The sequence below is a fragment of the Bacillus seohaeanensis genome (genome assembly GCF_042684945.1).
GTDB classification, from domain to species: domain Bacteria; phylum Bacillota; class Bacilli; order Bacillales; family Bacillaceae_B; genus Rossellomorea; species Rossellomorea seohaeanensis.
The window spans coordinates 749,406-980,091 of record NZ_JBHUMF010000031.1; the positions used below are offsets into that span (position 1 = coordinate 749,406).

A 230,686-nucleotide genomic window follows, 5' to 3' on the forward strand; every position below is an offset into this window, starting at 1 on the left:
GCTACATATTTTTCCATGCCTACTTCTCCTCCGAAGCAATGAATACTTTCGACCCAACCACTCTCTATCGCTGGAATTAGCGTCGGATGCGGATTTAGTGCCCAATTTTTACAAATCTTTCCCTTTAGTCCTAGTGATTGTGCATATGTTGGTAGCAGTAATTCAATTGCAGCCGTATTATACCCAATTCCATGATTCAACGATTGTACTTGATGCTTCTCATAAATACCTCGAATGACCATCATCGCCTGTAGAATTTGAATATCTGTAATGTGACGAGGATCACGAGTAAATAATGGTTCAAGCTCATACGGTTTGTCGGCAACGACAATATAGTCAACCCATGATCCCGGAATATCTACACGCGGAAGCTCATCCACTATTTCATTCACCTGGACAATAACAATGCCATCCCGAAATGCTGCAGCTTCCACAAGTGTCGGTGTTTCTTCCGTGTTTGGACCTGTATATAAATTTCCATACCTATCTGCTTTATCCGCAGCAACCAATGCGACAGATGGAATCAAGTCAATGAAAAGACGTCCATACAATTCAATGTATGTATGAATTTCTCCCATTTTCAACTGCTTGTCTTCAACCATTTGTGCTATTCTGAGACTCTGTGGACCGGCATAAGCAAAATCCACTTTATTTGCAATCCCTCGCTCGAATAGATCCATATGTTCTGGTCTTGAAATACTAGAAATAATCATATGCAAATCAAACAAGTTATTGGGATTGGTTAGAGCAAGTGCCTCTGATAAAAACGAAGCTTGCTTTTGATTGTTTCCTTCTAGGACAACGCGATCTCCTGGTTGGATTAACTTTTCCATTACTTCCACAATATGCTCGGTCGGGATTACCATCCCGCCCACAATGCCTTTAACACTATCCATCCTCTTCTTTTTCGCATCGAGTCTTGTCGTCCATGACCTTTTTTTTACTCCCTGTTTTATCGCTTCCACCACTCATTCCCCTTTCCTCATTTACTTCGTTCACGTTTTGCAACAAACTGACAATCATCAAATCCATTGTCAGCTACAGAAAAAACTCTCGCTTCTGGAAATGCCCTAGCTGCTAAGCGTGATAGAACTGTTCCAGGAGGCATTTCTATAAATAATCTTGCTCCTTTTTCATATAAAACGGTAGATGCATCATGCCATTGAACGGCAGAAGAAATACTTTCCGCAAGATCCTGTCGAATGTCGACCGGTTCGTACAAAAGACGTGCCTTTCGATTCCCCACATATGGAATAGCAGGTCGTTGAAAAGAAATAGTATGAAGTGCTTCCATTAAAGCATCAGAAACAGATGTCAGAAGCGGACAATGGGACGGCGTGCTGACATTTAGCATTGAGGCACAACGGGCACCATTCTCACGTGCATCATCTAGTACCTTTTGAATTCCAGGAAAAGCACCCGAGAGTGTTAGTTGATCAAGTGCATTTTGATTTGCCATAAACACAGGATATTTTTCATCGAAATGGTTTGCAACTAAGGACTGCAATTTATCGGCGTCCATCCCAAGTACAACACCCATTCCATATCCTTCTGGATAAGCCTGTTCCATTAACTCGCCGCGTAGTTTGACGATGTTCACCGCATCCTCAAATTCAATGGTACCGGCTGCTACCGCGGCGCTAAATGCTCCGACGGAATGACCAGCAACAAAGTCTGGTGTCACTCCCACTTCCTCAAATGCTTTAAAAGTAGCCACCCCCGCAGTCAAAAGAGAAAGCTGCACCGCTTTGGTTGAAGTAAGTGCTTCTTTTGAATGATAATGGAATATGCTCTCATTCAATGTTTCTGTTGCTTTTGCCAACACGTTTTCAACTGCAGTACATGCTGGCAACTCATGTAAAAGTCCTGGTTTCTGAGAACCTTGCCCTGGAAACAGAAAAGCAAGCTTCAAAATATTCACCCCCTAATATTTAATCCACTAGGAACAAAGCATTTTTTGGATGCTTGAGATCACATCTTTATTATGTTTAGTTAAAACTGATGAGAACTCCGTCATGTTTTCTTCTTCCAGTAATTTGATTATCATTTCATGCTCTATAATGGATTTTTTTATGTTCCCTTCATTCGCAAAGGAAACACTTTGAATTCTTAACAATGGCCAGCCAAGGCGGGAGTACATATTTTTAATCGTTTCACTTTTACTCATCTTTATAATGCACATATGAAAAGAGTGATTCAATTGAGTATAAGAATAAACATCTTCAACCTTTTTCATTTGTTCAATAAGTTGCTTCATCTCTTTTAACAAGCTTTGATCTGTGCCGTACTTCTTAATTCGTTCCATCCCCATATTTTCAAGCATATTTCGTATTTCAAGGAGATCGTATATTTCATTTTCGGTATATCTCTTTACAACGGCTCCCTTTCTTGGGATTCTTTCAACTAGTCCTTCAATAGCAAGTAAATAAATCGCTTCACGAACCGGGGCTCTGCTCGTGCCGTACTCTTCTGCATAGATGTGTTCCACTAACTTTTCACCTGGTTTCAGTTCACCAGTAATAATTTGTTCTGTGATATGTTTTGCGATTGAATTAGATAATGCGTTATTTTTAAAGTTTGCCTTCATGTTGTGGCCCCTCCTTAAAATTAAAATAGTCGACTGTCGATTCTTATTATACAAATAAACCTGTAACTATTCAATATTTTTAGAAAATTGTAAATAGTATTTACTTTTTCCGTTTTTGCCTTTATGATAAATTTTAGAATACAGTCGACTGTATATTTTTATTTTTGTAAACGCTTACTAAGAATCTACTTCCTTTTCATCATGACCACACTCTTTATTAATAAAAAAACAGTGAGGTGTAAGAATGGTTATTTTCGGTGTAGCGTTACTAGCAATTTGTATGCTTTGTGGAATTTTCTTAGGTGAAATACTAGGTCTCTCCCTTGATATTGAAGCAAATGTAGGTGGGGTTGGTCTCGCAATGCTAATGCTCGTTTTAATCGTTGATCATCTGAAAAAGCGAGGTAAACTTAGTCAACCTGCCCAGGATGGTCTCGGTTTTTGGGGAGCTATGTACATTCCAATCGTCATTGCGATGTCTGCAAATCAAAATGTTGCTGGTGCACTCGACGGCGGACCGCTTGCAATTGTAGCTGGTATTGCCGCTGTCTCTATTAGTTGGATGATTGTCCCTATTTTAAGCAGAGGTGGACCAAAAACAGTAGATGCTTCAGCAGGGAGTGAAAATACTTCATTGGGAGGAGGGAGTAACAATGCTCGAAACATTAAGTAACGTTTTTACAGATAATCCACTCATTGTCTCCTTCGCAGTCATTGGCATTACGATGTACATTTCCTATGCTATTTCCGCTAAATTAACAAGAGGAAGAATCCATGGATCAGCTATTGCTATTATTCTCGGATTGGTACTGGCATATATAGGTGGTGTATTGACAGGCGGTGAAAAAGGGCTGTCAGACATTAGCATCTTTGCCGGAATTGGTTTAATGGGGGGCGGAATGCTTCGCGATTTTGCGATTATCGCAACCGCGTTTGGTGCCAGCTTCACAGAAATTAAAAAAGCCGGAATTAGTGGCGTTTCCTCTCTGTTCATAGGTGTCATATTATCTTTTATTGTTGGTGTTGCCATTGCACTTGCCTTCGGTTATACAGATGCAGTCAGTCTTACAACGATAGGTGCTGGAACAGCGACTTATATTGTTGGTCCGGTAACTGGTGCTGCGATTGGAGCGAGTTCTGAAGTGATAACAATCAGTATTGCAGCCGGTCTAATAAAATCGATTTTAACCATGGTTGGTACACCGTTTATTGCCAAGTACATTGGTTTAGATAATCCGCGCACAGCAATGGTTTACGGCGGAATGATGGGAACGACAAGTGGTGTTGCTGGTGGGCTTGCTGCAACAGATCCGAAACTAGTGCCTTATGGTGCAGTCACTGCTACATTTTATACAGGCCTCGGCTGCCTAATGGCTCCATCTATACTTTTTTTAATGACAAAAGCTATTTTTGGATAAGGAAGGGGACTGTCCTAGGTCATGATTTACTGACTATGGCACAGTCCTCTCTTATTCTTTATTAATACTTTACCTTTTCACCTACCAACAGAAAAAGTCCTTAAATTAACTTACATATTTTAGGTTGAGTTTTTCAGTGGTCTCGGACAGGTTCCTTGTCCCACTCCAAGCTCACAAATGCTATATGTTTAAGATACCCTCCGTCCAATTACTTTCTAGCGTGAAACATTTCTACGAAACAAGATTTTTGTGGCGGTTCCTGGTACGGAACTACCACTTATACCACCTTTCTCTTATTTATGCCAATCTCGGTCCCTCCACTTTCTATGCTGTAGTGAGCATGCTTTTCTTGGACAAAAAATACTGCGATTCCTCCAATAACAGCAGCCATGGCGATAGCAGTAAAATTCATCTCGGCCGATAAATTCATCGTTAATAAGACTCCAACGAACGTCGGGGCGAAAGTTCCACCAATTCTTCCAAATGCCATTGCTGCTCCGACTCCAGTTGAACGCATAGATGGCGGGTAATATTGAGAGACAAGCGCATTACTAATATTTTGAACACCAACAGATGCAGCACCAATTATTCCGATCAATAAAAATGCTAGTAAACTATTTTTAGTTAGACCAATACAAGATAGCGCGATGGCACCTGAAATATATAATGGAATCATGACTTTTTTAAATCCCCATTTATCCGTTAATCGCCCAAAAACAATCGTTCCAAGGATTGCCCCAACATTCATAATCGCCACAAAGACCAAACTTGAGCCTAGGCTATAGCCAGCCTCAAGCATTAATTTTGGTAGCCATGTATTCAGCGCGTAGATTAAGACAAAGCAACAGAAACAAGATATCCAGAACATAATCGTACTAAGAGAACGTTTCTTTTCAAATAATTTGACTAGAGGAGAACCTTTCTCCTTTACCACATTTCTTTCAAATTTGGTTTTACTATCAAGGTTTAGCTTAGGATCTACTCTATTAAGAGTTTTCCTCAACTCTTCTTCTTTTCCTTTCTCTAAAAGAAAATTTACGGATTCCGGAATGTTTCTCGCTAGAAATGGAATCAATAATAACGGTAAACCGGCAATCCAGAAAATTGGCTTCCACCCCATAACAGGCAAAATAGATTTACTGAGAAGTGCTGCAGCAATGGCACCGATTGAATAACCACAAAAAACGAAGGAAACCATCGCAGCTCTGATTTTTTTTGGAGCATATTCGGTCGATAATGCAATGACATTTGGCATGACTCCGCCAAGTCCTAGTCCTGCAATAACTCGTAATACAGTAAATACTATCGGACCTGTTGCGAATGCAGAAAGAAAGGTGAAAAGACTAAACATCACAATACAAGCTAATATAACTTTTTTCCGACCAATTTTATCTGCCATAAGGCCAAAAATAACAGCACCCAAAGCCGTTCCAGCAGCCGTATAGCTACCTATCGCCCCTACTGTAACAGAAGATATAGCCCATTCATCCATTAAAGAAGGCACAACGGATCCGTAAATGACAACATCATACCCATCCATAAGAATAATAAAGAAACACCAGAAAATGAGTGAAAGATGAAAGAGACGAAACCGACTATTATCAATCGCTTGACCTATATGGAATGTATTCATTTAGACTCCCCCCTTAAAAACATGATACACAAATACTTAAACGCTAAAACGCGTTTAAGCACTAAAGTTTTATAGTAAAAAAATTATTGGATTTCAAAATCAACAATAATGCTATCTTCTAATCCTATTTCCTTCAGAAAATTCACAATTTCTTGGTGTGCAGGATGTGGCCCGTAGTTTTCCAAAGATGTTTGATCCTTAAAGCGGACTGTTAATCCAACCTCATATCCTTGGCTTCTATTTGAAAAATTCATCCCCTGCTGAATATCAAGAATACCTGGAATAATATCCTTTAGTCGCAATGTCCTGCGAATTAATTCTTCCTTCTGTTCATTTGTTGTTTTCGATGAAAATTTAATTAAGACAATATGTTCAACCATAAGTAAACCTCCTACTTACTATTCAATGTTTCACGATCAAAACCGGCAATTTGTTTGTATTTGTTTGCGATATCCTCTAATTCCTGCTGCGTAATAACATCTTCTAAGTTTTCAAAGCCGTTAGGTGCCCGTTCTTCAACGATCTGCATCACGACTTCCGGTCCATTTTTCCGGTTTGTTAAAACGATATTGGCTGTCGCTTCCCGTCTTGCTTGTTCATAAACCTTCAAAGCAAGTTCAGGACTCGGTTGTTCTAAAATTGCTTGACTTAGTGCATCTGCATCGAGGATAGCCTGTGATGCTCCGTTTGATCCAATTGGGTACATTGGGTGTGCAGCATCTCCTAGTAAAGTCACGCGTCCAAACGTCCATTGCGGTAGCGGATCACGGTCAACCATCGGAAACTCATACACAGCATTTGTCTCCTCAATCAACTTTGGCACATTCAGCCAACCAAAATCCCATGCAGCAAATGAAGGTGCAAATTTTTCTTTTTCTATTTGACGGTTCCAATCCGCACGTGAAGGCATTTCATCACCAACAGTAAGCTCCGCAATCCAGTTCACTAAGGACCGTCCGTTTTTTGCTGTTTCAGGACAAACGGGGTACGCAACAAATTTTTGATCCTGGTAGCCAGCCATTATCATTGATTTTCCTGTTAAAAAAGGAGTTGCTTCCGTAATACCCCGCCATAAAATCCGCCCGCTAAACTTCGGAAGGCCTTCGTTTGGATAGTAGTGTTTACGGACAGCAGAATGGATGCCATCAGCTGCGATCATAATATCTGCACGATAAGAACCTAGACGCTCACCCGTTTTTCGATTTTCAAACTGAGCCTCCACCGTGTCACCGAGCATTTGAAATGATTTTAGATGATGACCTACCATCACTGCTTCCTCACCTAATTGTTCCTTAACGGCTTTTAATAGAAGCATTTGCAGACGACCTCGATGGATTGAATATTGTGGCCAACGATACCCGGCATTGATTCCCCTATCCTCCTGCCAAATCTTCTTACCGAATTTATTCACAAAAATAAGTTCTGCAGTAGGTAAGCCTGTTTTTTCAAGCTCTTCTTCCAAACCGAGTTCTGTCAGTACCTTTACAGCATGTGGCAAAAGATTGATTCCAACCCCAAGCGCTTTAATATTTTCTACACTTTCAAAGACTTGCACTGACACGCCAACGCGGTGAAGTTTAAGAGCAGTCACAAGCCCGCCAATTCCTCCACCGACGATCATTGCCGTTTTAATAGTTGACAAAGCAATCCCTCCTTGATGATAAAAGATATAATTATGTATTTTCAAACTATTCAAGCTACTATTAATTATTGCACAAATATAAATTATATCAATATAAAATAATAGATTCTTAGAGAAAAAATTGATGGCATCCTCTTAGAAAACCGAGTGGTAGCGAGTACATGTTTAGTAAATTTTAGTTATAATATAATTTTAAGGAGGAATTTTAATGAATGACTTGGATGTATTATTTCGTAACAGAATCGGTATCTCAGAAAAAGAAACCATTACATTTGAAAAATTGGAGATTGTTCTTGAAAAGACAGCAAAAGAAATCCCATTTGAAAATTTATGTATTCTAGCAAATAAGACAACTGAAATGACAAAAGAAAATTTAATAAATAAAATAATCGTAAAGAATGAAGGTGGACTTTGCTATGACCTAAATTCCATCCTCTATTTATTCTTAGTTGAAAATGGTTTTAATGCAGCCTTAACTCGTGGAGTAATATACAACCATATGGAGCAGCGCTGGAATACGATTGGGAGAACCCATGTCGCTAATCTAATCACCCACAATGGACAATTATATCTAATTGATACCGGCTTTGGAGGAAACTTGCCGTTAAAACCTGTTCCGCTAAATGGAGAGATTGTAACATCTCCTAATGGAGAATTTCGAGTAGAAAAGGTAGCGAGTGAACATGGTGATTATATTTTTTATATGAAATTGAAGCATAAAGATAAAGACTGGAAAATAGGCTATGCTTTTGATTCTGCGAAAGTAATCAAGGATGTATCTGAATTAAATGAGGTACAAAAAATCATACTAGAGCATCCTGAATCTCCTTTTAATAAGAAGCCACTAATCACCCAGCTGACAGATCGAGGCAGCATAACACTAACGGATACTTCGTTTACCGAATGGACTGATGGAAAAATGGAGAAAAAGGAAATGGATAATAAAAAATTCAAAGAAATAGTAAAAGAATATTTTGGAATTCAATCTTATTAAAGAGAGGCTGGGACATAACTAAAGTACTATCCCCTAAAGACGAACAATGTCAGGTTAAATTGTTTAGTAATCACTGTTACACACCGCTGTTGATTTCCGTGTCAAGACTTCGCTTTCCGCGGGCGGTCGGTGAGCCTCCGAGAAAAGCGGAAGCGGCTCGTTTTGCTCGCGAAGAAAATAGGGAAATACCCAAAAGGCGCTTTTTGCCTTTAGGGTATTTCATCTTTTTCATAGCGAGTTAGCCGCTGGAGCTAGACATGCGCTGCGCTCTTGCGGGGTCTCACCTGTTCCGCTTTTCCCGCAGGAGTCTTCGTCTTGCACTCCAATCAACAGCTAGAACAAGTTAAAAAGAACAACAAGTTTTATTCACCTAGAGCACATTTGTCCCAGCCTCTTTTCACTGTTATATAAAGAAACTAGTAACCATTTCTTCTGAGACATCCGATAAGTGTTTGTACATATATCGCGGATTTCTATCTTTATCAATGAGAACGGAACGTACCCCTTCAAAGAAATCCTTATGCTTAAGAAAGTTTTTAGCAAGCGTAAGGTCCGTAGCAAAGCACTCCTTTAATGTTTTTTCTTCTCCTTCAATTAGTTGTTGTAACGTTACTTTTAAGGATGATGGTGACTTGGATAAAAGTGTTTGCTTCGTTTTCATTGCAAAATTACTCTGTTTCTCCTCTAAAGAAGCCAGTATTGCTTCAACAGTTGGAAAGGAGAAATAATGATCAATATCTTCTTGTAAAGAAGCTAGCTGACTCTCGTTTGCTAACTCCTCGGAGTAGTTATTTATTAATTGTTTTATCGTTGAATCCAGTTCTCTGTCATGCCAATGTATTTCTTCAACATCACTAAGAAAGGCATTTAATTTTTCATATGGCATGTAATGATCTGCTCCATTTATATACATGACATCAGCAGCCTCAATAACCGCTCCTGTTAATGCTAAGTAACGTCCTATATATCCTGGAGCCTTATTTAAAAAGTAGGCAGCTCCTACATCTGGGAAAAATCCTATGTTCATTTCTGGCATGGCCCACTTCGTCCGCTCTGTAACAACTTTATAACTAGCTCCGTATGTTAAGCCAACTCCTCCACCCATAACAATCCCATCAAGGCAAGCAATGATTGGTTTTGAAAAGGTATAAATGAACTGGTCCACCTTATATTCCTCTTCAAAAAATTGTTCGGCATTGTGTAATGCAGATTGACTAACACGTGCTTCATACAGCGCTTTAATATCACCACCAGCACAAAAACCTTTTGTACCTGCACCTGTTAAGATAACGAGCAGAACCTGATCATCTTTTTCCCACTCTTTCAGCTTTTGTCCAATCATTGTCACCATTTCATAAGAAAGAGAATTGATGGCTTTCGGGCGATTAAGTGTGATGAACGCTACACCGTTGTTGTTCACAGAAAATAGTACTTCTTTCGTCATACCGATTGCTCCTTTTATAAATCATTGAAATTAGGGGGGCGCTTTTCAATAAATGTTTGAACCCCTTCTTTTGCATCAGATGTTAAAAATAATTCACTAAATCGCTTACGCTCTCTTTTCAAACCATTTTCCATTGTTTCCTTACTTCCTTGTATCACACATTCTATTGCTCGGGTTACACTTGTCATGCTTTTTCCTTCGATAAAAGATTGAGCGTAGTTCATCAATACACTGAGGTGACAAAGTATTGGCTGGGGGATTTCTTATTGTCACTGTAGTAACATAGTCTACTTTGTCTAGCTTCAAAAATTGATGTTCCATCTCATTCCTCCTCAAACAGTTTTATCCTTTAAAATGTCAATCAGTGGAGATTTCCGCTTGTCTCCACTGATTGTTAGTCCTGTTATTATCCGTTAATGCGGGGTAAAGAGCTAAAACCAGCGCTCTGTTACTACTTTTTTCCGCGTATAAAATTGAACGCCATCTTTTCCATTTGTGCCCAGATCCCCATAGAAGGAAGCCTTATTGCCGGCAAAAGAGAAAAATGCCATTGGAGCCGGTACATTTACATTGACGCCAACCATACCAGCATCTATTTTCTCACGGAAAATTTGGGCACTTTTTCCACTAGACGTGTAGATGACTGCCCCATTTGCAAATTTCGAATGATTTGTTAGGTTTATTCCTTCTTCAATGTCCTTTACTCTTACTACACTTAGGACAGGTGCAAATATTTCATCTTGCCATATTTTCATATCTGGTTTTACATGATCAAAGATCGTTGCACCAACATAATATCCATCTTGATCAATTTCAGGGTTTCTTCCATCTATTAATAGTTCAGCACCTTCTGTTATACCACTTGCAATATATTCAAGCACGCGGCTTTTATGGACATCACGAATTAACGGTCCTACAAAGTTATCTTCATTTCGCCCGTCCCCTATTTTTAATTTTCGTGTTTCCGACAAGAGGAGCTCCATAAATTCATCTGCAATATCGTCTACAACAGCTATAACGGAACAAGCCATACAGCGCTCTCCACTACTTCCGAATGCTGCTCCAATAACACCCTGAACCGTTTTTTCAAGATGACAATCAGGCATAACAATGGCATGATTTTTCGCACCGGCAAGCGCCTGAATTCGCTTACCATGAGCAGTACCTGTTTGATAGACATGTTTAGCCACTGGTTCAGAGCCGACAAATGATATGGCTTTTATTTCCGGATGTGTTAATAAGCTATTCACAACATCTCTGCCACCATGTACTAGATTCAAGACTCCTTTTGGAAACCCAGCCTGATAAAAAAGGTCGACAAGTTTTTCTGCTAAGAGAGGTGTTCTCTCTGATACTTTAAGGACAAATGTGTTCCCACAAGCAATAGCAAGAGGAAACATCCAAAGAGGTACCATCATCGGAAAGTTAAATGGTGTAATTCCAGCAACAACTCCAAGAGGATATCGCCAAATAGAGCCATCAATTCCATTTGCAATCTTTGATAATGCCTCTCCCATCATTAAACTTGGTGATGATGTCGCTAACTCCACCACCTCAATTCCTCGTTGAACTTCTCCACGAGCATCCGTTAGAGTTTTACCATTTTCCATTGTAATAATTTCTGCTAAATTTTCTTTTTCCTCCTGTAATAACTGAAGGTATTTATATAAATATCTTGAACGCTGAGGAACAGGTAATTCAGACCATATTGCAAAAGCACGTTCAGCTGATTGTACTGCAAGGTCGACATCTTCTTTTCCTGATAGCGGAACATAAGCAATAGTTTTTCCATTAGCAGGATTCGGTACAGGCTCCGTCAACTCACTAGTAGAGTCAACCCATTTTCCGTCAATATAGTTTTGAACCGTTTTGATATCAGTAATCATACTATCCCTCTCCTTTTTTTCGTATTAAAAGATATAAAATGGGTGTTAAGATAAATAGTATTATTTAGAGTACAGATGGCTTCTGACCACTAACTACTTTGTACAGGACTGCCATATCTTTATTACCAAATCCAGCGTCTACTACTTTTTCATACATTTCTAGTAACATCTTGCTAATGGGTAAATCAAGCTCATTTTGTTCCGCCAAATCGAGTGCAAAACCAAGATCTTTCTTTAATAGCTTTATAGTAAAACCTGGTTCAAAGTTATCATTCGCTATAAAACTCTTATAATTTCGTTCGTAAATTCGACTTTGACCGTAGCTTACATTTAGCATTGAAAATAATGTTTCTAAATCGAGGTCGCTTTTTTTTGCAAGATTAAGTGCTTCACTTACACCTGCTGTATAAAAGCCTATAAGTAAGTTATTAATAAGTTTTGCTGCAGTTCCACTATCGACTTTTTCGCCAACATGAAAAATATTTTCTCCTAACCTATTAAATACAGGCATAGCACGCTCGTAAGCCTCTTTCGGACCACCAACCATAAAGGTCAACGTTCGATTAATGGCACCGACTACTCCTCCACTGACAGGAGCAGCTAAAAAATTAATGCCTTTTTGCTTAGCAACATCTGCTATTTTTTGATTCATTTTTGGTGCTACTGTACTTGTATCAATTAGTAGCGTACCCGAATGACTATTTTCAACGAGCCCTTCTTTTCCTAAATAAACGGACTCAGCCGCCTCTGATGAAGGTAGACTTGTTAAGATAACATCACATAGATTTGGCAAATTTGGGGGAGAAATGCCAATGATTCCTCCCGACTTTTCAAAATCTGATTCCACCTGTTTATTTAAATCGAATCCATATACTTCAAAATCTGAATCAAGTAAATTTTTCGACATCGGAAAACCCATATTCCCTAAACCAATAAATCCTATCCTTTTCATTCGTTTGCCCTCCATTTATTTAGGTATTCTTAGAAAGACTACCGTGAAAACAAGCCTTTATTTCAAATATTGCCGTCGGTTAATAATTATTTGGGCAATTTCTCTCTTCTTCAAAAAGAGATTATGATAAAGCGGTATAGAAAGATGACGAATTTCATCTAACCTCCTCTTTCTTTCACTATCTACGGTTTCAATACTGGAAAAAATCGATACTGTAGCCTCCTCTACTTTTCGATAACCTTCTTCACATAAAACTTCATTCATCAATTGTTTTATCTTTTTTTGTTCTTCACCATGTTTCTCGTTACTGATAAGCTTTTCTGTACGTAACAGCGAAGATTCCATAATATAAACCTCTTTTACTATATTGGCTAATAAGTGTAAGTATTCTTGCTCTTCCGCTATAATAGACTTCATATTTGAAACCGCTTTCAACGATTGCCTCAGCAAATAGTTTGCTAAATAGACAAACTGATGATTTCTTTCTAAATCTACTTCGTTATAAATTTCAGGAGTCCCTAACTTCACTTGAGCATATTTTTTTACCAATTCTTTTGCAATTGTTAAACGATTAATTTCATTCGTTCCTTCAAAAATTCTACTAATTCTGGCATCACGATATAACCGCTCTACTTCATACTCTTGCATATAGCCATACCCACCGTGTATTTGAACTGCTTCATCTACAACTTCTCCGAGTACTTCCGAGCAATTTACTTTATTTATCGCACATTCCATTGCAAAATCAGCTATTTTTGAGATAACTCTATCACTTTCCTCTACAGCATTAATCGTATCATCTAATTCCCCTGTTGTTCGGTAGGCAGCACTTTCTGCACCATAGATGGCAGTCGCCATGTTAGCTAGCTTTTCTTGTATCATCGTAAAATCCACTATTGATCTATCGAATTGTTTGCGTTCCTTTCCATAATCAACAGCTAACTGAAGTGCTTGTTTAGATGTACCAATATTAGAAAAGGCAAGTTTAAGTCGTGCTAGATTAAGAATATTTAAAGCAACCTTATGTCCTTTACCGACAGTGCCAAGAACGTTTTCATTTGGAACAAGTACATCATCTAACACAAGTGTTGCAGTGGAAGAGCCTTTAATCCCCATCTTCTCTTCTTCTGGACCAATTGAAACACCTCCAAAGGACCGTTCTACAATAAAAGCCGTTATCCCTTCGCTTGTGTTTGCAAAGACAACATAGACATCAGCAACCTGTGCATTCGTAATCCATTGCTTCGCTCCATTCAGCAGCCACATTGTTCCTTCCTTATTTAAAACAGCTGTTGTTTTTGGATGAAGGGCATCCGATCCTGCATCGGGTTCTGTAAGAGCATAAGCACCAATCCATTCCCCTGAAGCAAGTTTAGGAAGATACTTTTGTTTTTGGTTTTCACTTCCAAAATACACATACGGCAATGTTCCAACACCTACATGGATATTAAAAGAGACACTAAAAGAACCTCCAAATCCCATCTTCTCTGCTACAAGTCCTGATATTTTTTTATCTAAAGAAAGCCCTCCATAAACATCTGGAACTTCAATTCCAAGTAAGCCTAACTCACCTGCTTTCTGAAATAACTTACGCACCACATTATAATCATGCTGTTCAATGGAAGAAAAATACGGAAGGACATCCTGTTTAATAAACTGCTCCGTCGTTTTGGCGATGAGATCTTCCTCGTCATTGAAATCTTCCGATGTAAAGATAGTGGAAAGCTCTTCACGTCGTGTTGAGTATAGATAATGGGGAAACTCTCTTTCTATTTTTTCCATATAAACCCTCCCGAAGTATTATAGGAAGGAATAGAAAAGAAAAAGGCCAGCATTCATCTCTTCTAATTCCTCCTATTTTGCTAACTATTCTTTCTATCTTCCTCTCTATAGCAAGTAGAGGAAAGAGTTTTCTTTCCTCTACTTGCCTATCATTTCTCTTCTTCCACTAAAAGTGTTTTTGCAATATCACTATCTAAATCCTCAAATTTGTAATAGGAAATTGTCTCATACAATTCCTTTCTCGTTTGCATCGCTGCAAGATCTTCTTTTTGGGTTCCCTGTTCCTTTATAAGCTGAAACACCCTTTCATACGCTTTTGCTGCTACACGTAGGGATGTTACTGGATAGATCACCATTTTGATTCCCATACTCGCAAATTCTTCTGCAGTATAGTAAGGTGTTTTTCCGAATTCTGTCATATTCGCAAGCAAAGGAACCTTTATTTTTTCTGAAAACAGCTGGAACTCTTCCTCTGACTGAAGTGCCTCTGGAAAAATAACATCCGCTCCTGCTTCTACATATGCAGTAGCTCTCTCTATTGCGGAATCTAGTCCTTCAACCGCTCGAGCATCTGTACGAGCCACTACCATTAAGGATGGTGCAACCTCTTTTATGACTTTAATTTTTTGTATCATCTCTTTTGTTGAGACGAGTTGCTTACCATTTAAATGCCCACATTTCTTAGGTAACTGCTGATCTTCGATTTGAACAGCTGCGACTTTTGCTTCCGCCATTTCTCTTGCAGTACGAGCGACATTAAGGACTCCACCAAAGCCGGTATCGATATCTACTAATAATGGTAGATTAGTAGCACGCACAAGGTCTCGCGCACGATCGGCCATTTCAGATGAAGTAACAATTCCTAAGTCAGGCAGTCCTTTGCTTGCTGTATAGGCTGCGCCAGACAAATACAGAGCGGAAAATCCTGCATTCTTTGCAACTAATGCAGCCATTGCATCATGAGCACCTGGAACTTGTAAAATGTCTGAAGTCGAAAGTAACTTGTAAAATTGTTCTGCAAGCTCCTTCTGAGTTAACTCTTTATCTACAATCCAAGCCATATGTTAGACCTCCTATTATAGTAAGAACAATTCTATAAATTGATTTACATGCATATTTTCCAGTTTTTCTTGGTTATAACAAATTTCTTCAATTTGTTTTTGATGCTTGCTAGGATAATGCGTTTTTAAGTTATTTAAAAATTTACTAATAATTTCTGGGATAGCCTCTTCTCTACGGAAACGGTGACCTAGTGGGTATTCACATTCCACTTTTTCAGTAGAAGTTCCATCTTTAAAATGAACTTGAATCGCATTGGCGATTGAGCGCTTGTTCGGGTCTAGGTAATCAAGACTATATTGTTTATTTTCTACAACATCCATTTTGTCTCTTAATTGATCAATTTGCTCATCTGATGCCGTTTCATTTTCATAATGCTCTGCTCTTATATCTCCTTTTAATAGACCAATAGCAGTAATGTACTGTATACAATGATCGCGATCAGCAGGATTGTTCAGCGGGCCTGTCTTATCAATAATTCGAATAGCTGATTCATGAGTAGTAATCGTGATTCGGTCAATTTCGCCCAAATGATCCTTGATTTGCGGGTGAAGCTTAACAGCACATTCTGCAGCAGTTTGAGCATGAAATTCCGCTGGATATGATACTTTGAATAACACATTTTCCATAACATATGAATCAAGATCTCGTCCAAGTTTTAATTCTTTCTGTTTAAATAAAACATCTTGGAAGCCCCAGACTGGTGCGGAAAGAGCCGTAGGGTAGCCCATTTCTCCCTTAAGAGCGGTCATTGCTAAATAGACACCTCTACTTGTTGCATCGCCTGCAGCCCATGACTTGCGTGACCCAGTATTTGGGGCATGTCGATAAGTTCGTAAACTAGAATTATCTATCCATGCATGAGATAAAGCATTAATAATTTCTTCACGCGTTCCCCCTAACATCTTTGTAACAACGGCTGTCGTTGCAACTTTGACAAATAGTACATGATCAAGGCCAACTCGGTTTAAGCTGTTTTCTAATGCCAGCACTCCTTGAATTTCATGTGCTTTAATCATCATTTCGAGAACTTCTCGTACAGTTAGAGGCTTATCCCCTTTGCCAAGACGAACCTGACTTACATAATCAGCGACAGCTAATATACCACCAAGATTATCTGATGGGTGTCCCCATTCTGCAGCAAGCCAAGTATCATTGTAATCGAGCCAACGAATCATACACCCGATGTTAAATGCTCCTCGAACAGGGTCGAGTACAAATGATGTACCTGGAACCCGACTTCCGTTTGGAACGGTTGTCCCCGGCACAATCGGTCCCATCAGCTTTGTGCATTCTGGATAATTTAATGCAAGAATTCCGCAACCTAGTGTATCGAGCAGAACATAACGAGCTGTTTCATAAGCTTCCGTGCTTGTAATATCCTTATGCAGTACATAATCCGCAATTTCTTCTAATAAAGTGTCTACTTTTGTTTGCTCATTCATTTTAATCACAACTATCTTCCCCTTCTATCGATATTCATTTCAAACGTAACCATTAGTTGGTGAGGGTACGGCGTTCTCCTGTATAAAGTACACGTGGTCGGAATAACCGGTTATTTTCATGCTGTTCAATGACATGTGCACAAAGACCGAGCGTTCTTGAACTGAAGAAAATTGGTGTATACAATGGAATAGGAATTCCTAGCATCCAGTAAACAGGTGCTGCATAGTAGTCTAGATTTGGATAAAGCCCTTTCTCTCTTTCCATGATTTTTTCTCCAGCTTCGCACATCTGAAGAAGATTATAGTCACCCTTGACATCAGATAATTGCTTCAATGCCTCTTTCATCATAAGTGCCCTTGGATCCATTTTTTTCATATATACTCGATGGCCAAATCCCATAATTTTTTCCTTGTTATACAGTTTTTTCATTAGCATTTCTTCGAAGTTTGAAACAGTATCAGCCTCATTTAACATGTACATAACTGCTTCATTTGCACCACCATGCAAATTTCCTTTTAATGAAGCAACTGCTCCAGTCAGGGCTCCATATAAATCGGACTGTGTAGACGCGATCACCCTAGCTGTAAATGTCGAGTTAGGTAGCTCGTGCTCACTGTATAAAACAAGAGAAAGATCAAATATCTTTTCTTCGAGTGGAGAAGGCCTTCTCCCTGTAAGCATATAAAAGAAATTAGCACTATAAGATAGATCTTGGAGTGGGTGAATAGGTTCATTTCCATTAATGATTCGATAACTATTTGCTACAATGTTTGGAACTTTCCCTAGCAGATTATAGGCTCGGTCCATATTTGCCTGTAACGAGCGATCATCAATATGCTTATCGTAGCCGGCAAGTGCAGATATTCCTGTACGAAGACCATCCATCGGATGAGTTTGCTTTGACAATAGATTGAATATCGTAAATAACTTTTCTGGAATGTCATATTCCTTCTTTAGCTTTTCTAATACAGATGCTTTTTCAAGTTCATTAGGAAGCGTATCTTCCAGTAAAAGATGAACAATATCTAAGTATTCTTTCGTCTGAGAAAGCTTAATCAAATCATAGCCTTTTATAACAATTTCCCCTTGTACCGTATCAAGAAATGAGATGTTTGTTTTAGAAGCAATCACACCCTCAAGACCTGGAAAATAGTTCACTTCAGTTTCCATCCTTTTCATCCTCCCATCCTAACAGTTCCACTTTCACTTCGAAGTAAGCCCTTTCAAGATTTTGCATATAAATCTCTTTTTCAGGCTGTCCCTCTGTTACTTCTTGTATTTCTGCTTTCAATAGTGTCCATTTTTCATCGATTGAACAAGACTCGTCTAAATTGAAATTGTTCATTATGCATATTTTGAAAGAATTGGTAAAGTAATTCACTGATCCAAACAACGGTGTCCTCCTATAAAGTGAGCGTCTCCTGAATAGTCCAAGAACAATTGTGCAAACGCCTTTATTAGCCCCTCCAAGCAAAAAGCAAAGAAAGAGCACGTTTTCCTTTAGATAATGCGAGCTTAAGTAGGCTGAGTACGGCAGCTAAACGTAAACGGTTCTTGTTTAAAAATTATCTACATACGAATGGTTTACAGTTTTCTAGCCAATAAAAAAACAACTTCCTCATAAGAAGTTGTTAAGGTACGAATGAATATTTAAATAAGCATGTTGATGGCAAAAATGAAAAACACGCTCTACTATCTCGCACTTAACACCTCCTATCCGCGTAGGTATTGATGTTTGCTAAAACAGGCAGGTCTCCTGACTTAAGATCATCGCTTTTCGAACCTTCCCATTTTCGTAATAATGAAAACAGTGGTTTTTTCGAATCGCTCCCAAATACAGTTGCGGGACAGCGTCGGAATCTAACCGAACTTCCCTTTTAAGCAGTTAAAATGAAATTCATTTTGCTGCACCTGTTTCTACAACTATTCAATTTTCTTTTCAAACATATCAAATGTTTAGAAAAATTACAATTATTTTTTATTTTTAGTAAATATTGAAAACACAGAGACGACCCTCTAGCCTCGCTGAACCAAAAGAAGAATCGTCCCTTTGCTTCTTAGTTAGTTCCCATCCAAATCCACTAATAAAGGACATCCGTATGGACCGGGATCCAAAAACTCCACAGTTAGATAACACCAGTTTTTTTGTGTATACCTTCTATATTTTTAAAATATTATTTCACTTTCGTTCAAACTCATGTATACTAATGAATGTAAACTTAATAGCAATAACTAGGGGAGTCCAATAAGTTGGGCTGAGAAAGAAACGCGCTAAAGTTTCTTGACTCTTTGGACCTGATCTGGATCATGCCAGCGTAGGGAAGTTAGAAATTCACAAGTATGTAAAACTACTTCTACATAGTCAAGCTGGGTCCGTTTATTACTAATGGATTCAGCTTTTTTATGTGCTTCATTTGTTTTAAAACTACCTCTGTTATGTTCTAGATCTCGTCTTTTAAAAATTTAAAAGGGAGAGATTTATTTTATGTCAACAACCTCATTAAATGAACAAAACATTTCCATCATGTCCAACTTTTCAGGAAGCAAAAAAGTTTATGTAGAAGGCTCAAGACCCGATATTAAGGTGCCAATGCGTGAAATTGAACTAAGTCCAACAACCGGTACCTTTGGCGAGAGTGAAAACCCACCAGTTCGGATCTATGATACTAGTGGACCTTATACGGATCCTAATTATTCAGTTGATATTACAAAAGGGCTACCTGCTCTTCGAAATACATGGATTCATGAACGCACTGATGTTGAAGAATACGAAGGACGCAAAATTAAGCCTGAAGATAATGGCTATCAAGATGAAAATGACCCACGTGCCAATCATAAGTTGTTCCCTCGTTTAAATCGAAAACCACTGCGTGCTAAGAAAGACTGTATTGTGACACAACTTCATTATGCAAAGAAGAAAATTATCACCCCTGAAATGGAGTTTATAGCTTTAAGAGAAAATATGAAGCCTGAATTTGTACGTGAAGAAGTTGCAAAAGGAAGAGCTATAATCCCATCTAATATTAATCATCCTGAGTCTGAGCCCATGATAATAGGACGTAATTTCCATGTCAAAATTAATGCGAATATTGGAAATTCAGCTGTTTCATCTTCTATTGAAGAAGAAGTTGAAAAAATGACATGGGCGACTCGCTGGGGAGCTGATAATATTATGGATTTATCAACTGGGAAAAATATTCACACGACAAGAGAATGGATTATTCGAAATTCAGCTGTTCCTGTGGGTACTGTTCCTATTTATCAAGCCCTTGAAAAAGTGAAAGGTGTTGCTGAAGACCTTACATGGGAAGTTTATCGTGATACCCTAATAGAACAAGCTGAGCAAGGTGTAGATTACTTCACCATCCATGCTGGCGTTCTTTTACGATATGTCCCTTTAACAGCTCAGCGTTTGACAGGAATTGTATCACGCGGCGGATCTATTATGGCACAATGGTGCCTCTACCATCATAAGGAAAACTTTTTATATACTCATTTTGAAGAAATCTGTGAAATTATGAAAATGTATGATGTTGCATTGTCTCTAGGGGATGGTTTGCGCCCAGGGTCAATCCATGATGCAAATGATGAAGCTCAGTTTGCAGAACTAGAGACCTTGGGGGAATTAACCAAAATAGCCTGGCAGCATGATGTTCAAGTAATGGTTGAAGGACCAGGACACGTTCCAATGCACCTCATTAAAGAAAACATGGATAAACAATTGGAGGTATGTCAAGAAGCTCCATTCTATACACTTGGACCACTTACAACCGATATAGCACCTGGTTACGATCACATTACATCTGCAATCGGAGCTGCAATGATTGGCTGGTATGGAACAGCAATGCTGTGTTATGTAACGCCAAAAGAACATTTAGGTCTACCTAACAAAAATGATGTTCGCGATGGTGTTATCACTTATAAAATTGCTGCTCATGCTGCTGACTTGGCGAAGGGACACCCAGGAGCACAAAAAAGAGATGATGCCTTATCAAAAGCTCGTTTTGAATTTCGTTGGCGGGATCAGTTTAATTTATCGTTAGATCCTGAGCGTGCTTTGGAATATCATGATGAAACATTGCCTGCAGAAGGAGCAAAAACATCTCACTTCTGTTCCATGTGCGGACCAAAGTTTTGTAGCATGAAAATTTCACAAGATATTCGTAATTTTGCAAAGGATAACGAGCTAGATACACAGCAAGCTATTGAAAAAGGATTGAAAGAAAAGGCTGAGGAGTTTAAAAAATCCGGTAGAAATATATATCAATAACCTGCAAGGGAGGTCATAAAATTGGAAATCCGAGAAATTGAAGAGAAAATTTATCAATTGGAGACCGAAATTGCTTTATTGAAAAAGCATGTAAAGGAAACCCAAAGAAAATGTGATCACCATTTTCAAGGGAATCTAAATTATGAAACATGCATAAAGTGTAATAAAGTAAACGTGCTTTATTACTAGCAATGCTCTCGAGCTAGGAAAGGGAGATAGATTGAGACCACTGTCCCCTTCTACTATTTTATCATACGGTATCTAGTATCATCGATTTTATTGCGCGGTATTTACAAATAGAAGAAGGAACCTGACTCCTTTGTCCCTTCCCTGATACGGTCAAAAAAAACAAAACTCTAAAATAATGCTTAGAGTTTTGTTTTTTATTCATTATTTACCTACTACTTGATCCACTACTTTGGTTACATCAGCTCTACTCATTTTTTCTTTTCCTTCTGTTAAAGATTCAAGCGTACCATGAGCGAGGGCTAGCGGAATTTCGCAGAAGTTTAGGATTGTCTTCGTTTTAATATCTTTTACGTAGTCGTCGGCCAATGCTAGGTTACGTCTGGCATAACGAAACATCTGTTCTAATTCCCAGCCATCAGGGAAAAAGCTTACCCCCCTACTCATGTCCTCCGTATGGTTGCGAAGAATATTGACAGACTGCAAACCACGTCCAAACGCTATTGCAAGATTCTTATCTGTTTCGGTATTGTCATACCATTTCCAAATATCCGTTAACATTACTCCTACTAGACCCGCAACGTAGAATGTATAATCATCTAAATCCTCTTCGGTCTTTATCCGCCATTCCTTTGTAGCCCATTCCGCCATTCCTTTTGCCATTATAGATGTCGAATCTAACATCTTCTCTACAATGCTTGGCGGACAAATTTTTATCCAGTCAGCAAGTCTCAAGGTAACCTCAGGTAGAAGAGATTTATATGGATGAAATAACGCCGTTAACTCGTTATCATCAAAAGGTTTTTGTAAGAGTTGACTTATGGAAATTAATAAGTCATTTTTAGATTTTAGTGGGAGCTCGGGATGATCTTCAATCTCGTCAATTGCCCTCATGCATAAGTAAGCAGATGTAACTGCTTCCTTTAGTCCTGGCGATAAAAGACTAATAGGAATAAAGAAAGTCCGACTAGTCTCCTTCAGCATGTCTACCGCATCACTATGTAAATTACTTTTTTCACTCACCCTATAAGCACTCCTTTTTTACATTAACACAATAAATATTGTCTTTAATTTTAAATTATTTTTTTCACCTATAACTAGGATACTGTTAATAAGGAAATACTGCAAAATTTCCGTTCCAGTTTCTAATTATTTAGTACAAAACTCTGTTTATTAGAGAATACTATTTTAGGTACAAATTAATTTTTATTCTACATAAGTTTTCTTAAAGTTTCTTTCACACCTTTTAAGTAGAAGTATATCCATTTTACTTCGGATACTTTGTTCAATTCAAACGTTATGAGTGATTTACGGAAGTCTATTTTTTCTCGAACAAGCGTAAGTTGGGTCAAATGAAATAAACTCAATAATAGCAATATTCTCAATCATTTCTATATTGATAAAATATATTGACTTAGCATTTCACCCATGGTAAATTATTTTTGATATTAAAATCAGTGACGAGAAAGAGTAAGAAAAGAACCCTGTTCTCCAGAGAGTTGGTATTTAGTGGGAGCCGATGGACAGATCTTATCCGAAAATCATCTCCGAGATGCAAAGCTGAAAGTAGTAAGCTTTGACGGATTTCCACCGTTATAATGGAACACGTATGATAGTACGTTGACTGAGAGCCGGATTGTTTCTTTTTAATGAAACTTGCGGAATATGGGTGGTAACGCGAGTATAAACTCGTCCCTATTTAGGGGCGAGTTTTTTCATGCAAAAAATAGAGGAGAGACGAGATATGAGTAAGAAACACCTTACTTAATGGCATGACTGTATATTCAGAATCTTAGGGCTTTTACTAGTTTGCTAGTACAGAGGTTGGGTTTATAAAATCCTCAATCTAGTCTATTTATACTATTACATTGCCGATACAAATAAAAAAGTTGTTCGTAACCATAGTGAAAAAGCCTTCATTACTATATTTGAAACGGTTGAAATTGATGGTGAGTTCACTAAAATTTAGGAGGGTTTTAGGTGAATAAAAAGAATATACTATTTTCAGGATTTATGCTCTTTTCTTTATTTTTTGGTGCGGGAAACTTAATCTTCCCGCCTTATCTTGGGTTAGAATCCGGCAGCTTCTTTGTTGCTGCGATTGCTGGGTTTATTTTGACCGCTATATTTTTACCTTTTTTAGCTATCATTTCTGTCTCTTTATCCAATAATGGACTATTATCTATTGGACAGCGGGTTCATCCTATCTTTGGACTTGCCTTTGCTATCGTTATTTATATGTCCATTGGTGCTTTTTATGGGATTCCCCGTGCCTCGAATGTTGCATATGAATTAGGCTTTATGCAAATATTCAGTATCGAAGGTCGGCTCCCATTACTCTTATTCTCAGTCATTTTCTTCGGCTTGACTTACTTAATTAGTATCAACCCTAAAAAAGTGATCGACCTTGTAGGGCAGCTCCTTACACCTGCATTACTCATTGTGCTAGCAGTATTATTTGTTCAAGCCTTTTTGACATTCAGCTATACTGATGCACCAACAGCTGAAAAATACCAAACGGATCCTTTTCTCAATGGATTTTTAGAAGGGTACTTCACAATGGATGCAGTTGCTGCCCTTGCTTTTGGCATTGTCATTATTAATGGGCTAAAAGATAAAGGGGCAACTAGAAAAAAAGACTTGGTACGTGGAACCGTCAGCGCTGGTCTCATTGCAGCCGTGGGTTTAACCATTGTTTATCTATCACTTGGTTGGATTGGGCGTGTGTTACCACATGACGAACCACTTGAAAACGGGGCTGAAATATTAGTCCTAGCCTCCCAGCAATTATTTGGCTATGGTGGGAATGTGTTATTCGGAACAATCGTTATCCTTGCATGCTTAACCACATGCGTTGGCCTTACCAATGCATGTGCACGTTTTTTCAATGAAACTTTTCCGAAGTTCTCGTATGAAAAATATGTGTTAGTTTTTATTATTATCGGAATGTTTTTTACAAATCTTGGTCTTGATTTGATATTACAAGTGGCAACGCCATTACTTGTCTTCATCTATCCAATTTCGATTGTGCTCGTGATTCTATCATTATTCCAACACTTCTTTGGAGAAAGCAAAAAAATGTATGTTTTCTCCGTTTCGATAGCAACGTTATTTGCCTTTTATGAAGTGTTAATTACTTTTAATATCGGTCTTACTAAACTAAATTCGATTTTAACTTTACTTCCTTTGTATGAAAATGGTTTAGGCTGGACGGTGCCAACACTCTTAGCAGCAGTGATTGGGTATATTTTGGATCGTAAGCGGGGAAAAGTTGTGTATAGGAATAAATTTTAAGATAAAGTAGAAGGAGACGGTTTTCTTGCTTCATCGAAGCGAAAGAACCGTCCCTTAGCTTCATTTAAACATGAACCTGTTCCGTAACAATAAAATCAAGTCCAAACCCAGCGTGCAACCGTTCTGCAGCTATATATACTTCGCTCTTCTCTACGACAGCCGTCACACTTATAGAGGACTCGCCTACTAATTTTACTTTCACCTTGTTCTTTAATAGTACCTTGCACACTTTTTCCTTAATACCCGGATGTGATGTAATGTTCCTTCCAACCACCGAAACCTTGGCTAGACCATTTTCATATTCTAAGTTTCTATACGTTAAATTGTTTTTTTCCTTGTGTAAGATGGATAATACATCTTGAAGATCCTTCTCTTTTATTAATACGGTCAAGACGTTATTAAAATACTGCTTATAGATATCTGCTTGAATGTGACGAGAAGCAAGTTCTAACATAAGTTTTGCTTGTAAAGAGTCTCCATCTTCAAATTCAGAGATTGATATTCTAGCAATGTTCTCTTTAAACGCCACTCCAATGACATAAATTTCACTATGACTCTGCTTCTCCACAGAAACCAGTGTTCCCATACCTTTTTCAAAACTAGACTTTATGAAGAGCTTAATTTGATGTTCTTTTGCATATTTTATCGCTCTCGGATGAAGTACACCTGCTCCCATCGTAGCTAAACTTAGCATGTCTTCATAAGAGAGGGATGCGATTTTCGATGCCTTATGAACAAACCTCGGATCGGAAGTATATACTCCGTTAACATCTGTATAAATATCACATCGATCTGCCTTCAACTTAGCAGCAAGAACAGTCGCAGTCGTATCAGAGCCTCCTCTTCCTAATGTCGAAATGTCTCCATCACTCGTTTCTCCTTGGAATCCAGCTACTACAACGATCCTTCCTTTATCTAATTCGTTCCTAATCCGACTTGTATCAACCGATTGAATCTGGGCATTTCCAAGTATTGAATCCGTCTGAATTCCAGCCTGCCTACCTGTGAAAGAGATGGCTTCTACTCCTTGCTCTTGAAGGGCCATAGTAAGAAGAGAGATGCTCACCTGCTCTCCTGTGGATAAAAGCATATCCATTTCTCTTTTACTCGGATTGGACGATATTTCTCTTGCTAGCTGTACCAGTGTGTCTGTTGTCTTTCCCATTGCGGACACTACGACGACTATATCATGACCTTTCTTTTTTTCTTCCACTATCCTGTTCGCTATTAGCTTCATTCGTTCCGTAGAGCCTACAGAAGTTCCACCGAATTTTTGAACAATTGTACTCAATGATTATCCTTCTTTCTTTTGGAGGATTGATTGGATCAGTTCGAACCAATAGTCATTTTTTTACGAAAAAATGATAAAGCATTTGTCACTTTTCCAAATTCAGATGCATGTGGTCGATCATCGTCATCAGAGTATCCATAGTCCACCATACGATTCCGGTTTAAACACAATTTCGTAAGCTTAGGTTGGAAGAAATCAAATAGCTGATAACGTTCCTTTAAATGTGGGAAACGTTCTTGATAATTTAAAATGGAACTAGCAAGCAACCTCCAGAACGTTTTTTCCGACATCATTTGGTTGTTCACTAATAGGTTACTTAAGTATCGTAAGTGACAAATAAAGAGACCAGTAAAAATAAACTGAGTAAGTCCCTCAGGTGGTTCTGTTCGAAGCACTGCTTTTAATTCACTAGTTACCCCTTTTAATTCTGGAAAATCTTGATCTGTAATATTTACATCATCTACAAAATCTTTAACCGCTAATCGATGAGGTTTCCCATCCTTAAACACGACAATCGTATTTTGTCCATGAGGGGAAAATACCGTTCCGTATTGATAGAGATAATGAAGAAGCGGATCCATTACAACTTTGAAAAACTGTTGCATCCATTCCTCTATTTCAATCCCAGATTTCTCTATTAAGCTGGCAATAAAAGGCTTGTGATGATGATCTTCATATAATAAGGCTGCTAAAGTAATGGCTTGTTCTCCATCTTCGAGATACGTATAAATACTTTCTCTCCAAATTGTCCCGAGCATCTCTAAATATTGATAGGGTGCTTGTTTTAATTTCGTATAGTAGTGATGATTGACATTGATGCTAGCATTTTCACCTGGGAGAATCACTCGACACTCCTCTTTTAAAAATTTGTCCGTCTCCCCTATCCTTTTAATAAATTCTGTTACCCTTGGTGCAATCAACGTTCGTTCTGAAGGCAGCCCTCTATATACAAGTGTGTTTAAGATACTCATAGGAAGCTTTACATGATGTTTGTTCTTCGTTGTTTGATTTACAAATGTTCGAATCGATTGTTGTGGAAGATAACGATCTTCCCCTTCGCCTAAAGGAACAATTTTTCCAGTCGCGACCTCTTCAGGAAAGTTCTGAATCACCATGTTCTTCCATTGCCATTCATGTATGGGTAAGAAATAATAGTGAGACGGATCACTCCCATTTTGTTTTACTTTCTCACTAAAATAGTCTCGTTCTGTTTCACTTAATTCCTTAGAAATTAACTCTTCATAACCTAATCCTTCCACCGATTGAAAAGAAGCAATCTCTTGATGAACAGCTATCCAGGAAAGACGTACTTCCTTCTGCTGCTCGGGTGCAAATGCAAGATAATCATCATAACCAAACCCAATTCTTCCTTTATTGTAGGTAATCCAAGGGTGCCCCGTCATATACCCTTCTAGAAGGGCATAGTCTTCATAAATGAGCTCATCAGATGTTTTCACGTTTTTTTCTAAAAGATGAGCATCTGCAATTAATGTATTATTCATCTCTTTTATTAAATGTCCGGCTGTCTCTGAAGACATCCCGATAGCTTCTTGAAGATCCACCAATAGTTCAATCGCACTATTTGCTTCCTTCCTCTCTCCGTTCTCTACAATGTAGACGGTCGTCCATTTCACATCAAAACTATCAAAGAAACGCTTTTGAGCAATATATTGATAGTGCTTCGAGTCAGAAACTTGTAGTGCGTATTCTATATTCTCTCCCTCTTCTGAGAGAATTTCAGGAGTAATCATGTCTTCATACATATACTCGGATAACATTTTCCCTATCAATCTTTTATTAACTTTCCTCCAACTATCACTTTTAAATACACGCTGAATTTCATTATGGAATAACATTTGATCCCTTCTTTCTTTTTATTATTGGCTATTTTCGTAAGGTTTGTTGTTTTCGGGAATAAACAACGGACCGTTCCTTTCCGCTTCGTTTTCCATGTTGTTAAAAGCAATAATCTTTTAGAAAACAGCCTTATTATTTGGTGTCAATGAGTCTTTCACTTTTTTCCAGAAAGAGAAACTGGTCGAGACGATGTAGATGACGTTTTCGTTCCAAAGGTTTGGAATACATTCCTCGAATGAACGGGATACACTTCCCTTCCTGTAATCGTATTAATGATAATGGCGTTACGGTGTGCCCCAAGTCCCAGATCAGGTGCTCCTACACCATGGGTATGAACCTCTCCATTTTGCACAAAAATTTCATGCTGATCTTCTATATATGTTTCTAATCGATAATCTTCCTTCACTTTGTATCTTCCCTTTTCATCCCAGGCAATCCAGTCTTTCATTTCCGATAGAAACGCAGGAAAAGCTGGTTTGTAACCTGTTCCGAGAATGACAATATCAGCATTGCTCACAAAATATTTTTCCTTAATACGATGATAAGCGAGGAGTTCTAATGAATGTCCTTGTTGTTCAACGTCAACGATTTCCGTCATCGCCTGTAAGGAGATATCAGGCTCCTCACCTCCTACTGATCGTTCATATAAATAGTCATAAATATCGGCTATCGTTTCTGCACTAATTCCCTTATAAAGCAAGTCTTGTTCCTGTAAAAGATGATCCTTTTTTTCCTGAGGTAACTGGTAAAAGAACTCTGTGTAATCAGGGGAAAAATATTCAAGACCTAGCTTTGAATATTCCATCGGGAAAAATCCCCTTGACCGTGTATACCATTGCAAAGAAAATCCATGATTCTTTTGCTCTTTGGCTACATCTAAAAATACTTCCGCTGCACTTTGACCTGAACCAATAACAGCAACAGAATTTGCTTGTTTGCATATTTTTTTATTAGCTAAATAGTCTGCTGTGTGAAATACCGTTTTCCCTAGCTCTTTCTGGAATGGCTTAGGGACGGAAGGAACAGAACCAATTCCGATAACAATATGTTTGGTTAAGAAGAAATCAGTTGATTGTGTGGAGCTGTTCCATACTCTCACTTCATACACATATTCCCCATTTTCCAATGGAAATGGAACGACAGATTGAACATCCATGCCAAACTGACAATGCTCTAACTGTTCACTCACCCATTGGCAATAGTGGTTATATTCTTTTCTTGGTATATGAAATTTTTCTAGAAAATAAAAATGATATAACCGATTATGCTCCTCTAAGTAGCGGAGAAAGCTATAATCGCTTCTCACATCGACCATACTGACAAGGTCAGCAAAAAACGGCACTTGTAAAGTGGTTCCTTCTATCAACATTCCAGGATGCCAATCGAATGTTGACTTCTTTTCAAAAAATAAGGCGTTTACCTCAGGAACAGAATCAAGTAAGGCGGCTAATCCTAAATTAAAGGGACCGATTCCAATACCGATTACGTCATATAGATCATTTGATTTCTTTATGGAATCCAACATTTCCCCACCTCTTTTCATATTCTTTTCTCTCACAAAACATTAGCAGCCCGATTTTATCTGGCAATGTAATAGGTTTAATTGGTTTAAAGCCACATTTCTTAAAAACATGGATCATTTTGTCATTTCGAATATCCGGTTCAGCAATGACTTTGTCTGTCCTCGAGACCTGAAACTGAAATAACATCATTGCTCGTAACATGGGAAGGGAAAACCCTTTCCCCAGATACCCCTTCTCGCCTATTAACAAGTGGACACCTTGATCAAAAGGAGCCGATGAGTAAGTTGTTTCTACGACGTCCCCTTCTACCCAATAAGCTTCCCAGTAGCTTATCATCACGTCCTCAACATACCCTATATACAACGTTTGATGTTCATCTGATAAAGCTTTTTTTAAATGGCTACGAAATTGCTTCAGTGGTACATTTAAATTCCAAAACGGATGAACATGCTCTTGCATCATCCAAGTATGGATAAGCTCCACATCTCGCTCATACTCCACTTCCCGAAAAGCAATTGTTTTCTGGATTTCTTCATCAAATAGTTCAAAATTATAAGACATGATAGATTTCCACCTCTTTTGCAAGGGGGTTGTTCACCATTGTATAAACCGATTGAGCCTCCATTGGTCCAACTAGTTCATCCATATCATAAAAACGAGTCAATAGATTTGCTTTACAAGGAAGTACCGGTTGATATAATAGATTCCTCAGAAGATGGGAATCGTCTCCGAGTTGTTTCTCATGGTACTTTAATCGTTCTTTTACTACAGTCATTAGTCTCTCTTCTTCAATCAAGCCACTTACCCCAAATCCGTTAATCAATCCAAAAAGATGATTAAAGAAGAAATAGTAGCATAAACGCTCTTCTGCCACTTCGTCCGTACAAACCGTATCGCTTTGTTTATTTAAGTCCGGAAGCAGTTTCATCAGTTTTTCTACTTTAGACTCGCTATAATAGTATCCTTGATTATCCCTGTAATAAAAGGTCTCCGGGTAACCGTTTTTTAGTTGAATCACTGAGTTCTGCTGATGAGCTTCAAGGATGATACCATACGTTTGAAGCAACCAAAGTATAGGATCTAACGACAAAGATAAGTATTGGTTAAACCAATCTAGACTTACTTCATCCACTCTACGTTCCTCTCGCTTGGCGATACCTTTAATAATGGAATGGATTCGGTTATTTCCGCCGTAAGCCTGATCCTGACATAATGCTGCAATCAAGCTTGTTTGATTACTATTTTCATAGAATGGATTTTCTCTAATAACCACTTCGAAACCAGACACTTCCTCATTCAACTTCAGGTTCAAGTAGGCTGGATCTTGAATCACCTTAAAGTGCGGGAAGACTTTATCGAGTTCCTTTCCAACCTCAGTTTCTAGTAATCTAGAAACCTCCACACCTCTCGCTAGTTCTTTCTGCTGATTAATACGAAGAGAGTTTGTAATTTTGACAGGAACAGAGAACTTATACATAAATGGAGACTCTTTGCTATATACCGTTCTAAACGACGACGTAGCTGTAAATGATTTCCCAAGAGGACCATGGTATGCTAATTTTCCTTCTACCATTAGGTCTTGAACTTTTGATTTTTCTACTAACGTTTTCACTTGGATAGGATGGACAGGAAATAATATTCGTTCGCCTTCACTTCTTATCTCCTGCAACCAGTGTTGATCAACAGTAGAATCTTGTTTCAATTCTTCAAAAATGATAGAAGCAGCAGACAAGCTTTTACTAGAATCCTCTAAAACCAACGATTTCTCCGCGCTAAAGTAATGAAGCTGAAATTCACCCTTAAGCTCTGGCGAATACAATCGATCTTCTTTATCTGTCAGACCCTGTTTACTCTTCGGAGTAGGGTGAAGCAAATGACCAAATAAAAGGGACTGTTCTGCCTCTATGTAGTCAAACTCTTCATCTGTCAGGGCTTCCTTGTCCTCTACTCTGTTTTCAATATAGTTCTTTATACTTCGGCAGCTTAATATCACTCGTAAAAGAAGCTCCTCTTCCGCTTCTGTAACGTTTTTATCAAGTAAGAACTCTTTTACAATCAGTGAAGTAAGGGTAACGTAATCTATTGGCTTTATCTCTTCCTTGCCCCCGACCCGATAATAAATAGGAAAACCAAATAGATGGCGTTCCGTAAGAGACCAGTAGGTTACGGGTATAATCAATTCAATATGTTGCAATATCAATTTAGAAACGATAACTTTCTCGAATGAACCTGATATAGAAGGATGATCCTCATATTGGGTGCCATCAGTATAGTTACCTGTCTCCCGTAAATAGCAGTTTAGAAAGCTTTGCATCGTTGCATTCTCGGCAATTTCCTTAGGATTCTTCAATGTTTAAACCTCCATTCAGTAATTCATCCCCCATTTTTTCAATATCATGTAGAAGAGAATGAATGTCCTTAGGCTTTGTTCTTGGATTTAAGAGTGTTAATTTTAAAAAGGTCTTACCATTGACGGTTGTTTTTGCGATAACGCCTTTACCTAAATAAAGGAGTTGCTGCTGAATCGTTCTGTTTAACTCATTAACATCAATGCCTTCTATTTTTGGGGGCTGATAGCGAAAAATGACTGTATTGATTTCTGGCCTTGAATTCTGAATTGAAATGTTTTCCAATCCATCTATGTAGCTAGCTGTGTATTGAGCAAGCTTTACTGTATCGTCAATCAATCTTCCAAAAAGGTCGGTTCCAATCGTTTTTAAAGAAAGAAACAATTTCAATGCATCAAACCTTCTTGTCGTTTGAACGGATTTATTGACTAAGTTCAATATGCCTTCCTCATCATCCTCAACGGGATTCAAGTAATCAGCATGATAAGAAATGTAGCGAAAGTGCTTTTGATTCTTCACTAAAAATGCGCCGCAACTGATTGGCTGATAAAATAACTTGTGAAAATCCACAGTAATAGAGTCCGCTTTGTTCAGTCCCTTTAGTTTGTCTAAATGAGAATGACTTAGAATCAGTCCCCCGCCATACGCCGCATCTACATGAACCCAAATCCCATGTTCCTTTGCGACAGAAGTCAATTCCTCCAGCGGATCAATGCTTCCAAAATCAGTAGTACCACATGTTGCTACAAGGGCAAACGGTAATAAGTTTTCTTTCTCTAATTGACCTAATGTTTCTCTCACTTCTCTGACACTCATTCTATGATTCTCGTCCGTCTTCACTGTCACCACAGCTTGCTCTCCTAAACCAAGTTGAGAAGCTGCTTTCTTCACAGTGAAATGAGCTTCTTCTGAACAAATAACTCTTAATCGAGTAAAGTCTTGAGGTAAGCCCTCTTGTTGAATATTTTGATTCCAGTAAGAATGACAGAAGGCATCACGAGCTAGTAGAATTCCCATGTAATTTGATTGCGTCCCACCGCTTGTAAATACTCCACCTGAAGTAGATGGAAAACGTATTTTCTTCGTTAACCATTCCACCATTTCAGTTTCTACATATGTTGCAGCTGTACTCTGATCCCATGAATCCATGGATTGATTTAACGTAGCGATGATCAACTCCGCTACAACACCAGGAAGAAGAGGTGGACAATGTAAGTGAGCCATGCTCTTTTCATGAGAAATATGAAGACTATTTTTCAAAATAGGTGTTTCGATTTCATCTAGAACATCCTCAAAAGTTTGTCCTTCGGATGAAAAAGCCATAATCTGTTTAATCTCCTCTTCAATCCTAGTCGGATTTTTCCCGATAAAAGGCTGCTCCGCACTCGCATATATCTCTTGTAATTTTTTACTAACTTGGCTTACCAGTTGCGTAAAGGCGCCAATTCCTTCCTCACCTTGATGAAGAAAGAAGGAATCATAGTTCGTCGTGCACTTTTCTGCGTTGGGAATGGTTATAGTCATATGTCTTTACCTCTCAACAGAAGCAAGTACTGCTTCTTTAAAAATAGTAACGACCTCATCCACTTGCTCTCTTGTTATGATTAATGGTGGAAGAAAACGAACAACTGCCCCGTGTCTTCCTCCTACCTCAAGCATTAATCCCCGTTTAAAGCACTCACGTTGAATCTGACTAGCTATTTCAGGATTAGCAGGGAGGCTCCCACTAGACGATGAAGATTGAGTTGGGTCCACCATTTCTACTCCAATCATTAATCCCCTTCCCCTTACATCACCAATTTCAGGAACCTCATATTGAAATTGTGTTAATGCTTGAAGGAGTCTATGACCCATTTTCTCTGCATGAGCAACTAAATCGTTTTCCTTAATGAATTTTAGCGTTGCGGTACCTGCTGCCATCGCCATTTGATTTCCTCTGAACGTCCCAATATGGGCACCGGGCTCCCACGAATCTAAGTCTTGATCATAAATCACAACCGATAGAGGGAGACTTCCTCCAATGGCTTTTGAAAGAACCAATACATCCGGCACGATCCCAGCGTGCTCAAAAGAAAATAATTTTCCGGTCCTTCCAATTCCGGTTTGTACCTCATCAATGATTAATGGGATTCCTCGTTCTTGGGTGATTCTCCTCATTTCTTGAATCCACTCAATTGGTGCTGGAATGGCGCCCCCCTCCCCTTGCACCGTTTCAAAAATCATTGCAGCCGGTGGTAAAATCCCACTTTCTGGATCATCAAGTAGGTTTTCAATATATTGACTACTTAGAAGATGACTTTCTTCTCCTCCTTTACCAAATGGGCAACGATAAGTGTAAGGATAAGGCAAGAAATGTGTATCAGGAATTAATCCTTGAACATTCTTTTTAGGGCTTAGGTTCCCACTAATCGACATCGTCGCATGAGTGGCACCGTGATACCCTCCTTGAAAAGTGAGAATACTTTGTCTTCTAGTAGCTGTTTTCACTAATTTCAATGCTGCCTCAATGGCATCTCCGCCAGTAGGACCACAAAATTGTATTTTTGCTTTATCTTGAAAACCTTCCGGCAGGCTAGAAAATAATTCATTTACAAATTCCTCTTTAACTGGTGTCGTTAAATCTAATGTATGTAGGGGGCGTTTATCACGTATAACCTGTTCCATTGCACTAATCACGACAGGATGATTGTGCCCTAACGCTAAAGTCCCTGCACCAGCCAAACAATCTAAATACTTATTACCTTCCATGTCTGTTACATATATTCCCTCCGCTTTCCTTATAGCTAGTGGAATTCTTCTTGGGTACGATCTCGCATTAGACTCCCGTCTCTCTTGTTGATCGAGTAATTCTTTATTCGAATTTATGGTTTGAATGGTCATAAAAAAATCTTCCTTTCCTGTTTGATTGGATTCCGTTTTCATCATCATATTAATTGATAATGATTATCATCGTCAATGGTTATTGATACCCATTCTCAATTAGATATATTACTTACCTGATCATGTAAGTAAAAAGGTTGAGTATATCTAATTCAATGCGAGTCTAGTACGTTTTACAGGAGGCTAGTTATTATTCATGGTTCCTCTCATTTACTTATAGTGATAAAAATTAAGACAATTCTCATAGTTAGAAATAAGGGAATCGCTAGTATTTATGTTGAATAACTTTTAAAGACCTTCATAAAAAAATGTCAGTTTCCCAAGGAAGGAAAGGGACGGTTCTTGTGCTTCTTTAAAGCAAGAGAATGTGCTGCATTGAAGCGCAAGAACCGTCCCATGGCTTTACCCAGGGTTGCTGAAAAGATAAAGCTTTTGAAACCCCTGAAATTTTTTAAGCAATATACAGAAAATAAAGGAAGCTGATAACCTATATATAGTAGGCTGTCAGCTTCCTTCTCTAGTTAAATGAATTTTTTAGTGGCCCCTGCCTCTCCCTTGTTTGTCCCTTGCAAAATTGTGAAACAAGATTATTCGGGTAGTGCCACCCTTTACTAAACCTAATCCTCTGATTTATACCATTTAAAAAGCAAAAAGATCATCAAAGCAAGTGAACCAATCGTCCCGTAGAGCCAAATGGAAAGCATCTCATTAATCCACATAAAAATTCCTCCTCGTATTCTTCCTATTTTGCATTCTTAACAAACTTTTCTTCCTCAACAAAGGTAGAATCTTCATTGCCTTTCGTGAAAATACCCGTAAGAATCATCGCAAGTACACCAATACATACCGCACCAGCCCCTGCTGCCATGGTACTCGTAATCGTGCCACTCCATAAAATGAGAATATAAGAACCAACCCCACATACGAGTGATATTTTTGCCGCAGTACGTGTTGCAAGAGATGGTAAAAAGAGACCAATAAGTAACGGTCCAAGTGTACCGGATGCAACACCTGAAATTCCAATCCAAATGTACATCCCGATTGATGGTGGAGGATTGAGTACTAAAATATAAGCAATTACCCCGACAACTAATACTGTAATTCGACTTAAGCGGAGAGCTGTTTTTTCTGCCTGTTCTTCTGTTGCTTTAATAATACCCTTTGGAACAAGGTACTTTCGATAAACATCGTTCGCAACAAGGGTACTCATGACAACGAAAATGCCGTCTGTTGTACTCATTGCAGCGGCTATAACAACAACACCTAAGAATGCTGCTACAACAGGCGGAAAAGCTTCTAGTACATAGTTTAAAATTGCTTTATCAATTTCATCCACTTGAACTGTTGGAGTAGCTGCAGCATATAAGCCACCAAAAATAACTAAAATAAAACAAACCGATGCTCCTAAGTAAACAAGAATCATTTTACGCATATCTTTAGGATCCTTAAGTGCTAAAACCTTATTAAACAGCTGCGGTTGGGATGAAAATGCAAACTGAATTATAAAAGCACCTAAAATAGCTGGAACTGAATAGAAAACAATGGAAGAAGAATTTGTAATCGACACAAGGGTGTCATCTTTTGCTTTTAACGTGTTTGCAATTGTTGTAAATCCTTCCGTTAATCCGCCTGGAAACATCCAGAAAATTGAAACGAATACGAGTACGCCCATAATTGCCATAAGTACCGCCTGAGCCGCATCCGTATAAATATCTGCAAACGACCCACCTGTATACACATAAGCCACAACAAGAGTAGCAATAAGTGCTAAAGCAAGGCTATAAGGAATATCTAAAAGAGTGTTAAAAATCCATGCTCCTGCTGCAAACTGAGCAGCAATGTAAAAAATGTTAAATAAACAAACAAGCGCTGTCCCGACACGGATAAAATCACTGTTATAACGGTCACCTAACCAGTCGGCAAGCGATAAGGATTTTTGAGAAATGTTTAATTTCCTTGCTCGTTTTGCTACCACTATTAACCCAAGTGGAGAGGCGAAAATAAGTGTTAGGAAAATCCACAAGGAAGAAAATCCCCATTGATATGCCCAACCAGGGTAACCTATAAAAGTTGAAGCACTAAAAAATGTTGCCGCATATGCAAGCCCTAGGATAACAGGGCCTAAAGATGCTCCTGCAATACTAAAATCAGAAACGTTTTTTGTCTTTTTATAACCGAGATAACCAAGAAAACCTGTAATTAGTAAAAGGAGTGCTAAACCAATCCACATATAAAGTTGAACATCAGTCATTTCTTATTCCTCCTTTTTCATCGTAATAGGTCACATCCCGTAAGTAAGGAATAGCTTGGCGTTGTTTGACAACGGTTTCAAAATTAAGGTCAAAAAGAATGATGTCATCCTCTTTTTCTGCTTCCACAAGAACCGTTCCTTTTGGGTCCACAATTCGAGACATACCAGCGAATACCGTTTCATTTTTTTCCATTCCTGAACGATTTGATGCCAAAACATAGCAGCCATTTTCAAGAGCACGAGCACGTGTAGCAAGATCCCATGCATAGCTTCTTGCCTCTCCAAAGGCGGAAGAGTAAATCAAAATGTCTGCCCCATTTGCAGCTAAAAAACGTGCCGGTTCTGGAAACCCTACTTCGTAACAAATCAATAAACCAATCTTTACATCCCCTATATCGATAAGTGTTAACTCATTACCTTTCGTAAAACGATTTTTTTCTGTATCCCATAAATTTTGTTTTCGATAAGACCCAAGAACCCCTTTTGGACCTGTCATCACTGCGGTATCGTATACTAGCCCTCGGGAAATATGTCTTTCTAGGATACACCCAATAAGATAGAGGTCATATTTTTGTGATAATGTTGTCATCCACTCCGTTGTTTCACCTGGAATAGTTTCAGCAAGTGCCGCATCATGTTCTTCTACACGGTATCCTGTGTTAAATAGTTCTGGAAGGACAATCAGTTTTACCCCTTCTCTTGCGGCTCTTTCAATTAAACGTTCTGCCTTTTTTAAGTTTTCTAATTTATTCCCTAACACAGTGTTCATTTGAATACAACTAGCTTTCATTCCCGTCCCCTCCTCTCGATTATTGATGATTCACTAATAGTACTGCAAGAAGTATGCCAAAAGTAACTTCTAGTTATATCAGCGTTCTATAGAAAAGGATATGCATAATTGCATATAGAAAAAGGAGAAAAAAGAAAACCCTCTCTTTATGAAAGGATTCCAAATATGCGTTAGTGCATAGAGTCATGTCCTATTGCATACTGCTGAAGTTTTCGGCTAATTGTAGACTGATTAACGCCAAGTGCTTTTGCCATTTTTGTAGTAGTCCCATAGCGTTTCTTAGTAAGAAGCAAAAGTTCTTTTTCTACAAGCCATTGAGCTTCCTTTAATGGCAAGATATCATTGACTTCAACAAGGTGGGCTATTTCATGTTTTCGTTGAAACTCGGACGGAAGGTCGTAATTTGTAATCTCATCCTGTTCGGAGAGAATAGAAAGACGTTCTATCAGGTTTTGAAGTTCACGGACATTACCAGGAAAGTCATACGAAGAAATCGCCTTCATCGCTTCATTTGAAATTCGTTTGTTTTGCTGGAATTTTTCATTATAAGTGGTAAGAAAATCTAGTGAAAGTGGCAAAATATCCTCTTTTCGTTCACGCAATGGAGGAATATGAATCGGAATAACATGAAGTCGGTAATATAAATCCTGACGAAATTTCCCATTTTCTACATTTTTCACAAGGTTTTGATTCGTTGCCGCAAGAATACGAACATCTACTTTAATAGGAGAGGAACCTCCGAGACGGTGAAACTCTTTTTCCTGAAGAACACGCAAAAGTTTCACCTGTAGATTAACGGGAATTTCTCCAATTTCATCTAAAAAGATTGTTCCTTTGTGAGCAAGTTCAAACATACCTCGTTTTGTTTTATGTAAGGCACCTGTAAAGGATCCTGGTTCATAACCGAAAAGTTCAGATTCTAGTAAACTCTCTGGTAGTGCTCCACAATTCACTTTAATGAATGGCTTCGTTTTTCGTTCACTGTTTTGATGTATATAAGAAGCAATTACTTCTTTCCCAACCCCTGATTCCCCTGTAATTAAAACCGTGGCATTGGTTTTGGAAACTTTTTTTGCTAGCACACACACGTTATCCATGGCTTTGCTATTGTAAATAATGGTAGACTCTTGTTTTTCTTTTTCACGGAGCTCCTCAAGTTCCGTCCGATAGCCTTCCATTAACGATTTAACATTTTGGATTTCTTGTTTTAATTCTGTTTCTTCTGTGATATCACGAGAGGTATTAACTACGCGAAGAATGGATCCATCTTCATCTTTAATAGGTGTTCCAACGACAAGAAGACGTCTTCCTGTTTTAGTGGTTTGAATTGCCTGTACTTTTTCTTTTTTTTCAAGTACCAAACTCACAACGGACGGTGTAAAAAAACCTTTTTGTTCATGTTCAAAAGCCTTTTTTCCAACGAGTTCTTCAGGTTTAACGCCCCACATTTTTTCAGCTGCTGCACTTACACGAAGTGTCGTGCCCTCCCCATCTGCAACATAAATCACGTCAAAACTTGATTCAAATACAGCTTGTAAATCTTGTTCAAAATCACTAGAAACATCTATAAGACCCTGACAATTTCCCTCCTGCCCCATACTATTCACCTCTGATTGAACTTTTTGAATTTATCGATAATTATATCATGGGAAAGAGACAAAGATGTACTTTCCCTTCTTTTTTATCACTTAAAAAAGCTTGTAGCAGAAAGAAAAGGGAATGTTCGAGACCGCTGAAAAAGTAACGCTTTTTTAAAGCACGGAAGATTTTTATCAATAGATAGAGAAAAAGAAACTAAACATCTATATGCGGTGGCTTCTTTTTCTCTATGAATGGACTTTTTCAGTGGCCTCGGACTGTCCTCATGCTTCATTGAAGTAAAAGAACCATCCCTTTGTTTTCCATTATTTAAAAATTACTAGTCTTCCTCCATGTTTCTCCATTATCATTCCTTTTCCTTCTGACATTATATTTCCAAGCCTTATCCTCATCCATCATTTTCTTCGCAGCATAAATAGTCAGAAACTGTATGATAATAATTGGAATTCCCATGAGACCGGAAAGGACTTCCAATGGAGCTAGTCCCCCTATTCTCATTAATAGTAGAGCAATGATTGTTACGACTGCAGCAACAATCATTCTCAAACTTTTAGAAGGCTCCGCTTTACTCATATCTTTTGTGCCCGTATAGGAGGCAATCGTATACGTTGTCGAGTCTAATGTTGTAGTCAAGAAAATAGTTGCTACTATAAGAAAGACTGAGATCGCGATTGCAGAAAGAGGCAGCGAAGCCAAAATTTCGGGTATGACAGCCATAGGATTCTGTTCTTGTACAATATCTAACACAGGAACCTCTCCAGTAAGATACCTATGCACACCAAGACCTCCAAGGATACCTGTTGCAATCCAAGATATAAGCGTTGGAGCCAATAAATAAGTTAATATCATTTCTTTAATAGTTCTACCACGGGATATTTTGGCAGCAAATATACTATGCAGCATTGCCCATGTAGCACAGTAAGCAAACCAAAATACGGTATTGCTTTCCATATACGTGCTTCCTTCCACATCTAAAGAATTCGTATGAAGGGACATATCAATATAATTCGAAAATAGGAAACCGATACTCTCTGTGAAATAATTCAGAATGAATACACCTGGCCCTACTAGCATAATGAATATAGCAAACGCACCGGCAATATACATATTAAGAGTACTCAATTTTTTGATACCTTTTTCTATACCTAAATAGGCACTAACAGAGAATAATATTACCCAGATAATTGTTACAGCCAGCGTTAAACCAAACGTAACTTCCATATCAAATAATTTAGCTAAGTTAAATGTAATAATTGGTGTTCCTAATCCCAATGTTACTGCCGCTCCTGAGAGTATACTAATTAAAAAGATTACATCTAGTACTTTTCCACCTACGCCATTTGTAAATTTATCTCCAAAAATACACCGACACGCTTCGGAGATTCGCATAAATGGTTTCTTTCTAACATGTAAAATGTACCCCATTGCAGGCGCTGCCATTACAAAGATGGCAAATACTTGAAAACTCCATAGAAACATACTGTATGAATTTCCCCACATCAATGCTTCTCTCGTTTGAGCCTCCACGCCATAAGGAGGCTCCAGCGCGACTTTGGTCCATTGAATCATCCCAGTCCGCATAATTGTGGATCCAAGCCCCATCGCAATTAGAATAGAGGCATACTCAAACAAGGTAAACCTTGGTTTTTCCGTTGGATCACCTAAAACGACATTCCCATACTTGGAAAATGAAAAAAATAGACCGGCTGCAACCATTAGAAGTGCATACCATATGTACCCCCATGTAAACATTTCCACAATCCCATCAAAAATGCCGTTCAACAGATTCAGAGATTCATCTTCGTACATCGAAAAAGGAATACTAATAGCGATAATAATAAGTAAAGATGGGACAAAAATTTTATAGTCTATTACTCTTTTTCTGCTCTCTCCTTTACTTTTTTCCTTCATTCAAAAACCTCCAATAACAATTCTTTTCTACTATAGCGGTGGGAACGTAACACCTTATGACAAATATAGATTCTATTATCGTGAAGGAACTAAAAACGTCTTTACTTGTAATCTAGAAAATCCTAAATTAGCGTGTAATAATTATTTCGGTATCTATACATATCCCAACGACTATAGATTTAATAAAAGATATCGCTTTCAAACTAAAAAATAGATTTTTTGGTTCGGATATAGGGTTCTTTTTCTCGTCATGTTAAAGAAATACAACGAGTTAGATGCGTTGGAGAAAAAACAGGGAATTGACCTTCAAATAATGGATAACTATTAATCATAACTGACGCAATCGCTAACTACGCGACGCCCATTACAACGTATGACCATGTACCATTAGAAGAAAATAATCCGAAATGCAGACGGATAAAAACGTGGGCTTACATTTTAAGGAAAGTATGAGCAGTACCCAAAGGAAAAAGCTTGATAAGGAGGCAACCTACTTACCTCACAATGAGGAATCAAGAAAAATAGTAGTGCCAAAGTTTGCTGAATTAAATATAAAGGACACCTAGTTGTAAGTACTTTTCTCATTAGAAAATATAGACGACAGCGAGATCACTACCATTTCTATAGCTTTTATATTTATAGATTAGCCGCATCCTTGTTTCATTTATTTTCTAGAACGTCTTACTACTTCATGCCACGTTTGTTCAGTTGAACCCAAAAGTACATTTAATAGCAATATCTATAACTATTGTAACATAACATTCTGAATATATTAAATTCATAAAAAATGCATTGCAAATATGCTAGAAGGTAACACGATTGAGATATGCAAAAAGATGTTGCTAATGCTGGGAAAACAACCGCCTCTCTTTAGCCACTATACTTTATAAGAAAAATAAATTGACTGGACCCTAGAGCTAGTCATTTTTGTAGGTTATTTTCGTAAAAAAAGGGAGGGTTTTTGCTTCATTGAAGCGAACCATCCCTTTGCTTTCTTCTATTTGAATCAATCTACCTTGCGAAACAAAATTATTTATGTAGTGCTAGGCACGAAATATTTAGTTTCGTTTGCTTTCAATCCAGTGTTGCACTCCATATAATAAATATGCTTTATAATGTATGTACAGAAAAAATTGAAAATGATTTAATCTATGTAAACCTATTATTTTTAGCTTTTTTAAAAAGTCGATGATCGGAAAAGCAAAAAGTCCGTCTACAATAACATTAAGCAACCAAAACTTTTTGAAGTTTCCGTACGAGAATGTAAGTAACCACATGGAAAGAGGCATATATGGACCGATACTAAAAGGAAGCTCATTTGTTAAAAATGATTTTCGCTTGTCATAAAAAATCCACCAGTCACGCTTTTGCCCAATCTTATGATTTATTATCTCGAATACTACAATTACTAGCCCCGCTAGAGAAAAACGTTTTACATTACGCTTACCTAAAAATAACAACGATAACCAAGGAATCAATACAATAACTACATTAAACACCCAGTGCCTTTTGGATATCATGACCAATTTCACCTAACCTTCTTTTTCATCTCCTTTTTAAAGTATCCAAATGTACAATTAGTATTACATTATTTATCTCTGGTATTAGAAAAATGGAGTAAGTAGAAAAAATACATTTCTATTTGTGCAGATGTATAAAATGCGTTCAAATTTCTCTTCTCCTACTTTAAAAATCTTAGCTAACGTTAATTTAACAACATTTGCACAGGTTATAACTTTATAGACCTAAACTATTCCTGTAGAAAAGTTATATCCATGTAAGTATTTTTACAATTTCTTGATTAACAAGAACAAAGGGCGACCACTATACTGTAATCGCCCTAGTCTATAAAATATTATTTTTTATCTACATAACTTTATCTTCTTGCTCAATTTCTTGAATTTCTGCCTTTATGAAGTCCATTAATTCTTTTATTAAAGCTGGTGAGAAATTAAAACGAATGCCAGCTGTTTCATACACTTCTTTTAAGGATTTGGTATTACCGAGAGAAAGAGCTTGTTTATAATTAATCAAGGTTTCCTCACGATTTTCTTTGTATTGCTTATACATTTGTAAAGCACCAAGTTGAGCTATCACATATTCAATGTAATAGAATGGGACTTCAAATATATGAAGAACAAATAACCAATGGGACTTCCTTGCATCTTCATATCCTTCCCAATTAACGACCCCAGCATCAAGTTGTTCACTTATTTCTAAGTATTTATTCATCCGCTCTTCCATCGAATGATCAGGGTTCTCATACAGCCAATGCTGAAATAGATCAATCTTTACCCCTTCTGGAAGGAAAGTAACAATATCTTTTAAAAGCTCTACTTTAGCCCTTTTCAGTTCTTCTTCATCGTGGTAAAAGTGGTGCCAGTGGTTCATCGTTAGCAATTCCATTGTCATACTTGCTAGTTCAGAGGATTCCATTGGTGTTTCTCTATAATAGGAAAGGTCAATCTTGGATTTATAATCATTGTGAATACAATGTCCCATCTCATGGAAGAGGGTTAGCATATCCGAATGTGTATGTGATGCATTCATAAATATGAAAGATAGTTTGGAAACAGGTAATGGCGTACAAAATCCTCCAGGAGATTTATTTCTCCTATTTTTTAAATCAAGCATACCTCTCTCATCCATCTGTTTAATCAACTCTGCAAATCGTGGGTCAAGCTCCCCTAAAACAGTTGATGTTTTCTCTACTAATTCTTCAATGGAGTTAAAAGGTTTCAATGGACGCTTACTCGTTGGGACGGCTTTCGTGTCATAAGGCCGAAGTTCTTCAAGGTTTAATTCCTCTTTCTTCTGTTCTTGTATTTGTTTGACGAGAGGCAGAACATAACTTCTTATGGAATCTGCCAACTGTTTACAATCCTCTGGAGTATAATCAAAACGCTCATACTTTTTGAACATATAATCTCGATAGTTAGGTAGATCGCTATTCTTTGCCTTTTTCACTCTAATGGAAAGTAATTGATTCATAATCTCCTGTAAATCACTCTTCACTTCCAAAATTGAATTAGAAATTAGCGTGAACGCTTTTTTTCTAATCGTTTGATCTGGATCTTCTAAGTAAGGGAAAAGTTGAACAATGGTTACTTCTTCCCTGTCCCATTCCGCGGTCAAATCTCCTGTGATTTCGAAATAGCGAGTCGCCAATTTATCTTCTTCAACTTCTAATACTACATTTGCATCATTGTATAACTCTATTGCATTTTGTTTACTCCGAATAAATCGACCGTATTCCTCCGCATTAAGTTCATACTTCAACGATGAATTTAAGAACTTTTCATCAATTTTAGATTTGAACTTTTTCACAAGTGGTTCAATTTTTTCTTGATCGTATTCATATGTTTGTTTAGCAGTCTCATCATTATTATAGGCTTGAAAATCTATGTAATGCCCCTCCATTGCCTCTTCAATCGCATCGTAAAATTCTGATACATCCTTGAGCCAAGAAATAAGAACCTCCGTGAAAGATAAATCTTTCTGTAATAAGTTTTGAAAATGATTTTCCACTGAACTTATATTTCTAAAATCTAATTTTTCTACATACACCTTTCCCACGATAAAACCTCCTGTTCGTTTACCATTTGCATTTTTCTACAAATCCTATGATACTCTCTATTTGTTAGAAAGTTCTACCTTACGCTTCTTTTTTTCTGAAATATTATAACTTTCTTCAATGAATTCAATACAAAAAGATGCGTCTTTGGGGAGACGCATCCCATTCATGCAAGAGCAATTCTATAAAACTTACGCCCCTAATACTTCTTGTACTTTATTGGTTCAATAGTTTCAAGTTGACCTTTATTAAGGGTTCGTGAATTCCAAATAAAACTTACTAAATACTCTTCATTCACTTCAACTAATTGATATTCATTCATAGAGACTTTAAGCTTTTTATCATCGAATACCAAATAATATTTTCCTTCCTCATATAGTTTCTCTTCTAACTCGAATATTCCCCCAGTATGTACTTCATGAGATTGGTGAGCTGTTATAGATACAATAATAATGATAGAGACAATCACGATTATTGCTTTTACTTTCGAAATAAAATTCCCCTTTTGTCTTCCACCTTTTCGTAAATATTTCATTAAATAGTATAAGTAAATGATAAATACAATTGGAACTATGTACAGAGCTAAAGTAGCAGGAATAAGCAACATTTCATGCAAAGTATAGTTAAAATTTGTAATAGCTTGAATTCTTCCTAGTTGCACGCCTATGAACGCCAAATAAATTAGGCCTAACAACCAATATAATGCCAGCTTTTGAGCATTTAAAATTTTTTTGAGGTCTTTTACCTCGTCATTATTTCGTTTCATTCGTAGAATCCTCTCCCAAAATCTCAACCATTTTTCTTCAACTATTCTGTCTTTAACTTAGGTATAGCCCTTTACAAACTCCATACCGATGTTAACATACATCACCAATTTGGTTTGAGAGTCTTATCCCATTAAACGCTTTCTCTCTTTAAAAAATTGTAATAAAAAGAAGCAACATCAACCAAAATATCACTGATGACAAAGTTGTAAAGGAAGTACTTTATGAAGGTTTTTCTCTTACTGTTACTGGTTTGTTTCTTTTTCTTTCCCTCCATAGGACGTGCTCAAATCGTTCATACAAAAAATATGTATACGTATGAAGCATTAATGGAAGACGTGTCAGAGCTTTCGCAAATGTATCCTGACTTAATTACATACAAATCATTAACAACGACAACTTATGGAAGAAAGGTTTGGGCGATTAAACTGGGACATGGGGAGACATCCATTTTTATAAATGGTGCGCATCATGCTCGTGAGTGGATGACTAGTACTCTTTTAATGAAGATGATTGAAACCTATGCCAAAGCGTATAAAGCAAATCTACCTATTCATAATATCCATCCGAACATACTAGATCATGTATCCGTTTGGTTTGTCCCAATGGTAAATCCGGACGGTGTTACACTGCAGCAATTTGGCCTCGAAGCCTTTCCAAGCTATATCCATCCAAGTCTTATCGAGATGAACGAAGGTTCATTGGACTTTAAAAGGTGGAAAGCAAATGGGAATGGTATTGACCTAAATCGTCAGTACCCCACAAATTGGGAAAATTTAAAAGGAGTAAGTACAAAGCCTAGTTATCAGTTTTATAAAGGGAACTCCCCTCTTCAAGCAGAAGAAGTAAAAGCCCTTGTTGATTTCACTTCTAAACTTAATCCTGAAATCGCTGTTGCTTATCACTCCTCAGGAAATGTGCTATTTTGGGGGTTTCATCAATTTGGATTGACTCATACAATCAATTTTGCAGATGATTACTACAAGATTGCCCAAAAAGTCTCAGACATAACAAACTATAGAATACAAGAACCCGCGTCCCATCAACAAGGCGGTGGCTATACTGATTGGTTCGTTGCTGAATTTGGAAAACCTGGATTTACTGCTGAAATAGGTTCTCTCATTAAAGATAACAATCTTCCTCTCGTTGCCTTCCCTAAAATATGGGAAAGGAATAAAGCGATTGGCTTGTTTCTAGCAACAAAAGCCCTAGAACGGCAAAAAAAAGCAGTGAGTGACGATGATTAGTAGAACTAGAAAATCCATAATTTTGCGTGTAGATTTGTAGCGTATGAAAGAGTGACGGCACAACTGGCAATTTTCCGCTAGTTGTGCCGTTTTTACGTGCAAAACTTTTCATTTTCCGCTATAAGAGCCGCCCATTTAATTCCAATAGGGTACTGTTTTACTGTTTCATGTTCATAGGTGTATGATATCTATAATGTCATTCTAGATTGTTGTATGAAATTGCACACAATCTAGTGGAAGGGGAAGATGGTAGTAATGCAGAAGGAAGAAAACCTTACAACACAGAAACAGACTTTATCAAAAATTTTGGCGCAAACTATTAAAACTGGGATTATTAAATCAAACCTATTTCCGATGTTTGCTGGGTTAACATTGTCGTTATATACTTATCAGATTAGTCTGTTCGAGAAAATACCCGAAATAATATTTGCCTTAATCGGTTCGATTTTCGTAATAGGTGCAGCTGGAGCTTTTAATAACCTTTATGATCGAGATATAGATTCTATTATGGAAAGAACAACAAATAGGCCAACTGTAACAGGAGAAATAAAGCCTAAAACAGTATTATGGCTTGCTATCCTGATGTCTATCTTCGGAATAGCAGCACTTGCACTTACAACTCCTTTAGCCGCATTCCTAGGGTTCTTAGGTTTGTTTTTTTATGTTGTTCCCTATACGATGTGGAGTAAGAGAAGAACCGTTTATAATACAGAGATTGGAAGTATTTCTGGAGCAATGCCTCCTCTCATAGGATGGGCTTCTATGTATCCAGACATAACACATCCTGCTATTCTAGGCCTTTTTATAATTGCAGTTATTTGGCAGATGCCACATTTCTATGCCATAGCTATTCGTAGACACGATGAGTATAAGGCTGCGAAAGTTCCAATGCTTCCAGTAGTCAAAGGTGTTAAAAGAACCTATATACAAACGAATATTTATTTAATTGTTTTAATTGCAACAAGTTTTCTTTTTGTGCCTTTAAGCATCGGTCTTATGTTAGTAGCCCTTCTTTTAAGTATTTTGTGGCTTATCCTAAGTATTTGGGGTTATAGAAAGATGGATTCGGAAAAATGGGCTAAATCAATGTTTGTCTATTCCCTTATTCATATGACTGTCTTATTTTCGACGGTGATTATCTATTCTCTTATGGGCATTTTTTTTCATCTGTAAAGTATCTGAGAGAGGCGTTCATTACCTCAAAGGAACAAATAAATGAAGAAAGACTACGGAAAAAGCTGACAACCTGCTACATACACATGGCAGTCAGCTTCTTTTTCATCTGTATGTTGATAAAAAATCCTCCCTGCTTTCAGTAGCCCAGAACCGCTCCTTTGACTTTTTGTTGTTTCTACTATTTGTATAAGCAGTGCTCCTTAATATAATTATAACAAGCTTCTGGGAGAAGATAACGCGGCTCCCCACCTAATGCAAATTCTTCTCGAATATAAGTAGAACTGATTTCCATTGCAAGACCTTTATCCAGTAGGTGGAATGTACTTCCATCGTCATTATTACGGAGGATAGGTGATCTGCTTATTACTTTTACCATATCAATGCCATCACGAGCCATGACAATGAAGTTATTTTCGCGGATGAGTAAATCCCCATTTCCCCACTTTCCATTACCAATATCCACGAGCAAATCGGCTCCCATAATAAAATAGATATCATCATTTTTATACACCTTTTTAAAGTGTTTCAGCGTTTCATACGTGGTAATTTTCCATGCATCTTGTTTTAGTTCGAAATCATCCGTAATAAATTTTTCATTATCTTTAATTGCTAGTTGAATCATTTTCAATCGATGTTTATCTTCTGTCATCATCTTTTTATCTCTGCGCTTATTTGAACAAGGAAGAAAAATTACTTTATCTAAGTGACAACGATGAGCGACTGTGCTAGCGGTCCATAGATGTACGTTTGTGATTGGGTCAAAAGACGAACCGTATATTCCAATTTTAGCCATTATTCTATCCCCCAGTTTTCATCCAGAAAATCGGTCAATTATCTCTATTTTCTCCTGCAATCATCTCCGCTACATTTTCCTTCACTTCTGCAATTTTCTTCATCTTGTTATCCCAACAAGCTTGACTCAAGTCTACTGGGTATTCTTCAGGCATCGTTGTACGTTTGTATTCATCCCAAAAAACAGCTAAATTTTCCTTAGTGAAACGTCGAATCGCCTGTATCGACGGCGTTTGATAGACAAGTTTCCCACTATCAAAAATGGTATAATGCAGTTCTCGTGCTTCAAAATTTGTTACAAATTTACTTATAAAGGTATATACAGGGTGGAACATTTTAAGTCGTTTCTCGCTCTTTGGGTCTTCCTCTTCAAGCGCAATATAATCCCCTTCCGCTTTGTGGTTGGTTTTATTAATAATTCGATAAACCCTTTTTAAGCCTGGAGTAGACACCTTTTCTGGATTTGCACTTATTTTAATGGTATCTACCATACTTCCAGTTTCATCTTCAATAGAAACAAGTTTATAAACCGCACCTAAAGCTGGTTGGTCATACGCTGTAATGAGCTGTGTTCCAATGCCCCAGCTATCTATTTTTGCTCCTTGTGATTTTAAATTAATAATTGTCTTTTCATCGAGGTCATTGGAAGCAATAATTTTTGTATGGTTAAATCCAGCTTCATCTAGCATTCTTCTTGCTTCTTTCGATAAATAAGCAAGGTCGCCACTATCCAAACGAATACCTTTAAAATCAATATTGTCTCCTTCTTCTTTTGCAACTTTAATAGCATTCGGAACGCCCGATTTCAATGTGTCATAGGTGTCTACGAGGAATACACAATCCTTATGGGTTTTAGCATATGCTTTAAAAGCAGTGTATTCATCACGATAAGCTTGAACCAGTGAGTGTGCGTGTGTTCCTGAGATAGGAATTCCGAACAATTTACCTGCTCTTACATTTGATGTTGCATCGAAACCAGCAATATAGGCAGCCCTTGCTCCCCATACTGCTGCATCCATCTCCTGAGCCCGTCTAGTACCAAATTCCATTGCTACGCCACCGGCGATAACATGTTTAATGCGAGAAGCTTTTGTTGCAATCAATGTTTGATAGTTAACGATATTTAAAATTGGCGTTTCGATTAACTGTGCTTCCATTATTGGAGCTTCAATTCGAAGGATCGGCTCATTCGCAAATACTAACTCTCCCTCCTTCATCGAACGTAAGCTACCAGTGAAGCGAATATCTTTAAGGTAATTTAAGTAATCCTCTTGATATCCTTCTTCTCGTAAATAGTTGATATCACTCTCGCTGAACTTAAAATTCTTTAGGAATTCAATTACCTTTTCTAATCCAGCAAATACGGCATACCCATTTCCAAATGGGAGTTTCCGAAAATACAATTCAAACACTGCTTTACGATGATAAAATCCATTTCTCCAATAGGTTTCCGCCATGTTAATTTGATAAAGATCTGTGTGTAAAGCTAAACTGTCATCACTAAATTTGTTGTTCATTATAAAACCTCCAATTTAATAGATGATGAACGTCAAATAACTTCTGCTCCAATAGAGTCTTGAAAATGTTGTAAGGCCCATTCATGTCCTGTTTGATTAAAACTTGCTACAGCATCTTTATAAACAACCACTTTAAAACCCTTGTTGTAAGCATCTACAGCTGTATGCAGAACACAAATATCTGTACAGACTCCTACAAGGTGCACTTCTGTTATCGCACGTTCCCGTAATTTGATTTCAAGATCTGTTCCAGCAAATGCGGAATACCTTGTTTTATCCATCCAATAGATATTTGGGTTATTTTCATGCATGTTTACTATTCTTTGCAACTCCCCGTACAACTTCCTTCCCTCCGTTCCTTCAATATTATGCGGTGGGAATAATTTAGTCTCTGGATGAAGGCTGTCTCCTTCTTTATGAAGATCAATAGCAAAAACAACATAATTATTGTTTGCCATAAACTCCTTTGTGACTCGAACAATTTCCTTTTCAATTTCCTGACCTGGAGCCCCACAAGTTAACTTACCATCCGTTGCTACAAAATCATTCGTATAATCGATATTAAGTAATGCCTTTTTCATTCATAACTCCTCCTTTTACTTAACTATTAAGTAATTGTTAATTATAAATCGCAAAAAAATTAATATCTCGCTGTATATATTGGTTTTACTACATCCATTTCAATAAATTCATATAATTGGGTAGGCGTTTTAGATGTTCTTTGCGTCTTTTTCCCCTCTACAAGCCTGATGAAGGGAAGTGTTTTTATTTTTCTAGCAAACGCCTGATCACTTGCAATAGCAGCATCACTTGTAACGGTCAAAAGAACAGATTGGAGTTCTGAATACGTGAAATGCTTTGGTAAAAACTTTTTTGCTACAGTTGTTTGAAGTAAATCATTCGTAATCATTTTAATGGCGTCTATTATGATGTCATGGTGATCAAAAGCTAAATTTAATGCGAGGGCCTCTTCTAATGAAAACAACTCTACCTCCACAGCATCATCATTTGCCTTTCTATTTGATAAAGAACGTTCGGGCACTATTGCATAGTGTCCATTGGAGATAATCCATCCTCGTGGATCCCTTCCTGGTTTGTCATACACACCAAAATGTTTAATGTGTATGCCGCTAACACCTGTCTCTTCTTCAAGTTCACGTTTAGCTGCTTCAAGCGCTGTTTCATCGTCTTGAACAAAACCTCCAGGTAAAGCCCACTTACCAGCATCGATATTGACTTTCCCCTCTGCATTTTGCATCGACCGTTTAATGAGCATGAGTTTCAATGTCATATTTGGTGGCTTGTATTCCTTAACCTTTTCCGAAACAATGGTGAAAACAGCAATATCGGAAGTATACCCATCAGGTGTGCGAAACTGGTTTAGATTGTATTGTTTTAATGCTTCATGATTGGACATTGTGTTTTCTCCTTACAATTATTTTTTAATTAACAAAATGTTAATTGTTAATTATATTATACTCCATTAAATGAAAAAATATACAGTACTTTTGACTATTATTGCGCCTATTTTCAGAAGGGACGGTTCTCTTGCTTCATTGAAGCAGAAAAAACATCCCTTTGTTTACATTATTCCTTAACACGACCAACCAATAGTCCATCTCCAATCGGTAACATCATAGATTCTACATTCGGATCACTTGCCATACGCTGATTGAAAGCACGTATGGATTCTGTACGGGAATCAACATGAGAGACGTCGAATACCCGTCCACGTTGTAAAACATTATCTCCAACGATTAATGCACCGGGATTGGCGAGTTGCAATGAATATTCCAAATAGTTCGGGTAGTTTCCCTTGTCCGCATCGATAAAAATAAAATCGAACCTTTTTTGTTCTTTTTTAAGTTGTTCTAAGCTCTTTAATGCTTCTCCGGTATAATAAGTTACCTGATCCCCAAAACCAGCTTTTTCTAAATTTTCATGTGCTAAGTCAGCATATTCTCGCTCTAACTCTAGAGAAGTCAAATGTCCCTCTTTTGGCAAACCTCGAGCAAGACAGATTCCGCTATATCCCCCTAACGCTCCAATTTCGAGTATTTGCTTGGCTCCGGAGGTTTTCACTAATAGGGTGAGAATGTTTCCGATTTCTGGGGAGACCGATATATTTCTCATGCCATTAGCATCAATACTCTCTATAACAGCTTCTAATATTGAATCTTCTTTAACAAACAGGGAATTAATATATTCTTGTAGATTCATAGCTTTTCCTCCTACTGCTAAATTAATTGAAATTTCAAATTAATAATAACACAAAAAAAGCAAAGTGCCGGTTTTCTTGCTTCATAAAAGCAGGAAAACCATCCCCTTTGCCTATTCGTATATGAATAGCCACTGATTATTTCGTTGTCTCACCTTTTACAAACACACTTGCGATCACACCTGCAATCAGTCCCCAGATAGCATTTGTAACAAACACACTAACGAATGCAAACATATTCGTTAACGGGCCTTGTAGTTGCCCGAGTAGGATTGGTGAAAAGATTCCACTGATAATAATGGCTAGTACTGCATAACCAATCCCAACCAACATCAACGTTAACACAGGCTGTGACTCCCGCGCTCTAACTACTGCGATAATCCAAACAAACGATATAATAATCGTTGCACCTATACTCGCAACCGGCTTTCCAATAGCTTCGGAAATACCTAACATACTCATAACTGGTCTTACTAAAGCAAAAACAACTAGGATGATAATTAATTTCCAGTTTAATTTTTTCAAATTTCTTCATCTCCTAAGAAAAATTATTAGTGCCAAAAAGCTTATATCTGTACTATACAGACCATTTCTTATTGGAATCTAAACTAATTCTTAAGCGTTTCTTAAATGAAGAAATAAGTGTACTAATCCTGATTACATCTGTATTGTAAATAGCTTCCAAGTAACTTGTTAGCTTCCAACCAAGGATTCGCTATAGAAGCAGAAATTTTAATAAAGTGAAACTTCAATCAGTGGATTTTACTTCCTCTTAATATGGCATAAAAAGAGGAATCAATGAAACTTCCATTGAGTGTACTATTGCCCGAAGGAAGCTCACTATTTCACCTTTCCTCTTAAAACAAAAAACACCTACCAACGTTAATTTATCAACGTTGGTAAGTGTAAATATATTTTATATCGAATGTAATTTGTTCAGATGATACAGCGGAACATACATAGATTAACCGCCAGATACCTTATTTAAAACCAAGCACTGGGTGTGGCACATAGGCTTCTTCCAACATTGAAATTTCCTTAGGAGTTAACCTAACCTCAAGCGCAGCCACTGCATCTTCCAGATGGGACATTTTAGTCGCTCCAATGATTGGTGCAGTAACTGGTTCCTTTTGCAGCACCCAGGCAAGTGCGATTTGAGCTCGGGAAACACCACGTTTTTCTGCCAATACTGCTACCCTCTCAACCACTACTCGATCTGATTCAGCTGTTGCAGCATAAAGGGATTTTCCGAATTCATCCGTTTCTGAGCGCTCCGTGGTTTCCACCCAGTCACGAGTCAGCCGTCCTCTTGCTAGAGGACTCCAAGGGATAACGCCAATCTTTTCCTCCTTGCAGAGAGGAAGCATCTCACGTTCCTCTTCACGATACAAAAGGTTTAAGTGGTTCTGCATGGATACGAATCGAGTCCAGCCATTTTTGTCAGCAATATGCAATGCTTTAAGAAATTGCCAGGCATACATCGAAGAAGCACCGATGTATCTTGCCTTCCCCGCCTTTACAACATCATGCAAGGCTTCCATCGTCTCTTCAATTGGTGTGTGATTATCCCAACGATGGATTTGATAGAGATCGACATAATCAGTCCCTAGTCGCTTAAGGCTATTATCGATTTCACTCATGATTGCCTTTCGGGAGAGCCCAGCCCCATTAGGACCTTGATGCATACGACCGTGAACCTTTGTCGCAATGGCAATTTCATCCCTTTTTGAATACTCCTTCAACGCCCGTCCGACAATCTCTTCACTTGTCCCATCAGAGTAGACATTAGCGGTATCAAAGAAGTTAATTCCAAGTTCAAGCGCCTTTTTGATCATAGGGCGGCTCTCTTCTTCGTTTAGTACCCAACGGTGACTCCCTCGCTCTGGAACACCAAAGCTCATACAGCCAAGACAAAGGCGAGATACATCCATTCCTGTATTGCCTAGTTTTACATAATCCATTTTCACAAACCTTCTTTCTATCAGACTTTTCTTTTTCCAGTAAATATTAAGCATAAGCTTTATGAATCCTTAGTATCTCGCTCCAGTTTCTCCCCCTCTATCCTGGAGGGCATTCTATTATTTTCTGAATACTATCCGTCATTTATTATTTTTGGAAAATCTGATCAATCACTTGAATTTCTTCAGCTGTTAATTGAATGTCTAAAGTTTTTAAATTATGAAGTACTTGGTCTGCCCGCTTTGCTCCAGGGATGATTACATCGATGGCATCACGTGTTAAATACCAGGCAAGAACGACGTGTGCAACTTCTGCACCTTTTGCGATGGCAATTTTACGAACCTTCTCTATCTTTTCTAAGTTTTGTTGAAAAACTTCTCCGTGAAATTGCGGTCTTTTTCGGTTCTTCTCACTTAGCTCGGAGTTTTCATTATATTTACCTGTTAATAACCCTGAGGCAAGCGGATAGAAAGGAACAAATGAAATATGATGTTCCATTGTATATGGGAACAATTCCTCCTCGGCACCTCTGCTTAATAAGTTATACTCTCCTTGAAAAACATCAACATATCCGTCTTTATTGGCTTCTTTTAACTGCTCAAAAGAGAAGTTAGATACACCGATTGCTCGAATCTTTCCTTCATCCTTTAATTGTTTTAATGCCCCGACCGCTTCATCCTTTGGTGTATCTTCATCAGGAAAATGAATATAAAATAAATCTATGTAATCCGTTTGAAGCCGTTGTAAACTCTCCTCCACTGCTTGCTGTAAAAAAGCCGGTGAATTATCAAGGACAATCTCTTTCCCTACAAATTTATGGGCAGCTTTTGTAGCGATAACAATCTCCGAACGATTACCACTCTCTTTAACTATTTCACCGATTATTTCTTCAGATCGTTTCGGACCGTAAATAAAGGCTGTGTCTAAAAAATTAATTCCATTTTCTAACCCTGACTGAACTAATTCCCTTCCTGCTTCTTCATCAAGGTTGGGAAATAGATTATGACCACCAACAGCATTGGTTCCTAGACCAAGTGGGTTTACATATAGATCTGTTTTTCCAATTCGGGTTTGCTTTGACATTTACCAATCATCTCCTTTTTATATACTAGTTCATCATAACAAAATATAAGCGATAATTGAAAAAAGTAGATACAAAATTCAAAATAGTTCGACCACTATCAATTTCTTACATTACCAAATTCCCGAAATAATTTAGATTTCATCAAAGTAACTATTACTTCAAAATAATGAAGACACCTAATTAAAGGTGTCTGACAGACGCACTTGAATCTTTCCTCCATTAACGATGTTTAATTTCAGGCTGCCGTTTTTCAATAAAGGCACTGATTCCTTCTTTGGCATCTTCTGTATGAAAAACATCCTGAAATAACTGCTCTTCTAGTTTAAGTCCTTCCTCAAAAGATAGTTCTGCTCCTTTATTCACTGCATATTTGATGCGGCTTACTGCTTCAAGGGAACGCTTGGTTAATTTTTGTGCCAAAGCATTTGCAACCTTCATCCCTTCCCCTTTAGAAACTACCTGATTGACGATTCCAAGACGAAGTGCTTCTTCCGCAGAAATCGGATCTCCTGTAAACATCAACTCTTTGGCTTTTGATGGCCCTACAAGCCTTGGCAATCGTTGCGTTCCACCGGCACCGGGTAGTAGTCCAAGCTTCACTTCAGGTAAACCAACTTTCGCATGCTCTTCTGCAATACGAATATCACAGGTTAAGGCTAATTCAAGTCCCCCGCCGAGCGTATAACCATTTAATAACGCTATCGTTGGTTTTGGAATTGTCTCTATAAAACGAAATACTTCATGTACGGAGATATCACCGCCGTTTTCTTCAGCCTTTTCTCTTCCGTCTGGAAATCCCTTAATATCGGCACCTGCCATAAAAGCACGCTCACCAGCCCCAGTTAAAATAATAGAAATCACGGCCTGGTCTTCTTTTAATTGCGTAAAAGTGCTGTATAATTCAGCAGCGACCTGATTGCTTAATACATTCATAGGCGGGTTATTAATGATGACAGTTGCCACACCGTTATGTTTTGTTACAGATATGAGTTCAGCCATATTTTCATCTCCTTTTTTGTTTATTGAAAAGGTTTATACGTAATAGCTCTATGAAGTAAGGTGGTGATTGCTTAGCCATTTACTCCTTTATTTGCTTTCGTACTACAGTTTTTAAGCGTCTTCTGAAACTTTTCTGTATGTTCCCCAAGCCTCGGGGCCTCTGTACGAATTTCACCAGGAGTTTCTGATAATTTGATTGGAATCCCAATCTGTTTCATCGTACCTAACGTTGAATGACTGACAGTCTGGATCATCTCACGTGCAATAACTTGGGGGTTTTCCACCATTTCTTCGAACGTAAGAACTGGGGACACACATGCTTCTGTTTCTGAAAATACTTCTAACCACTCAGACAACGTTTTTTGATAGATAATCGTTTGTATCTCATACTTTAAACGGTGTTGTTCATGCAATGGCGCTTCAAGAAGCGAAATAAAGTCACTCTTACCTATCCCATGACAAAACATTTTCCAAAACTTTGGTTCAAGCGCCCCTACAGAGAGCCAGCGGGCATCCTTTGTTTCATAAACCCCATAGCAGGCCCGACTCCCATCTAGCATTTGCTCACCTCGTTTTGGTGACAGATTTGTAGATAGATAGTTAGGAAGTACTGTTTGCAGCCACGAAATGACCCCATCCATCATCGAAATATCGATAAACTGCCCCTTTCCTGACTTTTCTCTTTCCAATAAAGCCAGTAAAATTCCTACAGCAGCAGGAAGAGCTCCTCCGCCGATATCAGCTATTTGTGTAGCAGGAACAGCCGGTTTTCCATCCTTTTCTCCCATTAGGTTCAGTAAACCGGCATAACTAAGATAATTAATATCATGACCGGGTTCCGTTGCGTATGGACCGGTTTGCCCATAGCCTGTTATTGCACAATAAACGAGGCCCGGATTTATCCTCTTTAATTTCTCGTAATCTATCCCGAGCCTTTTCATGACACCTGGACGAAAGGATTCCACCACTACATCCGCTTTTTCGACCATTCCCAGGAAGTCTATTTTTCCTTTCTGTAATTTCAAGTCTAGGCAAACACTTTTTTTATTTCGATTGAGAGAATGAAAGATTGCACTGTCTTCGTCCACTTTCGGATCATAATGCCTCGCATAGTCACCAATTTTAGGATCTTCCACTTTTACAACCTCTGCCCCAAAGTCTGCTAACAGCATCGTACAGTACGGTCCCGGTAGCAGACGGGTTAGATCAAGAACACGAATGGACTTTAAAGGCAAAATAATCCTCCTTCCCGCTATAAACTCCCACACCATTATTAAATCCGCATGGTCACAAGCAACGTTCAGAATATATGTTCCAAACCGATTAATCCAATCTCTCAATTATTGTTGCATTAGCCATTCCGTGTCCCTCACACATGGTTTGTAGCCCGTACCGTCCTCCAGTTCGTTCCAGCTCAGACATCAATGTTGTCATTAGACGACCACCACTGGCACCAAGCGGATGTCCAAGTGCAATCGCACCACCATTGGGATTTAACTTTTTTGGATCAGCACCGGTTTCCTGTAGCCAAGCAAGTGGTACAGAAGCAAATGCCTCATTAACTTCAAAAATATCAATATCTTCAATGAAGAGACCTGCCTTTTTTAATACTTTTTTCGTAGCAGGAATTGGCCCTGTTAACATTAAGGTCGGGTCAGACCCAACAACAGAACGGGCAATTACACGGAACCTTGGCTTAAGCCCTAGTTCCTCTGCTTTTTCGCGTGACATCAGCAGAAGTGCTACGGCACCGTCACTAATTTGACTGGAATTCCCCGCCGTTATGCTTCCATCTTCCTTAAATGCCGGTTTAAGAGACCCGAGTTTCTCAAGATTCGTATTTTCTCTTGGACCTTCATCATCTCTCACTACTAGTTGCGTTCCATCTGGAAGTGTCACTTCGAGTGGCATAATCTCTCTCTCAAAACGTCCTTCATTCCGGGCAGCAACTGCCTTTACATGACTTTCCAGCGAAAAAGCATCCATTTGTTCACGACTGAATCCCCATTTAGCTGCAATCCGTTCCGCAGATAAACCTTGATTAATGATTTCATATTTAGACGTTAGCGCCTCACTTATTTTAACCCCCTGCATGTTTGACCCCATCGGCACACGTGACATATTTTCAATTCCGCCGGCAACGACAATATCCATATCCCCACTGATAATTGCCTGAGAAGCAAAGTGCACAGCCTGCTGACTCGATCCACACTGGCGATCAATGGTTGTCCCAGGTACCTCTATTGGATAACCCGCAATCAACGCTGCCTGTCTTGCAATATCAAAAGCTTGCTCCCCTACTTGTGACACGCAACCAAATATCACGTCCTCCACCAACTCAGGTGAAATACCTGCTCTTTTAACAACTTCCTCCAATGGCTTTGCTGCCAAATCCTCCGCACGAATTCCACTTAATACCCCGTTGCGTCTCCCAACTGGGGTTCTAACAGCTTCTACTATTACCGCTTCTCGCAAGGCTATCATCCTTTCTATTAATCCATTTACGTTTTAATCTCAACCGATTTACTCTACGTGCTTCACCTCTGTTATTTTAATCCCATGTTCTTCGCAATAATGACTTTCATAATTTCATTGGTACCCGCATAAATCGATGAAACTGCTACATCACGATACCTTCTCGCAATCTCATACTCTTCCATATACCCGTAGCCCCCATGCAGCTGCATACATTCACCAGCTACTTTCTTTGCCAGGTCAGTCGTCCACCATTTCGCCATCGAAACTTCTGTTACCACATCTTTTCCGGAAACATGATCCTCTATCAACCGGTCGACAAACGCCCTGCCAATTTGAAATTCAGTATTCATTTCCGCAAGTTTAAATTGGGTATTTTGAAACTGACTGATACTTCGACCAAATGCTTTTCGTTGTTTTACATATTCAACCGTTAAATCTAACATGATTTCCGTTGCTGCAATACTCTGAATGCCCACCATTAAACGTTCTTGCTGCAGCTTATCCATTAAATAATAAAAGCCTTTCCCCTCTTCCCCTAATAAATTACCAGCAGGGACACGAACATCTTCAAAAATCAGTTCACATGTATCATTTGCATGTTGTCCAACTTTGTCCAGCTTTTTCCCCTTTGTAAACCCTGGTGTATCCGCCTCAACAACAAACAGGCTCACTCCTTTATGCGGCGAATCAGCTTGCGGATTTGTTTTACAAACAACAACAACTAAATCGGCCGTATAACCATTAGTAATAAACGTTTTTTCTCCGTTTATAATGTACTCATCACCATCTTTGATAGCGGTTGTTTTAATGGAAGCCAAATCCGACCCTGCTCCTGGTTCTGTCATGGCGATGGCGGATATCAAATCTCCAGTTATTGCTCCGGGTAACCAGCGTTCCTTCTGTGTCTCTGTGCCAAAGGATTCAATATATGGCATAACAATATCATTATGGAGACCAAATCCAACCATCGCTGTGCCAATCCTTTCAAATTCCTCATTAATTACAACGGAATAACCAAAGTCGGCATTAATAGCCCCGTATTTTTCATCCGCCCATGGACAAAGGAAGCCTTGATCCCCTGCCTTTTTCCAAAAAGATCTCGGGACCTGCTGATCTCTTTCCCATTGTTCAAAATAAGGAACTGCTTCCTTTTCAAGAAACTTTCGCAATGCACGACGGAAAATATTATGCTCTTCCTTTAAAAAAGACCTTTCCATGTAGAATCCCCCTAAATATTGAAATTTTGCCCTTACTTCGGTTGCATTCGGATTGCTCCATCCAATCGAATCGTTTCACCGTTTAACATTGGGTTTTCCATAATGCTCCCAGCTAAAAGTGCGTATTCTTCGGGATAACCTAACCTTGATGGAAACGGTGTCATTTCTCCCAATGCTTTTCGGGCTTTATCCGGAAGAGTCGCAAATAATGGTGTCTCAAATAACCCAGGAGCAATCGTCATCACCCTGATTCCAAGTGAGGAAAGATCCCTTGCAATCGGCAATGTCATACCCGCGATTCCACCTTTTGATGCACTATAGGCAGCCTGTCCAATTTGTCCGTCAAATGCAGCAACAGACGCAGTGTTAATAATGACTCCGCGCTCACCATTCTCATTCGGTTCATTTTCAGCCATTTTTGCAGCAGCAAGACGGATGACATTAAATGTTCCAATTAAATTAACCTGAATGACCTTGGAAAAAGAAGCTAATCCATGCACACCTTTTTTACCAAAAGTCTTTTCCGCAGACCCAATTCCTGCACAGTTGACGAGTACATTTACATTTCCAATCGTTTCAACAGCCTCATCCAACGCGACCTGCACGCTCGATTCGTCGGTAACATCCGTTTTAATAAAGTAGACATCTACCCCGAGTTCCTTTGCGAGATGATGGCCTTTCTCCTCTGCCAGATCCAAAACAATAGCTTTCCCGCCTTCTGAAACAATCTTTCTAACTGTAGCTTCTCCTAGACCTGAAGCCCCACCAGTAACAACAGCTACACTGTTCCCGACTTTCATGTATTCCCCTCCATTATTATTGTATTTCAGTCTTTAATCAGGACACGTTACAAATAACCCGAGATAGACTCCGCCATTTCCGTTTTACCCTTTTCCATCAGCCCAATACCATTCGTGCCACCCAACTGATGACACCTAAAATAATATTTTTGAAAACACGTTTTAATAGAGATAGAGGTTTTTACTTTAATAACCTATGAAAATAGCTTGTACGCTATTCAAACACCCTTAAAAGTTTATTCTTGTTAAGAATTTATATGCATAATAGAGGGATTTTTCCACTTCAAATCAAAGAGATGGTTTTCTTGCATCATTGAAGTGAAAGAACCATCCCTTTGATTTTCTTGCATTGATTTTAAAAACAAAAGGGCTTACTCTCATTTTATTAGGCTCATTTCGTAGAGATGGTTGTTTTTCGGATAAAAGTAATGGAGCGTTGACCGTTTCTTTCCGCTGCAGGCACTAGACTCCTCGGGGAGGAAGTCTAGTGCCTTCCTCTCCAATCGACTCTGCGTTTTCCATACTGTTAAAAGCAACAATCTTTTAGAAGACAGCCTTTTATTAAAAAGAATCAAGAATCGACCGAATACTATGTACCCTTCCAGAAAAGAGGAATAAGTCATTGTAGTTACTTCTAATAAACTCATCTATGATTCCTATTTTTTTGTCTAATTTTTCGATAATATCTACTGTTTGCTTTTCATCCCAACTATACTTATTCAACCGTAACAACTCATCCGCTAAAATTTGAAACCTGAATTCCCCCACAAGGGCATGTAAACGATACAATACATCCTGATTCGGTACAAAATAGGTGTGATGATGATACGTTCTGTTAACCAAATCAATTAAACCTTGTAGACTCTCTGCAAGCAAATTAGCTTTCCTCATATTGGAATTCATTTTGCTTCCCCCTTCTCCCTTTTTCCTATTATGTATAAGTGCCAAGAAGATGTCTCATTCCAAAGTTTTTACGAGGAACTAGTGGAATCTGTGCTCTGCTACTGCTCTACTGCCCCATTTATTTAATCCCTAACAATATCTTCCTTACGCTCGTTTTATAGATATGTTCCCCCTTTTAAACACGTAATTATTATTGGCAATATCCTTTCATCACTGTTCTGTAGGATTTTTCTCTATTGATTTTGTCCCGCTAGATCTTCGGCAACACCTTTATATTTAAGATATAGTTAAAATTTTTCATAAAAAATAAACTCCTAATGCAAATTACTAGCAAAAAAAGTAGTTTAGTACTAAACTAAAAATAGTTTAACATTAAACTATTTTCGAAAAGGATGAGGATTTTGAAAAAACTGCAAGATAAAATCATCATTATTACTGGCGGTGCTGGTGGAATTGGTAGTGGTATCGCTAAAGCAATGGTAAAAGAGGGCGCCATCGTTACGATTGTAGACATCGACGAAAAAACTGGGAAAGAAATGGAGAAAGAACTACAGGCCTTTTCTCCACACTCTATGTTTCTTCAAGCTAATTTAATGGATCGAGAAAACCTTGGGCAAATTATCACAAAAGTGACTGAAAGATACGGCAAACTTGATGTATTAATCAATAATGCACATGCATCGAAACAAGCAACGATTGAAAATACAACACAAGCAGATTTAGATTTATCTTTCGGTACTGGATTTTATCCAACCTTCTATTTAATGAAAGCTGCACTGCCATATTTAAAAATAACAAAAGGGAGCGTCATTAATTTTGCCTCAGGTGCAGGTTTGAATGGTCACGAAACACAAGGTGCATATGCAGCCGCAAAAGAAGCAATTCGCGGGATTTCACGGGTAGCTGCAAATGAATGGGGAAAGTTCGGAATTAATGTAAACCTAATCAGCCCAATCGCTAATTCCCCTGGTGTAGAAGCTTGGGCAAAAGCACAACCGGAGTATTATGAAGCAGTGAAAAGTAAAATTCCAATGGGGCGTTTTGGTGATGTAGAAAAAGATATCGGAAGTGTTGCGGTATTTCTCGCTTCTGAAGATTCACAATACATTACGGGTCAAACACTCATGGTCGATGGCGGCTCTATTATGCTTCACTAATTTTTTTACGAATGGAGAAATCTATGAAGCAAAAAGACATTTTTAAACTTATTCATGCAATTGAGCAAATAAATAATGAAAACATCATCAGGTTCACAAAATCATTTCCCTACCCACTTGGCATCTCACCGATTTTGGTATTAGCAGAATTAAAAACAAAAGGACCTCAAAAACCGGTAGAATTAGCAGGTACTCTTGGCTATACAAAAGGAGCAATGACCAACATTGCGACAAAACTTGTTAGTCTAGGATTAGCAGAAAAATTGGATGATGAATATGACCGTCGCTCAACCTATTTAACTATCACATCTAATGGTAAAAAGGCATTAGCAGAAGCACAGGAAATTGGCAAAGATTTATTTATGCAACATTTTGAAGTCTTAAACGAAGAAGAAATCAATCAATACTTAGCAATTCAAGAAAAACTTGTAAAAGCGATTCAAGATAAAAAAGAATAATGAACAACCTATTTAAATGGAGGAATTTCACATGGGTAGATTAACAGATAAAGTTGCAATTATTACTGGAGGAGCACGCGGAATGGGAGCAACGCACGCACGATTGTTCATCAACGAAGGAGCAAAAGTTATCATTGCTGATATTCTTGAGCAGGAAGGACAAGCTTTAGCAAAAGAACTTGGAGAAAATGCAACATTCTTCAAACTTGACGTAACCAAAGCAACAAATTGGGAAGAAGTTATTTCCGCAACAGAGAAGACTTTTGGACCTGTAAATATATTAGTCAACAATGCTGGTATTACGATGAGTAAATCCATTGAAGAAACATCTGAAGAAGAGTACCGAAGAATCATTGACATCAACCAAGTATCTGTATTCCTTGGTATAAAAGCAGTAATCCCATCTATGAAAAAAGCAAATAGCGGTTCGATTGTTAACATTTCTTCTATTAACGGACTTGTCGGAGGTGCTGTTGGCTATACGGATTCAAAATTTGCGGTAAGAGGACTAACAAAAGCAGCTGCGCTTGGCTTATCTCATTATGGCATTCGTGTCAATTCTGTTCATCCAGGAGTAATCGAAACACCAATGATTAAACAAGAAGATTCAAAAGATGCTATCGAAGAATTTGCTAAGTATATACCAGTAAAAAGAGTTGCGAAACCAGAAGAGGTTTCCAACATGGTGTTATACCTTGCATCAGATGAATCCAGTTACAGCACTGGCTCAGAATTCGTTGTCGATGGAGGAATAACGGCACATTGAACTACCCCCACTTAGCAAGCCTGAAGTGAGGGATTCCTAAGAACTCCATTCTATCGAACAGATATTGATTAGGCGATCCCTGTCGCACCAACAGTTACGAGACGAATAGCTTCGTTTCGGAGATTCAATCCTGCGTTAATATCCCTTTGGTGATGACTTCTACAAGAAGGGCATGTCCACTCACGCAAAGCGAGATTTTTAACGTCTTTATTTTTGTACCCACAACACGAACAGAGCTGACTACTGGCAAAGTTTTTGGCAACGACGACTTTCTTGCCGTACCACTCTGCCTTGTATTCGAGCATCCGTTTGAACTGTGACCAAGCTACTTCACTAATAGCTTTGGAAAGATGGTTATTTTTTAACATGCCACTTACGTACAAATCTTCCAAGCCAATCACGTCGTGGTTTTTGACGAGATTGGTGGAAATTTTGTCTAAGTAATCTTTCCGCGTATTAGTGATAGCTTCATGAATACGAGCGACTTTTTTTCGTTGTTTATCCCAATTTCCCCCACCTGTTTTCCGTCGTGAAAGAATGCGCTGTGCTTTTACTAGTTTTTCTTCTAATATGCGGAACCATTTGGGGTTACGGAATACCCTTCCATCTGAAAGTGTCGCAAAATCCTTTAATCCGAGATCAACACCGACAGCTGTATTTGTCTTGGACCATTCTTCTACCTCGGTTTCCACAAAAATGGATACAAAATATTTCCCGCTAGGGTTTCGCCTAATCGTCGCATTAATAATCCGTCCCGTTATATCACGACTTTTTGCAAAACGAACCTTTCCAAGTTTCGGTAACTGGATGTGCTTATCAAATACAGCGATATTTCCATTCGTTTGTTTTGTCGTGTACGATTGCACTTTATTCTTTTTGCTTTTAAAGCGAGGTGCTTTCGTTTGTTTTTTGTAATAGCGCTGGTAAGAATCGGCTAGGTTTTCAACCGATTTTTGAAGCGAAATACTGTCTACCTCTTTTAGAAAAGGATAATGTTCTTTCAGTTGACGAACTGCCTTTACCGTTTCATATTTATTGAAAAAGGAACCTTTCCATTCGTTGGTTGGGAGTTGTCCCTTTTGCTTCATTTCCTCCACGATGTACCAATAAGCATTCTTCTCTTTCTGTTTACCGTGAAAGAAGTTGTAGACGAATCTCGAACAGCCAATCGTTTTATTGATTAAATCAACTTGCTTTCTATTCGAGAAGATGCGAAACGTAAAGGCTTTTTTGACTTGCATGATTTTCACCTCACCAGAAGGAACGTTTGTTCCCGTTATACCATAGTGAGGAATATTTTGGCTATCGCCAACCGAAATTCATCTCCCCCTTACCGCTGGGATACATCCCATCTCGCGCTTGAAGAGGGAGTCTTCTTTCGGGAAATGATAAAAATAACACCTCTTTTAAAGGGTATCCCCAGTTTATTTTAGCAATAGGACAGAGAGGTATAGGTTGTTCCTTATCCCGGTCCCTTTCTTATCTACGTTTAGATTACTTTAATATGAAACTCCTTCCCCCGCTCAATTATTCCTTTCCCCTCACACCAAATCAAACTTTTTATCACGGGAATCTCTTGTTAAAATATATCTTGCTAGTTAAAAGTTGAAGAAATGGAGTGTACATATTGCTAAAACAATGGTTACGAGATTCCAATTACACAGTTGTATTTACGGGCGCTGGTATGTCTACCGAAAGTGGACTTCCAGATTTTCGCTCCTCTAATGGAGTGTGGAAGAAAAAAGACCCTAGTCGAATTGCAAGCACGGATTCGTTAAATCAAAATGTCCATGAGTTTATTGAATTTTATCGTGAAAGAGTTCTTGGCGTAAAAGAATATTCACCGCATCAGGGCCATTACATTCTTGCAAAATGGGAACACCAAGGAATAATACAGTCAATCATTACGCAAAATGTAGATGGTTTTCATCAACAAGCTGGCTCTCGACAAGTTGCAGAGTTGCACGGAACACTGCAAAAATTGCATTGCCAAACATGTGGCAAGGAGTACAGCAGTGAAGAATACATCAAGCAAGATTATTATTGTGAGTGTGGTGGCGTCTTACGTCCATCAATCGTCTTATTCGGTGAATCACTGCCGGAAGATGCTTTTCAATTTGCTTTTGAAGAATCTCAAAAAGCGAATCTCTTTATTGTCCTTGGCTCCTCTTTAACCGTTTCTCCTGCAAACCAATTTCCGCTTATCGCAAAGGAAATTGGTGCAAAATTGGTGATTGTAAATCAAGACCCAACAGAATTTGACCATTATGCAGACCTTATAATTAGCGACCAGAAGATTGGGAAGGTTTTGAAGGAGATGGATGAGTAAAATAAAGGAACGGTTCTTCATTGAAGTGGAAGAACCGTTCCTTTTCGTCTAAATACTATTTACTTCATTACTCTGGAATATAAGGTAAATCCTTATTTTTAGGAATATTAATAACATGTGTATCTGTATAGGCGAGAAGACCTTCTTTTCCGTATTCACGTCCAATTCCCGATTGTTTCACTCCTCCAAACGGAAAACGTACATCTAGTCCCTGAACAGCCGCAGTGTTAATCATTGTTGTACCGGCTTGGACGTGTTTAGCTACTTCGATAGCATGCTCCTCTTCTCCCCACACGGAGCTAGTAAGTCCGTAAATACTGTCATTAGCCAATTCAATCGCATGCTTATCATCGTCGAAAGGTAAAATTGGTACTGTTGGTCCAAATTGCTCTTCTACTACGATAGGATCATTATAATCAGCGCCTAAAACGACTGTTGGCTGCATGAAATACCCTTCATTAAATAAATCCTCGTCCAGTACTTTACCTAGTTTAACAACTTTAGCTCCCTTACTTTCCGCATCGTTAATTAAACCTTGTACATATTCAGCCTGTTTTTTATTGTTTACAGGTCCAATTGTTACATCTTTATTAAATGGATCCCCCACTCGGATCCACTTGTTTGCTGCTTCAATATATTTCTCAACAAACTGATCATAGATAGCCCGGTCTACATAGATTCTTTTCGCAATCATACATATTTGGCCAGCAGTTAGAAAGTTAGAAATGACAAGGCGACGCATAGCTCTTTCATCATTCACATCAAAACTTTTTAAAATAAGCGCTGCGTCATTTCCTCCTAATTCTAGTGTCATTTTTTTAATTGTATCTGCTGCAGCCTTCATAATATGTTTAGCTGTTTCTGTCCCCCCTGTAAAGGCTATTTTAGCAACCTTCGGATTAGAAGTTAATTCAACACCGACATCACTTTCACCATGGACTAGGTTAAGTACTCCATTAGGGAATTCATCTGCAATTAATTCTACTACCTTACTTACCGCTAAAGGTGCTAACGGACTTGGTTTCAACACCATCGTGTTACCTGCTAATAGTGCAGGAGCAATTTTAATCGTCGAAAGAGATAAAGGATAATTCCATGGTGTGATAGCGGAAACAACCCCAATTCCATCCCTAGCAATAATCGTTTTCCCATTATCATGTTCTTTGATTTCATTACCTAATACTTCTTCGGCATTGTCACAGGCATATTCCATCCACATCAATGATACTCCTATTTCTCCCTCTGAGTCATATAGTGGCTTTCCGTGTTCTTTTGATAGCAACCCAGCTATTTCTGAAGTAGCATCTTTTATTTTTTGAATAGCTCTTCTCATTCGTTTAATTCGTTCCTCTATTGGCGTTTCAGTCCAATTGGGAAAAGCCTCGTGTGCAGCATCAATCGCACGGACTGTCTCCTCACGCGTATTTACTGGTGCGTATCCTACAATTTCACTTGGATGTGTAGGGTTTTCGCGTGGTTCCTGTTTTTCTGAAGGGATTTTTTCCCCATTAATAATGGCATTTATTACAATTTGATCGTTAGGCATAGATAGTCCTCCTTTGATATAGTACGTGAAACTTTAAATACTAACTAAGTATTTACAAAAATACTAAATGAAAAACCTTTTCTTTGTACGTAATGCTTATGTAGCAATAACGATTGACCAAACCCTTTATATCTTTAGTTGCTACAACAACTAAAAGGGTTACTAATATAGTTACAGTAAATTGCTTAAAAAGCAGACTAGTTCTAGTATTCCTTAACTAGATTTATTGCGTTAATCCACTTGAAATATAGAATTTTTTCTTCTATGTTTGAAACTTATTTAGCAGGCGGACCAAACTTTCCGTTATGGAAATCACGGAATGCTTGTCTAATTTCCTCCATTGAATTCATAACAAAAGGACCATATGGAACAATTTCTTCCTTAATCGGTGTACCAGAATAAACAAGTACCCTTGAACGTCTACTATTCGCTTTAATAACAAGCTCACTCATTTTCTCTTCATTTCCACTGTCATGAAAAGTCAATGTACCAACACCATGTTTTTTTAAATGAACACCATTTTCACCAAAATCCATGTCCCCTGATAGTACATAGAAAAATGCATTGTGCGTTTCAGGTAAGCGATGGATGTATGTCGCTCCTTGTGTTAAGTTAATTTCTGATAAAGTAATCGGCACAACAGATTTCATCGGGCCCTCTACGCCAGCGACATGCCCTGAAAATACTTTTACAGATCCTCCATCAACATTTACGACAGGAGCATTCTCGCTATATATATTTTGATAAGTTGTTTCTGTTTGTTTTAAATGCTTCGGTAAATTTAGCCATAGCTGAAGCGTGTGAGCAATATCTTCCTCTACGCCTTCCTCTGCATGTCTAGCAGCCCACCCAGCATTCATATATTGAACATCGCCAGGCTCAAGGATGTCCCTTCCACCAGCGTTATCAATATGTTCTAATCTACCATCCACTACATAAGTAACCGTTTGAAACCCTCGGTGCGGATGATCCGAGAAGGTCCCTCTTTTAAACCAATCTTCCGCCATTAAAATAAACGGATCAAAGTCCTTCCAACGTTCAACCGGAAGCACCCACCCTTTTTGAATAGAAGGAAAGCCCACTTCATCATATTTAACGTACCAATGATCCTTCACGCTTCTTTGTAATAGTCCAGCAGATTTATTTGGATTTTGTGCTGACAATATTATCACTCCTTATAGCTCTTCTCATCTATTTGGGGTATACGTACTGAAACTGCTTTTTCCTACTAACTATTTATACTTTCTTAGTTAACATAACAATTATGCATAAATAGCCAATTCAGATTCAATTTGATTCTTTATTAACGCCAGACATTCTTCAGCTGTTTTAGCAAAAATTCGTTTCCCATTTACAATAGCATATGGTCGTTTCGCACACATTCCACAAAAGGAAAGACAGTCATTCTCTATTACAGCAACCTCTGGAAATTCGGATTCCAATATCCGTTCAATGTTTAGTTCATTAATTAAGCTACCATCACAAATTTCAACGACTACAATCCCCATAACTGCTTTCACCTCCCTTTACCTTTGCAAGTGAACTATAAAAATATTCGCATATGGATAACTCTTTTATAGGAACAGTTTACGTCTAGCACCAGCGTCTTCCGATAAACCCATTCGGGGCGCTTACTCTTTTGCTCTTGATGCTTTACTTGCATGTTTTTTACTTCTTAAAAATACATAGTTGCTATAACAACTATTTGTTTAATTACAACATATGCTTACAGTAAATGCAACTAATTACTCCTCGTTTTTCCTTCAAAAAATCATTTATATATGCATGAAATTTAAAACACCTTTCAGAAATTAAAACTACTTACAGTAAATTCTACAATAATATTTTTCTATTTATTTACTTAGTTATTTATAACCACTACATCAACCACTACGAAAGTCTTATTTTATGAAAAAATGAAAGCCTTAAGAAAATAACGGTTTACCACATGGTATAATATGTAACTGGAATTCAGCCTTATCTTCTAAATACAGGTGCTGCATGAGGAGGTGTGTAGATGAAGAAAGTTTTTAAAATTTTTAGATGGGTCGTTATAGGAATCATTAGTTTATTCGTTCTATTAATTATCATAGGTATTTTTGCCCCTGGTACTATCCAGGTAAAGGGAGAAGATGGTCAAACAGATGATGTATCCCTTGCTACGAGTAGCTACATAACGGATGAGAATTATGAACCAGAAGAGAAAGAGTTGCTAAGCCATACGATTGCTGTTTTCAACCATTTGGATATGCATGAATGGGGAGAAGTAGATAATTTTTTCAGAGAGTACTACGTCCAAGAAACAGAATTAGCGAAAGCTTACGGTGTGTGGGAAACAAACCCTGAAGAAATTGTTTCCATAGATTATGTAGTCGAAAACAAGGAGTTTACCGCTTATCTTGATGAAGAAGAAGTTACACCGATTAGTGTAAATAACGATAATGGGATTGAGTGGGATACCTACCCATATGATGTATGGATTGACTTCTCGTTTGAGCTGACGCGTGAGGTTGAATTAGAAAATGGAAAAACAAAAAAAGACAAATTCGAAGTAATGGGAAACTATCCCCCACTTTGGAATCCGGATAACGATGAAACCCGTTGGTATTTAGGTAGTTTATTGCTTAGATCAGTAGAAACATCGTCTAATTAGGATTACCTCTATGAATATGTCACATAAAAGGAGTGATGAATTTGAAAAGAAAGATGTCCCTTATTGGAGTCATAGGCATTCTGCTCTTCTTGTCTGGATGTTCCTCCGCACTAGATACAGTAGACCAGTTATACCCAATGCACGACCTTGTATATGATGCATCAGGAAACACGTCTACAGTCTTTAGAGCCTATCAATCTTCCATTAAAGAAGCAACGAACGCAATTACAGAAGAAGAGGAACCTATGAAAGTTTCGAATAAAGACAGTCGAACAGTGCTAGTCTACGATAAATACCTTGTCCAAGTCTATCAAGATATTGAAAATCCAGATGATGCATTAGTCGAAGTCTCAGATGAGAAGTTTGTCCGACAAAACTATACCAGCGATTATTTTTCTACCTATAATATAGCCGATGCTGCAGAAGAAGCCTTTGACATGGACTTAGATGACCGTGAAGGTACTGATACCTATTACTCTGGCTATATTGGTAGTAATGGCTACGTAAAAAATACCGGTAGGGTCCCTACGGTTCGGTTTGGTTCAAGTGTAGAAAACAGTGTTCGTAGTGGCGGGCCTGGTGCTGGAAAATAACCTATAAGGAGTGAAAAGGAATGTTTACATTTGAATGGACGGAAATCCTTGATTTATATGAGATGCTAGCTACCTTAGCTTACTGGATTATCATGCTCGTGTTAGCAGGTGTTTGCATGCTTCTTTTTGAATGGATTACCCCGTATAACGATAGAGAAGAACTATTAAAAGGAAATGTTGCAGTCGGCATTCAGTTTGCTGGAAAGCTAATTGGCATTGGCATTATTACGAAGGCATCCATCGCGCATAATGTAAGTATTTGGGGAGCCTCTATTTGGGTTTTTATTGGCTTCTTTTTAATGATTATTAGCTATTTTCTATTTGAACTCATTACGCCATTTAAAGTGGAACAAGAAATTAAGAAAAATAATATCGCCGTTGCTATTGTCGCAGCTTCGTTAAGTATTTTTATTGGATTTGCCGTTGCGGGAAGCATTACATAAAAGCAACAGAAAGGGTTTTAATCAGTGAAAGAACAAAGGTATTTATACATTTCATCCGGCATTGTCTCGGTGTGTGGTATCGTCTATCAAGTGCTTTATGGAGCGGCAGGTAGTTATTTATTCGGAGATAGCGTTCTATTCTATTGTATTACTATTGGACTATTTCTTATGTCAATGGGAATTGGGGCTGCACTAAGCGAACGTATTAAACATTCACTTGTCGCGCGTTTTATTCAAGCGGAACTGCTTATTGCACTAGTTGGCGGATTTTCCATATTTGGTCTTTTCTTTTTCCTGTCTTACTCTGGACCTGAAATAGCACAATTATATTTGTATATAGTCATCGCCATCACAGGTTTCCTAACAGGACTTGAATTACCAATATTAATTCGAAGAGTCGAATCGATTCGTGAAGATATAAGTAAAAGCACCGCACGCGTGTTATTCTTTGATTATGCAGGTAGCTTAATTGGTTCTGTCGGCTTTGCTTTGTTGCTCCGTCCAATGCTTGGCTTAATTAAAACTGCTTTTTTCGTTGCAGCAATCAATGCTCTCGTCGCACTAATTGTCACCTACTTATTTCGAAAAGAAGTGTATAAACCAATTTTCCATAAAGTGATCGGCACTGTCCTTTTGTTTCTATTAACTTTAGGCTTCTTTTATGGTGAAACATATGCTTATTCTTTTGAACAACAGCTTTATGCAGACCCAATTATTTATCACGATGACACGAAATACCAACGAATTATTATGACGAAAGAACCTGGAGATGTACGCTTATACCTTGATGGACAGCTACAATTTTCTGAAAGTGATGAATACCGCTATCATGAATCACTTGTTCATGTCCCAATGTCTCTTGCACCTTATCGTGAGAACGTACTAGTTTTAGGTGGTGGAGATGGACTAGCAGTACGAGAAATTTTAAAATATGATGATACAAAGCATATCACATTAGTCGATCTTGACCCGAAAATGACGCAACTTGCTAACACACACCCGGATTTACTCCGGCTTAATAAAAGTTCTTTGAAAAATGACCAAGTCCACATTATTCACGATGATGCATTTCAATATTTAATGCAGACAGATGAATTATACGATGTTATCATTGTCGATCTTCCTGATCCAAATAATGAAGCATTGAATAAACTTTATACGAAAGAATTTTACTCACTTGTTAGGAATCACCTAACCCCTAGTGGGATGGTTTCCGTCCAATCCACAAGTCCCTTATTTGCAACAAAGGCCTTTTGGACGATTAACCATACTATTGAGGCAACAGGATTACGTACCAAAAGTTATCACCTAGATGTACCAAGCTTTGGTAATTGGGGATTTACCCTAGCATCACGAAACACCATCGATTTATCTAACGCACACGTCCCGGTAAAAACAAAATTTCTAAATGAAGAAATTTTTGAGACCTTGTTCCGATTTGGAGATGATATTGACTCCCATATCGTCGAAAAAGGGGAAGAATTTGAGCTACCGGTGAACCGAATGAATCGTCCAATTTTAGTTCAGCTTTATCAAGATGCTTGGAAGTATTACTGATGGATTTTCCCTACTAGATTGAGCTATTAAAGGAAATACAGAGGTAAAGGGGGTAATCACAACCACTTTACCTCGTTTTACTCAAATAAACTGTCCAATACCACAAATGTGCCCCCTGACCTCCACCCTGTCAAAAAGATATTACAAGTAAATACATTTTAATCGAATTAAATAAGTTGACGCCCATGGGATACAGGAAAAAGGAACGTTCCAAATAAACTTTGCGAAAACAGCCTTAAAGTTAAAACTCCCATATTTTGAGACATATAGCAGTAATAATACCCAACCTGATGTTAGCTAACATCTTCATCAACTTTTATCATTACTATTTTCAAGGAGTCATAGTCAAATTTAGGCTATCAAAAAGAGCCTGACTTAACGCCAAGCTCTGTTTTGAATCTTCCCCTATTTATCCGATTTTTACTGCCTTGTAATTCTTTTCTTCCGCTTCACGTCGTTTTTTCATCATTAGTCTATAAACGAATAGAACGGCAATGACGATGATTCCTGTTGTAATATATAGTTGTTGATAACCAAAGTTCGTAGCAATCAGACCAAGCAAATAGGATCCTGTGGCAACTCCTATATCAAAAAGAGTGAAGAATGTTGCTGTTGCATGGGCACTTCTTCCTCTTCCAGCTGATTGGATTGCCAACGTTTGTAGACATGGGACAAGTGTTCCATATCCTAGACCAATTAGGAGAGCTGATAGAAACAATAGCATCGAAGAATTGGTAATACTTAAAACAAATAGACCCGCTGCAAATAAACCAATTGCTGGGTAGATAACAATATTTGGTCCAACTTTATCAAATAAACGACCGACAAATGGGCGAGAAATAAGCATTGCAGCTGCAAAAATAGCGTAAAAGTAACTTGCTGCTTCCATAAGTCCTAGTGATTTTGCGTAAATAGAGATGAATGATAGAACAGCAGCATAACCAAATGCAATCAAGCTTGCAACTGCTGCAACTGGTAATGCTTTTCTTTCAAATAAGTCGTTTAGCGAAAGCTTTCTTTTTGCTGACTTTTCTACGATAGGATCATGCACTAATGCCGTAAAGACAATCGCACCAACCATGAGAACACTTAATACCCAAAAGAGATTATTAAATGTCGTCACTTGTAACAGCGTTAACCCGATAAATGGCCCGACAACAACCGCTATATTCATAGACATTGCAAAGTATCCCAATCCTTCTCCACGGCGAGAGTCTGGAACTAGGTCTGCTGCAATTGCCCCCGTTGCTGTTGTCGCAATACTAAACCAAATACCATGGAAAAATCGCAATGCGAGTAGTAAGTATAAATGATCAACAATTAAATATAAAAAGGAGCTAGCCATAAAGAGAAGCATACTAATCATTAACATCTTCTTTTTACCGAAGTCCTCTAATAATTTACCTGAAAATGGACGTACAATAATTGCTGATAATAAGAAAATAGTTGCCACTAATCCCGCTTGTGTTTCAGATCCATTCAATTCATCAAGAACATAAATAGGAAGTGTTGTGAGTAACGCATAGAATACTAAAAATAGAAAAAAATTGCTTAGGAATATAATGACAAAACTTTTCGTCCATATATTATTTTTTGTTTGTTCATTCATTAACTTTATCCTCTCTAGGTGATTGAGCGGTGCCGTCAATTTTCTTTAAAAGGCCTACTAATTGTTCCCGCTCTGTTATTGATAGCTCTTGTAGCAATTGCTCTTCAAGTGCTTCGACAGTCTCTTCTATCTTCGGGATTTCCTGTTTTGCTTTCTCTGTTAACACGATGATCTTCTCTCGATGATCCTCTCCTTTTTCACGAAGAACCCATCCGTTCTTTTCAAGCTTTGTAATGGTTCTTGTAACTGTTGGTGCTTCTACATTCAAGTATTTCCAAATATCTGTTTGAGACATTGGTCCAAATTCTTTTATACAAAATAAAATAGACCATTGCGATTGAAAGATCCCATAATCTTGTAACCGTTTATTTATTACTTTTGATAAAAAACGAGTAGACTGATGCAGCTCATGGATAATTACCTTTGCCTTCATATTATCGCATCCTCCATTACTTACCTAGGTAAGTAAAATCAATAAAATCCATTATACTCTGATTTTAGTGTTTGTAAAGAGGAAATTAGTTAACCATTTCGGTACTTCGAGTAGGAACTGTATCTTTCAGACCGTTTCTGGTTTGTCACCTGAACTACTCCCACTTAGCAAGCTTGAAGTGGAGGACTCCTAAGAATTCATTCCCTTCTATCGAACAGATATTAATGATCCCTTTGGTGATGGCTTCCACAGGAAGAGCGTGTCTACTTACGAACGGGTTTTCCAAACCAACAATTACGCCGTGGTTTTTGACACGTTAAAGGGACCCGTCTAATCGTAGCATTGTTAAAGTATATGATATGAAAGTGAATGAACATTCTCGTTCTTCTTTCTATTTATTCTATTAACGCTACTCTATCACTGAAGGAACCAATAGTAGTTTCACAACATAGAATAGGATAGAAAGGAGGAATGCAAATGACTGAATCAAATCTCCCTCAGTTAAGCCCACCTCAGTTTACGTATTTCAATGAGGTAAAACACTCGGTTGGAAATGACCCTTTTGTAACAGTACTAAATATCATTGAACTTCCACACGATGCTGGATATCTAATCCCTGTCCTTGTCCGAAATCAGGAGAAAGCCCAAGCATTAGCTACTATCATGGAAAGTCAAAAGACTTTTGGAAATATAGTCGTTTATGTTGTAGTCATCTATGATGGACAAGTCGTCAACCCATTAACAGATACATTTACACCACAAGAAATGAAAAAATTAGTTGAAACAGCATTAAAAACAAATCGCTATTTTATATTTGCAGCAGTGGAACGTTTTTCACCGGGAACCGAGTCAGTGTATCCAGTATTCTCAAAGAGTATCATTCAATTTTTTAACGATGATCTATCCGACCTCTATAATAACTTTAATGAAGTAGCAGCCTCTGTGTTCAGCGATGTATTGAGAAAGGAAATTAATAGTATTCCTATTAATCCATCAACATTTGATAAAAGCCCTAAATAAAAAATGGACAAACTCTTTTCATAGAAGATAGTATCTTCTATTAACTTGTGTTCAACAAAACACGGCTTAACCAATGATTGATTGGTTAAGCCGTGTTTTATTGAAGTAATTTCAGTTAGAAAATCAATAAAGCCGTTCCGACTGTAATAAATATCCCACCGATAACCGTGTATTTTGTCGCTTTTTCTTTCAAAATAACAAAACCTAGAATCATTGTAATGACAACACTAAATTTATCAATAGGAGCAACAACAGATACTTTCCCAATCGCAATAGCTGCAAAATAACACAACCAAGATAGGCCTGTTGCTACCCCCGACAAAATTAAAAAGAGATAACTTTTAGAAGTAATCCGTTTCATTTCTCGATGTGTTCCTTGAAATAACACGATTGCCCAGGCAAATACTAGCACCACAATTGTTCGTAAAAAAGTAGCAACATTAGAGTCGACACCTTCCATTCCTATCTTCGCTAGAATGGAAGTTAACGCCGCAAATACAGCCCCTAAAATAGCATACACGATATAAAACTGGGAGCCAGTAAATCGTTTTTTTTCTTCATTTTTGCCAATTAAAACAAAAGTACCGAAAGCAATGAGAGCTCCTCCTACTATAATATTCGGAACAGCTTTCTCTCCCAGAATTAGAATAGATAATAGTATTGTTAACACAATGCTAGATTTATCAATGGGTACAACTTTAGACACGTCCCCTACTGCAAGTGCCCGAAAGAAAAACAACCACGACAAACCAGTAGAAATACCTGATAATAAAATAAAAGCCAATGCCTTATTAGGAATCATCGTTATGGCAGGTAGTTGTTTTGTCACAACGACAACAATAAAGGCCATTATTATTACAATGACAGTTCGAATAGCTGTTGCTAAATTAGAATTTACGTTTTCCATCCCAATTTTAACTAAAATATTCGTTAGTGAAGCAAACACCGCTGCTAATAATGCTAAAATTATGCTCATCTTACTACCTTCTTCTCAGTCTAGTGCCTATGTATTTTTACGTGGAATGTAAAGTAAAATAGCATTTGTAAACTCTACCGTTCCCCCACTTCCTATTGCAAAGAGGGAGAAATATTAGCCCGTGAATGTAAACGAAACGAAGAATATTTGTTTCCTTATTTATTCATGCCATTCCCTCTCAAAAAAATCCCCGTAAAACATGGCTACTATTATCCTATCCAATTAAGAGAGATACTTTACCTTTTCTTCGATAGACGTTCTCTCTTTTGATTTATTTATTTATTTCTTCAGAATAACCTACATCAAATACCCCAATATTTTAATTCATCTTGTAGAACATGTTATTTTGAACGTCGATTATAATCCCTCTCAATTCCCTCTTTCCAACCTCGATCAATCTTTTTCCCACTTCGAATGTTCGTAACAGCTTCGCTTACAGCTTCGTAATTTAATTGCGTTCCGATATGGTCGGCATGGTATTCTACTGCGAAATCCTCCTCGATTCCAAACTCTGCAGCAGTGGAGACCGCATCAATATTAGCTCCTAGGAACATGAATTCCCAGCCATATTTATCTTTTTGATGCTCGATCATTTTTTTGATTTTTTCCGTTGTATATTCGCGACTCGCATTTTCCATCCCATCCGTTGTAATAACGAATAGTACCTTTTCTGCACGTTCGTTCTCCGTTGTTTTCCTTTGTACATTAATTATCTTCTGCAAGGTAAAACCAATGGCATCTAATAATGCAGTAGTCCCCCCTACTTCATAATCATTTTCGGTAATAGGAGATATCCCCTTTACATTTATTCGGTCGTGTAATAATTCATAGTTGTGATCGAATAAAACTGTCGTAACAATAGCTTCTCCTTCCGCCTTTTGTTGCTTCTTAAGCATTGCATTGTAACCACCGATGGTATCTGCCTCAAGTCCTGCCATGGAGCCACTTTTATCTAAAATAAAAACTAATTCGGTTACTTTCTCTTTCATCCTAATCATCCCCCGTTTTATTTTTCTAAACTTAGAATAACAAGGACAGGAGAAGAAATGGTCGCTTCCAAAGCGACATTTTAAGCACCGAGTAATGGTTGATCAAAGGCAAATAAGGCTTCATTAATTTCATGAATATCGTAGTTAGCTTGTTTAATAAAGAACTCAATAATAACATCAAATTTACTACTGTGTGACAAGGTATAACCGGCAGTAGTTAGCAACTCCTCCGTTTCTTCTAAATTTAATTTTAAAGCAATAGCAAAGGCAATAGCAGTTTTCTTCGCCGGAGTATAATCGACTCTATTCCGAATCTTTGAGAATAATCGACGGTCAACGTTCGCCCTTTTATACGCCTCTACATCTGTCATTCCTTTTTCATCAATTAAACGTAACAGTTGCACTGAAAAAGGTTCATCTAGTTGCTCCAACAAGTTTACTAAAGAATTATTTTCTTCCTCCATTACATCTTGCTGCATTATTTCGATATCGTGCAACTGCTCCAATACATACCGTTCGTTTCTTCTACTACTAAAAGTGCTTTCTACTTCCTCTACATAATGCTCATCAATATATTGATGGATGGATGTAAATAACTTCTTGCTTAAACCGAAAGATTTCTTGTCAAAAACAACTAAATAAACGAGCATATCATCATGATGAAATAAAAAGGAACTGATGGCAGAAACAGCCAGTTGTAACGCTTCCTCTTTTGGATAACCATATATGCCAGTTGAAATCAACGGAAAAGCGATAGACTTACATTGATAATTCTGTGCTAATTCTAAAGAGTTAGCATAAGAAGCTTTCAACTGAACCGCTTCTTGCTTTGAACCACCTTGCCAAATAGGCCCTGGTGTATGAATGATATGTTTTGCAGCAACCTTAAATCCATCGGTAATAACGGCTTCTCCAACCTTGCACCCACCAATTTTATCGCATGCTTCTTGCAGCTCACTGGCACCTGCCGCACGAAATATAGCACCACATACACCGCCACCCATTTTCAGTTCTGTATTCGCAGCATTCACAATCGCATCTACATTCATCTTCGTAATATCATTGCGAACAATTTCTAGTGGCATACTACCTTCCCCTTTCCCACCAAGTGTCTTCTTTCCTATACTTCCAATCATAGCTAATGAAAGGAATCTTAAAAAGAGGGGAGATTATTTTTTTACTGTTTTCGTAAACATTGTTGCTTTTTTACAGACGATTACTTTTATTGTTCAACAGGTGATTTTAGTCTAATATTCATCTGTTGAAATAATACCTATTTTCAACAGGTGAACACTCGTTTAAACCGTTCGAAAGCAATAGCCATGCTTTCCCTAGTTCTATCGTTTATTGTAATGCCTGTTTCAACGTTTCTAAGTTCTTATTCATAATGCTAAAATAGTCATCACCATTTTTGCTATCTTCTTCCGTTAATACCGACAAGTTGTGCAAGCGTAATGGCTCTGCATTGATTTCTTTACGAATGACTTCTGCAACCTTTGTCGTTACATTTTGTTCAAAAATAACATATTGAATATCATTCGCTTTAGCGACCTCAATAATTTCCAATAATTCTGCTTGGCTAGGTTCGTCTGATGGAGATAAACCAGATACAGCTATCTGCTTCAATCCATAGCTTTCTTCCCAATATCCATATGCAGCATGAGAAACGATAATTTTTGGATCTACCTTATCCCCTATCACTTTATGAAAATCTTCATCTAGTCTTTCTAAGTTCTTTTTTAAATCCACAAAGTTTTCCTCGAACTCTTTTTGGTGTTGAGGCATTAATTCCACAAGTCCATTCTTAATGTTTTTTGCAAGAGTAATAGATTTATACGGATCTAACCAAATATGCGGATCTTTATCACCATGGTGATGCCCTTCTTCATGAACATGCTTCTCTTCTCCATTCCCTGCTTCTTCATGGGCATGTGCCTCTTCTCCATGTCCTACTTCTCCTTCATGGACATGCTGCTCCTCTTCCTCATGCCCTTCTTCTTCGTGAGAATGCCCTTCCCCATGAGAATGGGAGATTGTTTCGATTCCTCTAGTGGCTTCTACTAGTCTAACCTCTTCCTTCTTTATTGCTTCAGCAATTGCATCCGCGTAAGGTTCCATTTCCAGGCCATTGTAAATAAACAGATCTGACTCAGCAATCTCCACCATCTGCTTTGTTGTAGGTTCAAAAGTATGTGCATCGGCACCAAGTGGGATGATGCTCTCTACGTCAATATAATCCCCACCTATTGCACTAGCAAAATATTGTAAAGGATAAAGCGTTGTAAAAACCTTCAGCACTTCCGTATCTTTTGCATCTCCTTCTTTCGTTACTACACTCTTACTACCATTACCCGAAGCACACCCTGAAATCACTGTAGATAACATAAGTAAAAAAATAACAGCCAACCTTCTTGATATCATGTTCTTCTCCCCTTTTCGTTCATTATGTACCGTAGTTATTGCAAGTGAATAAACTGTAATGATTACGATTTAAAACTTGTAAAAAGACTATTTTATTTCTCGATATACGATACATTCTTTTCATCTTGTTCTCGCAGAATTATTTCTTTTATTTTTCGTGGTAAATTAATAGCGACCTTCTGTTTCTATGCAATGCTAGTGTAAATTTTTCCCTCGTTACTGTTTTTTCTAAAATTTTATCCTACAACAAATGCGGGTAGTGAATCATGGAACACTGGTAGTTACAACTTCACCATAAATAATATGTAATTCCCTTGTTTGTCTAGTCTTTGGATTTTGCAATACATTTTGTTCAGCATAGAGCCCTTCTATCAAGTAAACTTAATTTGTTCTCAATGTATCTCCTAGTCAATTGTCTCAGAAAATAAATTTACTTCGGGCGTAGGCCTACCCTAAATCACTATCAACTTCATGTACATGTAAGCCTGTGTCAAAACAGTAATGTAGCCCTTTCCCGGAAAAACTCGATAACGTTACCCCTCCACCAATTAGACACCATTCCTGTGCAGCATTCTCCTCCCCTAATAAATCGTAATTATTACGATTTGAATTGTATTACATTATTCACATGAAAGCAAGCATATATATAAACTATATTCTCTATTAGAAAATAAAGAGTAGATTTTCAAAATCTTTCAAGGCTTACTAGACACACCTTCACTTTAATAGGTGTGTCTCCTCTTTTCCATTTAATTCAAAAGCATCAATAATTATTCCCATTAAATTTACTCACACCTTACGAAACGTACTATTAACAGATAAAATAGTTATAAGTTGCTTATTAAGTTCTGCAATAGATGTCTTGTATCCTTGTCGGTGCCATTCCATTAAAATACCAATAATCGCATTTGCTTGATAGCTAATAAGATAATTTAATTGTATATCTCCCTTTGGCTCTAGGTAGCGTTCATCTACGGATTCCTTCATAATGAAAAGAATAGATTCTAACTCAACCTCCAATCATAACCAAAAGAGGTGTTAAGAAAAATTTCTTGACGCCTTTAAATTATTACTGTTATTCTAAGTCCATTGTTGGCCAGGGATTCTCTTATAGAGATATACTAGTGCACTTTGTTAAAAACAGTTATAGAAGTTTTTATTTTCTGAGCCCAAGCTGTTCAATCTTTAGACACTGGGTTTCATCCCGTAGTTGGAGGTTTTTTGTTGAATACTATCATCACTAAATTAAAAGAAATGACCTATAAACAGTTGTTTTTGTACACCATACTAGCACTTTGTTTTGTCACCTCGGTTATTTTTGTGAATCATAATTATTCCTTCTATGACCGTCCAATAGCCGAAGTCATAAAAACAAATCTAGAAGATACAAAGGAAATGAGTGATTTACATGATAATAAAGATCATCTATTCACACAGCAAATAATAGCAGAAATAAAAAATGGAGCAGAAAAAGGGAAGCTCATTCATTTAACGAATGAGTATTCATCATCTAAAGCGTATGACCAAGAATATCATGTTGGAAGTGAAGTATTCGTTTCAATTGATACAAGTACTGAGGAAACGAAAGAGTTAACCGGAGACATAAAGGACGTCAAACGTGATAAATACGTATTGATTGTAGCATGGATTTTTATTTTCATCTTACTTCTCGTTGGGAAAAAGCAAGGGCTGTTTTCTATTATAAGTTTGGTCGTTAATGCCCTTCTGTTATCCTATGCATTGGATATTTATTTACATAATCCTGATAAAAGTCTATTAGTAATATGCAGTATAAGCGTTATTTTATTTACTGTTATTTCCTTGTTGCTCGTTAACGGTTTTAATGAAAAAACATATGCAGCTATTGTTGCGACCCTACTAGGAACGTTTATTTCGCTGCTCATTACCTATCTTGTAATATCGCTAACCTCTGGAAAAGGACTTCACTATGAAGAAATCCAATTTATAACGCGCCCTTACAAAATGGTATTTATGGCAGGTTTATTCATCGGATCTTTAGGAGCGGTAATGGATGTAGCCATTACAATGTCTTCTTCTATCTTTAGTTTATATGAAAAGAATAATAACATCTCCGTAAAAGCACTGAAAAATTCGGGGATGGAAATTGGAAAAGATATTATGGGGACGATGACAAATATTTTGTTTTTTGCCTATATAAGTGGTTCCATTCCAATGCTTATTTTGTATTTTAAAAATGCTTCTCCCTTAGGTTTTACCCTTTCCATGAATCTTTCATTGGAATTAGCTCGAGCACTAGCTGGTGGTATTGGAATCGTACTAACTATTCCAATAGGTCTATATATTTCTATATTTTTTGTTAATAGAAAGAAGGCAAGACAATGAATGCTTTAATTGTACTAGCAGCTATTTTATTCTTATTGATGACCCTGATTGGCGGAAAGAAAGGAGCAAGGTCTTTTTGGGCTTTATTCTTCAACTTTGGTGTGCTCATCATTACTGTCATTATTATGAACGACCCAGCTATTGATTCAATTATCTTAACATTGATTGCATGTACAGTGATTAGTTGTATCAATCTATTTTATATTAATGAAGTAAACAGTAAAACTAAGACGGCATTCCTTTCTACTATCATCACAACGGTTATTTTACTCTTATTTATTGTCATCGTAACGAAGAATGCAATGATTCAAGGGTTTGGTGAAGAGGAAATGGAAGAACTGAGCATATTTTCCGTTTATATTGGCGTCGATTTTGTTAAAATTGGAGCTTCTGTGATAATTATGAGTACTATAGGTGCCATTACGGATGCTGCCATTGCCATTTCCTCTCCAATGCGTGAAATATATTATCATAATCCATCCATTAGTAGAAAAGAGTTGTTTACCTCTGGACTAAGCATTGGGAAAGATATTTTAGGAACAAGCACAAATACGCTATTCTTCGCTTTCTTTGGAGGCTATTTAGCCTTGCTTATATGGTTTAAAGACCTATCCTATTCTGTAGGAGATATTGTCAATTCAAAGATATTTAGTGCAGAAATGATAACTATACTTTGTGCTGGAATTGGGGTTACGCTAGTTATTCCTATTACTTCCGGCATTACTGCATATTTTTTAGTGAAAACAAAAAACAAAAGCGAGACAGTTAAATAGAAGTTATGACAGAAAAAGCGAAAATAATTTATGTTTGGAAAGTAAAGGGACAGTTCTATTGCTTCATGGAAGCGGAAGAATTGTCCCTTTACGTTTATATACCATAGTACTACTAAATATGTGCACTGTTAGTATATGGAGGAGTGCTATTTCAAGATTGAATCTATCAAATTACCAAAATTCTTAATGTCTCTTAGATAGTCATAGCTAGGAGGATTTCCTCTTTTATTGTACATTCGAACTGCAACAGCATCGTACTCTGGAATTACTAAGCAAGCACATCCAGAAGCTCCTAATATTTGATAGGCCCTTGGTGGAATTTTTTCTCCTAATTCATTTTTGGCATATTTATTTTCGTTCCTAAACCAAAAATATCCGTTTTGAGGAGTATTAGTCAAATTTTCTGGAGTTTGTATAGACGTTGTACGCTCTAAAAAGCTACTTGGGATAACTTGTTCTCCGTTAATTAACCCTTTTTTTAGATGAAAATATCCCCAGTGTGCTAATTCTCTTGCACTTACGAATAAGTTTCTCTCAAATCCTGTATTATCTTCTAATCTAATACTAGGTTTTTCTAATTCTATAACGTCAGCAAGAAGGTTTTCTTTATACTCTATTTCCCAGCCCGTTTCTATAAAGTTTAAAGGTTGAAATACATAATCTTGAATAATCTCATTCACTGTTGACCCTGAGACTTTAGATATTATTTTATAGAGTAGTGATAGTCCAGCCCCATTATATTCCCAAACAGTACCAGGTGTTGAAAACTTTGTTAACTCATTATTTTCAAACCTTAGACCATGAGTATGAGTGACAATATGACGGATACTGATGTCTTTACAAACAGTCTGATTTTCTGTATCTAGATAGTCTAGTATCTTATCTTCTAAGCTATGTATCTTACCTTGATTTATTAAAATTTCAACCGCCAAGCCAATATAACTTTTCCGAACAGAAAAAACGTTATAACGCGTGTCTTCTTTAACTTTCTGTTTAGTCACAGGGTCATAGCCAGAATACCATTCCCCAATCACTTTATTTCCCTGTATCACATATACAGCACTTGCTGAAGCATTAATTTGATTTTTCACACCCTCTACATAGTCATATAAGGGGGAGAATTTTTCTGATTCTTCTTTTATTAAGAATTGATGAATCTTATTTTTCTTATGAGTGGTATTCAAGTTTATCACATCCTATTTATTTAAGAGCCTATATGTATTCTGGCTACTCCCTGCATCTACCCTCATTTTAATCCGTATCAAAAAGCAACGATTTTTTATAAAACAGGCTTAATGTAAAACGGACAACTGATTTATTTAGTTCGTAAATGTTCGACTATATAGTGTCACATCTTCAATCCTATTTTTACTAGGTTCAAAACCAATTCCTGCTGATTGTGGGACAAAAATATAACCGTCCTTCATTGTTACCTCCGGCTCAATTATGTCCTGTTTCCAATAATGGGAGGAAGGAGCAGTGTCCCCTGGCAAGGTGAAGTTAGCCAGGCTAGTTATCGCGATATTATGTGCTCTGCCAATACCAGCCTCGAGCATCCCTCCGCACCACATCGGGATATGATGATCAACACAAAGGTCATGAATTCTTTTCGCCTCTGTTAACCCACCAACACGACCGATTTTTAAGTTGATGATCTTACAGCTGCCAAGTTCAATCGCTTTCCTGGCATCGTCAAACGTATGAATGCTTTCATCTAGACAAATCGGTGTCTCAAGCTTTGCCTGTAATTTGGCATGATCAATAATATCGTCATGGTCAAGCGGTTGTTCAATCATCATCAAACGATAATCATCCAACTTTTGAAGATGTTCGATATCATTTAGTGTATAGGCACAATTGGCATCGGCCATCAGTTGTATATCCGGGAACTCTTTTCGAATAGCTTTTAAAATATGTAGATCCCAGTCTGGCTTAATCTTCACTTTTATTCGCTTATATCCTTCCTGGAGATAACCATCTATTTGCCTAAGCATCGTTACTTCCGATTCTTGAATTCCAACGCTTACGCCAACTTCAATTTTCTCCTTCACTCCACCTAAAGCTTTCGATAAAGAAATCCCTTTTTCTCTTGCATACAGATCCCATATAGCCCCTTCTAAGGCTGCTTTCGCATTAAAATTTCCTCTAATAGGCTTAAAAATTCCCATTACATCGTCTGGATGTTTAATGTCCGCTCTCATCAAGAGTGGAATTAAATGATCGCTCATGATATGCCAGTTCGTCTTTACCGTCTCTTCATTATAGATAGGCTCCATGATCGAAACAGATTCTCCCCAACCTCTTTGTCCACTTTTGGATTTGACCTCAACAAGGATGAAGTCTTTGTCTACCTCTGTTCCCACACTCGTTGTAAAAGGATTCAAGAGCTCCATCTTCACGTGTCTTAAAATGATGCTTTTTATCTCCATATACCTATTCTCCTCTGCTTAACATTACTTATTTCTCTAAGAGATAGAAGTATTGATGTTCTTTGGTTTTATCTTTTATTAAATCCGTCACAACCCAGCCAGCTCCTAGATAATGAGTGAACACCTCATTTGTTTTTTCTCTCCATTTCAACGCGAGCGAAAAATCATCCTTCTTGATTTTCTGGAAATCACCTGGAACAGGAACAAGTAGCTTCGAGCTTATCTGATTCAAATCCGTTTCGCTTGGGATGAGGTATCCATTCTCCACAATCGTACTAATTACTTGCGGCTGATGACCAAGTGCCTCCATACTGTTCTGAATCGCCGGCTCCTTTATCCGCCATTCTATTAGAAAGCGATCAGTTGAAATACCTGCATTCATGTTATCCGCCATTTCACCGTAAGCATTTTCAATATATTTAGCACCTACCGCCCGAAGCTTGTGCAGATTTAAATTACCATTTACCGTTTCAAGTGGATCATATGTCCAAGTGATTAGATCATACCCTTTTTCTATTGCTGTATCTTTCTGAGCTCTCTTTAACCTTTCCCCAATTCCAAACGCCCGGTATTCTGGATGAATCCCTAAGCTATGAGAGCATAAATAACTTTTTTCCCCATCAAATCCCGGAAAGCTATATTGAAATCCAATTAGTTTTTCTTGAAAAAAAGCGCCCAAAACAAAGCCTCCGTTTTTAACTGTCGCGACTGTATGATTTACAGGTACTGTGTCTTCTACACTCCAGATGAGTGATTCCAATTGATAAACAGCCTCTAATTCCTCCACCGTTTGAAGGTTTTTAATGCTCAATGATGATAGTACTTCTTGTTTCAATTGTATTTCCTCCCTATTCAAACTAACGTGGAATCTACCACTGCCTTTGATCAGCTTCTATTAATAGCTTTGTTAAAATTTTCGTTCCATAAATTAATGCTTCTTTATTAAATGCCATGTTTGGGTGATGAAGCCCAGGTTTTAAGTCGCAGCCTAATCCAATCATTGTAGCGGCGATACCAGGGTTCTTTCGTGTGTAAAAATGAAAATCCTCCGCTCCAGGTGATTGGCAAATGGGGATAATATGTTCATCACCCAGGATGGACTGTATCGCTTGCTTTGCAACATCCATTGCTTCGGGATGTTGCACCGCTGCCGGCGAATTTTCTTCTATAGTAAATGTAATTTCTGTCTCTGTTAACTCGCCCGTTTTTTCAATGACATACTGTGCCTTTTCAAGTAATCTATCCATTGTATCATTGGCTTCAGCCCTTAAATCAAACGTAAATCGAGTATTCTCCGGAATAAGATTAGACGCTTCTCCGCCGTGTAGCTCTGTTATTTTAATCGAATATTTTTTGTCATCTTTTAAACGAATCTGGCGGATCGCTTGAATTAATAAAGCGGATGCCTCAAGCGGGTTCTTTCCTTCCTCCGGCCTCGCTGCATGTGCCGGCACACCTTTGATGATTCCTTTAAGACTTGCTGTCGAGCCGTGCAAAATGACTGGAGCGGCACTGTTGAAAGAAAGTTCAAAGGAAGGCCGCAGGTGAATCCCCCCTAAAAACTTTACATTTTCCATGACACCTTCCTTCATCATTTGCAAGGCTCCTTCCGCCTTTTCTTCCGCTGGCTGAAAAATAAAACGAACTGTATGCTGTAATGGGGGCTTCGTTTTAGCAAGAGCCAATGCAGCGCTTAACACCATCGTGCTATGTGCGTCGTGTCCGCACGAATGGTTGGCTTTTACCACCCCGTCTACCTCTTGCCATAAAGCATCCATATCCGCTCGGAGCGCAATCACTTCTTCGCTCTCCCCTTCTAATTCAGCAATAAAACCAAAGTGTTCTTTATACGTTTGAACTCTGAATCCCGCTTGAGATAATTTCTCACGAATATAACGGGAGGTTTTCTCCTCCTTCCAGCTTGGCTCAGCCAGAAGGTGGAGGTCCTGATAGGTTTGCAGGATTTTTTCTCTTTCTGTAGATATCCATTCCATTGGATCTATCAAATGAAACACCCCTATTGATTAAAAAATTAGATGTGCAATGCCGACCACAATTGGTAATGTAATCAATGTGCGTAATAAGAAAATAAGAATTAAGTCTTTAATGCTAATCGGTAGCTTTGAACCAAGCAGCAGGCCGCCCATTTCTGACATATATACTAGTTGAGTAACAGACACACACGCGATGACAAATCTAGTTAATTCACTTTCAATTCCACTTCCAATAACAGCTGGTAGGAACATATCCGCAAATCCCACTACCATTGTTTGGGCAGCTTCTCCGGCCTCTGGTATTTGCAAGAGTGTCAGAATTGGTTCAAATGGTTTTCCTAGAATCGTAAAGGTTGGTGTGAATTCTGCAATGACTAAGGCAACTGTTCCAATCGCCATAACAATTGGCAGGACTCCTAACCACATATCTAAAACATTTTGAATGCCTTCTTTAACGACTGCCTGCACACTTTTATTTGACTGTGCTTTTTTTAGTGCGTGATTCATCCCCCATTTTACAGCTGAACTATCAGATGGTATGGAAGTTTCTTCTTTAAGCTCTGTTCCTTCATAGCCTATGTTGGCTTTTCTCGATAATGGTGGAATTCTAGGCATAATAAGAGCAGCCGCTAGGCCCGCAACGATAATGGTAAAGTAATAATGAAGGAAATAATCTTGTAAACTTAGGTATTGTATAACGACAATCGTAAACGTTATCGAAACAACAGAGAAGGTTGTAGCAACGACCGCAGCTTCACGCTTCGTATAGTAACCATCCTCATATTGCTTTGTCGTAAGAAGGACACCAATCGTTCCATCTCCAACCCAAGAAGCCAAACAATCCAAAGATGAACGACCTGGAAGCGTAAATAACGGTCTCATTACTTTGAGAAGTAATGCACCAAAAAATTCTAGTAAGCCAAAGTTTAATAGCAAGGGCAATAAAAAACCGGCTAATAGAAAGGTTGTGAATAAGATTGGAATTAAATCATAGATTAATAGTCCACCAGTGTTTTCTGAATAAATAGGTTCCAACCCTAATTCAAATAAAGTAATAATAGCAAAAATCATTCCAAGAAAACGTGCTGTCAGCCAAAATTTGCTTACATTAAACAGTTTATTTAGAAAAGGACTATTCAACATAAAGCTTGGTTTAAAAACAACTGCAATAACCGACCCAATGACAGAAAGGGTAATAACTGCAACTGTACTGGCATAAATAGAATCACCTAGTAAAGTACCAATTTGACCAGCTAAATAAGCAACCGGAATCGTAATCCCTTCCCCTGCTGTAATTGGCACCATAAATAATAAAACACCTAGTAAAGATGGAATGATAAACTTCATATAGTCGCTGGTAGCAAATGATTTTACATGCACTTCTTCTTTTTCTGCCAGTTTCTTTGAAAGATCACCCATTAAACACATACCCCCTTGTAAAGTTTCCTTTAAAACTCCCCACTTGTTCCTCTTATTCCAGGAATAATTCCTGATTTGCATACAATACTTCTAATTTTTTCTGTCTCTTTGTAATATTTTCGTGCTCTCGTTCTTGAAATCCGGCAATAATCAGTTCTAGTAGACTAATAACCGAAGCAATAGAATGGTGCCCTGAATCCATATGTTCATCGGTTGTCAGCGTCACAGTTGCTACCTGACCAATAGGGGAAAACTGCCGATCTGTAATAGCAATGGTGGAAGAACCTTGATCTCTAGCATAAGTAGCAAGCTTGAGTGTTTCTCTTCGATACCGTGGAAAGGAAAAAATCAGGACAGTAGAATTCTCTGTTAAGTCACAAATATCCTCAGGTAAAAAACCGTTTGGACTAGATAGAAAGACATTTTCTCGCAGTTGCTTAAGCGTGTAGTAAAGCCAATAACCTGCTGCATAGGAGCTGCCAAATCCTCCTATATAAATCTTGTCTGCTTGAATTAAAGCATCAACAGCTTTCCAAATTTCATTTTCATTTATTTGACCAAGCAGCTGCTGTAGGATTTTCTTCTCTTTATCTATTACCTTGGCAAACAAATGTTGACTTTTATCCGTGTTCATGGATGAAGGATTTCCTTCACCCAAGACACGCTGCTTGCCAGAAAGCCAATCCTTACGTACTAGGTCCTGCATTTGAGAATAGCCGCTAAATCCCAACGCATATGCTAGCCGAATGACCGTTGTCTCACTTATCCCCACCTTTCTACCAAGCTGAAACGCCGTTAATAATACTGCCTCATCTGGATGCTCAATCAAAAATTCCGCTGCTTTTTTCTGTCCAGGAGAGAGTGAGGGATAAGTCGCTTTAATCATTTGTGTTAAGTGTTCCTGATCCATTTGAACTCCTCTCGAATAGCGAAGGAAAAACTTCTTATTAAGAGTATAAAGCATGAAATACTTCAATAACAACAAGTTTTTTTACTATTCTGATTTATTTTCATTTACCACATTTTCCTTATTAAAGGCTGTTTTCTAAAAAATTTTTGTTTTTAACAACAGTTGAAAACATAGAGTGGATTGGAGTGGAAAGCACTTGACTCCCTCGGGAAGAGAGGAAAACAAGTGCCTGCAGCAGAAAGGAATGGTCCATTGCCCACAAACAACAAACTTTACGAAAACAACCTTATTAAATAAAATGTCCATCTTCTGAAGGAAAAACTTCTTTATAAAAGGATAAAGGATGATATACTTCTAGCGCAAGAGATTTGTGTATAATTAATAAAATATTTTTATATTTATTCATATATCCTTTCTAATATATAAAGGGCTCCTAGATATAATTAAATAAAGGAACGGAAAAACGGACTTACCGCATTGGCAAGTCCGTTTTAGAGAGTAACTATTCATCTAATCGATTGTTTCATCAAGTTTTATTCTCGACATAATCACTAAGTTACTATTACAAACTATTATGGAAATGATTATGTTGCTTCGTCTAATTTTGCTTGCTAACAATTGGTTATTTGATATGTCATTATATTTTACCCTTCGCAATTGTTATTTTAAAATGGCTCTTTTCTCATAGATTGTTGTTTTTACTTATAAATTCAGCCCGTTGATTTCCGCTACGGGCACAAGACTCCTCGGCTTCGCCTTCGGGGTCTCTCCCTTCCCTCTCTTCCCGCAGGAGTCAAGTGCCTGCAGCGAGAATCAACTCAGTAGGTTAAACTTAGTTTTTCGTTAAAAAGCAACAAACTTTACGAAAAGAGCCTTTAAAATAAAGTTTAATCAAAAATTCCTCACAAGCCAGCATTTTACGATAAATAAAAAGAAGCCATAAAAAAAGATTGATCAAAATGGAATCAAAAGGGTACATCTCTTGCTTCAGAAATGCGCCCGACTGGGGAGTATCATTTTCTATTGAATAGTATCACTGAGCCTCAACGTAAGCATTTTTATATCAAGTTGTATGAAGCCCTTGTTCAAGGGAGGCTCAACTTTGCCGTCCTACCTCCATCCACTGTATATACCTGCCCTGTGATAAAACCAGCCTCATCGGCAGCGAGAAAGGCCACCAGCGCTGCCACCTCTCCAGGGGAACCTGTGCGGGCCACAGGGTGGATGCGTCCGATGTCGCGTCGGAACGCTTCTGAATCAGGTGTATTTTCGATAAATTCGAGGTTCAGATCAGTATCAATCCAGCCGGGCGCCACCGCATTACAGCGGATGCCTTCATGGCCATGGTCCACCGCCACCGAACGGGTCAGCCCATGAAGCCCGGCCTTAGTGGCACAGTAGGCCGCATGCCCGGGGTTCGCGGCCAACCCCTCAATCGAACCGGTATTAACGATGCTGCCTTGCGTCTTGCGCAAGTAAGGCAGCGCGGCGCGGATCATTAGGAAGGGACCCGTCAAATTTACGTTGAGGTTGCGCTGCCAATCCTCAAGACTCAATTCTTCGATCGTAGCTTCCTGCATCATGCCTGCGTTGTTAATCAGCACATCGAGCCGCCCAGTACGGGCGATGACCTCTGCAACAATCCTCTCCGGTGAATGCGGATCGGAGAAGTCTGCCGCGATCCAGTCAAATTCCTCGTCCTCACCGCGCTGTGCGGTGATCACTGTCGCTCCTTCGTCGCGCAATCGGCGGGAGATGGCCCGGCCAATCCCCGAACGCCCGCCTGTCACCAGCGCCACCTTGTTTTCAAAACGTTTCATTTGATTTGTCATTATATTATACCTCCTTATTCGAAAGTCTAGCCCAATTGTTGAACACAAGATAAGCTAAAATCTTAAGTTAAGCTGCCACTATTAACTCTTCCAATAGGATCGCGTTAATCCCTTCTTGTACCAACTCCTCCGTTTGTTTATTATGCTAATTCACAAACGCCATTGCAATTGATTCACTATTTATCAATAACGATTGATAATTTATAGTTTGCATATTCATTTAACTCTTCTAAAAATTGATTTAGTTGTTCGTTTGATGGAAATCTACTTTCAAGAAGGTAGCATCCATCCCCACTGATTTTATAGTTATGTATGGTATATTGTTCTTGTTCTTTAATAAATGAGAGATATGGCTGATGATTCGTGCTTTGTGTAATGATTGTGATAAAAGCATGTATATGAAAGCCTAATTTGGCTTGATTAACTTTAATGCTATAGCTCTCGATAATACCACTATCCTCTAATTTGGCAACTCTTGCTGAAGTTGCAGGTCCAGTCAAATGTACTTTCTCCCCTAGCTCTTTCATTGTAATACGGCTGTTTTTGGATAGCTCCTTTAAAACCTTTTTATCTGTGTTATCTAACATGTAATTAACTCCTTTCATAAATAAAGTCAAAGCACCAAAACACTTTATTAAACCCATGTATTCGTTATCGGTCTTCGGTTAGAATATACATTGTTCTAAGGAATTTTAAAAGATAAAGGAGTTTATTTTAATGAATATAAAACAAATTCGTAATGCAACAATCGTTGTTGAATACGCAGGGAAAAAGTTTTTAATCGATCCAATGTTAGCGAATAAAGGAGCTTATCCTCCAATGCCTAATCCAGCTTCAAATGCACCACAAGGCGACCAAAACTTTCCCTTAGAAAGCTTACCAACACCCGCTGACACTATTATTAAAGATATTAATGCGGTCATCGTCACCCATCTACATCCTGACCATTGGGATGAGGCTGCCAAAAAAGTATTACCAAAAGAAATCAAATTATTTGCCCAAAATGAAGAAGATGCTTCAGAAATTCGCAAAGATGGTTTCCAAAATGTAGAGGTTTTACAGGAAAATACAGATTTTGAAGGCATCCAATTGACTAAAACAAAAGGCGAGCATGGAAGAGGCGAAATTTTAAAACTAGCTGGTCTTGTATGTGGCGTTGTCTTCAAACACCCATCAGAAAAAACCTTATATGTTGCTGGAGATACGGTATGGTATGATGCTGTTCAAGAAGAAATCGACACACACAAACCAGAAGTTATTGTTGTAAATGCTGGAGATAATCAATTCATCCAAGGCGGTTCCCTAGTAATGAGTAAAGACGATGTCTATGAAGTCTATAAAGCTACTCCTAACGCAAAAATTATTGCAGTCCACATGGAAGCCGTTAATCACTGGACACTATCAAAAGGAGAATTAAAAAGCTTTGCTAATGAAAAAGGAATCGAATCTAACGTTCTCGTTCCGGATAATGGTGATTCATACACATTTTAAGTAATGAACACAAACTCATAGTACAGATAGCTATAATATTTAATAGGACAAAGAGGCTGGGACATAACTAAAGTACTATCCCCTAAAGACGAACAATGTCAGGTTAAATTGTTTAGTAATCACTGTTACACACCGCTGTTGATTTCCGTGTCAAGACTTCGCTTTCCGCGGGCGGTCGGTGAGCCTCCTCATCGCTGCGCTCTTGCGGGGTCTCACCTGTTCCGCTTTTCCCGCAGGAGTCTTCGTCTTGCACTCCAATCAACAGCTAGAACAAGTTAAAAAGAACAACAAGTTTTATGAAGACTTATAAAAAAAACGAACTAATTCGCCTTCAAATGAAAGAATTAGTTCGTTTTTTTATTCACCTAGAGCACATTTGTCCCAGCCTCTTTTATATGTTAAGAGATCAGCGTTTGTCAACATGTCTGAAACCAACTTTGATAGAGAAGTCAGTTTGCGGCTTTTAAAGTGTACTCTTTAAGGTGAACACATTTAAGTATTCATTATAATCTCCATCACTGAACACTTTAAAGATGATTTTTTCAAAATGATTTGAGTGAGAGGTTAACCATTCGTTTACAGTATTCGCCGCAAAATGAACAGCTTCCGTTTTTGGAGAAACGAATAAGCCCGTTAGAAACTATATCCACAGGGGCAAAGCATCGTAACTTTTTTGCAACTATCGCGAACTTATTCAAAATATCGTATTTTTTTATAAACATCGTGACTTTATTTTAAGTCAACAACAATATCTACTAGGTCGGATGAAAATAGGTAATACATTGGTATCATCCCCTTCCCTACAAGACATAAGTAAAACAAAGGGGCCTTTCTGTTGCTTCATTACGTCGCTTTCATAACGCCTTTTGTATTAATATCAACTATCATGTCCCATTTTGAAAAGACCTTTTTTAAACCAAAATACAAATCTCTTAATAACGCACAAAATAATAAAATTGCTTAATACACTGAGATACCAGTTCCATTTTTTAAATTCAATTAGCGAACTATAGTGTTCTATTAATGAGGTATAAGTTGAAATAGCTACAGCAAATAGAAAAATATATATAAATCTCCTTAGTTTTCCTTTATGATGAGGGTAAAAAATAATAAAAAATACTCCAAATGTCGGATAAGTGAAGTAATGCATAGAAAAGCTCATTTTTGTTGCAAAGTTAAACTCTCTGTAGGGGAATTCAACCCACTTAAAGATTACTTGCATATATTCATAAACCCACGCAATTGTCTGTACAAATAGGAATGTTATATGAGCTTCCCTTTTCCTTTCCTTTGGAATATACTTCAACAATAGCCCAACGGAAAGTAGCAATGAGAAAAACAGAATAAGTACTTCTTTATTCATCATTCTATACCTTTACCAACCTTTTTCTAAACCAAAGATAGTATCTATGATTGAAAAATAGAGAAATAATAACAGTCAAAAGGGTCCAATACCATTTCCATTCGTGATATTTAACGAGTGAGGTATATCTCTCCAATAATACCTCCATGAATGTAAAGAAACCAGCAAAAACAAAATAATATACCAGTGTCCCTTTCCATTTAATGCTATTGGGGTAATATAAACTAAAGATAATTGCAACAATAGGAAACAAGAAAAACTCAAAAGAGAAACTTGTTCTATTGTATTCATTTGCCTGTGGAAGTAGTTGAGTAGGATAGTCAATCCAGCCCATTTCAACGGCAAATAGGCCCGCGGGCCAAGTGATTACTTGCAGAAACAGAAACAAAACACATGCATCCCTTACTTTTTCACTTGGTACCAATTTAAAAGGTGCAATAATGCAAATTAACGAGAAACCTATAAGAAACCATCTTTCCATATTCATTTCCATCATCCTAAAAAAATGTGTGACTATAGTATCCTCCAATATTTTCTTTTAATACTGTAAAGTCACAGGGATGGTTCTGCTTCATTTAATCGGAAGAGTTGTCTTTCACTTCCAATCTTCTCGAATAACATCAGTTCATTAAATTTTATGAACAAAAGATTTACCTAGTAGTGGTAGAGAAATTAAAAAGACACTAACAAATGTTAATATATCAACATTTGTTAGTGCTTCCTTATTTCTATTATGAACTCAATTACTTGATGATACCGTGAACTAATCTCCCCTTCATTCAAACAATTACTAGATTTCACATGATTAAACGGCATTCAAAAATGATTGAACAAATGGTATGGCAGCGCCGATTGGAACTGCATTTTCAGGGGAACGGCTAATATGTATAAATGGCTCATTACTTGGAAATGCCGTTTTCTCATGCACTTTTTCATGAAGAATCTCAATGTCTTCTTTCTTTAAATAAGGAGAAATATGCCCACCTAGAATAAACTCTCTGTTAATGACAAGGTTGATATTGTTGATGGAAAAGGCTAATTTCTCTAAAAAAGAATTCCACCTCTCCACGTAGGAAGGGGTTCCAAAACGTACCTGCCCGAAGAAGGACTCTACTGATTCTCCTTCTTCTAAAAGCGCATTAATAGAGCAATAGGTTTCCATGCAACCTTTCTTCCCGCAGTAACAGGAATGACCATTCGGATCAATCGTCATATGCTCTACCGTACCACTATGCCCTTCTTTTCCCATATAAATTTGATCATTTATGATAATGGCCCCTCCAAGGTGCATCCCAATGGACAGATAAACAGCATCCCCGATATCATTTCTCAGCCACAGCTCTGTTGTTGCCGCACACTTTGCATCGTGTACAAACACGCAAGGATGATCAAAGTATTGTGAAAATACATGAATACCTAGTCCTGTAGAGTTTAATATTTTACCGTAAGTAATTTTTTGCCCATCCGCTGAGGTTAATGCTTGTACGGCAAAACCAATGCCAATAACCTGTTCTTCTTCCACATTCAGAGATCTGATGAAGGATTGTACTGCATCGCTTACCTCCTTGTAATAACTCTCTTTATTGGAATATTCAATTGTAAGTTCTGTTTGCTGAAAGGCAGTACCAAGCAAATCGATTGCTAGAATTCGTACGGTCTTTCTCTGAATTTCTACCCCAATGCTTATACGAGCCTGAGGACATATGGCATAAGCAGTTGCTCGCCTCCCCACTGATGATTCAAACTGCCCATTCTTTTCAATCAACTTTTCCTTTTCCAAGCGAACGAGATTCTGGGTTACAGTTGGTAAACTCAAATGAAGTTGATTCGCAATTTCTTGTTTCGATAGTTTCTCATTTTGATAAATGAGATGGTAAATCAATGAGTAATTATTCTTTTTTATATCTTTAAATGTGATGCTATTATCCATGAAAATACCCCATTACATAAAATAATTTTATAAAAAATTTTCATTTAATAATGCGATAAATATATCACAGGGGGCAATGCAAATACAACTTTGGCGATAGGCGTCTGCCAATTCTAGTTTTTCTTCCTGTTGACTCCCATAGAAAAAAGCCTTATTATATAAATTAATTTTATAAAACCTTTTTACAAAATACATTTACGGAAGAGGAGTAATTAAAAATGGGGATTATTGAAAAGATGAGATTAGACGGAAAAAAGATTTTTGTAACCGGTGGTGCTAGAGGCATTGGTAAAAGTGTTTCAACTGCTTTTGCTGAAGCTGGTGCAGATTTAGCAATCGTGGACTTAGATTTAGATGAGGCAAAAAAGACGGCAACGGAACTAGAAAAAAATCATGATATTCATGCAATCGCTATCAAAGCAGATGTAACAATACCTGAAGATGTGGATGCTATGATCGAAAAAGTACTGGATGAATTCGGAAGATTGGATGTTGCCTTCTGTAATGCTGGAATTTGCATGAATGTCCCAGCAGAAGAAATGACGTTTGAACAGTGGAAGAAAGTCATTAATATTAATCTTTCTGGTGTATTTTTAACAGCACAAGCAGCTGGAAAAGTTATGTTAAAGCAAGGTGGCGGATCCATTATTAATACAGCTTCTATGTCAGGACATATTGTAAATGTTCCACAACCACAATGTTCCTACAACGCCTCTAAAGCGGGAGTTATTCAATTGACGAAATCGCTTGCAGTAGAGTGGGCAACTAGAAATGTGCGCGTAAATTGTATCAGCCCAGGATATATAGGAACCGAACTTACATTAAATTCACCAAGCTTACAACCATTGATTGAAAAATGGAATACGATGGCACCACTTCAAAGAATGGGTAAACCGGAGGAACTTCAATCTATTTGTGTTTATCTTGCAGGAGACACGAGTAGCTTTACTACAGGATCTGACTTTGTTATTGATGGGGCTTTTACTTGTATCTAGTAGATTAAAAGAATCTTAGTTTTAGGAGGACTATCTATGAATTACTTACTTGGAACAGATATTGGAACATCTGGTACCAAAACAATCTTAATGGACACAGAAGGCAATCTTATTGCGCAAGATTTACAGGAATATGATGTGTTAACCCCAAAGCCATTATGGGCAGAGCAGTGGCCGAATGTTTGGCTAGACGCAGCGAAGTCTTCTATTAAAAATACAGTGCAGAAATCAGGGATACCAGCGGAGAAAATTCGTGGAATCGCCATTAGTGGTCTGTATGGAGGTTCTGGAATTCCATTAGACGAAAACATGGAACCTGTTAGACCGTGTATGATTTGGATGGATCGTCGAGCAGAAAAAGAAACAAAGTGGGTCCTAGACCATATTGGAGAAGAAAAGCTTCTAGACATAACACATAATGGAGCAGACCCTTATTACGGCTATACAAAAATACTATGGATGAAACATCATGAACCGGAAAATTGGAAGAAAGCAAAGCTTTTTCTACCACCAAATGATTATGTCATTTACAAGCTTACCGGAGAAATTGCCATTGATTATTCTTCTGCAGGAAATATTGGCGGTATTTTTGATATGAATACGAGAACCTGGTCGAAAGAATTGATGGATGCGATGGGAATTCCCCTATCCATGATGCCAGAAAAGATCGTGGAATCAACGGATATTGTTGGTGGTTTAACAAAAGAAATCGCAAATGAACTAGGTCTATCGGAAGGAATGCCTGTCATCGCAAGTGGTATTGACTGTGGTGCTGCCAATATCGGCCTTGGTGTCTTTGAATCTGGGAAATATGCAGCTGCAATTGGAACTTCGATGTGTGCAGCACTTATTTCCGATAAACCAGTGAAAGGCAAAGATTTAATTGTTTGGCCTTATTTATATGATGCAAAAAATCTCTCCTATTATTTTGCTGGTGGCGCTACTGCAGGAGCGATTGTCAAATGGTTCCGACAAACGATGTGTCAATTCGAATTAGAAGCGGAAAAAGCTGGAGGAAAAAATGCCTACAATGTGTTAAATGAACAAGCAGCTACTATTCCAGCTGGAAGTGAAGGCCTAATTGTACTCCCCTACTTTATGGGAGAAAGAAGTCCTATTTGGGATTCGGATGCAAAAGGAACGATTGTTGGACTATCATTGGCACATACGAAAGCCCATATTTACCGGGCATTTTTGGAAGCGGTTGCGTTTTCTTTAAAAGATGCGATGGAAGCGACTGGAGAAAATCTAGGTGAATATATTTTGCTTGCTGGTGGCGTGACAAAGTCAAAATTGTGGAGACAAATCTTTGCAGATGTCACTGGCTATCCAATCGTCTGTCCTGTTCATGATGTAGAAGCGAATATGGGAGATGTCATGCTTGCTGGGATTGGAACAGGTCTTCTTTCTTATGAAGATGTGAAGAAATGGCAGGTTTTAGATGAAAAAAATATGCCAAATGAACAGAACACAGAAAAATATAATGACTATTACACTGTTTACAAATCTGTCTATCATCATTTAAAGGATGATATGAAAGCGTTAACAACCATTTCTCAAACATAATGTGTATTTCAATATTGCTGAAAAGGATACGTGATGCAAATGAATAAATGGAAAAAAAGAATCGGATATGGAGTTGGCGATTTAGGATGTAACCTAGTATTTAGTACAATGGCATCTTACTTAATGTTCTTTTACACGGATGTCTTTGGAATAACAGCAGCCGTTGCAGGTACGTTAATGTTAGTAACAAAAGTTATTGATGCCTTAACGGATACTGGTATGGGATTATTGGTGGATCGTACGAAAACTAGATGGGGACAAGGCAGACCCTACTTTCTTATCGGAGCCATTCCTTTTGCAATATTTACGGTTATGACATTTATTGTTCCTGATTTCAATATGACAGGCAAAGTCATCTGGGCTTATGTCACCTATTGTTTGTTATGTACTGCTTATACGATAGTAAATATTCCATTAAATACGATTGTACCAAGGCTAACTTCGGATATCCATGAACGGAACTGGTTAGTTTCCACTAGAATGATTTGTGCATTAATTGGAACCGCTTTAGTAATGTCAATTTCGATGCCAATGGTAAATTTCTTCGGTCAAGGTGATACACAAAAAGGTTTTTTAATTACGATGAGCATCTATGGTGTTGTGGCGATGTTATTGTTTGTGTTTACCTTTATGAATACAAAAGAGGTCATTCCACCATCCATAAAACCTGGGAAATCCTCTTTTAAACAAGATTTAAAAGGATTAACAGACCAAGCCGTTATTTTCTTTATCTTGAATTTTCTCTATTTTGCTCTTTTTGTTATTCGAAATACAACTGTAATTTATTATTTCACGTATAATCTCGGACGTACGGATTGGCTAACTTTTGTCGGCCTCTTCGGTATTCTCTCCGGACTACCAATGTTATTGATTTTGCCTTGGCTTCAAAAAAAGATGCCAAAGAAAAATGTCTTGCTTTTAAGCACTGCCATTTATATCGTTGGGGATTTACTAATTTATTTCGGAAAGACGTCTCCTGTTTTAATTATCGCAGGTTTGGCCATTACTGGACTTGGCATTTACGGCATCTTCGGCACAACCTTTGCGATTCAACCAGATGTTATCGATTATTCGGAATATAAAAAGAAAAAGAGTATTTCTGGTATGATTGCTGCTTTTCAAGGCTTTTTTGTAAAAGGAAGCATGGGACTCGCAAGTGCTTTTATTGGAATGCTTCTGAGCATGGGCGGTTACGTTCCAAATGCCACACAAACAGCAACTGCCTTACAATTTATTGAAATAAGTTTTATTTGGACTCCATTAGTCCTTTGTTTGCTGATTGGAATTGCTATGTGGTTCTATAAACTTGATGATGTACGAACAGAAATGAGTGTAGAACTTGAGCGCCGCCGTATGGTGGCAAACCCAACCGAAGAAAGTGTTGGAAACTTTTAATGTGGGACAGAGGGGCAATTTTTGCCCCTACTCTTTTCACTAAAAATTTGGTTACATGAATAATTTTCCATATGCATCAATTTTCAAGAAAAACTCTACCACTATTCTATCCTTCCCCTTAACTTAAACTTCTGGACTTCACTACCTCTATTATTCGTTGCAACAACCCTTCTAATTCCCCTTTTGTTTGGAACGTATAGGCATAGCCTACATTCGACATGAGTTTCCCGTTTTCTTCCTTTTTCGGAAAGCGTCTTAACGCCGTACTTTTACGTTGTTTGCTTGGTACTTCCATCAGCAATTTCGTCTGCTCTACTAAAGAAGGGTGAATAACAATAGTTGGAGTTTTATTATCTAATAGATAAACAAATTCTTTATACTCCTCAAGTTCAAATTCCGCAGCTTTTTTTGTTACATTTGTCCATTTAAAATTAGCTTTTTCAAATGTTGATTGGAATCTGTCTAATGGCGTACTGTGTTCAATGGCTTCTACTGAGTTATCGTATGTTTGAACACTAGATTTACGCTCTTGTTTTATGGCATGTTGTTCCTTCTCTTGCCTCAACTGATTCAGTTGCCCCTCTATCTCTGCTAACTTCTGTTGAGTCTCTTGTATATATACATCCATCCATTGTTTCATCACTTCATGGTCCTGATTTTGCCTAGAAGGTAGCTTATACTCAGGAGCACTAAACGTATGACTGACATACACTTCTGCATACCATACACCAAGTTCAAACAGGATCTGATGCGCCTGTTTCGCCACTTCTTGATCCATCTCGATAACTTGATGAGACGCAACATTTCCGTTCTTTCTTATGTATTCAAATTTTTTATACATCTCATCTTGAATAATATCTTGTTTATACAACCTATTTATCTTTTCCACCTGTTTTAGCGGGTACACTTCATTCATATTTTCTTGTTCAAAGATCATCGATACTAATACTTCTCCAAACAAACGCGCCTGCGTCATAGCTGCTTGTGGTTGATTCCATAAAAGATCTTCTACTCGTAACGCCAACTCTTCCAAAGTACTAGAAAACTCTCCAATAAAATTAAATACACTAGGCTTCATTTCTATTCCACTTCCCTTTTTCCTTAAACTACCTATTAGTTTATCACGGGATAAACTCCCTGTCTCTACAGACAAAAACCCACCTGCCGAAGCAAATGAGTTTCTGTTTCATTACTTATTCTTTTGTGACAAGCTTTAGTGGAGCCGGAATATTTTTCTCTACCTTCTTCCCTTGTAATACATCTCTTCCAGCATTAACAGCAAGCTGTCCGATTAATTCGGGTTGTTGCGCTACTGTTGCTTCTAGTTGGCCTGCTTTGACTGCATTAAGTGCATCATCATTTCCGTCAAAACCGATAACCATGATATCTTTTCCAGAACTACGAATTGCTTCAATAGCTCCTAATGCCATTTCATCATTATGGGCAAAAACAGCTTTTATATCAGGGTTAGCTTGAATGATATTCTCCATAACTGTTACCCCTTCTGTTCGATCAAAATTCGCTGCTTGTTTGGCAACTACTTCTAATTTTTGATCCGCTACATTATGGAACCCTTTCCCTCTTTCACGGGTTGCGGATGCACCTGGTACCCCTTCTAATTCCGCTACTTTTGTACCTTCGTCTAATTTATCCACAATATAATTAGCAGCCATTTCTCCACCTTTAATATTGTCTGAAGCGACTAATGCTTCCACTTTCCCTTTGTCCGCTGAGCGGTCTAAAGTAATAACGGGAATACCGATACTGTTTGCAGATTGAACTGCTGTTGAGATAGCCGCAGAATCAGTTGGATTAATAAGCAATACGTCCACATTCTGTTGAATTAAATCTTGAACGTCATTAATTTGTTTTGCTGAGTCGTTTTGAGCATCTACTACAGCTACTTCCATCCCAAGCTCTTCTGCTTCTTTTACAACTCCATCTTTTAGTGAAACGAAAAATGGATTATTTAACGTAGATACAGATAAACCAATTTTAATATCATCTAGATTTTCTTTTTTATCTGGTATTGCCCAGCCAGGTGGTTCCAATGAACAAGCAGTTAAAAGCAAAAGTGTTGATATAACGAATAAAGCGAGTAATTTTTTCATAATAACGCCTCCTGTGCTTATTTCTTACGGTCAAGTAATACGGCGATGATAATGACGATTCCTTTGACTACCATTTGATAGAAAGAAGATACACCAAGTAGATTTAAACCATTATTTAATACACCAATGATTAAAACACCAACTAGTGTTCCAAAAATTCTTCCTTTTCCTCCGTTCAAACTCGTTCCACCTAATACAACAGCTGCAATCGCATCAAGTTCATAAGAAGTACCAGCAGTTGGTTGTGCAGAATTTAAACGGGATGTTAAGATAGCCCCTGCTAATGCTGCCAATAATCCGGAAATACCATAGATCAACACTTTCACACGAGGAACTTTAATTCCTGAAATAAAGGCTGCTTTTTCATTTCCACCAATCGCATATGTTTGTCGACCAAACGGCGTTTTATGAAGAATGACATATAAAATAGCAAATACTAATACAATCGTAATCGCTGGTACTGGAATACCAAGGAAATATCCTCGTCCAAATAATTGAAATAAATAATTATCTCCTAGTCCTGTAATTGGGTTCCCCTCTGTATAAACAAGTGTTAACCCTCTAAAAAGTGTCATTGTAGCCAATGTTGCAATAAATGGAGCCATTTTCCCTTTTGTAATCAGAAGTCCATTGACCATCCCCATTACACCACCAAGTAGACAGCCAATAATGATCGCGAGAATCGGGTCCATTCCTGATACAATCATTCCAGCAGTCAATGCACTCGATAACGCAAGGATGGAACCAACAGATAAATCAATACCGCCTGTTAAAATAACAAATGTCATCCCAAATGCAATCAAGGCATTGATGGATACTTGTCTTAATAGATTGAGTATATTTAATGGTTCGAGAAAACTAGGATTTAGGACAGAAACAATAATTATTAGTGCTAACAGTCCGAGTAATGGTCCGAGTTTTTGTGTCATGTTGTTTACAAAATTTTCTTTTTCTATCGGAGAACCTTCTTGAATCGCTTTCATCTTAATGACCTCCAGTTGCTAATGTCATAATTTTTTCTTGGGTCGCTTCTTCTTTCTTTAATTCACCTGTTATTTTTCCTTCATGAACAACCAGGACTCGATCACTCATCCCTAGGATTTCAGGTAATTCCGAAGATACCATAATGATTGCTACACCCCGGTCAGTCAATTCATTCATTAATTGATAGATTTCTCGTTTTGCCCCCACGTCGACTCCTCTAGTTGGTTCATCTAATATGAGCACTTTAGGGCTAATTCCAATCCATTTGGCAATAACGACCTTTTGCTGATTCCCACCAGATAGATCACCTACTCTGGTTTCCGCTGACTCTGTTTTAACCGTTAGGCGCTGAATCAGCATATGAACGAAGTCTGCTTCACTTTTTTCATTAATAATCCCTTTAGGAGCAAAGCTAGAAAGGATTGGCAATGCGATATTTTCTTTTATCGAAAAATCCAATACTAGCCCCTCATCTTTTCGGTCCTCCGTGATAAACCCAATTCCTAGCTTGACAGCTTGACTCGGAGATTTAATTGATATTTTCTTCCCACTTAGTAAAACCTCACCACGATCAATAGAATCAAGGCCAAATATACCGCGCATAATTTCCGTTCGTCCAGCACCCATTAGCCCTGACACACCGACAATTTCTCCAGCTCGCACAGAAAAACTGATATCATGAAAGGACTTTTTGTTCGTTAATCCTTTGACTTCAAGCACTGTCTCGCCGGGCTTTGCCTCTCGTTTTGGAAAGCGGTCCGTTAATTCCCTCCCTACCATTTTTTTGACTACTTCATCAAAATTTGTTTCTGGGATAGGTTTCGTATCAACGGTTTTCCCATCACGCATCACCGTAATACGGTCACAAATAGTAAATATCTCCTCCATGCGGTGAGAAATATAAACCATCGACACTCCTTCTTTTTTCAGTGAAGATATCACTTCAAAAAGCTTGCTAATTTCCTTTTCTGTTAAAGCAGCAGTTGGCTCATCCATAATAATCACTTTTGCATCCGTCAAAAGCGCCTTCGCAATCTCAATCATCTGCTGTTCCCCAACCGAGCAGCTCCCCGCAACTCTATCTAAAGGAATAGAAACTTCCAATCTATCAAACTGTTGTTTTGCCAACGCTTTCATTTCTGCTGTTTTTAATAGTCCGAAAGAATTCCGTAATTCTTTTCCAATAAACATATTCTCAAGAACCGTCATTTCTGGCCAAATATTTAATTCTTGATGGATAAAGGTAACACCATACTTCTCTGCTTCTTTAGGATTGGCAAAATAAGTTTCCTTTCCATCGATCGTAATCGTTCCTTTATCACGTGAATGCAGCCCCGTAAGAACGTTCATCATCGTAGATTTTCCAGCTCCGTTTTCCCCCATTAGAGCATGTACTTCTCCACCTTTTAACTCAAAATCAACACCTGTTAAAACTTGATTGGTTCCAAATGCTTTATAGATGTTCTGCATCGTAATTTGCATTTTTTTCACCTCAATATATTAGAAAAATACTCCTGATTGTAAAATACAATTAGCGTAAGGGGTAATCTCGCCTGTTCGAATAATCACTTTTGCTTGTTTTGTTCGTTGTTTAAATTCTTCATGTGAAATCTGTTCCATCGTGACATCAGAAAACTTTTGCGTTAAAAAATTAGCAGTTTTGCCGTTCACATCCTCTATTTCAGATGCAAAGATTACCTTTTCAACGACCATATCGTCTACAACCGCATCCACGACATCCTGAAAAGAAGGCGTTCCTGCTGTTAGGGCTAAATCAATCTTGGCAACTCCTTCTGGGATTGGTAATCCTGCGTCTGCTATTACGATGAAATCGGTGTGACCGAGATCCGCTAACACTTTTGAAATATGGCTATTTAATATTCCATGACGTTTCATAATTAAAGACTCTCCTCTACTTCCTCTCTCTTTGGCATACCGCCTTGAGCTCCGAATTTTGTTACAGATAGTGATGCAGCTCTGTTCGCAAATCGAACACTATCTTTTAAGCCCTTCCCTTCTGCAATGGCTACCGCAAATGCTGCATTAAAGGTATCACCTGCACCGGTCGTATCAACGGCTTGGACAGAGTAGGATGGAACAAGAATCTCTTTTTCCCCATCATAATAGCGAACACCTTTTTTTCCTTCTGTAATAAAAACTTTATTCGGATACTCCTTCAAAGCTGTTTGAGCATCCTTGTTTTCAAAAAGAACAGAAGCCTCTAGTTCGTTTGGTGTTATATAAGCAGCCCTTTCCATGACGTCTTTACTAATAGGCCTTGCTGGAGCAGGATTTAATAACAGTGGAACACCTTGCTCCTGACAAACTTCACTCACATATTCTACTGTTTCTTCCGGAATTTCTTGTTGAACCAACACAATGTCAGCATCACGGATAGCATCCATAGCTTTTTTAACAAATTCCGGTGTGACAAAATCATTGGCACCTTTTACGACGATAATGCTATTGTCGCCTTCTGCAAGCGTTATGTGTGCAGTACCACTCTCTATACCTGTAACCGGTTCCACATTTGTTGTAGAAACACCATTTTCTTTAAAGTTATTAATAATAGCTTTTCCAAATGCGTCATCACCAACACAGCCAACCATCGAAACTTCTGCTCCTAAACGTGCGGCAGCTACCGCTTGATTGGCTCCTTTTCCACCAGGTACGGTTTTAAATGATTCGCCAAGAACCGTTTCCCCTTTATCAGGTCTTTTAGAGGAAGTAACAACTAAATCCATAGAAGCACTTCCGATTACTGTTATTTTAGCCATTTTCCTCCGCCTTTCTCGTTGTCTGTCTTTCCATAAATTCGACAGGCATTTGAATATATTTTTCCTGTACCTTTTCATTAGTAATCAATTTTATTAAGAGATCTGCTGCTTCCCTTCCCATTTCATATGCAGGCTGTCTAATTGTAGACAAAGGAGGAAAGAGCAATTTACTAAGGGGAATATCATCAAAACCAATGATTTGCAGATCATTCGGTATGGATTTTCCTAGCCGATGCGCCTCATGCAAAATAGCTGCTGCGACAACATCATTACTAGCAATCACTCCATCTGTATCCGGATATTCCTCAAATAATTTTTTTGCCCATTTTTCTGCATCATCAAAAGCAAACGAAGTGGTCACCATTACATTAAAGTTAACATTCAAGGTACACATCTCCTCCACCGCACCTTTGAATCGATTTTGAGCCGCTTGCAACTCCGCAGGCCCTTTAAGTAATGTAACGCGCTTACTGCCTCTTCTTACAATCTCCCGCGCCGCTTGCCTGCCCCCATCGAAACCGTTTGCCGATACAGAAGGATGCTTGTCTGAGGTCCTATCAAGCAAAACTACTGGTAGCGAAAGATCATCATAATGGCTTAGGTCACGATGATTTGTTGCCGAAATGATACCGATTACATTATTTTGTTTAAAAGTATGAATATAGTCCGACTCTTTTTCTAGCTTTTCATCAGCATTACCAATGATTAATCGGAATCCATGCTTTTGCATCTCATCCTCCACCCCACGTGACAATTCCGGGAAAAAGGGATTTCGAATATCTGGAAGAATTAGCCCGATTAACCTTGACTTCTTCTTATACAGGGACCTAGCAACTTCGTTCGGTTTATAATTTAATTCCTCAATTGCCTCATTAATAAGCTTTCGTGTATCTTCATGTACATAACCTTTGTTATTCAACACTCTCGATACCGTCGCTACGGACACCCCAGCTTTTTTAGCAACATTTTTAATTGTAGCCATCTGACCTCACCTCTAATGTGTAACCGTTTACACATATAAATTAGCATATAATGATCATCTGTGCAAGAACTATTTTTTTTAGAAAAGAGACTAGTAAAAATCTCTAGAGTGTTTATTCGTTTAATCGGGGGCTTCGTCTTTGCTTAGGAGATATTTTATTATTTAAATCAGATCAGAGCTCCAAACATACTAAAGCTCCTGCACAGATCGATGCAGGAGCTTTTCATTCTAATCACTAATTCTTTTTAATAAAACGATAGCCTACTCCCCAAATCGTTTCAATAAATGTTGGATTTGATGGATTTTCCTCTATTTTCTCCCTAATCTTACGTATATGAACAGTAATAGTGCTAATATCCCCCATCGAATCAAAGCCCCAGATACGTTCAAATAATTGTTCCTTAGTAAACACTCGGTCCGGATTAGATGCTAAGTGTACTAGCAAATCAAACTCTTTTGCTGTTAATACTTTCTCCTCACCCGCCAAGTATACTCTTCGTGCATTCATGTCAATGTGTAGGCCTTTTACATGGATATCATTAGTTTTGCTCGAACGATTAACTAATCTTTCATACCTTGCTAAATGAGCCTTTACTCGAGCGACAAGTTCATTCGGGTTAAATGGTTTTTCAATATAGTCATCTGCCCCTCGATCAAAGCCGCGAATTTTATCAATATCTTCTTTTCTTGCAGTAACCATCAAGATAGGTATATCTAATGATTTGCGAAGTTGCCTACACAACTCAAAACCGTCTACCCCTGGAAGCATTAAATCGAGTAATATTAAATCATAATCATTTGTTTCTGCTCGCTTTAATCCTTCCTCTCCTGAAATTGCAATGTCACTAGCAAATCCATTTACTTCTAAATAATCTCGCTGTAATTCAGCAATACTTTCTTCATCCTCAATAATTAAAATCCGTTGCATATATTTATGACACCTTCTTTAGTTTAAAAGAAATACTAGTACCTTCTCCTAATTCGCTTTCAGCCCAAATGCTTCCACCATGTGCTTCAATAATTTTCTTCACAATGGATAATCCGAGGCCACTTCCACCTGTTGCAGAATTTCTTGAAGTATCTGTACGATAGAAACTCTCGAAAATCAGTGGGAGGTCTTGTTTACTTATACCACTTCCATTATCCTTTATTTCCACAACAACATCATGAACATTGGCTGTTAGCTGAACACTAATGTTCTTTTGATTTTTATCCATATACTTCAAGCTATTTTGGATGATGTTTGTTACAACACGCTTTATTTGCTCTCGATCTGCTTTTACGACATAACGTTGATTGGGATTAGCATCAAGTGTTGCAGATCCGCCATCCTTTTCCAGTGTAAACTCCATTTCTTCAATAAAGTCATCAAAAAAAACTTTCAGGTCAACTTTTTCTAACCTTAAAGGGACTCTTTCTAGTTCCAATTTGGAATATAAAAATAGCTCATCGATTAATGCATCCATATCATTAGCCTTGTTATAAATCGTATTTACATAACGGTCTACCTTTTCTGGTGTGTTTGCCACTCCATCCTGAATACCTTTTACATAGCCTTTAATCGATGTCAATGGTGTTTTCAGATCATGAGAAATGCTGGCAATAAGCTCTTTACGATTTTGTTCATAACGTGCTTGAGCTTTTTGCGCTTCCTTTAATTTCAATCGCATCATCTCAAACGTGTTGGAAAGCTGTCCTAATTCATCCTTCTTACTTGATTCTACACTAAAATCTAAATTCCCATCCCTTATTTCCTTTGCTGCATTTGTTAACTTCGTAATAGGTTTGAGAATACTTTTAGATACATAATAAGTTAGTAACCCATTTGTTATTACTAGTATGAATGCTATCGCAATGAATCGAAAGCCAATAAACCATTTTAAGTCATCCCCTTGCGGACTACCATTAAATACAACAAATAATAAATAACCTACAATCATTTCTATTATTAAGAAACTAACCATCGGAATAATAATCATTGCTATATTCGAAAGAACTAACCGTTTCTTGATTGACATGTTAACCACCTAATTTTATGTTTACTTCGTATTTTACTATAATGATTGCCACTCATGCTATGCAGAAAAAAAGACAATCAAAAGCCTTTATCGTCTATTTTTTGAAATACCCTTTTATTGTTCAGCTTCCTCGTATGCAGGTTGATGTTTTCATCCTAATTGTTGAAAATTAATTCTCCCTTACCTAGTCCCTAAGTTGAATGTTTTCCTGTTTTAATAAGGATGTTTTTGTAAATATGTTACTTTTATTATTCAACAGATGATTTTATTCTAATATTCACCTGTTGAAATAGTAGCTATTTTCAACAGATGAATATTCGTCGTTTTCTACATTTGCTTAGTCCTAACTAGCTTCCCTATATACACTACACACCATTTCTTATAGTAATCTAAACTAATTCTTAAAAATTTCTTAACTGAAGAAAATGCTCGTTCCCAAGCGATAGGTCATCTATTCTATTTACAAGTTGGGGAGAAATAGTAACCATAATCAATATAAATTGATATCTATTATTACCTATGATAATATAAATCGTGTGAGATTAAATCGCCAACGATTTAATTCATCGAGTTTACCTAGGAGGAATCAATAATGACGAAGGTGTATGATTTTACTGTAAAGATGACAAACGGAGAGCCAAAATCATTAAAGGAATACGAAGGAAAACCATTAATTATTGTCAATACAGCAAGCAAATGCGGATTAACTCCTCAATTCAAAGGACTTCAGTCATTATATGAGGCGCATAAAGAACAAGGACTTGAAATTCTCGGCTTTCCATGCGATCAATTTAACAACCAGGAGTTTGAAAATATTGAAGAAACAACCGAGTTTTGTCAACTAAATTATGGGGTTACCTTCCCTATCTTTGCTAAAATTGATGTAAATGGAAAAAATGCTGATCCCTTATTCTCATTTTTAAAAGATCAGAAAAAAGGCACACTAATAAAAAATATTAAATGGAATTTCACAAAATTCCTGATAGACAGAGAAGGCAATGTAGTAGAGCGCTATGGACCAAATGTCGACCCTAGTAAAATAGAAAAAGATTTATTACAATTATTGTAGTTATCCAATTAGCGCTTGAGAGTATGAAAGGTGAAAATGATGAAAGACTTTATGACACTAGAAAAACAATTATGCTTTGCCATTTATGAAACATCAAGTGAATTCACGAAATTATATACAAAAACACTACGTCCATTTGGGTTAACGTATCCTCAATACCTTGTATTATTAGTACTATGGGAAAATGATGATATAACCGTAAAACAAATTGGAGAGACGTTAAATTTGGGAACAGGAACATTAACACCAATGATCTCTCGCATGGAAGCAAACGGGTGGCTCCGAAAAGAAAGATCAAAAGAAGATGAAAGAAAAGTTCATGTTCACTTGCTAAAAAAAGCCAACGAGCAAAAACAGATTATCACCCAAAAGGTCAGCGAAGAGATTTTAGCCTGCAACATTGAACTAGATGAATATGAACAGTTATTAAAGCAGTTGAATCAGTTACGTCATAAGTTAAGAAAAGGGAAAAAATAAAGTGGGGTAAAGGAAAGGAAAATTCTCCTGCTTTTTTGAAGAGAAACGATATGCTTCAAGGAAGCAAGAGAACTATCCAAGACCACTGAAAAAGTCCATTCATAGAGAAAAAGAAGCCAACGACTACCGCATGGTTGGCTTCTTTGCTTTTCTATATATTAATAAAAATTCCGTGCTTTCAAAAAGCGTTACTTTTTCAGCAGTCTCAAACTATCCTTTTGGTTCGGAATTTATCACGAATATTTAATAACCCTTAAATTCTTCTGCCCGGATGTTGTCTTCGTCTGCTCCAATCTCCATGAGTATTTTACGCATATCTTTAACCATACCAGGAGGACCACATAGATAGTAAATCGGTGCGCTACTATCTGAAACATATCTCTTGATCATATCAGCATCAATCAAACCGCTTTCTCCACTCCACCCGCTGGGATTAGCATGAGTCATTACGGGCACAAACGAAAAGTTGGGATTCTTTTCCGCAAATCCCTTTAAGTCGGTCATGAATGCCGCATCTTCGGGTGTTTTGTTTGCATATAATAGGGTAAGTTTGTGAGGAAGTTGGTCATGTGTAGCCTGAGCAATGATGCTCCGCACCGGCGTGATACCAATACCACCGATGATAAATACGGCTGGCGTTGTTTCCCTTGTGTGCAAAGTAAATTCGCCACGAGGCTCATCAAATTTTACTTCTGTACCAACCTCAAAATCTTTCAACACCTGTTTAAAAGTCGAATCCGACATGCGAGTAGCTGTCATAATATTTTCTTCATACGGTGCAGATGCTACTGATAAGGCACGCTCTTTCTCTTCCTCGTCTGTCATTTTCGGTTTAATTAAGGTCATATCACAATATTGTCCGGCTTTAAATGTAAAATTCTCTGGCTTCTCCCAGTAAAAAGCCATTGTGTCGTTCGCTATTTTTTCCTTTTTCCGTAACCTTGCTTTGTATTTTGGTTTATAAGACCCCATTAGTTGCTCCTTTCCTCTGCAAGAAGTGCCCTTTCAGAAACTGGACATTTCAGTTAACGTTTCTTTTTTTATATACTTTACAACCTTAATGTGTAATATGTATCCAGAACTCACAGTGATTTTTATCAGTTATAATCGTTCCTTTGTTTTTAAGCATGGCGCATAGGAGGACAGGAACAAATCGCCCTATTTAAAGCCCCCAATTAGGGCGCAAAAAAAGACAATTCACCTTGTTGGCAAATTGTCTTCTAGTTAAATCAAGATCTAGCAGCAAAAACTGCTTTTCACTTAGATTGAATTTATTGCTTCCTTAATCGTTTTCGTTCCACTGACTACTTGAAATTCTTTTCCAATCGTTGTCTCGTTTTCCAAGCTGGCAACGATCACACTTGCTACATCTTCTCTTGGAATCTCTCCTCTTTCCACTTCAGCCCCTATCTTCACTAGACCAGTTCCTTTATCATTTGTTAGCAATCCAGGATGTATAATCGTATAATCCAAATTAGTCGACCTTAACCACTCATCCGCATAATGCTTTGCGGCAACATATGGTGCAAAGGAAGAAGGAGAGGCTTGAATTGCTTCACGTCTTGTGTCAAATGAACTAATCATGACAAACCGCTTCACGCCAGCAACTTTAGCTGCCTCAACCGTTTTAACAGCACCGTCCAAATCTATCATAATGGTTTTATCTTTCCCTGTGTGCGGGCCAGAACCTGCTGTGAATACAATTGCGTCGACTCCCTCAGCAGCTTTTGCAATTGAGTCAATGTCCTGTTCTAAATCCACTACTACGGTTTCTGCACCCAAGTTTTCAAAAAAGGGGGCTTGCTCTTCGTTACGGATCATTGCTTTTGCTTGTAGTCCATCACTCTCTTGAATAAATGAAACAAGATGCTTTCCAATTTGTCCATTAGCGCCTACTACAAGAATTTTCATTTTCTTCATCCTTTCTAACGTAAATGAAATAAGACCTTTTAACCTAACTATTATGGGATTTCTTATCCTTTATCTTAAATCGATAAGAAAGGCATTGTCTAGATTTCTGCATTATGCCCGTCTCTTTATTTCCTAAATTCCAAGAAAAATCTACTTCAAATATTTCCGCACCAATCGTAAGTTTTTATCATTGAAAGGAGGGAATAGCATCCGTACATTAACTTTTGTACTAGTTTTAAGGATGCTCTTTTCATGTGAAAAAGTAGTAAAGCTATGATGACCATGGTAAGCTCCCATTCCAGAGTTGCCGACCCCGCCAAATGGCAGATTAGGGTTTCCTAGATGCGTTAAGGTATTATTAATACATACTCCACCTGAGGAAATTTCCGAAAGTACTCTCTCTTCCACCTGCTTGTTTGCTGTAAAAAGATAAAGCGCCAATGGTTTAGCAAACTTTTTAATGGATTTAATCGCTTCTTCTAAGTCCCTGTACGTTATAATCGGAAGTAATGGGCCGAAAATTTCATCCTCCATTGATGCTGAATTCCAAGTAGCTTCTATTAACGTTGGCTCAATAAATCGAGTATTCGAGTTCGTCCCTCCACCGAAAATAACTTGTTTCTTATCTTTTTCAAGGATAGTTTTTAATCGAGTAAAATGCCGCTCATTTACAATACGACCGAAATCCTTGCTCTGATTAATTGGGGATCCAAAAAAGCGCTGAAGGGTTTGCATCATTTCCTTCATCAGTTCCTTTTTCACTGCCTCGTCGACCATCACATAATCCGGCGCCACGCAGGTTTGTCCAGAATTTACTGTTTTTCCCCAGATAATTCGTTCAGCGGCAGCTTTTATATCGGCACTTTTATCTACAATGACAGGGCTTTTTCCACCAAGTTCAAGTGTAACAGGAACCAAATTCTTTGCGGCCGCCTCCATAACAATCTTCCCGACAGAAACACTACCTGTGAAGAAAATATAATCAAAAGGCGCATTAATTAAGGAGCTGTTCGTCTCAATTCCCCCCTGAACCGAACGTATATAAGATTTTTCAAAAATGTTTTCTATCATTTCTGTCACAATAGCAGAGACAGTTGGAACCAATTCTGAAGGCTTCAGAACGGCACAGTTTCCTGCTGCAATCGCACCAATAAGCGGTTCAATTAGCAGCTGGAACGGGTAATTAAATGGGCCAATAATTAAGACGGTTCCATAAGGCTCATACATTATCTTACTTTTGGACGGAAATAAGACAATCGGTGTATCCACCTTTTTCGGCTTTGTCCATTTTTTTAATCGCTTCATCGTATGTGTAATACTATTTAACGTAAATCCGACTTCCGTTGTATAGGATTCAAATGGATGTTTTCCTAAATCCTTTTCAAGCGCAGCTATAATTTTGGATTCGTACTTCTTTATTCCTTCTCTTAATTTTTGCAATTGCTGCAAACGAAAATTGACATCCTTCGTTTCATTTGTATGAAAAAAATGGTTATGTTCCTTTAGAATAGCAGCAACATTTTCCGGTTTTAGTTCAACTTCTATCATAGTTTAAATTCCCCTTAACAAATTTTCTATATCCTTTGAGGTACTATTTAATTTAGTAACAACTATTTTTACTTTCACCAAAAGGTTGTCTATACCCATTATATAGCTAAATCATCGATACAATAAAATTTCTGCTCCGGTTAGTCTCTACCTACAGTAGAACTTCATTGATTGCTTTATGCAGAAAACTTTTCAAACTACTTTCACTCCTCCTGCTCAATATCAATTATTTTGGGAATGTAAACTGTAATTTATTTTATGTATTTATAAAACAAAGAACCCCAATTTAAAATAATTAAATTGGGGTTCTTTGCTTTTTATATCTTTTAACTATAAATATGAAATCAAATTTCTTTTAAACTAACTCCTTATGCAACGTTATTTTCACGAAAGCTTTATTAATTCCTCTGTTAATCGTAAAAATTCACTTTTGTTTTTTTCTCGTAAGGACTGGTCAATTTTTTGTTGAAGTTTCTCCTTTTGGAAATCAAGCAATGCCTTGTCTAACAACATTTCAGCAAATAGAGAATCCATGATATTTACCTTTGGTTGTGGCAAATGAAGCAAATTCTTTTTCATAAGAAATCAACTCCCTGACCTTTTGTCCATTATACTATAAGTTATCAGTTAATTCAAAATATTATAAGTGGTAATTTAATACAAGGAAAAACATAATAGGTCATCTGTGTATATCTTCGTGTGGACAAGGATGAGCTACTGCTACTTTAATTAACTCACAAGCTTTTATTTTCCGAATTCCTTACTTTCAACTTCATTTTCCCTTTGCAAAATACCTTTCGCTGAAAATGTCCAATTGACTAGGAAAATGCCAATAAAAATGAGAGATCCCCCTGCATACACATACCATTCAACCACTTCCTCTAATAACACCCATCCCGATAAAACGCCAAAAAAGGGAGCCAAAAAGAGGAAAGCACTCGTCTTACCAGGGTCACCTTGATTCAACAAATAAAACCATATGGCAAATTGGATAATAGAAGCCATAATCGCAAGCCACATGACGATAGAAACAGATGTCAGGTTAACAACCAACTTCGGCGTTTCCATCGTTACCCCCATTAACAACAGAAGTAAACCACCAAAAAGCATCTGATAGGCAGTTAACACCCATATATTAAACCGGCTTCCCCATTTTTTTATTAAAATGGTGGCAATGGACCACGAAATTGCTGCTCCAAGTCCAAATACAGTCCCTATACTTAATTGGATATGAAACCCTAACGTAATAAATACTCCAATAAATCCTATAATAACCCCTACCCAATGAAAAATTTGATATTTTATCTTGAGGAAGAGCGTTCCAATAATAACAACTAGTAACGGATTACTAAATGTTAAAATCGACGATTCTCCAGCTGTGATAGTTCTTAAACTTAGGAATATGCAGCCCATTACGCCAGTGGTTTGAAAAACACCAATAATAACTATTCTAGCCCAATCAATTGGTAGTCTAGGAAGAGGCTTCTTACTGCCCAATAGAAGTAGGGCCATAATTATTCCTGCTACAGTAAACCGAATACCTACTAGCAAGAGAGGCGATATATAAGTTAGACCAATTTTCCCCACAGCAAAAGATGATCCCATGAGAAACGTGGTAAGAATAACTAACGCGCTGTATAACATTGGATTCACCTTTTCAAACTCACCACCTTTTCTCTATCAGAGTCTACTAGTTTAAACACAGCAGGGACGGTTCTCTTGCTTCATTAAGAGGCAAGAGAATCATCCTTTCCTGTTTTGGTATTTCCCTATTTTTATCCATCTAGCATAGATTCTATTTTGCATGCTCATCGGGTTGATGGATACCAAAAATATTGCCTTCCGTATCAATATAGTATCCCTGCCACGCCATTCCAGGCAGCGCATATTTTGGTAATGCGACCTTTCCGTTGCCAAAATCTTATAAAACTCTATAAAATTTTGTTTGTTTCTTGCTTCTACCTGTCCGATTTTGCCGGAGCTACTTTCGTTTGCTATGACAGTCTGCAAGCGTAAATTCGGATACAACGAATCCTACACATTAACAGTGTCTTTTAGGTGACTAGACTGTTAATTTCCCGAAGTTGGCAAGATTAATCGACGCGTTTAAGTCTCTATTCATTTTTAGTCCACATTCGCATGAATAAGTACGGTCAGAAAGGGTTAAGTCTTTCTTCAACGTTCCACACGATGAACATATTTTAGATGACGGATAAAAACGATCTACTTGCTTAAATTCAATACCATATTTCTCACATTTATACTTCATTTGGCGGATGAATTCATATAGCTTCTGCTTCGCAATTGCTTTGGATAAATGACGATTTTTCATCATTCCACTCACATTCAGGTCTTCCATCACCACTTTGCTAGGCTTGGTTTTCACAATAGCATTGGTCGTTTGATGAATGTGATTGGTTCGAATATTTGTTAATCGTCTGTGTAGATGTTGTATTTCTTTTTCGAGTTTTATAATGTTGCTTGTTTTGACGAACGATTCTCCCTCCTTGTTCATTTCATATTTACGAGAAAGCTTTCGTTGCAACCTACGCAAGCGTTTCTCTATTTTCCTTATCTCTTTTGTTTTGTTGATATTTTTAAATGTTTGACCGTTTGAACATACAGCTAACTCTTTAATACCTACGTCAATTCCGACAACTTCATTTGTTAATTCAAGTTGTTCAAACTCTTCTTCGCCCCCTACTGAGATATACCAGTATTTCTTATCGAAACTAATTCGTGGTTGGTATACTTGACATTCATTGGGATTTGTTCACTTGTTTTTACCCATCCCACTTTTTCAATTAGGACAAGATTCTTCTTTACTTTTAATTTCAAAGTATCATTGTAGAAAGATGCCTTTGATTTCCTTCTGCTTTTGAATTGAGGAAATTTAGATTGCCCTTTGAAAAACTTTTGGTATGCGTCACAAGCATCCTTTACGGCTTGTTTGGCAACATTATTCGATACGCTTGATAGCCATTTGAAATCATCTTTTTGCTTTAATTGTGTGATTTCTTTTCTTAAGTCGTTGTTCGATAGGAATTTTCCACCGTTTTTATAGTTTTCTTGTTGTCTAGTTAATGTCCAGTTATATGCCCACCTAGCTGTTCCAACAGATTTCCATAACTGGTGTTCTTGTTCTTTAGTTGGCTTTAACCTAACTTTTTTCGCCAGTATCATTCTCTACCAGCTCCTTAATCATCTTCTTAGCTTGGTTAGCGCGTTTTCCTTGCAGTCTACAACTAAAAACAGTAACAATCTGAATTAAATCTTCTACAAGTTCTTGTTCTTCTGTTTTCTCCGTATGATCAATAATTTCTAGTTCAGTACCAAATTTCCCGCATAAGTTTTCGATGAATTCAAAACCAAATCGAACCAACCTATCCTTTTTTCGTTATGGTTGTCTTTTACTAGATTGTTCAGCAAATACACGTCTTTCGCTTCATACCAACTCGATTCTTCGCTTCCACTTTCTTAATATACTCTGTCGCAAGGGGAACCTTACAAGCAGTATTCCCTACATCTACATGTACTTTTCCAATCAAATCTGCTACTTGTTTGGCTTCTTCCGTTAGTTCTGGTACATACGTACCTACAGATACCACAAATCCATTCATTACATACCGTACCCGATTGCGTTCATCATGGATCATATTTTTCACTTGGACCAACAAATTCTTGATTTCAGCAATATCCAACTTTTCGTCCGGAGTGATGGATAAATAATTCGAATACGTGCTCCAGCCGCAAACCGCTACCATTTCGTCCGCAGATTCCATCCACTCCCTCGCCAATTCCAAGGCATAATTGCTTTCGGCGGCTACCTGAGCCACTGTATATTCTGCTACCATGTACCAATATGCTTGGTTGCTCCACGCTTGTAGAGTCTCCTTTGAGAGTAGCTTTGGATTCACAGAGAGACCTGCCAAATACATTGCATCATGATTCCCTGAATCAAATAAGGTTAATGCTAACTCATGGTTTTTCTTCACATACTTAACAAGTTTCTTTAAATCCCCAATCTTCACCCCAAAATAAGGTTCTCTCACCCCGTGGTTCATATAAATTTGCTTCGTTTGTTCTGATCCTAATTCTTCAAGCTTTTGCATTATTTCTTCATACGTCATTTATTTACCATCCTTTATCCAGCATTCATTTTTTATAAAAGCAATGATTCTATACATTCTATAAACGGTATTTGTCTATTCACAGCATATCATTTAAGCTTAATAATGGTAAATTCTCTAAAACTATGAAAATATTTATTCACAGAAGCTGAAAGGAAAACCTTAGAAAGTAAAAAGAAATACACGGTTCTCCCATTCCCTTAATTAAAAAAAAGACAGAATCACCCTTCTGTTTCAATAATGCACTTTATCTGAAAGACCTTTACAATTTTTAATTTCTACTTGTGTATAAGCAGTTTTTTTCTTTCCTCTTACGATGAAGGTTCCAGTATATAAAGTATAATTTTCAACCTCCCTAAAAATTTCTTCATATGAGGAGATATTTTCAAATTCACAAGACTCTGCAAGAATGGTCGCGCCATTACTATTCCCACCAATAAAGTAGTTTGAAAGTCCCCAATTGCTACCCTCTAAATTAATATTTTTAAATATACACTCTTTAAATAGACTATTTTTCCCAACCTCTATTGGTAGTGAAACGGAATAATTATAATGATGTAGATACGCAATAGCCTTTTCCAAATTCCAATTACTTAATATACAGTTTTCCATTGTTACTTGCTCTCTCGTTTGAAGAAGCATAAAGCCTTCGTTAATCGTAGTGTTCTTCATATAAAATGGTCTTACTGCATTACTTAACAATCCTTTGCAATTTTCTAATCTACAGTCGATAAACTTTACTGCATAGTTTTCTTCAAACCCCTCTCCCGTAAAAACATCTACACAATTTTCAAAGTGACAATCTGCTATTAAGATTTCCTTGGCTCCTCCATTTTCATAAATGACCCCGTTGCAGTTTATAAAACTTGACCCAGTAATCTCAATCAAATCAATCGAATCCATGTCATTTGGATTTAAATTAAAAAAGGTAATTAAACTAGGAATATCAAAAACTCCATATTGAAAATTAGAAAACTGACAATTTCTCGTTACTAGATTCGGCGCTGAAAATGCACATTGACGATTTTCATAAAACTCTCCGCTGCCATCATTCGATGAACTAAAATCACAATCCGTTAATTTTAACATGTTCCTCTCCATGTCTGATGTTACCTGAATTCCTAGACTACTGCTTACACAATGACTAAATTCAATAATTGTATCCTCCGTTGTATTACTTAGCAATCGATGACAATCTACTAATTCGGTATTCTCAATTAATAACTTAGCGTTTTTCGCCGTGAAAAATTGCTTATCGTCCAACCCAAAATAGTCCATGACACATCCCGAAATAACGACCTCCCCACTATTTGATAAAATGGCTGTATCTAAGGTTCTTTTCGTTTTTATCGTACAATTATTAACGATTAACTTGCCACCTTCATTAACTGTTATGCATTCTTCAAAAAAAAGATTAAGATTTTCAAAGGTTTTTACTTCACCTGAATGGACTACCAAACCTTCAGAAATTTTAACAGTTGAAAAACCAGAATAATCCCTTTGTTCACCACCAAGAAAATCATTAGTAGCATGCTGAACTGGCTCTTCTGGTACATATCCATAGTTTTCCGCAATACCTTCTAGACCGGTTGCTTTATAGATTTTATCAATACATTCCTGAATCTCTCTTACGCCTTTTTTGTTCACACTAAAATAGTCCATCAAGTCACTATATTCATCCATATACCCATGACTAGCATTTTCAAGAAAAAGAAATTCCATAACTGTCTGAAGAATAGCCTTTTGGTCATTAAGGTTTTCAATATTCTCAATGACTGATAGATTAATAGATGTTTGCCCACCTATGACCTGAAGATAACTTTTTACTGATCTTAAAAACGCCTGCTGATATTCTGTGACATAATCAGTCATATCGGCTAACGTATATAAAATAGCCATTAGAAGCTCTTTCTCATCATTACCTAATTTGGCGATATCTATTATCGTATTCAAGTCATACAGACGTTTCTTTTCCATTGCGTTTAGTTCTTCCATAATTTGATCGGTTGTAAAACTAAAGTCATCAAGCTTATCATGGATAGATTGGGCCACTTCTTTAAAAGCTTCAGACTGTTTTTGAAACTTCTCTTCAAATGGTTTTGCTGCTGCTTCCATTCCTTTATAAAAATCTTTTTTTGACATATCTAGCCCTCCCAATTAACTTCTCCCCATAACGATATGGTAAAATTCCTGCTCTATAAACTCTTGCTTAACTGCTTTAATAAATTTATGGTCATTGACCATTCGGTAAATGGTAACCATTATTCCGCCAATATCCAAATAATTCAGTGACTTTTTCACCATATCTGGGTTTTCAGCAAAGACCCCTACTCCAGAAGCAACAGCAGTAGCAATCACATTACTTGCTGAAGCTATTACATTGGAGTAGCTCAGTATTCTTCTCGTTTTAACAGAATACATATTCCAACTGCTATGTTTACTTTCATCATAAAATAACCCATGAATCATAGCTATAAGTGAATTTATTAATACCGCATATCCAGCTTGCTTCCCTACTTTCATGGTATTTCCCATATCAAAACCATAATTAGCTAGTTTACGTGCAAACTCTACTGAAAAAGAAGAAATAAAAGGCAATGGTAGACTTGCAGTGGAATACAAGTCAGATTTCAAGTGTGCTACTTCCTTTAACAAAGATGCACCAATTATTTCTTTTCCCTTTATCCCTTCATCCATTAGTTTACTTTTTGAATAGGAGAAAATTTTAAGCGTATCGGCTCTACTATGTATTTTATCTCGAGCATCACCACGAGCTGTATGCCCTGTCTTAATATGGAAGGACCTAGGAATCCCCAATTCAGCAACTGTCATTGTACTAGTCGCGATGTTCATTGTTCCAAAAATCCACCCTAATATCGGGTCATGCCCCAACGTTTTAGCCCTGTGTGTAAACCCACCACCTATTCCTAAATCAAAATCTTTACTACCAAAAATAGCATCAAAAGGAACCGGATTTGTTAAAATCTCGTCTAAAGTTGGCTTATATAATTGGTGGGATCTATCAGAATGCTCTTTTACACTTCCCTTCGTTTTCTCTGCAGCTGTTTTATCATCCGTTCTTTGGGTAATAGTTCCGATTATGTATTGTCGGACACATTGAAGTGCCGTAGCAAAGAACAAAAATGTAATATCTATTCCTTCTAATCTTGTCGCTTGTTCAAAATTCCGATCCAGATCACCAATAATGATAGTTACGTTCTTACTTATTTCTGCTACTCTTTGAGACTCTTTACCAAGCTTTTCAATGTTATTAGATTTAATTTTCAAATCTGAGATAGCCTCTTGCTTTTTCTTTTTTAATTCATCATATTTTCGCATGACAATCCCCTCTAGACAAATTTAACTAGACTACCATCTAATTATATAGTTTGAGTTAGTGTAATTATAGAATTTTTTTAAAATACGAAAGGGACGGTTCTCTTGCTTCATTGAAGCGAAAGAACCGTCCCTCCTTTTCTAAAATGCCCCACATTGAATTTGTGGGACACCTTTTTACTTCTTACACTAAACCTAGTGAAGATAACAAAATAAGGAATGCTACTGAAATAACAGGTATTAATACCGCTACAACAAAAATATCGCGATAACTATCTTTATGTGTCATGCCAGTGATTGCAAATAATGTTAAAACCGCACCGTTGTGAGGCAATGCGTCGAGTCCACCTGATGAAAGTGATGCAATTCGGTGGAACGCTTCTGGACTTATACCTGTTTGATTTGCAATTTCGTAATATTTCGAACCGAGTGCTTCTAAAGCAATTCCCATACCACCTGATGCAGATCCTGTTGCTCCAGCAAGGATATTTACAGCAACTGCTTCGGAAATTAACGGGTTTCCTTTAATCCCCATCAGTAATTCCGTAAGACGTTCAAAGCCTGGTACGGCTTTTACAACAGTACCAAACCCAACCGCGGCGCTCGTATTAATAATTGCCGTCACAGACCCACTTGCACCACCGTTAATTGCTTTTATAAATGCTTTAAACTTCGTAATATTTAATAACATAATAAGAATAATTCCAGCAATTAAAGCCGTTATAACGTCCCAATCAAAGACATTTAACGTAATTAAAACAGCCAATAGAGGTAATAATGACAAGATAAAATGTGGCGTTTTCCCTTCTATTTCGGCAATTTTATTATCTTTCGGTTCTGTGAAGACATTCCCATTGTTTGCAAGTTGTTTTTCTCGGAAAATTAAATAGAAGTATCCGCCTACCCCCATAATAATAGCCGCAATAATTCCCATCACGGGTGCTGCCATTGCATCTGTTTTAAAGTAATCCATCGGGATAAGGTTTTGAATTTGTGGTGTTCCAGGTAGTGCAGTCATTGTAAATGTAAACGACCCTAATGCGACTGTGGCCGGTATTAACCTTCTACTAATATTTGCTTCGCGGAATAAAGAAAGAGCTAATGGATAAACCGCAAAGACAACAACGAATAAACTAACTCCCCCATACGTTAATACAGCACAAGACAATAAAACGCCTAAAATAGCACGCTTTGTCCCCATTACCTTTGTTAAAGCGACAGCAACAGATTTAGCCATCCCTGTATCTTCCATTAATTTACCGAAGATCGCACCGAGCATAAATACAGGGAACCATGATTTAGCGAAGTCGACAAATCCACCCATATACGTATCTTTATAGGCATCCAAAAGATCTAAACCACCTGTAATAGCAACTACACCAGCGGCAATCGGTGCTACCCATATAATGGACCAGCCTATGTAGGCAAGTACCATTAAAACGATAAGACCAAGTAAAATTCCAAACATCGTCTTCCCCTCCTATGAAAAAACAATAAAGTAAAACTTCAAGCAGTTTTTTCTCCCATCCCCTACTGACGTTCTACTGCCCGTTAATACGGGATAAACTACTTCTTCGTTTGATTGCCCCTACTTAAGGCACCTTCTCATTTTGTAGAGTGAATGACTTTCACTCTACAAAATTACTAAATGGCATTCTACCTCTCTATTTCTCTGCTGTTATTGCGTTGTATATCCGCCATCAATAACTACCGCTTGACCTGTAACACCTTTTGCTTTATCACTAGCTAAAAACAACGTATAATCTGCTATCTCCTGAACAGATAGTAAACGTTTTTGGGGAACCAATGGATAAATAACTTCTTCAATTACTTTTTCAAATGGAACGTTGCGATTTTTCGCTAAATCTTCAAGCTGATTCCGGACTAGCGGTGTGTCTACATACCCTGGGCAAACTGCGTTGACTGTAATGCCATGTTCTGCGCCTTCTAAAGCGGTTACTTTTGTTAGTCCAATAACACCGTGTTTTGAACTGTTATAGGCTGATTTTCCAGCAAACCCGATAAGACCATTAATCGAAGCCATATTAATAATGCGTCCGCCGCCTTGTTTTTTCATGATAGGGAAAACATGCTTTGTTGCAATAAATGGCGCGACAAGCATTATTTTTGTAATAAGTTCGAACTTTTCTGTTGGAAATTCTTCAACAGCCGAAACATACTGTAAACCTGCGTTGTTAATTAAAACATCAAGACGACCGTACTTCCCGACCGTTTTATCTATTGCGTACTTAATTTCATCTTCTCGCGTTACATCGCACTTCACTCCGAAACACTCATACCCGTCAGCGTTTAATTGTTTGGTCACTTCATTGACTTTTTCTTCATTAATATCACTTAAAACGACTTTTGCCCCATTTTTCGCAAACTCTACTCCCATTTCATAACCAATTCCACTTGCCGCACCTGTAATAAAAACAATTTTATTTTCTACCATCTTCATTCCCCTCTCCGAATATTTTTTATCTTGCTACTGTTAAAAGATTCTTACTTATCTTGAGCGCAGCACCTGTTGATTCCATCACTTCATCCGCTGTCCACCCTTCTGCTACTTCTATCAGGACAAGACCATCTTCTTCTACATCGATGACAGCACGATCTGTTATAATGCGATCAACAACTCCTTTACCTGTTAACGGCAAAGTACATTCTTTCAAAATCTTTGGCTCTCCATACTTGTTTACATGATCCATAATGATGACAATTTTTTTCGCTCCGTGAACGATATCCATCGCTCCCCCCATCCCTTTTACCATTTTTCCAGGAATCATCCAGTTTGCTAAATCACCCGTTTCAGAGACCTCCATTCCACCTAAAATCGCTAAGTCTAAATGTTCCCCTCTAATCATGGCGAAAGATTCTGCACTACTGCAGTAAGAAGCACCAAGTGCCGCTGTAACGGTTTCTTTTCCAGCGTTAATTAAATCTGGGTCCACCTCTTCTTCTGATGGATATCTTCCTATTCCAAGCAGACCATTTTCTGACTGAAGAACGATTTGTTTATCTCGTTCAATAAAATTAGCTACTAACGTAGGTATCCCAATTCCTAAGTTCACATAGAAACCGCTTTCAATTTCATGCGCAGCACGCTTTGCAATTTGTTCTCTAACCACTTTTGCATCTAATTTTTTTGTCATCTCCATTACCTCCTATCGTACTTTTATGCGTTTATCTAACAGTTAAACGCTCAACTCTCTTTTCCTGTTGTCCTTCAATTAACCCTTGTACATAAATGCCTGGTGTATGAATTTGGTCAGGATTTAACTCCGTTGGTTCCACTAACGCTTCTACTTCCGCAATCGTTATACGACCGGCAGCAGCCATCATTGGATTGAAGTTACGAGCTGTTTTATTGTAAATAAGGTTTCCATGTGTATCCCCTTTTGCCGCTCGCACGAAACTAACATCCGCTTTTAATGCTTTTTGCAGTAAGTAATCTTTCCCATCGAAGTTACGAACTTCTACTCCTTCCGCAATCGGTGTCCCTACTCCTGCGGGGGTATAAAACGCTGGTATTCCCGCACCGCCTGCACGAATTCTTTCTGCTAACGTTCCTTGAGGTACTAGCTCCACCTCTAATTCCCCTGTTAATACTTGACGTTCAAATTCTTTATTTTCCCCTACATACGATCCAATCATTTTATCAATTTGTTTATTTTGAAGTAACAAGCCAAGTCCCCAATCGTCCACTCCACAATTATTAGAAATAACCGTCAAATGTTTTGCGTTGGACTCTACTAAAGCTAAAATTAAATTTTCAGGAATCCCAACAAGTCCAAAACCTCCAACCATTATGGTCGAACCGTCTTTTACTTCCTTAACTGCCTCTTCAAATGACGTATATATTTTTTTCATCATTTCTCACTCCCCTCACCTTCTTATATGCAAAAGTTGTGCCAAGTCTTTACTTTTTGGTGTTTTCTCATAGATTATTGTTTTACTCATAAATTCTGCCCGTTGATTTCCGCTACGGGCACAAGACTCCTCGGGGAGGAATGAGAGCCTCCTAGAAAAGCGGAAGCGGCTTGGTCAGCTCGTGAAGAAAATAGGGATTACCCTCAAAAGGCGCTTTTTGCCTTTAGAGGGTAATCATCTTTTTCACAGCGAGCTAGCCGCTGGAGCTAGACACTCAGCTTCGCCTGCGGGGTCTCTCACTTCCCTCTCTTCCCGCAGGAGTCAAGTGCCCGCAGCGAGAATCAACTCAGTGGGTAAAACTTAGTTTATAGTTGAAAAGCAACAACCTTTACGAAAACAGCCTTATTTTTTTAAAAAAACCTTTTACATCATTATTTTTAGAAACATATAAAAAGCCCCTTTTCCACTTTTGCGGAAAAAGAGCTCAAATGTAAAACTATTTGTTTTACAAACCCTTACAATATACAGAAAATAATGAATTCCGCGTTCCCGGAAAGAGTTTCCGATTTCACGGAAATATTATAAACCATATTTTTTCAGCTTGTCATAGAAGCTAGATTTCCCTATTTGAAGCATTTTAGCCGCTTCTAATTTATCCCCGTTGCATTTCGCTAACGCTTTTTCTAATTCTAGTTTCTCTGTTTTTTCTACCACAGCCTTTAAACTATATGTCTGACGGTCAAGTGAATGATCAAAATCTATATGTTCAGGCAAATCTTCTCTCTCAATTATTTCTCTGTTTGTTAAATGCACAGCTGCTTCAATTACATTCTCTAACTCTCGTATGTTGCCTGGCCATGTGTACGTAGTAAACAAATCATACACACCCGAAGCAAAGTCCACTACTCGTTTTCCAATCCGATTGGTCACTTTATGAAGAATTGATTTACATAATATCCGCAGATCTTCCTTACGTTCCCTCAAAGGAGGCACATGTAATGGAACAACATTAATTCGATAAAACAAATCTTCTCGAAATTGCTGTTTTTCAATTAAACTTTCTAAAGGCTGATTGGTGGCCGCGATAATTCGAACATCTACCTTTTGCGATGTAACACTACCTAACGCTTCCACTTCGCCTTCCTGTAAAGCTCGTAAAATTTTCACTTGCGCATTTAATGGCATATCTCCTATTTCATCTAAAAACAACGTACCTCCATCTGCGAGTTGGAATTTCCCCCATTTTCCACCTTTTTTTGCTCCAGTAAAAGCCCCTTCTTTATAGCCAAAAAGCTCCGACTCTAATAAATGCTCTGGTATCGCCGCACAATTCACTTTAATAAAGGGTTTATGATTTCGTTCACTAAGGTGATGTATGCTCTGAGCTATAAGTTCTTTTCCTGTACCGCTTTCTCCCCTTATAAGCACGGAAACATCACTGGCAGAAACTTTTTTCATCTTATCTTTCAACTGATTTATCTTTTGAGAATTTCCGACGATATCATGGATCGTATATTTCGTATGGTGATTTCCATTTAATTGTTCGCGGTACTGTTTTAATTCTGATAAAAGATCTTTAATGTGGCTGTTTAGTTGCTTCCATTCCTTTGTATCTCGAAAAAGAACCATACCAAGGGCTCCGACTACTTGTCCATTCGAACGGAGCGGAATACGATTGGCAATCATATAGTTTCCTCTAATATATTGTAAATCAGCGTTTTCTATCTCCTCTGTCTCCGCAACAATATGCATCCTCGTGTTTTCAATGACTTCTGTTACATGTTTCCCTTTTATATCACTTTTATTAACAGCTAAAAACCGGCAATAGCTTTCATTCATGTATGTAATAAATCCATTTTTGTCTACAACGACAATGCAATGATTCATATTTTCAAAGATGGATTCTAGTATATCTTCTTTAAAAATATTAGCTAACATCCCCTGCACCCCCTAATGTAAAGGATAACATTAAATCTACTTTTATATTTAACCAATATGTCTCATTGCTTTCATTTGTTGATGAAGAGAAAAACGATACGAAAAAATCATCCAAAAAAATTGCATTCTCCTAAAGAAAAGTTGTAGTCTTTTATCTGTTACTAATTATTTATCTAGAAAGGAAGACTAATAATGATTACTTTAAAAGGAAAAACGGCTTTAATCACCGGAGCAGGAAGAGGAATTGGAAAAGCTACTGCAATCGCTTTAGCAAAAGAAGGAGTAAACCTAGGCCTAGTTGGATTATCTATGTCTAATCTTGAAAAGGTAAGCGCGGAGCTAGCACATTATGATGTAAATGTTTCCGTTGCAACAGCAGATGTAGCTAACCTTGACGCTGTTGAACAGGCTATTGAACACATTAAAGCAGATCTAGGTGCTATCGATATTTTAGTCAATAATGCAGGAATAGCTAAATTTGGTGGTTTTCTAGAGCTAACACCGGAAGAATGGGGAAAGATTATTCAGGTGAACGTAATGGGTGTATATAATGTAACAAGAGTTGTTCTACCTGATATGATTGAAAGAAAGTCTGGCGATATTGTGAATATCTCCTCCACTGCAGGTCAAAAAGGAGCTCCTGTTACAAGTGCTTATAGTGCATCTAAATTTGCTGTTTTAGGACTAACAGAATCACTGATGTTAGAAGTGAGAAAACATAATATCCGCGTAACTGCTTTAACACCAAGTACAGTTGCCACTGATTTAGCGAATGAAAACAACCTCATCTCTGGAAACACGGAAAATGTTATGCAAGCAGAAGATTTAGCAGAGCTACTTATATCTGGATTAAAACTTAACCCAAGGGTGCTAGTAAAATCTGCTGGGTTATGGTCAACTAATCCTTAATAAAGAACCTTCACCTTTGCTATAAATAGTTCACTTCCAATGAAGAAGAAATTGAATTAATAAGCGAAATGGCATATCAAATCGCATAGAGATTGATATGCTATTTTTCGTTTGTTTATCAATGTTTATACCATTTTAACACCATAAATAGTACACAAGATAACATATTACTAACAGTTGTTAGTAGAGAGGTATTTGCTATGTCGTTTTTGTTACTAAATTTAAGTCTAGAAAATCGTCTGTAAAGTGGATTCTCATTCCTCTAAAAGGCAAAAATGCTGTTTCAAAAGAGGTGAAACGGATCCTGGTTCCGCTACTAATACCAAAACATTGAAATTTAAGGGTAAAATAGACAAATAACGGAATGAGGATCCGCTAAATCAGCAACTGCGGATCCTTGTTTCCAGCCACATTCTGTTCTAAATTTCAATTTTAAACACACAGTGACGGTTCTTCTATTGCTTCATTGAAACAGAAGAACCGTCACCGTGTTTCGTTACATCCTCATAGATGCCGCAACATTTCTTGCTGTTCTTTCCATATAATGTGCCGCATGTTCAAATGCTTCCGAAAGTGGGATAACACCTGGAACAATGCTGAAAAGGGCATCAATTCCGTGTTCATATACTACATCACAATCTTGTGATAACGATCCCGCAAGCCCAATGACAGGCACATTATATTTTTTAGCTACTTTCGCCACACCAATAGGCGTTTTTCCATAAACGGTTTGACTGTCAATCCGTCCTTCACCTGTAATAACAAGGTCGGCATCTTTGACTACATCCTCAAAGTTTACAGCATGAAGGATAATGTCCACTCCTCTTTTCAAATCAGCATGAAGAAAAGCGAGTAGCCCTGCTCCAAGACCGCCTGCTGCACCAGCGCCCGCTATATCGCGGAAGGATTTCCCAAGCTCTCTTTCTGCGACAGTAGCAAAATGAGAAAGGTTTTGATCAAGTAACTCCACCATTTCAGGTGTTGCTCCTTTTTGAGGACCGAAAATGGCGGAAGCTCCTCTTGGTCCTGTTAATGGATTATCTACGTCACAGGCTACCTCCATTTGAACATCCTTCAATCTAGCATCAAGATCGGTCAAGTCTATTGTAGCGATTTTCGAGAGAGCACCGCCCCCGGGACCAATATCATTTCCTGATTCATCTAGCAACCTTCCCCCTAACGCCTGCACCATTCCAGCTCCTCCGTCGTTCGTTGCACTTCCACCAATCCCAATGATGATATGCTTGACGCCTAAATCAAGTGCAGCAGCTATTAACTCTCCTGTTCCTCTAGTGGAGGTGACCAACGGATTTCTCTTACTGGTAGGTACAAGGTGTAAACCTGATGCAGCAGCCATTTCTATCACAGCTGTTTTACCGTCTCCCGTTAATCCAAAGAACGCGTTAACTGGCTCCCCCAGTGGACCAGTTACAACCTGCTCTTTCAGTAGGCCATTCGTGGCGTCTATCAGTGACTGTACGGTTCCTTCCCCACCATCTGCCATTGGTACTTTACTGTAAACGGCATTTGGAAAAACTGACTTAAAACCTCTTTCTATTGCATTCGCAGCCTCCAAAGAAGATAAACTTTCTTTAAAAGAATCAGGGGCAATTACAATTTTCATCGTTTCCATCTTCCTTTCTATTAGAGGATGTTCAAAGTCCAGGAAAAATAGCAGCAAAATCCGCTCGCTTTTCTCCACTCTTTTTTGAACATGTATGTTTAACCGATAAGCTTAAATACTCCGAATACGAGAGTTGAAATGACCGCAAGAGTTAAACCGACTAAAGATTCGTATGGCATCAATTTTAAACGTTCCTTAATACCCATATTGACACTTCCGGCTGTAGCATGGAAAAAGCTGCCGTGCGGTAGGTGATCAAGTACCGTTGCACCTGCATGAATCATCGCTGCTCCAGCCAATGCTGATACGCCCAATCCTAAAATGGTGCTACTAAAAACGCTGCTCGCAACTGCTGTACCAGCTGTTGTCGAAGCAGTTGCAGCTGACATAAAAATCCCGGACACCGGCGCCAATAAATAAGCTGGGAGACCGGATGAACTTAACGCATTTATAATGACATCTTTTAACGCAGAGTTGGCAATGATGCCAGCCAATGTTCCAGTACCTAATAGCATAATAGCTACGCCAGACATTTTGCTCAAACCAGAAACAGCATAATCATTGATTTTCCTTGTCTTTTTCATCGCAATCGCTCCAATGATTCCTCCAACTGGAAGCGCGACCATCGGGTCAATGTTAATATCAAATAGTGGTCGCAACGCAAGTAAAATAACCGTAACGAGCGGTGCAATCAATGCTGTTATGAATAAAGGAGTCTTTGTGTTATCTGTAACTTCAACGTCTTGGCTCATCACTTTAGAGCCTTTGTTGACAAGCTTTTTCGCTAAGAAATACGTAACCGCTAGTCCGAAAATGGCCGGGATGATTCCTGCCGCCATCACGGACGTAAGCGGAATACCAAATGCATCAGAAGCAGCAATCGCATTCGGGTTCGGTGACATAATATTCCCCGCTTTTCCGCCACCAATCATTGCTAGCAAAATAGCTGTTTTAGAAAGCTGTGCACGTTTGGCAATCGCCAACGCAATTGGTGACACCGTAATAACAGCTACGTCTACGAAAACCCCAACCGCTGTTAAAATCATCGTAGCTACAGATAATGCTAATAGCGCACGTTTTTCTCCAAACTTTTTAACAATCGTTTCAGCAATAGAGGAAGCAGCTCCTGATTCAATCAGGACACCTGCCAGAATACCCGCAGCCATAATTCTCAATACTGCCGGAATGATTCCTTTCGCACCTTCCATCATTAACGTAACGGTATTGGTAATATCCACGCCACCTATCAACCCACCGATTAAAGCTCCGGCAACCATTCCATAGGCAGGTGGCACTTTTTTTAAGATTAATATAATCGCAATAACTAAGGCACTAATAGCACCTAAAGCGCTTACAGTAACATCCATGCTAACTCCTCCCACAGTGCTTGTTTTGTCTATTTCCATTGTAAGCGTTTACTACTATAATTACATTGTGAAAGGTGATAAAGTATAGAAGTGAAAAAAGCCCATCAATTGTGCATATGCACAATTAGCTAATGTCATGCAACAACTTCGCCATATACAATTCCATCAATTCCTTTATATTCCTCGGGTCTTTACCCGTTAATTCGGCAATTTTTTCAAGGCGGTATCTTAAGGTATTTCGATGGATAAACAAACTCTCTGCAACTTTATTCAACTCTCCTCCCTCTCTTATATAAGCTTCTAGTGTATCAACTAAATCTCCCTTCTTATCTTGCTCTAGTATTCTACTATAAAAGGAGAAGACCTGTTTGCCCTGCTCATCCTGTGCCAATTTAGCAAGTGTTACTTCTAATTGATAATCCTCATAATGATAAAAATTCCTATCAGATTGGAGTTTGCTTCCTACTGTAATCGCTCTTTTAGCTTGATGGAATGAAGCTTTTAACTCTTTTATGCTTTTGACCTGACTTCCAGTTCCGATAAGGACTTTGCCACCTGATACATTTCGCAATCGCTGTAAAAATGATGTTAGCTCCCTTTTGGATTCTTTTACAGTTACCGCTTTAAGAACGACTATTTCATCGTTAAAAGTAACACCGATTAAATCCGCCTTACCAATCTCGTATTGAACAGCTCTACTCCATTTTTGATTTGAAACTTTTGTATAATTGGATTGCGCTAAAACGATAGCCATTCTAGGCTGTCCTAAATCGATCCCAAGAAATCCAGCTCGTTCTTTTATCCATTCTTCATCCAACGCTTCTTCTGAAATAAGCTGATTCACAATTTCACTCTGCAGCCTTTGCTTCCACTGCACCGTCTCTAGTAAAAACGATTGCTCTAATACCAATTCTGCCGCCATTTTTACAAGTTGGGCATAATTCTGGATTTTCTCAGGCTCCCCTGTAATCCCCACAACACCAACGATCTGATGATTAAAGCATATAGGCAAATTAATTCCAGGCCTTGAGCCTTTCATTCTCGTTGCCTTCGATTTATCTATTACAACACTTTCTCCGTTTTTAAGGACAAGAAGGGCACCATCATGGAGCTCGTTCATTCTTTCGCTGTCACCTGACCCAATAATAACTCCCTTATCATCCATTACATTTATGTTTCTATTTAAAATTTTCATCGTACGCTCCACAATTTCCTGAGCCAGTTCAGTCGTTAAAAATTGCACCCTTATCCTTCCGCCTTCCTGCTTCCCTTTTTTCACCATTATACACGTATTATGTTTTAAGCTGTTCTTTAAAATTAGGGGCCGTTCTTATGTTTTTTTACATAGCTTAGTAAACAATTAACCTTTGATATTGTACTACTTCATTCACGTTGAGACTTCTATTGAGTCGTTCTACAGTGAAACTCTTAGACTTACTTAAAGACTCTTTTCTCATAGATTGTTGTTTTTACTTATAAATTTTGCCAGTTGATTTCCGTTCAAAAGCAACAAGCTTTACGAAGACAGCCAAATTTAAAATTAAGAATACAGCTGTATCAACACTTTTGAATGAAAAAAGGGGCGTCCAAAAGTCGAAATGTCGACTTATTGGACAGCCCCATATTATAGTGTATCTGACACTTAATTGATGTATGTTTTGACAGTATGTTTATTAATTTTTTATGAATTATTTTTATCGGAATAGCACGTACCATTTTGTACGGTAACAATCACGGGTAAAGACAAAATACTTAAAGAGAGAAACGGGTCCCTTTTACACCCGTTTTTTCAGTTGGTTCTTGCCTACTTATCCCACTACATTTTAGATTAGTAGTGGGATAAGTAGGCAAGACCTCAAATCCTATAGGACAATTAGATCTCTTCTCAAATCTCGATAGCTCGCTTCGGGAGTTGGCCTTGTGGAACGAAGTCGTGAAACAAGATTATTCGGGGCGTGCCAGGCACGTGGAGATTTTAGGTAGCCCTTTAAAAGATCCATTTTTCAATACCCTTTTTTTCTGATCTCACTTTGTATTCTTTAATCCCTTCAACAATTGAAGTGGCAACACGATTTTGAAAATCGTCAGTCCACATTTTGGACTCATTCTCAGGATTCGTCAGATAACCTACTTCTATCAAAGCTGCCGGCATTTTCGTATCCTTTACAACAAATAGATCTTTCTTCATAATCCCTCTATCCCTAAATCCGGTGGCTTCCGCCACATATTTCTGTATAATATCAGCAAAAAGGCGGGAATTCTTGTGATAATAAAACGTTTCCGTACCCGATACATCGGGATTGGAAAAAGTGTTTCCGTGAATAGATATAAATAAATCTGCATCTAGTTTATTTGCATATTTGGGCCTGTATCGGCTTTCTTGCGAAATAAAGCTATCATCCCTTCTTGTCATAAAAACTTGTATTTGAGGTTCCTGCTTCAATAGTTTTTCCACCTTTTTCGACACACTTAAAGTAAAATTCTTTTCATACTGGCCGCTGGCGCCTGTCGCCCCAACATCTTTACCGCCATGTCCCGAATCAATTACAACCTTAAAAGCTGTATTACTTTTTTTACTGTTATTATGATTATTGTTATTGTAGGTAGAATTGCTAATGCAAGCTGATAATATTAGAATTGAAAATAAGAGCAATGTAATAAACAACATATTTTTTTTCATGCTTCTGCCTTCTTTCTATTTTTCAATGGTGTAGAGGAATGCTATTAAGTGTTAAGATAATGGCAACGGTCATAGCATTTGAATTGTACCGGTTCAACAGAAGCATCAAGTTTCTTCATTTGAACCCCCTGTTTTGTTAAATAGCTCAATAGCTTCGGTAAATATTTCGCAGTTTTGGATTGATCATGCAACAACACAACTGGTGTGGCACCATTTCCTTCCAATGATTGAATTTGATAAATAAGATTTTCTACATACTTCCCGTCTGTCAGGTCCCAGTCACGGCTATCGATGTTCCAATCCCACAATTCGTAGCCTTGTGCATTCAGAGCTTTTCTGAACGGTTTGGTCAAATACGGTACACTTCCATACGGAGTACGAATTAGTACGGAACGAATTCCGGTAATACTTTCAAGTACTTTTTGAGCTTCCTTCATTTCACCGAGAACCTTTTGTTTGGAATGGTAAAAGTGATTGACATCATGTGTTACACCATGTAACCCAACGCCATGCCCCTCCTCAACCATCTGTTTTACTGCATTAGGACGCTCCTTCATATGAGGTGAAAGCATAAAAAACGTCGCTTTAGCATGATGTTTTTGTAAGATTTCAAGGATATCGTCTGTTGCGGAAGTTGGACCGTCATCAAATGTTAAATAAACGACTTTTCCGTCATCTCTTTTTGAATTGGTTAGCGTTGATTCTAATGTCCTTTTTTGCTCATTAGCTACTTCATTTTTTACACCTTCTTCTATCTCTTTCATTGGAGAAGGAGAAGTAAATGTGCCAATAAGAAAGATTGATAGGAAAGTAGTTACTGATAGGAGTCTCAATCGTATGAGTGTTTTCCTTTTTAACTTATTAATTGTATGATTTCTCCGATCTTTCTGCTGTAATGCCAAAGTTAATCTATCCCTTCTTTTTCAATGCATCTTTGTACTATTTAAAGATTACTAGAGAGAGATAAAGGTTAGGTGAAGATAATATTGATATCATTTAAAGAATTAAAAAATAGGGACAGACCTCTGAAATGTGAGTTTGTTTATAAGCTGACATTAAAAATCCGATAGTCCAATACCCGTGGTATAACGGCCATTAGACTGTCGGATTTCAAACAATAATTGAAACTTCAATTAGGGATTAATCAATAAAATGTAAATATCAGGGTAACGGTGAAATGGTTCAGGTTGGACAGATGACTTGCACCGTGTTATTCCTTATTAATGGTAGAGCATGTTGTACTCTTGGAACGGAAGATTTTCTTCCCTATACTTCCTACCGTTCCGTAACGGATTGGTTGCTCTATAAATCGCCAAGAAATCGAAGCGACCAGGAGAATAATTACCATTTGTATGAAAATACTAGCTATGGAATTTTCCCCTCCTGACACAGGAAAGAACAAAACTAATATAGGGTAATGCCAAATATAAATTCCATAGGAACGAACACCGAACCAACGCAACAGCTTGCATCCTAAAACACGACTAATCCAAGTTGATGGGTGAACCGCTGCGGCTACTATTGCAGCTGCCGCAATACACTGAAGTACCATTCCGCCGCGGTAAAGAAAAACCTCATATTGATTGGTCTCGTATATCATCCAAATCAGAATAGCAAGACTAGTTGTCCCAACTATGTCCAATAAAATACGCAGGCATTTGTTATCAGCAATCTTCCCCATAAACATTTGGCTAGGCAGACATAACGCAAGTGTCACTCCAATCAGCAGAGCAAACGCACGAGTATCTGTCCCGAAATAAACCCTGCTTGTATCCATTAACCCCGGTTGATAGAGGAATCCCATTCCAAGTGCGGAAACCAATACACCGATGAGGATGATCCCAATAAGAAGCTTGCGTTTGTGAACGAAACGGAGCCCCAGTAAGAGCAAAAATGGCCAAGCCAGATAAAACTGCTCCTCGACAGCCAGGGACCAGAAATGTAATAGAGGTGAAGGTTGTCCAAAATTGGAAAAATAGCCAACATCGTTAAAAATGAACCACCAATTAGCCACATAAAAAAATGAAGCTAGCCAATCGCCCCAGAGGTTAGCTAATTCGGAAAAGTTAAACAGGATCATCCATACCGCCACCACTATCAATACTAGAAGCTGTCCTGGTAGCAGGCGTCTAGCGCGTCTGATCCAAAAATTACGCAAATTTATCTGTCCTGAATTCACCCATTCGATAATCAGTAGATCTGTAATGAGATATCCAGATAAGACAAAAAATACACCTACGCCTAAAAAACCTCCAGAAGCCCATCCTAAATTGAGATGATAAGCAATCACTGCAAATACAGCGAACGCTCGTATCCCATCTAACCCTGGCATATAACGGCTTTTCTTGGTTTCATTGGAGGCCACTTCCACCTTATACTTCATTGCGCACTCCTTCATTGTTTTTAGAGGAGTGGATATCCTTTTTAATATGGTTCAGTAAAAGAGGATAAAAATTCTCCTTAAAATGTATACCATCCTTTATATACAGATTCTGATGTTTTTCAAATATAGGAGACAAATCAATGTAATCGACCTTCTCTGTTACTGCCATCTTTTCAAGCGCCTTATTATAATCCGGTATATTTTTATAACGTGGTTCTCCCTCCATTGCTTCTTTCGTCACTGGGGGAACCGATAAGATATGAATCTTCACTTTCGGCAGTTTTCCCTTTATTTTTTTTATTAATTTAGCGTAATTCTTCAATGAATCTTCCTTAGGATTGTCGATAGGCATCAACAAGTCATCTGACCCCAACATGATAAATACATTTTCAGGTTTCTTATTCGCTATTTTATCAACTTCTTCTAGGGCGAATAGAGCAGTGGCCCCTGCATTACTAATAACATTAGAGTCCTTTATCACATCAGATAATCCTATTAAAAGCGAATCACCCAAAAAAACACTTTTATTATAAAAAGATTTATACTGGTCCTTCGCATCGTCAGTAACGGTTTGTTTTTCATCTTGTATGCTTCCACAGGCTGCAGCGAATATTGCGAGGATTCCAATAAGCACACCCAGAAATATTTTTTTGGTCATGTCAATATACCTCCTGATTTTTGGATTAAACTTTTTTCTACATCGGGAGACAGAGTAAGTATTCCTTGAACCGTATAGCTACTTTCCTTTCCCTCCATCTCCTGTATAGAAAGATTAATAGAGAGAGATAAAGATTAGGTAAAGATAATATCGATATCAATTAAAGAATTACAAATGTGTTGTGACTAGAATTATTATGTCTATTAGCATACAAAAAAGCCATCCGTTCAACACCTTCAATAAAGGCCCATTGAACGGACAGCTCAAATAAATTAAAAATTTAATCATTCCTCAAGTTCGGTAGAATGAAAAAGTTTCTTAATAAAATTTCTACTCTTTTTTGTTCAAATAAAAGAAAAACAACACTCCATCTTCTGTATTCGATACACCATACTCCGCGCCATGCAGCTCTAAAATATTCTTCGAAATAGCAAGCCCCAGTCCCGTTCCACCTTTCGAACGCCTGCGAGACGTATCGCCACGATAAAAACGATCCCATATTTTCTCTAAATGTTCCTGTGCGATATGTGCCCCTTGATTTTCCACACATACTTTTACATGCTCATTTTCTTCTATTGTGGAAATAATAATACTTTTATTTTCTGGTGTGTAACGAATCGCATTGGTAATAAAGTTCGTAATAACTTGTTCAATTCGATGTTGATTTGCAACTACCTTAACCTTAGATAATTGTTTATGAACACGTAACTGCTTGTTCGTTATGTCTAAAGCTAATTGCTCACATATATACTCAATGACCTGGTCAATATAGAAGACATCCATTTCCATTTTATACGTACCAGACTCAAATTTTGCTAATTCGAGCATATCAACAATGAGCATATCCATTTTATCTACTTCTTTTGCCATTGCTTTAAAATAATAATCTTTTTTATTACTAGCAACACCATCTTCTAAAATGGAGATGCAACTCTTCATAATACTTAAAGGCGTCTTTAATTCATGTGAAACACCGGAAATAAATTCTTTACGTGTATTTTCTAATTGTTTTTCTTTCTCAATATCTTGTTGCAATTGATTAATATACGAATGCAAAGTAGTAGAGAGTGTATTAATATTGTGTGATAAAGTACCAATTTCATCTTTTGATGTAACGGGTATTGTCTCTGAAAAATCCAAGTTTGCAATCTTGTTTGTAGTATCGTTTATTTGTAACAATGGTTTAGCGATCTTTTTTGAATAATAAAATGATGCCAGAACACTAAGAAGTAATACAAATATAATTAAGTATACATAATAATCTTCTAACATTTGTACAGCTTCATCCACTGGTTGTAATGATGTCATAGCAAAAATATAAATTGTTTCACCCGTCGTATCTTTTATAGGCCTAATAAATATTTTGTAATTAATATTATTTTCCTCATAGTCCAATGTTTCAGCATAGCTATTATGATTTTCCTTTAATATTAAGTTTACTTGAAATTGTTTTATTCTTTCGATAAACACACGATTGGTATAAATGTTTGAACCTAAGGTCTCTAATGGTAATTGTAATTTCTTAATCTTTCCCGTTAAATATATCTGCGAGCTGCCTTTTGGAGAAGGTTCTGTTGCAGCTCTTTTGCCATATAACTTTTTTGATAGTTGCATATTCTCTAATGTAAAATTCCTATTATCTACCGTTAAAATAGCAGGAACTACTGTATCATCTATTTTTATTCCATCAATACTAATACGACTTCCCTCTTCTAAATTAAATCTCACTCTTTGCAAATCTTCTAAACCAATGAAGCTATACAATGGGATGTTAATTACACGATTAGAGAAATCCTTATTTCGAAAAGAATCTAATTGAATTTTTACAGAAAAATCATTTGCGTATTTCATATTTCCTACACTATCTAATGTTGTAATCCACGTCGTATTTTCTTGGTAGAAATCCTGCTCAAGCTTTTGAATTGTTTGTACATCTCCTCCAGCCTTTATGTACTCTTTCTTAAAAGATTGAATGCTCGTTTCAATATCATTTACCTTTTGGTTTGCATAATATTGCTTAAAAAATATGGTTTGTCCAATAAAAATAGTTGCCAAAATGAGCATACATAATAGTGTTGTTAGCATAAATAATTTTGATACAATTCCTTTTTTCATGCGTTGCCCTCAAATTTATAACCAGCTCGAATAACAGTTACAATACTATTTGCTTTATTACCTAATTTATGACGTAAATTACGGATATGACTATTGACTGTGCGATCATCACCAGTAAATTCATAACCCCAAATTTTAGTGATTAGTTGTTCTCTCGTAATAATAATCCCTGGATTTTGCATCAAATAGGTTAATATTTCAAATTCTGTGTGAGTCAAACTTATATTTTCTCCATCTACTGTCACTTTACGTGAAGGGAAATGGACATGGATACCACTACTAATTAAGGTATCTTCATTAGATAACTTACCTGCAGGAGAATATCGACTATCCAATAATCGTTTTACCCTTGCCAATAAAATGGGTGGACTGTATGGTTTTGTAACATAATCATCAGCACCTAATTCAAAACCAAGTAACGTATCGTCTTCATCCGCACGAGCTGTCAACATAATAAGAGGCACATTGGATGTTTTGCGAATTCGTCTACAAACAGACCATCCATCTAACTCTGGCAACATAATATCTAGAATAATTAAATGTACTTCATGTTCTTCAAATATAGCTAAAGCTTCACTTCCATCTACTGCTTCTAATACTTCATGTCCCGCGTTCAATAAATAATCTTTCACTATTTCACGTAAAATGTCTTCATCTTCTACAATCAAAATTGTTTTTTGCATTTTTCTCCCTCGCAATTTCTAAAAGGTTAGTACCTATGAAAGAATATCATAACGATGTAAAGATGAGATAAAGATATTCACTTGATATCATTCGTGATAAACCCTCTTTAGGGATCGTTGACAATTATTTTCCACATCCTACATTTTTATTTTACCCATACAAAAACAACATTAGAAGACGGGACAAAGAGGCTGGGACAAAAGTATTTTAGTCAAAGAAAAAAACCGAACTATGATTCAAGAATTCTTCCGCTAGAATTCGAATTAGTTCGGATTTTTCTTTTTTATAAACTCCCCTATTATGAAATCATTCGTCTTTAGAACCAAGGGGTTTAGTTATGTCCCAGCCTCTTTTAATTATCCAGTGAACCGCATCCGATGTTATACACACAAATAAGTTATAGAGAGAAAAATGAGAAAAGCGATTATCCACTATAACTTTTAAAGGTCTCTAAGGGTAAAGGAATAGCTCGTTCAGTAATCCCACTGGAAATCAATAAGAGTCCCAAATCGTGTTGCTTTAATTTAATCAGAAGTAACTATTCCCCTTTTCCCTCTCTCCATTCTGCTACATACTCTTCTAATACATTTTTCAGTTCTTCGCCTATACGTGAGTAGGCTTCATCGTTTAGGTTGGCAAGTGACACGCGGATGGACCATTCTGGTGCTAGAAATCCTTCTCCATTTAATAGTACAATTGATGATTTTTCGGCTAGGCGGTATAAAATATCTACCGGTTTATAATTCTTTTTAAGGTAATCTGTGAATCCTTTTTCAAAATGATGATTACACCAGATTTCTAAATCGATTTCTGTATAATAATCTGCATCGTTTGGTAAATGCTTCTTCGGTAAACCTAGACCTTCATATAACAGATTCATTCTTCGATGCAAAATGTCCGTTGTTTTTTGTTTGTATTCATCATTGGTATCGAGCATAGCAAAAATGGAGAATAACGCCATTTGTACCTGTTGTGGTGTCGATAGTCCAGCTGTGTGATTCATCGCAACGTCTCTACTGTCCGCTACCATTCGATCGATAAACTTCAGGTTTTCTGGATCCCGTGTAAGGGAAGCATACCTTTTATTTAGAATTTCTTTCTCTTCCTCTGGTAACGCCTTAATTAAATGATCAAAGACATTGCTTTCGTTTATAGCAATTGTCCCTAGGCGCCAACCCGTCACACCAAAATACTTAGAAAATGAATACACACCAATTGTATTAAAAGGTAAATCCACCATTAGCGAACGAAACCCTTCAACAAAAGTACCGTACACATCATCAGAAATAATCATAAGATTCGGATTATCTTGTTTTACAATTTGAACAATTTGTTCAATGGATTCTTTTTTTATCGAAACGGATGGTGGATTGCTCGGGTTAACTAGAAACAGTGCCTTGATGTCCTTATCCTTTAACTTTTCTAATTCCTCATCAGGATATTGCCACGTATGATGTCCTTCATCATCTTTTTCCGTTGCATTAATTTTAACCATTTCGTAATCATTGTTAGGGAGCTCTGGAATCTCTATGTAAGGGGGAAAAATCGGAACCATCACTGCTATTTTAGAACCCTTAGGTAGTAAGTGATTTTTATATAACGTTTCAAATATATAGCACATCGCTGCCGTTGCCCCTTCCACAGCAAATAAATCAAACGTGCCACATGACGTATCTTGACCGCACAGCTCTTTAGATAAAAAATCATGCACAACTTGTTCTGTTCTAACAAGCATCCGATCCGGATTAGGATAGTTATCACCAATGATTCCATCTACCAATTCATAGACCCATTTATCTGGTTCAAACTGTTTTTTATTCATGCCGTAATCAATGATTTCTTTTAGCAATTGAATTCCTGGAACTTGCTGATTTTCCTTAACATATGTATGAAATCGTTCTGCAATTCCTATACGGCTCGGCATGCCAGCTAAATCGCCTTCATTCCATACTCTCCTTGATTCTGTAATAGCAAATTGTCCAAGCGCAAAAAACGCTTCTCGCGGTGTAGCTGCAATCCAATTGGGGTTACCACGACCTGCATCTAGCATGGTTCTCGTAATTCTCATTTTTCCTTTCGCAAGATCAATGAGTTTGTCTTTTATTTCAAACGGACTTATTTTCTCTAGCTCACGACTTTCCTTTTTTAGTTCATCCATAAACATCCTCCTACACAACATGCTGTCTTCTTAGTAAAAGTATTCCGCAATTGGATGGGGAATATTATTGGAGGAAGCACGGTGATAGTTCTCTTGCTTCATTGAAGCGGAAGAACCGTCACCGTGCTTCCTGTCACCGTACTTCCTCTATGAGCTCTTTTCTTCACAAATTGATTAATATTCGGTACCATTAATATACAATAAAAGAAGGGAGAAGATAGAATGTCTAAACGAATTGCAGTACTTGTTACCGATATGGTGGAAGAAATAGAATTAACAGATCCTGTGAAAGCTTATGAAGAAGCTGGGCATACAGCAGAAATTATTAGTGATGAAGCAGGAAAAACTATTAAAGGGAAAAACGGAGATGAACTAAAAGCAGATAAAGGAATTGATGAAGTTAATGCTAGTGACTATGATGCATTACTAGTTCCTGGTGGATTCTCCCCAGATTTACTCCGTATTAACCCAAAAAATGGAGCTTTTGCAAAAGCGTTTATGGAAGCAGAAAAGCCAGTATTCGCAATCTGTCATGGTCCTCAATTCTTAGTTGAAACAGACCTATTAAAAGGAAAAGAGTTAACAAGCTTTGTTTCTGTTAGAAAAGATTTAGAGAATGCAGGAGCAGTTGTTAAAGAGGAAGAGGTTGTTGTGGATGGTAATCTCGTTACAAGTAGAACACCCGATGACCTACCTGCTTTCAACCGTGAATCATTAAAATTACTGAAATAATTCCTAATAAAACAGGCGGCATCTGCTATTGATAAGCAGATACCGCCTGTTTTTATATGACCCTAACTATCTAAGTTCTCGCTCCTTCAATAATATAAACATTTTTCATGTTCTTCCTCCTACTTTCTTTATCAAAAGTAGTGCAATTGCCTATTTATATCCGCACGAATTAAAACGCTATCTAGTTAAAAGGCACTTACATGTGTAAATCAATCATTTACACTTAACGTTGGAGTACTAGATTGAAAGTTTTTTGAAATTAAAAACAAAATCTCAATCGACAATAACAAAAAACCTAGTGGTACAAAGTAAAGGATAGGATAATAGGTAATAATCGTACCTTTCATGCTGAAACCAAGAGCTTCCTGGGTACCAATTAACGCATACTGAAGGCCATAAAAAGTTAGCATAAAAAAGAGTATGAACTCTACTATCAATAGCGCAATGAAAATATTCCGTTGAAACCTATTTTTTAGTTTCACAACCAACATCTCAATCCTCGGCATGATACCAGAACTATACGCATAGGCCAGCCCCGGAAAAAAGGCTAATGGCATAAGAAAATATTGTGTAATTTCATAACTACCTAGTAAGCTAGCATTCAATAGATTCCGTAGCACAACATCGGCAACAATAAATAACATCATCAAAAATATCGTAATGCCACTTAAAATTAGCCCACCAATTTTGACTTTTTCAAAGATCTTATAGGCTCTATTCAAAGGAATCCCCCCCTGTATTAAAAGTATAGAGTTGTCATTTTTGCATTTTTCACATCAAACTAGGGAGCCAAGTAACAAGACCTGGAAACAGAATCAATAAACCACAAACTACAACCGCTAATACAACAGCCATGATCATCGATTGGCGGAACAATCTTTCAATAGGGATGCCTGTGACACCGGAAACAGCGAAAACACTAAGTCCTACAGGAGGTGTTAAAAGACCGATTGTACAAATAACCGACACCAGAATACCAAACCATAATAGATCTACATTCATCTCTTGAACAATCGGTAATAATACTGGTGTAGCCATAATAATCACCGCTCCTCCTTCAATAAACATGAAGAGGATGAAATAGATAAGGGATAATAAAATTAACACAGCCACTGGGAAGTCAATAAGTGGTCCTAATGCACCAATTAACTCTTTTGGAAGCTGAGAGACGGTAATAAAACGTCCAAAAATTTGGGCTGTGATCATGATTAGTAAAACCATTGACGTAATTTTTACCGTTTCTGCAAATGATTCAACAAAAAAAGCCTTATTCACTTTCCCTAAAAAGAGTGCCGTTAAAAATCCAACAAACGCACCGACTGCACCAGCTTCTGTTGGCGTAAATATCCCCGAATAAATACCGCCAAAAATAACGACGACCATGATTAAACCAATCATCATGACAAAAAGAGAACGAGATAGCGTCAATCGTTGCTGCGCCTCTTCTTCCTCTTCTGTTTCCTTCGCTAACCCAGCCGCGGTTTCGTCCCCTCGATAATGCATAACAAGCATGACTCCAATAATGACGATTGTCATAATAATCCCCGGTATAATGGCCGCAATAAAAAGAGTGCCTATTGGTGTTTCTGTTACCACCCCATATAAAATCAGGATGATGCTAGGTGGGATGATTCCAGATAAGGAGCCTGCAGCAGCAATCGTGGACCCTGCCACATCATCACGAAACCCACGTTTCCTTAACTCCGGAACCGCTACTTGACCTAAGGCAGCGGAAGAACCCGTGGTCGATCCGGATACCGCCCCGAGAAATGAACCAATAATAACCGTTAGTACACCTAATAGTCCTGACTTCCCCTTCGATAACGTAAAGACCATCGAATACATATCACGGACGATTCCAGATTTCACAACAAACTGTGCCATTAAAACAAATAGAGGGATCGTTGTTAACGTATAGCTTGCAACTTGTTTATAAGGATTACTTTGTAAAAAAGAAGTGATGTAGGTTGGACCCTCTAACAAGATAATGCCAATGATTCCTATACTGAGTAGTACCGAATGAACGTGGAGCCCTAAGAATAGAAACAGTCCGAAAAGGAATAGCATCAAAATATAAAATACTTCGATTGGCATAGTTACACTCCCTTCAATTGAAAATGGAAGGGAAAGGGTTACCCCCTACCCTTCTAAACATTTTATTCAATTTCCATGATTGCCTCTGGTACCTTACCACCTTGCTCGACAATTAAATCTCTCCATAACTTCGCGATTTCTTTCCCTGGTTGTCCATTCGCTTCCGTTTGTTCAATCCATTGGAACCAAGTGTCTTCTATCCCCTTTATCAGTAGTTCTTTTGCCTCCGGATCAAGGTCATCTATCGTTTCAAAAACAGCCCCTTTATCTTTTGCATATGCTCGGTTTTCTTCGGAACGATCCATCCATAGTTGCGCCCCTTCCAAAATTTGCTCATAAGATGTTTCTTCCATTATCTTCTGAATATCTTCCGGTAAACGATTCCAATTTTCTTCTGTCATCGCCCACATGCCCGTATAGTGACCAAGATTGATTCCCTCAAGTGTATAATTAAAAACATCTTGCATTCCGTACCCAGTCCAGTCCGCAATACTAAAGAAACTTCCATCGAATGCTCCACGATTAATTGCATCAAACATATCGGCAGACGGCATAGAAATTGTATTGATGCCTACATTTTTCGCAAAAATTTCGTGAACCCTCGATGGGGAGCGGAGTGATACTTCTTTAAAATCACTCACAGTCTCAAATGAATAGTCTTTTGTGGAAATGACATACTGTTCTGTTGTCGGCGTCGCAAATACCTTTAATCCTTTTGATTGATATTCCAATTCATTAAAAGACTTTCCATCTACTAACTCACGGTCACTTTTGACAAGTTCTGCATAAGCCTTGGTTGCAAGCACCGTATCGGAATCTAGTAGTGGCAGCATCGTTACTTCACTTAACGGAAAACGTTGCGGGTCATACAATGGCCAAAGTGGTGCCGCAATATCAATCGTCCCATTTTCTAATGATTGGAATTCTTCATTGACAGGAATAAGCTCTTGGTTGGCATAAGATTCAAATTTCACGCGGCCATCTGTCTTTTCTTCCACTTTTTCCATCCAAGGCTTAAAATAGCCTTCCCACCAGCCGTTTTGTGTACTTAATGCGGAAGAAAGTTTCAAGACAATCGTTTCTTTACCGCTTTTATCTGTACTTCCCGAATCAGAGCCACTGCTAGGTTGTTGGACACAACCCGCAATCAAAATTGCCACCATCATGAACGAAAATAACGTCTTCCGCTTCTTCATACTGTTCACTCCCATAACATTTTTATATGGTTCAGAAGAAAAATAAAGTGCTTTCAAAACCTGAATAATATTACTAGAATTCTATAAAGTTAAGCGTATAATTCTCTCAATTTACCCTTTACTATTTTTCCTGAACTCGTTTTTGGAAATTCTTCGACAATCTCAAACTGGGAAGGTACTTTATAAGTTGCTAGCCTCTCTTTACAAAATGCTCTTAGTTCGTCAATGATATTTTCATTATATTCTGACTTTAAGGTTAATACTGCTTTGACTAATTCTCCTCTTTCTTCGTCTGGGCACCCTATAACAGCCACTTCCAGTACGGCTGGATGCTGATATAACACTTCCTCTACTTCCCTTGGGTAAACGTTAAAACCTGAACGAATAATCATATCTTTCTTTCGATCAACAATATATAAATAACCATCTTTATCTTGTTTGGCTACATCACCTGTTCTAAACCATCCATCTACAAAAGCGGTCTCATTTGCTTCCTTGCGGTTTAAATATCCCTTGGTTACATTCGGCCCTTGCACGGCAAGTTCACCTGTTTCTCCAACCGGGACTTCCTCCAACTGGTCATTGATAATTTTGACCTTAACGTCCTTTATTGGGAGTCCAATACTTCCTATCTTTTTCTTTCCGTACGGCGGGTTCATTGATACAACTGGAGAACATTCTGTCAAACCATATCCTTCTACGATTTCAAAGCCAAATGTCTCCACCCACTTGTTAAAAATATGTTCTGGTAAGGGAGAAGCGCCAGTATAAGCAAACCTTAATTTTACTTGATAGTTTTTAACATTAGGATCATTTAACATGTACGTATACATGGTTGGTGGCCCAAAAAAGAAGGTAATCTCCTGTTCTTCCATTGTGCCTAACGTTTTAGCACTTGAATGCCACCTTGGGAGCATATAACTGTACCCACCGGCGTACAGAGTGGGATTCAAACAATTTGATTGAGCTGCGATATGTGTTAAAGGCGGTACAATTAAGGTCCGGTCGTCCACATTTAAGTCAAATGCTTCCGCAAATGTTCTCACGTTAGAATATAAATTATGATGTGTGAGAACCGCCCCCTTTGGTAAACCAGTGGTTCCGGAAGTATATAAAATCGTACAATCCTCAGCCGTATCACTAGCATTTACTAACCGTTCTGCAGGTCCTGCTTGCAATAGGTCTCCTAAGGATTGATCATCGGTGATTAAGTATTTAGGACGAAAATAAAGCTCTGTTTTCATCAGTATGTTACTGACCGATTTATTCGTAATAATGATTTTAGGATTGCAATCATTTAGAATGATTCCAAATTCTCTTGATGTAAGAGCTGGGTTTATCGGAACGTTTGTAGCGCCTACACGCATACATGCATAATAACTAATGACGAATTCTGGGCAATTATCGAGCAGAATGGCAATACGGTCTCCTTTTCTAATGCCATTCAAGTAAAATTGGTTCGCAAGCTTTTGCACTTTTTCATTTAGTTCCCTGTACGTATAAGAACCCATATCCCATCCAATTGCCAATCTGTCTGGATATTATGAGCATGCTCTTGAAGTTTGAGGTCTAAATTCAATCTGCATCACTTCCTTTAGACATTTCTCTATTTTATTTTCCTGTAAAGTTCGGTTTTCTTTTTTCAAGAAAAGCATGAACCCCTTCTTTGGCATCCTCACTAACAAACATCTCTGCAAATAATTCCATTTCATAACGAAGTCCCTCTGCTAATGGAAGATTGCTTCCATGCTGAATGGTTTTCTTAATATTTTGGAGGGCCACCTTTGGTTTTTGCTCCAGTTTTTTTGCCCAGTTCATTGCCACTTCATCCACCGTCCCGGCCGCTACCACTTCGTTTACAAGTCCGTATTGCTTCGCTTCCTCGGCATTGATTGGAGTTCCAAACATAATCATTTCCATCGCTTTTGATTTTCCTACTAATCTCGGAAGACGCTGCGTTCCCCCTGCTCCAGGGAAAATTCCTAAATTTATCTCCGGCAGCCCCATTTTGGTGGTATCATCACAAATTCTAAAATCACATGCAAGTGCTAGTTCTAAACCTCCCCCTAGCACATGCCCTTTCATCGCTGCAATGACCGGGATCGATAACTGGTTTAACAACTCAAAAGCTTTATGAAACCCAGCCGTTAACGATATATCCTTTTTCCCAAGCCTAGACACAAACTGAGTGATATCGGCACCTGCGGAAAATGCTTTCTCTCCTACTCCCTTAACAACTAACACATGGACTTCTTTGTTCCGATATACGGCTTCTAAAAAGGTAATCATTTTTTCAAAGATTGCCGGATTCAGAGGGTTATAGGGTGGTCTATTAATCTCTATCATGGCTATTTTTCCTTCAATGCTACATAAGAGAACATCTTCCACTACTTTTCTACCTCCCTAGCTATAAGAATAAAATCCTTGTCCTGTTTTCCTTCCTAAATCCCCAGCTTCTACCATCTTTTTCAATAATGGGCAAGGGCGGTACTTTGGATCATTAAACCCTTCATACAATGCTTCCATAGCCCATAGTGCCGTATCGATTCCAGCCATATCGATTGTTTTTAAAGGTCCCATGGTATGTCCGTAGCCGTCAATAAAACCTTGATCGATTTCTTCAGGAGTACCGACACCCTCCATCACCGCAAAACAAGCTTCATTGACCATTGGCAACCAAATACGATTCATGAGAAAGCCTGGGAAATCTTTTTCAGCAGTGATCATCCTTTTTCCTAATTTCTCTCCCACTTCCCTTGCAAATTCATACGTTTGCGTAGAGGTTTTATAGCCTTTGACAAGTTCAAGTAACGGCATCATCGGAACTGGACTAAAGAAATGCATCCCAATTACCTTTTCCGGCCTTGATGTAACGCTAGCAATTTTTGTAATGGATAATGAAGAAGTATTGGTGGCAAGTAAACAATCGTCTTTCGCTAATTGGTCAAGTTTTTTGAACGTTTCCTTTTTTAGTTCTACCCTTTCCGGTACAGCTTCAATGATGACATCTGCTTGCGAAACAGATTCCCAATTGGAAGAATAGGCAAGGTTCGCCAATACGCCTTCATGGTCTTGAATCAAATTCTTTTGAGCAAATTTGTGAACAGAATCTGTAATTCTTTTTTTAGCTTTTTTAAGCGATTCTTCGGATACATCAATAATAGTTACTTTCATGCCAGCTTGGGCAGCAACTTGCCCAATGCCGGAACCCATTAATCCCCCGCCAATCACTGTTACGTTCATTTTTCCCCAGCTCCTTTTTTATAACATCTCATAAAATAGCCACACGTTATTAGCTCATTGCTTCAGCCAGCAATTGCTTAGCAATAATGATTCTTTGAATTTGATTTGTTCCCTCATAGATTTGTGTAATTTTCGCATCGCGCATCATTCTTTCTACCGGGTAATCTTTTACATAACCATAACCACCAAGTAACTGGACGGCATTTGTTGTGACTTCCATCGCCGTATCTGACGCAAAGCATTTGGCCATTGACGAGTTGGCTATGACGGTAGGGTCCTTTTTATCCAGCATCATTGCTGCCTTTAAAACTAGTAATCTAGATGCCTCAATTTTCATTGCCATATCCGCGAGCGTGGATTGGACCATCTGAAAATGATGCAAAGGCTTGTTAAATTGTTTTCTCTCCATTACATAGTTTAGACAATGCTCATAAGCTCCTTTCGCAATTCCAGTGGCTTGAGCACCAACTACAGGCCTTGTTTCATTAAAAACATTCATTAAGACTTTAAAGCCTTCTCCTTCTTCACCAATTCTATTTTCTATCGGTACGATCACGTTTTCTAAAAACACTTCCCTGGTAACGGACCCTCTGATTCCCATTTTTTCTTCTTTCTTCCCGAATGTCAGACCCGGGGTGCCTTTCTCGACAATGATTAAGGAAACCCCTTCCGTGCGGCTTTCAGAAGTTCTTGCTACAAATACATAGATTTCTGATTCCCCCGCATTCGTGATGAATACTTTATGGCCATTTAAACGATACGTGTCCCCTTCCCGAACGGCTGTTGTTTTTACACTTGAAACATCAGACCCTGCCCCGGGTTCCGTTATTCCAAAGGATCCGAGCACTTGACCTGTTGCAAGTGGTGGAACATATTTTTTCTTTTGAGATTCTGTCCCCGCAATCAAGAATGGAGCCAAGGTTAAAGCTTGTGTCGACAAGGATACAGATGTGGATGCGCATGCTGAGGCAATCTCCTCCACAACAGCGACATGGCTAACCATATCCGACCCTACTCCTCCATATTCTTCAGGAACATGGATTCCAAAAAAGCCATTTTCAGCTAAGACGTTTAAACTTTCCCAAGGAGTTTCCCCCTTTTCATCGACCTCTTTGGCACGTGGTGCAATTACCTCTTTGGCAATCTTCCTAGCGACACTTTGAATCATATTATGTTGTTCTGTAAGCAGCATCACTGTCCCTCCGTTTCATTCATTCTTAAAAATAGGATTTCTATTTTCTAAAAAAGCCCCCATCCCTTCCACTGAGTCAGGGTAATCAAATAATAATGAAAACGCATATATTTCTTGTTCTACATTCTCCTGATAATTTACTGGCCAATGCTTTCTATTAATAAGCTTTTTTGCTGTGGCAATTGCTAATTTACTTTTCATAGCTAAAGTATTTGCCAAAGAAATCGCGTTTTCTAAAGGGTCTTCAACGATATCACTAACGATTTTAAATTCAAGTGCTTTTATTGCCGAAATCATTTCTCCAGTAAAAATCATTTTGCTAGCATTTGATTTTCCTACGATTTCCGTTATTCTTGAAATTCCTCCGCCACCTGGAATGATTCCAAAATTCACCTCTGGAAGACCAAACATCGCATTCTCCCCAGCAAGGCGAATATCACAAACAAGCGCTAATTCCAACCCTCCTCCGAGACAATATCCGTTAATAGCAGCTATATATGGTTTTGCTGAATGAACCACAAGCTTTTGAAGCGCTTTCATTTTTTCGGCGCTTTCATATGCCTCTGAAACGGATATACCGGTTAGCTCTTTAATTTCTGCACCTGCTATAAAGGTTTCTTCATCCCCAGTAAGAATAATGCAGGCTACTTCTTTATCTTCGTTTAGTTTTTCGAAAGCTTTGATCAGTTCTTGCACTAAATTGGCATGAAGAAATTTACGCGATTGCTTATGGTTCATTTTTACAATTGCTACATTCTTATCTGTTACTGTTATAGAAAGGTGCTTATATGCTTTCATTTTCCCTCCTCCACCCCTTTAATGTTTCTATACAATAACTATGCAATTCCCATGCCAAGCTTTAAAAGTTTAATTAAGCAGGGTTTTCAACGCACCTCCAATAAAATTGGTGATAAAATTCACCATTTTACAAAGAAAAAATTCACCACCCTTTGTTTATAAATAAAAACCGGTGAAAATTATCACCAGTTTTTTAGATTCCTAACTTTTTAATTTTCTTTACAAGCGTAGAATGGTCTACCTTCAAATACTTTGCTGCCTCACGAATCGACCTGTAACGGTTCAAGGCGAGTTTTATCATCTTTCTTTCTGACCTTTCCCTTAATTGCTTTAATGGGATAATTTCGTCTTCTATTTCCGTGGTGTTCTCTTTTATCATTTCCTTTGGTAAGTCAAATAATCTAATTTCCTCCGTTTCCGAAAGGATGACTAATTGTTCCATCGTGTTTTCTAATTGACGGACATTACCAGGCCAAGAGTATTCGCATAAGACACGTTTAGCATCGTCTGAAATATGTTTGTTTGTGGAGTACTTTACATTGTATTTGCTTAAAAAATGTTGACTCAATGGAGGGATATCTTCTTTCCTATCTCTTAATGGAGGAATTTTGATTGGAATAACATTTAACCTATAATATAAATCTTCTCTAAATTTACCTTGTTCCACTAGCTTCTTTAGGTCTCGGTTCGTAGCGGCTAAAAAGCGAATATCAAGCTTTTTGGTACTTGTTCCTCCAACCCTAGTGATCTCTTTCGTTTGGATGACTCTAAGTAGCTTGACTTGTAGATGCAAAGGCATTTCACCAATTTCGTCTAAAAGAACCGTGCCGCCATTGGCCACCTCCAATAATCCTGGTTTTGCCGTTACCGCTCCTGTAAACGCTCCCTTTTCGTAACCAAAAAGTTCCGCCTCCATTAATGACTCGGGAATGGCACCACAATTAATCTGGATATATGGCTCATTATTTCGATTACTTATTTTATGAATCGTTTTCGAAATCACTTCTTTGCCAACTCCTGACTCCCCTATAATAAGCAGGATGGCTTCTGTTTTAGCAACCTTGGCAACCTTTTCTTTTAAGGCCTTGGTCTTGTAAGAGCTCCCAATCCAATCCTCTGTTTTTAATAATTGGGCACGTAGCTGTTGTAGCTCAGAATAATTAATATTTAGTTGATTATGGTGTTCTTTATGTAATCCATTTAACGATGATAATTCACGATAATTGGAAACGTAGCATATAATTTCGCCGGAATTGTTAAAAACCGGTTTACTCGTTATAAATATTTCAACGCCAGTACATAATTTCTGTGAAATCGTTAATGGATCCTTTTTTAAGACCTTCATCGATTGACTAATAATGATCCCTGCTTCTTCCATTTCCTTCGCTGTTTTCCCGACTATTTCATCGTTTGAAATTCCCGATATGGTTTCTACTGCTTGGTTAGCATAAAAAATCCGACCTGATGGATCTGCTAATAAAAAACCTTCATAGGATTGTTTCACTGCTTCGAGTAGAAACTCTTGTTTCGCCAGTGATACCGATAAAGAGCTCATCTTTCCACATCCTTCCGATAGCTTACGTTTTAATAACTTCCCCTATCACTATATAAATCGGTATGATTTTTTATAAAAACCTTAGCTGTTTTTCAAACCCATCTTACATCCTTCTCTAAGTACACATAGCTTTTACTACTAAATTCGTACTATCGCTCTATTAATATATATTCTAACTCTTTTAATAAGATGAAAATATTCGTTGGTTATTTGGATGGACTAGTATTTTTATCCACCTAAGATGACTTAAATAATCATCAGACATAAAAATGCTCCTGCTGTAGCCTTTCTGTTAATTTTAATAGACATTTAGGGTAAATGGAAGGTTTTATATTTTAACTTTTCTTTATATTCATAATTTTAAGTTAACACTTCTCTTTCTAGCACATAAAAAGTGCCTGACACTTACTGAAATATTGTCGAAGTCGACAAAATCCAGCAAATACCAGGCACTTCCTACTAGCGATAGCGTATTATCCTAAACTATTATCTTTTATCTCATCAATAAGTTCTTTAGAAAATATAATTCGTACATCAAGGGTAGCAGCTTGTGGCTCACTTGTATGTGGGTTAATTACTATAAGGAATATTAACAGAGCCTATAGGGGCAGGCCCTTTATAAGGAAAAATTTCACATGTGTTCACATAGAAAAAACAAACATACCACCCCACTGTACTATCTTAACTATACTACTATCAACATTCCTTTACTCAAAACTATCAAGCAATGCACGCACTTCATCTGTTGATTCTGTCGTCATCAATTGATTTCTTAATTCACTCGCCCCTCGAAATCCTCGGACATATATCTTAAAAAAGCGGCGAAGAGGTCGGAATGGACGCTCGTCTAGTTTTGCATATTGGTCAAAGAGGTCTAGATGTAACCTTAAGAGGTCAAGCAATTCCTTACTGCTATGCTCTTTAGGCTCTTTTTCAAAGGCGAATGGATTTGTAAAAATACCACGCCCAATCATAACTCCATCAACACCATATTTTTGAACGAGTTCCAAGCCAGTTTGACGGTCAGGAATATCGCCATTAATCGTCAAAAGGGTATCTGGTGCCACTTCATCACGAAGTTTCTTAATCTCTGGAATCAGTTCCCAGTGCGCATCCACATTACTCATTTCCTTTTTTGTACGCAGATGAATAGAAAGATTGGCGATGTCTTGTTTCAATACATGTGTAAGCCAGTCGCGCCATTCGTCTACATCCGTGTAACCAAGCCTTGTCTTCACACTTACAGGCAATCCGCCTGCTTTTGCCGCTTGTATTAGCTCTGCTGCAACTTCTGGACGACGGATAAGACCGCATCCCTTCCCTTTTGGTGCTACATTAGGTGCAGGGCAGCCCATATTGATATCTATACCGCGAAAACCTTCTTTCGCCATTCCAATACTCATTTGTCGGAAATATTCGGGTTTATCTCCCCATATATGAGCCACCATTGGTTGTTCGTCTTCTGTAAAAGTCAAACGCCCACGCACACTTTGGTTCCCCTCTGGATGACAATAACTTTCCGTGTTTGCAAACTCTGTAAAAAACACATCAGGTCTAGCTGCTTCGCTTACTACATGACGGAAAACAACATTCGTCACATCTTCCATTGGTGCCAATATAAAAAACGGTCGTGGTAAATCACGCCAAAAATTATCTGTCATGTTCAAATCCTCTCTCTCTCACTATGGGACATCAGAACAAACCCTGATGTTCCCCAAAAATAAAAAGGCAGAGATGTCCCTGCTCCTATTACACTTATACCATGCTTAAGCACTTTTTATCAAACTATAGAAAATTTTGACCATTATAAAAAATAGAAAGGAAATAGAGTAGAAGGGAGTATGTGATAAAAATGGTTAAAGCCCCCGCTTCTCTTTCCCTTTGATGAAGCGGGGGCTTTCTAAAAATGATGAGGTTTTGGGCTAAGGGGTCTCACACCCAATCAACCCTAACTTCGACAAATTCTGGGGTGTCACGTCCGCAAAATCTTCTCCATCGCTTTTCCTTTTGCTAACTCATCGATCAGCTTATCCAAATAGCGAATTTCCTGCATAATTGGTTCTTCAATGTCTTCCACTCGGATACCGCAGATTACACCTTTGATCAAAGCCCGCGAAGGATTCAATTGGGGAGCTTCCGCAAAGAAAGTCTCAAAGTCTGTCTGTTTTTCCAGTTGCGCTTCTAACTCTTCCTGACTATACCCTGTCAACCAACGAATGATTTCATCGACTTCTGTTTTCGTACGTCCTTTTTTCTCTGCCTTCGTAACATAGTGGGGATAGACTTTTGCGACACTCATGGTATAAATCTTATGTTTTGTCATGATATTTTCTCCCTTCTATAGTTTTCTTTATTATAGCACGTTGGAAGCGAAGGGACGGTTCTTCCGCTTCATTAAAGAGAATTCTCCTACTTCATTGAAGTGAAAGAATCGTCCCTTTCCTTCAAATAAGATTATTCGGGTTGGGTCAGGCACGTGTTTTCAATGAGGAGACGCCTGCCATTTTAATAGTAATCGAATTCAAACTTGAGAAATTTATAGCAAGTGGTAATTCAATAGCTGACATGTCTGGAAGGGGGTTCAATAAATTATTGAACCCCCTTCCTTCACCTCATTACTAAAAGAAGCGGTAGAACCGTCCCTTTCCTTAAGCGTAAAATTGATGTGGAACTAGTCTTCGGATTTTTGAAGGCTCATTTGCGTTTCACTCGAATGTCCGTGAGGGGCAAAGAGAAAGTAAAAAATGAATGCGAAAGGAACAACAGATCATGAAAAGAATCCAACAAAAAAGGTTCTGATCATCAAAGTACGATGGATCAGAACCTTTTTTTGTTATTTTTGGCTAGTTTTTGTCCCAGCCCCTTTTTGCTATTTTTTGATTTTGTAGATAAGGAAACGCTTATTGTCATGTGGCAATCAACGGCTTCTGTTGTTTTATCTCTTGTATGGATAAATGCATACTATAATTCCCATATTCTAGAAGTTTATCAAGAAAAAGATTCAGTTGATCATGGGATTTAACTTTTAATTTTAAATGGTAACAACCTTCTCCCGATACTCGATGAGCCTCAACTACCTCCTTTCGCTCATTCATAAATCGTATAAACGAATCATGATGGTTTGCTGTTTTCATATAAATAATGATAAACGCTGTAAAAGAATAACCTAATTTCATTTCATCAACTATTAGGGAGAAGGCTGTAATCACACCACTTTCCTCAAGTTTTTTTATACGAACCCCTACCGCTTGCCCTGTCATATGAATTTGTTCACCTAGGTCTTTCCACTGAATACGTGAATTTTCGGATAGTAACTGAAGAATCTGAAAATCAATGTTATCAAGTTCCATCATAAATTCCTTTCACCATGAAATAATTTAATACAAAAGTGTTTCATCAAAGTATCGATAGAAATAACAATATTATTTATCATTATATTGTAACAAAATTTTATGAATGAGGTGGATAAAATGAGCACAGCTTTAATCATTGTCGATATTCAAAACGACTATTTTCCAAACGGAAAGATGGAGTTAAGTAATCCTGATAAAGCAGCTGCTAATGCTGCTAAAATTCTTGATTGGTTTAGAAAAAATAACAAAGATAATGTTTTCCATGTTCAGCATATCGCAAGTAGTCCAGAGTTAGGATTCTTTCTTCCAGATACAGAGGGAGTTGAAATAAATGAAACTGTTCTACCATTAGAACGCGAAAACATTGTCGTGAAAAATTTCCCTAACAGCTTTTTGAAGACTGATTTAGAAAGCAAGTTAAGAGCAAATGGTGTAACCAAGGTAGTGATTGTTGGCATGATGACGCATATGTGTATCGATGCAACCGTTAGGGCCGCAGTGGATTTAGGTTTTGAAACTACACTAATTGAAGATGCATGTGCGACAAGGGAATTACCCTACCAAGATCAGGTTGTACCAGCTGAACAGGTTCATAATGCGTTTGTCAGTGCACTAGGAAGTATGTACTGCGGTGTGAGTTCGACTGAGGATTTCCTGCAACAAAGGGCTAACACATCCTTGTAGAATCAATGTAAGTTGGAGTTTACTTAAAAACAAGCTCCTTTTTTACTGATGTTAGACTTGTTATCTAAGTTACTCCTTCGAGTTTCCTGTAAATGTGCAATTAACCGTCTGTTTTGAGACGGTTAATTGCCTTTTTCCTCTTTTTTATTGAGGAGTATAGTTTTCATATTCGTTTTAAATTGATTGCAAATATCGCTGTGGCTCCTAAAAAAAGGTCCACTGCCACTTACCAAAATATGTCCAAGTCAACAAAAGCCGGCAAGTGACAGCACATACCAATTAAATATGGGATATTATTGGACGCATCTATTTCTTCGTTGACATAAAAAATTACTGTACCTACGTCTACAATACTATTCGGAAGAGTTTATTAGATACAAATGCTCAAATTCAGTGGCTACGAAGTTTATTAACCCTAGGAAATAATATGTAGGCTATATAAAAAACCTCACAAACATTGTTTTATCAACATTTGCAAGGTTTCTACCTTTAATAAAACGAACTAGTTTTTAATTTAAAAATTGGGATCAGTTCCTCCGAAAGTCCGGCCCTTTAAGCAGCTTGTCAAAACTATTTCGTTTACCATCACTCTATGCTATAGCCCACAAAAATTTATATTCTAAAACAATTCCATCTGCTTCACTTCACCTAATCTTTCTAGCCTCTGTGGTTCGTGGTCTTGGAAATAAGCATGGTGCAGCCATTTCTCTTTTGTCATAACTTTCTTACTCGAGTCTTGTGATGATCTTAGACGGCAACTATAGATAATCGGGAAGTAATCCCGCAAAAATTTCCCTTCCGCATGTGCAGTAAGGGCAATGATTTGAAAGCCTAGTTGTTCCGCAACGAAAAATACTGGGCTTAATACATGATCACTAGATGCTTTCCCGAATGGATTATCTAAAATAACTGCTCGATGCCGTTTCATATCCGACTGTAAATGCTGTTTTTTCTCAGCTACATAATTTAAGATACCTAAGAAAAGCGTCATATTTTTACTCCACTTTTCTCCTCCAGACCAAACATTACTTTGTTCCCAGGAGAAAGATTTCGATGTTACTTTATTATCATTAGTTACTTTTCGGCAATTTACCTTCATTACTTCATTATTCATGACGATTTGCAATAATGATTTGGTTTGAAGCCACATCTCAACATCTTTTCTAACTTTTCCTTCATCCTGCACTCCTTGATCATTAATAAAGCGCTCGGACTCTAACTGTTGTAAAATCCATTCGATGTGATCTCTAATTCTTGTTTTCCCTACATCTTCATCCCACTCAGGAATGGAAAAAGTAAAGATTTGTTTCCAATCATCGAGTACTTTTACTTTTGTCTTATTAGGAATCTGTTTTAATTCATCCACAATATTGGTTAAATGCGTATGAATTTGATTAATAAACAGTTGTAAATCCTCATCACTTTTCCTTATATGCTCATGGGCATATTTGGAGATTCGATCAATACTTGTAAACATATTATTCTTAAAAGCTAGTACATCTTGATAGGTATGTTTATGCTCCACCCCATTAATCGCCATTTGTTGGAGTTTAACATCGGAAATCTCTTTTCTACAAAAATCACGAACATGAACTTTTGCTTGTTCTACCTGGTTTGCTTCTTGGACTACCTCTTGTTTAGCCTTTTTCATTTCCTCCATAACAGCTCGTACATACTTTTTGCGCTGATAATTAAAATCTAGCTTTTGTTCATCCGTTAATAGAATTTCCTGTAGATCAGGTGCATTAAAATGATGGCTCTCGATATATCGTTCCAGCTCGCGTTCTGCCTCTACGATACTATCTAACTGCTTAGTCATTCGATCATGTTGTTGGTCAATAAATACTTTTCTTTCTGCCAGTTTCTCCTGTTCCTTCCGTAGAGCATCAGCAACATCATCTAAGGATTGTTCAAATGCTATCAGCCCTTGGTATGGAAAATCTTTCTTAAACTGCTCTATTTTTGTTTTATATTTCCCTTTTTGTTGTTCTTTTTCGGATAATACATTTTCAACTTCCTTATTAATGGCTTTCAATTCATTGGTTAAACCTTGTACTTTCCTCCATAAGCTTTCCATCCACTGATGTCCATCATTCGGAAATGTCTGGTCTTCATCTAGGTCACTCTGTTGCATACGAACCTCATCTAATTGAGAATTCAACTTATTCATCGCTTGCGTGGCTGCCTCTTGTTTAGCAATCCATTCCCCTTGCGTAACAGTTATTTTATCCATTTTTCTATTTAAATCATGAATCTTGCTTTTTAAGCTTTGCTTACTTTCGCCAGAATAAATAGGTTCCAGTGATTCCACTTTTACATAATCATCTTCACGCTTCACGATTTTCAACTCAATGTTCAAGTCAGCGATACGTTGCTGTAATTCATCTTTTTCATAAGCAAAATCCTGCAATTTTATCTCTTGTTTTGACTGTTCCTTTTCTAGTTGTTGCAAACGGACAAACACACTTTCTTTTTTCTCGTTCTCAACATCTACTTCTTTCTTATAGGAAAGATAACCTAGCCCACGCTCTATCTTCGCTTGTAACCCTTGCATTTCATTGGTATGATTCTCTACTTTACTTCTACTAGACTCCGCATTCAAATATGCTTCTTTCATCTTTGCTTTTTCTTCATTTATTTGAATAGCTACTTCTTCTAACCGATTTCTCAACTTCGATCGTTCTGAACTTAAACTCGAATAGGATTCATATGGATATTTTTCTAAAAACTGTTTAAATGCTTTCCATCCATCTTCCCAAGCCGTTAGTTCTTTTTCTTTCTGTTCTCGATTTTCCGTTATTTCTTGAGCATCCGCTTCTATCTGTTGTTTCCATTTATTAAAGTGTTCTGTTTCAAGATTCCTCTTCCAATGCTGCGGTGCAACCCAATCCTGGCTCTGGATTTCATCCACTCGAAGGGCTTCTTCTGTTGTCAAAACGGTGATTGGAAACTGTAAGCGTTCAGATATGTGGTTCACCTTATCCAACAGTTGCTGCTTAGATTTATTCGTCGTAACAAGTGTTAATGGCCAGAGGGGAAAATTCATCTTCTTGTTTCGTTCCACGTCATCTAAGTTTTGTAAATATTCAACACCTGTTACTACATAGTCAAGCTGATTTTTCCATGAAGCTAACTGTTCTTCTAGAAAAGGATCACCAAAGAATAAATCTTGATTACCATAATCATCTACAAAGCGATAAGCAAGACGTTCCCTAAATAAGAGGTTGTTCCTTTCTTTTTTCAGCTTTTCCATTTGTTCGAGCATTCTTGTTTCAATCGTTTGTTGTGTAGAGTAGATATCCTCTATACTGGCCCATCGCGGGTGCAAGATTGCTAAACGAGTTATGACATTCCCTTGAGCATCATGTAACTCATTTAATTGAAAGGACACGTCATTCTTTTTCGCCTCTATTTCTGATTGTTCGTCTAACAGTTTCTCCTTTTGCTCTTCTGCACCCTGAATCTGCTCCTTCAATTGCTTCACTTTCTGATTCAAACGCACAATTTCCTGATCAAGATGATTACTTCGCTCTTGCCACTTCTTTAATTCGCTAGAGACCTGTTCTTGTTGCGGATTAGCAAGAAGCTGTTGTTTAAGCTTTTCCATATCATCTGTTCTTGCTTTAATCATTGCCTGAATCGCAGAAAGCTGTCGCTTCACTTCGACTATGTTTTCAGCCAATTCGGTCTTACTACTTGTTAATTGTTCCATTTGGTCCAAAATCGGATTCAGTTGATACGTAAGTCCTTGCTTTTCTTTTTCTATTTTCTCGATTTCTTCTAGATAGCTTCCTAATAAGGATTGTTTTGCTTTCTCTAGTGCCTCTTGTAAATCGACTAATTCCTCGTCTTTTTCTAAATCGGCAAGCTTTTCTTTAGCAAGCGTTAGCTTATCTTGCTCTTCTTTTAACTCTAATTTATGTTTAGCAAATTTTAACGAATAAAATTTCTTCTGATGATTATTTCGTTCTTCTTCCTTACCTAACTGATTAGCATATTTATTATTATATGCTATTTCCTTTTCAACCAATTTTGCTTTCTCTACCGCAATTTCATAAGAAGCTGTTTTAGTCTTATGCTTTTCATGATTCTTTTCCCATTCCTTCATCAATCGAGAACTTTCTGCTAGTTCATCAGTCATTTGCTGCTTTTGAGAAAGGGTTAAGTTCCATACCCCTTTTGCTTGTTGTTTGGCTTTCCGATATGCCTGTTGCTTATGATGAAGCTTTTCAAAGGTCATTACATAGTACTCTAGCTTTTCTTGAATCCTTTTATTTTCATCAATTGTTTCTTTTAATTTTTTATAATTCTTGAAGCTTTGGTGCTGCTTTTCAAACATATCAGCAAACATCGCTTTATCATGTCCGACAATCGAATCTTCCACAGTAGGAATTAATAGTCGGTCAAACAACTGATTCGTACTCTTACAGTCATCAAAAAAGGACTCAACACCACCCTCTGTGCTATTAATTTTCACAATACTTTCCCATTCACTAGAGATAATATGGTATTGCTTTTCAATAAAGGCTTTGTATTCCTTAATCGTGTCAAACGTATGAGCAAAAAAGGAAGACTTCTCTTTCATGCCACTATAGTAATCTTGCATTTCCCCTCTCTCAGCTGGACGTTTCCCCTCTTTTCCATCTCTCACAAATGGAATGCCTTCAATCCCATTCGGATCACCTGCATCATATTCGTATACGTAACGTAATGAGTCTAATCCATGCTTTGTTAAAAAAAGGGTAACAACTGTCACGACATAGCGCCTAGGATATTCATGGTCGATCCACTCAATGGCAATATGTGCTGGAGCATTTTCTAATAACAAGGTATTTTTTATTTTTCGATCAGCTAAATCAACATGAGGCAGAACTGCTTGTAAGGCCGTTTGAATCAAAACGGTTTTTCCCCCTCCATTTTCTAAAAGAATGCCTCCATTGTGACCATCAAATAAAAACAATTCGTCATTATAACGTTTATTTCCCTCCTCATACACAACGTTTGTTAACCGGATTTTACTAATCGATGGCATGTTCCTGCCCCCCTTTAAAACCATAAATAAATTCAAATATCCCTTTGTTATACTCAATCTCCATAAAGAAGCGTTGAATGATGGTCTTTGCCTTCTCCGTAATGGTTATCTCATCATTACCGATTTCATGAATTAATTCCTGATCAACTAGGAATTTTTTCACTGTATTGATAAAACTTAATCGACTAATTGTATTGCCGGCCTGTTTTTTTGCGGTTTCCTTAATATCATCCATATCATCCCACTTCTCAATAATTAGGCCCCAATTATAGGAAAACTCTTTTTCAAGCTCCTTCAGCTCTTCTACGTCATGGGCTTTCAGTTGTTCCATTCTATCTTGGATCGATGTTACCCATTCATCTAAACGAAGAAACTGTCTTGTAGGTGCTTGACTGTGGTAGGAATCATAGAACGTTCCAAATAAGATAATACTCGCAAAATATAATAAATAAATATCACCATTAGTAGCTCCTGATCGCAAATAGTTTCGCTTAATCCAATCATTACTAACATGAAAAGGAGACAGCCTCGTCTCAGGAACCAGAAACATCCGCTCACTCGTCGTAACAATTACACAATCTACCTCGCGACCGAAGGCTTCTAATAAACCACGAATAGCATCATCAGCTCGGTATTGTTGAACAGCTTCGAAATCTGCGACTCCATCACGAGCAAGTTTTGTATATATTTGAAAAGCTTTCATCACTTTTTGTTCAGGATATTGCATTATCTTCCCCCTCCAAACGGATTTTCATCTCTTGAATGGAATAGCGCTTCACACGATTAATTATTCCCTCTGCTTCAGTGATAGTTAAGGTACGATCACCAAGCAAACGAAGCGCATCACCTAATAATGTTTTCCCTTCCTCTTCCTCCTCTAGTTTACCTTGAATAATTGGGGAACGTTGATGAAGAATCATCCAAAAGTCATAAAAGTACCGCTTTTCATAAATCATCGATTGCCCTACTTCTTCCAAGTAATCCATAAAACTAGATAATGTATCGACTTCTACCGTTTCAACCGCATCGAGATAGTAATGCATGATTAATTTATATTGTTGCATTAGCTCTTTCCAATACGGGTCATCCTTATCTCCATGACCTACTTCAATAAAGCCTTGCTGTTTATTCGTCTCACGTTCTTCGGTTATGTTTTGTTCTGCGAAGAGGGTTAACGGCGACCATCCCTTATTCTCTTCCACTTTCAAGAACGGGTGAAGTACCCCGACCATTGACTCGAGTGGTAAAGGATTAGAAACAATAGGAGAAACAAGGTCTTGATCAAAGTTAAACGCCTGAATCCCTGTATAGTAAAGAGATTCCTGTGCGGTAACTAGTGTAGTATTCTTTAAAGATAGCGTTTGTTCAAGTAATCTAGAATGCTCATAGTGTACCGATTCCAGTTCACTAGTAATTTGAAGAACAAGTTGATAGGTTTTTACCTCTTTCTTGTGTACATCCTTTGAAAAAAGCCGTTCTCGTGTTTCTTTGACAAATTGACGGAGCTCTTTAAACTCTTCATCTTCTCGTGTCAATCTTCCATAGATATCTTCTAACAACTGTTTGTACCTTTCAAAAGTTTCTTCTGACACGATACTACGCTGAATTTCATGCTTAAGCTTAATCATTCGTTCCTGCAAATTTTCCACGTCAATACGCATTTCATTGATTTGTCTAAGCGCCCCTTTAAACTCTCCTTTATCTAATTGCTTGCGAAGCATCAATTGATTAATAGATAATTGAAATTCACTATAAAACTCCTTTGTAGCAAAAACGAGCTCAAGTCCATCTTCATCAAGCGTATAATATTGTGTATTTGTCTTCATATCAAAATCATTCGCTTTTAAAATGGAATATTCTATTTGCTCATCTACAAAAAACTCCCAGTTATAGAAAGAATAGCTACGCTTTCTCCCGGTTGTCGGTCGAAATGTCTGAATTATCGTTCGTGCTAACCGCACATAATCCGGAGTGTCCAACTTATATTGTCCGTCTGTTAACTGCTGTAAAAACGTTGCTAATTCTTTTACACCAGTCTTATAATGACGCATTAATTTCTGTTCAAAAAAGAATAACAATGTCAACAAGCCAAGTCCCTTCATATCAACAGAAGTCTTGGCTTGATCCACTTCCCGTTTACGGTCCAAATCAAATAAAGGGTCAAAGAGAGCAAGTCTACGCATTCTTTCCCGATAACCGCTCGTTATATCCTGTAAATCTAACTTGTCCAATTTGACTCCCTCCAAATCCTTTGCAACTCTCTTGTTTTTAATACCTCTTGAGGATAATAGTAACCATTCTTCAGTAATGAATAAATTTGGTGTTGTTGCTCTAATTTGAAGAACGATAAAAAGGCATCCTGTGCTTCTTTATTTTCCCTCTGATACTCTTTCCCTGTTGCAACTTCTTTTTCTAGACACGCCATATAAAAAGGTAAAGCTAGTCTAATAGGTTGCTTGTTATACAAGGAATACCAAATCGATATCCCTTCTTTATCTAAATCACCAAAATAATAAAATTCGTGGTCAGCTTCTACTGGATATTGCAAGGGGAATTGTTCAATACTTTTGATGACAGCTTTCCCAGCTCCATAAATTAAAGTAGCAAACATAGTTTCTGGTAGAGCTGGAAGCAACCCTTGATATGTTGCCTTGTTTTCGACAATGAGATGATTTTGTTTGGAATCATTCACTTTATTGGAATTAATCGCAAACATAAGTGGCTCAGAAACAGGAATAATGTTCAATCTATTAAAAAGACCTACTCTTTCCAGTAGTTCTTTCCCCCCTTTTTCCGTAATCCACTTCTCATCTCCTACTATTTCAAAGCTTCGTTCAGGTGCTGGCACCGACTCTGTTGGAAGGCCTTCTGATTTTATGTAGTGATCTAGTTTTATGATGTACTCGAGATTCTTTTGCCAAACAGACGGATCCTGATTATAAAAATAGTCGATATTAATGAGTGGGTGTAAACTCATTCGATATTGCTGCAGTTGTCTATGATGGTTTTTAGCCAAGTAACTTTTGTTAATACGGTATTGAAAAGCTAATGACGGTACTCTAGATGTCCTGCCTTTAGACTTGACCATATCTAAAATACCTTCATTCTCCATTTGTAAAACTGCTTCAGCGAAATCCTCATATGTATGTAATAGTTGATTCATTAAGTCTTCTAGTTCAGCCAAGCGTATTGTTTTCCTACCGAACCCGGCCAGTTGCCTTTTAACAGATTCCAATCGACACACACCCCTAAATATTTACAATGATTATATGAATATTGTACTAGATTATAGTTGAAATCGCAGTAAGATTAGTATCACTTTCAGGAAATAGTTATTGGAAGGAGAACTACTTGAGGATTTAATAATACTACAGAAGTTATGAGGCTGGGACATAACTAAAATACTATACCCTAAAGACAAACAATGTCAGGTTAAATTTATTAATCGCTGTTAAACACCGCTGTTGATTTTCGTGTCAAGACTTCGCTTTCCGCGGGCAGTCGGTGAACCTCCTACTAATTGTTTTGTCATAACAATCCCCCTCCTTTATTTCTATTAAAATGGTAACACATTTTAAAGGACGTTTTTAGTTTGCCAAACTCTGCTTTAATAAAAGTAAGAATGTCCTAATCTGCGAAATAGCCATCTTCTATACTAAAACCCTTTATTAAATTTTTACTATTTTTCTCTCTGTTACCTCATGAAACACTTAACTGTTATTACTAGTTTAAATGGAAAGTTTGTGTATTACGCTTATTCCATTACTTTCTTCTTAATAGAACTAAAGTCATTGAGAAGCGAAGGGACGGTTCTTCCGCTTCATTAAAGAGAATTCTCCTACTTCATTGAAGTGAAAGAATCGTTCCTTTCCTTCAAATAAGATTATTCGGGTTGGGTCAGGCACGTGTTTTCAATGAGGAAACGCCTGCCATTTTAATAGTAATTGAATTTAAACTTGAGGAATTTATAGCAAATGGTAATTCAATAGCTGACATGTCTGGAAGGGGGTTCAGTAAATTATTGAACCCCTTTCCTTCACCTCATTACTAAAAGAAGCGGTAGAACCGTCCCCAATGATTCAATTTCCTGTAAATATGCACTTCTTTATTGACAATTGTATTTCAACAGATTAAACTAACAATTAAATAAAGTTCATAATTTCGTTAAGCGAAGAAATTACATAAAATATTCATCTTACTTTCACTTACAATGATACCTCAATATTAAAATTTACAAAAGGAGCTTTTGAATGAAACGTTTTTTACTTTTAACAAAGACAGGAAATGAGAAATGGCCATTAAAGCTATTCAGCACGGATGATAAGGATGCTGCTCCATTAGAAAGCTTGGCTGATGTGAAAAACGCAATAAAAGAAACAGGCCGACTGTACTACCTCAATACAAACAAAAAATCCGATACCAAACAGTTCATCTATCGATCTCAAATCTCTCATGTTTATGGACCTTATGACATACCAGGGAAAAAGTCATTAACGCTTGATCAGGTCATGTCCCTTAATGAAGCAGTATCGAGATGGAAGAATATTAGAAATGTGGATACGATTCGAAAGGCCATTACGGCAAACCGTTTTCACGAATGGGAAGTACGAAAATCAGAATCGATTTGGCTAATCACTTATGGGGCAATGATGCGATTATTTGGACCAGAGGATCATACCCAAACACCCGATGAACAAATCCTTCAAGTACAAAAACCGGTTTTTGAAAATTATGAAGCTATTACAAAAGGAAAATTTCACTGGGAAGATGTCTTAGATAAGGAAGAAGGGGAAGAATCAGATGGAAAATAAGCCGAAATGGACAAATGAAGATTTTCATGTAGACGATTCAATAGAAGATATGCCCATTACAGAGGAAGATGTGTATGGAGATTGGGAGCCTTCCGAAGAGACGCTTGAAATGAACAGAAAACTGTCTGAAGAAGCAAAATGGTCCGTTTGGAATGACTAATGATAAAAATACGGGATGAAATAAAGGGAAGCCTCCATCCGTCGGGGGCTTTCTCCCCCACTGGTGGTTAGTTGAACCTATCGGACGAGTGACTGCCCATTAATACGAGATAAATGGAAAGGAGTAAACCAATATGACAAGAGATGAGAAATACTGGTTCTGGCATTGTTTTTTAAGATCCTCCTCTACTGGTTTAATTGCTATTATTTTATTCTACATAGGAATCCGAGAAAAAGCTCTGGGACCACCAGGCAGAGGCTGGATTGTGTTTATCGTAATTGGAGGATTAATGGGAATGTGGATTTTCTTCCGGTTCTTCTCCGTTAGATCGATGAAGCATCTTGTGAACAAGGTATACAATGGGCAAATGACATATGAAAATCTTTTTTCTTATGAAGTTAGTAAGCAACGATTGAGTAAAGTTTCCCTTTTTACCATAATCAGTACCATTTTATTTGTTTTAATTAATTTTTCCGTTTACCTCTCTCCATATCCAATTATTGCGGTGATATTAATTCTCGCACAAGCAGCAGGCGCACTTCTATTGAGCTACCAACGCTCTTCCAACAAACTTCAATTGTCCAGGACAGCTGGAGCCATCGAACAGCTACGATTTGAAAAACAGTTCTTGCATGAATGATGAAAGCGAGATGAAGAAAATTGAAATCGTTTCTTTGGGTATTATTTGCACTAACGAGCATTTCAGGCGGGTTGCTATTATCTGCTATTTTACTGGACCTATTTGTCTTTAAAGAAGGGGTGTTTACGCTCCGGCAATACATAGAATGCTTTCTCTTATTAATCCTCGGTGTCTTTTTAAAAATGGTTATTATTCCGCATTATCGTAATAAAAAATAAGGGATAAAGAAAGGAAAGGTGTTAAGTAAAAATGGAAAAAATGACAGAACAAGAAAAAGTGAAGCAGTCAAGCGTTATACGATTTATCGTAGGAGTAACTCTTATGGCTATTCTTTTGTGTATCTCCCTCGTTTATTTTTTTGATGATTTATCTGTAATGGCGAAAATTATCGCTTGGGTTATAGGAAGTTTCTTTTTTTCCTTTCTTTGGTCTTTAGATATATGGAGTGACGCTGAGGATAAACTGCAAAAAGCAAAAGAAATAGACGAGTTTAACGCCAAACCGACTCAGCGGATCAAACGAATTTTGGAAGAAAAAATGGATGTTTGTAAGTCCATTATGGATAACCTGGCAAATAAACACCTCAAAGAATTTCTCTTAAAATATGAAAACTCTTCATTTCTAGCTGATGTTGATAATGAACCAAGCGAAATAAAGATGACTAATGAGGAAATGTATGTTTTTTTACAAAAACAAGCCGATTTTTTACAAACAATGGATGATGAACTGATCAATAGGGTTGACCAAAAAGCCCAAAATCTTGCCAAACGGATAAAAAAGAAAAAGGTGAATTTTGTTTTGATGGAGCCTTTTCGCCAAGCATTTGCGAAAGTAGGAGTAACCCCCAATGCAATCGAATCAATATCAGGAAAAACCGATGAATTCCTTGATATGATTGACGAAGCGAAGGACTATACCCGAAGAAAATTAGGCATTATCGGAGCAGGTGTAGAAGGCGAGAAACGAGTAGAAGAAGAATTGGCCATGTATGATTATTTATTTCGCTCTTTTATGAATATCCGTCTAGAAATCAATGGACAGTCGGTAGAAACAGATTGCCTCGTTATTTCTAAAAAAGGCGTTTTCTCCATCGAAGTAAAAAATTACGCACAACATGGAAACTATGAGCTTCATTTAACAAAAGACGGGCAATGGCGCAAAATCTTTAGAAATGGAAGAACAGAACCATTGGACAAAAATATTACACAACAACTTAACCGCCATATCGCTTTAAAACAAAAATTTGTTCATGATGAACGAACAAAACGACACGGGGAACAAATCGACTTTATTCCATTCCATCCAATCATTGTGCTCGCTAACGATACTGTCTACATGGAGAATGAAACCAATATGCCCGTTATCCGGACCTCTCAGATTTATCATCATATGATGGACTATCCAGATATATTAACGGATGAACAAGTAAAAGAAATTTCGGAAATTATCGAAAAACATATGCTTCCAGCTAAGGAGTATCCGGTAATGAATTATACGGATAGTTTGGAAGAAACCCTTCAAAAGTTTATCGATTTGGACAAAGCATTGGATGCTATTCAAGAAAGCCTTCATACTTATACGAAGCAAATTGTTCATGAATTGCTGGAGTTTGAGGAGAATGTATCGGCTAGTGCGTGATGAAAGGAATAGGATTATTCTTAAAACATGGCGCTGCCTTCATTTTTTTCTAACTTACCCTCCCTGTTGAGAATTGATTTTTAAGGAGTTAGGGTTCGTGCAAAATCTATGAAGAATACTAAAGGAGAAGGATTGCTATTATGATCCCCTCTCCTTTTTTGTTTAGTGTAAATTCTTTGTAGAACAAGATTTTAGGCACCTAAAACTTTTGAATCAAAAAAGATAATCCTTACTCAATATAGATTATCTTTTACAAGCTGCTTAGGCTTTTTAATACCCTTTATAGGGAGTACACTATTTTTCTATTATGCCCCTTCATATTCCTTAACTACAAAATATTGTACGTTTGATTTGACTAGAACTAAATCTTCCGTTAATGCTAAAACGGGGCTATCTCCTTCAGCTTCAAACTGATTTTTAATGGAGTCCCTAGCTCGAATAAGAGATGTTTCTTCAATTAAATGTCCTATTTCTCCGTTGACTAAATAAAAGGTTACTTCGTATTGTTTTTTCATTTATTATAGCCTCCCTTTTCATTTTAATCGTATTTTAGCAGAATATATGATAAATATATATAAGAAACAGTCCCCCCTGCTTCATGAACCATTCCTTTACTTCCTTACTATCTACTTCTTCCCTAAAGCCTCTCTTAATTTTTGCATCTCCTCATCAGACAACGTTACCCCTTTCCCCATCTTTTCATGATTCGGATCCCAATCTCGTATATCATACTTCGGATCCCGTCCGTTCCAACTAATGACATTTAATTCTTTTTTCCACCCTTTTGGCGACTCTGAAAGAACCGCAATCGTTTCGATGATTTCAAATTTAATGCCTGCCATTTCACACACTCCTTCTTTTTTCTATCCACTTTTTAAAACCCCGTCGCTCTGAAATATCTGAACAACTCATACCAACCGCTGTTTTTCTTTTAACTGATCAAATAGCTTCTCTACTGTCCCAACTCCAACATTTTCATATTTTGCGAGAATGACCAATTCTTTTGGCAGTTGCCCTACCGTTTCAATTTGATCTTCATTTAATTGTCTAAGCAGGCTAGGAATCCCTTTAAATTCATCTGCATGTAAAGGTAATTTTTTTAGTTCTTCCGTGACGATAATATAATTATCTTTATAGAATAAGAACAGCTCCCCTGGACGTTCAAGTGAAATTTTCCTGCGCTGTTTCTCTTCCTGAATAAATAGCCTTAATTCGTCAAAAAATGTTTGGTCATTTTTTTCATTGTAGCGTTTAACATGCTGATACAATCCTTCTAAATTGTTTGGTAATTCACTCACAATGCGAGCTTGTTGCTCTGCTCCTAATCTAATCAGAAATGTTTCCGATTTCGCAAACCGTTGTGGTAATAAGAAAGCATCACGGAGAAAATAAGGAACTTCTAGTTGCTGGTCTTGATAGGTAATTTTACGAATGGTTGTAAATCCAGGAGCTTCCTGTTCCGTTGTTGGTTCAACAACTGTAGCAGCCACTTCTTTTTGCGTTTGTTCGTTAACTGTTTTTTCGAGTGAAGCAGTAAGCAGTTCTTCAAGTGACTTTAGGCGAGCTTCAAGTTCTGCCATCTCATAGGGTGAGCTTAATTGTGGTGAAGGGTCTTGGTAATCGGGTACGGTAACATCAACCGGACCGTAAACTTCCACATACCATTTAACGATTGTATATAATGCCTCCCACGATAACAACGCTTCCGAATAACGAAACATTCGCGCATCATGAGCCGCTTGATTCCCGATTTGACGAACATGATGAAGCGCATCCTTTATCTCTGGAATTAAATAACCGTTTTCATTAAGCAAGTCAATTCTATCTATTAAACTAATTCGTTCCTCATAAGATAACTGTTCTGCTTGCATAACCTTTTGTAAAATTGTTTCGACAAAAACCCTTGCATGAGTAAGCATTGTTCTCGGACTTGTGAATATACTATTTTCCAGCTCACGTGCTACTAATGCTAGTTCTCTTGAAATTAGTTCTAGAAATTGATAAAAGTAGGATTGCTTGTCCACTGATTGTTCCCCCTATCGTTAGTAAAACGTATCATATGTATATATCATATAATGTTGGGAGTGAGGTGGTCTACCATATGATTGCAATTATTTATGAGACTAGAGTTTAAATATAAACACTCCATGTGGTTATTTTATTAATAGCCTGTTTTCTAATCAATCACCATTTAACTTGCAAAATTCATTAACACCCAAACACCGCCTTCGCTAATTCTAAGCTATAAGGAAGTTCTGTATCACCCTTCTCCTCATGAACTTCCATCTCCGCTAACTCTTCAAAGTAAAGTTGTTCCAATTTTTTATTCAAAATTCCGTAGAAATAGGCAATTGGTTTTTTAATGGCTTTCGTTCCCTTCCACTTGTTTATCATTTGTTTGAAGGAGTTTATCGCAACCGTCAAGACTTGCCCTTGCTCGTTTTCGCGATTATTTCGGTAAGCAGCTAATTTCGTCATTTTCCAATATTCTTCAACCGTTTGGGCCTCATCAAAGAAGCATTTCACTAATTGTCGAAAAGCTTGAGGGACTTCGTCGTTTGTAAAAGTGTGATCTAGTAGTGGTTTTTCACTAGTAACTACTTGTTGATGGTCATTATGCGTCGCTGTGTCTTTGCTATTATTGGAAACAGTAGTATCCAGAAAAGTGTTATCGAGCTCGTTGTCCTTACGTTTTTTTATTATTTGATTTTTAGTTTTAAGAAGATTACTAGTTTTATGGTGGTTCAACTTATCGTCAGTAGGTGGTTCATTTATAGGAAAACGATTGAAAATATAAAGATTACTAGATTGTGATCCATTCTTTCTTTCTGTTTCATGAACGGTGATGATTCCTAACTTTTTTGCTTTCCCAATCATGCGTTTAAAGCTAGAACGAGAAATTCCGTTATTATGGTATTCTTCATGAATAGCTTTTAACATCGTACCAATCTTCGCATTGCACACACCAGGGAACTTCGCAGCAAAGCGAACCAACCGTTTGAACCCGACTAGCTCTGCTTTTGTAAATTCTTTTTTGTACTCTACCATCCACATTTCGATGTGGTTATTGAATTCTTTTAGGCTTAAAAATTGTGAATACTGTTCAAATGCTTCTGTATTACCGGATTTTATATTCATCCTTTTGCACCACCCTTTCACTGCCTATATAGGGAGTTCAGTGTGAAAGGGACACCGTGCGACACCATTAATTGTGACGGAATTGTGAACAATATTACTGTCGAAGCGTAAAGTGCTAGACCTTGGGGTGCCTAGATAAAAAAACTAACATCTTGAATTTTATGGTAAAATATTCATAAAGCAAACGGGGCTAACTGCTCAAATCAGATAACCGTTTCTTCTTTATCGAAAAATAAGGGAGGGAATGATATTAGAAAGTATCTTGGTTGGGTATCTATTGGGATAATGATTGTTACCTTTGCTACGTTACAATATGGCGTAGGTAGGTTTGAAGGTAACCAGGGAATGAGCATTTTGATTGCAGGAGCCATATTGGCTGTTATTACCGCCTTACTGAGCGAAAAAGGGCTACCGAAGACAATTGCATTAATAATATTAGGTATATTAATAGGCGGTTTCATCATTATTGTGCTCAGTTTTATTTTGTTTGCGACAGGTTTTTGAATTAGTGACAAAAACGAAGGCATTTTTTGATTGACTGTTTAGAACAATTCAACAGAAAGTTAGTACGACCATACTGATCTCTTCTATGCCATTTTTCCTTTTACAAAAATAAAAACCAAAACAAAATCTAAGTAGTTCCGATAACGTGGAGAAAAATCAAAATCACAGGTTAAATAACATAGAAATTAGCAACATAAATAACAACGTAATCAACACGCAAAAAAGCTTGAGTCAAATAAAAAACTCAAGCTTTTGATTTGAGCTTATTGAATGCCACGTTAGTTGAAGAACATGTAACAACTGTCGCCAAGCTTTCCTTAATACCTATAAGCACTTTCGCATGTATTAGCTTGTGGCTCATAATAACAATGTTGTTTATATTGTCCTGCAAATGGTTGATTATACCACGTAGGTGGACACGAACCATACGGATTAAAATACCAAAGAGCATACTTAGAAGGATGTTGTCTCCAATACTTTACTACTTGTCGTGCCAATCTCCTCTCTATATCTCTTGCTGGTCTATAAAATAAACTACCCTTTTGTACTGCTTCAAAAGAGTAATTACCACCTTGAACATGGAAAATCACATCCCGTATGCTTCTTAAATCCTTAAAATCTAAACAATCAACTACTGCTCGATTTACTATGACATTTCCAACCATAAGCATCCCTAGTCGTCCTTCACCCACAGCTTCTGCATGTATCATCCTTGCAATCAAATCAATGTCACTTTTGGTATGGGCTACTCTCGCCAATTTTTATCACCTCTATATAAGAATTGTATTAAAAAGAACCTACAAAAATGTCAAGTGGTTATGAAAGGAACGGGACGGTTCTGTTTCTTCATTGAAGCGAGAGAAACGTTCCTTTGCTTTTTATTCGAGCTATAATTTTGTATTCAACAGGTGATTTTATTGTAATATTCAACTGTTGAAATAACCGCTATCTTCAACAGTTGAATCCTCATTCGAAAATTTTTTTATTGTGGGGTATCCTTTTTTATCGTTTTTCCTTATTTAGAATTTGAAGAAAGTGTTAGGAGGCGTTTGCAATGAGTAACGGATCGATGAAAATGGAAAATGATTTAGTAAGAGATGAAATTTGGCATTATTTTATTGGGCTTCGTTTGTACCTTTGGTTAGCTCTGAATGCTGTAAACCAAGGCAATGTGAACATTCGGGAACTCACACTGAAAAAGGAACAATATATTCGTTTTCTTTCTGATTTAAAGGATGATCTCAGTTACGTCGTTGAGAGAGGTCTAAAAAAAGTTCCAATAATGACGATTAGTAAAGCCATTAAGCATTTAGAATATTTGAGGTATATCCGGACGAAAGAAATAAAATATGGTTTTTACTTTACCATTCTCCCTATTCACAATGAAGCAGAAAAAATAGGCAGAACAAAGGCGGTACAAAACTGGGATGAATTTGATACAAAAGTGGTAACAGACAAAGATAGAAAGATAGAAAGAAAAGAAGATGATGATGAGAAGACAGCCGAGCAGCGGAATTTAGCTAAACAACAAGAGATCGCACAACCTTTTTTATGGAAGTTTGCAATAAAGGAACGTACCTAACAAAAGATTAAGCAAGTAACCCTACTTTAGTTAGGAGCTAGCGTTCATGATGAAGCGAAGGGGCGGTTCGTTTCATTAAAGCGTGAGAATTCTCCTACTTCATTAAAGTGAAAAAATCGCCCCTTTCCTTCAAACAAGATTATTCGGGTGGTCTCAAGCACGTGTTTTCAATAGGAAGACGCCTGGCATTTTAACAGTAATCAAATTTAAAAAGGAATTTATAGCAAATGGTAATTCAATAGCTGACATGTCTGAAAGAGGGGGAGTAAATTATTGAACTGAAATCCTTCTTTCACCTCATTACTGAAAGAAGCCGTGGAACCGTCTCCCATGCTTTTTTAATCTTAATTTAATTTCATAGAAAATCACCGCTTAAATACTTAACCTTGATACTTTATTCTAATCTAACATTAGCAATGGGAAATCACGAGAATACATCATTTTTATATAATATTTTAAATAAGAAATTGCTTATTGTGTATATAGTTTTTAGTCTACTGTGTGGAAATATATTATTAAAAAATATAATGGTTGCCCCACAATCTCTAGATAATTTCTTGTGTAAAACCTTTTCAAATCTTACCTTTTGCATCCTCTTCCACTAAAAACACTCACAAACATTGATGGATCAACATTTGCGAGTGTTCTGTCATTTCTTAATTAAACTCATTTTCACCTAAAGATACCGGTGGTCGGGGTCGAAATAGAGGGCGAAGCGTTGATATATAAGGGGTTAAATATGTGATGTGTAAAATCTGTGTAAAAGGATTTCTAATGTAATTTCTTTTTCCTAACTTTATTATCTACTCTAACATAGAATATTATTTAGATTTAAGATGCAATAATAGATAAGCCACCTTACATAAAAGGTGGCTTTTCCATTGAATTATAATTCAATTGTATATTCCTCACCTTTATCTACTTTTTCAAGGAGTTCTACCGCATGTCTTGAATATTTGTGCATTTCCATCTTGCCAGTCTTGATTAGGATATGATATTTATTATCTGTCTCTTTTATGTTTATACCTTCATTCCCATAAAGTGTTTCAATTAACCTATTTGCACTATGCCAATTTGAATATCCAAGTTGTTGACCAATCTGTGTTAAGTTATAGGGATATTGTAGGTTTAGTTGGCTTGGATCATCAAGCATTGCAACACCATATAATTTAGGTAAAGATTGTTCATCACTAACTGCTTTTTCAATAATATCAAAATCTACCTCTACACTTCTTCTTGGAATATCACTGCGTACCAACTTGTATGTCCTTGCAAGTAATGCTCTTAATAGTTTAGGGTGTACGTTATCCCATGCCTTGTTCGCACTGAATGCTTCAAATACCCAATCAAAATTTTCTGATTCAATATATTTAATTCTTACCTCTTTGTTATTGATAAATAAGACTTTCTCTCTTGAAGGTACATCATTCTCTGTTAGATTTTTATTATATTCTAAGAAGTAGATATTAGGAATTAAGTCCCCATCAGATGAGATAATTTCATCTATGTCCGATAATATTCTTTGTATATTTTTATCGTTAGCACTGTAACCAATAAAAACTAATGGGTGTTCCGCAAAAAATGTTAATAGTTTGGCACTTAGATATTTCTTCTTCTGTAAGAATAATTCATAGTCCTCTTCATTGAATACAAGATCCATATACTCACTTGTACTCCCATGAATTTTAAAGATTTCACCAATTGACATGGTATCAGGCTTTAATATTTTTTGACCTATTATAGGTTGATAGTCTGTAAAAATATTATCAATAAACATATCATAATTAGTAGTTATTATTGCATGTGGCTGTATCTCTTGTAAAAGTTTTATCTCAGTACGATAATGTTCTGACTGCACGTCACTAACACTTTCAGGTGTAATTGAATCCAATATAGATGCTATCATAAACTTAATATATCCTGACTTTGAAACTGATGCGTCAAATAGTTCATTTGGGAATTTCTCTTTATTTTCCCATGCCCATTTTCGGTAAAAATCGGTAAATTCACTGCCTATCTCTTCTAACGACGCTCCGTCTTGTAAATAATATCCTACCTCATGAGGTATAAAGGGGCATTCTTTTTGTAGTTGCTCTAATAATTCAATCCAATTTGGAGCATCAAAATATCTTTTAGATAACCCCGATCCAATAAAAAGAACTGGCTGTGTACCAAGTTCATTTAAACATTCATTTATATCAGATACCATATCTGCTTTATAATTACTGTAGTTCATATATAACACTCCTTCCTTTATGGAACTATACATACAATTATTCAATTTCATCAAAAATACTTAGTTGCTCGGTTTTTTCGCTGACAATATCTTTACGCTCTCCAAACTCAACATTATTAGTACCCATAATTATTTTCTTGTATTTTTCAACAGAATCTAATGCATAATCTAATAGATTTGCTTTTGATAATGATACATATAGTGCAACCGCTTTAGCTTGACAATTAATTGATTTCTGCGGATTAAATTCAATATCAGTAAAAGCATTATAACCAATGACTTTGTCAGCTAAGTCTTTATTTAAAGCTAAAGCATTTATATACAACCAATCATAAAACAACGTCTTTGGTTCAAGTTCCCATTTTCTACTAAAAAATTGAAAGTAAAGTAAGTCACCACTATTTTTGATACGAGGGTCTTTTTTCGCCTCCTTAGATGTTTTATCGTATAGGTCTAAATACGGCCCTCCATTTTGGAAAACTTTACTTGCTTGAAATGCAGTTTCAACACTGAACTTCTTACCATTTTTTGCTGTAATTATTAGGTTAAATGCACTTAACGCAACACCTAATTCATCTTTTGATTTACTTGATACTTCTAAAATATTTAATGTTTCGTCATACTTTTTGACGTTATCATGGAATGAATCTATTGACTTTTGCTTTTGTGTAACAGCAAATCCAGGATACCATTCAAAAACTATATCCTTTTCCATAACAAAATTACTTTCACTCTGCTTTGAAATAAAAACTGGTCTTTTAGCCATACTATCTCCTTATCTCCAATTCTCATAATCTTGCCTATAACTAAATAATCTTGGCTCGACACTTACCTTTACTTGCGACGGTATTAAAGTTTTATATTTATCTAATTGTCCTTTACTTTGAAATGCTACTCCCCATATTAACTCTGGTTTTATTACATCGAAAACCAAGACTTCTGCTTGTGGATTAGTTGGGTAACTACTTATTAGGTTCATTTCGTGTCTTGTTGGTTTTCCTGGATATTCTTCATAGAGTCTCATAAGACCCTCAATTCCTCTTCTTTCTTCAGAAGGAGAAGTTAGTATTTTTGCACTGGCCGCATTCTCTGAACAAAACAAGCATTCTTTTTCCCACAAGACTTGTTTACGAATACCTAAGACAACCCAATCAGTTTCAGGTTGCTCAACCCTGTAACTGTAGAACATTTTATAATTAGGAAACTGTATAGATAAACAATTAGCATCTTCACAGTCATCAATCCTATATAAATCATTATTTACATAGTCAATCCCTGTCTTGGATAACGGTGCAACAGGTATAAGTCCATTATCTAAGATACTACTTAGATTTTCAATCCGAGTAAAATGTACTAAATATTTTATACCCCTTTCATTTACAAAGTTCTGAATTGCCTTTTCTCCCACTAAATTTCCCATTAATATTTTCCCCCTCAGAAATGAATAATAACAAACCTCCTAATCTATAATAAAGAAACAAAAAGATAGGAGGTGTACCCATGAACAAAGACAACTTCACTACAATCAGTAGTAAAGAGCGTGTAAAAGTTGTGAACGACCTTCTCCAAAAGGAAGGTAATGATTTACGAAAGGTAGCAGACACCCTCAAAATTAAATACAGTACGTTCACAAAACTTATGCAAGAAAACGACTACGTGTATATAAAAAGATTGGGACAGTATTGTAAGTTTGTTCAAGATGATAGTTTAATAGTTGAAGATCCTACATCAGATAGTGATGAAGTAGCCTACATTAAAGAAAACTTTGCTATTTTGCAATCACTTATTGAAAGTAGAAAGGGCAACTATGACTTCACATTGGACAAGCGTATCTATCATTCCTCTTCTAAAACAGTAACCAAGAACTTCCGCATATCTGATGATATCTATAAACTGTTTGCTAAAACTTGTGATGAAGAATTCCCCCACCTTAAACTACAAGATATTATTGCTCAACTACTCCTTACCTTCACTGATCAATACGCCAACCAAAACAATATCTAAACATAAAAAGGCAGCTCCTTTACATTAATCTGTTAGGAACTGCCTTCTGTTGTTAATTCTGTGTTGTAATGCCGAGAAGTTCGCTATAGTTCTTTCACTATCTCTTCATCTAAAAATGCCTTTCTCTTTTCCCAATCTGGCATAAGGGAATAGAGCATGTTGTAAAATTTATCACTATGATCATTATACTTAAAATGGATTAACTCATGTAAAATTACGTAATCAATACAGTGTTTAGGTGCTTTTATTAGATTTACGTTGAGAAGTATAGTGTTTGTATCCAATAAAGCTGAACCCCAACGTGCTTTCATCACTTTCATATCAACGGATGGTTTTTCTACCCCGTACTTTTCAACTAAAGGAAACAGCTTATTTAATGACTCCTGGAAGGTTTTCTGAGCCTTTTCTCTAAACCATTCATCCATTAATTTAGCCTTTCTTTTAACATTGTCTGTATCTTTTACAAAAACATAGATAAAACCTCTAAAATATTTTACTACTTCTTCGTTCTCAGATTTTTGTACACGCAACCGATATTGTTTACCTAAGTATTTATAGGTTTCTCCGCTTACATACTCACGTTCACTTTGTTTCTCTGGTAACACACACTCAAAACTCTTGACGTGTTTACTAATCCAAGCACTCTTTTTCTTTACAAACTCATAAATAAAACTTAGCGGAACATCTTCTGCGGCCGAAACTTCTACCGTCATATCGGGTTTTATATTTAGATTTACGTTCTTAACCTTTTTTCTTTCGACTATAAAATCAATTGTTTTGTTTCCATATTGAACTTGATGTAGCTCCATGTTGTTCACCCTTAATATCGTCTAAGAGCAACTGTTTTTATCTGCTCAATGATTTTATCAATTGTATCAAAATCCAAGTCCACATTTTGCTCTTTGGAGAAATCGAATAATAAGTCATCTAACTCTTGTGCAATACGATTATGGATTTCAATGTTATCATGCCAGTCTACCTTTTGATGTTCTTTTATTATATTATCCATCTTTAAAGCCAAACCACCAAGGTTGTATTCTGCTGTTTCCTCTTTCACTTCACTCATAATGTCTTTTGTTACGCCATAGAATGCCTGTGCATCCCTATTCTCTTTGATTACGTCAGGGTAATCATCAGCAGTTTCGCCTTTTCGGTAATCCTTCATGATATCCTTCATTCGGTTCAAATATTCTGCTTCTGATATGCGTTTATCTTTATATTCTTGTATAGCTTCCTGTATTCTCTCAGAGAACTTTTTATAGTAAGCGGGGTTTTCATCCCATTTGGTACTTACACTTTTAGATAAGCGTGTACGAATCGCATCAGCTTTTGCCCGCTTAGAATCCAATCTCTCTAATTCTTCTTCAAACGCTTTTTCGTTCAATATATCAACAGGATTGGTGATGCGTATAACCTCTTCTGCTGAAATGTAATTATCCATTAACTTCTGCATCTTGGCTTCGTATTCTTTATGATCTATGGTGTCAGAGTATCGTAATTTAACACTTTTACGAAGCTCTTGGTAAAACTTTAGGTCTTTCTTGTACTTTTGCAACTCTTCTGGTGACAAAGCATTATAAATTTTCTCAGATTCTAACGCAATTCCAAGGTTGCGGCCAAACTTACTTACTGTATCATAAAACTCATTGCGTCTTTCTTCATCTTCAAGCCAAACCTCATATTCTTCCGTATCATGCTTGTTTTTTATAGGAGCAAACATCTGTAACAAGTCCGAATGATATTGACGCAACTGACCAATCACACTAATTACATCATGTATAGCACCTTCTATATCTTTTGGATCAAAATTCTCTAATCCTGCTCCTGAATACATTTGCATTGCTTCATCAAGTTTTTCTAATAAGCCTCGATAATCTACTATAAAACCATAGTCTTTACCTTCATAAAGCCGATTAACCCTTGCAATTGCTTGTAAAAGCGTATGTTCCTTCATAGGTTTATCTACATAAAGAACTGTGGCTCTTGGGGCATCAAAACCAGTCAGTAGTTTATCAACAACAATCAATAAATCAATTTCATCCCCATGAATGAATTCCTCTTTTATAGCATCCTCATAGGCTTCTGGTGTACCATATCGATCCATCATTCTCTTCCAAAAACGTTGTACCTTGTCTTTTGATTCTTCATCTACTGCTTCATGTCCCTCTCTTTGATCAGGAGAGGAAACGACAACTGCACAGTTTAAGTCCCCAAGTTCTTCAAAAGATTCTAAGTACCGAATTGCTTCTATCTTGCTATTTGTTGCAAGCATCGCTTTAAATTGACTACCTTGTGTCTTGTAGTTATCCAAAAAATGTTGGTTAATATCAAACGCAATCATACTTATGCGTTGATTAGATGATGCTATCCTCTCGAACAAGCTCCACTTTTTCATTACATCATCTTTTTGTTCGTCATTCAAATTTCGAGTAATCATTTCAAGGCGGTTGTCAATTGCACGCTGATTTACTGATTGATCAACCATTTTTCCTTCATATAGCAAAGGTACAATTGCTTTATCTCTAACGCCATCAGCAATGGTATAAGTATGGATTAGTTTACCAAACTTAATCATGGTGCTTTTTTCTTTTTTCATTAAAGGCGTACCTGTAAAACCAAGATAACACGCATTTGGGAATACCTTTTTCATTTTGATGTGGAGTTCGCCATACTGCGTTCTATGACTTTCGTCTACTAATACAAAGATGTCCCTTGATTCTACTGGTTTTTGTTTGGTAGATGCTGTGTCAAACTTATGCACCAAGGTCGTTACGATATCAGCATTATTATCATTTATTAAATCAACCAAATGGCTACCCGTTGTTGCCCTGCTCGCTTTTAACCTTGTATGATTAAATGTCTTATGGATCTGTTTATCTAACTCTACCCTATCCGTTACTACTACTACCTTTGGATTATAATTTGCTAACTCGGACATTATATATTTAGCTAACATAACCATTGTTAAACTCTTTCCTGATCCTTGCGTGTGCCAGATTACACCACTTTGCCGATTACCATTTTCATCCCGCTCTTCTATTGTTTTTAGTATCTCCTTTATAGCAAAATATTGCTGATAGCGTGTTACTTTCTTTTGATCTTTGTCATAAAGCGTAAAGAAACGGGTTAATTCTAACAACCGTTCTGGATGGAATAAAGAAATTATATTTTTATCCTGTGTTGTTGGTAAGCGGTCAGATACCGTTTTATCCAACCATGATCTTATCCAATCTTCCTTTTCTTCTTTCCATACCGACCAAAACTTCTTTGGTGTATTGGTTGTAGCATATTTCGTTTCATTTTTATTCGTAGACATGACAATTTGTACGAACTTAAATAGCTGTGGAGCATAGTCCTTCCCTTGATTACGGATCATTTGGCTAATGCCCTGTTCCATTGATATCGATGCCTTTTTGCATTCAATTACAGCAAATGGTATTCCGTTTACAAACAACACTAAGTCAGGGCGGACAGTTCCACGACCATCCATACGCTCAATTGAAAACTCCTCTACAATATGAAACTCATTATTCTCAAAGTTCTCCCAATCAATGTATTGAATGGTAAAAGACTTTTTAGAACCATCTGGTAAAAACTCGGTATAGCTTCTTCCTAACATAAGTGTTTCGAAAATCTTTTCATTCGTTTTGACAAGTCCATCTGATAATGGTTCATCTAAGTCTCTGATTGCTTGTTGGATATTAGAATCACTAAATTTATATGTAATTCCTTTATACTCATATGAATTGATTTCTTTTAACTTATCCTCCAAGTTCGTCTTCAATAAAACGTTATGGAGATTCCCGCGCATATTTTCTGCTTTTTCAGGAGCTATGTTAATATAACCTAAGCTATTCAAAACATTAACCGCAGGATCTTGACTAATATAACGTTCATCGTAACTATTCCCTTTCACCATTTCCACACCACCTTACATTTAAGGCAATGAGTAAAGTTTCATACCTTCACTCTAATTTTGCCTGTTAACAATGACTGCATAAGACCTTCTTTTTGCTCATTTAAAGCATTAAGTTCTCTATTGAGCAAATTAATTTCTTGCTCAGAAGTTAATAATATTTGTGCAACATTCTGTTGTTCATCATATGGCGGGACTATAATATCAAGTTTTAAAAAGTCCTTTTTACTCATTACCCTATTCCTGCCCGCCCCACCAGGAGAAATATTCTCTAATAAATACTTAAAATAAGGTTGAATAACGTAATATTTATAAAATAAAGGGTAAACATTTTCATTAAATTCATAAGTTGGGAATCTATGCGAAACCAATTTACCATGATCTTTATTATCAGCTATAGCTATAGCGTGTTCCCATGCAAATGTTATATTAACAATTAAATCATTTTCTTCAACTAAATATAATCTATCCATTGATACTTTACTCGGATCATCTACAAACTCATGAAATGTACCCTTTGCATGACTTCTTAACCCTAATCTCCAATAGCCTTTATTGGGCTTATCAATTTCTCGTATTTTGGGCTTTAAAATTTCCCCGATCTTTTTTATAGACCAATCATTTGGGATAATTCCTAACTTCGTGTCTTTGTATCCATTAGGAACTTCTCTTTTATCAATACACCTTAACCGTTCGTTTAACTCTTCTTTTGAGAACTTATTACCATCATTATAACGGATTTTACCTGTCAACATTTTCTGCATCAAACTTTTATGCTGTCTTTTTTTCTGATTAATTAATTTTTTCTTCAAATCTATAGCTTTATCCCATATTAAAAGGACTTCTGCTATCTTCTTTTGTTCTTTAATACCTGGTAATAGTAACCCTAATTTTTGTAAAGATTGTTGATTAATATTAGTGTTGGCACTTATCGTACTAAAGTTCAGGAGTTTTCTTCTAAAATAATTTGCATCAAAACAATACTTTTTGAAATATGTGTCCATCTCCGAACTTGTTTCTCTGAAACGTATTAAAAATCCACTATAAACTTTTTCCTTTAAGTCTTCTTCTATAAGAGTTGTTAAGCCAACACCTTCTGGCTTAACCGAGGATCTTACAAAAAGAACGTCTCCTTTATCTAATGAGTAATTTTCAAGTTCTGTCTCTGTACAATTAACCTTCGTGTTAAAAGAATCCTTATTGTTTAAACGCCTTTTACTAAAGACATCACTTAGATTAACCATCTCATTGCCTTGACCAAAATCTCCTTTGGACTTATTTAACCCATTTTTGAAGAAACCCAAATCCGCCAGTGGTATTATTCTCCACTCCTGTGGTATGATTCCAACAGTAGTTTCTTTATAACCGCTTGGAACTTTACCTTCCCTAATTAAAGATACTATGCTCTTATAATCATGTATCAATGTGATCACCTACAATCCAAGTTCTTTCAAGTATTTTTCCATCTGTTTTTCTACTTCTTTTATTTCTGCATTAATATTTGAGATATTTTCTTTTACCAAATCCATATCAACAGGATCTTCCTCTTCAAATGTGTCCACATATCGTGGAATATTCAAGTTATGATCATTCTCTCTTATTTCATCTAAGGTTGCGACATAAGAGTATTTATCAATAGTTTCGTTCTTTTCATATACATCTATAATTTTTTGTATATCAATTTCACGTAATTTATTTTGATTTGTACCCTTTTCATAGTTGTCTGAACCAGAAGCGTCAATGAATAACACATCTTTGCGTTGTCTATTTTTTTTAAAGAGCATTATACATGCGGGAATAGGTGTACCGAAGAACAAGCCTTCTGGTAATCCTATGACTGCTTCTAATAAATTCATTTCAATAATTTGTTCTCTAATTTTTCCCTCACTTGATCCTCTAAAAAGGACTCCGTGAGGTAAAATCGTAGCCATACGGCCATTTTCGGCTAATGAATAGAGCATATGTTGAACGAAAGCATAGTCCCCTTTCGAACTTGGGGGTACTCCCCAATCAAACCGTTTAAATTGGTCAAGACTCGCTTCCATTTTAAATTTTCTATCATTCGTCCCTTCACCCGCAAACCCCATTGCCCACTTATCTAAAGAGAAAGGAGGGTTTGCTACAATTGCTTGGAACTTCATTAATTTCCCATCTTCTAAATGTAAAGGATTAGCTAAAGTATCGCCCCATTCTATCTTTGCATCATCTATACCATGCAAGTACATATTCATGAGGGCTAATGAGTGAGTTGCCCCATTACGTTCTTGTCCATAGATTGCAACTTTTTTATTTTGTACTTGGTTTGCTACTCTTATAAGTAAAGAACCAGAGCCACAGGTTGGATCATAAATACGATCATTTTCTTGGGGCTTTACCAGACGTGCTAATAATTCTGATGCCATTGATGGTGTGTAAAATTCGCCACCCTTCTTACCTGCGTCTGAGGCAAAACGTTCAATCATATATTGATATGCGTCACCAATAACATCTTCACCACCAACAACGGATGGCTTTAACGTTAGTTGATTAAAGTCCTCTAATAAGGAACGAAGGATTGCATTTCTCTCCCTTGCTTTTCCAAGGATTGCTTCACTATTAAAATCAATATTACGGAAAACACCACGAAGTTTTCCTGTATTTTCATTTTCAATACGTTCTAATGCTTTATTAATAATTTCCCCAATTTCTGAATCATTTCTTTTACTGTATAAATAATCAAATGTAGATTGCTCGTTTAATACAAACCTTTCTCTGGACAAAGCACGTTGAATACGTTGTTCATCTCCATTGTAACGTTCTTTATATTCTTCTAAACTCTCTTTGTATGAATCGCTTAAATACTTAATAAAAAGCATCGTAAGAATATAGTCTTTGTATGTACTTGAATCAATTTTACCTCTAAAAGTATCGGCCGCTTGCCATAATACGTTATTAATTTGTTGTTGAGTCACTTTCTCTTCCATTTACTTTCCTCCTAATTCGTATCCTCTAATATTTGTCTGGAAATCCCTTTAAACCACACTTCTTTTTCCTCTAAAAGTCTCTTATACAGTAACTTTTCTTGCTGATGTAGCCTAAATAGTTCTATGAATGCTTTTTGTTTTGATATAGTTGTCTTGACAACTGGTAATGTCTTTAATACATTTTTGTTTGTACTCGGAATACGACTACCAGATTGTGACCGCTCCAATTCTTTTTTTACTTCAAATGTGTTTAAATACCATGCAATATATTCTGGTAAGTATTTATTCATATCTACTTTAATAATGGCAAAGTATGACGGTATTAACAACCCATTATGTTCTTTTCCAATATACACAGAGGTATTTGGGTGACTTAGACGCATCAATACATCTCCTTCTTTTGTAAAGTAATGATCGTCTAATTCATCATTACTATTAAATTCTTCAAAAGAGTCAGTATTGATGATACCTTCATCTGAAACGTTTTTCAGAGAAAGGAGCCTATATTTAGCCTTAATATCGTATTCATCCTTGGCCTTTTTCCTACTTAACACAAGACCTGTTTTTATCCTTGCTATATCTCCAAGCACCATATCACACCTCTCACACAAAATGTCAAATAAGGGATATAACATTTGTTAAATACAGTATATGACTTTTTTGTTGTGAAAGTCAACCACTCTCTTGTTATTTTTTCCAAAAATAAAAAAAGCCCTCTGTACCGAGAGCTAACTAACAATATTAATACCATTCTGTTCATTTACAATCGGATCAACGAGCAAGATTAATCGTTCCAAATGATAAATAATACTTGTTATCCGTTTAAGCATATCGAAATTTTCAGGGTACGAAAAGATTACTTCATTCTGTTCAACAGCAAGCAGATTATACCTGACTTCTTTCTTTATGACTTGTAGCATTTTATTGTATATTTCTTGATGCCGTTCATAGGATAACCTTAGTTTAAAGTAGCACCTTTCGTTTATATCTTTCAGACAAACAACATAGTCTAATCCTCCAACTCCCGCTCCGAAAACTATTTGGCGTTTGTTAAGGTTTGCTTTTGATCGATGTGCATTCAAAAAATAAGGAATTCTCTCTTTCAGACATCTAATAAAGTATTTATTTGCTCCCTTGATTGTTGACAGCGGTTCAGATATGTCATCTTTCAACTCGCTTTGAAAATCAGACGGAACTATTTCAATAGCTTTAAATAAACTCAATATCGGTAGATCAACCTTTTGATTTTTTATACTGTCCCACACTTCAATCTGCCCCTGTTTGTTAAGATCATCAAGTTGGAAGAGGCAACTATCTGAAAGCAATACCATATAAAGATTGATAGGTTTAGCTATACTAAAATGTAACAAGTTATACAATTGTTGCGTGTATTCTTCCTTAAAATCTGTAGCAATCCATATTATTATTCCTTCATCTATTGCTTCAATTATGTTTTTCACCTTTTCATAATGTCTTTGGTCTGCTTTGGTTAGCTGTGTTTCAACATAAACAGTAAGGTTATTCACATATTGATATCCATACATATCAATATACATTTTGTTTTCATTTGTATTTTCATACCGTTCTGATTCAAGATGTCTATATTCTCCACCTATAAATTGTGAAATTAAGGATGGATTCTGCTTTAAGATTAAATTCAAGATGAACTCCTTCCTTGATCCTTTAATACTCATGTCATTCCTCCCAAAATATAAAGAAAGAAGCTATTTAAGCCCCTTTCCTTACCTCTTCATCATTATCCAATATTTCATGTAGCCTACGTATCATCTCCCCTAACTGCAAAAAGTCTTTAAAATCACACCGCTTGTCCAACTTATTTGCAATCATGTCAATAATGTCAACAAAACATGTTTTGGCATCAATGGATACATTATCGATCCCCCTTATTGAGAAATTATTTTGTAGAAGTATTGCATCAACCGATTTAGTTTCCGCTTCTTTTTCTTCAACCGCAATGTGAAGTAATTCCCACAAGTCAATCTCTAACGCCTCTGACAAAAGAATAAACAAACTGAATGTAGGATTTTTTCTCTCATATCTTTCTAAGCGGTTAATGTAACTGGCACTTGAATCGATCTTTTCAGCCAATTCTTTCAAAGAATAGCCCTTCTTTTCCCTTGCTTGTTTAATCTTAACTGCAAATTTAGACGAGATTGCCCTCTCTTTCTTATCTACTGGTAGTCCTTTATTATTCAATACGCTCAACTCCCTTGTTATCTATCGCAATTACGATACCTGTTTTTTTATTGACTACTGTATTGTAGTCTTTTACATCGATTTCAATAACTGCCATTGTTTGGTTTATACCCGCTCGTTATAAAGAAACATAGCTATTTTCCCCAAAGACAAAAACATGATAAGATTTGCCTTTATAGTACCAAATGTTTGTTCGACACTGTTTAAAATTCCATATAGTGTAAGAATTCTTTTTATTCTTTTTAGGCAACAAAAACCCACCATAAAGAAATTGTTTTAATTGGTGGGCCGCATTTTCCTATCATTTGTATTTGTAAATCGGAAAATCTTTTAGTGGATTGATTATTATAGAAGGAGCATTCAAGTAGTTTTTTGGGATAAGAATGGGGTTTATGCCAAGGTTTTGTAGCATTTCCAAGCGACTATTCAAAGTCTTTTTAGACATATTATTTAATGGTGTTGAAACGTCATAAGAACTTACTTTTTTGAGGAAATCAATGAGTTTTCTTTTATAAGAGGATGATAGCGGGGAATCATAGATAATTTTTCGAGCCTGATCAATTTTGTAAAAATCACCTTTAAAGAAGATGGAGAAGATGCGTTCATCAAAATATTTCCTGTAAATGTCATCTTTCATATATTCCCATAACTTTCGAGAACGATGACCATTCCTTTCTTGGTAATACATGTGGTCTTCCCTTAGCTGTACTTCAAACCGTATTATATCCTTTTCATAATACTTAGGAATTTCTCCTTTTGCAATTCTCTCTTCATTTTTCAAATAAACAGTAGATTTGATTGATCCAGACGTGTGATCAACAGTAGTTTTATAGGGTTTATACTTCTTAGTCTCTTTATCTATATAACCGAGAATCTTATTTTGGCGTTTATACATCCTTGTAGTTTTCTTGTATATATCCAGTAATAATTGTCTTATTATTTGATTATCGTTAAATACATCATATCTATAATCGATTCGTTGCAATACATGATCATCATAAGCTGATGAATGTAAAAACAGATAGAAAAGAATCTTTCTAATTTCACCTTCCATTTTAAGGTAATCTTCTTCTGCAATATTCGGCTTGTTCAACAGCTCTATTGCATCAATAAACATGGATAACTTCCACTGACCTTTTCCCATTGCAGATAAGCTCATAGTTACTCCTGGAAATCTACCTTCAATGAATTTATTCAACTCGAAGGATTTGATATTAAACCGCTTATTCAATTCCTGTACATCTTGGTATGGAATTGGTAGATACATCTTCATTGTGTGAATCATTTTTATTCCTCCTTGTTATTTTGATAGCTGACTTGGGAGACATTTAGACCAGTAGCAGTAAGGGATTAACCACTCCTTCTTTCTCCCAACCCGACTATATTTATTTTCCCTTTACTTTAATATAAAGAGATAATCAATCTATCAAAACCCTTTAAACGTTGAATAACGTTCGAGCTAATAATCTTATATTCAATGATGAAAGAATTACAAAACTATGCACACAAAAAAGCAAGACAACTATAACAGTTACCCTGCTTTCATTATCAGATGATCACATTCCATCTTCTATTTTGATTTTTTTATTATTGCTCTTGCAGTTAAAAATCCGATTATAAAAATAATTAAAATAGATATGACAGCAACCATTTTAAGCTCCAAGTAAATACCTCCCTTTGTTATTTCTATTGTAGTTGTTCGAGCAACTCCATCACTATTTATTTTTTGAATCAAGCAAATCTATAAGTATCTCTATTGAATTAACTGGAAGTATGTCCAAAAGGTGCTGTAAACCCATATTGTAAAGTAACGCAAGACATAGCGTGTCTCTTTGTTTACCATCTGGATCAAATGTTATTCCATCCCACAATTCGAATTTATTTTCATAAGGAGTAACATTCTCCCAATCATTTACTGTTAGTAAATTCCCATCCTTTTTAGGTTCCAAGTTACACATAGATTATCACCTCCTCAATTTTATCAATTTCAAAATAGACTCCTTATCAATTTAATAGCTCTTTCATTTTCTTTAGACAAATTGGATTTATAATCAGACGGTAACTTGGTAAATTTCCTTGCCTTTAATCTTTTCCTATTAAACTCTCTGTTAATTCGCCACTGCATATAACTATCTTCATTTTTGGCACTCTTTATTTCTTCTATCTCACTTCTACTTATTTAAGCACATAAAGAATGGTTGCAATGTCAATATCATTAGTAAGCAGATGCATGACAATTTCCCTTACTTCTTGTCTTGATTCTTTAATGATATTTTCAAATTCTTTATTACTATCCATGCTCCTCATCCTTTTCCTATTTTGAATTGCGTGATATAGCAACATAAAACCAACTCCCAACGCTATACTTACCAATGAATTTCGTAAAAAATAATTTACCATAAATAAAAAGAGAAGCACCTATCCGTTAGATACAGATAAATGCTTCTCTATATAGATCATCAATTGATAAGGACTTAACATAACATTCGCATCCTTTATTTCCATCTTCTATACAAAATATTTATATATATTTATTTTAACCTAAAATATTATTGATTAGAAGTGATTTAGTAAATTTGCACCCTACCCAACCCTTGTTACATAACAGACTTAATTGTATTTAATTGTTATATAAGAGGTAGAACCGCCAACATATTGTATTTTTGTCTCATATCCATATACTTGTAAGAGTAAACTTCATTTCTATTAAACTTCTATTTACACCACGTATTATCCCCACAACTGAAAGGAGAATCACCATGGAGCAAAGCATAAAAATACAAGCTGTTATCCCTATTCCAGAAGACCAAATACTAATTGAGAAGGTTGAACTTGAAAGGTTAAAATCACTTGAATTACAAGGTAGGTATTGGTCAATGCAAGATTTAGAAGAAAGGATAAATAAAAAAAGAGAATGGATTAAAGAGAACATTCTCTATAAACCTAAATTCAAAATGATCTTAGACGTTAATAATGGTGGATTTGTATATTATCCAGAAAAGAAAGGACAGAATTGGAGTTTTCAAGCAAATAAAATGGCACATTTTTTAGATAAAAACTTTTCAGAAATATTCTCCTCATAATCTACTTATCTAATCTATTGTAGATTATTCCTTCATTTGCTGATACAGCAATACTACAACTATCAATTATCCCAATTAAAAACTATACAAAACCAAATATTGCGTTTATTATAAGGGTGACCAACGACCACCCTTTAATAATTCATACAAAGAGGTGGAAATATGGCAAGCATAACAAAAAGAGGTAAAACCTACCAATACACAGTCAGCAATATGGAAAATGGCAAATCAATACCCATTAGAAAAGGAGGGTTTAGGACTAAAAAAGAAGCTCAAATTGCGGCCGCTGAAATTGAAGCATCTTTAGCCAAAGGATTAGTTCCCGTACTAAAAAAAGTACCTTTCAATGAATACTTTGAAAAATGGATTCAACTTTACAAAGAACCAAAAGTTACACTCGTAACATTAGAACATTATAAGTATTCATTGAAGGCGGTTAATGAATACTTTCAATATAAAGCTATTCAGGATATCAAAAGACAAGACTACCAGATGTTTTTGAATTGGCTTGGTAAAGATAAAGCAAAAGAAACAGTTGCTAAAATCAGTGGTCATATCAAAGCATGTGTGAAAGATGCAATTGAGGAGCAAATTATACAGATTGATTTTACCAGAAAAACAGAACTCACTTGGACAGTACAATCCAAAAAATCTACTGAAAAACATTTGAGCTATGTAGAAAGTGAGCGACTATTGCAAAGCATATGGAATAATCTCGATAAGGGATTAGGATATTCAATGTTACTATTAGCAATTACTTCGGGAATGCGTTATGAGGAACTAATTGGACTAACAAGACAAGACTTTGACTTTGTAAACAACACCATTAACGTAAACAAAACATGGGGATACAAGAAAAACTCTCCTAAAGGTTTTGGCCCAACTAAAAACGAACAATCGATTCGTACAATTAAGATGGATGACAAAACAATGATTCATTTCAAAGATTTATTCAAAATAACACCAACAAATCTTGATCAATTGGTATTTTATAGTCCATCCTCAAAATACAAAGTCATCAGCAATACAAATGCCAATAAGTTATTGAGAAATTTACTGGATGAATTAAATCTTACTTCTATAACTGTTCATGGATTAAGACATACGCATGGAAGTATATTGTTATATAAAAAGGCTTCTATTCATTATGTAAGTGAACGTTTAGGTCATGGAGATATAGAAACAACATTGAAGGTCTATACCCATGTATTAAAAGAGTTACGTATAGAAGATGAAAAACTATCCACGAAAACTTTTGCACAGATGATTGTGTAAAAAATGTGTAAAATCATTTCAATATCTATCTTCACCTATCTTATACCCCTAAAAATAAAAATGCCCATAAACCTTGATGCGTAAAGGTTTATGAGCAATTTCGCCCCTATTAATCTTAACTAAAATTAATCTGCGGATACCGGTGGTCGGGGTCAAACCGCTAACAGCGAAGGAACAAAATTTTTCCCAATCCTACACAATCCTATTTTTTAATTTCCCTAATCCCTCGACTTCAAGCTCTACCCTATCCCCAGGTTCCAACCAACGATGAACTTCAGGCCCTAGTTCTAGCAAACACCCCCTCCCCACTGTTCCAGAACCAATAATCTCCCCAGGATAAAGTGTCACACCCTCGGAAGCCCGTTCAATCATCTGCCCAAATGAGTAATAGATATCTTTAAAGTTCCCTTCAGAAAGCATTTTTCCGTTGACCGATGCCGTCATGCTCAGATTAAACCGATCCCCAATTCGGTATGACTCTAGTTCATCCTTTGTGACTATATAAGGCCCTATGGAATTAGCAAAGTCCTTCCCTTTTGCAGGCCCTAAACCAACTTTCATTTCTTTTGATTGTAAACCTCTTGCAGACCAGTCGTTTAGAATCGTATAACCAAAAATGTACTCTTCCGCTTCTTCTGCTTTAATATTCTTTCCTTCTTTTCCAATAACACAAGCCATCTCTAACTCATAGTCTAATAGCTTACAGGATGGCGGTCTTTCTACCTCATCATTAGGTCCTCGAAGTGCTAGATGATTTGTAAAATAAAACACAGGAATCTCATACCATTCCGGTACAGGTGGTAACCCTACTCGCTTTCCTGCATTTAACATATGTTCCTCAAATGCAATAAAATCTCGCACACTTGGAGGGTTTGGTAAAGGCGTAGTCAAGTTGATTTCATCCAAAGGAGTACTTTTTCCTTCTAGTTTTTGCAACTTAGGGAGATAACTCTCGTAGCCTTTGATAAGATCTAGTACATTATCCGGTAACTCGCCGTTACTCACTTCATGTATATCAAATACGTTATTTCCTTCCACCCATCCGGCTTTTTTCTTCCCCTCTTGGTTGATAAATGTAATTAATTTCAATAGGATCATCCTTTACTTTCATTTTCGTTTATACGACAGATTTATGTTTCTGATAAACGTCCCTTCCACTTTGTGTAATCGCAACTTTTCTTCGTATAAATCCGGATTCTTTGAGGTACTTTTGACGAATTAATTTTGCTAAAATAACCGAGGCCTTTAATGAGTCAAAATCATTTTCTTTCAAATAGATATTTAATGCGTCCTGTCCTTTTTCTAATTGTTTTAGGAAATATAAATCATCGACTGATATACCATCTTGTGCAAGTGGTACTTCCCTTTGTTTTATTTCAACGAATCGTGAACCACTTTCTGTAATCGTAAATGTGTAAAAACCAGAACCAGTATAACTTTCTCTTTTGATCAATCGTTTCTTGTCTAACGATTCCACAATTTTATTACTAACAGAGGAGTCTACACCCAGTAAGTCACTAATCTCTGCCATCGTGTTATATCCTAAATGGATGTATGTTAAAACGACTTTTTCTTGCTCACATACAGTCGCTTGTTTGTCAAAGTCGACGTCATTCCAATTTTTCTTCGCATAGTAGTTTGGTTTGGTAACGAGACTAATGAGAACAGTCGCTAGAACCGTAACTACTAACCCGACGACACCAACATGGGTATAGGCAGCAATACTAAAGATTCCAAATAAATCCATCAATGTAAAGACGACTAGCACAATAATTCCTAGTATCCCGCCATAAAACGCACCTTGAAAGGTTGTGCGTTTCCACCAAACTCCTAAAAATACAAGGACAGATGGAGGTCCGAGCCATGCTGTGGAAAAAGCAAATAAATAAAGTGGTCCACCAGGATAAAAACATAACAACCAAACAAGTAAGCCTAAGATGAGTGTAATCACTTTAGAAGGAACAGTAAGCTCTTTTGATGTGGCATTTGGTTTTACATAACGTTGATATAAATCTCGCACTGCTGTACTAGATGCACCCATTAGCGCGGTAGTCGATGTTGAAATGGAGGCAGCCAATGCCCCTAATAACGCTAAAGCAGCCACACCAATTGGTACCGCTTGCAAAACAACCCCGAATGCAGAAGTAGGATCTCCTTCCCCATATGGAGCAAAGAAGTCCGGAAAGATTGAACTCGCATAAACACCGATAAAGGCCAAAATAGTCCCAGGAACTAATAAAAAAAGTGCTCCTAATACGTAAGATACTTTTGCTGTTCTCTCACTCCTAGTAGAAGAAACACGTAACCAATAATAATTATTCCCCCATACTAAGAAACAGGCAAAAAGAACAGAGAAAGTTAGGACACTGGGATATTGAAGGGAAAAGACAGCTAACGAACCATCCGCTTGCCCACTCGTCCAATACCCTAAGTCACCCGGCCAGTTTTGATTAATGAAATTTGTTCCTCCGTACTTAGAAATAATCGTAATTAATAAAACAGGCAAGGCAATCATTCCGATACACACTTGAATGAAATCTGTTAGGGTAACAGCCCAGAAACCACCAATATACGTAAAGAGTAAGAACATAAAGAAGATCACACTTAGTGTCCCAATTAAAGACCAACCCGTAAATCCCGTGGTCACAATCGCCATTGATACAACGTTATTCGCCATGATACCTAAAAGCCCTAGCATGGAGGCAATGGTAATTAAGGTTCTCGTACGGGAATCAAATCTCATCTCCAGCCATTCCGATAATGTATGAGCACCAGACCTTCTAATATATTTAGCAAAAATCCCCCCGTATAAAGCTAGTCCGCCAATACTATAGACCAAGCCAAAACCTAAAGCGCCCCAGATTCCAGAAGTGATTGCTAAACTGGGGATTAGCGTAATCATCGTACCTGCAAAGCCAATCGCAGCTACTCCGAAAATATTGGTAAGCATCCCAATCTCCCGTCCCGCAATGAAATAATCATTAGAACCGGTGATCCATTTTCTAGTGATAAATCCAACACTGACCAACACCGCTATAAAAATGATGCAATATAGAAGAAATACACCATTAAAGTTCAAAGACCTTTCCCCCTTGTCTATTCAATGATAGCGACTGGCCTTGTCCATCCTGCACTAGCACCAGTAATCTTTACTGGAAACACCGCTACAGTAAAACCGTATCTTTTCGGTAATTTTTCTAAGTTTGCAAGTTTTTCAATCTGGCAATACTCTGCTTCTTTCCCAACAAAATGGGCAGCCCAAAGTACGCCATCGCGGGGATTCTTTTTATAATCTGCTGCTTGCATTGGAAGTGGAATATCCCAACCCCAACCATCTGTCCCCATCACTTTAATTCCTTTTTGAATTAACCATCTTGTTGCATCTGCAGACATCCCAGCATGTGAACTAGCATAATTAGGATCGAACAATCGTTTATCTGCATCCGTTCGAACCAATACGATGTCATATGGTTGCAATTCATATTTCATTTCGTTTAATTGTGTTTCCAAGTCCTCCACCGTTATTTCATAACCCGCTTCTTTATCACTAAAGTTAAAGAGAACCCCATTTCCATAAAACCATTCCAATGGAAGTTCATCGATGGTACGAGATTTCTTCCCAGCGGTCTTTGCTGCATAATGCCATGGTGCATCTACATGTGTACCAGTATGGGTCGTCAGTTTTACCGTTTCTACTGCCCATGCTTGACTATCCGGGAAATCACTCGCTTTTAACCCTAGTAACCCTGCAGCTTGCTCCGCCCCTTGATCATGCGTTTCATATTCAATTTCTGGTGGAAACGGCTCCTTGGCTAGGGTATCCAACGGCACACTTAAATCAATGATTTGACGAAACTTGCGACTCATCAACATTCCCCTTTCTCATTAATTCTTTTTGAAAAACTACTATTATATAAAATATTATCAACTTTCAAAATTATAACAGTGCAAATATATAAACCTATTTTTTCAAAGGAAACGCAATGATTTATGTAGGATTTCTTGGGTTAAGTTTCTATTACTAAAAAATCGGGTCTGGATCTCAAATCGAGGTCCAGACCCACAAAATATAAAGTGAAACTTCAATCAGTGGGGGTTTTCTCCCATCCCCCACTGATTGTTAGTTAAACCAATCGGGCGTTTACGGACAGTTTGACCCCCACCTATGCTTCTCCGATCCTCTTAAGCCTTGAGGTGGGGGTCTTACTGTCCGTTAATGCGGGACAAACTATCCCACAAGCTTCTTCATCCACGCCACAAGTCCAGTATAATCCTTTTCCTCCGCAAACCGTTTCGCAATTTCTTTCATTTCTCCGTCTCGTTTAAATGTTTTTTTCTTTAGATCACGGATTTCATTTGCATGTTTCTTTAAGATCGTTGCCATTTGAACGGTATCTTGATAAATGTTGTTCATATCCCATCTACTAGTATGTTCATTTTCAGCAAGGAGACTAGAGCCCGATTGGTTTCCATAATGGACACTCCATTTGTAGTGAAGGTCACATGATTTTAAGTATTTTTCTTGAATGACTTCAAACCAAGCACCTTGAAATACGCCGGATAATTGGAAGTTCGGTGCATAGCGGTGGTGCCCGTTACAGCCAGCTAATGTCGTAATACCTGCTACGTTTAATATTTTTACCATCATTGCAACTTGTGGGTCTAACTCTAACGCATTCACTTTAATGCCAAATCTTCTTTGGGCAAATACTCTCCATCGATAGTGGTAACCTTCCATATTTACTGGAAATTCTTGACCACGGACATTCATGATTCTCTTCATCATCGCAATTGGTAGTCGGTTTACTAATACTTGAAATTTATTATCCATAGTCCATAATGTTGGGATATTCAAACGAATCAGTAACTCTCGCACCTTTTCGATGTCCACTTTTGTGTTTTCTTCAGTAAGCACGATTAGGTCATTTTTTACTTCAACAAACAATCCTCTCATTTGTAAAGCCTCTGCCACACGCTCTGTTCCATTCATCATTTCTAATTTCATTAAGTTCATTTTTATCATCCTCCTGTTTTCTTTGTAATTTAAGTATAAAAAAAGACCGGTTACTTTTTCGTAACCAGCCTAACGGAGGACAATCGACGGTATATCTGCTTTCCATTCATAACCATTATTTGTTGTGATTAAAACGGAGCTTGCTATATCGTCACGACCCATCGCTTGTGATAATTTTCTTCGTATACTTGTGATATAGCGTTTTACTGCTGAAGCGCTAACTTTGCGATCCTCCCATATAGACTCCTCAATTCGCTTTTTCGGACAAGAGGTCATTGCGTGATCCATTATGTAACCGAGAATTTCCGCTTCTTTTCGTTCTAAACGGATATCATCTTTAAAAGCACGAAAAAACTTATCCTCCTTTGTTAAATCTAATACAACACATTTTCCTTCCATCGCATCGTCCATAACTTTCGCAAAATCAGCTTTCGAAACAAACTTCCTTTTTTCATTTTCCGCTTTTAACAAAATCGGTTCTCTTCGATTCTCTTTCATTCGATCCGAATATAATTCGATAAACCATTCATGCTCCTGATCTATGTCTAGACTTTTTGCTTCTTCAAACAATTTAAATGCCTTTGCAATATACCCAAGCCTTGCATAACCAAGCGCGATATTACAAAGAAGTTTAATCCGTTTGCTTCCGCTTATCCCTTTTTCTAAAGCTTCGTTTCCATAAAAAAGAACCGCTTCCCATCGCCTTTTCTCCTTTGCTAGTACGAAAGACAAATGATAAAAGGCATCGGGTTTATTTGATGCATGAATCGTAGCAAGTCGCAATGTTTCATAAGCTCTACGATGATTTCCCATTCTTATTTTTTCATCTCGACCTACCTCTAAGTAAAGCTCGGACAGCGTTATCGAATAACGTGGTTCTTTCTTATCCAATCGGATAAACTGTTTATACAGTTCCACCCCTTCTTCTAACCAAGCATGCCGCTCCGCTCCCGCATCCAACCCGTCACGATCGAGCCAATTATCCTCCCAATCTAGTAACTCATCTATCGTTTTCTGCTGCATCTCCATCACTCTCTTTTCAACATAGGATATTCGTCAATTATATCAAATAACATAATTTTAGTTCTTTTGGATGGTTCTCTTGCTTCAAAGAAGCACAAGACCCGCCCCTTTGCTTTCACATGATAAAATACTATTAATCGATAAAATGTTCAAAATGAAATAGGAACCTTTAGATATAAATGATAGAAACATAGCACAAAGGAGTTACAAAAATGGATATTCAACATCTCAAATATTTAGTAGAAGTCGCCAAACATAAAAATTTTACAAAGGCATCGCAAAGTCTACATGTATCCCAACCCTCCATCAGCAAAATGATAAAAAGCTTAGAAGCAGAACTGCAGGTTACGCTGCTGGATCGGTCAGAGAGAAAAGTAGAACTGACGGATGCTGGGAAATTGGTATTTGAACAAGCAGTAAAAATTTTGCAGATGGTAGAGGATGTACATTCTTCTGTTAATGAGCTGGTTCATATAAAAAAAGGAACGATCAACATGGGGTTAATGCCAACCTTAGGTGTAATGTTATTCCCAAGTGTCATTGCAGGGTTCAAAAAGGAATATCCTCAAATCGATATTCAAATGGCGGAAGCTAGTGGAAAACTGTTAGAACGAAAGGTATTGGAGGGAGAAGTTGATTTAGGGATTACCGTATTGCCCGTTCACTCCGAAATGTTTGAATCCATCCCTTTATTAAAAGAAGAACTTGTTGTGATTGCAGATCCTGAACATTGGCTTTCGGAAAGAAAATTTGTGTCTTTATCTGATTTAGAGAATGAAGACCTTATTCTTTTCACCGAAGAATTTGTTCTTCATGATGTGGTCAAGCAGGCCTGTTTGGAATCGGGGATTGAACCAAATGTTGTTAATGAAAGTTCGTTATGGGATATCGTTGGGGAAATGGTAGTAGCACAGTTTGGGATATCGATTGTTCCTCTGTCGGTTGCAAATCGTTTTAAGGGCCGAGTTTCCGTAGTATCTATCACCTCGCCTACCGTTAATTGGGAATTGGCTCTTATTTATAGAAAGAATAAATATCTCTCTTATGCTACTCGGGAGTTTATCGCCTATATTCAAGAGGGAAAAACCAACTATAACTTTAAGGAATAGTTTTTATATCTTTTATGTATTTTACGAATCGTTATCCTCTAAGTAGAATGGGAAATAGGTTATTTTTTCTATTTCGGAGGTGTGACGCTTGAAAAAAGTGTTAACGATAGTATGGCAAATCGGTGTAGTTATTGCTTTTAGTTGGATTGGTGAAGGGATTGTCTCTCTTACTCATGTACCTATTCCAGGGAGCATTATTGGGATGATTTTATTATTCTTCGGTCTGCAGTTGGGCTGGATTAAACTGAATTGGGTGGAAGCAGGTGCAGCACTTCTCCTATCCGAAATGATGGTATTCTTTATACCGTCCGTCGTTGGATTTATGCAATATTCTTGGATGTTTGGTATTAAAGGGCTAGTCATCTTATTTATTGTTGTTAGTGGGACGGCACTGATGATGATGGCAACGGGGGTCATTTCTGAAAGGTTGCTAGAAAGACAAGGCGGTGAAGCAAGAAGATGGTACCCGAAATATTTTCTTTAATTATCACCATCTTTTTTTACTTTCTGGCGAAAAAGATCCATAAGAAAAAGCCCAGCTTGGCATTTTCACCAATTGTTCTCACCCCTGTTATGCTAATTGCGCTCCTTTTAATTATCGATTTGCCTTATGATGAATATGTAAAAGGGACGTTTCCGCTAAATGAAATGTTAAATGTTGTGACCGTTGCCTTAGCAATTCCTTTGTACCGGAACTGGTCATTTTTGGCGAAAAATTGGCGCGTTATTTTATTCAGTCTTTCCGCCGGGTCGTTGATTGCTGTCGTTTCTGGGATTTTATCTACTTACTGGCTTGCAATGGGTAAGGATTATATGATTAGTATCATCCCCCGGATTGTGACCATCCCAATTGCCGTCAATTTATCCGAATCAATCGGCGGGATTCCTACCATAACCGTTCTTTTTAGTATGATGACATGCTTTATTGGTGTGTTCATGGCACCAGCGATATTAAAACACTTTTCCATTAAACATCCTCTTTCCATCGGCATGGTGTACGGTTTAGGTGCACAGGCACTTGGAACCGCAAAAGCATTTCAAATCGGAGATAAAGAAGGAACAACATCCAGTGTAGCCTATATAGTAACTGCCATACTTACAGTTATTTGGGCATTAATTTTGACACCGATTATAAATTAGAGCGAAGGGACGTTCTTGCTTCAGTGAAGCGTAAGAACCGTCCCTTACATTTTTCATTTACATTGTGCTAATGTCAATGACGAATCGATACTTGACATCGGATGCTAAAACTCGTTCATAAGCTTCATCAATTTGATCTGCAGAAACGATTTCAATTTTGGGAGCAATGTTATGTTCTGCACAGAAATCCAGCATTTCCTGTGTCTCACGAATGCCCCCAATCATGGATCCTGCAAACGAACGACGATGACCAATAAGAGAAAACGCATTAACCGCCAATGGTTCTGCAGGCGCACCAACATTTACAAGTGTACCATCTAATGTTAGCAGGGAGAGGTATGCGCTTATGTCAATTTTGGCACTTACTGTATTAATAATTAGATCAAATGTTCCAGCTAGTTTCTCAAATGTAGCTGGATCACTTGTGGCATAGTATTCACTGGCACCAAATTGTAAGCCATCTTCCTTTTTATTTAGTGTTTGTGACAACACAGTAACTTCTGCTCCCATCGCGTGTGCAATTTTCACAGCCATATGTCCAAGACCACCCATGCCAACTATAGCCACTTTCTTTCCTGGTCCAGCTCCCCAATGATTTAGAGGAGAGTATGTTGTAATACCTGCACAAAGTAATGGTGCTGCAACATCCAGCTCGATGTTATCAGGAATTCCGACTACAAAATCTTCTGTTACAACAATGTGCGTTGAATAGCCACCTTGAGTAGGCTCGCCGTATTTGTCCACTCCAGCATAAGTTGGGATATTACCCTTGAGACAATATTGTTCCTCCCCTTTGCGACAATTCTCACATTCACCGCAAGAATCGACCATACAACCTACACCGACGCGATCTCCAACTTTATATTTCGTAACTTCTGGCCCAATAGCTGTTACAATACCTGCAATCTCATGTCCAGGTACAAGAGGATAGTTTACTGTCCCCCATTCCCCGTGTGCAGTATGGATATCTGAGTGACATATACCCGCATAGTTAATTTCAATCAGTACATCATGTGTATCAAGGTCGCGTCTTTTAATTTCAGCTGGTCGAAACGGTTTATCTGGACCGTCGACAGCTCTAGCTTTAGCAGTTAACATAAAAAAACCTCCTATAAACGTATACTTGTCAAGAGAATCTGATTGTTTCGGCTAAATGATTCAATTAGACATTCCTTTATTTCTAATTAAACCTCTTATACTCTTGCAACAATATGTTAAGCCTTATAGTTAACTCGAAGTCAAGTAATATACTTTATTTTTTGATGATTCTTAACTTTGTTAGTTTCATATAAACAAGCTTATAATCAATCAACTACTTTTATAAGGAAAATACTCTATAATGCTAAGCCCGATTCTTTTAAAAGACTTGGACATCCGAAATATCCCATGATAAAATCCCTTTCATAAACATAAGTTTAGATCGGTAAGAAAGGGAGATAAATGGTGAAGACATACTCTATTAGTGAAGTTGCAAAAGTATTGGATCTTACCGCATATACCTTGCGCTACTATGACAATGAGGGCCTTATGCCTTTTGTAGAACGTTCCCCCAATGGAACAAGAGTATTTAAAGAATCCGATATCGAAGCTTTAAAAGTAATCGAATGTTTAAAAGCAACTGGGATGTCTATTAAAGAAATAAAAAACTTCATTGATTGGTGTTCGGAAGGGGATTCTACGTTGCAACAAAGATATGATATGTTTATAGAACGAAAAGCTACTGTAGAAGCACAAATAGAAGAATTAAAAAAGACAATGGAACTTATTGAACATAAATGCTTGTATTACAAAACGGCATTAGATGCTGGAACAGAAGATATACATAAAGGTAATAAAATAGAGATTACTAATTAATAGAAGACAACTATATTCAGATAGACATCTATGAAGCATAACTAGTTTATTTATGTTTTTGTTAGGAAAGTAACGATAAACAAAATTAGCCAGAAGTCCTCCACTACCTTGTCGTGCACTAGCATTATCTATAGAAAAAACCTCAGACGTTAGAATTAATGAAGGAATCATTCGACCAACTGTTTAAGATAGGTTAAATAATTTTTAAAGCGAAGGGACGGTTCTGAGACTGCTGAAAAAGTAATACTTTGTGAAGCAGCAAAGATTTTTCATCAATATACAAATAATAAAAGAATCTAATAGCCTATATGTAGTAGGTTGTCAGATTCTTTTTCTCTTTAAATGGACTTTTTCACTAGTCCCACCTATTCATTGTTAGGAATGTTCATTACAAACGGGATTGAGATAGAGACAATCACCAAAAGCATTCTCAACACTTTTTTTCATTAATCCCTTGTTAATTATTGGAGAATTCTTTAATTTTTCGATATCCTTAATATGATATATTTACAATTCAATCGTTCCCTATCGCCAAAGAGTTCAAAGTTAGATGAAATGGAATAGTCATTCTTATTAATGAAATTCGTTAGAGGAGGTTGTCAGAATGGGGCAATTACAAGGAAAAACAGCAATCATCACAGGAGCGAGCAGCGGGATTGGTGCTGGAATCGCAAAAGAAGTTGCTAAAGAAGGCGCAAATGTAGTGTTGGCTGCCCGCAATATCGAAAAACTAGCTGAATTAGAAAAAGAAATTAAAGAACAAGGGAATGGGAAAGTGTTAACAGTCCAGACGGATGTAACAAATAAGCAAAACGTTGAGAACTTAGTGAAAAAAGCTGAGGAAGCATTCAACCATGTTGATGTTTTAGTGAATAATGCAGGGCAAATGCTTTCCTCCCCTGTCCGTTCCGGAAAAGTAGACGAATGGGAAAACATGATCGACGTAAATATAAAAGGAGTACTTTTCTGTACCCATTCGGTACTGCCATCTATGCTCGAACGCTCAAGTGGTCATATTATTAACATCGCGTCTGTTTCCGGATTTGAAGTAACGAAAGCAAGTACTGTCTATAGCGCAACAAAATTTGCAGTCCGTGCCATTTCCGCCGGATTGGAAAAAGAATTGGCCAAAACTGGTGTCCGTGTAACCAATATTTCTCCAGGTATGGTAGACACGTCTTTAGCCAACGGGAGTTCATGGAGTAACGAACGTAAAAAGTTAGAGACAAAAGATATTGCAAAAGCCATCGTATATGCCGTAACACAACCGGATTATGTGAATGTGAATGAAATAACCGTTCGCCCGGTTTAAGCAGGAAACAGAAATCCACAACTATTTATTGCACTCCAAGTTTAGACACACACTCTAACTCTTGGAGTGCTTGGAAAATATTCTTCCATTTTCATAACTAAAAAAGAGACAGTAAACCGTCCCCCATGTTTCCAAAACTGATTTCATAAATGATGTAACCACAAAGAAATAAATAATCCAATTGCAGTTACAAACCCTACAAATGGTCCGCCTTTTTTAAACGCCTCTGGCATCATCGTTGAGGCTAACATCGCAATAATTGCTCCTCCGGCAAATGAACTCATTAACGCTTTGATGACGTCAGAAGCATTTTCTAATAGCGCTCCTCCCCACGAGCTTAGACCTGAGAAAAATACAACAGAAGCCCAAAGGATAAGTATCTTTTTCTTGGAATAACCACTTTGCTGCAATCCCACTGTACTAGAGATTCCTTCGGGTAAATTACTAATAAAAATAGATATTACTAGTGCTATACTAACAGACTCACCGCCGATTAAACTCATACCAATGATTGCGGATTCCGGTAATGTGTCCATCACCGTCCCAATAAAAATAGCCACTCCCGAGCCTTTTGTTTGCTCTCGATCTGAAGACTCCTTGCGTTCGGAGTGCTTTCTATTATGTCCTCCTCTATGAGACACAACTATATTAAAAATTGTAAAAACAAGTGCACCACCAAGAAACCCTAAAGCAATTTGCTTAAATCCACTCATTTCTACTGCATCTTCTAGTAATTCAAATGTTGTTGCACCAATTAGTGCACCAGTTCCTAAAGCCATAATGAAGGCTATTACGCGTTTGGGGATGGAGAACTTCAGAACAATTAAAGCACCAATCATGGTCGCTGAAGCAGCAATTGTTCCCCACATAATTGCATTCCACACAATAAGTCCCCCCCATATTTTAATTAAACTTTCTTATTAATCCTCTCTAATATTGGAAGAACTTATTCATGAAACATCATAATTGAAAAAGAATCATAAGAACTAGTACCACTGAACCATTTTTATCTAGTGGAGACCTACCTAATAGGAAAACAGAGGGATTTCCATAATGAAAAATAGACAGTAAACCGTTCCCCCTGTTTCCCTTCAATTGCCCTCTTTACATTTCATACGTTACGTTGTAGAATCTCTATATACATAAAAAACCTAGGTAGGTGAGAAGATGTTTAATCGCGAATTAGTAAAAGGAAGTACGTCCCTCTTGTTGCTTCAGTTGCTAGAAGAACGGGACATGTACGGATACGAGCTGGTAAAGGAACTGGAGAAACGGAGCGGAAATGAGTTTTCTGTTAAGGAAGGTACGTTGTATCCGGCACTACACAAGCTGGAAAAGCAAGAATACATTGAATGTTATTGGCAAGAACAAGAAAAAGGTCCAGCACGGAAGTATTATCGGATAACGGAAGCAGGAAAAGAAATGCTCCTTGAAAAAACCAATGAGTGGAATAACTTCGTTTCCGTCATGAACAAGTTGATGGGGAGAAAAAATCATGGAACGGCTAAAGAATAAATTCTTAACAGACTTGTCAAAAGGCCTCGGAGATCACCCGGATAAGAAATCAATTTTAATGGAATATGATGCTCATCTCGACGAACTCCTTGTTGAGCTCTATAAGCTGGAGGATGAATTAGAGATACAGTCTCAGGTCTATTCTAAGTTCGGGAGTCCAGAAGAGATTGCTGCCATGTGGAAAGAAGAGCTTTCGGTTACACCTAGCAATATGAAGTGGTTGTTCATCGCAGTGAATATTCTTTTTTTCGCTAGTGGAGGTGCCCTTACACTCGCGCATAATCTGTTTGATTGGAATTGGCTTACAAATTTATGGTTTAAACTGACTTCCTTTCCAATCATCATTGCTCTCGTTTACATGATCTTTTGGGCCTTGCTTGGCTACGAAATTGGGAGAGGCTTTGGACATAAAGGCAAGCGTTTGATGACTCGTACATTCATTCTCGCCTTAATTCCGAATGTAACACTTATGGCGTTAACCGTTTTCCACATCATTCCTTACGAATGGTTCTTTCCATTATTACAGGAAACGTTTATCGGACTCTGTATCTTGCTCACGGTTCTTTTATATCCAGTTTGCCTAATTAGTTACAGGTGGGGAAAAAAAGCTTCTGTATAAGCTTTTTTTTGAAATACTACCTAGAAATTCTATATACAAAGAAAAACAATTATTGGGGGTTATAAAAATGGAAATGAAAATAGAAAAAAGAGACTGGGTGTTCTTGCTCTTATGTCTTGTTGTAGGGGTCGTAGCAGAAGAAGCATTCTTGTGGGACCAGATTGGCATTTCTTATTTTGTGTTTATCACTGCATTTTACGCGATATTTTATTGGAGATTTCGCTCCTTTTCGTTCTCGCATCAGCGACTAGGCTATCTAGTATTAATCTCCATTTGGCTTCTGGCATTAAGTTATTATCTCTATGATATACCCATGTTTTATGCATTAAATATTCTTGCCATTCCAGCCCTAGTTATTTTTCATCTTGTGTTGATTACTTCACCGAAAAAAATGGAGTGGAATAAGCTGAGCTTCCTCTTTTATGCTTTATTACGCCTTGGAAATGGGATTCTGTATAGTTTCCGTTTCGTCGCACGTATAACTGGCATTCTTAAGAAAAGTAGTAATCCAAAGCAATATGATGTTTGGAAAAAAGTGCTGATTGGGATTGCCATCTCAGTTCCTATTTTATTTGTCGTCCTAAATCTATTGGCCTCGGCTGATACTCAATTTGAACGGCTGTTAAGTAACTTTCCTAACTTACTAAGCTTTAATCCAGAGACTGTCTTCCGTTTCGTCGCCATTCTGATTTATACCTTTGGTTTCTTTGGGTTCTTACAGGTACTGCTGCATAAAAAGATTCAAGTTGTCCAGAAAGAAGGAACCTCTACTCCGCTGGCACTAGACGGGATTATTACTCTAACGGTGCTGCTGCTCCTTGACTTGGTGTATGTATTATTTGTTGCCGTCCAATTCAAGTACTTTTTCAGCGGTACGCTTGAGAGTGGCTATACGTATGCACAATATGCGCGTCGCGGTTTTTTTGAATTGCTGTTTGTTACTTTGATTAACCTAACTGTCACAACCGTTGTGATTCCATTTACGAAAAACGCCCTCGGAGGTTTGAAAAAGACCATCCAGTTGGCGTTGACCGTTCTTGTCTTATCAAGTGGAGTTCTGCTAGTCTCTGCCTTCATGCGAATGGCAATGTATGAGGATGCTTATGGGTTTACTTTTACCCGCGTCCTAGTGACTTCCTTTATGATTTTCCTTATGGTTATCTTTGCTTATACGCTTGTGAAAATCTGGCTCGAGAGGCTTTCATTGTTCCACTTTTATTTCATGGCTTCCATCATTTTTTATACAGGCATCAATCTCGTAAACTTCGATCAAATTGTCGTTGATCGCAATATCGCCCGCTTTGAAACAACGGGAAAAATTGATATCCATTATTTAAACAGATTATCCTCAACAGGGGTCCTCGGTTTAATCGATCTTTATGAAAAGAACCCTGACATTCCAGGGTTGGAAGAGTTATTAAAACAACGTAAGGCGGACAGAGAGTACATCAAAAGCGATACATGGCAGTCACATAACCTTACAAGAGACAAAGCTTACAAAAAGCTTGGTCAATTGGATTTATGAAGCGAAGGGACGGTTCTTCCGCTTCATTAAGCGTAAGAATTCTCCTACTACATTGAAGCGAAAGAAACACCCCCTTTCCTTCAAATAAGCTTATTCGGGTTGTGTTAGACACGTGTTTTCAATAGAAAGACGCCTGGCATTTTAATAGTAATCGAATTTAAACTTATGGTAATTCAATAGCTGACATGTCTGGAAGGGATTCGGCAAATTATTGAATCGAAAACCTTCCTTCACCTCATTACCGAAGGAAGCGATGGAACCGTCCGGACCAGTGAAAAAGTCCATTTAAAGAGAAAAAGAATCTGACAACCTACTACGTATAGGCTATCAGATTCTTTTATTATCTGTGTATTGATGAAAAATCTTTGCTATTCAAAAAGTGTTACTTTTTCAGCAGTCTCGGACGGTTCAGACGCTTCCATTAGGAATGATGAAGCAGAAGCTCCGTCCCTAAGATTTTGAATATACATCAATGCAATGCTAATGGAGGCGAGTACCTTTATATAAGCAGATTAAAGAGATCTGGATCCTTATTGACCTCCATAAATGAAAAGCCTTTTTTCTTCATTCGATCAATTAATCCTTGATAATTTTCTTTATTTTGAATTTCGATGCCCACTAAAGCTGGTCCATTTTCCTTATTATTCTTTTTTGTATATTCAAATCTTGTTATATCATCAGTTTGGTCTAGAACTTCAATAAGAAATTCCCTTAATGCACCTGCCCTTTGTGGGAAATTCACGATAAAATAATAGAGTAATCCTTCATACAGCATGGAGCGTTCTTTAATCTCTTGCATTCTTCCAATATCATTATTCCCTCCACTAATGACACAAACAACATTTTTCCCTTTAATTTCATCCTTGTAAAAATCTAATGCTGCAACAGGTAAAGCACCAGCTGGCTCTACAACAATAGCATGTTCATTATATAAATCTAGTATACTTGTACAAGCTTTACCTTCTGGGACAACAATAATGTCGTCAAGAAGTTCACGACAAATATCGAATGTTTTACTGCCTGGTGTCTTGACTGCACATCCATCCACGAAACTATCAATATTGTGAAGGGTTGTGATTTCATTTTCTTTAATCGATTCCTTCATACTTGTTGCGCCCGCTGGTTCAATACCAATCATTTTCGTCTCTGGTGATACACTTTTAATATATGTACTTAAACCTGACACCAAGCCGCCCCCACCAACTCCGGCAAAGACAAAGTCTACTTTTTGATCACAATCATTCATAATTTCAATAGCAACTGTTCCCTGTCCAGCAATAACTTTTTCATCATCGAATGGGGCGATAAACGAGCGACTTTCCATCTTAGAACAGCTAATTGCTTCTTGATAAGAATCGTCAAACGTATCACCTATTAAAATAATTTCAACAAAATCTCTGCCAAATCGTTTCACTTGTTTAATTTTCTGCTTTGGTGTTGTAGTCGGCATAAAGATTTTCCCATGAACGTTCAGTTTATGGCATGCAAAGGCAACTCCTTGTGCATGGTTACCTGCACTCGCACAAACCACTCCATGATGAAGAATTTCTTTGTCTAAGGATGCTACTTTATAGTACGCCCCTCTTAATTTGAAAGAACGGATAAACTGTAAGTCCTCCCTTTTCAGAAAAATGTTACAGCCATATTTCTCAGATAATTGCTCATTTTTTTGTAATGGTGTATGGCTAACAACATCCTTAATTTGTTGGTAAGCAATAATTACATCTTCTAACTGAACTGCCTTCTTATTGATTACGGATTTCTCATTCATTTAAGTTTACATCTCCAAACCTGCTATTTTCACTTTTTAAGATTATACCACTTTTACTGAAAAATCAAAATACTTTTCAAAATCAACTTTTATAGTGCTGGTGCCGAAGCGAAGGGACGGTTCTTCCGCTTCATTAAAGCCTGAGAATTCTCCTACTTCATTGAAGCGCCCCCCCCCCTTCCTTCAAACAGGATTATTCAGGTTGTGTCACGCACATGTTTTCAATAGAAAGACGCCTGGTATTTTAATAACAATCGAGTTTAAACTTGAGGAATTTATAACAAATGGTAATTCAATAGCTGACATAGCTGAATCGAGAACCTTCCTTCACCTCATTACCGAAGGAAGCGGTGGAACCGTCCCCGATACTTTAGCTGTTGACAAATAACACTATTAGTGTAAAAATACACTAAACGAGGAGTTGGATACGGTGGATAAAGAATATTTTACAAAACTAATATCAAATAAGATGAAACTGGTTCGAACAGAGCAAGGATTCTCACAAGATAAAATGGCTGAAATTTTAGGGATTTCTAAAAAAACACTTGTACAAATTGAAAAGGGAAGAACTACTGCCAATTGGACTACTACTGTAGCATTTTGTGCTTTATTCAATCAAAGTGAGTTGTTGGTATCTGTAATCGGTGACAATCCAGTTGAGTTTATCCAACTTATTGCTAAAAATATTGATGATACATCAAAGGAAAAAACGATGGGAGGTAAGATTTGGTGGAGGGAGATTAAGGTTAAGGGTAATTTTCGTTTACAACAAAATTTAATTAGTAACCATTATCGAATTTTAGATGAAGACAATTTCCGATGGTTTAGTTCATTCGAAGAAGATGAAGCAATGAAAAGGTTAGAAGAGTTAGGTTAGCATCGTAATTCGTCATTTTACAAGGAGGAATTAGTATGAAAAATAAATTCTCAATATTGTTAATAGTGTCTTATTTATTGGCTTTTTCAGTAAATTTAATGCCTTCATTAAAATATCCAGACGTAAAAGTAAATATTTCCCATTTGCTTGCAACCCTATTATTTATCTTTTTATTACTTATGTATTCTAAAAAAGGAAGCAAGACATTGAAGGTATTTTCAATAGTGGGAGTTGTGTCAGGTGTACTTATATTTGTCGTCAAAACATTTGAGAACGCTATGTTAGAAAATGCTATTTTAGATGCAATTGCATCCATACAGTATCCTTTATTCTTAATTTTCACCACACCTATATTTGGTGGTAATATACTATTCAACCTGAGTTATGGTTCCTACTCCTTGTTAATGTCACTATTTTATGGAGCTGTATTATGTTTGACACTTTATTTTAAAAAGAACGTGACTCGTACTGTTTAATTTGTCGCATGGAACGGTTGCAAGCGCTAAACACGAGCAATCGCTTTTTCACTAATGGCGATAACAATAAATTAGTAACTACAAAAAAGTTAAAACTTTAATGTGTAATACAATGGGAAGAGGGGTAAATCCAAACGGATTTACCCCTCTTCTTTTTTACATATAAGCTTTTAGCTAGTTATAAAATGTGGTGAAGGCAATATTTTATATTTTACATATCTTACGAGAGAAATAAACACAGATTAATAAGATGCAAGCATATGTATTATGTGAAAAATAGGATAAAAATGTAATTTATCTACAACACTTAGTTTGTGAAGCAGCCAAATTAACTCATACTTATGGCAAAAAGTAGTATACTTCATTACATTTTTAATTATACTTTTACAATTTTTTCGAAAATAATACAATCAGACTAATTCTAACATTAATTTGCTAATTTTCGACAAAGTCAGCCAAAAAATCACAAAATGACTAATATACTTTTTTGGTATTTTGGCTTTTTTGTAAGTAAAATAGCCTATCTAGTTATAATTGGTAGGTTTGACATATCTTGGATTACATTATAGTTTAATTTATGTCAATTCTGATCAGAATGATATAACTTAAAAGATTAGTAGGTGATAAGTCTTTTGGTTTTGTTATAGTAGTTTGCTTTATATCATTTGTCACAAGTATATGCAAAGGAATTTTATGTAGGTGAAGAGCCAGTACAAGTATCCATTAATGGAGAGGGCGGAGACGTTGTGGAAGTACTTCCTATATCTTTTGATTCTAATCCGTCTCAAGACTAAAAAAAGTGAGGCTTCCAAAAGCAGCATATGAAGAAATACAACTTACTGGTGAAAATGGATCTTGTTACCTCGGTCAAGAATATTGGACTCTAATAAGGAATCAAGGATTAAAAAGTTGATTTCAGCTACTTGATTTGAACACAATCAATGGCGTGTTGTTAGGTAATCAAAATGAGAGTATCGAGTATTACACACTATTATTTATTGTTTAAAATTAGAGAGGGGTAATTTTATGCTAAAAAAAGTGGCAACTATAGGATTAATTTCTTTTACTTTGTTTTCTGGAATATCTACTGTTAGTGCAAAAGAAAATACTAATCTAAACACAGAACTAACTAAAGAGGAAAAACAAATATTGAAAGAGCAACGAGCTGAGTTAAGAGAACTTTGGGATCAATATCCTGTTGAAATTAATAAAAAGGATAAATCATCAGTTCAAGCTGCTAGTGCACAACTATCTGGCTCAATCGGTAGTAAAGGTGATATTTTAATGGCTCTTGATTCTATTACTGACCATGTGGCAATAGTTAAAGATTCATATACAATTATAGAGGCACATCCAGATACGGATGACGTTGCTTATAGAAGCAATGATTTCCCAGCAAGATACGATGATATAAAGGGGTTAAGAGTATCAACTACCTATAGCAAAAAATCAGGAGCAGTATCTTATGCTGAAAGACAATTAGGAGAACCTTATACACTTTTCACAACAAGAAACTCTACTGACTCATGGTATTGCAGTAAGTTAATATGGGCAGCTTATATGTCTCAAGGAATTGACTTAGAAAGTACTATTAATGCTATGATGATTACACCGGGAGACTTATTGGAATCTCCACATACAAGTGTGTTTTATCAAAGCTAATAATTTTTAATTTTCCCTAAATTGATTAAGTAATCCAAATTTATATTTGGATTACTTAATCACATGAATTTCATCATTCTCAGTTCATGTTCCCCAACAAGCAGGTGTGAAAAAGAAATTAGAGCAAAATGTCTTTTCGTTTAGCTACAATGCTCCGTTGGCATAACTAGTTACTCTTTTTAGTTTTTCTTTTCCATCAGGCAGTCTAAAGGTAGATATCTCATAAAATTTGAAAAGGTGATAAATAATGAAATTTAAGATAGTCGCTGTCATTACAATACTATCTACTATCTTAATTGCAATAATTGGTTTTATCAGAAATGATACAGATTTCACTGTCTTGGCAACTAGTTATTCAGAGAGTTCTACCACTCTATACAACTATAATAATAAAAAAGTAGTTGATACTAACACTTTTCCAATTGGCAGTGTCGAAAATTTAATATATGACGATAAAGGCCATGGTATTATGTATGACAATAATGGAGATCAGTTAGTCACTATTGTTGATGATGAAACGAAAAATTATAATATTAATAACAATCCCTCACAGTTAATTAAAAATGATAACGGACAATATATGTTACATAATGGGAATCTCAAGTTTAGTATTTCTAAATATAATGAAGAATACGATAAACTTGTACAAAGTGAAAAGTTACCCGGGTTTGCCCAAAATTTTATCATTCATAATGACTCTATTTATGTATTAACTAATGTTTACGATGAAAATTCAAATAGAAAGGTTACTATTTACGCTTTAGATATAAATTCTTTAAAAGTTTTAAATTCCATCGAGGTTTCAGGTCTTACATTTGGTTTTTATATAAGAGAAGTTGATGGCGATTTAAAAATTTACGGAAACTCCAATGAAGAAGCAAAAGATTTATCCATTTATACTCATCAGTTAGCTAATAAGAAAACAAATTTGAAAGTTAAATCGGATATCAAAGTGATGTGGGTTAGCAAAGTTATTGATATAAATGAGAAAGAAATAATTTTAAATGACTTTTCTATTGTGTCCGTTGATAAAAATAATGTTCCTAAAATTGAATTTAAGAACGATCAAACTCTAATTGATTTAGAATATAATAAAGCCGAAGAATGCTATTATTTGTTAGCAGGAGATTTCGATAAGAACCAGTTTGAAGTTCATAAATTGAATAGTAATTTCGATATCATTGAGAGTAGTTCTCTTGATTTAGGTCATAAAAAGCCAACTGATTTATTACTAAATTGATATTTTTAAGGAGTGGGAAGCGAAGGGACGGTTCTTCCGCTTCATTCACCTCGTTACCGAAGGAAGCGGCGGAACCGTCCCCGATGCTTCTAATCCTCACACACCATCAACATATTCCCATCAGGATCTTTAAACACAAAAAAGTGATCATGCTGAACGTCTGTTACAATTTCAACACCATTTTCTTTCATAAACTTGTAGGACGCATGAACATCCTCTGTACCAAATTGGATTGCAGGAACATTAAGTCTTGGAAGTTCTCCATTTTCCTCTCTCCACATAGGCATTTCGTCAAGGATCAAACCTGTTCCTTCCATTTCCGCAACAAATAAATGATCAAAATGAAGTTCGCCATCTTTTATTCCTAAAATCCTAGAATACCATTCTTTTGATTTTTTAAGATTGCTCACTGGTATAAAGACTAGATTCACTTTGTTTTTTATAGGGCTTTTCTCCACCTTTACTCCCCCTTTAACATAAAATATTGATACTTTTCATTAACTCAGATTCACTTAATAAATCGGATCACATAGGTCCACATGATCTTCAGTTTCTGTCCATTTTGAGTATATTTCTAGTGTCCACTTTTCAGGTTTTCTTTTATATCCATTCTCTTCAATCCATTGATGCAAATGAGAATATACATGGAAAATCTCAGAAGCGCACCCTTTAAAATGAAGGACCGCATACTTTTGTACAGGGACAGAAAGGCTGACCATCCCTTCAGGTATATCCTCAAAATTATGGACTTCATAACAAACCCAGTAGCCATCGTCCTCTTCTGAAGTTTCCATAGGTTTAAATGCACCGATGAGCTTTACTGGCTCGACTAGTTGCATTATTTCATCTTTACGACGATCCAATGACATAGAAGCTTTCGGAATCTCTTGTCCATACCCTATCATATCTTCGCATACGACACGAAAGCCAACTAACTTCTTTTCTCCAATTTCTTTTACACCCTTTCTTTTGATGGCTAAACCTTTTTCCATCTTTTCATTCTCCTCTCAAGAATAGTTGGATTGTACAAGTTTTTTTTAACTATCCTATTCCATAACTATTAAGCTGGATAATAATTTAGATCATACATGCCACCCAATATATTACCAGTGAACTTGAAGTTTATTACCATTTGGATCATAAAAGTGAAAATATGCATGTCCATTATCTTCTTTTATATCCTCAACTTTAACCCCATTATCAATGAGGTGTTCATGAAACCTAGATAATTCTGAACTTGTAAATCCAATGTTAAAAGCTGACTCATTATTAATGGTAAAATGCGCATATGTTTCATCTACAGTGGGAACTAAAATAAGTAAAAATGGTCCTTCATTTACTTTAATAATTGCAAACGGATCCTCGGTAATGGTTAACAATTGTAGTCCCAGTACATCTCTATACCATTGTGCAGAATACTCTAAATCTCTCACAGGGATCCTAATATAATGAACTTGTTCAATAAATGATTTACTCATAAAATCCTCCCCTTTATTTAATTGGACATAAAATAGATAAATAGATTACAGAATTTCATTAGTTGGGACTTCATTTGGATTCATTCTAGTCCCAGCAACTTTAAAAGCACTTATTAGCTTAACTGAATCACCTAACCTTTTTATTTAATCTTTGCGACGCCCCTACTCAATTGGGATTAAAAGTTCAACAACTTTCTCACTGCTACTTTCCATATTGTAGTAAATTTCAATAGGACAAGAATAATAGAACCTTTTTTCCATGTAGCCCTTCTCCTTCATCCAAGCAAAGAGTTTTGTATATCCCTGTCCAATCGTTTGATTCGAACAAGAAATTATCTTTTATCACGGAGTTTGCCCAACGCAAGACTTTGCCACGATACCTCCTAACCAACTCACTAAACGCTTCTCGATTCCCCCCTCTTTTGTCAGCTTCTATTATATAGATGCAAATTCATTTCAAAACCTTACAACTTATTAAAAATAAATAAAAATTGTTGTATAGACATTTATTAACATAACGTTGCTCTTCGTCATATACAAACCTACTTCGTTAATACAACAGATTCGACAAAAAAAGCATTAATCCTTTTTGGATTAACGCCGCCATTAACGAAAATAAGAACTAACTTCTATTAGCTAGTTTCGTTTAAATGTAATCCCTCACAAAGTCGTTTGAAAGTGAAGACTCTTGTTGCGAGGTATTAGTCTACTCTGTAGCAGCACCCTACTATACATTTGAACTCCCCCCACTTAGCAAGCTTGAAGCGGGGGATTCCTAAGAACTCCATTCTATCGAACAGATATTGATTAGGCGATCCCTGTCGCACCGACAGTTACGAGACGAAGGGCTTCGTTTCGTAGATTCAACCCTGCGTTAATATCCCTTTGATGATGACTTCCACAAAAAGGGCATGTCCACTCACGCAAAGCGAGATTTTTAACGTCTTTATTTTTGTACCCACAACACGAACAGAGCTGACTACTGGCAAAGTTTTTGGCAACGACTACGACTTTCTTGCCGTACCAATTTGCTTTATATTCGAGCATCCGTTTGAACTGTGACCAAGCTACTTCACTAATAGCTTTGGACATGTGGTTATTTTTCAACATGCCACTTACGGACAAATCTTCCAAGCCGATCACGTCGTGGTTTTTGACCAGATTGGTGGAAATTTTGTCTAAGTAATCTTTCCGCGCATTAGTAATAGCTTCATGAATACGAGCGACTTTTTTTCGTTGTTTATCCCAATTTTCCCTACCTGTTTTCCGTCGCGAAAGAATGCGCTGTGCTTTTATTAGTTTTTCTTCCAATCTGCGTAACCATTTGGGGTTACCGGATACCTTTCCATCTGAAAGTGTCGCAAAATCTTTTAATCCGAGATCAACACCGACAGCTGTATTTGTTTTGGACCATTCTTCTACCTCGGTTTCCGCAAGAATCGATACGAAATATTTCCCACTAGGGTTTCGCCTAATCGTCGCATTAATAATCCGTCCCGTTACTTCCCTATACCTCTCTTAAACTTTTAATTATGTCAAATTCCTGTTCATCAAATCCTTTTGCAAACGATTGTTCTTTTCTTACTGCCTTTCCAAAATGATACTGATCTGCACCGACTGTTTGGTGAATGCTTTTGACATTACTCCCGGATAAACCTGCACCAGGAAAAATCTTGGGACCGTCATACCTTTTCGATAAATCTACTAATTTCTTAAGATTATTTTTACCAGCCTCACAATTGGCTTCTCCTCCTGAGGTTAAAACACGACGCACATTTTGCTTGAATTCTAGTAGTGTGTGATAGGCCTCGGTTTGAGAAGGTACTTCATCAAATGCACGATGAAACGTGATATCCAATTTGGGGGAAATATTTATGATGTTTCTAAGTACTTCTTGATTAATCGTTTTGTCTTTATTAAGTGCACCAAAAACAATGCGGGTACCTCCAAGATTAATGACATTTTTTATATCCTCGTAAATTGTATCGAGATCTGTTTCTGTGTATTCAAAATGATAGCTATGAGGGCGTATCATTATTTGAACTGGTATGGAAACACTACCGAGCACCTGTTTAATGGTCCCATAACTAGGTGTTAGTCCACCTTCTCCTATTCCTGATACCAATTCAAGTCTATCGGCACCTAGCTTTTGAGCTTCTATTGCTTCTTCTTTTGTTTGCACGATTACTTCGATAAGCATACGAATCTACCTCTTTCTCCATTTCTTCACACATGTCTTGTTACACACTACCCTTTAGTCATTTTTCACAAGTTCTACATCCTCTTGTCGCTTGCGATACCACTCATTAATGGTCACTGCATATGGTAGTGGAATATCATTTATCTCCTCAATATGCAACGGATTAGAACGGTTTTTTGTCATGATCGAAGCTACCTTAAAATAGCTTTGTAATCTTGTTTGGGAATAAGACAGTTCAATCACATTCTTTCTTTTCGTAATAAACATGCGCGTCGTTAAACCTCCATTCCACCATTGAACCTGGTCTTCGGCCACAACATATCTTGTATGAATATAATCAAGGATCCGCTGCAACAAGATGAAACAGAATAAACCAAGACTTCCTATCCACCAAGCTTGATCTAATTGAAAAATGTTAGGCTTAAAATAAACTAAGGCGATTGTTGCCACTATCCAAATCCAGCTTGGTTTTAACAATTTAACCCATAACGATTTGCGGGGGAGCTTTTCTAATTCCGCATGTAGTTGATAAGTTGGCAGCAATTCTTCTATTAACTGATAGGCCTTTTTCATTGGCAAAAATGGATAAAGGGAATTCACGTTTACTTCTCCACCTGTATTGTTTGGGCTCGCAGAACTGATTAATTTTACTTCAACTAAACCAAACAGCCGCTTCATAAATGTTTGATTCATTTCCAACCCTTGAATTTTTTTCTTTTCCATTGCAAAATAACTTTCATTCAGTACTCCTCTATCAATATAGACATACTTAGCATCAGAAGAAATTTCATATTTACCATAGCGGATAAACGTTCTCGCAACACCAAAAGTAACAGCAACAATCACCGCCAAAAGAATGATGCCAAAAAGTAACCACGTATGGTCAAGCAATCCTTGAAAGATTCCTTCAACCTGATCTATCTCCGGCAATAACGACTCCATGTAATCAAACATACCGGCAACAATCGGAATAATCGCCAGGAAACTTAATGATGTAAAACTTGCTTTCCATAAGTCCTTTCGATTTGGGGTGAAATGCACTGTTCGATTTGTCTCTTGTATCCATTTCTGCTCTAACTCTTCCTCTTCTTGTTTAGGAATCTGTTCTACGTCTTCCTCCTGATTTTCTTTTTGCGAAGTTCCCTTTTCCGTTAGTTGCACTAAATCCAGCAAAAAATTGGCATGTTTATCGGATAGCACCTCAAAATGGATAGCATCATCTTCCCCGTCCATTGCCGTTTCAAACGTCAACGAAGTAAGTCCAACTAGTTTATGAAAAATCGTTGTTTTCCTTGTCACATTTTGAATTTTGGAAAATGGAATCGTACTTGTATGTTTCACAAAAATTCCTTTATGTATATGAAAAGTTCGATCTTTCCATTCGTACCTTTCCAAAAACCAGGCGATGATAATATAAGCTAACCGCCATATAATAAACACTACAAGTGCATACCTTCCATACTCAAAAAGCCAGGACGTTGAATCTTTTTTAACCACAAATAGAATAATTGCAAGAAATAAACTATTTTTTACTAATTGATAGATTCGAAAAACAATCGTCAATGGATGATATCTCATTATTCATCCACTTCCTTTAGCTTTGCATGTTCTGCTAATATTTCCCTTAACTGAAGCGCAATTTCTTCTTCTAATGCGGGAATCGTATGGGAAGAACCCATTGTTTCTACTTTGATGGAACGAGTGTGGTATCGTTTCATAATAGGTCCTTGACTAGTAGAAACCGATTGTATTTTCGTCATCGGAACGGTCACCCATTCTTTTTTAAAGATGCCATAACTTAATTGAAGGTACTCATGATCAAATTGATAACTCCAGCTTCGATAAAGATACGTTGGTTCCATGATGGACCAAATCGAACCAATTATATTGAGCACCACTAAGCCAACCAAAAGCCAAAAAGTCCAGTTTGGCCATGCAAAATAATAATCCAACCAGAAAAATACCCCAAGCACGACAAATCCTACAATATTTGTAATTGCATCAGTAATCTTACGTATTTTTGGAAAAGAAGGGGATAAAGTATGTTCTAAATTTCTATCGCTCACTAGTAACAACCTCCTCACTCTACTCGTTTCTTCTAGTTCAAGAAAATATTTAAAAACAAGTTTCTTATTTTAAGAGGATTCAGTACGTATTCCCAAATCCCCTCTTCCATATGCCTCCCGAACTTATAAGAAACGTCTATTCTCTATACGTACTTACGGTTTTGGGAATAAAAAAGTTTCACGACTCGTATGAAAAAAAGCAAAGGGAGAATTCTTGCCTCTAAAAACCGCAAGAATCGTCCTTTTGCTTTTATGCACGAATCATTCGTTATTGTCCTCGGCTTTTCTAAACAAAGCTTCCGGAATCATCTCAAACCCTTCAATCACTGTATTTTCTTCGACTTCAATCATTAGGAACAGCTTTCCGTTCAGTTCTACTTGGCGTACGTATCTTAAGTCTTGTGGACTAATGGAAACATTCGCTACCTTTGTTTCTATTTTGATGGACTTTGAAGTATATTTTGGTACGATATTATTCGCTTTAAATTCGTATTTCTCATCATCAATTACTGTCTTAAACGCGGTTTCTACCTTTTCCGTATCAACGTCTTCTACTCCACTGCTTTTTAGAACTTTTTCTACATCTTTGTAGTCTAGTTTCGGTGTATCTTCCTCTTCATTGTCTTCTAAGACGCGATGAATCTCTTCGTATACATTGGAAAGCGTGGATGTATTGATTTGGTCACCAGTTACCTTTTTCACAATTTCCTCAAAAACAATTTTATCCTCTTGAGCCGTCATTGTTTCTTCTGCATTTAATACCTCTTCAATGAAATGATAATTTAGTTCGTATGCTTTTCCTGCCGAATAAAGTACGTGATTGACATCCGCAGCATTATCGGTAAAACAAGGGAATAAAAATCCTGATATTGGAGCTTTCAAGTTAATAATTGGATCTACCACAAAATTATACTTAAACTCCTTTTCAACATAGTCGAATAGTAATTCTTTTTTCGGATCTTGTGTTTTATTCATACTACATAAAATAAAGGAATTGGAATAAACGGTATCTCGTTCACTTTCTTCCGCCTCTTCGTTACGGCGTTTCTTTGGTTTCATGTATTCTCCACGAATAAAACTGACGACAATATCCATTTCATATTGCTTTTCTTGCAGCATTTTTTCTACGAGCTGAAGCATATGACCTTTCCAATCTTCTGTATCGCTACTCAACAGGCCTTGGTGAAGAATCAGCTGACTGCTATTTTCCACATCACGTTGGAATTTTAATTCAAATAGTTTTTCGTCTAACTGGCCTGTTAATACTTTTTTAAAGTTGCTCATGAATAACTCTTTTTGTTCATCTTCTAACAATTCAAACGGCATACTTTCCTCATGATAAATTTCACTTGATTCTTTCATGATATACACATTAAAGATTTCATGAATTTTTAATAAATCATTATTTACTTTGAATTGTTTACGAATATTGGCTATGTTCTTTTTATTCAATCTTGTTCCACTCCTAGGTTTGTTATCCGTATGTATTCTTCTCCTCTACATTGTTTCATTTTATCATAGATTCTCCTTGGAAAAACAAGGGATGGCTCTCTTGCTCCCAAGAAGCGCAAGAACCATCCCTTGTTTTCATTTTAAAAATCTCGATTCTATTTCCACATCATCTAATGGTTTACTAAAGTAATATCCCTGACCAACAATTTAATTCTATAAATATATGAAGGTATGTATCCCCATTAGGAACTAAGACCTACAATGCATAGTATCTTGTTATTGGGAAGATGCTTGACACGCTCCGATAACTACTCCTATTGTTACTTAAAAAATATTGACTACTAATTTCTTTATTTATGAAAGGAAAAGAACGGTTCTATTGCTTCGATGAAGCGCAAGAACCGTCCCTATATTTTCAAAGATATACCTTTTCTTTTCTTCTCTCTAAATCCCTTTTTTCCAGTTCTTCTTCCGTAAGTTTTGTATCCCTAACGAAATAGGAAATAATCAATCCAACAAGGGACAGCACTGATACAACAATGAATGCAACATTGGCACCATGAATAGCTGGATTCGCAATTTCTATTTTTGCCGCTCTACCCTCTGATGTCGTCATGACTGTAACGAGTATCGCCGTTCCAACAGAAGCCGCAATTTGCCTCATCGTATTATCCATCGCTGCTCCGTGTGGGATTAATCGTTTTGGTAATTGATTCAATCCAGCCGTGGCAATTGGCATCATCACCATCGATAGCCCAAACATTCTGACGCTATACATAACGGTCATGAAAACTAACGATGTTGAGGTGTCTAACCTTGTAAAAGCAAAGGATGAAACAGTAATAATTGTTAAACCAACCATAACTAGTTTTCTTGCACCAAATTTATCAAATATTCTACCCGTAATGGGAGACATTAACCCTGTGATTAATGCACCTGGCAACAACGCGAGACCAGCTTCAAAAGCAGTAAAATCACGCATGTTTTGCATATAAAGCGGAATCAGTGTTTCTACCCCAATTAACCCCATAAAGGCGATCATCCCAATAGCAACAGCTAGTGGGAAAATGGAATAAGTAAATACTCTGAACTCCAACATTGGATGCTTTAGTTTTAACTGTCTTAGGATAAATGCAGTGAGCATCACTGCTCCAACGGCTAGCGACAATATGGTCACACTAGCTAACCAGCCATTATTCCCAGCTGATGTAAATCCATATAGCAGTCCACCAAAACCAAAGGAAGATAAAATAACAGACAGAACATCTAGTTTTGGTTTCGTTAATTCCGTTACATTCTTTAACGCAAAAAACGCGACTACTATATCAATAATTGCAATCGGGAGAATAATGAAGAATAGTACTCTCCAAGAATAATGCTCCGTAACCCAACCGGATAAAGCCGGACCAATTGCCGGAGCAAACGAGATGACTAAACCAATTAACCCCATTGCCGCACCTCGTTTATGGACAGGAAAAATCATTAAAAAGACCGTCTGCATCAGCGGTAACATGACCCCTGCACCAGCAGACTGGATGACACGCCCAATTAATAGAGTAGAAAAATTCGGCGCAACCCCAGCCACTAGTGTACCAACAACAAAAATACTCATCGCTGTAATAAACAGCTGTCTAGTTGAAAATCGTTCTAATAAAAAGGCACTAACAGGAATCATGATACCATTGACTAGCATAAACACAGTCGTTAGCCATTGCCCCGTATTTGCTGTAATCCCCATTTCTTCCATAACCGGCGGGATTGCTGTAATCATTAACGTTTGGTTCAAAATAGCGATAAACGATCCCGCCAGTAACAATATCACAATCGTTTTCCGGTTATAACTTAATTCTCCCATGGCTTTCCCCTCTCATGTCATCTATCAATATAGCATATAAATAGCTGTATTCACTTTATATAGAATACATGATTTCAAATTTTAAATCTATTTTTATGTTTGGTAGAAGTTGTAAACGAAAGAAAACAATACTTCATTCAATTAATTTCATTTTGAAAAGAGAACTTTTACAACTATCAACTAACATAAAAAAGACAGTTTTCACTCCGTATTACAGAGTCTCCCCTCTGAACACATTATGTCTGTTTGGGATTTTCAGCCTATTGAATAAAGAGAATTTTAAACCCGATTATATATTTTTTATCACCAAATCATTTCTGCAAATTCCGGGTGATCAATAAATGGATTACGATTTCCTTGGTAGTCTTCAAAAATAATATTGTTGCGGCGACGTTCGAATTCGTCTACTGGATCCTCTTCATGCCATTCCAACAGTACAGAAAGTTTTCCATGGTAAGGATCACTGCCGTTATTCACATAGTTGTTCAATTCAAGATCGACTTCATCACTTACGTCCCCTTCATAGCGAACCGCCATATAGAAGAGCATTCGGGCAACGTCTCCCTTGACACTATCACGTGGCTCCCATGAATCGCTATCATAGAAGCTTTCCGGTGCTTCACGGTGAGGAGAACCCCCATTATCAAAGTCTAAGTTACTACGAGAAGAGTTAACGGTCACATCTGTAGGCCGCAAATGATGAATGTCCGTTCCCGCTCCCATTGATGTACCGAAGTCTCCATGTGATTTTGCCCACACATGCTCACGGTTCCAATCATCAACATTTCCACCATTCGATAGTTCTGACTGTGAGCGGCCAGAATACAGTAATAGTACATTGTTAGGATTGTTGGGGTCTTCATCAGTATTTCGTAATGCTTCCCACACATCACTATAGGATAGCTCATGGTGATCATCGATAATATCATGGAGACTTTGTTTTAGTGCTGCTCCTGTTTTTCCTTCAGCTGGCTGATAATACTCTTCGTAACTTGGTGGGTCTGTAGGGTCACTTGGATCACTTCCATCCCCTTCAACAACTTCAATCTTAGACGTTGACTTTACACCAGCATGAGAAAAATAATCCGTCAATTCACCTGTAACTTTAATCTTTTCCCCCATTAGTTTGGGGTTACTCTGTAAACCAAAGGTAGAACGAAAGATAGAAGGTATTTGAATATAGATCATGTTAGAGGTGTCCGTTTCCGAAGCAGAATCTGCAAGTGCTAATGCATAATCACTAGGAAACTGACTCTTTATAACATTATTTTCTGAAATAGGTTGACCTACAATATACCCCTCCACAGTAGACTTTGAACTATCCTGATTAGAGATCGCTTCATCCACTGTGAAAGGGGAATCCCAAGAGCCATTGCCAGCCGCTTTCATTTGACTTAAAGGCGCCTGACTACAACCGAAAGTAAATAACATAAGAGCAATAAATAACAATGACGTTTTTCTAATAGAACTCAAGATCATCTGTGTTTTCCTCCCTATATATAGAATCACTTTAAGAGTACAACAAGAATCGTAACAATAGGGTTAAAATAATGTAAATAAACAAAGTTGATTCTTTCGAATTAGGTCTATTCTACAGCATTTATCATCACTTGAGTCTTTAGGGTAGATAGAGGTAATACGAAAGTCTTTTCCCTAGAAAATACAGGGACAATTTTCCCGTTTCCATCACTAAAAAAGCAACCGTAGAACCGGCCGCGATCAGTGAAAAAGCCCATTCAAATAGAAAAAGAATCTGACAACCTACTGCATATAGGCTATCAGATTCCTTTATCATCTGTATATTGACGAAAAACCTTCAGTACTTTGAAGAAACGTTACTTTTTTAGCAGTCTTAGACCGTTAGACCTTCGCAAAAAGCGTCATGAACAATAAAAGGAAAGAAGCCAGAAATTAGAAGGGCAGACCAACTAAATCTCCGTTTCACTGACTTCCTAGGCAGTCCTCACGTTTTCCTTATAATTAATACGGCCCAGTTTCGTGGCTTTTCTTCACAGCGTCTTTTGTTGCTTCGTTCGCAGCTAGTGAACCTTGACCAAATTTGGATTGACCTGATTCACGGCCTGGAACCTTGTTTTCTTGTTCCATTTCTTGCAGTTCTTTCATTTTCATTTCGATTCCTTCCTTCACACGGCGACCATAATCTTCATCAGCTTTTGTGAAGTGCTCAATCATAGCATCTTGAATTCGTTTGTCACAAACTGCAAGTGCATCGGATAGGTTTTTAATCAACTCATCGCGCTCCCAATCTTCAAAACTACGATAGGTGTGTCCTGCTTGACCGTAGTTATTCGGACGGTCAATTGGTGCGCTTAACGCTGCGGCATTATACGTTGGCTGATGCGGTGCACGCCCCTCTGTCGGCGCTTCCTCAAAGCCCCCTAGCATTGACGGCTCATAGTTAATATGTGGATCTCTAGACTCTTTCGAATCACGAACCTCCATTTGTCCGCGGTGCTGATTTGTGCGAACAGGTGCTTTTGGTGCGTTCACAGGTAATTTAAGATAGTTCGCACCTACACGATAGCGCTGTGTATCCGAGTAAGAGAAGGTACGGCCTTGTAACATTTTATCGTCAGAGAAGTCCATTCCATCAACAAGAACGCCTGTACCGAAAGCGGCTTGCTCTATCTCCGCATGAAAGTCTACTGGATTGCGATTTAGCACCATACGCCCAACTGGTAGCCATGGAAACTTATCCTCTGGCCACAGCTTTGTATCATCGAGTGGATCAAAATCGAGTTCTGGATGATAACCATCCTCCATAATCTGTACAAAAAGCTCCCATTCTGGATAGTCCCCTTGCTCAATTGCTTCATATAAATCCTGTGTCGCATGACCGACGTTCCTTGCTTGAATATCATCTGCCTCTTCTTGCGTTAAATTACGAATTCCTTGCTTCGGCTCCCAGTGATACTTCACCAACACAGCTTCGCCTTTGTCATTTACCCATTTATAAGTATTTACACCAGAACCTTGCATATGGCGGTATGTAGCTGGAATCCCCCATGGAGAAAAGACGAATGTAATCATATGAGTAGCCTCAGGTGTACGAGAAACAAAGTCAAACATCCGCTGAGGATTTGGCACATTCGAAGCCGGATCCGCTTTAAACGCATGAATCATATCTGGAAACTTCATCGCATCACGGATAAAGAAAATCTTAAGGTTATTCCCAACAAGATCCCAGTTGCCATCTTCCGTATACATTTTTACCGCAAAGCCCCGCGGGTCCCGTGCTGTTTCCGGTGAATCCTTCGCTCCTGCCACTGTAGAGAAACGCACCATTAATGGCGTTTGCTTCCCAGCACCTGAAAATACTTTAGCACGAGTATACTTCTCTACCGGTTCATCTCCAACTTTTCCGTATGTTTCAAAATATCCAAATGCTCCTGACCCTCGTGCATGTACCACCCGTTCCGGTACCTCTTCCCGATCAAAATGGGAAATCTTTTCAATGAAATGATAATTCTCAAGTGTCGCTGGACCGCGATCCCCAACTGTACGTATATTTTGGTTATCCATCACAGGGTGACCCTGGCGCGTTGTCAACGACTCACGTTCCACTTCTTGTTCATTTGAAGTATCTCTATCCTTGTTCTCTGCCAAAAATAAAAACCCCCTTAAAATTAGTTACTTCTATATCTTGTTTATTACTGTAAAATTTATACAATAATAAAGAGGAATTTTTAGAATAAATTTCAATCGATGTAAATACCTCGATTGTGGCAGTTTTTACTGGGTTTATGATAGGCACCGAGTGGTTACCAGAGTCCTATCAATTCTATATTCTTTTTACTATTACGAGAAATTTCACATCGATTCGGCTAAAGTTTAACCTGCTAGAACAATTTAAAAAACACAAGAAGATTAAAAACAGGTTCTGATTTAGGTGTCTATTTTCGAATGAAACTTGAATTTGGTAAAATATATTAGTTTTCCTTCAATACTAGTCTCCTGATTCATCTTTTCCCTTATTTAAATAATGGTAAACAACATGTCCCACTGATTTAGCAGCAACAAGCATCGCCCCCTCATCAATATCAAATTTAGGATGGTGATTGAAGTAAGGTTCTCCTACTCCCTTTGGAGTGCAGCCAATATAAAAATAAGAGCCAGGAACCTTCTCGAGATAATACGCAAAATCATCAGATGGTGCCATTTTAGGAAATTCTTTCACTTCTGTAATGTCCTTATCCTCAACCCCTGTCAAGGTATTCGCTACAAACGTAGTCAATTCGGGATCATTATATAGCGGTGGATAATCGGGTTCATACGTAAGTTCACAGCTTACACCAAATAATTCTTCGATGCCGCTGACAATCCGATGAATTTCTTTGTTTATAACATCCTTTGTTTCATCATTTGAATAGCGTATATCTCCTTCTATTTCAATACTATCTTTTATAACATTAAAACTCCCTTTGCCGTCAAATGAACCAATTGTCACTACACCGGCATTAAAAGGATTCACTCTACGACTAACAATAGTTTGGACAGCTGTTACAAAATAGGCGCCGGCAACAATAGCATCATTTGCCTTATGTGGGGAAGAACCATGTCCTCCACTTGCCTTTACCTTAAGTTTAAAATAGGCGCGACCATTAAAGGAATATCCACTATGATAACCAACTGTTCCCACAGGGGCCATCGGTAAAACATGAATGCCAAAGATTGCATTTACATCATCCAGAAACCCTTCCTCTACAATGCTCTTTGCTCCACCAGGGGGTACTTCTTCTGCATGCTGATGAATAACTTTAACAGTACCATAGATCTTATCTTTTAATTGGATAAGACAATCAGCTAAAACTAATAGGTAAGCTGTATGAGCATCATGACCACAAGCATGCATTACACCTTCATTCTTTGACTTAAAGGGAACATCCAATTCTTCTACAATAGGAAGTGCATCAAAATCAGCCCGAAGTGCAACTGTTTTCCCCGGCTTTTTCCCTTCTATCGTTACAACAATGCCATGTCCATTTCCAGCTTCCGTTGATATATCAACATCTTTTCCACTGTAAAAATCAGCGATAAAGGCTGCCGTTTTTTCCTCTTTAAATGAAAGCTCAGGATTCTCATGTAAATAACGGCGTATTTCGATCATCTCACCTTCTCGTTCTTCCAACATGTTCACTAATTGATTAATCATTAAGATAATCTCCTTTCATACAAACAACCTTTAGAAAATACCCTTAAAAAAGAACCTTCAATCCAAAGATAGATTAAAGGTTCCTTATTTTATTTCTATTTATATTCTATTATTTACTTCATTCCTTAAATTAATGGAGAATGTTGCTTAAATTTTTTCATTCCATCCCCCGGTTTCTACATTCGAGAACTAACTAAAGGCTAGTTCTTTTTCAGGCTTTTTTTTCGAATTTTTGTCGCTAAGACCAAGCGTCTCGGCTGTTGAAGTATGAATTTCATGCAGAAGTTCTGGGTTTTCCATTAATGACACGCCATAAGAAGGAATCATTTCTTTAATTTTCGGTTCCCACTCTTTCATATTTTGCGGGAAGCATTTTGTTATTACTTCAAGCATTACATGAACGGCGGTAGAAGCACCCGGAGAAGCGCCTAGTAATGCTGCGATTGAGCCATCAGCAGCACTAACAACTTCCGTACCAAATTGAAGTGTTCCTTTACCGCCAGTTTCTGTATCTTTAATAACTTGCACACGTTGGCCCGCTACTACTAAATCCCAATCCTCCCCTTTGGCGTTCGGGATAAACTCACGTAACTCTTCCATGCGCTTTTCTTTCGATAACATAACTTGCTGGATCAGGTATTTTGTCAATGGCATGTTTTTTGCGCCTGCTGCTAACATAGTTAAAAGATTATTTGGTTTTACGGAACCTATCAAATCAAAATTTGAACCTGTTTTTAAGAATTTTGGTGAGAAGCCAGCAAAAGGTCCAAATAGTAACGATTTTTTATTGTCGATAAACCGTGTGTCAAGATGCGGTACAGACATCGGAGGAGCACCAACCTTAGCTTTTCCGTATACTTTTGCATGATGCTGTGCTACAACTTCCGGATTGTTACATACCATAAACAGTCCGCTTACCGGGAATCCCCCAATACGTTTTGATTCAGGAATACCGGTTTTTTGTAGTAAAGGTAGACTTCCGCCCCCACCACCAATAAAGACGAACTTTGCAATATGGTCTTCGATTTTACCACTATCGATATCATGTACTTTCACTTTCCACGAGCCGTCGCTAGTACGTTTAATATCCTTAACAGTATGCTTGTAGTTTACATCGACATTTTTATTCTTTAAGTGGTTAAACAACATGCGTGTTAAAGCACCAAAGTTGACATCCGTTCCTGAGTCAATTTTTGTTGCCGCTATAGGTTCATTCGTTGTGCGATCCTGCATAATAAGTGGAATCCACTCCATTAGTTTCTCTGGGTTATCCGAAAATTCCATTCCTTGGAATAAAGGATTGTTTGATAGCGCTTTAAATCGTTTCTTTAAAAAAGAAACATTCTGTTCTCCTTGTACTAAACTCATATGTGGCAATGGCATGATAAAGTCCTGTGGATTATGTATCAGCTTACTGTTTACAAGATACGACCAGAATTGTCTCGAAAGCTGAAATTGTTCATTAATTTTTATCGCTTTGCTAATATCTATAGATCCGTCAGGTTTTTCGGATGTATAGTTAAGCTCGCACAGTGCAGAATGACCCGTACCCGCATTATTCCATTCGTTAGAGCTTTCTTCCCCTTCGTTTGCGAGCTTCTCAAACACTGTAATTTTCCATTCCGGTGCTAACTCTTTCAGTAATGATCCCAAAGTTGCACTCATGACTCCGGCACCAATTAAGATAACGTCTGTTTTTTTCTGTCCGTTGCTCATTTTTACCAACCTTTTCCCCTGAAATTTGCAGAAAGATGCAGGCATTACACCAAACTAAGGCACGCTCTAGCCAGACACCTTTTCTGTCTCAATATATGACCATACTATAATGTGTTACCATCTATATATCTATTTTAACATAAATATTCAGAATACGTTGTAAAATCAGATGAAAAAGAATCATTTATCTCATTATAGGTGAATTCCGTATACCAATTAACATACAGACTTGTAGGTCAAAATGGAACCATACACCAACTATTGCCCATAAAAAATGACTACAAATTGCTGCACAATTTAGTAGTCATTTTTTATTGTATTTTCCATGTTTGCATAGGGAGCGGAAACGAATAGTTAGACCCACTTGTTTTTACACTAAATATGTAGCGGCGTATCAATTCCAATCCTATCCGCTAGCCAAAGAGAGTCAATCATGCCATTTCCGGCGTAGACGCTAGAAACATCGATGCAACAATCACGAGGGTAGCTTAGATATGCTCAATCACCATGGCAATTCCCTGACCTCCACCAATACATAAACTTACAACGGCATATCGACCGTTTCGTCTTCTTAACTCATAGGATGCAGAAAGCAATATTCTTGCTCCACTTGCTCCTACTGGATGGCCAAGAGCAATCGCCCCTCCGT

Annotated in this window: 202 protein-coding genes, 4 pseudogenes, 2 riboswitches and 1 other annotated feature (2 of these 209 only partly in view); of the genes and pseudogenes, 49 read left to right on the forward strand and 157 right to left on the reverse strand. The window is 37.3% G+C overall.

The window, feature by feature from the left end:
* The 3 genes in view from mdcA to ACFSUL_RS17040 are tightly spaced (at most 27 nt apart) and all read right to left on the reverse strand, a layout consistent with a single transcriptional unit that may run on beyond the window.
* On the reverse strand, positions 1-965 hold the 5' portion of the coding sequence (mdcA, locus tag ACFSUL_RS17030) for a malonate decarboxylase subunit alpha (protein ID WP_377937103.1). 694 nt of this gene lie to the left of the window's left edge; the window shows 965 of its 1,659 coding nt (coding positions 1-965); it begins with the start codon at positions 963-965; its stop codon lies beyond the left edge, outside the window.
* 17 nt (positions 966-982) lie between these two features.
* The gene (locus ACFSUL_RS17035) at positions 983-1,912 is read right to left on the reverse strand and encodes an ACP S-malonyltransferase (protein WP_377937104.1); all 930 of its coding nucleotides are present in this window, start codon (positions 1,910-1,912) and stop codon (positions 983-985) included.
* A gap of 27 nt (positions 1,913-1,939) precedes the next feature.
* Positions 1,940-2,587, reverse strand: coding sequence for a GntR family transcriptional regulator (locus ACFSUL_RS17040; protein WP_377937105.1), 648 nt, complete (start codon positions 2,585-2,587; stop codon positions 1,940-1,942).
* 244 nt (positions 2,588-2,831) lie between these two features.
* Here ACFSUL_RS17040 and madL point away from each other — a divergent pair, with 244 nt between their 5' ends.
* Together madL and madM are read left to right on the forward strand one after the other, a co-directional pair.
* Complete coding sequence (gene madL / locus ACFSUL_RS17045; RefSeq protein ID WP_377937106.1) at positions 2,832-3,260, forward strand: malonate transporter subunit MadL; 429 nt, start codon at positions 2,832-2,834, stop codon at positions 3,258-3,260.
* A complete protein-coding gene (gene madM / locus ACFSUL_RS17050) occupies positions 3,241-4,005 on the forward strand; it encodes a malonate transporter subunit MadM (protein ID WP_377937107.1) in 765 nt (254 codons plus the stop codon). The genes madL and madM overlap by 20 nt, the downstream gene beginning before the upstream one ends.
* A 277-nt stretch (positions 4,006-4,282) precedes the next feature.
* On the opposite strand, the gene ACFSUL_RS17055 is transcribed toward madM, so the two are convergent.
* From ACFSUL_RS17055 to ACFSUL_RS17065, 3 genes are all read right to left on the reverse strand, one after another.
* A complete protein-coding gene (locus ACFSUL_RS17055) occupies positions 4,283-5,638 on the reverse strand; it encodes an MFS transporter (RefSeq protein ID WP_377937108.1) in 1,356 nt (451 codons plus the stop codon).
* 83 nt (positions 5,639-5,721) lie between these two features.
* Positions 5,722-6,018, reverse strand: coding sequence for a Dabb family protein (locus tag ACFSUL_RS17060; protein WP_377937109.1), 297 nt, complete (start codon positions 6,016-6,018; stop codon positions 5,722-5,724).
* 11 nt (positions 6,019-6,029) lie between these two features.
* Entirely contained in the window at positions 6,030-7,280 is a 1,251-nt protein-coding gene (locus ACFSUL_RS17065; protein WP_377937110.1) for a flavin-dependent oxidoreductase, read from the reverse strand.
* 208 nt (positions 7,281-7,488) lie between these two features.
* Between ACFSUL_RS17065 and ACFSUL_RS17070 the strand changes: the two genes are divergently transcribed.
* Positions 7,489-8,274, forward strand: coding sequence for an arylamine N-acetyltransferase family protein (locus tag ACFSUL_RS17070; RefSeq protein ID WP_377937111.1), 786 nt, complete (start codon positions 7,489-7,491; stop codon positions 8,272-8,274).
* Positions 8,275-8,677: 403 nt separating this feature from the next.
* Here the strand turns inward: ACFSUL_RS17070 and ACFSUL_RS17075 are convergent, their stop codons facing one another.
* The 9 genes from ACFSUL_RS17075 to ACFSUL_RS17115 form a co-directional block, all read right to left on the reverse strand.
* Positions 8,678-9,718 carry an enoyl-CoA hydratase/isomerase family protein gene (locus ACFSUL_RS17075; RefSeq protein ID WP_377937112.1) on the reverse strand — a complete coding sequence of 347 codons (1,041 nt, stop codon included), beginning with the start codon at positions 9,716-9,718 and terminating at the stop codon, positions 8,678-8,680.
* A gap of 14 nt (positions 9,719-9,732) precedes the next feature.
* A complete protein-coding gene (locus ACFSUL_RS17080; protein WP_377937113.1) occupies positions 9,733-9,906 on the reverse strand; it encodes a hypothetical protein in 174 nt (57 codons plus the stop codon).
* Between the two features lie 243 nt (positions 9,907-10,149).
* Entirely contained in the window at positions 10,150-11,604 is a 1,455-nt protein-coding gene (locus ACFSUL_RS17085) for a CoA-acylating methylmalonate-semialdehyde dehydrogenase (protein WP_377937114.1), read from the reverse strand.
* Positions 11,605-11,668: 64 nt separating this feature from the next.
* Complete coding sequence (locus tag ACFSUL_RS17090) at positions 11,669-12,556, reverse strand: NAD(P)-dependent oxidoreductase (RefSeq protein WP_377937115.1); 888 nt, start codon at positions 12,554-12,556, stop codon at positions 11,669-11,671.
* 57 nt (positions 12,557-12,613) lie between these two features.
* Complete coding sequence (locus ACFSUL_RS17095; protein ID WP_377937116.1) at positions 12,614-14,338, reverse strand: acyl-CoA dehydrogenase family protein; 1,725 nt, start codon at positions 14,336-14,338, stop codon at positions 12,614-12,616.
* A gap of 149 nt (positions 14,339-14,487) precedes the next feature.
* Positions 14,488-15,399, reverse strand: a complete 912-nt coding sequence (gene prpB, locus ACFSUL_RS17100; RefSeq protein ID WP_377937117.1) for a methylisocitrate lyase — start codon at positions 15,397-15,399, stop codon at positions 14,488-14,490.
* 15 nt (positions 15,400-15,414) lie between these two features.
* Positions 15,415-16,842, reverse strand: coding sequence for a 2-methylcitrate dehydratase (prpD, locus tag ACFSUL_RS17105; protein WP_377937748.1), 1,428 nt, complete (start codon positions 16,840-16,842; stop codon positions 15,415-15,417).
* A gap of 52 nt (positions 16,843-16,894) precedes the next feature.
* Positions 16,895-18,013, reverse strand: a complete 1,119-nt coding sequence (gene mmgD, locus ACFSUL_RS17110; protein ID WP_377937118.1) for a citrate synthase — start codon at positions 18,011-18,013, stop codon at positions 16,895-16,897.
* A complete protein-coding gene (locus tag ACFSUL_RS17115) occupies positions 18,003-18,236 on the reverse strand; it encodes a hypothetical protein (RefSeq protein WP_377937119.1) in 234 nt (77 codons plus the stop codon). The genes mmgD and ACFSUL_RS17115 overlap by 11 nt, the downstream gene beginning before the upstream one ends.
* A 336-nt stretch (positions 18,237-18,572) precedes the next feature.
* Positions 18,573-18,773, reverse strand: a riboswitch (cobalamin riboswitch).
* A gap of 294 nt (positions 18,774-19,067) precedes the next feature.
* A riboswitch (TPP riboswitch) is annotated at positions 19,068-19,182 on the forward strand.
* 146 nt (positions 19,183-19,328) lie between these two features.
* On the opposite strand from ACFSUL_RS17115, the gene thiC reads away from it, so the two are divergent.
* Positions 19,329-21,113 (forward strand): phosphomethylpyrimidine synthase ThiC, encoded by a 1,785-nt coding sequence (gene thiC, locus ACFSUL_RS17120; protein WP_377937120.1) that lies wholly within the window; start codon positions 19,329-19,331, stop codon positions 21,111-21,113.
* A 21-nt stretch (positions 21,114-21,134) separates the two neighbouring features.
* A complete protein-coding gene (locus ACFSUL_RS17125) occupies positions 21,135-21,302 on the forward strand; it encodes a serine protease (protein WP_377937121.1) in 168 nt (55 codons plus the stop codon).
* Between the two features lie 201 nt (positions 21,303-21,503).
* On the opposite strand, the gene ACFSUL_RS17130 is transcribed toward ACFSUL_RS17125, so the two are convergent.
* The gene (locus ACFSUL_RS17130; protein ID WP_377937122.1) at positions 21,504-22,322 is read right to left on the reverse strand and encodes a squalene/phytoene synthase family protein; all 819 of its coding nucleotides are present in this window, start codon (positions 22,320-22,322) and stop codon (positions 21,504-21,506) included.
* Between the two features lie 425 nt (positions 22,323-22,747).
* Positions 22,748-22,999, forward strand: a binding site (T-box leader).
* 280 nt (positions 23,000-23,279) lie between these two features.
* On the opposite strand from ACFSUL_RS17130, the gene brnQ reads away from it, so the two are divergent.
* Positions 23,280-24,593, forward strand: coding sequence for a branched-chain amino acid transport system II carrier protein (gene brnQ, locus ACFSUL_RS17135; protein WP_377937123.1), 1,314 nt, complete (start codon positions 23,280-23,282; stop codon positions 24,591-24,593).
* Between the two features lie 64 nt (positions 24,594-24,657).
* Here the strand turns inward: brnQ and ACFSUL_RS17140 are convergent, their stop codons facing one another.
* From ACFSUL_RS17140 to ACFSUL_RS17205, 14 genes are all read right to left on the reverse strand, one after another.
* Positions 24,658-25,884, reverse strand: a complete 1,227-nt coding sequence (locus ACFSUL_RS17140; RefSeq protein ID WP_377937124.1) for an aspartate kinase — start codon at positions 25,882-25,884, stop codon at positions 24,658-24,660.
* Between the two features lie 35 nt (positions 25,885-25,919).
* Positions 25,920-27,740 carry an IucA/IucC family protein gene (locus tag ACFSUL_RS17145; RefSeq protein ID WP_377937125.1) on the reverse strand — a complete coding sequence of 607 codons (1,821 nt, stop codon included), beginning with the start codon at positions 27,738-27,740 and terminating at the stop codon, positions 25,920-25,922.
* 155 nt (positions 27,741-27,895) lie between these two features.
* The gene (locus ACFSUL_RS17150) at positions 27,896-29,263 is read right to left on the reverse strand and encodes a lysine N(6)-hydroxylase/L-ornithine N(5)-oxygenase family protein (RefSeq protein WP_377937750.1); all 1,368 of its coding nucleotides are present in this window, start codon (positions 29,261-29,263) and stop codon (positions 27,896-27,898) included.
* Positions 29,238-29,792: a GNAT family N-acetyltransferase gene (locus ACFSUL_RS17155; protein ID WP_377937752.1), complete on the reverse strand. Its 555-nt coding sequence runs from the start codon at positions 29,790-29,792 to the stop codon at positions 29,238-29,240. Before ACFSUL_RS17155 ends, ACFSUL_RS17150 begins: the two co-directional genes overlap by 26 nt.
* 22 nt (positions 29,793-29,814) lie before the next feature.
* Entirely contained in the window at positions 29,815-31,614 is a 1,800-nt protein-coding gene (locus tag ACFSUL_RS17160; protein ID WP_377937126.1) for an IucA/IucC family protein, read from the reverse strand.
* Positions 31,601-33,136: a pyridoxal phosphate-dependent decarboxylase family protein gene (locus ACFSUL_RS17165; RefSeq protein WP_377937127.1), complete on the reverse strand. Its 1,536-nt coding sequence runs from the start codon at positions 33,134-33,136 to the stop codon at positions 31,601-31,603. Before ACFSUL_RS17165 ends, ACFSUL_RS17160 begins: the two co-directional genes overlap by 14 nt.
* 6 nt (positions 33,137-33,142) lie before the next feature.
* Entirely contained in the window at positions 33,143-34,534 is a 1,392-nt protein-coding gene (locus ACFSUL_RS17170; protein ID WP_377937128.1) for an aspartate aminotransferase family protein, read from the reverse strand.
* A gap of 700 nt (positions 34,535-35,234) precedes the next feature.
* Positions 35,235-36,743: a sodium:solute symporter family protein gene (locus tag ACFSUL_RS17175; RefSeq protein ID WP_377937129.1), complete on the reverse strand. Its 1,509-nt coding sequence runs from the start codon at positions 36,741-36,743 to the stop codon at positions 35,235-35,237.
* Entirely contained in the window at positions 36,736-37,533 is a 798-nt protein-coding gene (locus tag ACFSUL_RS17180) for a carbon-nitrogen hydrolase family protein (RefSeq protein ID WP_377937130.1), read from the reverse strand. The genes ACFSUL_RS17175 and ACFSUL_RS17180 overlap by 8 nt, the downstream gene beginning before the upstream one ends.
* 170 nt (positions 37,534-37,703) lie before the next feature.
* Positions 37,704-39,131 carry a sigma-54 interaction domain-containing protein gene (locus tag ACFSUL_RS17185; protein WP_377937131.1) on the reverse strand — a complete coding sequence of 476 codons (1,428 nt, stop codon included), beginning with the start codon at positions 39,129-39,131 and terminating at the stop codon, positions 37,704-37,706.
* A 310-nt stretch (positions 39,132-39,441) separates the two neighbouring features.
* Positions 39,442-41,043, reverse strand: coding sequence for a BCCT family transporter (locus ACFSUL_RS17190; RefSeq protein WP_377937132.1), 1,602 nt, complete (start codon positions 41,041-41,043; stop codon positions 39,442-39,444).
* A 1,058-nt stretch (positions 41,044-42,101) separates the two neighbouring features.
* Positions 42,102-42,563 carry a hypothetical protein gene (locus tag ACFSUL_RS17195; protein ID WP_377937133.1) on the reverse strand — a complete coding sequence of 154 codons (462 nt, stop codon included), beginning with the start codon at positions 42,561-42,563 and terminating at the stop codon, positions 42,102-42,104.
* A gap of 346 nt (positions 42,564-42,909) precedes the next feature.
* A complete protein-coding gene (locus ACFSUL_RS17200; protein WP_377937134.1) occupies positions 42,910-44,619 on the reverse strand; it encodes a M3 family oligoendopeptidase in 1,710 nt (569 codons plus the stop codon).
* A gap of 197 nt (positions 44,620-44,816) precedes the next feature.
* Positions 44,817-45,383, reverse strand: a complete 567-nt coding sequence (locus ACFSUL_RS17205; protein WP_377937135.1) for a hypothetical protein — start codon at positions 45,381-45,383, stop codon at positions 44,817-44,819.
* 222 nt (positions 45,384-45,605) lie between these two features.
* On the opposite strand from ACFSUL_RS17205, the gene ACFSUL_RS17210 reads away from it, so the two are divergent.
* Both ACFSUL_RS17210 and cyoE read left to right on the forward strand, forming a co-directional pair.
* Positions 45,606-46,628 carry a M14 family metallopeptidase gene (locus tag ACFSUL_RS17210; protein WP_377937136.1) on the forward strand — a complete coding sequence of 341 codons (1,023 nt, stop codon included), beginning with the start codon at positions 45,606-45,608 and terminating at the stop codon, positions 46,626-46,628.
* Positions 46,629-46,883: 255 nt separating this feature from the next.
* Positions 46,884-47,801 (forward strand): heme o synthase, encoded by a 918-nt coding sequence (gene cyoE / locus ACFSUL_RS17215; RefSeq protein ID WP_377937137.1) that lies wholly within the window; start codon positions 46,884-46,886, stop codon positions 47,799-47,801.
* A gap of 181 nt (positions 47,802-47,982) precedes the next feature.
* Here cyoE and nadD read toward each other — a convergent pair whose 3' ends face one another.
* From nadD to ACFSUL_RS17285, 14 genes are all read right to left on the reverse strand, one after another.
* Positions 47,983-48,597: a nicotinate (nicotinamide) nucleotide adenylyltransferase gene (gene nadD / locus ACFSUL_RS17220; protein ID WP_071412511.1), complete on the reverse strand. Its 615-nt coding sequence runs from the start codon at positions 48,595-48,597 to the stop codon at positions 47,983-47,985.
* Between the two features lie 34 nt (positions 48,598-48,631).
* Positions 48,632-50,113, reverse strand: a complete 1,482-nt coding sequence (locus ACFSUL_RS17225; RefSeq protein WP_071412512.1) for a nicotinate phosphoribosyltransferase — start codon at positions 50,111-50,113, stop codon at positions 48,632-48,634.
* A 32-nt stretch (positions 50,114-50,145) separates the two neighbouring features.
* A complete protein-coding gene (locus ACFSUL_RS17230; RefSeq protein WP_377937138.1) occupies positions 50,146-50,694 on the reverse strand; it encodes a cysteine hydrolase family protein in 549 nt (182 codons plus the stop codon).
* A 59-nt stretch (positions 50,695-50,753) separates the two neighbouring features.
* Complete coding sequence (locus tag ACFSUL_RS17235) at positions 50,754-51,530, reverse strand: NUDIX domain-containing protein (RefSeq protein ID WP_377937139.1); 777 nt, start codon at positions 51,528-51,530, stop codon at positions 50,754-50,756.
* A gap of 170 nt (positions 51,531-51,700) precedes the next feature.
* The gene (locus ACFSUL_RS17240) at positions 51,701-52,333 is read right to left on the reverse strand and encodes an O-methyltransferase (protein WP_377937140.1); all 633 of its coding nucleotides are present in this window, start codon (positions 52,331-52,333) and stop codon (positions 51,701-51,703) included.
* A 136-nt stretch (positions 52,334-52,469) separates the two neighbouring features.
* Positions 52,470-52,856: a hypothetical protein gene (locus ACFSUL_RS17245; protein ID WP_377937141.1), complete on the reverse strand. Its 387-nt coding sequence runs from the start codon at positions 52,854-52,856 to the stop codon at positions 52,470-52,472.
* Between the two features lie 455 nt (positions 52,857-53,311).
* Positions 53,312-54,292 (reverse strand): aldo/keto reductase, encoded by a 981-nt coding sequence (locus tag ACFSUL_RS17250; RefSeq protein ID WP_377937754.1) that lies wholly within the window; start codon positions 54,290-54,292, stop codon positions 53,312-53,314.
* A 145-nt stretch (positions 54,293-54,437) separates the two neighbouring features.
* The gene (locus tag ACFSUL_RS17255; RefSeq protein WP_377937142.1) at positions 54,438-55,373 is read right to left on the reverse strand and encodes an aldo/keto reductase; all 936 of its coding nucleotides are present in this window, start codon (positions 55,371-55,373) and stop codon (positions 54,438-54,440) included.
* A 220-nt stretch (positions 55,374-55,593) separates the two neighbouring features.
* Complete coding sequence (locus tag ACFSUL_RS17260; RefSeq protein ID WP_377937143.1) at positions 55,594-56,373, reverse strand: enoyl-CoA hydratase/isomerase family protein; 780 nt, start codon at positions 56,371-56,373, stop codon at positions 55,594-55,596.
* 71 nt (positions 56,374-56,444) lie between these two features.
* Positions 56,445-57,608: a CaiB/BaiF CoA transferase family protein gene (locus ACFSUL_RS17265; protein ID WP_377937144.1), complete on the reverse strand. Its 1,164-nt coding sequence runs from the start codon at positions 57,606-57,608 to the stop codon at positions 56,445-56,447.
* A gap of 88 nt (positions 57,609-57,696) precedes the next feature.
* Positions 57,697-58,848: a thiolase family protein gene (locus tag ACFSUL_RS17270; protein WP_377937145.1), complete on the reverse strand. Its 1,152-nt coding sequence runs from the start codon at positions 58,846-58,848 to the stop codon at positions 57,697-57,699.
* 71 nt (positions 58,849-58,919) lie between these two features.
* Entirely contained in the window at positions 58,920-60,068 is a 1,149-nt protein-coding gene (locus ACFSUL_RS17275) for an acyl-CoA dehydrogenase family protein (protein ID WP_377937146.1), read from the reverse strand.
* Between the two features lie 32 nt (positions 60,069-60,100).
* Entirely contained in the window at positions 60,101-60,868 is a 768-nt protein-coding gene (locus ACFSUL_RS17280) for a 3-hydroxyacyl-CoA dehydrogenase (protein WP_377937147.1), read from the reverse strand.
* Between the two features lie 561 nt (positions 60,869-61,429).
* Positions 61,430-61,771, reverse strand: coding sequence for a hypothetical protein (locus ACFSUL_RS17285; RefSeq protein ID WP_377937148.1), 342 nt, complete (start codon positions 61,769-61,771; stop codon positions 61,430-61,432).
* 401 nt (positions 61,772-62,172) lie between these two features.
* Between ACFSUL_RS17285 and ACFSUL_RS17290 the strand changes: the two genes are divergently transcribed.
* From ACFSUL_RS17290 to ACFSUL_RS17300, 3 genes are read left to right on the forward strand one after another with little or no spacing between them, the layout of a single operon-like run.
* Complete coding sequence (locus ACFSUL_RS17290) at positions 62,173-62,928, forward strand: SDR family NAD(P)-dependent oxidoreductase (RefSeq protein ID WP_377937149.1); 756 nt, start codon at positions 62,173-62,175, stop codon at positions 62,926-62,928.
* Positions 62,929-62,951: 23 nt separating this feature from the next.
* Positions 62,952-63,386 carry a MarR family winged helix-turn-helix transcriptional regulator gene (locus ACFSUL_RS17295; RefSeq protein ID WP_377937150.1) on the forward strand — a complete coding sequence of 145 codons (435 nt, stop codon included), beginning with the start codon at positions 62,952-62,954 and terminating at the stop codon, positions 63,384-63,386.
* A 31-nt stretch (positions 63,387-63,417) separates the two neighbouring features.
* The gene (locus ACFSUL_RS17300; RefSeq protein WP_377937151.1) at positions 63,418-64,152 is read left to right on the forward strand and encodes a glucose 1-dehydrogenase; all 735 of its coding nucleotides are present in this window, start codon (positions 63,418-63,420) and stop codon (positions 64,150-64,152) included.
* 68 nt (positions 64,153-64,220) lie between these two features.
* On the opposite strand, the gene tnpB is transcribed toward ACFSUL_RS17300, so the two are convergent.
* Positions 64,221-65,393 (reverse strand): IS200/IS605 family element RNA-guided endonuclease TnpB, encoded by a 1,173-nt coding sequence (tnpB, locus tag ACFSUL_RS17305; protein WP_377937152.1) that lies wholly within the window; start codon positions 65,391-65,393, stop codon positions 64,221-64,223.
* Between the two features lie 386 nt (positions 65,394-65,779).
* Here tnpB and ACFSUL_RS17310 point away from each other — a divergent pair, with 386 nt between their 5' ends.
* Positions 65,780-66,481, forward strand: coding sequence for an NAD-dependent protein deacylase (locus ACFSUL_RS17310; protein ID WP_377937153.1), 702 nt, complete (start codon positions 65,780-65,782; stop codon positions 66,479-66,481).
* Positions 66,482-66,548: 67 nt separating this feature from the next.
* Here the strand turns inward: ACFSUL_RS17310 and ACFSUL_RS17315 are convergent, their stop codons facing one another.
* The 3 genes from ACFSUL_RS17315 to ACFSUL_RS17325 form a co-directional block, all read right to left on the reverse strand.
* The gene (locus ACFSUL_RS17315; RefSeq protein WP_377937154.1) at positions 66,549-68,027 is read right to left on the reverse strand and encodes an aldehyde dehydrogenase family protein; all 1,479 of its coding nucleotides are present in this window, start codon (positions 68,025-68,027) and stop codon (positions 66,549-66,551) included.
* 275 nt (positions 68,028-68,302) lie between these two features.
* Complete coding sequence (locus ACFSUL_RS17320) at positions 68,303-69,190, reverse strand: pirin family protein (RefSeq protein WP_377937155.1); 888 nt, start codon at positions 69,188-69,190, stop codon at positions 68,303-68,305.
* A 99-nt stretch (positions 69,191-69,289) separates the two neighbouring features.
* The gene (locus ACFSUL_RS17325) at positions 69,290-69,535 is read right to left on the reverse strand and encodes a DUF1450 domain-containing protein (RefSeq protein WP_071412527.1); all 246 of its coding nucleotides are present in this window, start codon (positions 69,533-69,535) and stop codon (positions 69,290-69,292) included.
* Positions 69,536-70,044: 509 nt separating this feature from the next.
* Between ACFSUL_RS17325 and ACFSUL_RS17330 the strand changes: the two genes are divergently transcribed.
* From ACFSUL_RS17330 to ACFSUL_RS17345, 4 genes are read left to right on the forward strand one after another with little or no spacing between them, the layout of a single operon-like run.
* Entirely contained in the window at positions 70,045-70,680 is a 636-nt protein-coding gene (locus tag ACFSUL_RS17330; RefSeq protein WP_377937156.1) for a hypothetical protein, read from the forward strand.
* 41 nt (positions 70,681-70,721) lie between these two features.
* Positions 70,722-71,273 carry a DUF4247 domain-containing protein gene (locus ACFSUL_RS17335; RefSeq protein WP_377937157.1) on the forward strand — a complete coding sequence of 184 codons (552 nt, stop codon included), beginning with the start codon at positions 70,722-70,724 and terminating at the stop codon, positions 71,271-71,273.
* 20 nt (positions 71,274-71,293) lie between these two features.
* Entirely contained in the window at positions 71,294-71,716 is a 423-nt protein-coding gene (locus ACFSUL_RS17340) for a DUF350 domain-containing protein (protein ID WP_084778385.1), read from the forward strand.
* 24 nt (positions 71,717-71,740) lie between these two features.
* Positions 71,741-73,273, forward strand: coding sequence for a polyamine aminopropyltransferase (locus tag ACFSUL_RS17345; protein WP_377937158.1), 1,533 nt, complete (start codon positions 71,741-71,743; stop codon positions 73,271-73,273).
* A gap of 409 nt (positions 73,274-73,682) precedes the next feature.
* Here ACFSUL_RS17345 and ACFSUL_RS17350 read toward each other — a convergent pair whose 3' ends face one another.
* Positions 73,683-74,882, reverse strand: a complete 1,200-nt coding sequence (locus ACFSUL_RS17350) for an MFS transporter (RefSeq protein ID WP_071412531.1) — start codon at positions 74,880-74,882, stop codon at positions 73,683-73,685.
* On the reverse strand, positions 74,875-75,315 hold the full coding sequence (locus ACFSUL_RS17355) for a MarR family winged helix-turn-helix transcriptional regulator (protein ID WP_377937159.1): 441 nt from the start codon (positions 75,313-75,315) through the stop codon (positions 74,875-74,877). The genes ACFSUL_RS17350 and ACFSUL_RS17355 overlap by 8 nt, the downstream gene beginning before the upstream one ends.
* Before the next feature lie 477 nt (positions 75,316-75,792).
* Between ACFSUL_RS17355 and ACFSUL_RS17360 the strand changes: the two genes are divergently transcribed.
* Positions 75,793-76,335 (forward strand): hypothetical protein, encoded by a 543-nt coding sequence (locus tag ACFSUL_RS17360; protein ID WP_377937160.1) that lies wholly within the window; start codon positions 75,793-75,795, stop codon positions 76,333-76,335.
* A gap of 115 nt (positions 76,336-76,450) precedes the next feature.
* Here the strand turns inward: ACFSUL_RS17360 and ACFSUL_RS17365 are convergent, their stop codons facing one another.
* From ACFSUL_RS17365 to ACFSUL_RS17385, 5 genes are all read right to left on the reverse strand, one after another.
* A complete protein-coding gene (locus ACFSUL_RS17365; RefSeq protein WP_377937161.1) occupies positions 76,451-77,311 on the reverse strand; it encodes an EamA family transporter in 861 nt (286 codons plus the stop codon).
* Between the two features lie 341 nt (positions 77,312-77,652).
* Positions 77,653-78,300 carry a vWA domain-containing protein gene (locus ACFSUL_RS17370; RefSeq protein ID WP_377937162.1) on the reverse strand — a complete coding sequence of 216 codons (648 nt, stop codon included), beginning with the start codon at positions 78,298-78,300 and terminating at the stop codon, positions 77,653-77,655.
* Between the two features lie 80 nt (positions 78,301-78,380).
* Positions 78,381-79,385, reverse strand: a complete 1,005-nt coding sequence (locus tag ACFSUL_RS17375) for a macro domain-containing protein (RefSeq protein WP_377937163.1) — start codon at positions 79,383-79,385, stop codon at positions 78,381-78,383.
* 259 nt (positions 79,386-79,644) lie between these two features.
* The gene (locus ACFSUL_RS17380; RefSeq protein WP_377937164.1) at positions 79,645-80,721 is read right to left on the reverse strand and encodes a metal ABC transporter solute-binding protein, Zn/Mn family; all 1,077 of its coding nucleotides are present in this window, start codon (positions 80,719-80,721) and stop codon (positions 79,645-79,647) included.
* A 789-nt stretch (positions 80,722-81,510) separates the two neighbouring features.
* Positions 81,511-81,708, reverse strand: a complete 198-nt coding sequence (locus ACFSUL_RS17385) for a TetR-like C-terminal domain-containing protein (protein WP_377937165.1) — start codon at positions 81,706-81,708, stop codon at positions 81,511-81,513.
* Positions 81,709-81,975: 267 nt separating this feature from the next.
* On the opposite strand from ACFSUL_RS17385, the gene ACFSUL_RS17390 reads away from it, so the two are divergent.
* Together ACFSUL_RS17390 and ACFSUL_RS17395 are read left to right on the forward strand one after the other, a co-directional pair.
* Positions 81,976-83,085 (forward strand): YibE/F family protein, encoded by a 1,110-nt coding sequence (locus tag ACFSUL_RS17390; protein WP_377937756.1) that lies wholly within the window; start codon positions 81,976-81,978, stop codon positions 83,083-83,085.
* Complete coding sequence (locus ACFSUL_RS17395; RefSeq protein ID WP_377937166.1) at positions 83,082-83,858, forward strand: YibE/F family protein; 777 nt, start codon at positions 83,082-83,084, stop codon at positions 83,856-83,858. The genes ACFSUL_RS17390 and ACFSUL_RS17395 overlap by 4 nt, the downstream gene beginning before the upstream one ends.
* A gap of 146 nt (positions 83,859-84,004) precedes the next feature.
* Here the strand turns inward: ACFSUL_RS17395 and ACFSUL_RS17400 are convergent, their stop codons facing one another.
* The 8 genes from ACFSUL_RS17400 to ACFSUL_RS17435 all read right to left on the reverse strand — a co-directional run bounded on the left by ACFSUL_RS17400 (position 84,005) and on the right by ACFSUL_RS17435 (position 93,029).
* On the reverse strand, positions 84,005-85,042 hold the full coding sequence (locus ACFSUL_RS17400) for a serine hydrolase domain-containing protein (RefSeq protein WP_377937167.1): 1,038 nt from the start codon (positions 85,040-85,042) through the stop codon (positions 84,005-84,007).
* A gap of 135 nt (positions 85,043-85,177) precedes the next feature.
* A complete protein-coding gene (gene menC / locus ACFSUL_RS17405; protein WP_377937168.1) occupies positions 85,178-86,287 on the reverse strand; it encodes an o-succinylbenzoate synthase in 1,110 nt (369 codons plus the stop codon).
* A gap of 28 nt (positions 86,288-86,315) precedes the next feature.
* Positions 86,316-87,122, reverse strand: coding sequence for a GNAT family N-acetyltransferase (locus ACFSUL_RS17410; protein WP_377937169.1), 807 nt, complete (start codon positions 87,120-87,122; stop codon positions 86,316-86,318).
* 34 nt (positions 87,123-87,156) lie between these two features.
* Complete coding sequence (locus ACFSUL_RS17415; RefSeq protein ID WP_377937170.1) at positions 87,157-88,293, reverse strand: amidohydrolase; 1,137 nt, start codon at positions 88,291-88,293, stop codon at positions 87,157-87,159.
* An 18-nt stretch (positions 88,294-88,311) separates the two neighbouring features.
* Positions 88,312-89,700: a YjiH family protein gene (locus ACFSUL_RS17420; RefSeq protein ID WP_377937171.1), complete on the reverse strand. Its 1,389-nt coding sequence runs from the start codon at positions 89,698-89,700 to the stop codon at positions 88,312-88,314.
* 52 nt (positions 89,701-89,752) lie between these two features.
* Positions 89,753-90,610 carry a MurR/RpiR family transcriptional regulator gene (locus ACFSUL_RS17425; protein WP_377937172.1) on the reverse strand — a complete coding sequence of 286 codons (858 nt, stop codon included), beginning with the start codon at positions 90,608-90,610 and terminating at the stop codon, positions 89,753-89,755.
* A gap of 1,085 nt (positions 90,611-91,695) precedes the next feature.
* Positions 91,696-92,442, reverse strand: coding sequence for an SDR family NAD(P)-dependent oxidoreductase (locus ACFSUL_RS17430; RefSeq protein WP_377937173.1), 747 nt, complete (start codon positions 92,440-92,442; stop codon positions 91,696-91,698).
* Between the two features lie 176 nt (positions 92,443-92,618).
* Positions 92,619-93,029 carry an Lrp/AsnC family transcriptional regulator gene (locus ACFSUL_RS17435; protein ID WP_377937174.1) on the reverse strand — a complete coding sequence of 137 codons (411 nt, stop codon included), beginning with the start codon at positions 93,027-93,029 and terminating at the stop codon, positions 92,619-92,621.
* Positions 93,030-93,159: 130 nt separating this feature from the next.
* Between ACFSUL_RS17435 and ACFSUL_RS17440 the strand changes: the two genes are divergently transcribed.
* Positions 93,160-93,933 carry an MBL fold metallo-hydrolase gene (locus ACFSUL_RS17440; protein WP_377937175.1) on the forward strand — a complete coding sequence of 258 codons (774 nt, stop codon included), beginning with the start codon at positions 93,160-93,162 and terminating at the stop codon, positions 93,931-93,933.
* Positions 93,934-94,810: 877 nt separating this feature from the next.
* Here the strand turns inward: ACFSUL_RS17440 and ACFSUL_RS17445 are convergent.
* The 3 genes from ACFSUL_RS17445 to ACFSUL_RS17455 all read right to left on the reverse strand — a co-directional run bounded on the left by ACFSUL_RS17445 (position 94,811) and on the right by ACFSUL_RS17455 (position 97,226).
* The gene (locus tag ACFSUL_RS17445; protein WP_377937176.1) at positions 94,811-95,299 is read right to left on the reverse strand and encodes a CBO0543 family protein; all 489 of its coding nucleotides are present in this window, start codon (positions 95,297-95,299) and stop codon (positions 94,811-94,813) included.
* A 1-nt stretch (position 95,300) separates the two neighbouring features.
* Positions 95,301-95,783 (reverse strand): CBO0543 family protein, encoded by a 483-nt coding sequence (locus ACFSUL_RS17450; RefSeq protein ID WP_377937177.1) that lies wholly within the window; start codon positions 95,781-95,783, stop codon positions 95,301-95,303.
* A gap of 318 nt (positions 95,784-96,101) precedes the next feature.
* A complete protein-coding gene (locus ACFSUL_RS17455; protein ID WP_377937178.1) occupies positions 96,102-97,226 on the reverse strand; it encodes an ROK family transcriptional regulator in 1,125 nt (374 codons plus the stop codon).
* 218 nt (positions 97,227-97,444) lie between these two features.
* On the opposite strand from ACFSUL_RS17455, the gene ACFSUL_RS17460 reads away from it, so the two are divergent.
* Genes ACFSUL_RS17460 through ACFSUL_RS17470 form a run of 3 tightly spaced genes read left to right on the forward strand, consistent with a single transcriptional unit; the run spans position 97,445 to position 101,182 of the window.
* Positions 97,445-98,221, forward strand: a complete 777-nt coding sequence (locus ACFSUL_RS17460) for an SDR family oxidoreductase (protein ID WP_377937179.1) — start codon at positions 97,445-97,447, stop codon at positions 98,219-98,221.
* Between the two features lie 36 nt (positions 98,222-98,257).
* Positions 98,258-99,787 (forward strand): FGGY-family carbohydrate kinase, encoded by a 1,530-nt coding sequence (locus ACFSUL_RS17465; RefSeq protein ID WP_377937180.1) that lies wholly within the window; start codon positions 98,258-98,260, stop codon positions 99,785-99,787.
* A 39-nt stretch (positions 99,788-99,826) separates the two neighbouring features.
* The gene (locus ACFSUL_RS17470; RefSeq protein ID WP_377937181.1) at positions 99,827-101,182 is read left to right on the forward strand and encodes an MFS transporter; all 1,356 of its coding nucleotides are present in this window, start codon (positions 99,827-99,829) and stop codon (positions 101,180-101,182) included.
* Positions 101,183-101,300: 118 nt separating this feature from the next.
* Here ACFSUL_RS17470 and ACFSUL_RS17475 read toward each other — a convergent pair whose 3' ends face one another.
* From ACFSUL_RS17475 to ACFSUL_RS17515, 9 genes are all read right to left on the reverse strand, one after another.
* On the reverse strand, positions 101,301-102,335 hold the full coding sequence (locus tag ACFSUL_RS17475) for a DUF4145 domain-containing protein (protein WP_377937182.1): 1,035 nt from the start codon (positions 102,333-102,335) through the stop codon (positions 101,301-101,303).
* 40 nt (positions 102,336-102,375) lie between these two features.
* Positions 102,376-103,293, reverse strand: coding sequence for a ribose ABC transporter substrate-binding protein RbsB (gene rbsB, locus ACFSUL_RS17480; protein WP_377937183.1), 918 nt, complete (start codon positions 103,291-103,293; stop codon positions 102,376-102,378).
* Positions 103,294-103,310: 17 nt separating this feature from the next.
* Positions 103,311-104,276: a ribose ABC transporter permease RbsC gene (gene rbsC / locus ACFSUL_RS17485; RefSeq protein ID WP_377937184.1), complete on the reverse strand. Its 966-nt coding sequence runs from the start codon at positions 104,274-104,276 to the stop codon at positions 103,311-103,313.
* Between the two features lies 1 nt (position 104,277).
* Positions 104,278-105,759 carry a sugar ABC transporter ATP-binding protein gene (locus ACFSUL_RS17490; RefSeq protein WP_377937185.1) on the reverse strand — a complete coding sequence of 494 codons (1,482 nt, stop codon included), beginning with the start codon at positions 105,757-105,759 and terminating at the stop codon, positions 104,278-104,280.
* 18 nt (positions 105,760-105,777) lie between these two features.
* Positions 105,778-106,173, reverse strand: coding sequence for a D-ribose pyranase (gene rbsD / locus ACFSUL_RS17495; RefSeq protein ID WP_071412554.1), 396 nt, complete (start codon positions 106,171-106,173; stop codon positions 105,778-105,780).
* Between the two features lie 2 nt (positions 106,174-106,175).
* The gene (gene rbsK, locus ACFSUL_RS17500) at positions 106,176-107,054 is read right to left on the reverse strand and encodes a ribokinase (protein ID WP_377937186.1); all 879 of its coding nucleotides are present in this window, start codon (positions 107,052-107,054) and stop codon (positions 106,176-106,178) included.
* Positions 107,047-108,036: a LacI family DNA-binding transcriptional regulator gene (locus ACFSUL_RS17505; protein WP_377937187.1), complete on the reverse strand. Its 990-nt coding sequence runs from the start codon at positions 108,034-108,036 to the stop codon at positions 107,047-107,049. Before ACFSUL_RS17505 ends, rbsK begins: the two co-directional genes overlap by 8 nt.
* Positions 108,037-108,271: 235 nt before the next feature.
* Entirely contained in the window at positions 108,272-108,964 is a 693-nt protein-coding gene (locus ACFSUL_RS17510) for a response regulator transcription factor (protein WP_377937188.1), read from the reverse strand.
* 4 nt (positions 108,965-108,968) lie between these two features.
* Complete coding sequence (locus ACFSUL_RS17515) at positions 108,969-110,054, reverse strand: sensor histidine kinase (protein WP_377937189.1); 1,086 nt, start codon at positions 110,052-110,054, stop codon at positions 108,969-108,971.
* Positions 110,055-110,646: 592 nt separating this feature from the next.
* Between ACFSUL_RS17515 and ACFSUL_RS17520 the strand changes: the two genes are divergently transcribed.
* On the forward strand, positions 110,647-111,123 hold the full coding sequence (locus tag ACFSUL_RS17520; protein ID WP_377937190.1) for a glutathione peroxidase: 477 nt from the start codon (positions 110,647-110,649) through the stop codon (positions 111,121-111,123).
* Between the two features lie 36 nt (positions 111,124-111,159).
* Positions 111,160-111,600, forward strand: coding sequence for a MarR family winged helix-turn-helix transcriptional regulator (locus tag ACFSUL_RS17525; RefSeq protein WP_377937758.1), 441 nt, complete (start codon positions 111,160-111,162; stop codon positions 111,598-111,600).
* A gap of 243 nt (positions 111,601-111,843) precedes the next feature.
* On the opposite strand, the gene ACFSUL_RS17530 is transcribed toward ACFSUL_RS17525, so the two are convergent.
* The 16 genes and pseudogenes from ACFSUL_RS17530 to ACFSUL_RS17605 form a co-directional block, all read right to left on the reverse strand.
* The gene (locus tag ACFSUL_RS17530) at positions 111,844-112,572 is read right to left on the reverse strand and encodes an FAD-dependent oxidoreductase (RefSeq protein WP_377937191.1); all 729 of its coding nucleotides are present in this window, start codon (positions 112,570-112,572) and stop codon (positions 111,844-111,846) included.
* Positions 112,573-112,860: 288 nt separating this feature from the next.
* Positions 112,861-113,511, reverse strand: coding sequence for an SDR family oxidoreductase (locus tag ACFSUL_RS17535; protein WP_377937192.1), 651 nt, complete (start codon positions 113,509-113,511; stop codon positions 112,861-112,863).
* A 150-nt stretch (positions 113,512-113,661) separates the two neighbouring features.
* Positions 113,662-115,059 carry an aldehyde dehydrogenase gene (locus ACFSUL_RS17540; RefSeq protein ID WP_377937193.1) on the reverse strand — a complete coding sequence of 466 codons (1,398 nt, stop codon included), beginning with the start codon at positions 115,057-115,059 and terminating at the stop codon, positions 113,662-113,664.
* Positions 115,060-115,443: 384 nt separating this feature from the next.
* The gene (locus tag ACFSUL_RS17545) at positions 115,444-115,638 is read right to left on the reverse strand and encodes an IDEAL domain-containing protein (protein ID WP_377937194.1); all 195 of its coding nucleotides are present in this window, start codon (positions 115,636-115,638) and stop codon (positions 115,444-115,446) included.
* A 165-nt stretch (positions 115,639-115,803) separates the two neighbouring features.
* Positions 115,804-116,712 (reverse strand): DMT family transporter, encoded by a 909-nt coding sequence (locus tag ACFSUL_RS17550; protein ID WP_377937195.1) that lies wholly within the window; start codon positions 116,710-116,712, stop codon positions 115,804-115,806.
* Positions 116,713-116,854: 142 nt separating this feature from the next.
* Positions 116,855-116,968, reverse strand: a pseudogene (locus ACFSUL_RS17555) (VOC family protein); the annotation flags it as partial.
* Between the two features lie 153 nt (positions 116,969-117,121).
* Positions 117,122-118,242, reverse strand: a pseudogene (locus ACFSUL_RS17560) (RNA-guided endonuclease InsQ/TnpB family protein).
* Positions 118,220-118,450: pseudogene (locus ACFSUL_RS17565) on the reverse strand (IS607 family transposase); the annotation flags it as partial. The pseudogenes ACFSUL_RS17560 and ACFSUL_RS17565, both read right to left, overlap by 23 nt.
* Before the next feature lie 31 nt (positions 118,451-118,481).
* On the reverse strand, positions 118,482-119,189 hold the full coding sequence (locus ACFSUL_RS17570) for a DNA alkylation repair protein (protein WP_377937196.1): 708 nt from the start codon (positions 119,187-119,189) through the stop codon (positions 118,482-118,484).
* Positions 119,190-119,423: 234 nt separating this feature from the next.
* Positions 119,424-121,331, reverse strand: coding sequence for a hypothetical protein (locus tag ACFSUL_RS17575; protein WP_377937197.1), 1,908 nt, complete (start codon positions 121,329-121,331; stop codon positions 119,424-119,426).
* Between the two features lie 15 nt (positions 121,332-121,346).
* A complete protein-coding gene (locus tag ACFSUL_RS17580; RefSeq protein ID WP_377937198.1) occupies positions 121,347-122,528 on the reverse strand; it encodes a hypothetical protein in 1,182 nt (393 codons plus the stop codon).
* A 181-nt stretch (positions 122,529-122,709) separates the two neighbouring features.
* Entirely contained in the window at positions 122,710-123,993 is a 1,284-nt protein-coding gene (locus ACFSUL_RS17585) for a GntP family permease (RefSeq protein ID WP_377937199.1), read from the reverse strand.
* A gap of 210 nt (positions 123,994-124,203) precedes the next feature.
* Positions 124,204-124,980, reverse strand: a complete 777-nt coding sequence (locus ACFSUL_RS17590) for a 3-hydroxybutyrate dehydrogenase (protein ID WP_377937200.1) — start codon at positions 124,978-124,980, stop codon at positions 124,204-124,206.
* 25 nt (positions 124,981-125,005) lie between these two features.
* Positions 125,006-125,680 carry a 3-oxoacid CoA-transferase subunit B gene (locus ACFSUL_RS17595; RefSeq protein WP_377937201.1) on the reverse strand — a complete coding sequence of 225 codons (675 nt, stop codon included), beginning with the start codon at positions 125,678-125,680 and terminating at the stop codon, positions 125,006-125,008.
* A 31-nt stretch (positions 125,681-125,711) separates the two neighbouring features.
* Positions 125,712-126,398, reverse strand: coding sequence for a CoA transferase subunit A (locus ACFSUL_RS17600; RefSeq protein WP_377937760.1), 687 nt, complete (start codon positions 126,396-126,398; stop codon positions 125,712-125,714).
* Between the two features lie 579 nt (positions 126,399-126,977).
* Positions 126,978-128,336, reverse strand: a complete 1,359-nt coding sequence (locus ACFSUL_RS17605) for a sigma-54 interaction domain-containing protein (RefSeq protein ID WP_377937202.1) — start codon at positions 128,334-128,336, stop codon at positions 126,978-126,980.
* A gap of 192 nt (positions 128,337-128,528) precedes the next feature.
* Here ACFSUL_RS17605 and ACFSUL_RS17610 point away from each other — a divergent pair, with 192 nt between their 5' ends.
* Positions 128,529-129,245, forward strand: coding sequence for a 3-ketoacyl-ACP reductase (locus ACFSUL_RS17610; RefSeq protein WP_377937203.1), 717 nt, complete (start codon positions 128,529-128,531; stop codon positions 129,243-129,245).
* A gap of 496 nt (positions 129,246-129,741) precedes the next feature.
* On the opposite strand, the gene ACFSUL_RS17615 is transcribed toward ACFSUL_RS17610, so the two are convergent.
* From ACFSUL_RS17615 to aspD, 10 genes are all read right to left on the reverse strand, one after another.
* A complete protein-coding gene (locus tag ACFSUL_RS17615; RefSeq protein WP_377937204.1) occupies positions 129,742-130,869 on the reverse strand; it encodes a glycerate kinase in 1,128 nt (375 codons plus the stop codon).
* A 98-nt stretch (positions 130,870-130,967) separates the two neighbouring features.
* Positions 130,968-132,236, reverse strand: a complete 1,269-nt coding sequence (locus ACFSUL_RS17620) for a GntP family permease (RefSeq protein WP_377937205.1) — start codon at positions 132,234-132,236, stop codon at positions 130,968-130,970.
* Between the two features lie 124 nt (positions 132,237-132,360).
* On the reverse strand, positions 132,361-133,479 hold the full coding sequence (locus ACFSUL_RS17625) for a CdaR family transcriptional regulator (RefSeq protein WP_377937206.1): 1,119 nt from the start codon (positions 133,477-133,479) through the stop codon (positions 132,361-132,363).
* Positions 133,480-134,223: 744 nt separating this feature from the next.
* Positions 134,224-134,916: an N-acetylmuramoyl-L-alanine amidase family protein gene (locus ACFSUL_RS17630; protein WP_377937207.1), complete on the reverse strand. Its 693-nt coding sequence runs from the start codon at positions 134,914-134,916 to the stop codon at positions 134,224-134,226.
* A 44-nt stretch (positions 134,917-134,960) separates the two neighbouring features.
* Positions 134,961-135,818, reverse strand: a complete 858-nt coding sequence (locus ACFSUL_RS17635) for a polysaccharide deacetylase family protein (RefSeq protein ID WP_377937208.1) — start codon at positions 135,816-135,818, stop codon at positions 134,961-134,963.
* Positions 135,819-136,126: 308 nt separating this feature from the next.
* Positions 136,127-137,299 carry an acyltransferase family protein gene (locus ACFSUL_RS17640; RefSeq protein ID WP_377937209.1) on the reverse strand — a complete coding sequence of 391 codons (1,173 nt, stop codon included), beginning with the start codon at positions 137,297-137,299 and terminating at the stop codon, positions 136,127-136,129.
* Positions 137,289-137,957, reverse strand: a complete 669-nt coding sequence (locus ACFSUL_RS17645; protein WP_377937210.1) for a GDSL-type esterase/lipase family protein — start codon at positions 137,955-137,957, stop codon at positions 137,289-137,291. The genes ACFSUL_RS17640 and ACFSUL_RS17645 overlap by 11 nt, the downstream gene beginning before the upstream one ends.
* Positions 137,958-138,287: 330 nt before the next feature.
* Positions 138,288-140,072: a sensor histidine kinase gene (locus ACFSUL_RS17650; RefSeq protein WP_377937211.1), complete on the reverse strand. Its 1,785-nt coding sequence runs from the start codon at positions 140,070-140,072 to the stop codon at positions 138,288-138,290.
* Positions 140,069-140,755, reverse strand: a complete 687-nt coding sequence (locus ACFSUL_RS17655; protein WP_377937212.1) for a response regulator transcription factor — start codon at positions 140,753-140,755, stop codon at positions 140,069-140,071. The genes ACFSUL_RS17650 and ACFSUL_RS17655 overlap by 4 nt, the downstream gene beginning before the upstream one ends.
* A gap of 539 nt (positions 140,756-141,294) precedes the next feature.
* Positions 141,295-142,914: an aspartate 4-decarboxylase gene (gene aspD, locus ACFSUL_RS17660; RefSeq protein ID WP_377937213.1), complete on the reverse strand. Its 1,620-nt coding sequence runs from the start codon at positions 142,912-142,914 to the stop codon at positions 141,295-141,297.
* Between the two features lie 222 nt (positions 142,915-143,136).
* Here aspD and ACFSUL_RS17665 point away from each other — a divergent pair, with 222 nt between their 5' ends.
* Positions 143,137-143,646: a type 1 glutamine amidotransferase domain-containing protein gene (locus tag ACFSUL_RS17665; RefSeq protein ID WP_377937214.1), complete on the forward strand. Its 510-nt coding sequence runs from the start codon at positions 143,137-143,139 to the stop codon at positions 143,644-143,646.
* Positions 143,647-143,855: 209 nt separating this feature from the next.
* Here ACFSUL_RS17665 and ACFSUL_RS17670 read toward each other — a convergent pair whose 3' ends face one another.
* The 12 genes from ACFSUL_RS17670 to ACFSUL_RS17725 form a co-directional block, all read right to left on the reverse strand.
* Entirely contained in the window at positions 143,856-144,368 is a 513-nt protein-coding gene (locus tag ACFSUL_RS17670) for a TRAP transporter small permease (RefSeq protein WP_377937215.1), read from the reverse strand.
* Between the two features lie 49 nt (positions 144,369-144,417).
* A complete protein-coding gene (locus ACFSUL_RS17675; protein WP_377937216.1) occupies positions 144,418-145,740 on the reverse strand; it encodes a TRAP transporter large permease in 1,323 nt (440 codons plus the stop codon).
* Between the two features lie 62 nt (positions 145,741-145,802).
* Positions 145,803-146,936 carry a TRAP transporter substrate-binding protein DctP gene (dctP, locus tag ACFSUL_RS17680; RefSeq protein ID WP_377937217.1) on the reverse strand — a complete coding sequence of 378 codons (1,134 nt, stop codon included), beginning with the start codon at positions 146,934-146,936 and terminating at the stop codon, positions 145,803-145,805.
* An 89-nt stretch (positions 146,937-147,025) separates the two neighbouring features.
* Positions 147,026-148,465, reverse strand: coding sequence for a class I adenylate-forming enzyme family protein (locus ACFSUL_RS17685; RefSeq protein WP_377937218.1), 1,440 nt, complete (start codon positions 148,463-148,465; stop codon positions 147,026-147,028).
* Between the two features lie 82 nt (positions 148,466-148,547).
* Positions 148,548-149,324 (reverse strand): enoyl-CoA hydratase/isomerase family protein, encoded by a 777-nt coding sequence (locus tag ACFSUL_RS17690; RefSeq protein ID WP_377937219.1) that lies wholly within the window; start codon positions 149,322-149,324, stop codon positions 148,548-148,550.
* Positions 149,325-149,339: 15 nt separating this feature from the next.
* Positions 149,340-150,179, reverse strand: a complete 840-nt coding sequence (locus ACFSUL_RS17695; protein WP_377937220.1) for a 3-hydroxyacyl-CoA dehydrogenase family protein — start codon at positions 150,177-150,179, stop codon at positions 149,340-149,342.
* A gap of 49 nt (positions 150,180-150,228) precedes the next feature.
* Entirely contained in the window at positions 150,229-151,371 is a 1,143-nt protein-coding gene (locus tag ACFSUL_RS17700; protein ID WP_377937221.1) for an acyl-CoA dehydrogenase family protein, read from the reverse strand.
* A 15-nt stretch (positions 151,372-151,386) separates the two neighbouring features.
* Positions 151,387-152,169: an enoyl-CoA hydratase/isomerase family protein gene (locus ACFSUL_RS17705; protein WP_377937222.1), complete on the reverse strand. Its 783-nt coding sequence runs from the start codon at positions 152,167-152,169 to the stop codon at positions 151,387-151,389.
* Between the two features lie 193 nt (positions 152,170-152,362).
* Positions 152,363-153,724, reverse strand: coding sequence for a sigma-54 interaction domain-containing protein (locus ACFSUL_RS17710; protein ID WP_377937223.1), 1,362 nt, complete (start codon positions 153,722-153,724; stop codon positions 152,363-152,365).
* 707 nt (positions 153,725-154,431) lie between these two features.
* A complete protein-coding gene (locus ACFSUL_RS17715) occupies positions 154,432-155,385 on the reverse strand; it encodes a tRNA dihydrouridine synthase (protein WP_377937224.1) in 954 nt (317 codons plus the stop codon).
* Between the two features lie 311 nt (positions 155,386-155,696).
* On the reverse strand, positions 155,697-156,047 hold the full coding sequence (locus ACFSUL_RS17720) for a DUF2200 domain-containing protein (protein WP_377937225.1): 351 nt from the start codon (positions 156,045-156,047) through the stop codon (positions 155,697-155,699).
* A 583-nt stretch (positions 156,048-156,630) separates the two neighbouring features.
* On the reverse strand, positions 156,631-157,074 hold the full coding sequence (locus ACFSUL_RS17725; protein WP_377937761.1) for an Lrp/AsnC family transcriptional regulator: 444 nt from the start codon (positions 157,072-157,074) through the stop codon (positions 156,631-156,633).
* A 120-nt stretch (positions 157,075-157,194) separates the two neighbouring features.
* Between ACFSUL_RS17725 and ACFSUL_RS17730 the strand changes: the two genes are divergently transcribed.
* The gene (locus ACFSUL_RS17730) at positions 157,195-157,761 is read left to right on the forward strand and encodes a cysteine hydrolase family protein (RefSeq protein WP_377937226.1); all 567 of its coding nucleotides are present in this window, start codon (positions 157,195-157,197) and stop codon (positions 157,759-157,761) included.
* Positions 157,762-158,380: 619 nt separating this feature from the next.
* Here the strand turns inward: ACFSUL_RS17730 and ACFSUL_RS17735 are convergent.
* From ACFSUL_RS17735 to ACFSUL_RS17750, 4 genes are read right to left on the reverse strand one after another with little or no spacing between them, the layout of a single operon-like run.
* A complete protein-coding gene (locus tag ACFSUL_RS17735) occupies positions 158,381-162,793 on the reverse strand; it encodes a hypothetical protein (protein ID WP_377937227.1) in 4,413 nt (1,470 codons plus the stop codon).
* Positions 162,780-163,520 (reverse strand): DUF6063 family protein, encoded by a 741-nt coding sequence (locus ACFSUL_RS17740; protein WP_377937228.1) that lies wholly within the window; start codon positions 163,518-163,520, stop codon positions 162,780-162,782. Before ACFSUL_RS17740 ends, ACFSUL_RS17735 begins: the two co-directional genes overlap by 14 nt.
* Complete coding sequence (locus ACFSUL_RS17745; protein WP_377937229.1) at positions 163,507-165,024, reverse strand: replicative DNA helicase; 1,518 nt, start codon at positions 165,022-165,024, stop codon at positions 163,507-163,509. The genes ACFSUL_RS17740 and ACFSUL_RS17745 overlap by 14 nt, the downstream gene beginning before the upstream one ends.
* Complete coding sequence (locus ACFSUL_RS17750) at positions 165,012-166,028, reverse strand: Wadjet anti-phage system protein JetD domain-containing protein (RefSeq protein WP_377937230.1); 1,017 nt, start codon at positions 166,026-166,028, stop codon at positions 165,012-165,014. Before ACFSUL_RS17750 ends, ACFSUL_RS17745 begins: the two co-directional genes overlap by 13 nt.
* 1,015 nt (positions 166,029-167,043) lie before the next feature.
* On the opposite strand from ACFSUL_RS17750, the gene ACFSUL_RS17755 reads away from it, so the two are divergent.
* The 4 genes from ACFSUL_RS17755 (at position 167,044) to ACFSUL_RS17770 (ending at position 170,042) form a co-directional block, all read left to right on the forward strand.
* Positions 167,044-167,604, forward strand: a complete 561-nt coding sequence (locus ACFSUL_RS17755) for a helix-turn-helix domain-containing protein (RefSeq protein WP_377937231.1) — start codon at positions 167,044-167,046, stop codon at positions 167,602-167,604.
* Positions 167,594-167,764, forward strand: coding sequence for a hypothetical protein (locus ACFSUL_RS17760; RefSeq protein ID WP_377937232.1), 171 nt, complete (start codon positions 167,594-167,596; stop codon positions 167,762-167,764). Before ACFSUL_RS17755 ends, ACFSUL_RS17760 begins: the two co-directional genes overlap by 11 nt.
* A 133-nt stretch (positions 167,765-167,897) precedes the next feature.
* Positions 167,898-168,404: a hypothetical protein gene (locus tag ACFSUL_RS17765; RefSeq protein ID WP_377937233.1), complete on the forward strand. Its 507-nt coding sequence runs from the start codon at positions 167,898-167,900 to the stop codon at positions 168,402-168,404.
* Positions 168,405-168,653: 249 nt separating this feature from the next.
* Positions 168,654-170,042, forward strand: coding sequence for a nuclease-related domain-containing protein (locus tag ACFSUL_RS17770; protein WP_377937234.1), 1,389 nt, complete (start codon positions 168,654-168,656; stop codon positions 170,040-170,042).
* 305 nt (positions 170,043-170,347) lie between these two features.
* Here the strand turns inward: ACFSUL_RS17770 and ACFSUL_RS17775 are convergent, their stop codons facing one another.
* From ACFSUL_RS17775 to ACFSUL_RS17790, 4 genes are all read right to left on the reverse strand, one after another.
* Positions 170,348-170,557 (reverse strand): hypothetical protein, encoded by a 210-nt coding sequence (locus ACFSUL_RS17775; protein WP_377937235.1) that lies wholly within the window; start codon positions 170,555-170,557, stop codon positions 170,348-170,350.
* A gap of 111 nt (positions 170,558-170,668) precedes the next feature.
* The gene (locus ACFSUL_RS17780) at positions 170,669-170,884 is read right to left on the reverse strand and encodes a YdbC family protein (protein ID WP_377937236.1); all 216 of its coding nucleotides are present in this window, start codon (positions 170,882-170,884) and stop codon (positions 170,669-170,671) included.
* A 66-nt stretch (positions 170,885-170,950) separates the two neighbouring features.
* Positions 170,951-172,066 carry a DUF4145 domain-containing protein gene (locus tag ACFSUL_RS17785; RefSeq protein ID WP_377937237.1) on the reverse strand — a complete coding sequence of 372 codons (1,116 nt, stop codon included), beginning with the start codon at positions 172,064-172,066 and terminating at the stop codon, positions 170,951-170,953.
* Positions 172,067-172,250: 184 nt separating this feature from the next.
* Positions 172,251-173,180 (reverse strand): hypothetical protein, encoded by a 930-nt coding sequence (locus ACFSUL_RS17790; RefSeq protein ID WP_377937238.1) that lies wholly within the window; start codon positions 173,178-173,180, stop codon positions 172,251-172,253.
* Between the two features lie 345 nt (positions 173,181-173,525).
* Here ACFSUL_RS17790 and ACFSUL_RS17795 point away from each other — a divergent pair, with 345 nt between their 5' ends.
* Entirely contained in the window at positions 173,526-173,684 is a 159-nt protein-coding gene (locus ACFSUL_RS17795) for a hypothetical protein (protein WP_377937239.1), read from the forward strand.
* A 317-nt stretch (positions 173,685-174,001) separates the two neighbouring features.
* On the opposite strand, the gene ACFSUL_RS17800 is transcribed toward ACFSUL_RS17795, so the two are convergent.
* On the reverse strand, positions 174,002-174,442 hold the full coding sequence (locus tag ACFSUL_RS17800) for a cell wall hydrolase (protein ID WP_377937240.1): 441 nt from the start codon (positions 174,440-174,442) through the stop codon (positions 174,002-174,004).
* Between the two features lie 296 nt (positions 174,443-174,738).
* On the opposite strand from ACFSUL_RS17800, the gene ACFSUL_RS17805 reads away from it, so the two are divergent.
* The gene (locus ACFSUL_RS17805) at positions 174,739-175,266 is read left to right on the forward strand and encodes a hypothetical protein (RefSeq protein ID WP_377937241.1); all 528 of its coding nucleotides are present in this window, start codon (positions 174,739-174,741) and stop codon (positions 175,264-175,266) included.
* Between the two features lie 886 nt (positions 175,267-176,152).
* Here the strand turns inward: ACFSUL_RS17805 and ACFSUL_RS17810 are convergent.
* From ACFSUL_RS17810 to ACFSUL_RS17820, 3 genes are read right to left on the reverse strand one after another with little or no spacing between them, the layout of a single operon-like run.
* Entirely contained in the window at positions 176,153-177,535 is a 1,383-nt protein-coding gene (locus ACFSUL_RS17810) for an SIR2 family protein (protein ID WP_377937242.1), read from the reverse strand.
* 4 nt (positions 177,536-177,539) lie between these two features.
* Positions 177,540-178,268, reverse strand: coding sequence for a DarT1-associated NADAR antitoxin family protein (locus ACFSUL_RS17815; RefSeq protein ID WP_377937243.1), 729 nt, complete (start codon positions 178,266-178,268; stop codon positions 177,540-177,542).
* A gap of 9 nt (positions 178,269-178,277) precedes the next feature.
* Positions 178,278-178,922 carry a DarT ssDNA thymidine ADP-ribosyltransferase family protein gene (locus ACFSUL_RS17820; RefSeq protein WP_377937244.1) on the reverse strand — a complete coding sequence of 215 codons (645 nt, stop codon included), beginning with the start codon at positions 178,920-178,922 and terminating at the stop codon, positions 178,278-178,280.
* An 80-nt stretch (positions 178,923-179,002) separates the two neighbouring features.
* Between ACFSUL_RS17820 and ACFSUL_RS17825 the strand changes: the two genes are divergently transcribed.
* Positions 179,003-179,506: a hypothetical protein gene (locus ACFSUL_RS17825; RefSeq protein WP_377937245.1), complete on the forward strand. Its 504-nt coding sequence runs from the start codon at positions 179,003-179,005 to the stop codon at positions 179,504-179,506.
* 83 nt (positions 179,507-179,589) lie between these two features.
* On the opposite strand, the gene ACFSUL_RS17830 is transcribed toward ACFSUL_RS17825, so the two are convergent.
* The 10 genes from ACFSUL_RS17830 to ACFSUL_RS17875 form a co-directional block, all read right to left on the reverse strand.
* Positions 179,590-180,315, reverse strand: a complete 726-nt coding sequence (locus ACFSUL_RS17830) for a M48 family metallopeptidase (RefSeq protein WP_377937246.1) — start codon at positions 180,313-180,315, stop codon at positions 179,590-179,592.
* A gap of 11 nt (positions 180,316-180,326) precedes the next feature.
* Positions 180,327-183,425, reverse strand: a complete 3,099-nt coding sequence (locus ACFSUL_RS17835) for a type I restriction endonuclease subunit R (protein WP_377937247.1) — start codon at positions 183,423-183,425, stop codon at positions 180,327-180,329.
* 38 nt (positions 183,426-183,463) lie between these two features.
* Positions 183,464-184,846 carry a restriction endonuclease subunit S gene (locus ACFSUL_RS17840; RefSeq protein ID WP_377937248.1) on the reverse strand — a complete coding sequence of 461 codons (1,383 nt, stop codon included), beginning with the start codon at positions 184,844-184,846 and terminating at the stop codon, positions 183,464-183,466.
* Positions 184,847-184,855: 9 nt separating this feature from the next.
* The gene (locus ACFSUL_RS17845) at positions 184,856-186,385 is read right to left on the reverse strand and encodes a type I restriction-modification system subunit M (RefSeq protein WP_377937249.1); all 1,530 of its coding nucleotides are present in this window, start codon (positions 186,383-186,385) and stop codon (positions 184,856-184,858) included.
* Between the two features lie 11 nt (positions 186,386-186,396).
* Entirely contained in the window at positions 186,397-186,978 is a 582-nt protein-coding gene (locus ACFSUL_RS17850; protein ID WP_377937250.1) for a restriction endonuclease subunit S, read from the reverse strand.
* Positions 186,979-187,113: 135 nt separating this feature from the next.
* On the reverse strand, positions 187,114-188,079 hold the full coding sequence (locus ACFSUL_RS17855) for a hypothetical protein (protein WP_377937251.1): 966 nt from the start codon (positions 188,077-188,079) through the stop codon (positions 187,114-187,116).
* A 34-nt stretch (positions 188,080-188,113) separates the two neighbouring features.
* On the reverse strand, positions 188,114-188,602 hold the full coding sequence (locus ACFSUL_RS17860; RefSeq protein WP_377937252.1) for a helix-turn-helix domain-containing protein: 489 nt from the start codon (positions 188,600-188,602) through the stop codon (positions 188,114-188,116).
* Between the two features lie 301 nt (positions 188,603-188,903).
* On the reverse strand, positions 188,904-189,887 hold the full coding sequence (locus ACFSUL_RS17865) for a hypothetical protein (protein WP_377937253.1): 984 nt from the start codon (positions 189,885-189,887) through the stop codon (positions 188,904-188,906).
* 430 nt (positions 189,888-190,317) lie between these two features.
* Positions 190,318-190,560, reverse strand: coding sequence for a hypothetical protein (locus tag ACFSUL_RS17870; protein WP_377937254.1), 243 nt, complete (start codon positions 190,558-190,560; stop codon positions 190,318-190,320).
* A gap of 217 nt (positions 190,561-190,777) precedes the next feature.
* Complete coding sequence (locus ACFSUL_RS17875; RefSeq protein WP_377937255.1) at positions 190,778-190,945, reverse strand: hypothetical protein; 168 nt, start codon at positions 190,943-190,945, stop codon at positions 190,778-190,780.
* Positions 190,946-191,361: 416 nt separating this feature from the next.
* Between ACFSUL_RS17875 and ACFSUL_RS17880 the strand changes: the two genes are divergently transcribed.
* Together ACFSUL_RS17880 and ACFSUL_RS17885 are read left to right on the forward strand one after the other, a co-directional pair.
* The gene (locus ACFSUL_RS17880) at positions 191,362-191,685 is read left to right on the forward strand and encodes a DUF771 domain-containing protein (protein WP_044161442.1); all 324 of its coding nucleotides are present in this window, start codon (positions 191,362-191,364) and stop codon (positions 191,683-191,685) included.
* Positions 191,686-191,847: 162 nt separating this feature from the next.
* On the forward strand, positions 191,848-192,960 hold the full coding sequence (locus ACFSUL_RS17885) for a tyrosine-type recombinase/integrase (protein ID WP_377937256.1): 1,113 nt from the start codon (positions 191,848-191,850) through the stop codon (positions 192,958-192,960).
* Between the two features lie 192 nt (positions 192,961-193,152).
* On the opposite strand, the gene ACFSUL_RS17890 is transcribed toward ACFSUL_RS17885, so the two are convergent.
* The 5 genes from ACFSUL_RS17890 to ACFSUL_RS17910 all read right to left on the reverse strand — a co-directional run bounded on the left by ACFSUL_RS17890 (position 193,153) and on the right by ACFSUL_RS17910 (position 198,997).
* On the reverse strand, positions 193,153-194,049 hold the full coding sequence (locus ACFSUL_RS17890; RefSeq protein ID WP_377937257.1) for a fumarylacetoacetate hydrolase family protein: 897 nt from the start codon (positions 194,047-194,049) through the stop codon (positions 193,153-193,155).
* A gap of 28 nt (positions 194,050-194,077) precedes the next feature.
* Entirely contained in the window at positions 194,078-196,039 is a 1,962-nt protein-coding gene (locus ACFSUL_RS17895) for a sodium:solute symporter family protein (RefSeq protein ID WP_377937258.1), read from the reverse strand.
* A 17-nt stretch (positions 196,040-196,056) separates the two neighbouring features.
* Positions 196,057-196,827, reverse strand: coding sequence for a cyclase family protein (locus tag ACFSUL_RS17900; protein ID WP_377937259.1), 771 nt, complete (start codon positions 196,825-196,827; stop codon positions 196,057-196,059).
* A gap of 361 nt (positions 196,828-197,188) precedes the next feature.
* Entirely contained in the window at positions 197,189-197,974 is a 786-nt protein-coding gene (locus ACFSUL_RS17905) for a hypothetical protein (RefSeq protein ID WP_377937260.1), read from the reverse strand.
* 69 nt (positions 197,975-198,043) lie between these two features.
* Complete coding sequence (locus ACFSUL_RS17910) at positions 198,044-198,997, reverse strand: winged helix-turn-helix domain-containing protein (protein ID WP_377937261.1); 954 nt, start codon at positions 198,995-198,997, stop codon at positions 198,044-198,046.
* 212 nt (positions 198,998-199,209) lie between these two features.
* On the opposite strand from ACFSUL_RS17910, the gene ACFSUL_RS17915 reads away from it, so the two are divergent.
* The 3 genes from ACFSUL_RS17915 to ACFSUL_RS17925 all read left to right on the forward strand — a co-directional run bounded on the left by ACFSUL_RS17915 (position 199,210) and on the right by ACFSUL_RS17925 (position 201,246).
* Positions 199,210-200,106, forward strand: a complete 897-nt coding sequence (locus ACFSUL_RS17915) for a LysR family transcriptional regulator (protein WP_377937262.1) — start codon at positions 199,210-199,212, stop codon at positions 200,104-200,106.
* 97 nt (positions 200,107-200,203) lie between these two features.
* Positions 200,204-200,590, forward strand: coding sequence for a CidA/LrgA family protein (locus tag ACFSUL_RS17920; protein WP_377937763.1), 387 nt, complete (start codon positions 200,204-200,206; stop codon positions 200,588-200,590).
* On the forward strand, positions 200,566-201,246 hold the full coding sequence (locus tag ACFSUL_RS17925) for an LrgB family protein (RefSeq protein ID WP_377937263.1): 681 nt from the start codon (positions 200,566-200,568) through the stop codon (positions 201,244-201,246). The genes ACFSUL_RS17920 and ACFSUL_RS17925 overlap by 25 nt, the downstream gene beginning before the upstream one ends.
* Before the next feature lie 57 nt (positions 201,247-201,303).
* On the opposite strand, the gene ACFSUL_RS17930 is transcribed toward ACFSUL_RS17925, so the two are convergent.
* Positions 201,304-202,344 carry an NAD(P)-dependent alcohol dehydrogenase gene (locus ACFSUL_RS17930; protein ID WP_377937264.1) on the reverse strand — a complete coding sequence of 347 codons (1,041 nt, stop codon included), beginning with the start codon at positions 202,342-202,344 and terminating at the stop codon, positions 201,304-201,306.
* Between the two features lie 345 nt (positions 202,345-202,689).
* On the opposite strand from ACFSUL_RS17930, the gene ACFSUL_RS17935 reads away from it, so the two are divergent.
* The gene (locus ACFSUL_RS17935) at positions 202,690-203,100 is read left to right on the forward strand and encodes a MerR family transcriptional regulator (protein WP_071412637.1); all 411 of its coding nucleotides are present in this window, start codon (positions 202,690-202,692) and stop codon (positions 203,098-203,100) included.
* 604 nt (positions 203,101-203,704) lie between these two features.
* On the forward strand, positions 203,705-204,412 hold the full coding sequence (locus ACFSUL_RS17940; protein ID WP_377937265.1) for an SDR family oxidoreductase: 708 nt from the start codon (positions 203,705-203,707) through the stop codon (positions 204,410-204,412).
* Between the two features lie 143 nt (positions 204,413-204,555).
* Here the strand turns inward: ACFSUL_RS17940 and ACFSUL_RS17945 are convergent, their stop codons facing one another.
* Positions 204,556-205,296, reverse strand: coding sequence for a ZIP family metal transporter (locus ACFSUL_RS17945; RefSeq protein ID WP_377937266.1), 741 nt, complete (start codon positions 205,294-205,296; stop codon positions 204,556-204,558).
* 283 nt (positions 205,297-205,579) lie between these two features.
* Between ACFSUL_RS17945 and ACFSUL_RS17950 the strand changes: the two genes are divergently transcribed.
* The 3 genes from ACFSUL_RS17950 to ACFSUL_RS17960 all read left to right on the forward strand — a co-directional run bounded on the left by ACFSUL_RS17950 (position 205,580) and on the right by ACFSUL_RS17960 (position 208,071).
* Positions 205,580-205,927, forward strand: a complete 348-nt coding sequence (locus ACFSUL_RS17950; protein ID WP_377937267.1) for a PadR family transcriptional regulator — start codon at positions 205,580-205,582, stop codon at positions 205,925-205,927.
* Positions 205,908-206,546: an HAAS signaling domain-containing protein gene (locus ACFSUL_RS17955; RefSeq protein ID WP_377937268.1), complete on the forward strand. Its 639-nt coding sequence runs from the start codon at positions 205,908-205,910 to the stop codon at positions 206,544-206,546. Before ACFSUL_RS17950 ends, ACFSUL_RS17955 begins: the two co-directional genes overlap by 20 nt.
* A gap of 67 nt (positions 206,547-206,613) precedes the next feature.
* Positions 206,614-208,071, forward strand: a complete 1,458-nt coding sequence (locus ACFSUL_RS17960) for a DUF4153 domain-containing protein (protein WP_377937269.1) — start codon at positions 206,614-206,616, stop codon at positions 208,069-208,071.
* A gap of 499 nt (positions 208,072-208,570) precedes the next feature.
* On the opposite strand, the gene ilvA is transcribed toward ACFSUL_RS17960, so the two are convergent.
* Positions 208,571-209,842: a threonine ammonia-lyase IlvA gene (ilvA, locus tag ACFSUL_RS17965; RefSeq protein ID WP_377937270.1), complete on the reverse strand. Its 1,272-nt coding sequence runs from the start codon at positions 209,840-209,842 to the stop codon at positions 208,571-208,573.
* Between the two features lie 430 nt (positions 209,843-210,272).
* Between ilvA and ACFSUL_RS17970 the strand changes: the two genes are divergently transcribed.
* From ACFSUL_RS17970 to ACFSUL_RS17985, 4 genes are all read left to right on the forward strand, one after another.
* On the forward strand, positions 210,273-210,719 hold the full coding sequence (locus ACFSUL_RS17970; protein WP_377937271.1) for a helix-turn-helix transcriptional regulator: 447 nt from the start codon (positions 210,273-210,275) through the stop codon (positions 210,717-210,719).
* 35 nt (positions 210,720-210,754) lie between these two features.
* Entirely contained in the window at positions 210,755-211,195 is a 441-nt protein-coding gene (locus ACFSUL_RS17975; protein WP_377937272.1) for a hypothetical protein, read from the forward strand.
* 1,026 nt (positions 211,196-212,221) lie between these two features.
* Positions 212,222-212,857 (forward strand): YiiX/YebB-like N1pC/P60 family cysteine hydrolase, encoded by a 636-nt coding sequence (locus tag ACFSUL_RS17980; protein WP_377937273.1) that lies wholly within the window; start codon positions 212,222-212,224, stop codon positions 212,855-212,857.
* Between the two features lie 247 nt (positions 212,858-213,104).
* Entirely contained in the window at positions 213,105-214,097 is a 993-nt protein-coding gene (locus ACFSUL_RS17985; RefSeq protein ID WP_377937274.1) for a hypothetical protein, read from the forward strand.
* Positions 214,098-214,186: 89 nt separating this feature from the next.
* Here the strand turns inward: ACFSUL_RS17985 and ACFSUL_RS17990 are convergent, their stop codons facing one another.
* The 14 genes and pseudogenes from ACFSUL_RS17990 to ACFSUL_RS18055 all read right to left on the reverse strand — a co-directional run.
* Positions 214,187-214,555, reverse strand: coding sequence for a VOC family protein (locus tag ACFSUL_RS17990; RefSeq protein ID WP_377937275.1), 369 nt, complete (start codon positions 214,553-214,555; stop codon positions 214,187-214,189).
* A gap of 54 nt (positions 214,556-214,609) precedes the next feature.
* Positions 214,610-215,089: a GyrI-like domain-containing protein gene (locus ACFSUL_RS17995; protein ID WP_377937276.1), complete on the reverse strand. Its 480-nt coding sequence runs from the start codon at positions 215,087-215,089 to the stop codon at positions 214,610-214,612.
* Between the two features lie 111 nt (positions 215,090-215,200).
* Entirely contained in the window at positions 215,201-215,575 is a 375-nt protein-coding gene (locus tag ACFSUL_RS18000; RefSeq protein ID WP_377937277.1) for a VOC family protein, read from the reverse strand.
* 807 nt (positions 215,576-216,382) lie between these two features.
* A pseudogene (locus tag ACFSUL_RS18005) lies at positions 216,383-217,084 on the reverse strand (RNA-guided endonuclease TnpB family protein); the annotation flags it as partial.
* A complete protein-coding gene (locus ACFSUL_RS18010; RefSeq protein ID WP_377937278.1) occupies positions 217,083-217,775 on the reverse strand; it encodes a copper homeostasis protein CutC in 693 nt (230 codons plus the stop codon). The gene ACFSUL_RS18010 and the pseudogene ACFSUL_RS18005, both read right to left, overlap by 2 nt.
* 54 nt (positions 217,776-217,829) lie before the next feature.
* The gene (locus ACFSUL_RS18015; protein WP_377937279.1) at positions 217,830-219,353 is read right to left on the reverse strand and encodes a PH domain-containing protein; all 1,524 of its coding nucleotides are present in this window, start codon (positions 219,351-219,353) and stop codon (positions 217,830-217,832) included.
* Positions 219,353-219,841 carry a PH domain-containing protein gene (locus ACFSUL_RS18020; RefSeq protein ID WP_084778403.1) on the reverse strand — a complete coding sequence of 163 codons (489 nt, stop codon included), beginning with the start codon at positions 219,839-219,841 and terminating at the stop codon, positions 219,353-219,355. The genes ACFSUL_RS18015 and ACFSUL_RS18020 overlap by 1 nt, the downstream gene beginning before the upstream one ends.
* Before the next feature lie 261 nt (positions 219,842-220,102).
* Positions 220,103-221,293, reverse strand: coding sequence for a DUF4317 domain-containing protein (locus ACFSUL_RS18025; RefSeq protein ID WP_377937280.1), 1,191 nt, complete (start codon positions 221,291-221,293; stop codon positions 220,103-220,105).
* Between the two features lie 415 nt (positions 221,294-221,708).
* Positions 221,709-223,148 (reverse strand): DHA2 family efflux MFS transporter permease subunit, encoded by a 1,440-nt coding sequence (locus tag ACFSUL_RS18030; RefSeq protein ID WP_377937281.1) that lies wholly within the window; start codon positions 223,146-223,148, stop codon positions 221,709-221,711.
* A 303-nt stretch (positions 223,149-223,451) separates the two neighbouring features.
* A complete protein-coding gene (locus ACFSUL_RS18035; RefSeq protein ID WP_377937765.1) occupies positions 223,452-224,579 on the reverse strand; it encodes an endonuclease in 1,128 nt (375 codons plus the stop codon).
* 549 nt (positions 224,580-225,128) lie between these two features.
* A complete protein-coding gene (locus ACFSUL_RS18040) occupies positions 225,129-226,775 on the reverse strand; it encodes a catalase (protein ID WP_377937282.1) in 1,647 nt (548 codons plus the stop codon).
* 340 nt (positions 226,776-227,115) lie between these two features.
* Positions 227,116-228,321 carry an amidohydrolase gene (locus ACFSUL_RS18045; RefSeq protein ID WP_377937283.1) on the reverse strand — a complete coding sequence of 402 codons (1,206 nt, stop codon included), beginning with the start codon at positions 228,319-228,321 and terminating at the stop codon, positions 227,116-227,118.
* 189 nt (positions 228,322-228,510) lie between these two features.
* Positions 228,511-230,037 carry a malate:quinone oxidoreductase gene (locus ACFSUL_RS18050; RefSeq protein ID WP_377937284.1) on the reverse strand — a complete coding sequence of 509 codons (1,527 nt, stop codon included), beginning with the start codon at positions 230,035-230,037 and terminating at the stop codon, positions 228,511-228,513.
* A 488-nt stretch (positions 230,038-230,525) separates the two neighbouring features.
* On the reverse strand, positions 230,526-230,686 hold the end of the coding sequence (locus ACFSUL_RS18055) for an acetyl-CoA C-acetyltransferase (RefSeq protein ID WP_377937285.1). The gene runs 1,021 nt beyond the window's last position; the window shows 161 of its 1,182 coding nt (coding positions 1,022-1,182); its start codon lies beyond the right edge, outside the window — the gene reads right to left on this strand; it ends in the stop codon at positions 230,526-230,528.

Excerpts from the sequence above, each read along its gene's own strand:
- ACFSUL_RS17275 (WP_377937146.1), bottom strand. The coding sequence starts at position 60,068 with ATGGAAAGGTCTTTTTTAAAGGAAGAGCATAATATTTTCCGTCGTGCA.
- ACFSUL_RS17165 (WP_377937127.1), bottom strand. The coding sequence starts at position 33,136 with ATGACTATAACCATTCCCAACGCAGAAAAGTGCACGACGAACTATGAT.
- ACFSUL_RS17425 (WP_377937172.1), bottom strand. The coding sequence starts at position 90,610 with ATGGATCAGGAACACTTAACACAAATGATTAAAGCGACTTATCCCTCA.
- rbsB (WP_377937183.1), bottom strand. The coding sequence starts at position 103,293 with ATGAAAAAATTACTCGCTTTATTCGTTATATCAACACTTTTGCTTTTA.
- ilvA (WP_377937270.1), bottom strand. The coding sequence starts at position 209,842 with ATGAATGAGAAATCCGTAATCAATAAGAAGGCAGTTCAGTTAGAAGAT.
- ACFSUL_RS17240 (WP_377937140.1), bottom strand. The coding sequence starts at position 52,333 with ATGAATCTACAAGAATATATTAATTCCCTGTTTGTTAAAGAAGATTCA.
- ACFSUL_RS17760 (WP_377937232.1), top strand. The coding sequence starts at position 167,594 with ATGGAAAATAAGCCGAAATGGACAAATGAAGATTTTCATGTAGACGAT.
- ACFSUL_RS17225 (WP_071412512.1), bottom strand. The coding sequence starts at position 50,113 with ATGAACAACAAATTTAGTGATGACAGTTTAGCTTTACACACAGATCTT.
- ACFSUL_RS17195 (WP_377937133.1), bottom strand. The coding sequence starts at position 42,563 with ATGATATCCAAAAGGCACTGGGTGTTTAATGTAGTTATTGTATTGATT.
- ACFSUL_RS17280 (WP_377937147.1), bottom strand. The coding sequence starts at position 60,868 with ATGAAAGTCGGGAACAGTGTAGCTGTTGTTACTGGTGGGGCTTCAGGT.
- ACFSUL_RS17715 (WP_377937224.1), bottom strand. The coding sequence starts at position 155,385 with ATGACAGATAATTTTTGGCGTGATTTACCACGACCGTTTTTTATATTG.
- ACFSUL_RS17845 (WP_377937249.1), bottom strand. The coding sequence starts at position 186,385 with ATGGAAGAGAAAGTGACTCAACAACAAATTAATAACGTATTATGGCAA.
- ACFSUL_RS17925 (WP_377937263.1), top strand. The coding sequence starts at position 200,566 with ATGGTACCCGAAATATTTTCTTTAATTATCACCATCTTTTTTTACTTT.
- ACFSUL_RS17755 (WP_377937231.1), top strand. The coding sequence starts at position 167,044 with ATGAAACGTTTTTTACTTTTAACAAAGACAGGAAATGAGAAATGGCCA.
- ACFSUL_RS17355 (WP_377937159.1), bottom strand. The coding sequence starts at position 75,315 with ATGAAGGCAAAGGTAATTATCCATGAGCTGCATCAGTCTACTCGTTTT.
- ACFSUL_RS17520 (WP_377937190.1), top strand. The coding sequence starts at position 110,647 with ATGACGAAGGTGTATGATTTTACTGTAAAGATGACAAACGGAGAGCCA.
- ACFSUL_RS18045 (WP_377937283.1), bottom strand. The coding sequence starts at position 228,321 with ATGATTAATCAATTAGTGAACATGTTGGAAGAACGAGAAGGTGAGATG.
- ACFSUL_RS17950 (WP_377937267.1), top strand. The coding sequence starts at position 205,580 with ATGTTTAATCGCGAATTAGTAAAAGGAAGTACGTCCCTCTTGTTGCTT.
- ACFSUL_RS17095 (WP_377937116.1), bottom strand. The coding sequence starts at position 14,338 with ATGGAAAAAATAGAAAGAGAGTTTCCCCATTATCTATACTCAACACGA.
- mmgD (WP_377937118.1), bottom strand. The coding sequence starts at position 18,013 with ATGGAAACTGAAGTGAACTATTTTCCAGGTCTTGAGGGTGTGATTGCT.
- ACFSUL_RS17915 (WP_377937262.1), top strand. The coding sequence starts at position 199,210 with ATGGATATTCAACATCTCAAATATTTAGTAGAAGTCGCCAAACATAAA.
- prpB (WP_377937117.1), bottom strand. The coding sequence starts at position 15,399 with ATGGCTTGGATTGTAGATAAAGAGTTAACTCAGAAGGAGCTTGCAGAA.
- rbsD (WP_071412554.1), bottom strand. The coding sequence starts at position 106,173 with ATGAAACGTCATGGAATATTAAATAGCCATATTTCAAAAGTGTTAGCG.
- prpD (WP_377937748.1), bottom strand. The coding sequence starts at position 16,842 with ATGAATGAGCAAACAAAAGTAGACACTTTATTAGAAGAAATTGCGGAT.
- cyoE (WP_377937137.1), top strand. The coding sequence starts at position 46,884 with ATGCAGAAGGAAGAAAACCTTACAACACAGAAACAGACTTTATCAAAA.
- ACFSUL_RS17650 (WP_377937211.1), bottom strand. The coding sequence starts at position 140,072 with ATGAAAAAAGGAATTGTATCAAAATTATTTATGCTAACAACACTATTA.
- ACFSUL_RS17780 (WP_377937236.1), bottom strand. The coding sequence starts at position 170,884 with ATGGCAGGCATTAAATTTGAAATCATCGAAACGATTGCGGTTCTTTCA.
- ACFSUL_RS17830 (WP_377937246.1), bottom strand. The coding sequence starts at position 180,315 with ATGGAGCTACATCAAGTTCAATATGGAAACAAAACAATTGATTTTATA.
- ACFSUL_RS18015 (WP_377937279.1), bottom strand. The coding sequence starts at position 219,353 with ATGAGATATCATCCATTGACGATTGTTTTTCGAATCTATCAATTAGTA.
- ACFSUL_RS17440 (WP_377937175.1), top strand. The coding sequence starts at position 93,160 with ATGAATATAAAACAAATTCGTAATGCAACAATCGTTGTTGAATACGCA.
- ACFSUL_RS17210 (WP_377937136.1), top strand. The coding sequence starts at position 45,606 with ATGAAGGTTTTTCTCTTACTGTTACTGGTTTGTTTCTTTTTCTTTCCC.
- ACFSUL_RS17255 (WP_377937142.1), bottom strand. The coding sequence starts at position 55,373 with ATGTCAAAGCAAACCCGAATTGGAAAAACAGATCTATATGTAAACCCA.
- ACFSUL_RS17880 (WP_044161442.1), top strand. The coding sequence starts at position 191,362 with ATGGAGCAAAGCATAAAAATACAAGCTGTTATCCCTATTCCAGAAGAC.
- ACFSUL_RS17060 (WP_377937109.1), bottom strand. The coding sequence starts at position 6,018 with ATGGTTGAACATATTGTCTTAATTAAATTTTCATCGAAAACAACAAAT.
- ACFSUL_RS17955 (WP_377937268.1), top strand. The coding sequence starts at position 205,908 with ATGGAACGGCTAAAGAATAAATTCTTAACAGACTTGTCAAAAGGCCTC.
- ACFSUL_RS17595 (WP_377937201.1), bottom strand. The coding sequence starts at position 125,680 with ATGACAAAAAAATTAGATGCAAAAGTGGTTAGAGAACAAATTGCAAAG.
- ACFSUL_RS17250 (WP_377937754.1), bottom strand. The coding sequence starts at position 54,292 with ATGGATTATGTAAAACTAGGCAATACAGGAATGGATGTATCTCGCCTT.
- ACFSUL_RS17420 (WP_377937171.1), bottom strand. The coding sequence starts at position 89,700 with ATGGGTGATCTTTCAAAGAAACTGGCAGAAAAAGAAGAAGTGCATGTA.
- ACFSUL_RS18000 (WP_377937277.1), bottom strand. The coding sequence starts at position 215,575 with ATGAGTAAATCATTTATTGAACAAGTTCATTATATTAGGATCCCTGTG.
- ACFSUL_RS17885 (WP_377937256.1), top strand. The coding sequence starts at position 191,848 with ATGGCAAGCATAACAAAAAGAGGTAAAACCTACCAATACACAGTCAGC.
- ACFSUL_RS17350 (WP_071412531.1), bottom strand. The coding sequence starts at position 74,882 with ATGAATGAACAAACAAAAAATAATATATGGACGAAAAGTTTTGTCATT.
- ACFSUL_RS17340 (WP_084778385.1), top strand. The coding sequence starts at position 71,294 with ATGTTTACATTTGAATGGACGGAAATCCTTGATTTATATGAGATGCTA.
- ACFSUL_RS17395 (WP_377937166.1), top strand. The coding sequence starts at position 83,082 with ATGAATGCTTTAATTGTACTAGCAGCTATTTTATTCTTATTGATGACC.
- ACFSUL_RS17360 (WP_377937160.1), top strand. The coding sequence starts at position 75,793 with ATGACTGAATCAAATCTCCCTCAGTTAAGCCCACCTCAGTTTACGTAT.
- ACFSUL_RS17380 (WP_377937164.1), bottom strand. The coding sequence starts at position 80,721 with ATGATATCAAGAAGGTTGGCTGTTATTTTTTTACTTATGTTATCTACA.
- ACFSUL_RS17630 (WP_377937207.1), bottom strand. The coding sequence starts at position 134,916 with ATGAAAAAAAATATGTTGTTTATTACATTGCTCTTATTTTCAATTCTA.
- ACFSUL_RS17700 (WP_377937221.1), bottom strand. The coding sequence starts at position 151,371 with ATGCTGCTTACAGAACAACATAATATGATTCAAAGTGTCGCTAGGAAG.
- ACFSUL_RS17910 (WP_377937261.1), bottom strand. The coding sequence starts at position 198,997 with ATGCAGCAGAAAACGATAGATGAGTTACTAGATTGGGAGGATAATTGG.
- ACFSUL_RS17525 (WP_377937758.1), top strand. The coding sequence starts at position 111,160 with ATGATGAAAGACTTTATGACACTAGAAAAACAATTATGCTTTGCCATT.
- ACFSUL_RS17040 (WP_377937105.1), bottom strand. The coding sequence starts at position 2,587 with ATGAAGGCAAACTTTAAAAATAACGCATTATCTAATTCAATCGCAAAA.
- ACFSUL_RS17900 (WP_377937259.1), bottom strand. The coding sequence starts at position 196,827 with ATGAGTCGCAAGTTTCGTCAAATCATTGATTTAAGTGTGCCGTTGGAT.
- ACFSUL_RS17285 (WP_377937148.1), bottom strand. The coding sequence starts at position 61,771 with ATGAATTCCAATATGAGGAAAGCTAATTTGCTTGCAGAGAGTCTACAA.
- ACFSUL_RS17775 (WP_377937235.1), bottom strand. The coding sequence starts at position 170,557 with ATGAAAAAACAATACGAAGTAACCTTTTATTTAGTCAACGGAGAAATA.
- ACFSUL_RS17430 (WP_377937173.1), bottom strand. The coding sequence starts at position 92,442 with ATGACAAATCAAATGAAACGTTTTGAAAACAAGGTGGCGCTGGTGACA.
- ACFSUL_RS17070 (WP_377937111.1), top strand. The coding sequence starts at position 7,489 with ATGAATGACTTGGATGTATTATTTCGTAACAGAATCGGTATCTCAGAA.
- ACFSUL_RS17085 (WP_377937114.1), bottom strand. The coding sequence starts at position 11,604 with ATGATTACTGATATCAAAACGGTTCAAAACTATATTGACGGAAAATGG.
- ACFSUL_RS17795 (WP_377937239.1), top strand. The coding sequence starts at position 173,526 with ATGAGCATTTTGATTGCAGGAGCCATATTGGCTGTTATTACCGCCTTA.
- ACFSUL_RS17705 (WP_377937222.1), bottom strand. The coding sequence starts at position 152,169 with ATGAAAGCATATAAGCACCTTTCTATAACAGTAACAGATAAGAATGTA.
- ACFSUL_RS17790 (WP_377937238.1), bottom strand. The coding sequence starts at position 173,180 with ATGAATATAAAATCCGGTAATACAGAAGCATTTGAACAGTATTCACAA.
- ACFSUL_RS17190 (WP_377937132.1), bottom strand. The coding sequence starts at position 41,043 with ATGAAGGAAAAAAGTAAAGGAGAGAGCAGAAAAAGAGTAATAGACTAT.
- ACFSUL_RS17170 (WP_377937128.1), bottom strand. The coding sequence starts at position 34,534 with ATGAAAACGGAATCCAATCAAACAGGAAAGGAAGATTTTTTTATGACC.
- ACFSUL_RS17610 (WP_377937203.1), top strand. The coding sequence starts at position 128,529 with ATGATTACTTTAAAAGGAAAAACGGCTTTAATCACCGGAGCAGGAAGA.
- ACFSUL_RS17855 (WP_377937251.1), bottom strand. The coding sequence starts at position 188,079 with ATGAGTATTAAAGGATCAAGGAAGGAGTTCATCTTGAATTTAATCTTA.
- ACFSUL_RS17730 (WP_377937226.1), top strand. The coding sequence starts at position 157,195 with ATGAGCACAGCTTTAATCATTGTCGATATTCAAAACGACTATTTTCCA.
- ACFSUL_RS17545 (WP_377937194.1), bottom strand. The coding sequence starts at position 115,638 with ATGAAAAAGAATTTGCTTCATTTGCCACAACCAAAGGTAAATATCATG.
- thiC (WP_377937120.1), top strand. The coding sequence starts at position 19,329 with ATGTCAACAACCTCATTAAATGAACAAAACATTTCCATCATGTCCAAC.
- ACFSUL_RS17735 (WP_377937227.1), bottom strand. The coding sequence starts at position 162,793 with ATGCCATCGATTAGTAAAATCCGGTTAACAAACGTTGTGTATGAGGAG.
- ACFSUL_RS17870 (WP_377937254.1), bottom strand. The coding sequence starts at position 190,560 with ATGTGTAACTTGGAACCTAAAAAGGATGGGAATTTACTAACAGTAAAT.
- ACFSUL_RS17465 (WP_377937180.1), top strand. The coding sequence starts at position 98,258 with ATGAATTACTTACTTGGAACAGATATTGGAACATCTGGTACCAAAACA.
- ACFSUL_RS17640 (WP_377937209.1), bottom strand. The coding sequence starts at position 137,299 with ATGAAGTATAAGGTGGAAGTGGCCTCCAATGAAACCAAGAAAAGCCGT.
- ACFSUL_RS17510 (WP_377937188.1), bottom strand. The coding sequence starts at position 108,964 with ATGCAACGGATTTTAATTATTGAGGATGAAGAAAGTATTGCTGAATTA.
- ACFSUL_RS17975 (WP_377937272.1), top strand. The coding sequence starts at position 210,755 with ATGAAAAATAAATTCTCAATATTGTTAATAGTGTCTTATTTATTGGCT.
- menC (WP_377937168.1), bottom strand. The coding sequence starts at position 86,287 with ATGGAGATAAAAAGCATCATTTTAAGACACGTGAAGATGGAGCTCTTG.
- ACFSUL_RS17980 (WP_377937273.1), top strand. The coding sequence starts at position 212,222 with ATGCTAAAAAAAGTGGCAACTATAGGATTAATTTCTTTTACTTTGTTT.
- ACFSUL_RS17235 (WP_377937139.1), bottom strand. The coding sequence starts at position 51,530 with ATGTCCAATCATGAAGCATTAAAACAATACAATCTAAACCAGTTTCGC.
- ACFSUL_RS17445 (WP_377937176.1), bottom strand. The coding sequence starts at position 95,299 with ATGATGAATAAAGAAGTACTTATTCTGTTTTTCTCATTGCTACTTTCC.
- ACFSUL_RS17765 (WP_377937233.1), top strand. The coding sequence starts at position 167,898 with ATGACAAGAGATGAGAAATACTGGTTCTGGCATTGTTTTTTAAGATCC.
- ACFSUL_RS17490 (WP_377937185.1), bottom strand. The coding sequence starts at position 105,759 with ATGCAAATTACGATGCAGAACATCTATAAAGCATTTGGAACCAATCAA.
- ACFSUL_RS17295 (WP_377937150.1), top strand. The coding sequence starts at position 62,952 with ATGAAGCAAAAAGACATTTTTAAACTTATTCATGCAATTGAGCAAATA.
- ACFSUL_RS17590 (WP_377937200.1), bottom strand. The coding sequence starts at position 124,980 with ATGGTAGAAAATAAAATTGTTTTTATTACAGGTGCGGCAAGTGGAATT.
- ACFSUL_RS17585 (WP_377937199.1), bottom strand. The coding sequence starts at position 123,993 with ATGTTTGGAATTTTACTTGGTCTTATCGTTTTAATGGTACTTGCCTAC.
- ACFSUL_RS17720 (WP_377937225.1), bottom strand. The coding sequence starts at position 156,047 with ATGACAAAACATAAGATTTATACCATGAGTGTCGCAAAAGTCTATCCC.
- ACFSUL_RS17620 (WP_377937205.1), bottom strand. The coding sequence starts at position 132,236 with ATGGATGTTACTGTAAGCGCTTTAGGTGCTATTAGTGCCTTAGTTATT.
- ACFSUL_RS17570 (WP_377937196.1), bottom strand. The coding sequence starts at position 119,189 with ATGACGTATGAAGAAATAATGCAAAAGCTTGAAGAATTAGGATCAGAA.
- ACFSUL_RS17455 (WP_377937178.1), bottom strand. The coding sequence starts at position 97,226 with ATGGATAATAGCATCACATTTAAAGATATAAAAAAGAATAATTACTCA.
- ACFSUL_RS17740 (WP_377937228.1), bottom strand. The coding sequence starts at position 163,520 with ATGCAATATCCTGAACAAAAAGTGATGAAAGCTTTTCAAATATATACA.
- ACFSUL_RS17080 (WP_377937113.1), bottom strand. The coding sequence starts at position 9,906 with ATGACAAGTGTAACCCGAGCAATAGAATGTGTGATACAAGGAAGTAAG.
- ACFSUL_RS17055 (WP_377937108.1), bottom strand. The coding sequence starts at position 5,638 with ATGAATACATTCCATATAGGTCAAGCGATTGATAATAGTCGGTTTCGT.
- ACFSUL_RS17075 (WP_377937112.1), bottom strand. The coding sequence starts at position 9,718 with ATGACGAAAGAAGTACTATTTTCTGTGAACAACAACGGTGTAGCGTTC.
- ACFSUL_RS17995 (WP_377937276.1), bottom strand. The coding sequence starts at position 215,089 with ATGGAAAAAGGTTTAGCCATCAAAAGAAAGGGTGTAAAAGAAATTGGA.
- ACFSUL_RS17530 (WP_377937191.1), bottom strand. The coding sequence starts at position 112,572 with ATGGGGTCTTATAAACCAAAATACAAAGCAAGGTTACGGAAAAAGGAA.
- nadD (WP_071412511.1), bottom strand. The coding sequence starts at position 48,597 with ATGGCTAAAATTGGAATATACGGTTCGTCTTTTGACCCAATCACAAAC.
- ACFSUL_RS17615 (WP_377937204.1), bottom strand. The coding sequence starts at position 130,869 with ATGAAAATTGTAATTGCCCCTGATTCTTTTAAAGAAAGTTTATCTTCT.
- ACFSUL_RS17435 (WP_377937174.1), bottom strand. The coding sequence starts at position 93,029 with ATGTTAGATAACACAGATAAAAAGGTTTTAAAGGAGCTATCCAAAAAC.
- ACFSUL_RS17300 (WP_377937151.1), top strand. The coding sequence starts at position 63,418 with ATGGGTAGATTAACAGATAAAGTTGCAATTATTACTGGAGGAGCACGC.
- rbsK (WP_377937186.1), bottom strand. The coding sequence starts at position 107,054 with ATGGCTAAAATAACAGTAATCGGAAGTGCTTCTATGGATTTAGTTGTT.
- ACFSUL_RS17875 (WP_377937255.1), bottom strand. The coding sequence starts at position 190,945 with ATGTTGCTATATCACGCAATTCAAAATAGGAAAAGGATGAGGAGCATG.
- ACFSUL_RS17905 (WP_377937260.1), bottom strand. The coding sequence starts at position 197,974 with ATGAACTTAATGAAATTAGAAATGATGAATGGAACAGAGCGTGTGGCA.
- dctP (WP_377937217.1), bottom strand. The coding sequence starts at position 146,936 with ATGAAGAAGCGGAAGACGTTATTTTCGTTCATGATGGTGGCAATTTTG.
- ACFSUL_RS17540 (WP_377937193.1), bottom strand. The coding sequence starts at position 115,059 with ATGATAGAAGTTGAACTAAAACCGGAAAATGTTGCTGCTATTCTAAAG.
- ACFSUL_RS17230 (WP_377937138.1), bottom strand. The coding sequence starts at position 50,694 with ATGAAAAAGGCATTACTTAATATCGATTATACGAATGATTTTGTAGCA.
- ACFSUL_RS17815 (WP_377937243.1), bottom strand. The coding sequence starts at position 178,268 with ATGGCTAAAAGACCAGTTTTTATTTCAAAGCAGAGTGAAAGTAATTTT.
- ACFSUL_RS17180 (WP_377937130.1), bottom strand. The coding sequence starts at position 37,533 with ATGAAAGCTAGTTGTATTCAAATGAACACTGTGTTAGGGAATAAATTA.
- ACFSUL_RS17385 (WP_377937165.1), bottom strand. The coding sequence starts at position 81,708 with ATGAAGGAATCCGTAGATGAACGCTACCTAGAGCCAAAGGGAGATATA.
- ACFSUL_RS17580 (WP_377937198.1), bottom strand. The coding sequence starts at position 122,528 with ATGCGAAAATATGATGAATTAAAAAAGAAAAAGCAAGAGGCTATCTCA.
- ACFSUL_RS17375 (WP_377937163.1), bottom strand. The coding sequence starts at position 79,385 with ATGCCACTAGAAATTGTTCGCAATGATATTACGAAGATGAATGTAGAT.
- ACFSUL_RS17330 (WP_377937156.1), top strand. The coding sequence starts at position 70,045 with ATGAAGAAAGTTTTTAAAATTTTTAGATGGGTCGTTATAGGAATCATT.
- ACFSUL_RS17665 (WP_377937214.1), top strand. The coding sequence starts at position 143,137 with ATGTCTAAACGAATTGCAGTACTTGTTACCGATATGGTGGAAGAAATA.
- ACFSUL_RS17820 (WP_377937244.1), bottom strand. The coding sequence starts at position 178,922 with ATGGGAAATTTAGTGGGAGAAAAGGCAATTCAGAACTTTGTAAATGAA.
- ACFSUL_RS17470 (WP_377937181.1), top strand. The coding sequence starts at position 99,827 with ATGAATAAATGGAAAAAAAGAATCGGATATGGAGTTGGCGATTTAGGA.
- ACFSUL_RS17205 (WP_377937135.1), bottom strand. The coding sequence starts at position 45,383 with ATGAAACGAAATAATGACGAGGTAAAAGACCTCAAAAAAATTTTAAAT.
- ACFSUL_RS17810 (WP_377937242.1), bottom strand. The coding sequence starts at position 177,535 with ATGTATAGTTCCATAAAGGAAGGAGTGTTATATATGAACTACAGTAAT.
- ACFSUL_RS18010 (WP_377937278.1), bottom strand. The coding sequence starts at position 217,775 with ATGCTTATCGAAGTAATCGTGCAAACAAAAGAAGAAGCAATAGAAGCT.
- ACFSUL_RS17835 (WP_377937247.1), bottom strand. The coding sequence starts at position 183,425 with ATGGTGAAAGGGAATAGTTACGATGAACGTTATATTAGTCAAGATCCT.
- ACFSUL_RS17605 (WP_377937202.1), bottom strand. The coding sequence starts at position 128,336 with ATGTTAGCTAATATTTTTAAAGAAGATATACTAGAATCCATCTTTGAA.
- ACFSUL_RS17515 (WP_377937189.1), bottom strand. The coding sequence starts at position 110,054 with ATGTCAATCAAGAAACGGTTAGTTCTTTCGAATATAGCAATGATTATT.
- ACFSUL_RS17600 (WP_377937760.1), bottom strand. The coding sequence starts at position 126,398 with ATGAAAAAAATATATACGTCATTTGAAGAGGCAGTTAAGGAAGTAAAA.
- ACFSUL_RS17185 (WP_377937131.1), bottom strand. The coding sequence starts at position 39,131 with ATGGGGCAGGAGGGAAATTGTCAGGGTCTTATAGATGTTTCTAGTGAT.
- ACFSUL_RS17675 (WP_377937216.1), bottom strand. The coding sequence starts at position 145,740 with ATGCCAATCGAAGTATTTTATATTTTGATGCTATTCCTTTTCGGACTG.
- aspD (WP_377937213.1), bottom strand. The coding sequence starts at position 142,914 with ATGGATGAACTAAAAAAGGAAAGTCGTGAGCTAGAGAAAATAAGTCCG.
- ACFSUL_RS17390 (WP_377937756.1), top strand. The coding sequence starts at position 81,976 with ATGACCTATAAACAGTTGTTTTTGTACACCATACTAGCACTTTGTTTT.
- ACFSUL_RS17695 (WP_377937220.1), bottom strand. The coding sequence starts at position 150,179 with ATGAACGTAACAGTGATTGGCGGGGGATTAATGGGTTCCGGCATTGGG.
- ACFSUL_RS17710 (WP_377937223.1), bottom strand. The coding sequence starts at position 153,724 with ATGAGCTCTTTATCGGTATCACTGGCGAAACAAGAGTTTCTACTCGAA.
- ACFSUL_RS17145 (WP_377937125.1), bottom strand. The coding sequence starts at position 27,740 with ATGTTATTCCATAATGAAATTCAGCGTGTATTTAAAAGTGATAGTTGG.
- ACFSUL_RS17090 (WP_377937115.1), bottom strand. The coding sequence starts at position 12,556 with ATGAAAAGGATAGGATTTATTGGTTTAGGGAATATGGGTTTTCCGATG.
- ACFSUL_RS17315 (WP_377937154.1), bottom strand. The coding sequence starts at position 68,027 with ATGCCTAACGATCAAATTGTAATAAATGCCATTATTAATGGGGAAAAA.
- ACFSUL_RS17450 (WP_377937177.1), bottom strand. The coding sequence starts at position 95,783 with ATGAATATGGAAAGATGGTTTCTTATAGGTTTCTCGTTAATTTGCATT.
- ACFSUL_RS17960 (WP_377937269.1), top strand. The coding sequence starts at position 206,614 with ATGGAAATGAAAATAGAAAAAAGAGACTGGGTGTTCTTGCTCTTATGT.
- ACFSUL_RS17930 (WP_377937264.1), bottom strand. The coding sequence starts at position 202,344 with ATGTTAACTGCTAAAGCTAGAGCTGTCGACGGTCCAGATAAACCGTTT.
- ACFSUL_RS17850 (WP_377937250.1), bottom strand. The coding sequence starts at position 186,978 with ATGGTGCTTGGAGATATAGCAAGGATAAAAACAGGTCTTGTGTTAAGT.
- ACFSUL_RS17460 (WP_377937179.1), top strand. The coding sequence starts at position 97,445 with ATGGGGATTATTGAAAAGATGAGATTAGACGGAAAAAAGATTTTTGTA.
- ACFSUL_RS17725 (WP_377937761.1), bottom strand. The coding sequence starts at position 157,074 with ATGGAACTTGATAACATTGATTTTCAGATTCTTCAGTTACTATCCGAA.
- ACFSUL_RS17535 (WP_377937192.1), bottom strand. The coding sequence starts at position 113,511 with ATGAAAATTCTTGTAGTAGGCGCTAATGGACAAATTGGAAAGCATCTT.
- ACFSUL_RS17175 (WP_377937129.1), bottom strand. The coding sequence starts at position 36,743 with ATGACTGATGTTCAACTTTATATGTGGATTGGTTTAGCACTCCTTTTA.
- ACFSUL_RS17645 (WP_377937210.1), bottom strand. The coding sequence starts at position 137,957 with ATGACCAAAAAAATATTTCTGGGTGTGCTTATTGGAATCCTCGCAATA.
- ACFSUL_RS17940 (WP_377937265.1), top strand. The coding sequence starts at position 203,705 with ATGGGGCAATTACAAGGAAAAACAGCAATCATCACAGGAGCGAGCAGC.
- ACFSUL_RS17985 (WP_377937274.1), top strand. The coding sequence starts at position 213,105 with ATGAAATTTAAGATAGTCGCTGTCATTACAATACTATCTACTATCTTA.
- ACFSUL_RS17825 (WP_377937245.1), top strand. The coding sequence starts at position 179,003 with ATGAACAAAGACAACTTCACTACAATCAGTAGTAAAGAGCGTGTAAAA.
- ACFSUL_RS17655 (WP_377937212.1), bottom strand. The coding sequence starts at position 140,755 with ATGCAAAAAACAATTTTGATTGTAGAAGATGAAGACATTTTACGTGAA.
- tnpB (WP_377937152.1), bottom strand. The coding sequence starts at position 65,393 with ATGCAAGTCAAAAAAGCCTTTACGTTTCGCATCTTCTCGAATAGAAAG.
- madM (WP_377937107.1), top strand. The coding sequence starts at position 3,241 with ATGCTCGAAACATTAAGTAACGTTTTTACAGATAATCCACTCATTGTC.
- ACFSUL_RS17365 (WP_377937161.1), bottom strand. The coding sequence starts at position 77,311 with ATGAGCATAATTTTAGCATTATTAGCAGCGGTGTTTGCTTCACTAACG.
- madL (WP_377937106.1), top strand. The coding sequence starts at position 2,832 with ATGGTTATTTTCGGTGTAGCGTTACTAGCAATTTGTATGCTTTGTGGA.
- ACFSUL_RS17865 (WP_377937253.1), bottom strand. The coding sequence starts at position 189,887 with ATGATTCACACAATGAAGATGTATCTACCAATTCCATACCAAGATGTA.
- ACFSUL_RS18050 (WP_377937284.1), bottom strand. The coding sequence starts at position 230,037 with ATGAGCAACGGACAGAAAAAAACAGACGTTATCTTAATTGGTGCCGGA.
- ACFSUL_RS17575 (WP_377937197.1), bottom strand. The coding sequence starts at position 121,331 with ATGTCAAAAAAAGATTTTTATAAAGGAATGGAAGCAGCAGCAAAACCA.
- ACFSUL_RS17260 (WP_377937143.1), bottom strand. The coding sequence starts at position 56,373 with ATGGCTGAACTCATATCTGTAACAAAACATAACGGTGTGGCAACTGTC.
- ACFSUL_RS17770 (WP_377937234.1), top strand. The coding sequence starts at position 168,654 with ATGGAAAAAATGACAGAACAAGAAAAAGTGAAGCAGTCAAGCGTTATA.
- ACFSUL_RS17325 (WP_071412527.1), bottom strand. The coding sequence starts at position 69,535 with ATGGGGATTGTAGTCGTTGAAATTTGTGATGGTAGCTTAATTAATGAA.
- ACFSUL_RS17370 (WP_377937162.1), bottom strand. The coding sequence starts at position 78,300 with ATGAAAGAGAAAGTAACCGAATTAGTTTTTATTTTAGATAAAAGTGGC.
- ACFSUL_RS18035 (WP_377937765.1), bottom strand. The coding sequence starts at position 224,579 with ATGTTATTTACTTTCGGTTGTAGTCAGGCGCCTTTAAGTCAAATGAAA.
- ACFSUL_RS17805 (WP_377937241.1), top strand. The coding sequence starts at position 174,739 with ATGAGTAACGGATCGATGAAAATGGAAAATGATTTAGTAAGAGATGAA.
- ACFSUL_RS18030 (WP_377937281.1), bottom strand. The coding sequence starts at position 223,148 with ATGGGAGAATTAAGTTATAACCGGAAAACGATTGTGATATTGTTACTG.
- rbsC (WP_377937184.1), bottom strand. The coding sequence starts at position 104,276 with ATGAAAGCGATTCAAGAAGGTTCTCCGATAGAAAAAGAAAATTTTGTA.
- ACFSUL_RS17505 (WP_377937187.1), bottom strand. The coding sequence starts at position 108,036 with ATGGCTACAATTAAAAATGTTGCTAAAAAAGCTGGGGTGTCCGTAGCG.